We start from the raw sequence: 188,348 nt of genomic DNA, 5'->3' as shown, positions 1-188,348 counted from the left end.
CTGATCACAGGCGTCACTGGGCAAGATGGTTCTTACCTGGCTGAGTTTTTGCTCAAAAAGGGCTACGAGGTGCACGGCATCAAGCGCCGTTCGTCGCTGTTCAACACCGACCGCATTGACCACCTCTACCAAGACCCGCACGTCGACAACCGCAACTTCATCCTGCACTACGGCGACCTGACCGATTCGACCAGCCTGGTGCGCATTGTGCAAAAGGTGCAGCCCGACGAGATCTACAACCTGGCCGCCCAAAGCCACGTGGCCGTGAGCTTTGAAGAGCCCGAGTACACCGCCAATGCCGACGGCATTGGGGCCCTGCGCCTGCTCGAAGCCATTCGCATCTTGGGCCTGGAGAAGAAGACCAAGTTCTACCAGGCCTCGACCTCTGAGCTGTATGGCCTGGTGCAAGAGATCCCGCAGAAGGAAACCACCCCCTTCTACCCGCGCAGCCCCTATGCCGTGGCCAAGATGTACGCCTACTGGATCACGGTGAACTACCGCGAGGCCTACGGCATGTATGCCTGCAACGGCGTGCTGTTCAACCACGAAAGCCCGGTGCGCGGCGAAACGTTTGTGACTCGCAAGATCACCCGCGCCATCAGCCGCATTGCGCTGGGCCTGCAAGAGTGCCTGTACCTGGGCAACATGAGCGCCCTGCGTGACTGGGGCCACGCCAAAGACTACGTGGAAATGCAGTGGCTGATGCTGCAGCAAGACCACGCTGAAGACTTCGTGATTGCCACCGGCGTGCAATACAGCGTGCGCCAGTTTGTGGAGTTTGCCGCCAAGGAACTGGGCGTGACCGTGGCCTTTGAAGGCGAAGCCGAAGCCGAAATTGGCAAGGTGGTGAAGGTCGAACCCGTGAACGGCGACATGCTGGCCAAGTGCAAGGTGGGCGATGTGATTGTGCGGGTGGACCCGCGCTACTACCGCCCCACCGAAGTGGAAACGCTGCTGGGCGACCCCACCAAGGCCAAAGACAAGCTCGGCTGGACGCCCAAGACCTCACTGCAAGAGCTGGTGGCCGAAATGGTGCGCAGCGACTACACCTCGGCCAAGCGCGACAGCCTGGTCAAGCTGGCTGGTTTCCAGGCCTACGACCACTATGAGTAATCTCATCAAGATACTAACTGGCAGATTGGGAAAAATACCAAGCAAAGCCCACCACAAGCTGGCTGGAACACTATTCTCTGCTATCAAGCTGGTGTTCCACGGCCCGTTTGAAACAAACACCGAACACGGCCGAGCGAATGAACGTTTGAGAAGAGTGCTGATCAGCGCCCTCACGTCTGCCGGCGCCAAAGTCATCACCGTGGGTACCGCGTTGATCACCGTACCCTTGACTCTAAATTATCTAGGAACCGAGCGTTACGGACTATGGATGACACTCAGCTCAGTTATTGCAATGCTGAGCTTCGCTGATTTTGGAATTGGAAATGGCGTCCTCAATCTCGTAGCCGACGCAAAGGGCCGTGACGATGAGCAGAAAATAAAACAGGTAGTTTCGAGCGGCGCAGCGATATTAACAGCCATAGGAATATGCGCAGCCACTATATCAGTCGCAACATATCCACACGTGGACTGGCCTGCCTTATTTCACGTCACCAGTCAACAGGCAAAAATTGAGTCAGGCCCAGCAGCCATCACTTTTCTGCTGATATTTTCACTCAACATTCCAGTCGCATTGGTCGCTCGCGTACAGGCAGGACTGCAGGAGTCCTACCGCGCCAGCATATGGCAATGCGCTGGTAGCTTGCTTTCCCTAGGGCTGACCATCTTGGTCATATCCTACCAAGCAGGGCTACCCTGGTTGGTATTATCATTTGCTGGCTCACCAACCATCTGCGGAATAGCAAACGGAATACATTACATCGCCACAAAAAACAAGCAACTGATGCCAAAGGCGACATTTGTAGAAATACAAATTATGAAGCAAGTCGCACGCAGCGGCCTGTTATTTTTTGGCTTACAACTGGTTGCCGCACTAACGTTTGCATCCGACAATTTCCTGACCGCACGAATACTTGGCGCTGCGTCAGTCGCGAATTATGCAGTGCCAGATAAACTATTCTCACTGATCACCACCACCGTATTGATGGCGACACAACCTTTATGGCCAGCGTACGGCGAAGCATTGGCACGGCATGATATTGGATGGGTCAAATCCATATTGAAACGATCCGTTGTCACTGCCGTATTTTATGCGGGTACGTTTGGAGCAATACTGATCGCAGCGGGACCCAAAATCATTCACTTGTGGGCCGGCCCCACGATCGACACACCGCTCCCACTCATTCTAGGACTGGCAATTTGGAAAGTAATTGAAGCGGCAGGATTATCCATTGCCGCATTGATGAACGGAGCACACATCGTTACCCCACAAATAGTCATGGGAATGGTCACCTGCGGGGCAACGCTAGCACTGAAATCAACCGGCCTCTCCGTTTTCGGCATTGAGTCAATACCATACGCAATGTCGATCGCATTTTTTATTTTCACCTTACTTCCGAGCGCCTATACCTTGCACATACATCTCAAAGAGAAGCAAAGACGATGATCAGCGCCCGCACTTTAAAAATATATCTGGTATCCATAAAAAGACGACTACCACCGTGGACTCGTGCTGCTTGGCTCAAAATACATAATCACCTATCCGTTGCCTTTGAACATAAACACATTGGGCGCCAATCCTATATCGCACCCGGTGTCCATGTCACGCGATGGAGAAAGGTGCAAATAGGAAACAATTCTGTAATTTGCGACGGCACCTTCATCAACATCAACGACCTCTCAACTGAGGCGCACGGTATTCAAATTGGCGACAACGTCTGGGTCGGTCGGCACAACTTCTTTAGCCCCGGCCCGGCCCTACGATTAGGTGACTATGTCCTAACTGCACCTGATTGCAGATTTCTGGGCGCAAACCACAACATCAACGACCCATTTCAACCATATATCGCCACAGGCACCACGGGACGGGACATCACCATTGGCACAAATGTCTGGCTAGGAGCAGGCGTCACAGTGATGGGAGGCGTCACCATTGGACATGGAAGCATCGTAGGGGCAGGCTCAATCGTTACCAAGCCAATCCCACCTTTTTGCATTGCGACAGGTATTCCTGCAAAGGTTGTGAAGGTATTCGATGCGAAAAGCCACAAGTGGGTACCAATTGATAAACCGCACGAACCACTAACGATCTCGGAAGCTGATTATGTTCAGCACCTCAATAGCAAAACACCCCACATCTCGATGCCATGGCAAGTCGCGAGCAAACGAATGGGAGATGGTTACCGATATAACCAAGTTCATCATTGAAACGACACCAAGAGAATCGAGCAATCACTAAACACATCCGCCACATCACCATTCAAATATCAATACAACAATGAAAACAGCACTTGTCACCGGCGCAAATGGATTCTTGGGAAGGCACGTCGCCAAGCTTCTGGCGTCTGAAGGACACCAAGTGATTGGAATGGGACACGGCACCTGGACGCGCGACCAATGGAAATGCTGGGGCCTTTCCGACTGGCATAGCTGCGACATCAATCTGCAAACACTGAGGACCTATGGTGGCGCACCGGATGAGATCTTTCATTGCGCCGGTAGCGGCTCTGTTGCCTACTCCATCACACACCCATTGGAGGACTTCAATCGTACTGTAGAAACCTGTATATCAGTACTGGAGTTTGCTAGGCTAACCAGCACCGTGAAGAGAACCGTTATTCCCTCTAGCGCAGGGGTGTATGGCGCAACGACCATCACACCGACACCCGTCAACACCCCACTTGCACCCGCATCGCCGTATGGTTATCACAAGGTAATGGCGGAGCATGCAGCCAAATCATACGCACAGTTCCTTGGCGTCAGGGTATCAATTGTTCGGCTTTTTTCAGTATATGGACCAGAGTTGCGCAAACAATTGCTATGGGATGCTTGTACAAAACTGACACGAGGAGACGCAAAATTCAGTGGCACCGGAGACGAAACTCGTGACTGGATACATGTCACCGATGCAGCTAGCCTCATGTTGGCGGCGTCAAAAGTATGCAACGAAAATTTCGTCATATTCAACGGCGGGAGCGGAAATCCAGTATCCGTGGCTACAGTAGTCAACGAGCTCTCGTCCGCCTTGAATACGAATGCCGCCACGACTATAGATTTCGATGGAGCCAAGAGACCTGGCGACCCCGAGCGATATCATGCCGACATCGCCGAATCGTTGGCCCTAGGTTGGCGACCAATTATGGAGTGGCGAACAGGCGTAAGAGAATATGCTGAATGGTTCAAGGAGGATGCCAAGTGATCAACGTTGGATTCATTCTTGCATTTAAAGACACTCAATGGACGGGCGGCATAAACTATTACAAAAACCTCATTAAATCACTAAGGGATCACGGTAGCCCCGATGTAAAACCTGTCGTCATCACATCCCCCGACACACCAATAAAAATATTTGAAGACCTGACAGGCGTTGAATTTATCACCACGCCGTATGTTTCCCCAAGTAGCTTCTCGTGGAAAGCCTCAAAAGCAGCCCAACACGCTTTCGGTCGAGACATCTGGTTTGAGTCATTTCTTAAGCGCCATCAAATAAATTTGATATCGCACTCAGGCCACCTTGGACGGAATTCAAAAATTCCAGCCATTGGATGGATTCCAGACTTCCAACACTTGCGGATGCCTGAATTTTTCTCCGCCGACGAGATCGCAGAGAGAAACGCCCGTTTTCACCGCTTGTGCAACTGGTGCGCAGGAATCATTGTCAGCAGCGCAGACGCGTTATCTGACTTAAACAAATTTTCACCGAACACCGCGCAGAAGGCGGATGTTTTACGTTTTGTGACGGGTGTGTCCGCACCCAGTGACGAAGCATGCAAGATGGTATCTGACAAATACAACCTCCCGCCAAAATTCTTCCATCTACCAAATCAATTCTGGAAACACAAAAATCACGAAACATTAATCAAAGCATTGAAAATACTGAATGACAGGAATAATCGGATGACTGTTATAGCCACCGGGAATCCAAAAGATCTTCGACAACCACACCACTACGAGCAACTCCAAGGATTAGCTGAAGATCTTCATGTTACGGGAAACTTTATTTCACTGGGCGTTGTACCATATGACGAAATGGTCTGTCTCATGAAGTCGTCCATTGCCGTGGTCAATCCGTCGCTATTTGAAGGATGGAGTACTACAGTAGAAGAATCAAAATCTCTAGGGAAGAAAATAATTCTCTCTGATATACCGGTTCACAGGGAACAATCCCCTGAACGTGGAGTGTATTTCAGCGCGCAGGACCCCTTGGCACTGGCAAATTGTTTGCAGCAGACCTATGAAGGATGTGACGACGACAGCGAGGCCTTCTATCTGGCCGATGCTAGCGCGCGAATAGACGAACGTTACAAAGAATTCGCCCAGTCATTCTGTAAAATCGCCTTAAGACACGTTCGCAAATGAATGGGATTGAGACCTCCAACTGGCTAATCATGGAGCCGCAAATGTCTGGGCACCATGAGGCATATGTCATCAACATTTTGGATGGGATGGCAGCACGTGGAATAAAACCCATCGTCGCAACAGATATAAATCTTGCGACCAGCAACAGCGTTAAACGCATACGCTGTGCCCACCCTTCAGTACACTTCATTTTTTCTAAACCACCAGACGAAATTTCATTATACGGAAGCGCCTACAAGGATGCACGGAGGGAATTCGCATACTGGAGGTGGTTTAAGCAAACATACGAGCATTCATTAGAAAGCATCTCAGTTAATCGAGTGTTGCTCCCCTATATCGATTACGCTCTATATGCGATCGGGATGCTGGGATCACCGTTCAGGCATTGCGAATTCAGTGGAATCGCAATGCGTCCGACATTTCATCACCGGGAGGAGGGAGTACACACCCCCTATCGGCGTTCCGACTTCATCAAGGAAGCGCTGTTCGGTAGGTTGCTGAAGTGCCCCAATCTGCGACACCTTCTGACCATTGATGACACGCTCTTCCGTTTCGCACAAAAAAAAGGTGCCGCACAGTGGTCAAAAGTTAAGCTAATACACGACCCAACCACAATTGACTCCGTCGAATATAAACCGCCGTATTTGGTTTCCGAGTTGGCAACTAGAACAATACCGGTATTACTTGTGTACGGAGCGATTGAAGCGAGAAAAGGCATCAAAGAGCTGCTTGACGCAGCGCTTGTCCTTCACAATACCAGCGAATGCCCCACAATAGTCATCGCAGGCCGACAGGGAGATGAAGCCGCAAAAATAATAAACGATGACAAGTATATTTCGTTGAAGCTATCAAAGAAGCTAATTGAACTTAACGAATTCATTTCGTCGGATCTGGAATCTCAATTGTTGATGAACTGCGATGCCGTTTGGATGGGCTACAAAGCACACTACGGGATGAGCGGCGTTATTATTAAGGCAGCAGCGGCAAAGCGGCAAATAATTGCGACGAAAGACGGTCTGATTGGATGGCATGCAGCACATCTACACCGATCTTCATTAGTGGACGTGAACGACATTGGGGCGATCTGCCTATCCTTAAGGGCAATAACAATGCACCCCTTCTCCAATTTTGATCAGGATTTACTCTTCAAATACTCGTGGGAAAATGCCAACAATCTGATTTTGGGGCACTGATCAATGAAGAGCCACAGCCGCAGATCATTTATTTATAAATTACTTGTTTTGCCAAGTGCTGTGACTGCAACGAAGTCACTAGCTGCCGAGACTCGGTCTACACAAACCGCGGCGCGTATCTCGGTCAACCCCCGAGCACAGATCAACAGCACTCTCGCCGACGCCCTAAACAACATGAAAGGCGGGGATCTCCAAATTCCCGCCGGACAGCACCATATCACTATAGATGACGGCCTTTTTAATATTGAAGGCGACATTGTTATCAGAAGCGACTCAGGTGCGCCCGCTGAACTCCACATAACACATGCATCTAGTCGCCCTTTCTCAATAATATCTTGCAAATCATCAAGATTGGTACTGCAAAATATTACAATTTTCATCCAATCTAGCGCCCAGCACTCAGTAGTTATATCCATTAATGGACAGTGCGCCGACTTTCGCATGATTGACTGTGCCGTGGTGGGCGAAAATGATAACTCTCCGCAAGTTCGCCCTCACGGCATACACATAACTGACTCCGCTCAAGTTGGGCGCGCCCTGGTTAGCAACACGACATTCAAATTGCTAAATTATGGGATCTTTACATCAAATTTATTCTTTGGCGGCTGCAGGAACTGGGTAATTGAGAAATGCAGATTTATTTCAAATCACGCAGATGACCTTGAGTTTAATTCAGCACTCAACCCGCAGATGCCCTGGCAGGGGATAAACATCTCCAACTGCGAGTTTTCCAGACCAGAAACGGACATAAAGAGTAAATTCTCAGGAATGGCGATTGGCGTCGACTCAGGTAGCCAATTTATCATTTCTTCATGCCGATTCACGGGATACAAAAGAGAAGCCATTCATATAGAAAATAACACTCACGACATCATCGTGTCGAAAAATATTTTCATCAAGTGCGCCAGGGGCATTTCTGTCTTTCAGCAAAACTCGTTTGGCGTCATGATTGAAGGCAATATTTTTGATTACGCCGAAGTTTTAGTGCGGAGGCCAACCACGATTCACCCCAACGACGCCAACATTGCGATTGATATCGCCAACCCTGGTGTCATTTCATCCTCCAGTTATGCGAAGATAAGTAACAACCTCATTAAAGGTTACGATATAGGAATCTACTGTCCGGTCGATCGAGGTGGCGTTGTTTCCAACAACACGATATCGCTTTGTCATGTCGCATTATTTTTACCCTCACAAGCCATGGCGCGGACAGAAGGCAGTCGGATTATTCAATGCCAATACGCATACTCATCGCCGCCAGGTGATCTTGGCTCTTGCTATCTTGAAGATACGGAGGAGTTGGTAAGCTCTAACGGGGTGTACTCCGTAGAAATTGGAGGAGTTTTGACACCCTCCCCCCACAGGGACAACGAGAACGAAGCCAGGAGGGGGCATTTTAACTTTTGGGGGGCTTCATTAATTAATGGAAAAATCATAGTTTCCTGCTCACCGCACCTTGTAGCCTCATGCAATGTCAACATAAAAAATGCATCAGGGCCCGCCTTGATCTCATTAGATTGCGGCCCTGAACGCAACGATTTTGTTTTGCGCACCAATGCTGATTCAAATCTGAATGGCATATCTGAAATATTGGTACAGCTGGCTGCTCTCCCGTCACCAAAATCTCTCTTCATCAACTCTTCCGGATCCTTGATTGTGGAGAGGCGACATTGAAGTTGGATGACATATCGTGAATTTCTTATCCCTTTTATCGACCATTGGCATGCTCATGCTACGGCCAACTGCACTAGGCAGTACGGTGAGCTCAGTTGGCATTTTTGTTATTTTTATCGCCTCGATTTTAAAAATATATAGCAATGGTAGGGTTGGATGGTTAAAGACGCAGACATTCGATATCAATTCAATTCAGGTTCTGCTTGCACTTGCACTATGGGGATACTCCATCAGCTTAACTGCAATCTTACAAAAATCGAATTTTGATTACGCCTGGAAGGCTACCGCCCTGGTTTCTATCAGTGTGATCTGCGCTCACATTCTGCAAAGCGATCGCACCACTTCCACTCACTTCTTCTCCATATTTGCCAAATTAAATGGCGCAATTGGCTGGTCGATACTAATAAGCACCTTACTAATCCCTGTGCTTGGATATGATAAAATCAAATTATTGACATTTGAAAATAAAGGGTATGAGGGATGGGACTTCAATGGAGATATCCTATTCCCATTTAGCCTTGTCTATGGATACCTATCCGAATACGGAATTTATAGATTTTCCGGCTTTTCCAGAGAGGTTGGGATCGCCCAGGCATTTTTCGCATGGTCATTTGTTTTCATTTCCATCAACAATGGAAAGCCATTCTGGCGTTTGGGTTGCGTGCTGGGCGTTTTGTTTTGCGGATCTTCAGGCGCGTTCTTAACACTGGGGTTGAGTTATGGACTTCTAAAACTATCAAAGCGGAATAGAACGCCCATCGGGCTTTTGGTAATGCTTATTGCCGCCGCCGCTGCGATTGCATTAACCATATATGCGCCCGGGGTCGGGCTTCAGGACAAGCAGGAAACCCACCTTGATTCACAGCTGGACCGCGAATTTGCGCTGAGCTTTGCGATGAATCATGCCTCTGAGCTATGGTTCGGAAACGGGCTTTATTATCTGTATACACCATACGATGGCATGGGGATCAATGCCATATCTTCTATTTATTACATAGGGATAATTGGTGTTTGCCTGTATGTAGCAATTTTTATCGCACCACTCTTCTTTGCTGCCACAGATAAATTCATATACCTTGCGCTAATATCTCCACTATTGTTAACGGCGCTATTCCTGCAACCGTTGATAGACGCACCTTTGGTTTACGTATTAATTATGTATATCCCAACGGTTGAGCGGCCACACACAAACCAACTTAGATAAGAATAAATATACCCTATGCCACACACCACCGATAAAAATATAGATGCTCCAATTGTGTTCGTATGGGAGAACTTCGGCCCCGGCCATGCCGACCGCTGTGATGCCGCAGGCATTCACTTTCAGGGGAGAAGGCGCGTTATAGGTATCGAGGTCTTTTCCAAGAGCCAAACTTACGATTGGATCCCTGAATCTGGTCAACATTTTGAGAAGATTACGCTATTTTCCAACTCGCGCGCAGATAACACCCCTGTTGTATCTCGCTACCTTAAAACTATAAGAGCATGCGTAAAGTATCTTGGTGGTGACTTTTTGCTCTGTCATTATGAAAATCCGGCGACCCTTGCCACAGCACTGACGTTGCGCCTTCTGGGACAACGGGTGTTTGTCATGAACGATTCCAAGTTCGATGACTATCCCAGAAGTCTATTCCGTGAGATATTAAAATATTTTTTTTACCTTCCATATATGGGTGGACTAAGTTCAGGGCAGAGAGCAAAGGACTATTTGCGGTTCCTTGGCGTTCCTGTTGAAAAAGTAAAAACCCACTACAATTCTTTAAATATCGAAAGGATACGTAGACTGGGATCCGCGCCCCAAAAGTCAACATCCTTTCATGACAAGCCTTTCGTGGTGGTCGCAAGACTCGTCGAAAAAAAGAATTTATTTGTCGTGCTCTTTGCATTTTCAGTTTATCGAAAAACTGGTGGCTTCCGCAATCTTCAAATAATTGGAAGTGGACCTCTCGAAAAGGCCTTACAGGAACACGCAGCTAACCTTGGGGTTAATAATCATGTTGAATGGTCTGGATTTTTGCAAACGAATCAAGTTTGCTCTGCGGTTGGCGATGCCCTTGCTTTAATATTAATCAGCAAAGAGGAGCAGTTTGGCAACGTTGTTATTGAGGCTTTGGCACTTGGGGTCCCTTGTATTGTTTCTCCGCAGGTTGGTGCGCGGGACTACTTGGTCAGATCATTCATAAACGGATTTATCGTCGAAGACGATAATGCTACAGGTTTGGCAAGATTGATGCATTACATCGGGTCAAACGAGGCCCAGTGGAAAATCCTAAGCGAAAACTGCGCTGAGTTTGCAGAAGTGGGTCACACCACGCAATTTGCTAATGCAGTTGATGCTTTAACGTCAAAACAACCATGACGCAACATCATGCGGATACATCAAAAATTACGGGCGAAAGTCACCGTGCGATTTTTGTCGTTGCGGCAATGCCCCCGCCTGTCCATGGGCAGTCCGTAATGAATTTGATCGTGGCTGACTCTATACGAAATTATTCACCAAACAACCTTACAATATCCAATATTGCCCCATCTTCCAGCAATATATTGGTGTACCATTTATCCCGAATTTCTCGTGTCACTATAGCTTCTCTGCGTATCTTATTTTCACCCCGCCGCAGAATTTCCGTATATTCTGTATACGAGTCGGGTTTTGGTTTTCTTTACAATTTACTTATACTTATATCTGCCCGCGTTAGGATGGCTGATGTATTCATCCATCACCATACCTCTGAACATTGCAAACGTCACTCTAAGAGGTTTGCTGTGGTGAACTGGATGGCGGGCGTCCACGCCAAACATATCGTACTGTCAGATCAAATGAAATCTGATTTGCAAGATACTTATGGAACGAATCTACTCATAAGGGTTGTCAATAATGGCTCATGCTTAAGTGGCATACCTAAGATAGATCCAAACCATAAGATTTTCGACGGATCTATTTCTCTAGGCCATCTATCAAATCTGACCCCTGAAAAGGGTGTGGCCGACGTTCTCTCGATTTTCTCAGAGCTTCGCTCAAGAGGCTGTCCAGTGCGACTTGAATTAGCTGGCCCCACTGCAGATCCTTCTATAGAGAAAGCCATCGCAGAATTCTCGGCGCTAGGCGACAACTATTTTAGATACTGGGGACCAGTTTTCGGCGAGAGAAAAGCAGATTTCTTATCAAAAGTCGATATTTTCTTATTCCCTAGCAGGTATAAATACGAAGCTCAGCCACTTGTATTGCTTGAATCAATGGCCTATGGCGCATTTTGTATCGCTTACGAGGCCGGCTATATCCCTGAGTTATTATCTTCTACAGGCTTCCTTGCATGCAATAGGGAAGAGATCATTGACTTTCTATCCTCTTCGGCACTAACCCCTACATACCTAATTGGCGAAAGTGGGCGAGCTATTGCCAGTTCACTCCAATTTCGAACGGAGGGCAGACGTCAGCTCGAACTTCTCATCGAGGATATATGTAATAAGGCGCAAGGAGGCTAGAGTGGTTGATTTTCCAGCGAATGCAAGAATTCTATTTATCGGCCATCATTTCCCTAGGCCAAACAATAAAGTGATCGGCACTTGGGCTATTGACCAGCTCGACGCCATGAACAACATGGTTGAAGAGGTCCGAGCCATTTCACCTGTACCACTCGTCCCATCATTTATTGGACGAGTACTGGGCAAGGGATCCTCTCATCTTTGCCCGGACTACGGCGTAATGGGCCGATCCCACATTAAATCATTTTATCCACGTTGGCCCATTTATCCAGTAGGTCCACTGAAACATTTTCTCTTTCGCTTTCCTGCAATTTTTCTGTTTTTAGCCTGGAACTTCATAAAAGGCGACGTTTGCAAAATTCACGAAGACTTTAAGCCTACTCACATATTTGCGCACCACGGAGCTATGGGTGGATACATTGCTTCAAAGCTTTCTGAAATTTATGGCACGCCCTACTTCATAACTGAACACAGTTTCGGAGAAATTGAATCTTGCGCCCGTTTATATTTTCGCAGAAAGGTATACAAATCGGTAATAAAGAGAGCCGAGCTATGGGTGGCTGTCGCATCTAGAATGGCATCTGCAATGCGACGGCAGTGCCCTGACGCCAACATCAAAACCATATACAATGGAATTAATCCAGATTCCATACCAAACGCACCAGATATTCCTTTAGACCTAAAGGGGGTCATTCAAGGTAAATTGGTTATATTTTGCGCTTGTTTTATGTACGAGCGAAAAAATGTCCCATTGCTTGTAAAGGCGTTTGATGTCGCAGCCGAGAGCACTAAGGAAGCAGTTCTTGTCATCGCAGGTGATGGGCCCGACTATAACAACGTGGTATCTGCAGTCGAGAATTCCAAACACAAAGACAGAATCCACATAATTGGTCGCGTCGAACACAAAGACATTCTTAGTATCATGCTAATCTCCGATGTCTTTGCGAGCTTCGGCGTGAACGAGCCATTTGCGACAACATTTATCGAAGCCATGGGCTGCGGTTGCCCTATTATTTATTGTAGTGATGGCGGAATATGCGAAGTTGTTCAAGATGGCATTCACGGCTTTTCGATTCCACCAAATGATTTGTCAGCCGGAGTGGCCGCGATCACGAAACTTTTAATTAACTCCAAATTAAGAACCAAAATGGGGAGCAACGGAAGGCTTCTTGTTGCGGATCGACTTACGTGGCAAAGAAATGTACAAACTATTTTTAGTGAAGTTGGCTTAATCGAGTCTTAGGTCACTCGCTAAAGGATCAAAGTCAAAAAATTTAGTTACACTCGTTCACTGAACTATTCCCCTCAGTCTCCCCGATTGACTTCTTTTCATCTGCTGCCTCCACATATTTATCTCACCTGGCTCATTTCCTTTGAGCCGCGTTGCCGTACTTAGCAGCAATATCTGAACATCAAATTCGTATCTTGCACATTTGTTAGCCTGCTCCCACAACATCAAAACCTCTTGTGGACTAGCGCCTTGCTCCGCTTTTGCGAGAGCGAGAAATGCTGTTGCCCATGGATTTGTTGGGCGCATATTTTTTGAACGTGTTGCCCATACTACGGCTTCTTCAGCATATATCTTTGCGATTTCCGGATCTGTCAATCGTCTTGTCCGTTCCAAATAGAGCATTGCCATTACACTGGGTGGGCTTGGATCTTCAGGGAATGCTTCCCAGGCTTTCAACGCACTCTGTCTTGCGGAAACCCATTGGTTTTTCGTTAGGTTTTTATTTTCTTTTTCGGAAGATTGTTCTAGCGCTTTTTTTGCAGGCAGAAGTAGATAGCCAGCCTCCGCAATATGCGCAGAGTAGTTAAATAAGACGGAAAACAAACCTATAACACCCGCACTAACAGTTGCATTTAGTGCTGCTCTCAAAGAATTAGGCCCCGTCACTTGGTTTATCATTTTTGGCTGACAAGCTGTGTTGGCACGTTTTTTGCAAGGTTATCTGCGGTGTCCTGCCCTAAGTTCCTCAGCAATAGCTCGTAAGCCCCATCCATTCTCGGACGCCTACCTTTTAGATTGTGGCAATCGCTAGCAATCCCACTCACCCACCCCTGTTTCAGCAAGGCCATAGACGCTTTATGGGCCTGGGTGCCAAATTCACCAATCACAGAGGCAGCCGTAACTTGCACAGCGCACCCCATATCCACAAAAGGGCGTAAGCGTTCAGGCTTTTCCATCACGGCCTTATTGCGCTCTGGGTGGGCCAGCACGGGCATATAGCCACGGTCCAGTAGGTGGCGCACCAGCTTGTCGCTCCCCAGGGGAATGCTGCCGTCAGGCAGCTCCAGCAGCAGGGTTTTCAGGCCCTGGTAAACGCCCAGGGTGGGCAGTTCGTCCTGCGCAAGCAGGTCAAGCACGCTGTCGTTCAACCGCACCTCGCCACCCAGCGAAATGCTCAGCGGTATGCCCAGCGCCTTCAGCGCAGCCTCAAACCGCTCGAAATGCGGCTGCAATGAGGTTTTGGTGTTGTTCCACTGGCCGGGGTACACATGGGGGGTGACCACCGCATGCGTTACCCCTGTTTGCACCAAAGCCCGGGCCAGGGCCAGGGCTTCGTCTATGGTGGCTGGGCCGTCATCCACGCCCGGCAAAAGGTGGGTGTGGATGTCGATCACGCTTGTTTGGAAGCCTCTTCGGCTTTATAGCCATAGTAGCCATAGCCGTATTTGCCATAGGCTGAATACTCACCGTGGTAACGCTGGGCCTTCTTGAAGTCCAGCTCGTTGACCACCACACCTACCAGCGGCGCGCCAATGCGTTTCACCTTTTGAAGGCCTTTGCGCACCAGGGGCACCGGCGTTTCCATGGCCTTGACCACGTAGATGGTGCCGTTCACCTGGGGGGCCACCACCAGGGCGTCGCTCACCAGTTCAACCGGGGGGGTGTCGATGATGATGACGTCGTAGTGCTTCTTCAAGGCTTCGAGCGTGGCTTTGAAGCGCTGGCTGTGCAGCAATTCGGTCGGGTTGGGGGGAATGTCGCCAGCCGGCATCACGTGCAGGGCACTGAACTCCACCTTGTGCACGCAGTGGTTGAGGTCTGCCGTACCTGCACACAGGTTGGCCAGGCCTTTGGCGCCAGGGGGCAAACCCAGACCACGGCCAATCATGGGGCGGCGCATGTCGGCATCAATCAACAGGGTGCGCTTGGTGGTGGCCATGGACAAGGCCAAGCCGCTGGCCACACTGCTCTTGCCCTCGGCCGGAATGGACGAGGTCACCGCGTACACCTTGTGAGGTGAGTCAATGCTGCTGAGCAGCAAGCCCGTGCGGCCTGTGCGCACGGCTTCGGCGTAGATGGAGTCCGGGCTCTCGGCCAGGGTGCGCATCACGGCAAAACGGTCTTTATTGAGCAAGCTGGGCAAGGTGGTGAGCACCGGTTCAGCAAGTTGGCGCTCGGCATCTTCGGTTCCCTTTATGGTGTTGTCCAGCTTTTCAAGCACCATTGCTATGAAAGCACCCAACACAGCCCCCAGGACAAGCGCAATGACCACCATCTGCGAGCGCTTGGGGCGCACCTGTTCGCCCTTTTCCGGGGCCGGGTCAACCACGCGGGCCACCAGGCTTTGCATGTTGTCGGTGGCGTTGGTTTCTTTGGCGCGCTCCATGAAGGTGTCGTATAGCTGGCGGTTGGATTGCACTTCACGCTCCAACATGGCCAGCTGGGCTTCCTTGCGGTTCACCTGCGCGACGGAAGAGCGTGCTGCGCCCAATTCACCGGCCATTTGCTGCTCTGTGGCACGTGACACTTCATAGTCTCTCACCAGACTGTTGGCCACGGCCTCCATCTGTGTGACCGTGTTTTGCTTGGTGCCGTCCAACTCCCCCTGAGCTTGTTGCATCTTGGTGTTTTCAGGGCCGTAACGCTTGGACAACTCTTGCACCTTTTGTTGAGCCAAGCTTTCCAGCTCCTTGGCACGTATTACAGACGGGTGTCGCATCACTGCTGCGACGGCAGAGTAATCACGCGAGCCGTTTTTGCGCACGGTCTGAATTTCGTTGTAAACGCCCTGGTTTTCAGCCCGGCGGACGCGGGCCTGCACCAGCTGCTCGGTCAGGTTGGTGATGCTTTGGGTGTTGAGTGCCTGGGCCGAACCGCCCAGGCTGACGAGGCCCTGGCTGTCGCGGTAGGCCTGCAAGGCGCGCTCAGAGGCTTCCAGCTTTTGGCGCAGTCCGCTCACACGCTCTTGCAGCCAGTCACTGGCCTGTTGAGTCAGCTTAAAGCGAGATTCCCGATCGTTGTTGATGAAGGTTTCTGCCACCGCATTGGCAGCACGGCTGGCCAGCGCAGCGTCTTGTGATTCAAACGAGACCTTGACCAGCTGACTCAAACGAACGGGTTCGACGATCAATGCGTTCTGGAACGCGGACAGGGTACCTTCAGCTAACGTGTCCGCCGTCCACTCCGGTGTAGGCTTGGTCATACCCAAGCTCTTCTTCAGCTTGGCAGACCAGCTGTCTTGCGCTTTGCGAGGGTCAAACTCCGGCACTTCCCACAGCTTGAGCGCCTTGATGGCGTTGAGCGCCACTTCGCGCGACTTCAGGATTTCAACCTGCGTCTGGTAATACTCTTTCGACTGCGAGATGCCGCCGTACACCTCGTCAATGTTGACGACCTTGTTCTTGCTGGGCTCGATCATGACCGTGGCGGTGGCACGGAACACATCAGGCAGGGAAAAGGCCACCGCTCCGGCAACCACGGCGCAGGCCACAGCCAGCCCCAGAATGCCCCACTTGCGTTTGGTGATACTGCGCCAGTTGTCAAGCAGTGCCAGGCGTTGTTCGTCGTTCAGGCGAAAACTGACGGACTCAATAGGTGCGTTGTCTGAAGTCATGTAAGGCTAGCCTGTCAGAAGAAGCTCTCTTCAACGGTCACGATGTCGCCGGGCAACACCGGGGTGTTGAGGTCCACATTCACCGGGGTCTGGGTTTTGTCTTTCTCGCGAATGAGGAAGATTTTCTTGAGCGAGGCACGCTCTTTGAAACCGCCCGCCAGCGCAGCGGCCTTGCGAACAGTGAGCCCAGGCTGAAAGGGGTAGCCACCGGGTTTGTCGACCATGCCGTTGATGAAGAAGGGGCGGTATTCTTCAATCAGCACCGATACCTTGGGGTTGACCAAAATACGGCCCTTGAGCTTGTCGACCACCATGCGCTCAACCTCGCTGATGGTGCGCGCCAGCACATTGATTTCACCCACGGCGGGCATGGGCACCGACCCGATGTCTGACACCCGCACTTTTTCAAGTGAGAGTTCGGGCTCGTCGAGCACACGGATGGTGATGATGTCCCCGGGCCCGAGTTTGTAGGTGGTGACGAATTCGACCGTGTCGGTATCAGGCGCCGCCATAGGTTGGGCATGAAGGCCCACTGAGTTGGCCGCCAGCACGGCCATCAACACACAGCGAATGACGTGAAAAATTCGGCTCGACACGGGTGAATACTGCATGTGATTTAGAAGGCCAGATCAAGCTTGACGGTCAGCAAGTTGCGGTCGTAGTCGTAGGTGTTGTCGTCTGAATTGCGCTTGCCATAGCGGTATTCACCCGTCACACGCGACCAGCGGCTCACCACATAGCTGGCGCCCAGCATCAACTCGTTGGTGCGGTCTTCGCGGTTTCCGCCCACGTAGGTGGTGTCGCTGAGCGTCAGCCCGACACGGGTGCTGAAGTAGCTGCGCCAGTTGTGGTCCCACGTGAGGCCCACGTAGCTGTTGGTGATGTATTGCGCGGTGGTGCCAGTGGCATCAGAGGCCCCCCGGCCGGTGGTAACACCGAAGGTGGAATACGTGAGCGGCTGCCACTTCAGGCCGCCTTCCCAGGTGCTGCCGTGGAAGTCTTTGCGCACGCGGTTGTAGTCTTTGCTGAGGTAACCCACCTTGAACTCGCCACTGGTGGCGGCCGTGGCCTCCCACCGGGTACCTACCAACAGGCGTTGCTCGGTGTTGTCCTGGTTGGTGGTGTTCAGGCTGTAGTCAAAGTCGGTATGGCGGTATTCGGTCAACACCTGCGTTTTGGGGCCGACACGGTACAAAAAGCGCCCGACCACATTGAGCGAGGCGTAATCAGACCCCAGGGTAGAGGCACGGTGGTTGAGGTATTTCTTGTCGTAATAGCCCACTTCGCCTTCAATATTGCCCTGAGCTTCTTTGGCACCGTAGCGGCCAGCCGCAATGAAATTGCTGGCCTGGTAACGGTCTGGCTTGTTGGAGGTGGACACGTCAGTAGAACCAACCGGGTCGTATTGGTTTTGGTAGCTGGCGCGCCAGTTGAAGGCGAAGCGGGTGTCCAGATCATGGGCGCCTGAGGCGGCCACTTCCTGATTTTCGTAGTCGTAGTCGGAATACGAGTTGTAGTGCACGGCTTCGGCGCGATAGCCCAGCGAATACTTGCTCACCCCATATTGGGCAGACAGCACCAGTGACGGCGCCGCGCTGATGAAGCTGCTGCTTTGTGCGCTGGTAGGCGCCAGAGTAAGGTTGTCGTTGTAGCCTAGGCCCAGAGTCACCATTGGGGTGAACACCAAGTTGCCGTCACCTAGGCGCAGGCTGCCCGGCTGAAACTGCCCACTTGCAGGCACACCACCAGACTCAAAGCCTTCTGCGCCACTGCCCACAGCCGTGCCCACCGCTGTTTCGGTGGCGGTGGTGGTGACGGGCGCAGCAGGTGCCTGAGCAAGTGCCACACCAGAGACAGTGAAGCCCACGGACAGAAGGCAGGCGAGGCGAAGGATGGCGGCTTGTTGCGTGTTCATGGCAAAGGCTTCCTGATGTATTGTGATGACGAGCAACTGGTTTGCCGCCAAGGTGCAGACCACATCAGCGCCATGATGGTGCTGAGGGTGAAGGCGTTGGCAGGTATATGCAGGTTGAAATCGACCCAGCTGTGTATTGCAATGCAGCATAAGGCCATGAATACCCCATACGCTACCCCACGGGTCGAGGATCTGAAAGAGCTTGACGTGTGCGCAATGGCTCTTCGCAGCGTGATGATGCCCGTAACCAACAGTAACCCCAGGCCAAGCAGGCCGGTATCTGCGGCAATTTCGGCGTAGTCGTTGTGGGCGTGGTCAAAAAACCAGGACACGAGCACCATGTCTTCAGTCTTGAAGCGGGGGAACTCCATGTAGAAGGTGCCGCCGCCGTAGCCAAACCAGGGGCGTTGGGCGATCATCGGCAGGGTATGGATGGCCGGTTGCAGGCGGGCTTCGAGAGTTTCTTCGCCACGCTTGTCTTGCTCGACCACGGCAGTGGCTTCAAGCCGCTGCACCACGTGTTCCAGCCCGACCCATTGGCCAATGACCACCACGTCGACCAGAATGAGGCTGGCAATGAGCACGCTGGCAGTGCGCCGCAGTGCAGGCAGCCGCCACCACACCAGGCAGCCCACCAGCACCACCGCCGCGAAGAACGAGGCATTGCCCATGCGTGAGCGGGTGAGCACCAGCGCAATGACCATGACGACAAGCAGCAAGCGCAAGGCCATGCGCGGCGTGAGCATGAAGCGCAAGAAGGCCACCGCTGTGCGCTTGACGTGGCGGGTGGACATGGTGTCTTCACCCTTGAGGGAGCCGACCAGCCAACCGATGCCCATGGACAGCGTGAGATAGAGATAACAGGCCAGGTGGTTGCGGTTGATGTAGGTGCCCGTGGCTTGGGCGCCATGCTGAATGTCTTCGTAGAAGAGTTGGTATTGCGCCTTGACGGACAGCAGGATGATGGCCACCAGAGCTTCGGCAATGCCAGCCGCCACCAGGGTAAAAACCAGCACCTTGGCCCGACGCTGGCTGGTGACCAGCAACAAGGTGAGCAGGAACTGCCCCACAAAGGTAAGGGTGCAGAGCAGGTAGTACTTGGTGGAGAACGGGTCGCTGGTGCGCAATAGGCCGCCGTTCAAACCACCCCAGATTTGGCCGAGTTGCAGCAAGGCAAACAGCGCCAGCAGCAGCAGAGGCCAGCGGGCACGGCCCAGGCGGGGCCAGGGGTTGGCGCCGCTGAGGGTGATGTTCAACCAGGTGGCCATGACCAGCACAGACACCACGGCCCCTGCCCCACCCATGGCCCAGGGACGGTTGCTACCGAAGGGGATGGGCATCCAGACCAGAAGCACCAGCATGGCCACAAACAGAGCACGCTCAACGACCGTGGACACAGAACCAGACTGCATGGGTGGCACAGGCCAGGCAAATTCAAGACGTGGAAACAAAAACCGCGTGGAGGGCCACGCGGTTGCATGAGGCATCAGATGCCAACAAGGCACTGAACCGCACGGCGAAATCAGCTCCGGGTTGCTGTGTTTCCGCCGCCCCCGCCACTAGCGGCGCCACTACTTAGACTGGAAGGAGTAAAAACAGGCGTTTGCGCCGTGTCATTAGTTGTGTTGGTCCCCGGGCCAGCAGCTGGCGCGGTGATCCCAGCATCCAACAAGGCCGTCTGCAACGCAGTATCTGCATTTCCACCAGGAACAGCTGCCTGCATGGCCGAAGCAATGACAGATATAGACACGCCAGCTGACTGCAGTGCGGAAATGGCAACCTCATAGGACACCCCGACATCGGTCATGGCGGCGGCGACCACCTTCGGACTGACGCCTTCGCTCAACAGTTTCGCCACGACCGCCTTGACCTGGGCAGCATCAACGCTGAGCACGTGGCCTTGACTGTCTTTCGTGACAGCAGAATTTAATGCAATCTCTGCAGCAGACAAGCCGCCAATTGAAGAAACCGCGCCCATCGATGCAACCCCTTGGGCGGCAGCATAACCTCCACCCAATACAGCAGTCAGCAACAGCACGACAGCAATCTGCGGCTTAACGAAAGGCATAAGTTATCTCCCAAACAGAAATCTGGTCTTTGAGCGCGAGTTTACGTGCACGACCTGTCAGTCGTCAAACGCTCAAGGCATGCGGCGCGACACCAGTTTCAAACCAGCAAGCACGATCAGTGCCACCCAGACCAGCGGAGAAGACGAATCAGGCGCTTCGAGCATGCCTTTATCCACAGCGAAGGCCGTGGACCCAAAGACCAAGCCCAACAGTACGACCACGATCAATTTGGTTTTTGTCATTTTTTAGCCCCCCTTTGTGCAGTGCAATATAGGGGAAGGTGCCAAAAAATGCCCACTTATTTAGGGGGTAACCCTAAAGTTGGCTCAGTCTTTGCCGAAAAGTCACGAACCGGCGTTATCAAAATGCATCAGCCTGCGCCAACAAGGGTGCCTGCGCGTCTTTGGGCGCCAGGTTGGGCTGCAGGCCCGCTAGTGGCCACTCGATGCCTATGGCAGGGTCTGACCACAAAATGGCGCGTTCGCAATCTTTGGCGTAGACGTCGGTGGTTTTGTACAAAAAGTGGGCGTTGTCGGTCAGCGCCACAAAACCGTGCGCGAAGCCTTCCGGAATCCACAGCTGGCGGTGGTTGTCTGCCGTGAGCTCGGCGCCCACCCATTTGCCGAAGGTGGGCGAGCCCTTGCGGATGTCAACCGCCACATCAAACACCGCCCCCTGCACCACCCGCACCAGCTTGCCTTGCGGGTGCGGCGGCAGTTGGTAATGCAGGCCACGCAGCACACCCTTGCTGCTGCAGGAATGGTTGTCTTGCACAAAGGGGCGCGGCGCAGGCAGGCCCAGTTTGGCCAGCTCGGCATGGAAGCGGGCTTCGTTGAAGCTTTCCATGAACCAGCCGCGGTCGTCCTTGAACACGGCGGGCTCGACGATGACGACGTCAGGAATGGCGGTTTGGATGAGTTTCATGATCAGTAAGCGCCGTCTTGAATGACCTTCATGAGGTACTGGCCGTAGCCGTTCTTCAGCATGGGTTGGGCGAGTTTTTCAACCTGTTCGGCCGTGATCCAGCCGGAACGGAAGGCAATTTCTTCCAGACAGGCCACTTTGAGGCCCTGGCGTTTTTCGAGCGTGGCGATGAACTGGCCAGCTTCGAGCAGGCTGTCGTGCGTGCCGGTGTCTAGCCAGGCGTAGCCCCGGCCCATGATTTCGACATTGAGCTGGGCCTGAGCCAGGTAGCGGGCGTTCACATCGGTGATTTCCAGCTCACCACGGGCGCTGGGGCAGATGCTGGCGGCGATGTCGCACACCTGCTGGTCGTAGAAATAGAGCCCGGTGACGGCGTAGTTGCTCTTGGGTTGCTTGGGCTTCTCTTCGATGCTGAGGGCGCGCTTGGCCTCGTCAAACTCGACCACGCCATAGCGCTCGGGGTCGGTCACGTGGTAGGCGAAGACGCTGGCGCCCTGCTCTTGCGCGGCGGCGTTGCGCAGCAGGCCCTGGAAGTCGTGCCCGAAGAAGATGTTGTCGCCCAACACAAGGGCGCTGGGGTGGTTGCCCACAAAGTCTTTACCCAGGATGAAGGCCTGAGCCAGCCCATCAGGGCTGGGCTGCACGCAGTAGCTGAGGTTGATGCCCCATTGGTGGCCATCGCCCAGCAGGGCCTGGAAGCGCGGGGTGTCTTGCGGGGTGCTGATGAGCAGGATGTCTCTGATGCCGGCCAGCATGAGGGTGCTGAGCGGGTAATAGACCATGGGCTTGTCGTACACCGGCAGGAGCTGCTTGCTGATGGCCAGCGTGGCCGGGTGCAGCCGGGTGCCGGAGCCGCCGGCGAGGATGATGCCTTTGCGTTGGGTGCTCATGAACAGACTCACTTCCCTGCGATTTCGATCAACATGCGTTGCACGCCCTGCTGCCAGTGCGGCAGCGTGATGCCCAGTGCCTGCTGCAGCTTGGCGGTGCTGAGCCGCGAGTTGAGCGGCCGCCGGGCAGGCGTGGGGTAGGCGGTGGTGGGGATGGGCTGAATGGCCTCGGGCGCCACCTTGATGGGCTGGCCCTGGGCGCGCGCCCATTCAATGACGAAGCGGGCGTAGTCAAACCAGCTGGTTTCACCACTGGCCACCAGGTGGTACAGGCCGGTCAGGCGGGCGCGGATGGCGTGCGCGGTGACATCAGCCAGCAGATCGGCCCCGGTGGGGGCACCAATTTGGTCGTGGATGACATTGAGGGCTTCGCGCTCGCCAGCCAGGCGCAGCATGGTTTTGGCGAAGTTGCCGCCGCGTGCGGCGTAGACCCAGCTGGTGCGGAAGATGGCGTGGTCACAGCCGCTGGCCGCGATGGCCTGCTCGCCCTCGAGCTTGGTTTGACCATAGACGCTCAAGGGGCCGGTGGGGTCAGCCTCGGTGCGGGGGGCTGTGCCGCTGCCGTCGAACACGTAGTCGGTGCTGTAGTGCACGAGCAGCGCGCCCAGTTGGGCCGCTTCGCGGGCGATGGCCGCTGGCGTGGTGGCATTGAGCAGGCGGGCCACTTCGGGCTCGCTTTCGGCCTTGTCGACCGCCGTGTGGGCTGCGGCATTGACGATGACATCAGGGCGCACGGCACGCACCAGGGCAGCCACTTGATCAGGCTGCGTGAAATGGGCCTTGTCTGACCCATGGGCCACGACGGTACCCAAGGGCGCCAGCGCGCGTTGCAGTTCCCAGCCGACCTGGCCGTTTTTGCCCAGCAAGAGGATGTTCATGGTGTGGGGCCGTGCTTATGCGGTGCGGCTGGCGTAGTTGGTGCTGATCCACTCACGGTAGGCGCCAGAGCGCACGGAGTCGATCCACTCGGTGTTGTCGAGGAACCATTGCACCGTTTTGCTGATGCCCGACTCGAAGGTTTCAGCCGGCTGCCAGCCGATCTCGCGCTGGATTTTGCGCGGGTCGATGGCGTAGCGGCGGTCGTGCCCGGGGCGGTCTTTCACGTAGGTGATGAGGCTTTCGTAGAGGCTGCCGTCAGCACGCGGGCGCAGGGCATCGAGCTTGCGGCACACGGTGGTGACGACGTCGATGTTGCGGATTTCGTTGATGCCGCCCACGTTGTAGGTTTCGCCCGTGGTGCCTTTTTCCAGCACCTGGCAGATGGCCTCGCAGTGGTCGCGCACAAAGAGCCAGTCGCGGATGTTGAGGCCGTCGCCATAGACGGGCAAGGGCTTGCCTTCGAGGGCGTTGAGGATCATCAGCGGGATGAGCTTCTCAGGGAAGTGGTAGGGCCCGTAGTTGTTGCTGCAGTTGGTGGTGAGCGTGGGGAAACCGTAGGTGTGGTGGTAGGCCCGTACCAGATGGTCGCTGCCCGCCTTGCTGGCCGAATAGGGGCTGTTGGGGGCGTAGGGCGTGGTTTCGCTGAAGGCGGGATCGGTGTCGCCCAGCGAGCCGTAGACCTCATCGGTAGACACATGCAGGAAGCGGAAGGCGGTCTTGTCGGCTTCGTTCATGCCGCCCCAGTAGGCACGGGCTTCTTCCAGCAGGCTGAAGGTGCCGACCATATTGGTGTGGATGAACTCGCCTGGGCCATGGATGGAGCGGTCCACATGGCTTTCTGCCGCGAAATGCAGGATGGCACGCGGGCGGTATTGGGCCAGGGCGGCTCTGACGGCTTCGCGGTCGGCAATGTCAGCCTGCACGAGGGTGGCGCGGCCTGCGTCAAGGTGCGGCTTGATGGTGAGCGGGTTGCCCGCGTAGGTGAGCTTGTCGAACACGACAACGGGCTCTTCAGGCAACCCCAACTTGGCCAAACGCTCAAACCAGTGGTGGACAAAATTGCCGCCGATGAAGCCGGCGCCGCCTGTGATGAGGATCATGTGAGGCAAACCTGATGAAAAGGCCGTCTATGAGACGTCAGATTATGCCCACCAACCTTTGCCAGCCTGAAATGCGACAGTTCAGATCAAACCGCAGAGTGGGCACCAGTTTCGGGGGTATCGTTTGCTCACAAATCACTGGAACGTACATGTCATGCGGCATGATTAGACTGGGTTGGGTTGATTTCGCGACCTGATCAGGAACAGAGGGAAAGAATTAGAGAGATGGCCAAGGCAATGATTCTGGCTGCGGGACAGGGAACCCGCGTACGACCACTGACGAAACAGACTCCCAAGCCGATGGTGCCCATTTTGGGCAAGCCGGTGCTGGAGTACATCATCGAGCACTTGGCGCGTTATGGCGTCAAGGAAATCATGGTGAACGTGGCCTTCAACCACTGGAAGATTGAAAACTACTTTGGTGACGGCCACCGCTGGGGCGTGGAGATTGGCTATTCGTATGAAGGGGTGCGCGAGCACGGCGAGATCGTGCCCAAGCCTCTGGGCTCTGCGGGTGGCATGCGCGCCATTCAGGATTTCAGCGGCTTTTTTGACGACACCACCATCGTGATGTGCGGCGACGCCATCATTGACCTGGACATCCGCGCGGCGCTGTTTGAACACAAGGCCAAGCAGGCCGTGGCCAGCGTGGTGACGCTGGAAGTGCCCAAGGACCAGGTGAAGAACTACGGCATTGTGGTGGCCGACAAGGAAGGCCGGATCACGTCTTTCCAGGAAAAGCCGAGCCCGGAAGAGGCCAAGTCGAACCTGGCGAGCACGGGTATCTACATTTTCGAGCCCAGCGTGCTCGACCTGGTGCCGCAGGGCAAGGAATTCGACATTGGCAGCCAGTTGTTCCCCATGCTGGTGGACAAGGGCCTGCCTTTCTATGCGCAAAGCCGCTACTTCAACTGGATCGACATTGGCCGCGTGACGGACTACTGGTCGGTGTGCCAGCGCGTGCTGCGTGGCGAGGTGGCGCAGATGGACATGCCCGGCACCGAGGTGCGCCCCGGCGTGTGGGTGGGCCTGAACACCAAGGTGGACTGGGATTCGGTGAAGATTACCGGGCCGGTTTACATCGGGTCGGGCTCTTGCATTGAAGCTGGTGTGACAATTGAGGGCCCCACGTGGATTGGCCACGGCAGCCTGCTGCGAAAGAACAGCAAGGTGGTGCGCAGCGTGTTGTTTGAGTACACACGGCTGAGCGAGGGGGCTGAGTTCAACGAAGTAGTTGCATCACCCAACTATTGCGTGGACCGCCATGGCAACACAACGTACCAGGGCGATGAAACCACGACCTTGCGGTGGGGTGATGCCAGGGCATAAATGAAGCGATATCTGGTAACCGGCGCGGCCGGATTCATTGGCATGCAGGTGTCACAGGCCTTGTTGGCCCGTGGCGATGCGGTGGTGGGCATTGACAACATCAATGACTACTACGACCCCCAACTGAAACTCGACCGGCTGACCCAGATCAGCCAGGGGCCGCAAGCGGCGGCCTTTCGGTTTGAAAAGATCGACATTGCCGATGGTGCCGCGCTGAACAACCTGTTCGCCCGCGAGCGCTTTGATGGCGTGGTGCACCTGGCGGCACAAGCCGGGGTGCGCTACTCGCTGACCCACCCGCACGCGTATGCGCAATCAAACCTGGTGGGCTTTGTGAACATGCTGGAGGCCTGCCGCCACCAGCAGGTGCCGCACCTGGTTTATGCCAGCAGCTCGAGCGTGTATGGCGGCAACGTGAAGATGCCGTTTGCCGAAACCGATGCGGTGGACCACCCGGTGAGCTTGTATGCAGCCACCAAGAAGTCGAACGAGCTGATGGCGCACACCTACAGCCACCTGTTCGGCCTGCCGACCACGGGCTTGCGCTTTTTCACGGTGTATGGGCCCTGGGGCCGCCCTGATATGGCGCCCTTCCTGTTCACGAAGGCCATTCTGGCGGGCGAACCCATCAAGGTGTTCAACCACGGCCAGATGATGCGCGACTTCACCTACATCGACGACATCGTGGCTGGCGTGATTGGCACGCTGGACCGCCCTGCCACCCCAGACGAGCAATTTGACCGCGAGCACCCGAGTGCAGCGGGCTCGTGGGCGCCGTACAAGGTGTTCAACATTGGCAACAGCGAGCCAGTGAAGCTGATGGACTTCATTGGCACACTGGAAAAGGCCCTGGGCAAGGAAGCCATCAAGGACATGCAGCCGATGGCACCTGGCGATGTGGTGGCCACTTATGCAGACACGTCTGCCCTGGAAGCCTGGACCGGCGTGAGCCCGAGCACCTCTCTGACTGAGGGGATTGAGCGCTTTGTTCGCTGGTACCGCGCGTATTACAAGGTCTGAGTGAGAAAATACGCCTCAGAATCATTCAACATTTGAACGAGTCGCTATGAAAGTTTCCGTTGTTGGCACGGGCTATGTGGGCCTGGTGACTGGTGCCTGTCTGGCCGAAATGGGCAATGATGTCCTGTGCCTGGATGTGGACCCGAACAAGATCCGCATTCTGGAAGAAGGCGGCATCCCTATTCACGAGCCCGGCTTGGACGCCGTGGTGGCCCGCAATGTGAAGGCCGGTCGCCTGGCTTTCACCACCGATGTGGCCCGCGCTGTGGCGCACGGCACCATCCAGTTCATTGCCGTGGGCACGCCCCCGGATGAAGATGGCTCAGCCGACCTGCAATATGTGCTGGCAGCCGCCCGCAACATTGGTCGGCTGATGACCGACTACAAGGTGGTGGTCGACAAGAGCACGGTGCCCGTGGGCACGGCCGACAAGGTGAAGGCCGCCATTGCGGACGAACTGTCCAAGCGTGGCAGCGATGCCAAGTTTGCCGTGGTGTCGAACCCCGAGTTCCTGAAGGAAGGCGCTGCGGTGGACGACTTCATGAAGCCGGACCGCATTGTGGTGGGAGCCGAAGACGAGCAGGCCATCTTGCTGATGCGCGCGCTGTACGCCCCATTTGGCCGCAACCGCGACAAGGTGCTGGTGATGGACGTGCGCAGCGCCGAGCTGACCAAGTACGCCGCCAACGCCATGCTGGCCACCCGCATCAGCTTCATGAACGAGCTGGCCCTGCTGGCTGAAACCATGGGCGCCGACATCGAGCACGTGCGTCTGGGCATTGGCTCTGACCCGCGCATTGGCACGCACTTCCTGTATGCCGGCTGTGGCTACGGCGGCAGCTGCTTCCCCAAGGACGTGAAGGCCCTGATCAAGACCGCGACCGACGAAGGCCACGATCTGAAGGTGCTGAAGGCCGTGGAAGCGGCCAACGACCACCAGAAGACCGTGCTGGTGGACAAGATTGCCAAGCGCTTTGGCGCCGACCTGAGTGGCAAGCATTTCGCGCTGTGGGGCCTGGCCTTCAAGCCCAACACCGACGACATGCGTGAAGCCACCAGCCGCGTGGTGATCAGCGAGTTGTTTAACCGTGGTGCCACGGTGACGGCCTATGACCCGGTGGCCATGGAAGAGGCCAAGCGCATCTTTGGTGATGAGCCGCGCCTGCGTTATGCAGAAAGCCCGATGGACGCGCTGAAGGGTGCCGATGCGCTGGTGATCGTGACCGAGTGGAAGGAATTCCGCAGCCCCGATTTCGACCGCATCAAGGCTGAACTGAAGACACCGGTGGTGTTTGACGGCCGCAACCTGTATGAACCGGCCCTGGTGAAGGCCTCTGGTCTGGACTACGCACCGATTGGCCGCGCCCAGCCCTGATCACTGACCCGGTGGGTGAAGTGGCAGCTCGATGATGAAGCAGCTGCCACCACCCAGGCGGTCTTCGCAGCGCACATCGCCGCCATGGCGTACGGCGATCTGCTTGACGAGGCTCAGGCCCAGCCCCACCCCACCGACGTGCTCGGCATGGCCAGGCATGCGGTAGAAGGGCTCGAAGATGCGGTCACGCTGGCTGACCGGCACACCCGGCCCCCGATCACACACTTGAATCTGCACACGTTGCGGCGTGGGCATGGTCAGGTGCAATTCAACCGGCTCGGTGTTGCCACCGTAGCGCTTGGCGTTTTCCAGCAGGTTGCGCATGGCGCGTCGCACCAGGCGGTCATCACCCTTGAAGCCGTCAGGCTTGAAGCTGCTGTGGATGACGACCCGCGCCCCTGTGCGTTCAGCCTCTTCTTCACCCATGGTCTTGAGGTTGATGGGCTGCAGATCGAGCGTGGGACGGGCGTCGAGCCGGCTGGCAAGCAGCACTTCTTCGACCAGGGCATCGAGCTCGCTGATGTCCTTGTTGATTTCGCGGCGCAGGTCTTCCGTGCGCTCAGGCGGCAACTCGGTGAGCATGGCCGTGGCCATTTTCAGGCGCGCCAGGGGCGAGCGCAGCTCGTGGCTGGCGTTGGCCAGCAGGCTGCGGTGCGAGGTGACGAGGTCTTCGATTTGCTGCGCGGCCTGGTTGAAGCTGCTGGCCAGCGCGGCGACTTCGTCTTTGCCTTCTACTTCGACACGGTGCTGAAGCTGGCCGGAGCCGAAGGTTTCCACGCCCTGCCTCAAGGCCTTGATGCGACGCGTGAGGTGGTTGGCAACCGGCCAGGCACCCACGGCCACGGCGACAAACAGCAACACCAGCGACAGGACCATGCCTGACGCCCCCCCTACCGCGATGGCAGGCGGAGTCAACCAGGCCAGCGGCGCCAGCCAGAACGGCGTGCGAGATGGGCCATTTTCAACACGGTTGCGATCACCCCGGGGGCCACGGGCGTTGTCGTTCTGGATACCGTCCGGGCCGAAACCAGGGCCACCAGGCCCCAATGGCGGTGGGCCATCGAAGCCGTTGGCACGCTCGTTGAAGCTTTCATTCGGACCACCGGGGCCACCAGGCCCGCCGGGCCCTCTGGGGCCACCAAACTGGTCCGGACCATTGTTGCCGCCCGGCTGTTGCGGACGCCCGCCCCTGAGCAGGTCAGGCGGGCCACCGTGCAAGGGGCCCAGGCGCACGATGAGCAGCAAGCGCCCGTCGCTGAGCTTGACCTGGCGGAGCCGGGTCAGCATTTGCGGGTTGAGGCGGATGAGTTCGTCGAGCTCGTCCGAGGTGGCAATGCGCCTGCCCTCGGCACTGTCGAGCCCCATGGGCAGGTGCAAGCGCTTGGCCCACTCTTTGAGCGCGGCAGCTTGCTCGGCTTCCGGGCGATCAGGCCCGGGCAGCGATTTTTCGATCAGCTCGGCCCAAGCGTCGATGCGCTGGTCGGCTGTGTTTTGCGAGAGCAACTCCTGGCGCTCGCGCTCGAAGTGACGTTTCGCGAGCCAGCCGGTGCCCAGAGTGAACACCAGCAGGACCGCGACCACGGTCAGATAGATGCGCAGCGCAAGGGTCTTCATCCAGCTTTGCTGCTGTCAGCGTCCTGCTTCTTGGCGAACACGTAACCAGCACCACGCACCGTGAGGATGCGCTTCGGATCTTTGGGATCGTCTTCGATGGCAGCACGGATGCGAGAGATGTGCACATCGATGGAGCGGTCAAAGGCTTCCAGCGGGTGGCCCTTGAGGGAGTCCATGATCTGGTCACGGCTGAGCACGCGGCCAGGGTGCTGGGCCAGCACGCACAGCAGATCAAACTGGTAGGAAGTCAGTTCGCAGGGCTTGTTGTCCAGCGTGACCTGACGCAGTCCCGGGTCGATTTCCAGACGACCGAAGCGCCAGATTTCGTCATCGGTCTGGGTGCCTGTGCGACGCAGGAGCGCACGGATGCGCGCCAGCAACTCGCGGGGCTCGAACGGTTTGGGCAGGTAGTCGTCTGCCCCGACCTCCAGCCCGACGATGCGATCGGTGGGTTCACCGCGGGCACTCAGCATGAGCAGCGGCAACGCACGCGTACGCGGCGAAGAACGCAACTCACGACAGAGGTCCAGCCCATCGCCGTCGGGCAGCATGAGGTCCAGAACCAGGGCGTCGCAGGCCTGTCGGGCCAGCAACTCGCGCCCCGCCTTGAGGCTGGGGGCGCACGACACACTGTAGCCGTGGCCGCGAAGGTAATCGCTGACCATGCTGCTCAGACGCAGGTCGTCATCAATGAGAAGGATGTGCTCACTCATGTCCTGCATTGTCGCGCGCTCCATCCTCATTTTTCTCCGCGGAAACGTGCACCCGGCTCATGCGGACGGTCTTCACGGTGTTTTTTCATCTGCTCGGCCACTTTGGCGCGCTGTTCAGGCGTCAGGACCTTGGCAACGTCGACCATGGCTTGCAGCATGCGCTTGCCGGCCTTTTCGTGCTCGGCGTTCATTTGCTCATGCAGCTTTTCAATGGTGGGCACGTCAACCTGCGGTGCCAGCAGAGCGTCCATGCTCTTGGCGTGCAGGTCTTCCTTGCCACTGGCTTCGTGCAGGGCCTTCATGTCGGCAGCAGCGGCATCGGTGATGTCCTTGATTTGCTTGCGTTGTTCAGGCGTGGCCTTCACGTCGTCGAGCATGCGCTCCAGCATGCGGCCGCCAAAGGGCATGGCACCAGGGCCGCCAGGCGCGCCGGGGCCTTCACCACCAGGGCCAGGACGACCAGGACGGTGCTGGTCGCAGGCAGGCGGACGCTTGTCGGTCGCGTTGTCGGTCTTGTCAGCCCAGGCGTTGAAGGCCACTGCGCCGGCGGCACCAGTTGCCAGCACGATCACAGCAGATTGAACGAGAGAACGCATCTTGCGCATGGAATCACTCCTCGGTGAGTCAGCGGCACATGCCGCGAATCGGTAAGGTGATGGTGCGAAGTGGCCGTAAATGCGATGTGCATTGGGGGTAAAGAACTGTGAAAAGCGGCCGAAAGAACGCCGAATTTCACAGTTTTTAAGCAGAGGCTTACCCACAGAATGGGTTTGCCTACGCGTATTCACATTTCGCCCTCTGCCCGCAGGAAAACCATGTCACAAGCTGTTCGCGTGTCCGAATTCTTCAAGTATCACGGGCTGTGGGCCCCTGGTATTCGCCTGTTCCGAAAGGTCAGTTTCTCGATCAAGGCCACCTTGATCTCGCTGGTGTTCATCGTGCCGCTGAGCTGGGTGTCCTGGCAGTACTTCAGCGACAAGGCCGCGGCCATTGAGTTTTCCGCCAAGGAGCACGATGGCGTGACCTATGCGCAAGCCCTGATGCCCGCACTGGCTGCTGCGCAGCACGGCGAAGACATGAGCAGCCCGATGGCCGCCTTGCAGAAGGTGGAGGCATCGGTAGGCCAGGAACTGGGCACGGCGAAGGCTTTTCAGGCTGCGACCAGCGCCACGCCCCCGGAGCAGGCCTCGGCCCTGATGAGTTTGCTGGCGGCAGCTACAGACGGCTCGAACCTGACACTGGACCCGGACATCGACAGCTACTACCTGATGGACGCGTCGATGTTCAGGCTGCCACTGCTGGCGAACTATGTGGCCCAGATGAAATCGCTGGGCCAGGGCATGCTGCAGAGGGGTCAATCGACGCCAGACGAGGTGCGCAAGCTGACTGAACTGAGCGCCCTGGCTCGGGAGCAGTCTGCCGCCTTGTCGGACGGGCTGAACAAGGCCCATGCCTACAACCCGGCCACCCGTGGTGCGGTGAACGGCGAGGCCGTGCTCGGTGAGGTGGCTGCCTTCCTCAAGGAAGTGGATCAGTCATTCCTGCAAAACAGCGGCACCCCGATGGGACAGCCTGAGTCGTTTGGTGCGCATGCTGCCGCGCTGCACGCCGACACGCTGGCCTTGGTCAACCGCAGCAGCCAGGAGCTGAACCGTCTGATTGGTGTGCGCGTGAGCGGGCTGGTGACGGCACGCAACGTCACAGCGGCTGTGATGGCGCTGTTCCTGCTGTGCGCGGTCTATCTGTTCATGTCGTTCAAGCGGGTGCTGGATGGCGGCCTGCGCGAGGTGGCTTACCACCTGACCTCGATTCGCGATGGCGACCTGACAACCCGCCCCAAGGCCTGGGGTGGCGACGAGGTGGCTTCCTTGATTGGTGCACTGCAGCAGATGCAGGCCTCGCTCGGTGACATTGTTCAACGGGTGCGCGAGTCGTCTGACTCCCTGCTGACGGGCGCGAGCGAGATCAGCGCCGGCGCAATGGACCTGTCGGCCCGGACCGAGGCCAATGCGGCCAGCCTGCAGCAGACCTCGGCATCCATGAGCGCGATGTCGGACACCGTCAAACACAGCGCAGCCAGCAGCGAGCGGGCGGCCGGCATGGCCAATGAAAACGCACAAGTGGCCCAGCGTGGCTCTATCGTGATGAAGGAAGTGATTCAGACCATGGACGGCGTACGCACCAGCTCCGGCAAGATTGGCGACATCATCAGCGTGATCGATGGCATTGCCTTCCAGACCAACATCCTGGCGCTCAATGCGGCCGTGGAAGCCGCCCGTGCGGGCGAGCAGGGCAAGGGCTTTGCCGTGGTCGCCACCGAGGTACGCGCCCTGGCGCTGCGCTCGGCCAATGCGGCCCAGGAGATCAAGCAACTGGTAACCGAAAGCATGGAGCGGGTGTCTGCCAGCACCCGCGTGGTGGAAGCCGCTGGCGCCACCATGGACGAACTGATGAGCAACGCCGACCACATGCAGAAGGTGCTGATGGAGCTGTCTGGCTCGGCCACTTCGCAAAGCGCCGGCATCACGCAGATTGGGTCGGCCGTGCAGGATCTGGATCAGTCTACCCAGCAGAACGCGGCGCTGGTTGAACAAACCGCGGCGGCCGCTACCTCGGTGAAAGACCTGGCCCAGCAGATGGCAGACCGGGTGAAGATGTTCAAGCTTCAAGCCGCATCCGTTTAACGACAGCCAAATCCGTCTCATCTTTACCTAAACCGAAGTTAAGGCTGGTGAAAACACATTGATATAGCGCGACAAAACTGCATGACATCCAGGTAGCATTGTGTAAACCCTCACTAATGAGGGGCCATGTATGCACCAACCCGAAGGGATAGCCTGATGTCCGCAGTTTTGTCCATTACCGGCCTGACCAAAGCCACCGATACCGGCACGTCGACCACCGACGGCGTTACCAAAAGCACCAAACCAGCCCTGTATGGCACATACGACGGCGGATCAGGTATCACCATCCAGCTGTACTACCTTGATGGAACCGGTACCCCCAAGGTCATCGGTAGCGGCACGGTTTCTGCCACCGGCACCTGGACGATCACCTCGACCACGGCCCTGACTGCAGGCACTTACGACATCTTTGCGCGGACCAGCGATAGCTCGACCATCAGCGCCGAGGCTTACCCGGTCAAGATCGACCTGAGCGCTGCGGCCCCCACCGTCAGCCTGACCACTGACACCTATGGCGTGATCAGCTTTGACGGCAGCGATACCAACGTCGGCACCGGTTCTGACCTGATCACCAAGTCCACCTTGCCCACGGTGAGCGGCACTGGTGAGGTGGGCGCCACGGTCACCCTTTACAAGGGTTCGGTGGTGATGGGCACAGCCACCGTCGGCTCGGACGGCACCTGGACCACCGCCCTGACCACGGCACTGACCAGTGGGGTCAACACCCTGACCGCCAAGCAGGTTGACCTGGCCGGCAACACCAGCGGCGCCGCTACGTTGAAGGTGACGGTGGACACCACGGCTGCTGCACCGACCACCCTGGCGCTGAACAAGACCACCAACTCGGGCCTGACCACTGACCTGATCACCAATTTCAGCAAGGGCGCTGCCATCACCGGCAAGGGTGAAGCGGGTGCCGTGGTTGAAGTGCTGGACGGCGACACCGTGATCGGCATCGCCACGGTGAGCACCAAAGGCACGTGGACCGTCACGCTGCCGGACGATCTGGATGACGGTAGCCATGTGCTGACCGCCCGCCAGACCGACAAGGCAGGCAACACCTCAGGCCTGAGCACCAGCATCACCGTCACGATCGACACCACCGCCGATTCGCCTGATGCACCCATCCTGGCTTCGGCCAGCGACACCGGTCGCTACAACGACGATGGCATCACCAACAACACCAAGCCGACTTTCACAGGCTCGGGCCTCAGTGCCGGTGCCAAGGTCGAGATCTGGCTTGACACCAACAACGACGGCACGCCCGACAAGTCGATCGGCTCCAGCACGGTGGCCAGCGATGGCAGCTGGACCTTCACGCCCAAAGCCGCTATCGGCAGTGGCAGCTACACCGTTTATGCCAAGGTAACTGACGTGGCTGGCAATGTGTCAGGCTGGTCGGAAGGCACCTCGCTGACGGTGAACAAGACGACATTGGCCGCGCTCACTACCGTTGACTTGATCACGGCCGCTGATTCAGCTGGCCCCAACGGCACCGCGGTCGATAACCTCACCGCCGACAACCACCCCACCTTCTCAGGTACGGGTGCAGCGGCCAACGCCGAAATCAAGCTGTTCATTGACACCAATGGGAATGGCAAGCTCGACAGTACAGAAACCACACTGGGCACCACCATCGCTGAAAGCGACGGCACATGGTCATACACCACAGAAACTGAACTGGTCGACGGTAGCTACAAGATCAGCGCCATCCAGACTGATGTGGCAGGCAATGTCAGCACCAAGGGAAGCAAGGCTCTGACCGTCACGATCGACACCACTGTGGCGGCTCCCACGGCACTGGCCTTGACCGCTGCCAGCGACACTGGCAGCAGCACGACGGACGGCATCACCAAGAACAACCTGCCGACCCTGACCGGCAAGGGCGAAGTGGGCGCACAGGTTAAGGTGTATGAGGACGACACCCTGTTGGGCACGGCCACAGTGGGCACCACGGGCACCTGGTCGCTGACGCTGACCAGCGCCCTGAGCGATGGCGAACACCAGATCTACGCCTACCAGGTTGACAAGGCTGGCAACGTGTCGGAAGACAGCTCGACGCTGACCGTCACGGTGGACACGAGCGAAGACAAGCCCGCCACGCCCGACCTGGATGAGAGCAGCGACACGGGCACCAACACCGAAGACAACATCACCGCAGACACGACACCAACCTTCAGCGGCAGTGACGTCTCTGTCGGCGCGAAGGTGGAGCTGTTCAACGACAAGGATGGCGATGGTGTGCTGGACACCGGCGAGTTGCTGGGCTCGGCCACCGCGGACAGCAATGGCGACTGGTCCATCACGACGGGCACGCTGGCTGGCGGCACCTACAGCGTGAAGGCCCGTGTGACCGACACGGCAGGCAATGTCTCTGCTGCTTCAGACGCCCTGAGCGTCACCATCAAGACAGCCAAGCCCGCCACGTTGACGGCCCTGGACCTGGCTACAGCCTCTGACAGTGCTGCCGCCAAGATCGGCACCACATCCGACAACTACACCAATCAGACCAACGTCACCGTCAGCGGTGCCAGCGCTGAAGCCGGCAACACCATCAAGGTGTTTGACGACAAGGACGGCGATGGCGTGCTTGATACGGGCGAGCTGCTCGCCACCACGTCGGTGGCCGCCGCAGGCGCCTGGTCGGTCAGCATTGAAGGGCTGAGTGCCGGCACACACAGCATCAAGGCCATCCAGTTGGACGATTTCGGCCAGACCAGCACGGCCAGCGCAGCACTGAGCGTGACAGTGGACACCACGGCAGACAGCACACCGGCTGCGGCAGACCTGGCCACGGCCAGCGACAGCGCTGGTGCAGGCACCGCAGGCACCACCACCGACAACCTGACCAACGTCACCAAGCCCACCTTCACCGGCACGGCCATCGCAGGCGAGCAGGTCAACATCTACATCGACGGTGCGGACACCCCTGCTGGCCAGGTGGTGGCCAGCTCCACTGGCGCATGGACCTGGACGGCCACCACCGCCCTGACGCCGGGCGAACACACCATCGTAGTCACGCAAACGGACAAGGCGGGCAACGAGTCTGCATCCAGCGCCGAGCTGACCATCACTGTCGACACCGCAGAAGCTGCGCCGTCGAAGCCCGACCTGACCATCGCCAGCGATTCTGGCTCGGTCACCGACGACAACATCACCGCCGTCACCACCCCCACCTTTACCGGAACAGCCGGCAAGGGGGACAAGGTAGAGTTGTTCAAGGACACCAACAACAACGGCACGCTCGATTCCGGTGAACTGCTGGGCTCCGCCACGGCTGATGCCGATGGCAACTGGTCGATCACCTCCAGCGCCTTGACCGGCGGCACCTACAGCATCAAGGCCCGTGCCACCGATGCCGCAGGCAATGTCTCGATCGCATCTGATGCCGTGTCGGTCATCATCAAGACGGCCAAGCCCGCCACGCTCACCGCGCTGGACTTGGCCGCAGCTGACGACACCGCTGGCGCCAAGATTGGTTCGTCAACCGACAACTACACCAGCAAGACCACCGTCACCATCAGCGGTGCCACCGCTGAAGCCGGCAACACCATCAAGGTGTTTGATGACAAGGACAGCGACGGTGTGCTGGATGACGGCGAACTGCTGGGCAGTGTCAGCGGTGCAAGCGCAGGTGCTTGGTCGATCCAGCTGGAAGACCTGGCTGCGGGCACCCACTCGATCAAGGCCATCCAGGTGGACGACTTTGGTCAAACCAGCGTAGCGAGCACCGCCCTGAGTCTGACCATCGACACCACGGCTGACAGCGCACCCGCGGCTGCAGACTTGGCGACGGCCAGCGACAGCGCTGCCGGAACGGGCACCACGGCGGACAACCTGACCAATGTGACCAAGCCCACCTTCACTGGCACCGCTATCGCAGGTGAGCAGGTCAACATCTACATCGACGGTGCGGACACCCCTGCTGGTCAGGTGGTGGCCAGCTCCACCGGCGCCTGGACCTGGACAGCCACGACCGCCTTGACCAGTGGTGAGCACGAGATCACCGTCACGCAAACCGACAAGGCCGGCAACGAGTCGAGTTCGAGCAGCGCGCTGACCATCAAGGTGGACACGACGCCTCCCGCGACCTCCACACCTGATCTGGCTGCCAGCTCCGACGCCGGCACCTCAGACCACGACAACACCACCAATGTGGCCAAGCCCACCTTCACAGGTACCGTCTCCGCTGAGGAAGCTGGTGCGAAGGTGGAAGTGTTCCGCGACGCCGATGGTGACGGCGTGATCGACAGCGGCGAATCGCTGGGCACCACCACGGTGGGCAGCGACGGCAGCTGGAGCCTGACGGCTTCGACCGCATTGACTGCCGGCGCGAACAACATCAAGACCATCGTGACGGACAAGGCCGGCAACGTCTCGTCGGCATCGGCCGCCCTGGCCGTGACGCTGGACACCACACTGCCCACCGTCTCTGGCACCCCAACCGTCAACGGCAACACGCTGACCTTCACCACCAGTGAAGCGCTGGACGCCACCCACCTGCCAGCTGCCAGCACCTTCACGGTCAAGGTCGGCGGCACGGCTGTTGAAGTGAGCGGCGTGGCCGTCAGCGGCAGCACCGTGACGCTGACCCTCGCCTCCGAAGTGGCCATCGGTGCCACTGTGACCCTGGGCTACACCGATGCCACATCGGCGGACGACACCAGTGGCGTGGTGCAAGACACCGCCGGCAATGACCTGGCCACGTTCACCGGCAAGACCGTCACCAACTTGACGCCTTCTGACTCGAAGGCACCAACGCTGAGCTCTGCGTCGGTCAATGGCGACAAGCTGACGCTGACCTACAACGAAGCGCTGGATGCCAGCCACATCCCATCGGTGAGTTATTTCACCGTGCTGGTCAATGGCGATCAACGCACCGTCACCTATGCTGCGGTGAGTGGCAGCTCATTGGTGCTGACGCTGGCCAAGAGCGTGAGTGCCGACGACACCAATATCACCGTCACCTATGCCGACCCGAGCAGCAGTAACGACACCTACGCCGTGCAGGACTCGGCTGGCAACGATGCTGCGGCACTGACGACGCAAGCCGTCACCAACGCCACCTCGTCGTCGGGCACCGACACGGCATCGCCGGAACTGGTCAACAGTTCGCTGGACACGTCGACCAAGACGCTGACCCTGACATTCAACGAAACGGTGTCGCTGGGCGCAGGCAACCCTGCGGTTTACATCCTGCATGATGGCGGCACATCGACCGTTGCATCGTTCTCAAGCGCCTCGGCTAATGGTCACACCGTGACCCTGGGCATCAATGCAACCCTGGCCAGCACCGATTCGGTCATCCTGCTGGTGGGCGGCAACACCGTGAAGGACGCCTCCAACAACTACGTGCCGGAATGCTCGGTGGTGGTGGGCGGCAGCGCGGCCAACAATGTGGATCTGGCCTCTTACACCGGCACGCTGTTCTACCCCGTGATCGTGCGGACCAACGGTGGCAATGACACCATCGTGGGCAGCGGCGCTGAAGAGGACACACTGGTTGGCGGAGGCGGCTCTGACTACATCAACGGCAGCTGGGGCGGCGACGAAATCTACGTCACCGAAAAAGCCGGCAGCAAGGCCTCGGACACCATCAGCTTCCTGGTGAAGGACAGCGAGGACGGCGCCTATTCCTACGCAGCGTCCGATTCTGGCGACTACTGGGTTGGCAGCACCGTCGACAACACCGACGTGGTGTTTGGCTTTGACGTGACGGATGCATCGACTTCGAGCAACACCAACGACAAGCTGGTGATGGTGTCAAACACCATTGCCGCCGACAAGACCGCCACCAGCGGCACAGCGGTCGGTTCGTTTGCCAAGTACGCGATCACTTCCGGCATCGTCACGCTGATGAACAGCAGCGGCACCGCCATCACTGTCAACAGCAACAACTACGAGCAAGCCATCACCTTCCTGGCTGGCGTGCTCAAGGCCGGCGACACGGTTGGCATTGCGGTGGACTCGGGCGACACACCCGATGGCCTGATCGACAGCACGGCGATCTACCAGCATCTGGACACCAGCGGCGGCACCGATGGCGACATCCTGACCCTGCTCAAGGGCGTGACCGGTGTGACGCTGGGCACCTCTGCGGGCCAGAACGTGGTCCAGATCGTCGACGATGCACCGCCTGAAATCAATGACGCCACGCTGGGGACCAACACCCTCACGCTCAAGCTCAATGAAGTGGTGACAGGCAGCAGCGGCTTCAGCGCCTATGTCAACAACGCCGGCACGGGTACCAACGTGCTGAACAATGTCTCAGGTGCCACCACAAACACACTGACGCTGAACCTGAGCAAGACCCTGACCTCGACCGACTGGCTGCTGGTCAAGTACGACACCAGCGCCGGCACGGTGGCTGATGCCACGGGTAACAAGATGGGCGCGATCATGTCTGACGCCGGCATCGCGATCGGCGGCTCGGGCAACACGACCATCGACCTGAGTACCACCAGTGCCAATTTCGCCATTGCCGACATTGGTGGCGGCAATGACACGCTGACCGGTGGATCGGGTGACAACAGCATCGAAGGTGGCAAGGGCAACGACTCGATCATTGGCGGCGCGGGTGCCGACACCATCACCGGCGGGGCCGGTGTGGACACCATGACTGGTGGTACCGGTGCCGACACGTTCATCTTCGAGCAAGGTGACTCGACCACCGGCACGTTCACGGACAAGGACAGCAGCAGCACCGTCAGCAATGGCGACACCTACAACTTCAGCACCAACGGTGTCGACGTGATCACCGACTTGAAGGACGCGGGTGACACGCTCAAGCTGAACAGCGATGGCGCCACGGGCTTCTCCGAATATCTGGCCGGTGGCAAAACGCTGACCGACCAAACCTACCGTCTGGTGGCCGGCAACTACAACACTTCGACCAAGGTGTTCACGGTCAACTCCAGTGGGTCTGACACCCTCGTGGTCTATGACGGCGACAGCTCGACCAGCGTGTCGGAAACCGCTGTGGTGCTCAAGGGCACCTCTCTCAGCACGCTGGACTACTCGCAATACTCGAACGAAATCTCCGTTCAAGTGGCACCGTCGATCAGCTCGGCCTCGTTCTCTACAGACACCAGCGGTGCCACTACGCTGTCGGTTGTGTTCTCCGATGTCATCACCAGCAACACGCTGACCACGGCCATTCTGGCCGGATACGATGCCAGCACCAGCAAGTGGGTGTCGCTGACTGTGACGGGTTACAGCTGGTCGAGCGACGGCACGACGCTGAACATCACGACATCCAGTGCTTTCGATACAACGAAGGGACTGGTTGTTGAAACAGGTGGCGCCGTGGTGAGCACGGGTGGCTCACTTGACCTGACCGGGTCCTTGGTGGTGGGCAGTGGCACTGCCGACACGATCAATGCATCCAGCATCAACTCGAATCTTGATTCGTCGTTCGGCAATGGTCTGTGGTACCCCGTCAAGGTGATGGCCAACGGCGGCGCCGACTCGATCGTCGGCTCTGACTCTGCGGACACACTGGTGGGCGGCGGCGGCCAGGACACCATCAATGGTGGCTGGGGCGCCGACAAGATCCAGCTGAAGGAAAGCACTGCAGCATCGGATACCGTTCAACTGCTGGTACCAGAAGACAACTCTTTCTGGACCGGCAGCAGCATCGAGCAAACGGATGTCATCTACAACTTCGATGTGAGCGGCACCAGCACGAACGACAAGCTGGAACTGGCGTCGTCGACCGTTGCTGCGACAACCACGAGCGGCAATGGCACCGATGTGGGCGTGTTCGCCACCCACACCATTGCCAGCGGCGGTGTAGTCACGCTGAAGAACAGCTCTGGCTCAGAGGTGTATGTGACGGCCGCCAACAAGGCCGATGCACTGACCTACCTGGCTGGCGTGTTGACGGCTGGGGACACCGCCGCGCTGCACTATGACTTCGATGGTGACGGTACGGCTGACAGCACCCTGGTGTATCAGCATCTGGATGCATCGGGCGGAACCGATGGTGATGTGGTCACTGTGCTCTACGGTGTGACCGGCGCGACGCTGGGCACGTCCGCAGCAGCCAACATGATCCAGATCACCGATACCTGGGCGCCGGATGTGCGTGATGCTTCACTGGCATCCACCAGCCTCACGCTGAAGATGTCCGAGAAGCTGGCCAGCACCACCGACATCACGGGCTTCTCTGCCTATCTGAACGGTGACGGCACGAACATCGTCAGCAGCGTGTCCACTACCGCCAACCAGCTGCAGATCAACTTCAGCTCGTCGTTGACGGCAGGTGACTGGGTGATGTTCAACCACACCGGCTCACTGGTTACCGACCTGAACAGCCACATCTGGAATTTTGCGTCTGCCGGCGCGGCGATTGCCTATTCGGGCGACACGACGATCGACCTGAGCGGCACATCGGCCAATTACGAGCTGATTGACCTGAGTGGTGGCAATGGCACCTTGACCGGTGGCAGCGGCGACAACTACATGGAAGGCAACGACGGCGACGATGTGCTGTCGGGCAACGATGGCTCGGACAACATGGAGGGCGGTGATGGCGACGACGCTCTCGATGGCGGCGACGGTGACGACCACCTGCTGGGCGGCGCAGATGCCGACGACCTGACAGGTGGCGCAGGTGCCGACACCTTCGTGTTCAACCAGGGCGACTCGACCGCTGTGGCCTTCGCTGACAACGGCACGGTCGGCGTCAACACAGGGGACACCTTCACCTTCACTGGTGGCAGTGCCGACGTCATCACCGACTTCTCCGATGTTGGCGACACCATCCAGTTGAACAGCAGCAACGGCATGCAGTCGCAGACCGGGTCCTTCACGGGCATCGTGGGCGACCAGAAGTACGCGGTGGTGGTGGGCTCCTACAACGCCACTTCGCACGTCTTCACGGTGGACACCGCGACCGGCACTGACTCGTTGCTGGTGTACGACGGCAGCGAGGCCACGGGTACGGTCACTCAGACCGCCGTCGTGCTGGTGGGTGTCACGCAAGTCAACGACCACAGCTACGGCAACCTGGAAGTGCTGACTTCCTGATGACGGGCCTTCGGGCCCTACTCTCAGGCCAAGCCGCTCCAGGCAAAAGGCCGCACCGACGAAGGTCGTGTGCGGCTTTTTTTATTCGAACCAGCTGTTGGCCGCCGACACCGCTTCCATCGGGGCACGCCCTGCCAGCGTGTGCAAGGCCACCCAGGCGCGAATGTATTGGTAACGTGCCTGAGCCAGGTCACGCAAGACCATCTGCAGTTTGTGTTCGGCATTGAGCACATCGAGCACCGTGCGCACGCCAGCCTGTTGCGACTTGCGGCTGGAGATGACCAACTGACGAGCGGACAACTCGGCCTGCTGCAGGGCCTGCCACTTCGCCAGCCCTTGACGCAGGCCGAAGTATTCACGGCTGACCTGCAAGGCGAGTTCACGGCGGGCAGATTCAAGCAGCTCCTGGGCCTTGGCCTGCTCGGCAATGGCCTGCCGCACAGCCGAGCTGACGCCCCCGCCGCTGTAAAGCGGCACATTGAGTTGCACACCGAGGATACGGTCAACGTAGGACGAGTCTGGCGAGGTGACGGTTTCACTGCCGCTGCGGGTGATCATGGCCACCGCATCGAGCGTCGGGTAATGGCCGGCTTGGGCCTTGTCGATTTCAAGCTGTGCTGCGTTCACCTCGGCCTGCCGGGCCAGCAGGTCGGGGCTGTTGGCTTGCGCCTCGCTGATCCAGTGGTCCAGATCATCGGGGTCGGGGGCATGGGGCACCAGTCGGTCTGCCGCAAGCCGCGCCAATACCGCGGCTTTCTGCTGAGTCAGCGATTGCAGGGTGCGGCTGGAGAGTTCGAAGTTCTGGCGGGCATCGAGTTCCTGTGCGCGGTTGAGGTCGAGTTGTGCCTGAGCCTCGTCGACATCAGTGCGTGTGCCCGAGCCCGCGTGGACCGATTTACGGGCGGCATCCAGAGAGGCCACGATCAGCTCACGCTCTTTCAGGATCAGGTCGAGCTGGTCCTGGGCCAACAAGGCTTCCAGGTACGCGGAGGTGACCTTGACGGCCAGATTCTGAGCCTCCTTGCTCACCAGTGCATCAGCCTGCTTGCCGGCTTCAATGGCCTCGTTGCGGTTGATCAGCAGCTGTTTGCGGTACAGCGGCTGGCGCAACTGCAAGGTCTGGTTATAGCTGTAATAACGTTCGCTGGATCGCACCTCCTTGCCCGTCGAGCTTTGCTGCGTCCGGTCGATGTCGTTCTGGTTGCGACTGACACCGAGCGAGATATTGGGCAGCATCTGCGCATTGGCCTGCGGCAAACGCTCGTGCGCCGATTGCTGCGATGCCCGCGCTGCGCGCATGCCGGTGTCCTGCTCCAGCGCGGCTTCAAAGGACTGCAGCAAATCGGCCGCCAGCGCAGCCTGTGCAAGCGTGAGCCCAAGCGTGAGCCCCAGTACCGTCGCGACGAAGGGGGTGACTGTTCGTAGCCGAGGCACGCTCACTCCTCCTTCATGACCGAGGCCAGACGCTTGTGCAGCGGGCCCAGGAGATAGCTCAGCATCGAGCGTTCACCGGTCTTGATGACCACCTCGACCGGCATGCCTGGCTGCATGCGATGGACGCCCAATGCCTTCATGCCCTCAGGCGTGACCCGCACACGGGCCAGGTAGTACATGACCTTGTTGCCACCCACCTGGTCTTCCAGCAGGTCGCTTGAAATGGACTGCACGATGCCTGGCACGACCAGTTGCGGTGCATGCGCAAACGTGGCGAAACGCACATCGGTTTCCAGCCCGGCATGCACCTTGTCGATCAGGTGAGGGTCGATGCGGACTTCCAGCATCAGCGGCTCGCCAACCGGCACGATGTCCATGATCTTCTGGCCCGGCTGGATGACCCCACCAACCGACTGCATGGCCAGCCCGACCACCTGCCCTGCAGCCGGTGACCGGATCTCGGTGCGATTCAGGTCGGCCTGCACCGCCACCAGCTTCTCAGCGTGGATCTGCATTTCGCGGTTGACTTCAACCAGCTGGGTTTCGACATCCTTGCGGAACTCCTGCTCCTTGCTGATGCGGTGCTGACGCAGCTCGCTGATGCTGCTGGCGGTACGGGCAATGTTGCCCGTCAACTCGGTCAGCGCCGCCTGGGTATCGGCCTCGTTGCGTTCCAGCTCACGCTGCTTGTTGAGCGGGGCATAGCCTTCTGCCACCAAGGGGCGCAACTGCTGCAGCTCTTCACGAATCAAGGCCTGCTGCTTCTGCCGGCTTGCCTGCATGTCGACATAGGTGCGGCGAGCCAGCTCCTGGCCACGGATGCTTTCTTCGATGGCATCGACATCGGCCTTGAGCGATGCGCGGCGGGCTGCGAAGAGTTGCTGCTGTGTCTGCATGAGGGCCTGGACCGCCGTGTCACCGGAAGCCGCACGCAGATCGTCTGCGAAGCTGATGGTCAGGGCACCTGTCTGTTCGGCATGCAGGCGTGCAGCCTGCGCGCGCAGGTCAAAGTAGCGCATGCGGATCGAGGCCAGATTGGCTTTGGCCACGGCCTCGTCGAGCTCGATCAGGGGTTGACCATCCTTGACCACATCGCCTTCGTGCACCAGCACTTGCTTGATGATGCCGCCAGCCGGATGCTGCACTGGCTTGCGTTTGGTGTCGACCACCACCATGCCCTGGCTAGGCACCCCCTCGTCCAGCGGTGCCAGCGTGGCCCACAAGGCGAAGCCACCAAAGCCGATGGCCAACGCGAGCAGGCCCACGCGCATGGCATGTCGGGTGTCCGTCGGCGGAGCCGTATCTGGTGCAATGTGCGGTGCCGTCATGAAACTACTTTCTGGTTATCGGTCCCTGGATGAGCGGGTGCTGTGGTCGGGCGGGCGGGGCGCAGTTGCTGCAGGACGTCTGCGGCAGGACCATCCAGCCGGATGCGCCCTGCAGTCATCACGACGATGCGGTCAGCCAGCGCCAAGGCGCCTGGTCGGTGGGTGATGAGCACCACGGCACTGCCCTGCTCCCGCATGGCACGCACGGCCTGCGCGAGCGCGCTTTCACCTGCTTCATCGAGGTTGGCGTTGGGCTCGTCCAGCACCAGCACCCGCGGGGTGCCATACATGGCACGGGCCAATGCAATGCGCTGCATCTGCCCGCCGGAAAGGGCACCGCTCATCTCGTCGAACGGTGTGTCGTAGCCCTTGGGGAAGCGCAGGATCATGTCGTGCAAGCCCGCCGCCTGGGCTGCTGCCACGACACGTGCGGAATCAACCTCGCCGAAGCGCGCGATGTTCTCGGCAATGGTGCCGGGCATCAGCTCGACGTCTTGCGGCAAATAGCCGACCACCGCACCCAGTTGGTCTCTGGGGTAGGAAGCCAGTGGCCTGCCATCAAGCAAGACCTCACCGCGGGTGTCAGGCCAGATGCCGAGCAGGGTGCGCGCCAGCGTCGATTTACCTGAACCAGACGGCCCGACCACAACGGTCACGGTGGTGGGGTGGATGTCCAGGTCGATGTGCTCAATGAGGGGAGCCTCACGACCAACCGCATGCGCTGCCACATCAATCAGCTTCAGGTGGCCTTGTGGTGCAGTGGGCATGGCCGCCGCCTCAAGCGCAGATGAAGGGGTCAGCAGGGCATTCAACCGATCGTAAGCTGCACGGGCGCTGAGCGCGGCACGCCAGAGCCCCATCATCTGATCAAAGGGCGACAAGGCCCTCGACATCAGCACGTTGGCAGCGATCATGGAGCCCGGGGACAGTTGGCCATCGATGACCAGCAAGGCGCCCACGCACAGCGACATCGATTGCTGCACATACCGCACGAACTTGCTGATGCCGGTGACCCGGTGGGTGATGGCCGCCGCATCGGCCTGCAAGGCCAGGTAGCGGTGATGGCGCTCCTGCCAGCGCGCATACAGCGCCGGCAGCATGCCCATGGACTCGACGGCGTCGGCTGCACGCAGCTTGTGCTGCAGAAAGCCCTGCGCTTCGGTCTGGGCCTCGGCAACCCGCCTGGCGGGCAGTTCCTGTTGACGGCGCCCCCAGATGGCAAGGGCCATCTGAATGACCGCAAACAGAATGGACAGCGCCCCCAGCATCGGGTGCAACATGAACGACACGGCCACGTAGACCGGCGTCCAGGGCGCATCGAAGAAGGCGTTGATGCCCTGCCCCGTGAGGAATTGCCGCAGCTCGGTGAGGTCCTGCAGGGCGCGTTGTCGCTTGCCGCCTTCAGGGCTCAATGCCGTGTCGAATACCTTGCGGAAGACCGCACCGGACAGCTGATGATCAAGCCGCACGCCCACACGCACCAGCAGACGTGAACGAGACCATTCGGCCAGCGCCATCACGGCAAACAGAAACAAGGTGACCAAGGAGATGGCCATCAGGGTGCCCACGTTATGGCTGACCATGACACGGTCGTAGACCTGCAGCATGTACACGGTGGGTACCAGCATCAGCAGGTTGATGACCATGCTGAACACGCCGACTGCGATGAACTCGGCGCGGAAGGTGCGCAGCACCTGGGCCAGGGGGCTGACCATGCGGCTTGTGAAAGTGTGGCTCATGCGCGGACTCCTGCGGGGCGCGCTGTGGTCGGTGCCTGGGCTGGCCGTGTCACAGCCGCCATCACCTCGTCTCGCGGCCCGAAGGCTTGCTGGACGCCATCGCGCAGCATCAGGAGCTTGTCGGTCACCCCGAGGATGCTGGTGCGGTGAGTCATCACCACAAACGTGGTGCCAGACGCCTTGCGCAAGCGAATGGCTTCGGCCAGCGCGAAGTCTCCCGCCTCGTCGAGACTGGCATTGGGCTCGTCCAGCACCACCAGCACCGGTTGCCCATAAAGAGCGCGAGCCAGGGCAACCCGCTGACGAAGCCCACCCGACAGGAGTTCACCGTCGCGCCCGACCGGGGTGTCGTAGCGCTGCGGGAGGCTGTCGATGTAATCGGCCAGCCCGACAGCGGTGGCCGCTTCACGCACCTTGTCGATATCGACCTCGCCAAAACGCGCGATGTTCTCGGCCAGAGTGCCATCGAGCAGCAGGACGTTTTGCGGCAGGAAGCCCAGCCAAGGCCCCAACTCTGCCTTGTTCCAGGTGTGCACATCGACACCATCCAGCCGGACCTTTCCGGTGGCGACAGGCCACACGCCCACCAATTGGCGCGCCAGCGTGGTCTTGCCTGAGGCTGATGGACCGATGACAGCCAGGACCTCACCGGGCTGCAAGGCAAAGCTCACGCCCTTGAGGATGGCATGCTGGCTGCGTGGTGCCACGGCAGACAGCTGGTCGACCGTCAACCGGCCGCTGGGCGCCGGCAGCGGCATTGCGGGCGGCTGGGCGGGCATGGCGCCCAGCAACTTGTCGAGACGCCCCCAGGCATCACGGGTCGCCACCACGGTTTTCCACTGGGTCAGCAGCAGCACGAGGGGCGCCACCACCTTGCCACCCAGAACAGAGCCAACGATGATCGACCCCGCGCCGCCAGCCAATTGGCCTTGCATGGTCAACCAAGCCCCCATGCCCAGCAGGGCGGAGCTCATGACCGTCTGGATGAAGCGGGACAGGGACTGGTAGACACCAGCCCTGTCGGACGCCTGGGCTTGCAGACGCAGCACCTGGTTTTGCTGCAGCTGCCAGCGTTGGAAGACAGCGGGCAACATGCCCATGGATTCGATCACCTGTGCCTGCCTCAGCGTTGTCTCGACGCTTTGCTGCGCCTGCGTGGCGGCTCTGTTGGCGTCAATCAGCGGCTTGGCGGTGCTGCGCTCGTTCAACCAGGTGACCACCGTCATGCAGGCAGCCAGCGCCAGCGCCAGCGCCCCCGTGACCCAGCTGAGCAGAAAGAGCAGCAGCAGATAGAACAAGGCCAGGGGGGCCTCCATGAGCGCCGCGACGATGGGGGTGGTGAGGAAGTCGCGCACCGTGCGCAGGTCGTTCATGGCCTGCGCTCCGCCAGCCGACACGCGCCGCCACTGGGCCTCATGGATGACCGAAAACACGCGCCGATTGAGGCTGGCGTCGAACTGCCGCGAGGCGGCGCCGAGCAGATGGCCACGCACTGTCTCGAGCACCTCCATGAGCATCAATGCGCCGATCAGGAAGATCGTCAGCATCAACAGGGTCAGGTGATCGCGGCTGTTGACGACGCGGTCGTACACCTGAAACATGTAGATGGTCGGGACCAGTGCCAGCAGACAACTGACGATGCTGAAACCGGTTGCCTTGCGCAGCACCGGATACAGCTGACCGAGCGCGACCGACAGTTCCGATCCGGATTGTTCTTGTGGCTTCATACCGCGACAGGTTGGGCAGGGCAGCCTCCCTGCCCCCAGCCTGGCTATTGTCGCGGAAGAAATGGCCTATTCAGCTATGGATATGCGGGGCCATGCTCTGAGCCAAACATGTCCTTTTGCAACGCTTCCCACTCTTCCGGGCTCATCTCTACCTCGGACACCTCCGGGCGACGCTGGTCTGCCTGACGGCGGCGGTCGACCCTGCCGGGTGGGCCCACATCATTCTGGCGCCGGTCCTGGCCGGACCGGCGTTCAGTGAGGGGGTGTCGAGAAAAGGGTTGCGGCTGCTCATGGCCAAAATATTCGCGCCGAGCAGGGTTGACCAGCATCCCTCATATGAATGAAACCGGCGAGGCGGCCGCGACATATGTCACGCGAAACCGCCCTTTGTCGCCGCCGTATCCGCGGCTCAGCGTTCTTCGAGATGCATGTGGTCACGCCGCGCCAACTGCGGGAACAGCCAGTGCCAAGACACCGCCACCAGGATGGCCCCCACACCGCCGACCACCACCGATGTCACCGGCCCCCACATGGCTGCCGTGGCACCGGACTCGAATTCACCCAGCTGGTTGGACGCGCCGATGAAGATGGAGTTGACGGCGGCCACACGGCCACGCATTTCGTCGGGTGTTTCCAACTGCACGAGGGTCTGGCGGGTGACCACACTGATGTTGTCACAAGCACCGGTGCAGGCCAGGGCCAGCATGGACAGCCAGAAGCTGCTCGACAGCCCGAACAGGATGGTGGCCAGACCGAATATGGCGACGGACATCAGCAAGCGCCGCCCAACCTGGCGTTCCAGTGGCCAGCGCGTGATGACCAATGACATGGTCAGCGCACCGATGGCCGGTGCTGCACGCAGCAGCCCGAGCCCCCAGGCCCCGGTGTGCAGGATGTCGCGCGCAAACATGGGCAGCAGCGCAGAAGCGCCCCCTAACAGCACGGCAAACAGATCGAGCGAGATGGCGCCCAGCACAACCTGCCGCTGCATCACGAAATGCAGCCCCTTGAGCAATTCAGCCATGCTGACTTTGCCAGCCACCGGCTTGAAGTCGTAATGCACCCCCATGGCCAGCACGGTGGTGGACACCAGCAAAGCCAGGCACAGGCCATAGACCACGGCGGCACCAAACGCGTACAACAGACCACCCAGTGCCGGGCCGACGATGATGGCGAACTCCATGCCGGTGGAGCTCAAGGCCACCGCACGCGGCAGCATGGTGCGAGGCACCAGCAAGGGTGTGATCGATTGTTGGGCTGGCATCTGGTATGCGCGCGCCACGCCCAGCAGGATGGACAGGATCAGGATGCCTTCCCGGCTGACGTGGTCCGTGACCGTACCGACCACGAGCGACAGGGCCACCAGACCCTGGATGCTGGCGGTGGCAGCCATGATGCGCGCACGGTGACGACGGTCAGCGGTGTGGCCTGCCGGCAGCACGAGCAACAGGGCGGGCACAAACTGGAAGAGGCCGACCAGGCCAAGGTCCCAGGCGCTGCGGGTCAGGTCGTACATGTGCCAACCCACGGCCACCATCAACATCTGGTTGGCCATCATGCCCGTGAGGCGGGCGAACCAGAAACGCATGAAGGCGCGTTGCGCCCACAGTTCGCGGTAGTGAGCACCAAACACGCGAATTCCCTTCAAGGCAAAAGGGTGAACTGTATACACCTGCCCGGCGGCTTGAGCAGAGCCGCCACTTAACCCGCGGAGCGACATCGGTCATTGTTTACATCATGGTTGATGACAAAGATACCAACCGGTAGGTATGATCATCGCCATGAGCACCGCTTATCACCGCAAGAAGCAACCTGAGCAGGTTCGCCAGGCCATCCTGGACACCGCCTGCCACCTGGCCGCCCATGAGGGACTGGGCAAGATGTCCATCCAGGCCCTGGCCGATGCCGTGGGCGTGACCAAGGGCGGGGTGTTTCACCACTTCCCGAACAAGAAAGCCCTGGTACACGCGGTGTTCCAGCACCTCGTGGGCGAACTGGACCGCGACATCAATGACCGCCTCGCCGAAGAAGATGGCTCCTACGGCAGCTTCACCCGCGCCTACGTGCGCGTGACGTTCGAAGATGAAGTCTTCCACGGCCACGAGGCCTGGAGGGCCTTGTGCATGTCGATGGCCAACGACCCGGACGGCCAGGCTCTCTGGGCCGACTGGATGGCACACCGCCTGGCCATGCACGCCGAAACTGACAACGACCCTCATCTGGAGATCGTGCGCTTTGCCGCAGACGGCGTCTGGCTGGCCATGCTATCAACGGCAGAGCGCAGCGTGCTCAAAGACCGTGAGGCCGTCAAGGCCCGCCTGCTGGCCATGACCCGGCCACAAACATGACCTTTTTCAACCCAACCGCATTCATTTCATCCGAGGTTTTCATGCCGACCAACACCACCCGATTTGCACGCAGCCTGCTCTCGGCCAGTGCGCTTGCTTCTGCACTCATGCTGGCAGCCTGCGGCCAGGGTTCGGGCGATGCCCAGCACGGCGGCGGCCCCGGTGGCGCGCCAGAAGTGAGTGTCATCACCCTCGCGCCCCAAACCGTCACGCTGACCTCGGAACTGTCGGGACGCACCACGGCATTCCTGCTGGCCGATGTGCGCCCCCAGGTCTCCGGTATCGTCAAGGCACGGCTGTTCACCGAGGGCGGTGATGTGAAGGCCGGCCAGACGCTGTACCAGATCGACCCGGCGCCGTACGAGGCCGCCCTGGCCAGCGCGCGTGCCACCTTGGCCAAGGCCGAAGCCAATGTGCAGACCCTCAAGCTCAAGGCAGGTCGCTACGACGAGCTGGCCGGCATTGATGCCGTGAGCAAACAGGACCGCGACGACACCCAGGCCAGCCTGAAGCAGGCGATAGCCGATGTGGAAGCCGGCAAGGCGGCCGTGCGCACGGCGCAGATCAACCTCGACTACACCCGCGTCAGCGCCCCCATCAGTGGGCGGATTGGCCGCTCTGCCGTGACGCCCGGCGCCTTGCTGACCGCCAACCAGGAAACCAGCCTGGCTACCGTGCAGCAACTGGACCCGATCTACGTCGATGTGACCCAGACCAGCGCCGAGCTGCTGCAGTTGCGTGACGAGCTGGCCGCTGGCACGCTGCAAGGCGTGAAGAACGGGCAGGCCAAGGTGAAGTTGCTGCTGGAAAACGGCAGCACCTACCCACTGGAAGGCATGCTGCAGTTCTCTGAAGTGTCGGTGGACCAGGGCACGGGCAGCGTGACCTTGCGCGCCGTGTTCCCGAACCCGCAGCGTCGCCTGCTGCCCGGCATGTATGTGCGCGCGGTGGTCGATCGCGGCACCAGCAGCAAGGCCATACTGGCACCGCAGGCTGCCGTGTCGCGTGATGCCAAGGGCCACGCGACCGCCATGGTGGTCGACAACAGCGGCAAGGTCCAGGCACGTGCCCTGACCACCTCACGCATGGTGGGTGACAGCTGGCTGGTGACCTCGGGGCTGGCCGCTGGCGACAAGCTGGTCGTTGACGGCCTGCAGTCCATCCAGCCCGGGGCCACCGTGAAGCCCGTGCCCGCCAAGACCGCGGCGCCTGCAGCATCTGCTGCATCGGCACAGAACTGAGCCTGCGCAGGAGCCCATTCATGTCCAGATTTTTCATTGACAGGCCCATCTTCGCGTGGGTGCTGGCCATCGTCATCATGCTGGCCGGTGCGTTGTCCATCAACACGCTGCCCATCCAGCAATACCCCAGCATCGCCCCGCCGCAGGTATCGGTGAACGCCACCTACCCGGGTGCATCGGCCAAGACCCTGGAAGACACCGTCACCCAGGTCATCGAACAGCAGATGAAGGGCATCGACGGCCTGACCTACATGTCGTCGACCTCGGACTCGGCCGGCAATGTGAGCATCACGCTCACCTTCAGCGCCGGCACCAACCCTGACATCGCCCAGGTGCAGGTGCAAAACAAGCTGCAAGCCGCCACGCCCCAGCTGCCCGAAGTGGTGCAGCGCCAGGGCGTGAAGGTGGTGAAGTCGACCATCAACTTCCTGATGGTGGTGGGCTTCGTGTCGAAAGACGGCAGCATGGACCAGACCGACCTGTCGGACTATGTGGCGGCCAATGTGGTCGACCCCTTGAGCCGCGTGGAGGGCGTGGGCGAAGTGGAGCTGTTTGGCGCACAGTACGCCATGCGGATCTGGCTGGACCCGAACAAGCTCAACCAGTACAGCCTGACCCCGGCTGATGTGAGCTCGGCCATCACCGCGCAGAACGCGCAGGTCTCGGCAGGCCAGATGGGCGCCGCCCCGGCGGTCAAGGGCACCCAGCTCAATGCCACGATCACGGCGCAAAGCCGCTTGAAGACAGCCGAGCAATTTGGTGCCGTGCTGCTGAAGACCCAGACCAACGGCGCCACGGTGCACCTGCGTGACGTGGCCCGTATCGAGCTCGGTGCAGAGAGCTATGCAACGGTGTCGCGCTACAACGGCAAGCCGGCATCGGGGGTCGCGATCAAGCTGGCTACCGGCGCCAATGCATTGAACACAGCCAAGGCCGTCGAACAGGAGCTCGCCGAGTTGCAGAAGTTCATGCCCAAGGGCATGACCTCCGTCATCCCCTACGACACCACGCCGTTTGTGGAAGTGTCGATCCACGAAGTGGTCAAGACCTTGATCGAAGCCGTGGTGCTGGTGTTCCTGGTGATGTACCTGTTCCTGCAGAACTTCCGTGCCACGTTGATCCCGACGATCGCGGTGCCGGTGGTGCTGCTCGGCACCTTTGGCGTGATGGCCGTGGCCGGCTTCTCGATCAACACGCTGACGATGTTCGGCCTGGTGCTGGCCATCGGCCTGCTGGTGGACGATGCCATCGTGGTGGTGGAAAACGTCGAGCGGGTGATGGGCGAAGAGGGCCTCTCACCCAAGGAAGCCACGCGCAAGTCGATGGGGCAGATCACGGGTGCGCTGGTGGGCATTGCCCTGGTGCTGTCGGCCGTGTTCGTGCCCATGGCCTTCTTCGGTGGGTCAACCGGTGTGATCTATCGCCAGTTCTCGATCACCATCGTGTCGGCCATGGCCCTGTCGGTGCTGGTCGCCATGGTGCTGACCCCAGCGCTGTGTGCCACCCTGCTCAAGCCGATTAAAAAAGGCCACCACGTCGGTGAGACCGGCTTCTTCGGCTGGTTCAACAAGCGCTTCGATCAGGCCACGAACGGCTACCAGGGCATCGTGGGCCGGATCTTGGCCAAACGCGGTCGCAACCTGGTGATCTACGCAGCCATCGTGGCCGTTATGGGCGTGCTGTTCGCGCGCCTGCCGACCTCTTTCCTGCCCGATGAAGACCAAGGCATCATCTTTGCGCAGATCCAGCTGCCAGCCGGCGCCACACAAGAGCGCACGCTGAAGGTGATCGAGCGCGTGGAAGACCACTTCCTGAAGGCCGAGAAGGACAACGTCGAATCGATCTTCTCGGTGGCAGGCTTCAGCTTCGCCGGTCAGGGCGAGAACATGGCCATCGGCTTTGTGAAGCTCAAGGACTGGAGCGAACGCAAGAGCCCTGCCCAGAGTGTGAAGGCCATAGCGGGCCGCGCCATGGGCACTTTCATGCAGTTCCGCGATGCGATGGCCTTTGCCTTCGCCCCGCCTGCCGTGATGGAGCTGGGCAACGCCACCGGTTTTGACCTGTATCTGCAAGACCGTGCCGGTCTGGGCCATGAGGCCCTGATGCAGGCCCGCAACCAGTTGCTGGGCATGGCTGCACAAAACCCCAACCTGTCAGGCGTGCGCCCCAATGGGCTGGAAGACTCGCCCCAGCTGCGTCTGGACGTGGACCAGGCCAAGGCAGGCGCCATGGGCGTGGCAGTGGCCGACGTCAACGACATGCTGTCTACCGCATGGGGCAGCTCCTACGTTGACGACTTCGTTGACCGTGGCCGCGTGAAGAAGGTCTATATGCAGGCCGATGCCATGTTCCGCATGACGCCGGAGAACCTGCCCAACTGGAAGGTGCGCAACAGCAGCGGCCAGATGGTGCCCTTCTCGGCCTTCGGCACCGCCAACTGGGAACTGGGTTCACCTCGCCTGGAACGCTACAACGGTCTGGGCGCGGTGGAAATCATGGGTGAACCTGCTCACGGCAAGAGCTCGGGGGTGGCCATGCAGGCGATTGAAGAGATCGCGGCCAAGCTGCCCGCAGGCATCGGCGTGTCCTGGACTGGCCTGTCCTACCAGGAGCGCCTCTCGGGTTCGCAAGCGCCAGCGCTCTACGCCATCTCACTGCTGGTGGTGTTCCTCTGCCTGGCTGCGCTGTACGAGAGCTGGTCCATCCCGTTTGCGGTGATGCTGGTGGTGCCTCTGGGCGTGATCGGTGCCCTGCTCGCAGCCAGCCTGCGCGGCCTGTCGAACGACGTCTACTTCCAGGTAGGCCTGCTGACCACCATTGGTCTGTCTGCCAAGAACGCCATCCTGATCGTGGAGTTTGCGAAGGCTGAAATGGAACATGGCCAGGAACTGATCCAGGCCACCCTGACCGCCGTGCGCATGCGTCTGCGCCCCATCCTGATGACCTCACTGGCATTTGCCCTGGGCGTGCTGCCCCTGGCGATGGCCAATGGCGCCGGCTCGGGCAGCCAGAACGCCATCGGTACTGGTGTGCTGGGCGGCATGATTTCGGCGACGGTGCTGGGCATCTTCTTCGTGCCGCTGTTCTTCGTGGTGGTGCGCAAGGTCTTCCCTGGCCACCCTGCCACCACCGCACCGGACACCCAGGCACCCGCACACGAAGGACAGTGACATGAAAGCATTCACCCCTACCCTGCTGGCCATGGGCGCAGCCCTGGCCTTGAGTGGCTGCGGCACCCTGGCCCCCACCTATGAGCGCCCGGCCTCACCGGTTGCAGCCGACTGGGCCCCGGTGGGCTCGGACACGGTTGCGTCCGGTTCGGGCACCTCGTCAACCGCTGCGGCCGATCTGGGCTGGCGCGCGTTTTTCGCCGATGCACGATTGCAGAAACTGATCGAGCAGGCGCTGGCCAACAACCGCGACCTGCGTGTGGCTGCACTCAATGTTGAAAAGGCACAGGCCCAGTACCGCGTGCAACGCGCAGACTTGTTCCCCAGCGTCAACGCGGCAGGCGGGCTGACTGCCCAGCGGCTGCCCGCCGATGTGGCCGGCACCTCGCAGCCCATCATCTCTCGGCAGTACACCGCCACACTGGGTGTGAGCTCGTATGAGCTGGACCTGTTTGGCCGCGTGCGCAGCCTGAAAGACGCCGCGCTCGCCACCTACCTGAGCACCGATGAAGCACGGCGCAGCACCCAGATCAGCCTGATTGCCCAGGTGGCCGAGGCCTATGCCACACTCGCCGCTGACCGTGAACGACTCGCCCTGGCCCAGGAAACCCTCAACAGCCAGCGTGAAACCTTGCACCTGACCGAGCGCCGACATGCACTGGGCGTGTCGTCTGCGCTCGATCTGAACCAGGTGCAAAGCACGGTGGAGTCGGCCCGCGCCGACGTGGCCAGCTACACCAGCCAGGTGGCCCAGGATGTGAACACCCTGACACTGCTGGTGGGTGCGCCACTGGACGCCAACCAGACCGCCACGAGCGACACCCAACTGGCGCTCACGATCACGAACGATCTGCCAGTTGGCTTGCCCTCCGAGGTGCTGCTGAAGCGCCCGGATGTGCAGGAAGCCGAGCGCAGTCTGCAATCAGCCAATGCCAACATCGGTGCCGCGCGCGCCGCGTTCTTCCCGAGCATCACCCTGACGGCCAGCGCAGGCGGCTCCAGCACCTCGCTGAACAACCTGTTCCAGGGTGGACAAGGCTACTGGAGCTTCGTGCCCCAGATCACCCTGCCCATTTTCGATGCAGGCCGCAACAGCGCGAACCTGAAGGTGGCCGAGGTCAACCGCGATATCGCCCTGGCGCAGTATGACAAGGCCATCCAGTCGGCCTTCAAGGACGTGTCGGACGCCTTGGCTCAACGCGCGACCATCGCCGAGCAGGTCGCTGCCAAGGATGCCCTGGTGCGCGCAAACGAGTCCTCATTCCGGCTCAGCCAGGCGCGCTACCAGAAGGGCGTGGATGGCTACCTGAGTGCGCTCGACTCTCAGCGCTCGCTCTACTCGGCCCAGCAAGGGCTGATCACGGCCCGACTCAGCCAGCAGGTCAACCGCATCACCCTGTACAAGGTGCTGGGTGGAGGCGTGTCCGAGCAAAGCCCTGCCCGCTAAGAGAAAAAGCCCCAAGCGACGAATCACTTGGGGCTTTGTCTGGCGGAGAGGGAGGGATTCGAACCCTCGGTACGGGGAAACCGTACGCCTGATTTCGAGTCAGGTACATTCGACCACTCTGCCACCTCTCCTGAACCGGGGCTTGCTGTGGTCACAGCAACCAGCTGAATGCTGGAAAGCTCAGCAGTATATCAGCAATTTCAGAGCTTGATGAACTCCTGGCCGCCCATGTACGGGCGCAGCGCGGCCGGGATGCGGATCGAGCCGTCGGCCTGCTGGTGGTTTTCAAGCACAGCCACCATGGCACGACCCACAGCCAGACCGGAACCATTGAGGGTGTGCACCAACTCGTTCTTGCCCTGGGCGTTGCGGAAACGCGCCTGCATGCGGCGGGCCTGGAAGGCTTCGCAGTTCGAGCAGGAGCTGATCTCGCGGTAGGTGTTCTGCGCAGGCAGCCACACTTCCAGGTCATAGGTCTTGGACGAACCGAAACCCATGTCGCCCGTGCACAGGCTCACCACACGGTAGGGCAGTTCCAGCTTTTGCAGGATGGCTTCGGCGTGGCCCACCATCTCTTCCAGTGCGGCATAGCTTTGCTCAGGCGTGGTGACCTGCACCATTTCCACCTTGTCGAACTGGTGCTGACGGATCATGCCGCGGGTATCGCGGCCTGCGCTGCCCGCTTCGGAGCGGAAGCAGGGGCTGTGGGCCGTGAGCTTGATGGGCAGTTGGTCCAGCGGCACGATGGTGTCGGCCACGGTATTGGTCAGCGTCACTTCCGAGGTCGGGATCAGGTACCACTTCTCGCCTTCGACATCGTGGTCACCCGAGGTGACGTGAAAGAGGTCTTGCTCGAACTTGGGCAACTGACCCGTGCCCTGCAGCGCCGCTGCATGCACCAGGTAAGGCGTGTAGCACTCGGTGTAGCCGTGCTCCTGCGTCTGGGTGTCGAGCATGAACTGCGCGAGCGCGCGGTGCAGGCGGGCGATGGAGCCCTTCAGGAAGGTGAAACGCGAACCCGACAGCTTGGCGCCGGTTTCGAAATCCAGCCCCAGTGGCGACCCCAGATCAACGTGGTCCTTCACCTCGAAGGCATAGGTCTGGGGCGTGCCCCAGCGGCGCACTTCGACGTTGCCAGATTCGTCCGAGCCCACCGGCACGCTCTCGTGCGGCAGATTGGGCACAGCCAGCAGCAGGGCCGACAGCTCGGTCTGGATGACATCAAGGCGCTCGGCGCTAGCCTTGAGCTCGTCGCCAATACCAGCCACCTGGGCCATCACGGCCGAGGTGTCTTCGCCCTTGCCCTTGAGCATGCCGATCTGCTTGGACAGGCTGTTGCGCTGAGACTGGAGCTCTTCCGTGCGGGTCTGGATGCGCTTGCGCTCGGCCTCCAGTTCGCGGAAACGGGCATCGTCCAGATAGGGCTGCGGGTTCTTGCGCAGGGCCAGACGTGCCAGGACAGCGTCGAGGTCTTTGCGCAGCAGAGAGATGTCAAGCATGGTGAGGGTCTGAAAAAACGAAACAGTTGAACTGAGCCGAGTGCCGATCAGGAACCGGCTCGGTCAGCGGGCAAAGGGCGGTCCAGCCCGGTGCCACCCAGGCCTTTGGGCAAGGGGAATCGCACCGATTCTTCCACACCTTGCATGCGGCGCACCGAGGTGGCCCCCAAAGCCTTGAGGCGGCTGATGACCTGCTGGACCAGCACATCGGGCGCAGATGCACCCGCTGTCAGGCCGACACGCGGACGCTGGTCGAGCCAGATTTCCTGCAGGTCTTCAGGGCAGTCGACCATGTAGGCCGGTGTGCCCAGCCGCTCAGCCAGTTCACGCAGGCGGTTGCTGTTGGAGCTGGTGGGGCTGCCCACCACGATCACCACATCGACCTGCGGGGCCATGAACTTCACGGCATCCTGACGGTTTTGCGTGGCGTAGCAGATGTCTTGCTGCTTGGGCTCGCGGATGTGCGGGAAACGGGCCTTGATGGCGGCCAGGATGCCGGCTGCATCGTCCACAGACAGGGTGGTCTGCGTGACCACAGCGAGCTTCTCGGGGTTGGCCACCTGAACCTGAGCGACGTCGTCCACATCTTCGACCAGGTAAATGCCTTCCGAGACCTGGCCCATGGTGCCCTCCACCTCAGGGTGGCCCTTGTGACCGATCATGAGGAACTCATAGCCCTCGCGCCGCAACTTGGCCACCTCGATGTGCACCTTGGTGACCAGAGGGCAGGTGGCGTCGAACACCCGAAAGCCGCGCTCGTCGGCTTCCTGGCGCACGGCCTGACTCACCCCGTGGGCACTGAACACCAGCGTCGCGCCCGCCGGCACCTCGGCCAGGTCTTCAATGAAGATGGCGCCTTTGGACTTGAGGTCGTTCACCACATAGGTGTTGTGAACGATTTCGTGGCGCACATGGATGGGGGCGCCATATTGCGCCAGCGCCCGCTCGACGATTTCGATGGCGCGGTCCACGCCGGCGCAAAAGCCGCGCGGCTCGGCCAGCAGGACCTCGTGTACCTGAGGGTTGGTCACGGTCGTCATGCCTGGATCACAGCACGCCGATCAGCTGCACTTCGAAGTGCACGGGCTGGCCGGCCAGGGGGTGGTTGAAGTCAAACAGCGCCCAGTCTTCGCCTTGCGGGCCCAGTTCGCGCAGGATGCCGGCAAACGTGCCCTGGCCATCCGGCGTGGGGAACTGGACGATGTCGCCCACATCCCAGGTTTCATTGAGGTCACCCAGCTTGCGCAGCAGCGACAAGGCCACACGCTGCACCAGCTCGGGGTTGCGCGGGCCAAAGGCCTCGCCCGCCGCCAGCTCGATGGTGGTGCGGGTGCCTTCGGGCAGCCCCAGGAGGTGCGCCTCCAGCGCCGGGGACAGCGCACCCGTGCCCAAGGTAAGGGTGGCAGGCTTTTCGATGAAGGTGTTGACGATGTCAGCGCCATCCGGACCGGCCAGACGGTAGTGCATGGTCAGGAACGCACCAGGCTGCACGGTGGGGGTGGAATCGGTACTCATGGGTGATAGCGCGAGCGCGGGACGATCAGTAAAGTTCTCTATTCTAGGTTTTTGCCTGGGAAATCAAAAACAGAGAGGATCAATGCATGAAGGATTTGCCCGTGGCCTTGCGGCCGCGAGAGAAGCTGATGGCCATGGGCCCACAGGCGCTGGCCGATGCCGAGTTGCTGGCCTTGCTGCTGCGAACAGGCCTGCAAGGGCTGGGGGTATTGCAGCTGGCGGAAAAGGTGCTGACTGAATTGGGGGGCCTGGCGGGCCTGCTGCACGCCCAGCCCGCGCAGCTGCAAGCCATCCGGGGCCTGGGCCCGGCCAAGCGTTCCGAGCTGATCGCCGTGATGGAGCTCGCCCGCCGCGCCCTGAACCGGACCCTGAGCGAACAACCCGTTTTCAACTCACCGCAAGCGGTCAAAGACTATCTGCGCATGAACATCGGCGCCCTGCCCCATGAGGTGTTTGCCGTGCTGTTCCTCGATGCACAACAAAAGCTGATTGCCTGCGAGGAGATGTTCAGGGGCAGCCTCACGCAAACCAGCGTCTACCCTAGAGAGGTGGTGAAGCGCGCCCTGGCGCTGAATGCCGCCAGCGTGATCCTGGCGCACAACCACCCTTCCGGCGTGCTGGAGCCCTCGCGCGCCGACGAGCTGCTGACCCAGACACTCAAGAGCAGCCTGCAACTGATAGACGTGCGCGTACTCGATCACTTGGTGGTGAGTACCGGGGGCGCCTTGTCGTTCGCTGAACGCGGCCTGTTGTAAGGAGCACCCTCAGTTTGTTGTAGGCTTGCGCTCGTGAGCCAAGCCAAGCCGACCCACACCACGCTGCACGACTTCGCCGATCTCAAGCGGGCTTTGAAAAAAGCCTCGCGAGAGGCTGCGGCGCAGGCCGCCCGTGAGCGCGAAGAGCGCCTCAAGCGGGAAGAAGCGGAACGGGCCGCGCAGCAGGAGCGCGAGCTGTTCAAGCAGGTGGTCGGTGCCGTCCACACCCTGCCGTCGACCGGCCGCGTGGTGGTGTCCCGCCCTCGCCCTGCCCCCTTGCCGCGCTCGCGCGAGCAGGACGAGGCCATGGCGCTGCAGGAGTCTCTCTCTGACGAGTTCGATGTGGACAGCCTGCTCGAAACCGATGCGGCGCTGGCCTGGCGACGCCCTGGCATTGGGCCGGATGTGCTGCGCAAGCTGCGCCGCGGCGTGTGGACGCTGCAGGCACAGATTGACCTGCACGGCGCCCGCACCGACGAAGCCCGCGAGATGCTGGGCAACTTCACGCGCGAGGCTCAGCTGAAGGGGTGGCGCTGCGTGCGTGTGGTGCACGGCAAAGGCCTGGGCTCGCCAGGTCGGCAGCCGGTGCTGCGCGACAAGGTGCGGCGCTGGCTGGTGCAAAGTGACCGGGTTCTGGCCTTTGTGCAGGCCCGTGCCGACGAAGGGGGGGCAGGCGCCCTCGTGGTGCTGCTCGCCCCACTCACGCGCGGCAAACCGGGCGCTTAAACGCCCTGGTTGCGCATCCAGTCGGCGGTCTGGAAGAAGGATTGCTCCAGCCGGCGCCCCAGTTCCGGGTCGATGCCTTCATCGGCCATCGCCTGGAACATGCAGGCCAGCCACTGATCACGCTCCAGGATGCCAATCGTGAAAGGCATGTGCCGAGCACGCAGGCGCGGGTGACCGAATCGCTCGATGTAGTGATTGGGGCCACCCAGCCAGCCACTGAGGAACCAGTACAGCTTGTCGCGGGCATCGTCCAGTGTGGTGCCATGGATGGCCCGCAACTCCTTGAACGCCGGCTCCAGATCCATCAGGTCATAGAAACGATCGACCAGGGCGCGCACTTTGGCGTCCCCCCCGATCAATTCATAGGCGGTGACGGACTCTTCTTCCGGCAAATCAGACATGGCAGGGACAACTCAGCGGTTCAGCAATTTCGTGGCGATTTGTACCACGCCTTGCGCCGCCGGGCTGCCGGGCAGCAGCTCCATCAGGAGTTGACGTTTCTGCACAGCCTGACGCACAGAGGGATCGGAAGGGATGTCGCCCAGAAAAGCCAGCTTGGGCGGATGGCTGTTGGGGCCCTGCACGAAGCGGTCGACCACCTGCTGCAGTTGATGGCAGATGGTGCGACCGTCACCGGAGCGCCCCACCTGGTTGACCACCAGATGCAGGCTTTCACGAGATTGCTGCGACGACAGCACCTTGATGGTGGCGTAGGCGTCGGTCATGGAGGTGGGCTCGGGCGTGGCCACGACCACCACCTCATGGGCCAGCGACACGGCATACAGCACCACGTCGGAGATGCCGGCACCGGTGTCGATGATGAGCACGTCAAAACGGGGAGACACCGCCTCGATGATGCGCTGCAACTGGTCACGCACTTCCGGGGTCAGGCGGGAGTATTCCACCAGACCGGAACCAGCCAGCAGCACGGAAAAACCGCCTGGCGCCGGCAGGATGGCCTCCTCCAGCTGGGCCTTGCCCGTGAACACGTCATGCAGGGTGATCTTGGGATACAGGTTGAGCACGACGTCCAGATTGGCCAGACCCAGGTCGGCATCCAGAACGAGCACCTTCAGGCCCTGGCGGGTCAGGGCCGCAGCCAGGTTGGCGCTGACGAAGGTCTTGCCCACACCGCCTTTGCCGCTGGTGATGGCCAAGGTTCTGGCGAGGCGTGTCGGTGCGCCCGACGCCTGGGGCGTCGTCGAAACGTTGGTCGAATCAGGGGTGGACATGGACACCATCATTACGGGTTATTCGGCACAAAGGCATCGGGACCTGAGTCGGAACCGAGATCGGATTGCATGAGCGAGGCAAACAGCAGGCCCTTTTCTTCCGCACTGACCACGGTCAGCGGCGGCATTTCCAGACAGGTGCGGTTACGCCCCTCTGACTTGGCCCGGTAAAGCTGTTGATCAGCGCGCTCACTCCAGAGGGTGGCAGACGACCGCACCCATTGGGGTGCAAACGCCCCGCCGATGCTGATCGTGATGGACAGTTGCTGCCCGCCAATGACGGCCACCGGCCGCGCCGCTACCTTCTGGCGGATGCGTTCGGCCACGGTCTGCCCGAAAGCAGGCGGGCAATTGGGCAGGATGATGGCGAACTCTTCCCCACCGATACGCGCCACGGTATCCATGGGCCGGACGCAATCCAGCAAGGTATCGGCCACCGCTTTGATGACGATGTCTCCCGTGGCATGGCCGTAGGTGTCGTTCACACTCTTGAAGTGGTCGATATCGACCACCAGCAGCAAGGCGGGCTCGCCAATGCGCGCGACGCGGTCGACTTCACGGCTGATGGCCACTTCAAACTGGCGACGGTTGGCCAGACCGGTCAGGGCATCGCGGCTGGACACCTCGCACAGGCCATCCAGAATGGCTTGCAGCCAGGCTTGCGAGCCCAGCTCCAGCTCCGGCGGCAGAAGCCACCCGGCCTGATACAGCAGGTTGAGAGCCGGATCAACGCGCAAGCCGGAGGCAAAACTTCCTGCAGGCATGACGGTAGGAACAGGTTCGATGGAAATAGGAGACTCCGGACGGGCAAGAGATCCGAAATCAAGTCTAGCAGCGCCATCCGAACCAAAGGCGGGAATAAGGCTGCTTTCAGGCGCGATCTTGAGTCGTTGCAGCGCAGCGCCCACAGGCATCCTCAAGTTCATGTCCTGTTTGACGATATCAATGAGGCCCCTGCCTCCACATTTCTTACGAGTACGCCGATGTCGGATTCCATGAGCCTGGTTTCAGATCGCGAGTTCTCCTTCAATGCGAAGGATTTCGCCCGCGTGCGCGCCCTGATCTACCAGCGCGCCGGCATCAGCCTGCACGAAGGCAAGCAGGCCATGGTGTACAGCCGCCTGTCACGCCGCCTGCGTGACACCGGCCACCAGTCGTTCGAAAGCTACCTGCAGTGGCTGGAAAACGCTCAGGGCGCCCAGGCCCAGCAGGAGTGGCAGGAGTTCATCAACTGCCTGACCACCAACCTGACCTCGTTTTTCCGGGAAGAGCACCACTTCCACACCCTGGCCGAATGGCTCAAGGCACGTGGCAGCCAGAGCACCCGCATCTGGTGTTGTGCAGCCTCCACCGGGGAAGAACCCTACTCCCTGGCCATGACCGTGGCCGAAACACTGGGCCTGCACGCCCCGGTCAAGATCCTGTGCAGCGACATCGACACCAATGTGCTGACCACAGCTTCTCGTGGCGTCTACGACGCTGGGTCGCGCGGCTTGAACCCCCAGCGCCTGCGGCAGTTCTTCCTCAAGGGCAAGGGCAACAATGAAGGCCAGATCCGGGTCAAGCCCGAACTGGCGCGCTTTGTCGAGTTCCGGCCGTTCAACCTCATGCAGGAGCAGTGGTCGCTGGGTGACCCCTTCGACATCGTGTTCTGCCGCAACGTGATGATCTATTTCGATGGCCCAACCCAGCGCAAGGTGCTGGAACGCATCCATCGCGTCATGAAACCCAAGGGTCTGCTGTTTGTAGGCCATTCAGAAAACTTCACCGAGTCGCGTGACCTCTTCCACTTGCGTGGCAAGACGGTCTATGACAGGGTGTGATCAGGCCGGAAAAAAGGGAACCTCCTATGATGAGCAGCAACCCCAGCATCACGCGCGCCGGCATGAGCCAGCCGATGGCCGGCATGGCCGCCGTGGGCTCGATGGCCGCAGACATGGCTGCCCGCAAAGACCGGCTGGCTCGACTGAAGGCCCGTGTGCCCAAGCCACACGAGGCGTCCTTCTTCTTCTACGACGCCCACTTCCAGTCCGAAGCGGTCAAGATCCTGCCGGGTGAATACTTCGTGTTCAACGAAGACGTGCTGATCATGACCACGCTGGGCTCCTGCATCGCGGTGTGCCTGTGGGACCGTCAGGCCAAGATTGGCGGCATGAACCACTTCATGTTGCCCGACAACGGCGGTGGCGCCAGCGATTCCGGCCGCTATGGCTCGTTCGCCATGGAACTGCTGATCAACGAGATGCTGAAAATGGGGGCATCGCGCATGACGCTGGAAGCCAAGGTGTTCGGCGGTGGGGCCGTCATCAGCGGCATGAGCAGCATCAATGTGGGCGAGCGCAACACCCAATTCGTGATGGAGTACCTGAAAACGGAACGTATTCCGGTGGTATCCAAAGACGTGCTGGAGATCTATCCGCGCAAGGTATGCTTTTTCCCCAAGAGCGGGAAAGCCATGGTCAAGCGACTGGCCCCGAGCAATCCCGAAGCCATCGTGGCGCAGGAACGTGCTGCGGCCCAGAAGGCGGCCGTGCCGGCCACCACGGGCGGCTCGATCGATCTTTTCTGACCACGGAGAACAACAATGGCCAAGACACGTGTGGTCGTGGTGGACGACTCGGCGCTGGTGCGCAGCCTGCTGACGGAAATCATCAACCGTCAGCCCGACATGGAGTGTGTGGGCGCGGCTTCGGACCCCTATGTCGCGCGGGAAATGATCCGCAACCTCAACCCCGACGTCATCACCCTGGATGTGGAAATGCCCCGCATGGATGGCATCGATTTCCTGTCCAAGCTGATGCGCCTGCGACCCATGCCGGTCGTGATGGTGTCGACCCTGACCGAGCGCGGTGCCGACGTCACGCTGAAAGCACTGGAGCTGGGCGCCATCGATTTCGTCGCCAAGCCCAAGATCGGGGTGGCCGACGGCCTGCGCCAGCTGCAGGATGACATCACCGACAAGATCCGCATTGCCTCCAAGGCCCGCATCAGCCGGCACCTGAACCCGCCGCCAGCCGCTGCCAGCGCAGGCAGCCCAGCACCGGCTGCAGCCGCCCCCCGCACGACGCTGTCGAGCATCGGCCGGTTATCTACCGAAAAGATCATTTTCATTGGCGCCTCGACCGGTGGCACCGAAGCCACCAAGGAAGTGCTGATGACCTTGCCGGCCGATTGTCCGGCCGTGGTCATCACCCAGCACATGCCGCCGGGCTTCACCCGCAACTATGCGAACCGCCTCAATGGCCTGTGCAAGATCAGCGTGAAGGAAGCCAGCGACGGCGAGCGGATCCTGCCCGGCCACGCCTACATTGCACCGGGCGGCCTGCATCTGAGCGTCGAGCGCTCGGGCGCCAACTACATTGCCCGCGTACAGGATGGCGACCCGGTCAACCGCCACAAGCCCAGCGTGGAAGTGCTGTTCAAATCGGCGGCCCGCGTGGTGGGCCCCAATGCCCTGGGCATCATGCTGACCGGCATGGGCGCAGACGGCGCCAAGGCCATGCGCGAGATGCGTGATGCAGGCGCTTACTGCGTGGCCCAGGACGAAGCCACCTGCGTGGTGTTCGGGATGCCCCGCGAGGCCATCAACGCCGGCGCCGTCAACGAGGTGCTGCCGCTGGGCAAGATTGCCCAGCACATGCTGGACCACCTGCGCACCACGGCTGGTCCGGCACTGAGCCGCGTCTGATCCACACGGGGCAGCAGCAGGCTGTCCCGGTGCTCATGGACGGCCGATGAAGATGAAGGCCGTCGCGCCCACCTGCGGGCTGTACATCAAACCGCTGTAGACCGGCCCGAGGGCCGTATCTGCGCCCAGGTAGAGGCTGCTGCCGGTACGCAAATTGCCGGCCCCCATGTCCTTCGGGCGCTCCCAGGCATTACCGGCCTCAAGGCTGGCGCCGACCACCAGACCGCGGGTCAAAGGCAGCTCGCTCACCCGCATCTGGTAGCCCAGACGCAGCAAAGCCACCTGGTTGCCACTCACCTGGAAGGGCTCATAGCCGGAGAGTTGCTGGAAGCCGCCCAGGCCATAGCGCGGCGTGTTCGCCTGCGCACCATAGGACAAGCCCACCCGCGCAAAGGCCGTCAAGGTATGCGGACCCCAGGTATCTGCGACCTGGAACTGGCCCTCGAAGTGACGCAGACTGCCCTCATCCGTGACGGCTGCGTCGGTGCGCCCCTGCATCCAGTTGGCCTCCAGGCGCCAGCCATGGTTGGGAAAGTTGGCGTGATCCAGCTGATCGAACACCGCCGCAACCCGCCAGCCACGCTCGACCCAGCTCACGGCACTGGACGGGCCGGAGTAGCTGGCAGACGACAGGTCCAGGTCATCCCGCCAACGCTCCTGGATCAGGCCAAAGCGGAACTCGCCATATTCGCGCCAGGTAAGGCCCAGATCCAGCCCCAGAGTGCGTCGCAGGCGGTCAATCTGGGCTGACTGTGAGCCCTCAGGGTCGTTGTAGAGCGCCAGCTTGGAGCTGTAGGCGCTGCCCGAAGCGGAAAAGAAGCTGCGCAAGCCATCAGGCAGGGTCCAGTCCAGCGGGCGATACCATTCGCCCCCCAGCGATGTGGCCGAGCCCAGCTTCAGGAAGCTGCGCCATTCGCTGCCATGGCTGTCGAGCCAATGGGTGTTGTGGGCCAGTTTCAGGTTGAACAGGCTGTTGCCATGGCTGTCGGCACTGAAATCGAGGCCGACCTGCAGGTAGTTAGGGCCCCAGGGCTTGTCCTCCAGATCGAACACGATGCCATCATCTTCGCCAGGGGTGTGCTCCAGATGGAAGTCCGTGCGCAGGTAGTCGCCCGTGGCAGCCAGGCGTGTGAGGTCGCGCTCGGCCTTGTCCAGATCGAAGGGTTCCCCTGCTTTGGTTTCCAGGATGTCGGCCCGGCTTTCCGGCTTGGTCAAGGTGGTGCCCTGAAACTCGACAAAAGCCAGACGCGGCGCATCCAGCGGCTCCTGCTGGCGGCTGGCCTGCCAGCGTGCGTACGCTGCATCACTGACCTTCAGGTCCTGCATGCGCAGCACCAGGGCTTCAGCCTGGATTTCACCCAGGTTCATGAAATCGTCCGCCCGATCGAAGTCGGCCGACGTCAGGTCATTGAGCTTGGGCGCTATCAGCACATCATCCGGATGCAGACTCGCCAGACTGCGGCGCACATTCTGCTCGGTGAGGATGTTGATCATCTGACCGGTCACGCCAGTCAGAGAATTGAGTGACTCCCGGCCCGACAAAGGCGTACCGATGTTGACCACAATGAGCCGGTCTGCGCCCATGGCACGCGCCACGTCAACAGGCAGGTTGTTGACCAGCCCACCATCCCCCAGAATGCGGCCATCGACCTCGACAGGCGCAAACACGCCCGGCACTGACATGCTGGAGCGCATGGCCGTGGCCAGATCGCCGTCTTTCAAAATCATGGCCTCGCCGGTTTCCATGTCAGTCGCCACGGCACGAAACGGGGTGGGCAACTCGTCAAAGCTGCGCACCTTGCGGGCGCGCAGTGTCAGCCGACGCAGATGGGCCTCCAGCATGCGGCTGGACAAGGCCCCAATGGGTGCCTTGATACCACCACTGCCAACACCCAGCTCAATCAGCGGAGACACGTCGACATCCTGCTCCTTGCGGCGTTGAGACAACTGGCGGCGGTCCACCCGCGACGCGAAGGCGTTGTCCCAGTCCATGTCGGCCACGGCCTTTTCAATCTCGGCAGCAGACATGCCACTGGCGTAGAGCCCCCCCACGATGGCGCCCATGGAGGTGCCGGCGATCACATCAACGGGAATGTGCTCCCGTTCGAGCACCTTGAGCACCCCGATGTGAGCCAGGCCACGCGCGCCGCCGCCGGACAGCACCAGGCCGATGCGGGGGCGGTGTTGCAGCGTATCGGCAGATGCAGGGGCCGCCACATGAGACTTCACTGCAGCATCAAGCGGCACATCAACCGTAGCCCGAGCCGGCCATGAGGCGGCCAGCAGACAGGCACAGGCAGCCAAACACCTGCCCCGGGGCCAGGCTCGCTGGATACGGATGGGGGTATACCGTTGGAGATTCGCCATGGGCAGATTGTGCAAGGTCAAACAGCTTCTTTCGGCCCCGTCACCGCGGCTGGATTTTTGATGTGGATCAGTACTCGTACGGTCTCAAAGGCGTCAGATAGCGGCTACCAACTGATGACGAACGAGGATTGGAGACCCAAATGCATGCATGGAATGACTTTCTTTCGACAGACTATGGCCTGATGAGCGCTGCCGTGATCGTGTTCATGCTCATCATGATGGTCTATATCGGGTTTTACGTGGCCAAGCATGTCAAGGAATCGGCCATGAAACATGACGCAGAAGTGCAAAAAGGCATCCGTCAATCCTGATGGATTGACTTTGCAGAAACCAGAGACAGGTAGCGAATTAAAAAGGCCTCCCAGTGGGAGGCCTCTTTTTTTGAGCATCGACTGCTCAGGTGACAGGCACGACTCACGCCGTGCCTGCGGCTGGCATCACATGCCCATGCCGCCCATGCCACCCATGCCGCCCATGTCAGGCATACCGGCTGCAGGTGCGTCGTCCTTGGGGGCTTCGGCAACCATGCACTCGGTGGTCAGCATCAGCGAAGCCACGGAGGCGGCGTTCTGCAGAGCCGTACGGGTCACCTTGGTCGGATCCAGGATGCCCATTTCGATCATGTCACCGTAGGTGTCGTTGGCAGCGTTGAAGCCGTAGTTGCCCGAACCACCCAGCACAGCGTTGACCACCACGGAAGCTTCGCCACCGGCGTTGCCCACGATTTCGCGCAGAGGCGCTTCGATGGCCTTCAGCACCAGCTTGATGCCGGCGTCCTGATCGTGGTTGTCACCCTTCAGTTCGCCCACAGCTTGCTTGGCACGCAGCAGCGCCACGCCACCGCCAGGCACCACGCCTTCTTCCACTGCAGCGCGGGTAGCGTGCAGGGCGTCTTCGACGCGAGCCTTCTTTTCCTTCATTTCGACTTCGGTGGCAGCGCCCACCTTGATCACGGCCACACCGCCAGCCAGCTTGGCCACGCGTTCTTGCATCTTTTCACGATCGTAGTCGCTGGTGGCTTCTTCGATCTGGATGCGGATTTGCTTGACGCGGGCTTCGATGTCACCAGCAGCACCAGCACCGTCGATGATGGTGGTGTTTTCCTTGGCCACTTCGACGCGCTTGGCTTGGCCCAGGTCGGCCAGGGTCACCTTGTCGAGAGCCATGCCGACTTCTTCAGCGATGACCTTGCCACCGGTCAGGATGGCGATGTCTTCCAGCATGGCCTTGCGGCGGTCGCCGAAGCCAGGGGCCTTCACAGCCACAACCTTCAGGATGCCGCGGATGGTGTTGACCACCAGGGTAGCCAGGGCTTCGCCATCGACTTCTTCAGCGATGATCAGCAGCGGACGGCCAGCCTTGGCAACTTGCTCCAGGGTGGGCAGCAGGTCACGGATGTTGCTGATCTTCTTGTCGTAGAGCAGCACGAAGGGGTTGTCGAGGATGGCGGCCTGCTTCTCAGGGTTGTTGATAAAGTAGGGCGACAGGTAGCCGCGGTCGAACTGCATGCCTTCGACGACTTCCAGCTCGTTGTTCAGCGACTTGCCGTCTTCAACGGTGATCACGCCTTCCTTGCCGACCTTGTCCATGGCTTCGGCGATGATGCCGCCGACATCAGCGTCAGAGTTGGCAGAGATGGTGCCGACTTGAGCGATTTCCTTGGAGGTGGTGGTGGGCTTGCTGATCTTCTTCAGTTCGGCAACCAGGGCAGCCACGGCCTTGTCGATGCCGCGCTTCAGGTCCATCGGGTTCATGCCGGCGGCCACGTACTTCATGCCTTCGCGCACAACGGCCTGAGCCAGCACGGTGGCGGTGGTGGTGCCGTCGCCAGCGTTGTCAGAGGTCTTGGAAGCCACTTCCTTGACCATCTGGGCGCCCATGTTCATGAGCTTGTCCTTGAGCTCGATTTCCTTGGCCACGGACACACCGTCCTTGGTCACGGTGGGGGCGCCGAAAGAGCGCTCGAGCACCACGTTACGGCCCTTGGGGCCCAGGGTCACCTTGACGGCGTTGGCCAGGATGTTCACGCCTTCAACCATGCGAGCGCGGGCGTCCGCGCCAAAGACCACGTCTTTTGCTGCCATGAGAATTTCTCCGAAATACTTGTAGGTAAGGGGGTGTCAGGTTCGCGGGTCGATTACTTTTCGACGACGGCGAACAGGTCTTCTTCGCGCATGACCAGCAGCTCTTCGCCGTCGACCTTCACGGTCTGGCCAGAGTACTTGCCGAACAGGACGCGGTCACCCACCGTGACGTTCAGGGCCACAAACTCACCCTTGTCGTTGCGCTTGCCAGGACCGACGGCCAGCACTTCGCCTTGGTCAGGCTTCTCGGCTGCGTTGTCCGGGATGATGATGCCCAGAGCGGTCTTGGTTTCGTTTTCCAGGCGCTTGACGATCACGCGATCGTGCAAAGGACGAAGTTTCATTGTTTCTCCTGTCACTGAAGACATCGGTTTGACGTAATCTGCCATGCGAGCATGCGCTCACATGACATGAATTGAACAGCCAACTCAAGCTGACACCCGGCGCTGTTAGCACTCGGGTGCAGTGAGTGCTAAAACCCATTATAGGGATGACTCGAGAAGTTTCAAGAGCCCTTTTTTTCGGTCAGCGGTGCTGGAAGCTGGCCGGACGCTTGTCCAGGAAGGCCTGCATGCCTTCGCGCTGATCGGCCGTGCCAAACAGTGAATGGAAGAGATGACGTTCGTATGTCACCCCGTCCGACAAGCCGGTTTCGAAGGCGCGATTGACCGCTTCCTTGGCCATCATGATGCTGGGTTGACCCATGCTGCAGATGACGGTCGCCGCGCCCAGGGCTTCTTCCAGCAGCTTGTCGGCGGGCACCACGCGCGACACCAGACCGCTGCGCTCGGCCTCGGCCGCATCCATCATGCGGGCGGTCAGCACCATGTCCATGGCCTTGGCCTTGCCAATGGCGCGCGGCAGGCGCTGCGTACCGCCGGCACCGGGCATCACACCCAGCTTGATCTCCGGCTGACCGAACTTGGCGGTGTCGGCCGCGATGATGAAGTCGCACATCATGGCCAGCTCGCAACCACCGCCCAGGGCAAAGCCCGACACCGCCGCGATGACAGGCTTGCGCACGCGCCGGATGGTTTCCCAGTTGCGGGTGATGAACTGGTCCTTGTAGGCGTCGATGAAGTCCAGTTGCGCCATGGCCGTGATGTCGGCACCTGCGGCGAAAGCCTTCTGGCTACCGGTGATGACCATGCAGCCAATGGCGGCGTCCTGATCAAAAGCCATCAGCGCCGCACCGAGTTCGTTCATCAACTGGTCGTTCAGGGCATTGAGCGCCTTGGGGCGGTTCAAGGTGATGAGGCCCGTCTTCAATGGGCCGTCGCCCTGCACGTCGGTCAGGATCGTTTCGTAGCTCATGGTGCTTCCTTCAGTCTTGAATGAGTGGGAACCTGTGAACAGGTGCTCGTCCGAGGGTAATACGGGACGTGCGTCTTTTTACGCAGACGCCTATCATGGCGCGAATAAGCATGCGGCCTGTCTGCGACAGGATTCCGACAAGGGGGGGAGAATGGCTTCGCGGTCTCCTGCAGTACTCAAGCGGTTCTACCCAGCGCTGGTATGGGCCGTCGGTGGTGTTCTGATCCTCGTCACAGCCTTCATCGGTTTCATGCTGATGCAAAGCCGCGAGCGCTATCACGCCAATGCGGAAGAAACCACGCGCAACCTGGCACTGGCCACCGAAAGCTTTCTGCACGCCCATTTCGAGGAAGTGGAGCTGGCCCTGAAGCAGGCCGACAAGGAATTCCGACGTGAGCACGACAGCGGCCAATTCAGCCGGGAACGGTTTTCGGATTACCTCATCGGCTTGAAAGAGCGCATTCCGAACGCCCGTGCTATTCGAGGCGCCGATCAGGATGGCTGGGTGATCTTCGGCGAAGACATCGATCTGACTCACAAGCAGAGCCTGAAGATCCGCGAATTCTTCGATCGAGCCCGCAAAGAGCACGCCCTGATCTTTGGCGTCCCGGTTCGCTCGCGCATCACAGGCGAATGGGTGTTTCCCATCGTCTACCCGCTGACGCTGAGCAATGGCCAGTTTGGTGGCGTGGCCTATGTGCTGATCAACAACGAGCGCATCACCGATGTCTTCCGGTCCTACAACCTGGGGCAAAACGGGGTGGTGACGCTGTTCGACTCGCAACGTCGGGTGCTGCTGCGCTACCCGGAGCAGCCGGGCGGGCCGCGTGACGACACGCAGCACCCACCGACCCTGAATTCCCAGTACACCGTAGATGCGCTGTCGGCGGGCAAGACATCGGCCAGCTACCGCACGTTCAGCTCGATCGATGGGCTGCACCGCATGCTGAGTTTTCAGAAGATAGGCCAGTACCCCATCTATGTCATCCTCGGGGTGGACAGCGACGAGTATCTGGCCGGCTGGGACAAAGAAGTCCTGGTGGCCAGTCTCTTCCTGATGGTGCTGTATGGCAGCACCCTGAGCCTGCTGATGATCGTGCGCCAAACCTGGCGCCAGCAAGCCCACACGGTGGCCGAACTGACCGAGTCGGATTCCCGCATGCGGCTGCTCACGGAAGGGTTGCCGCAAATGGTCTGGATGGCCGACAACCATGGTCGATTGAGCATGGTCAGCCACCACTGGGCAGAGTTCACGGGCATTCCGGCCTCGTCGCTGATGGCCACCGGACACTGGCTGCAGGCAGTCCACCCCGAAGATCAGCAAGTGGTTCGCTCCACCTGGCAACAGGCCGTCGAGGAGCGCCGGGAGTGGCGACAAATTTGCCGACTGCGTCAGCACGATGGCAGCTGGCGGGTGTTTGATCATCAGGCCCTCCCGCAGCGAGACCATGCCGGCCAGCCACTGTGCTGGGTGGGCAGCAGCACCGACATCACGGCCACCCAGGAAGCCCATGATGCGCTGCTGTCTGCCAAGGAACAGGCGCTGCAGGCAGGTCAGGCCAAGTCGGCGTTCCTGGCCAACATGAGCCATGAGATCCGCACACCGATGAATGCCATCATCGGCATGCTGCAACTGCTCAGGCAGACCGAACTCACCACCCGCCAGGGCGACTATGTCGACAAGAGCCAGTCCGCGGCCAAGGCACTGTTGAGCATCCTCAATGACATCCTGGATTACTCGAAAGTCGAGGCCGGCAAGCTCACCCTGGACCCGCATCGCTTCAGCCTGGACCGTCTGCTACGCGACGTCGGCGTGATCCTCTCGGCCAACCTGGGCGCCAAGGACATCGAGGTGCTCTACCGTGTCGAGCCTGGCACCCCCATGTGGCTTGAAGGTGACGCCCTGCGTCTGCAGCAGGTTTTGCTCAACCTCGCCGGCAATGCCATCAAGTTCACAGAAAGCGGCGAGGTCGAGCTCAGCATCACCCCCCTGCATCGACGGGGCAACCGGGTGTCGCTGCGCTTCACGGTCAGAGACACCGGCATCGGCATCGACGCCGCACAACGCCAACGCATCTTCGAAGGGTTTTCTCAGGCGGAAGCGTCCACCAGCAGGCGTTTTGGCGGAACCGGTCTGGGCCTGGCCATCAGCCAGCGGCTGGTGCGCATGATGGGCGGCGAACTGCAACTGGACAGCGAGCCCGGACAGGGCAGCCGCTTCTGGTTCACCATCGAACTACCCGAAGCCGACAGCAACCAGCAAAACCGGATACGGCCGCAACCAGCGACGAAGGGGTCAAGGATGTCGAGCGTCAGATCACCATGGGTCACCCCTATGACGTCATCTTTGTCGATGGCCGCATGCCTGATCGCGATGGCTGGCAGACCGCCGAGCGCATCCGCAATCTGCAGGCCGAACAGCGCTCACCCCTGATCATCATGGTGACGGCCTATGGCCGCGAAATGCTGGCGCGGCGGCAGCTGGAAGACCCCAAGCTGCTCGACGCCGTGCTGATCAAACCCGTGACGCCCGGCATGCTGCTCGACGCTGTCACCCTGCCTGACAAGCCGGCCTCCGAGCAGGCTTACCAGCCCCCGGAACGAAGAGAGACCCGCCTCACCGGTGCCCATGTGCTGCTCGTGGAGGACAACCCGACCAACCAGCAGGTCGCACGGGAGCTCCTCGCGCTGGAAGGTGCCACGGTGGTGGTGGCCGACAGCGGGCAAGCTGCCATTGATGCCCTGCAGCATGAGCGCGACCACGGCAGCACCGATTTCGACCTGGTGCTGATGGACATCCAGATGCCCGACATGGATGGCCATGAGGCTACCCGCCGCATTCGGCAGGATCTGGGCATGACCGACCTGCCCATCATTGCCATGACCGCCAACGCGCTGCCCAGTGATCGGGAAGCCGCACTGCAGGCAGGCTTGAATGACCACATCGGCAAGCCCTTTGATCTGGACCAGTTGGTGGAAGTCATCCGCCAGCATGTTCAGCTGGACAGCCCCGGGTGCGACCCTGCCGTTGTGCTCGACACCAATGGCGCATTGAAGCGCCTGGGTGGCTTCCAGAGCATCTACGCTCGCACCTTGCGCCATTACGGTGAGGACGTGCAGGCCACCCTGGCCCAGTGGGGCGAGATCACCCAGTCAGCTGAACTGCCGCGCAAGTTGCACACCATCAAGGGCATGGCTGCCACCGTTGGGGCCATGCAGGTGGTCGAGCTGGCTGCCGGACTGGAGTCCAGCAGCCAGGAGCAGCCAGGACAGCAGAGCCCAGCTCACCAGCTTGAATCCTTGCGTCGCGCCCTGGCCGTGTCCATGGAAGCCGCACTTCGTCATGCAGCGGCGCTTGAAGACCGGTCACCCCAGAGCGCCTACACTGGATAAACACAACACCCAAGCCACGCCCGCTTATGCCCCAAAAGGAAGTGATGGCCCGGTTGCGGGCCTGGCTCACAGAACACGCCGGCGGTGATGTCACCTGCATAGAGACCCACATCTCATGGGTCCTGCTGACCGCCGACCGCGCCTACAAGGTCCACAGGGCCGTCAACCTGGGCTTTGTCGATTTCACGTCGCTGGCCTTTCGCCTTCAGGACACGCTGGCCGAGTACCAGCTCAACCGCCGCTCGGCCCCCGATCTGTACCTGGGGGTATGGGCCTTGCGCTCGGAAGGTCTGGGCATCACCCTGGCCAAGGTCGACCCGCAAGCCCCACCGGTACCCGGCAAGAACGACATCGAGTACGTGCTCGAAATGCGGCGCTTCGACCCAGGGCAGCGTTTCGACGAGCTGCTGTCTCACGGCCAGCTCACCCCCGCCCTGATCGATGCGCTCGCCGATGCCCTGGTGGGCTTCCACCAGCGATGCGAGGTGGTACGCGACCCCGAGCTCACCAACGTCGCAGACCTGCAGCAGGGCATTGCCGACAATGTCAAGGCCGTGCTCGACATGAGCACCGAGTCGACCGAGCGGGCCGTGCTGCAGCAGCATCAGAAGTGGCTCACAGTGCAGTCTTCACGCTGGCAGACCCGCATGGCCCAGCGCGTGGAAGCAGGGCTGCTGCGCGATGCCCACGGGGATCTGCATCTGCAGAACATCTGCTGCTTTCAGGGTCAGGTCACCCTCTTTGATTGCCTTGAGTTCAGCCCCCGCCTGCGCTGCATCGACCTGATGAACGACCTGGGCTTTCTGATCATGGACCTGCAGGCGCGAGAAGCACCCAGGCTGGCCTGGCGCCTGCTCAACCGCTACCTGGAGCAGACCGGCGATTACGCCGGAGTGGCCTTGTTGCGCTATTTCATGGCCTACCGGGCCATGGTCCGCATCAAGGTGGCCCTGCTGTCACCCAACCACGCGCACACAGCCTATCTGCGGCTGGTCAGGTGCCTCATGCAGACGCCCATGCGCGCCCTGATCATCACCCACGGCCTGTCTGGCAGCGGCAAGACCACGGTGACGCATGGTCTGGTCGAGACGCTGGGCGCAATTCGCCTGCGCTCGGATGTAGAGCGCCAGCGCCTGTTTGGCCGCCAATCAGCCGGGCGCTCGCAACGCTATACCCCGGAGACCACCGAGCAGATCTACACCCACCTGGCCAACCAGGCCAAGGACCTGCTGGTGTCGGGCCACATCGTGGTGGTGGATGCCACCTTCCTGAGCCGCAGCCAGCGTGATCGCTTCCGGGCCGTGGCGCGTTGCTGCGAAGTGCCTTTCGTGATCCTGCACTGCCAGGCCGACAACGCCATCCTGCACGACCGCGTGGAAGCACGGGTGCAGGCCGGGCACGATGCATCCGAGGCGGATACGGCCGTGCTGGACGCCCAACTGCGCCATGATGAGCCGCTTGGTGCCGACGAAATGGCCGATGCCATCACGCTGCAGACGGCACAGCCACGCGAGACCTGGTACCAGCCGGCAACCTGGCAACCCTTGCTGAGCCACCTGGGGCTGAGCGAACGTGCCCTGCCCCTGATGTGCTGAACCGCTGGCTCAGCGGCCAGCCATCACCTTGCTCATTTCCTGCTGCGACTGCTGCAGGCCAGCCTTGGGCACGATCTCGCCTTCGCGCTGGGCGATCTCTGCAAAACGGGCCGCCACCTGCTCGGGGGCATCCGGCCCATTGCCGATCAGCACCCCGTTGGTCAGGGTGATGTGCGATGCCGCGAAAACACCTGCACCGGCGCACAAGATGGCCCGGGTCGGGGCCTCGTCACTGGCCAAGTACAGCAGGCCCGGCGTCACGCTTTCCGGCGTCAGCAACTCCAGTACCTGCGGCGGCATGATGTCGGACGTCATGCGGGTAGCGGCCGTCGGTGCCAGGCAGTTCACCCGCACGTTGTACTTCTCACCTTCAAGGGCCAGGGTCTGCATCAGCCCTACCAGGGCCATCTTGGCTGCGCCATAGTTGGCCTGGCCAAAATTGCCGAAGAGGCCCGAGGACGAGGTCGTGAAGACGATGCGGCCAAAGCCTTGCGACTTCATGATTTCCCAGACCGCCTTGGTGCCGTAGACCGCGCCCATGAGGTGCACATCGACCAGCAGGCGGAAGTCGTCAAGCTCCATCTTCGAGAAGCTCTTGTCACGCAGGATGCCGGCGTTGTTGACCAGGATGTCGACACGCCCCCACTCCGTCATGGCCTGGTCAACCATGGCCTGCACGGCCACCGGGTCGGTCACCGACCCCCCGTTGGCGATGGCCTGCCCGCCTGCGGCGCGGATCTCGGCGACCACAGCCTCGGCTGCCGCGCTGCTGCCACCAGAGCCATCACGGGCTGCGCCCAGGTCATTGACCAGCACCTTGGCGCCGCGCGCCGCCAGTTGCAGCGCGTGGCAGCGGCCCAGGCCACCACCGGCGCCGGTGACGATGGCCACGCGGCCGTCAAAACGAAGGGGGGCAGAAGAGGTGTTGCTCATGGCTAAAACAGACAAGATTGATTTTCAAAATATTAGCAGCCATGACGGCCCCTGGGGCTCACCCGGCTCAGGACATACCCGCATTCTGTCGTCCAGCCTTCCCTGCTGTCGTGACACAGCGTGCACAAACCCACCACGCATTTCTAGAGTGCAGTCTCCACCAGAACAGCTCAGGAGACCCGCATGGACCCCAAGCAGCCTCAGAACGCACCCGCCGGACCGCAAGACATCGTGCCCCGCGAGAAGCTCGATTTCCAGATCGACGAACACACCCCGCGCTTCTGGTTTGGTGGGGATCCGTTCAAGACACGCCTGTTCGACGGCATGCAGGCGGCCTTTCCGGATGGTGAGCGCTATTTCATCAGCAGCGTGCGGGTCTACCGGGCGCAGATCACCGATCGCAAGCTGGCTGAAGACGTCAAGAACTTCATCCGCCAGGAAGGCCAGCACGGCATCGCCCACACGCACTACAACGATCTGCTGCGCAAGCAGGGTCTCGAGATCGACCTGATCCTCGACGAGGCCCGCACCCTGTTTGCCAATTACACCCGCCGGTTTTCTGCGGGCTACAACCTGGCCATGACCGCGGCATTCGAGCACTTCACCGCCATGATGGCGCAGATGCTGTTTGAAAAGCAGGACGTGATGGCCGACGCCGATGAGCACATGCGTGCCCTGTGGGCGTGGCATGCCATCGAGGAAATGGAACACAAGGCCGTGGCCTTCGACGTGATGCAGCAAATCGCCCAGGTCGGCTACTTCACCCGTTGCCTGGCCATGAGCCACGCGCTCTACAAGGTGACAGTCGACAGCCTGCGCATGACCAACATCCTGCTGCGCGGCGATGGCTTCAGCCGCCCTCGGCGGGCCTGGATGATCTTCAAGGGCCTGGGCTACCTCTATGGGCCACGGGGCATTTTCTCGCGCAACACCGGCAAGCTGCTGTCCTATTACAAACCTGGCTTCCATCCCTGGCAGCATGAGGTCATCCACAGCTATGGGGTGTGGGTGCAAACCTTCCAGCAGACCGGCGACCCCATGCGTGCAGGCAACGCCCTGTACCAGGCCGCCCACTGACTTACGCCAGCAGGTTTCCCCGCCACTGTGTCACGGTGGCGGGGTACACCCCTCTTGCGGTGCGCTTCATGGCACCTCATGATGACCGGACACGACCACCACCGTCGCCATGGCCATCTCGGTATTCGACCTCTTCAAGATCGGCATCGGCCCGTCGAGTTCGCACACGGTAGGCCCCATGCGTGCTGCGCGGCTGTTTGCGCTGAAACTGCGTCAGCAAGGCCTCCTCGAGCAAGTGGGCCGCATCGACGTACAGCTGCTTGGCTCACTGGGGGCCACCGGCCGAGGCCACGGCAGCGACAAGGCGGTGATCCTGGGCCTGATGGGGCACGAGCCCGACACCGTGCCCATCGACCAGATGGCTGTGTGGGTAGATGCGGTCCGCAGCAGCCACCGTCTGGCGTTGCTCGACAGCTGCATGGTCGACTTCAACCCGCAGTCTGACCTGCGGTTTCTGGGACGTCAGAGCCTGCCCTTTCACCCCAACGGCATGACGTTCGAAGCCTTCGCGACCGATGGCCGCATGCTGGTGGAGAGCACCTATTACTCGGTCGGTGGCGGCTTTGTGCTCAGCCAGGAGGCGGCAGACAACACCCACCGCCAAAGCCGCATTGCCCCCGACACCACCGTGCTGCCCCTGCCCTTTCACAGCGGCGCCGAGCTGCTGGCACTGACGGCGCAACATGGCCTCAGCATCGCCCAGGTGATGTGGCGCAACGAGCGGCACTGGCGCACCGACGCCCAGATCATTGCAGAGTTGCACGCCCTCTGGGAGGTGATGCAGGACTGCGTGCGCCGTGGTTGTACCACCGAAGGCATCCTGCCGGGCGGTCTGAAAGTCGCACGCCGGGCACCAGGCCTGTACGCGCAGCTTCAGAGCGACAGCGCGTGGGACGACCCGCTGCACGTGGTCGACTGGGTGAACCTGTACGCCCTCGCCGTCAACGAAGAAAACGCGGCGGGCGGGCGGGTCGTCACGGCACCCACGAATGGGGCTGCCGGCATCATCCCGGCGGTACTGCACTACTACATGCGCTTCGTGCCCCGCGCCCATGAAGGCGGTGTGCGCGACCTGCTGCTGACGGCCGGGGCCATCGGCATGCTCTACAAGGAAAACGCCTCCATCTCCGGCGCCGAGGTGGGCTGCCAGGGCGAGGTGGGCGTGGCCTGCTCGATGGCAGCGGGCGGGCTGTGTGCGGTGCTGGGTGGCACGCCGGCCCAGGTTGAGAACGCTGCCGAGATCGGCATGGAGCACCACCTCGGTCTCACGTGTGACCCGGTAGGGGGTCTGGTGCAGATTCCCTGCATCGAGCGCAACGCCATGGCAGCCATGAAGGCCATCAATGCCGCGCGGCTGGCCCTGCATGGCAACGGCAGCCACCGGGTCAGCCTGGACAAGGTCATTCAGACCATGAAGGAAACCGGGGCGGACATGAAGGCCAAGTACAAGGAAACTGCCCGCGGCGGCCTGGCTGTCAACATCATCGAATGCTGACGTGCCGTGTCGGCCCGGTCAGCGCACGATGGCCGCGATGGTGCGCACAATCAGCTTGATGTCGAGCCAGAGCGAGGCCTGGTCCACATAGCTCGCTGCCAGCGCCAGTTTGTGCGGCAGCACCTCGTGCACGTAAGCGTGCTCGGGGTCCTGGGCACGTGCCAGCACGGCGCTTTCATCACGGTACTCGATGGAGGCGATGTCAGTGATGCCAGGGCGCACCGACAGCACCTTGTCACGCAGCTCGGCCGGGTATTGCGCCACATAACGCGGCACCTCCGGGCGCGGCCCCACCAGACTCATCGTGCCTTGCCACACGTCGATCAGCTGGGCGAGCTCATCGAGCTTGGTCTGACGCAACACGGCCCCCACGCGGGTGATGCGGCGGTCGGCTCCGACCGTGATCTGCGGGCCCTGTCCAACCGGGTCGTGGCGCATGGTGCGGAATTTGTGGATGCGAAAGGGGCGCCCGAATCGACCGACCCGCTCCTGCCGGAAAAACACCGGCCCGGGCGAATCCAGCTTGACCGCCAGCGCGATCAGCAACAGCACCGGGGCCAGCACCAGCAGGCCCAGGGAAGACAGGATCAGGTCGAACAGGCGCTTGCTCACACGCGCCCCAGTGCCTTGCGCACCGCCGCGATCACACGCTCCACATCGGCGTCCGTCATGCGGGTGTACAGCGGCAGGCTGACCAGGCGCTCATACGCCTTCTGGCTGTGCGGAAACTGCTCGGGCTGGAGCGCATAGCGGTCACGCCAGTAGGGGTGCAGGTGCAAGGGGATGTAGTGCACGCTCACGCCGATGCCATCGGCAAACAGGCTTTCGATGAAGGCATCACGCGTGACCGGCGCGTCATCGGCCAGGCGCACCGCATAGATGTGCCAGGCGTGCTGGTCACCCGCATGCACGGGGCGGGGGGCCAGGATCAGCGGCAGGTCCGCCAGGGCGGCTTCGTATCGGCAGGCGATCTCCTCGCGGCGGGCCTGGAACCCCGGCAGGCGCTTGAGCTGGTGCAGGCCCATGGCTGCGCCAATGTCGGTGAGGTTGTACTTGAAGCCCGGCGCCACGATCTCGTAGTACCAGCTCGGCACCTTCGCCGTGAAGCGGTCAAAGGCATCGCGGTTGATGCCGTGCAGGCGCATGACCTTGGCCCGTGCGGCCATGTCCTTGTCGCGCAGCACCAGCATGCCCCCCTCGCCGGTGGTCATGGTCTTGTTGGCGTAAAAACTGAACACCACGGCATCGCTTTGCAGCGTGCCGATCAGCTGCCCCTTGTAGGTGGTGGGCAGCGCGTGAGCGGCGTCTTCGACCACCTTCAGACCATGCTTGCGGGCCAGCGCATAGATGGGGTCCATGTCGACCGCGTTGCCGCCGTAGTGCACCGGCATGATGGCCTTGGTGCGCGGGGTGATGACGGCTTCGATGGCTTGCACATCGATGTTGAGCGTGGCCGGGTCGATGTCGACCAGTTTGACGTCTGCTCCCATATAGCGCACCACTTCGGCGGTGGCCGTGAAGGTGTGGGTCGTGGTGATGACCTCGTCACCCGGGCCGATGCCCAGGGCTTCCAGCGCCAGGTGCAAGCCCGCCGTGGCGGAATTGACGGCGATGGCCTCCAGGCTGTCATCACCCAGGAACTTGACGAACTCCTGCTCGAAACGACGCGCTTTGGGGCCGGTGGTCACCCAGCCGGATCGCAGGGTATCGACGACTTCGGCAATCTCTTCCTCGCCGATCTCGGGCAAGGCGTAAGGCAGGAAAGGTAGTTGGCTCATGTTGCACTCACACAGGGTGTGTCGATCAATCTGAACAGAGCGCGGCTCAGCCGCGCGTGTGGGCGGCCCCGCGGGTCAGCCGTCCAAAGGAGGGATCCGGACGGCCGCGCACCAGCACGTCGTACCAGCCGCGCAAGGAGCCCAGACCGTATCCAAAGTGGTAAGCGGCGATCACAGCTGGCAGGTAGGGCAGAAGGTCCTGCCCTTCGCTGCGTGCAATCTGCAGGCTGATGCCGCCCACGGCCAGCACATACAAAAGCACCAGCAGGCTCAGCAGGCCACCCGCCAGCTCCCCCAGGAAGCCGGGCAACAGCACCGACAGGAGCAGCAGCACCGCGAGCGCCGCCACGAACAGGCCCGGAATGAGGTGGCGCACCGATGCCGCCTGCCCATGCTTGTGCATGACGAACGGCTTCCAGTAGCCGTACTGGCGATACTGGCGAAAGACGTCGCCCACGCTGGCACGCGGTACATAGGTAGAGCGGATACGGGCCGACTGCCAGATGCGCCCGCCGCCCTTGTGGATGCGGAGGTTGTGCTCGTCGTCCTGGTTGCGCACCAGGGTTTCGTCAAAGCCGCCGAAGCGCTCGAAGGTCTGGCGCGGCCACGACCCGAGGTAGACGGTATCGACCTCGCCCTCGAAGGCCAGGTCTCGCGAACGCGCGCCCCCTGCTACCAGCCGAGACTGGAAGGCGGCCGCCACCGCCCGCTGCACCACGTGTTCGGAGCCCTGTCCGCCTTCGGCCCGCCAGGGGCCACCCACGTTGTCGGCACCGGTGGCCTGCCAGGTGGCCAGACACCAGGCGATGTAATCAGGCGCATAGACGGTATGCACATCCAGCCGCACGATGAAGTCGCCCCGCGCCTGCTCGATGCAGCGGTTCAGGCCGCTGGAGACAATGCGCCCGGGGTTGTCGATCATCTGGAAGCGAGGATCGTGGCGGCACCATTCGGTCAGCAGGTCGCGGGTGCGGTCGTCGCTGAGCCCGTCGGCCACGATCACCTCCAGCGCCCACCCCTCGGGCACGGACTGCGCTGCCACACTCTGGCAGAAAGGCAGGATGTGGTCGCGCTCATTGCGACACGGCACGATCACCGACACCAGACGCGTCATGCCAACCTCTCAGCGCGTCTTGCCCACCAGCGAGCTGGCCGGCTTGTCATTGGGGTGCAGCAGCTTCTGGTACATGCGCCACATGGCATCCATCTGGCCACGCCGCGAAGCTTCGCGCTCGATGCGCTCACGGTTGTAGGCGCCCATCTGCTGCAATTGCTCGGGATGGTCAAAGGCCTGCAGCAGCGACTGCGTCAGGGCATCGACATCCCGCACCGGTACCAGCCAGCCACCCTTGCCGGCATCGACCCACTGGCGATTGGCGGGCAAGTCGGTGGCGATGATGGGCAGGCCGCAGGCCATGGATTCCAGCACCGACACCGAGGTGGCGTCACTGGTGGGCACCGAGATCGACACGCGGCTGCGCTGGATGGCCGACACCATGGCGGCATCACCCACACGGCCATGGAAACGCACCTGCTGCAACAGGCGCAGGCCGGTGACACGCTCCTGCAGGCTGTGCTCCATCGAGCCACCACCCAGCAGATGCAAGCGCGCCTGCGACTGCGGCCGCATCATCAGGAAGCGCGAAAACGCCTCCAGGATGACATCGATGTTGTAGTTGGGCTCCCAGCTGCGCAGGCTGACCACCTCGAAATCGGACGCCGGCTGCCCTGGCGTGAACTTGTCGGTATCGGCACCCCACAAAATCTGGTGCACCGGGGCACTGGGGTGGTAGCGGTGAACGATCTCGTCGACCATGTCCATCGAGTCGGCCGTGATCAACTGGGCACGGCGCAGCGACCAGCCCACCACGGCCCGCATCAGGCGGCTCTCGCGTGGCGTGACCAGAATGTCGGACCCCCACGCTGTCAGCACCTTGGGGCAATCCAGCCCGCAGGCTGCCGCCCACAGGCCATAAGAGGTGACATAGTGGCCATGCACCAGCGTCGGCTTGAAGCGCGCCGCCAGTTCGCGCACCACCTTGCGCACCTTGGGCAAGGCTGTGAACCAGCTGGCCTTGTCGCCGCCGGGCTGGATGGCAATGACCTGGCGCGCCCCCGGTACTTCGGCAGGTTGCCGCGTGATGACAACCGCCTCGGCACCGCGCTCGACAGCCGCAGCAACCCAGCGGCGCGTGTGCACGCTGGACGCATCGGCAAAAAACAGGATGCGAACCGGCTTGCCGGCTTGAACCGTCATGACGAAGTCCCCCCGCCCAGTGCCCGACGCAGATTGTCCTGGCCTGCCCAATGGGCATAAACGGCGTGAAGCTCAGGGTGTCGTTGCAGCAACTGGCGGTCCATTTCGCGGGTATCTCCAATGACCACCGCAGGCTGCCCCATGTCCTTGGGCCCCACGATGGCGAAGTCAGGCACTTGCCCGGACACGAAACTGTAGCCCTGGACGATGACACCTTTACCCAATTGGGCCCCGGGTGCGATCACGCTGTGCGGGCCGATGAAACTGTAGGCGCCAATGCGCGTTGGCCGGCGCACATAGCCGACCGGGTCGGCATGCCCGAAGTAGCGTCGCCCCATGACCCGCACGGAGCGGTGGCTGGAATGGCTCAGCACCGAGATGAAATTGGTCAGCTGGACGCCTTCTTCGATCTGCAGGCCATTCGAGCCATCAATGCGGTTGAAGTGGCCAATGAAGACATGGTCACCCAGCAGCAGGCCGGCAGGCGACTCGATGCACGCATGGGTGCTCACCCGGGTGTGGGGGCAATAGCTGCCATCGGCATTGCGCCAGCCATAGACGATGCGCGGCCCGGTCAGGACCGCCAGCAGCCGCGACACGGGGCGCTTGAGTTGCTGAACGAAATGCGTCATGTGCCTATTGTCAACGACGGACGCCACAGTGCCTTCACTGGCAGCCCGGCTTGTCGCAGGAACACCCCATAAGCGACCACGATGGCCACGATGTAGCCGGTGCTCGACGCCACAGCTGCCCCCAGGGCACCCAGACGGGGCACCAGCACACAGCCCAGCAGGAAACTCACCACCAGCGAGAGGCCAGCGATCATGCCGGACAGCTGCGGCTTGCCCAGGTGGTTGGTATAGAAAGCCGACAGGCTGGACGCCGCCGCATAGGCCGCCACGCCCGGCAGCAAGGCTGCCAGCGGCAGCAGCGAGGCGGCATAGGCCGGGCCCATCACCAGCGGCAAGCCCCACCAGGCCCCCACCAGCAGCACCGGCGCAGCGGCCAGGGTGGCCAGCACGTTGATGCGCACAGCCTGCACCGTCATGGCCGACGCGATGCGCTGATCCGGGTTGCCGATGCGCGAATAGGCCGACACCGTGACCGACGAGGACAGCAGCCACAGCAACTCGGCCACCGTCACCGAGACCGAGTAGGTACCCACCACCTTCAAGCCGTGAAAGTGCTCGACCAGAAACAGCGAGGCGCGGTAGTTGAGCAGGCTGATGACATTGGTGATGCCGATGGTGGCCACAAACCGCCACTCGTCCCACCACGGACCTGGCGCCGGGTCGGGCGCATGGATGGCCGCATCACGCCGGTCGGCATCGTGCAAGGCGTAGATGCCGGTGACGACGGCCACCAGCGATTTGCCGGTCACCCACACCAGCAGCACCACCAGCACGGTCGCCCCATGACGCGCCGCGCCTTCGGCAAACCACCACGCCAGCGCCAGCCCGGCCAGCACGGACGCGGGCGCCGCCACTTGCGCCAGATTGAGGGGCCACATGCGCCCCTGCCCCAGCCACAAGCCGGTGGCCGTCGGCACCAGCAAAAGGAAAGGTGCCGCCAGCGCCAGCAGCCACAACTGCGCGTAGGGCATGCGGTCAGCCCACCACGACACCGCCGTCAGGACCGCGGCTGCGACCAGGCCGAGGCCCACGGCCGCACGCAGCACACTGCGCAACATCGGACTGGCATGACCAGGCTGCCCGGCCTGTTGACGGGAAATCTGGCGGGCCAGCCACAGGCCCAGGCCCGAAAACAGCGTCAGCAAGCCCGATTCAACGGCCACGAACAGTGCAAATGCCCCCTGCACCAAGGGCCCCTGGCGTGCCACCAGCACGGTGATGGACAGCCCCAGCCCGACAATCAGCAGCTTGGCCACCAGATTACCCAACGCCGCACGTGGCACGACCACCATCACGCGCTGCCACCAGGTAGAGCGAGTCATGACGGAATCAACGGGAGTTTCAGGTGCGGACATGTCGACATTGTCGCGCAGCGCCGCAACACATCAGGGTTTCATACAATAGAGGGTTCGGCCAGAACCATTTTCAGCCCTTCATCATGACCACGCCCCAACAACCGACCCCTAGCGCAGACGCATCATCCACTCCCGAGACCGTGGTGGACACCAACAAACTGGTGGCCGAGCGTCGCGAAAAACTGGCGGGCATCCGTGCCCAGGGCGTGGCGTTCCCGAACGATTTCAAGCCCGCCCACCGCGCTGCCGCGCTGCACACGCAGTTCGACCCGATCGAAGCCCCTGAGCTGGAAGCGCAGAACGCCCCCGCCAGCGTGGCTGGCCGCATGATGCTCAAGCGCGTCATGGGCAAGGCCTGCTTTGCCACCCTGCAAGACGCCACCGGCCGCATCCAGATCTACGTGACCCTCGACAGCGTGGGCGCCGACACCCTGGCCGCCTTCAAGCACTGGGACCTGGGTGACATCCTGGCCTGCGAAGGCACCCTCTTCAAGACCAAGACCGGCGAACTGTCGATCAAGGCCAGCAGCGTGCGCCTGCTGACCAAGAGCCTGCGTCCGCTGCCGGACAAGTTCCACGGCATCGCCGACCAGGAAATGAAGTACCGCCAGCGCTATGTCGACCTGATCGTCGACGGCGAATCGCGCGATCGCTTCGTCGCCCGCAGCAAGGCCATCAGCTCCATCCGCCAGTACATGACCGAGCAGGGCTTCCTCGAAGTCGAGACCCCCATGCTGCACCCCATTCCTGGCGGCGCCAATGCCAAGCCCTTCATCACCCACCACAACGCGCTCGATCAGCAGATGTTCCTGCGCATTGCGCCCGAGCTCTATCTGAAGCGTCTGGTGGTGGGCGGCTTCGAGCGCGTCTTCGAGATCAACCGCAACTTCCGCAACGAGGGCGTGTCCGTGCGACACAACCCCGAGTTCACGATGATGGAGTTCTATGCGGCCTTCTGGAACCACCGCGACCTGATGGATGCGACGGAGGCCATCATCCGCCACGCGGCCATGCAGGCAGCCGGCACGCAGCAGCTGACTTACCAAGGTCAACCCGTGGACCTGTCGGTGCCCTTCAACCGCCTGACGATCCGCGATGCCGTGCTCCAGCACACCAACATCGGCCCCCATGACATCGACGACAAGCACGCTCTGCAGGCTCACCTGAAGTCCATCGGCATCGACCCGCTGGCCTTTGACCGCCCCGACGTCACCGTGGCCCAACTGCAGTTCAAGCTGTTTGAAGAAGTGGTGGAAGAAAAGCTGTGGGCGCCGACCTTCATCATCGACCACCCGGTCGAGGTGTCGCCGCTGGCCCGTGCGGCCGACAGCAACCCGTCGGTAACCGAGCGCTTCGAGCTCTACATCACCGGCCGCGAAATCGCCAACGGCTTCTCCGAGCTGAACGACCCCGAAGAGCAGGCTGCCCGCTTTGCCGACCAGGCCAAGGCCAAGGATGCCGGCGACGAGGAAGCCATGTATTTCGACGCCGACTACATCCGTGCGCTGGAATACGGCCTGCCCCCGACGGGTGGCTGCGGCATCGGCATCGACCGCCTGATCATGCTGCTGACCGACTCGGCCAACATCCGCGACGTCATCCTGTTCCCGGCCCTGCGCCGCGAAGGCTGACTGACAGCAGGCCGTTGAACGCAACACGACAAGGTCTTGTCCTACAAGGCGACACGCCTGGCACCTACACCACGACAGGTGCCGGGCCGCTCTAATGAGGCGGTCGCCCTACAGGGCATTACGGAGAGTACTTGATGCCTAACAACCGCCTGCTGCTTGCTTCGATGACCGCTGTGGCGGCCTTGCTGGTGCTGCCTGGCTGCGCCGTGACCCGTGACCAGTCGACCGTCGGCGAGTACCTTGACGACGCGGCCATCACCACCAAGGTCAAGGCCAAGTTCGTGGAAGACAAGGCTGTGGATGCCACGGCCATCAGTGTCGAGACCCTCAATGGCGAGGTGGTGCTGTCTGGCTTTGCCAAGAACGGCACCGAGAAAGCCCGCGCCGAAGAGCTGGCCCGGCACGTCAAGGGTGTGCGCAGCGTGAAGAACGCGCTGGAAGTGCGCAACTGATCTGCGCCTCGGCCCCCATCACAACGCCGCCTGATCAGGCGGCGTTGGTCATTGAATGAGGCCGTTTTTCAAGGCGTAGTAGGTAAGGTCGCTGTTGGTTGCCAGGTTGAGCTTGGCCATGACACGGGTGCGGTAGGTGCTCACGGTCTTCACACTGAGGGCCATGCTGTCGGCAACGGTGCCCACGGTTTCCCCCTTGGCCAGCCGCAGGAACACCTGGAACTCGCGGTCCGACAACAGCTCGTGGGGCTGCTTTTCAAGCGGCGTCCCCAAGCCGCTGGCGAGCAATTCCGCGACGGCCGGGGTGATGTACTTGCGCCCGCGTGACACGGTGCGGATGGCCTGGATGATCTCGTCCGGATCGCACTCCTTGTTCAGATAACCACTGGCCCCCTGCTTGAGCAGGCTGGTGGCGTAGTGCTGCTCCGGGTAACCGCTCAGGATCAGCACCGGCAGGTCCGGAAAACGGGCCTTGATGGCCGCCAGTGCATCGACACCACTCTGGTCGGGCATCGACAGGTCCATCAGCAGCACATCGACCTCTCCGCCACGCGCCAGCTCCAGCGCCTCCTTGCCATTGCTGGCTTCGCCGGTGACCCGCAGGTCGACCTGTTCGCCCAGGTACTGCTTGAGCCCTGCACGCACCAGGATGTGATCGTCAACCAGGCCAACTCGAATCATGGTTGTGGCTCTCCAAGGTCTGCATGGGTGTCGAGTCTAGGTGATGGCCATCCAGGCGTCCGCGACGTGAAGAACGCCCTTGAGGTGCGCCAATAAGCGCCTGGCAGTTTGACCCCACTTGCGTGTCGGCCTTGTCCTACACGCAGGTGGCGCGTTTTCGTGTCCAATGGTTTCACCCCCTGCTGACATGATTGCCATGCTCCCCGCCGTCCCACCTCCAGCGCGCCTGCGCTGCTTCCTGGTCGAAGACAGCCCGATCATCCTGCGCAGCCTCATAGAGGCGCTGGAGCAGATGGCCCCCATCACCGTGGTGGGCCATGCAGACGAGGCAGAGAGTGCCCTGCAATGGCTGGAGCAGCACCCTGGTGCGTGCGACCTCGTCATCCTGGATGTCTACCTTCGCAAAGGCAGCGGGGTGCAGGTCCTCAGCGCACTGAAGCAGCGCCACTTCGCGCAGCGCCGCATCATGCTCACCAACTACGCCACGGACGACATTCGACAGCGGTGTCTGGCCCTCGGCGCAGATCGCGTTTTCGACAAATCCAGCGAAATTGAAGAGTTGCTGAGCTATTGCACCGAGCTGGCCAGGGACGTCACGGCATGAAGTGGCCGAGCTGGCTGCGGAATCTGCCGGTATCGGCGTGGCGCATCCCGCTGGCCACGCTGGCTGCCGGCTTCATGCTGCTGATCACCGAGCTGGCCTACCAAAGCCAGCGCGACCAGCTCGACAACCTGGTCACGATGGGCCGCTCGCGCATTTTGCTGACCGTGGCCGTGCAGCGCATCACCGATGCCGAGTCGGGCAACCGCGGCTACCTGCTTGTCGGCGGCCGCGATTACCTGGAGCCCTACCTGCAGGCCCGCGAGGACGTGCACGCCACCCTCCGGGAGATCCGTGAGCTGGACCGGCAGGTCGGCGACGCTGAGCTCGTACGGCATCAGGCCGAGGTCGAGCAGCTGATGGAAGAGCGGCTCGGCGAGATGCAGGAGGTGCTGCGCCGCCATGACGAAGGGCACAGCGAAGCCGCTCTGGACATGGTGCGCAGCGGCATCGGGCGCGAAATCATGCAGCGCCTGCGCCTGGCCTTCGAGGCCAACATGGCCTACCGCAACGACCTGATCGCCAATGGCTTGCGCCAAATTCAGGACCTGCTGCTGCTCGGTCGCATCGGCATTGGCGCCATGACCATCTTGTGCCTGCTGATCCTGGTGATGTTCATCCGCCAGAGCCGGGTACTGACCCAGGAGCGCGAAGCCCAGCGCAAGGCCCTGGTGCATGAGCGCGACCGACTGGAGCAGGAGGTCGAATCGCGCACGGGCGAACTCAAGGCCCTCGCGCGACACCTGCAGACCGCCCGGGAAGACGAACGCGCCCGGCTGGCGAGAGACCTGCACGACGAACTCGGTGCCTTGCTGACCACAGCCAAACTGGATGTGGCCGTGATGCGCCCCAAGTTGCAACAGCACGTGCCTGAACTGGCACCCCGCCTGACGCACCTCACGGAAGCCTTGAACGGCGGTATCGCCCTCAAACGCCGCATCATTGAAGACCTCTGCCCGTCCTCGCTGCGGACCCTTGGCCTGAGCACCTCGCTAACCGCCTTGCTGCATGACACCGCCCGCGTCAGCGGATTGCAGGTCAACCACGACCTGCAGGAGGTGCGCCTGAATGCGGATGATCAGCTCACGGTCTACCGCATCGTTCAGGAAGCCATCACCAACACGCTCAAGTACGCCCAGGCCACCAGGCTGATCGTGCGCCTGTTCGAGCAAGACCAGCATGCCGTGATCGAGATCGAGGACAACGGCCTGGGCTTCGATGTCCACACGCGCAAGGTGGGCAGCCACGGCATTCAAGGCATGCGCTTTCGCGTGGAGGCGGCCGGAGGGCAACTCGAACTGTTCTCGCAACCGGGTGAAGGCACCCGCGTCTGTGCGCGCCTGCCACTGAACACCGAGCAGCAGATCGAGGGTTGACCCTGATGCCAGGCCGCTGCGCAAGACGACGGCTTGTTCTAGCATCAATGGCTCGTTTTACGGAGTCTGCCAGCCCATGTCTCACGCGCCCACCTCGAAGTCTGAGGACGCCCCTCTTGTCACCCGACACGGTGCCTGCAACCTGTGCGAGGCCATCTGCGGCCTGACCTTCCAGGTTCAGGGCCAGCACATCGTCTCGGTCAAGGGCAACGACGCAGACCCCTTGTCGCGCGGTCACATCTGCCCCAAGGCCGTGGCGCTCAAAGACCTGCACGAAGACCCGGATCGACTGCGAGAGCCCGTCAAGCGGGTCGTGGTCAACGGTGAAACCCGCTGGCAGACCATCACCTGGGACGAGGCCTTCGACCTGGCCGTGGAAGGGCTGGCCCGCGTGCGCGAACAACATGGCGCCCACGCCGTGGCGGTCTACCAGGGCAACCCCAGCATCCACAACTGGGGCAATGTCACCCACGGCGCGATGTTCTTCGGCCAGCTCAAGACCCGTGCACGCTTTTCGGCCACATCGGCCGATCAGCTGCCCCACCACCTGGCGTCCTACTGGCTGTATGGCCACCAACTGGCCATCCCCATCCCCGATATCGACCACACCCAGTACATGCTGGTGCTCGGCGCCAACCCGCTGGCCTCGAACGGCAGCCTGATGACGGCACCCGACATCCGCGCTCGCTTCAAGGCCCTGCGTGCCCGCGGCGGCAAGCTGGTGGTGCTGGACCCCCGCAAGACCGAAACGGCCGACATCGCCGACGAGCACCATTTCATCGACCCGGGCACCGACGCGGCATGGCTGCTGTCGGTCATCCACACGCTGTTCGATGAAGACCTGTGCCGCCCGCGCCAATGGGCCGACCTGCTCGACGGGGTGGATGCCCTGAAAAGGGCCGTGGCCGCCTTCTCACCCGAGGCCACCGCCGCCCACACGGGCATCGATGCCGACACCACACGCCGCCTGACCCGCGAACTGGCCGAAGCCGATGCGGGCGTGGTCTACGGCCGCATGGGGGTCTCCACCCAGGAGCACGGCGCCCTGTGCCAATGGGCCATCCAGGTCATCAACCTGCTGACCGGCAATGTGGACCGCGAAGGCGGCGCCTTGCTCACCACCCCCGCCATCGACCTGATCAAGAGTGGCCTGATGAGCAAGGGCCACCACAACGCCTGGCGCAGCCGCGTGCGAGGCGCGCCTGAATTTGGCGGCGAGCTGCCTGTCTCGGTCATGGCCGAAGAGATGCTCACGCCGGGCAAGGGCCAGATCCGCGCCCTGGTCACCTCGTGCGGCAACCCGGTGCTGTCCACCCCGAACGGCCGCCAGCTCGACACCGCGCTGGCCGGGCTCGACTTCATGGTGGCCATCGACTTCTATCTGAACGAGTCAACCCGCCACGCCGACGTCATCCTGCCGCCCACCTGCTTCGTCGAGCACGACCACTACGACCTGCTGTTCCTGCATCTCGCCGTGCGCAACGTGGCCCGCTACACACCGGCCATTGTCGACCCTGCTCCGGGGGCGCTGCATGACTGGCAGATCTACATGGCGCTGTCGAGCCGTTACGCGCGGCGCACCTGGGCGCTGGACAAGGGCACGGCCTGGCAGCGCCTGCGCGGCCTGTTCAACCGGGGTGTGATGAGCCGACTGAGCCCGGCCCGCCTGCTGGCCATCGGGCTGCGCCGCCAGGGTGGCCCACTGACCATGGCGCGGCTGCGCGCCCACCCGGAGGGCATCGACCTGGGGCCACTCAAGCCCTCGCTGGTGGCCGGCCTGAGCCGCCGCAAGCGGCGCGTGGCCCTGCTGCCACTGGCCATCCGCCAGGAACTGCCCCTGCTGGCCGAGCGCTTCAGCCACGCCGCCAGCGAACCTGATCGCCCGCTTAAGCTGATCGGGCGACGCGACGTGCGCACCAACAACTCGTGGATGCACAACAGCCCCCGACTCGTCTCAGGCAAGCCCCGCTGCGTGCTGTGGATGCACCCGCAGGACGCTGCACAGCGTGCGCTGCAGGACGGCCAGGAGGTAGCCATCCAGTCTCGGGTGGGCGAGGTGGCCGTGCCCGTGCACCTCACCCACGCCATCCGCCCAGGGGTCGTGAGCCTGCCGCATGGCTGGGGCCATGACCGCGACGGCATCCGGCTGAAGGTGGCCCAGGCCCACGCGGGCGTCAGCATCAACGACCTGACAGACGACCGTGCCACCGATCGCATCAGTGGCAACGCTGCCTTCAGCGCAGTGCCGGTGGAGGTGCGTGCAGCCTGAGCCAGACCGGGTGACAATCCGGGCATGAGCAGCCAGAGCACACAGGAAATTGCCCACGCCGCCGCCCGCATCGTCGTCGAAGAAGGGCTGGAATACGGCCCCGCCAAACGCCGGGCAGCCAAACAGCTGGGTCTGAGCACCCGCGACCTGCCCGACAACGATGAACTGGAAGAAGCGGTCGAGGACTACCTCGCCGTCTTCTGCGCCGACACCCAGCCAGCCGAACTGCTGGCACTGCGGCGCCTGGCTGCCGTCTGGATGGCGCGCCTGGCCGAGTTCCGCCCGCATTTGACGGGCGCCATCTGGCGCGGCACCGCCACCCGGCTCAACGACATCCACCTGCACCTGTATTGCGACGACCCCAAATCCGCCGAGATCACCCTGCTGAACAAAGGCGTCGACTACGACGTGGGCAGTGTGCCGGGGCCGCGCGGCGAGTCGGTCGACCGGTTGAGCCTGACCGTGCGGTGCGCTGACCTGAACGAGGCCATCGGCCTGCACCTGACCATCCTGGACCGAGACGACCTGCGTGGTGCACTCAAGCCAGACAGCCGTGGCCGCACCGAGCGCGGCGACCTCGCCGCACTGCAGAAACTGATTGACGCCACCAGCGCATCCGCATGACGATCTCCGAACAACACATCACGAACCGCAGGCAATTCCTTCAAGGCGCGATCGCCCTGGGTGCGCTGGGTAGCCTCACGCCCCAGGCTGCCCAGGCCCTGACAGCGCAGGACGATGGCTTGCTGATGGAGTCGCTCCCCGCCAACTGGTGGGCGCTTGAATTCGATCGCCCGCAAGGCGGCAGACTCAAACTGGCAGATTTCCGGGGCAAGCCCCTGCTGGTGAACTTCTGGGCCAGCTGGTGCCCGCCCTGCATCAAGGAAATGCCCGATCTGGTTCGATTCCAGCGCAACTGGTCCAAAAAGGGCGGCCAGGTGCTGGGTCTGGCCATCGACAGCCCCACGCCGGCCCGGCAATTCCTGAGCAAGAATCCGGTGAACTTTGATGTCGGATTGGCCGGAATGGGGGGCTCCGAGCTCATGAGCAGCCTGGGCAACCTGAGCGGAGGACTGCCATTTTCGGTCATGATCGGCCCACAAGGTCACCTCATCCGCCGCAAAATGGGCGCAACTCACCTGGAAGAGTTGCAAAGCTGGGCGCAGACCATGCCCCGCTGAATCCAGGGTGGCGAACACCCTGGAAACAGGACACTTGTATTTTTTAGCGCCAAATGCGCTTAAAATCCGCCTACTTTCATTTTCTTGGCAGGTTGCCCTGTGGGTCCCTGCCAATGACACATGCAGATTCTCGTCCTCCATGGCCCCAATCTGAACCTGCTGGGCACCCGTGAGCCCCAGGTTTACGGGTCCACCACGCTGGAGCAGATCAACACTGGACTGTCCGACTACGCCGCTGCCCGCGGTGCGTCCCTGTCGGCCTTCCAGAGCAACCATGAAGGTGCGCTGGTCGACCGCGTTCACGCTGCGCGGACGGACGGCACGGCATTCATCATCATCAATCCCGGTGCCTACACGCATACCAGTGTGGCCATCCGTGATGCCCTGGCCGGTGTGGCCATCCCGTTCATCGAAGTGCACCTGTCCAATGTGCACAAGCGTGAACCCTTCAGGCATCACTCCTACTTCTCCGACATCGCCGAAGGGGTGATTGTCGGATTGGGCGCCAAGGGCTACCAACTGGCCCTTGATGCCGCTTTAGAGCGCCTGAGCGCGCCCCCTCGCGGCTGAGTCGGACGGCCTACACGGCCGGTCACTGCCACCCCTTACCCACAGAGCCAAACGCTCGACAGACTGCTGGAGATCGCAAACCATGGACTTGCGCAAACTGAAAACCCTCATCGACCTGGTTTCGGAGTCGAACGTCTCGGAACTCGAAATCACCGAGGCTGATGGCAAGGTTCGCATCGTCAAGGCTGGCAGCGCCCCCGTGGTCATGACCATGCCCGCCGCCGTAGCCGCGCCGGTTGCTGCGCCCGTGGCCGCCGCTGCACCTGCTGAAGCCGCCCCTGCCCCTGCAGCAGAAGCCCCGGTCGAAACCGGCCACATCGTGAAATCGCCGATGGTCGGCACCTTCTACCGTGCCTCCAGCCCGGGCGCCAAGTCCTTCGCCGAAGTCGGCGACACCGTCAAGGCCGGCCAGGCCGTCTGCATCATCGAAGCCATGAAGATCATGAACGAGATCGAGGCTGACATCGACGGCACCATCACCAAGATCCTGGTCGAGAACGGCCAACCCGTCGAATACGGTCAGCCCCTGTTCATCCTCGAATAAGGGCCCCTCGCCATGTTCAAGAAGATCCTCATCGCCAACCGGGGCGAGATCGCGCTGCGCATCCAGCGCGCCTGCCGCGAGATGGGCATCCAGTCGGTGGTCGTCTACTCCGAAGCCGACCGTGAAGCCAAGTATGTGAAGCTCGCCGACGAAGCCGTGTGCATCGGCCCGGCCCCGTCGAACCAGAGCTACCTGCACATGCCGGCCATCATCTCGGCCGCCGAAGTGACCGATGCCGAAGCCATCCACCCCGGCTACGGCTTCCTGTCGGAAAACGCCGACTTCGCCGAGCGCGTCGAACAAAGCGGCTTCACCTTCATCGGCCCGACCCCCGAGTCGATCCGCATCATGGGTGACAAGGTCTCGGCCAAGCAGGCCATGATCAAGTCCGGTGTGCCTTGCGTGCCCGGTTCGGAAGGCGCCTTGCCGGATGACCCCAAGGAAATCATCCGCATCGCCCGCTCGGTCGGCTACCCCGTCATCATCAAGGCGGCGGGTGGCGGTGGCGGTCGCGGCATGCGCGTGGTGCACACCGAGGCAGCTCTGATCAATGCCGTGCAGATGACCCGCGCGGAAGCCGGCGCCGCCTTCGGTAACCCCGAGGTGTACATGGAGAAATTCCTGGAACACCCGCGGCACATCGAAATCCAGGTGCTGGCCGACCAGCACAAGAACGCCATCTGGCTGGGTGAGCGCGACTGCTCCATGCAGCGTCGCCACCAGAAGATCATCGAAGAAGCACCGGCACCGGGCATTCCCCGCCGCCTGATCGAAAAAGTGGGCGAACGCTGTACCGCAGCCTGCAAGAAGATCGGCTACCGTGGCGCCGGCACCTTCGAGTTCCTGTATGAAAACGGCGAGTTCTACTTCATCGAGATGAACACCCGCGTGCAGGTGGAGCACCCCGTCACCGAGTGGGTCACCGGCGTCGACATCGTGCAGATGCAGATCCGAGTGGCCGCCGGCGAGAAGCTGCCGATCACGCAACGTCAGGTGCAACTGCGCGGCCACGCCATCGAGTGCCGCATCAACGCCGAAGATCCCGTCAAGTTCATCCCCTCGCCCGGCCGCATCACCACCTGGCACCCGCCCGGTGGCCCTGGCGTGCGCGTGGACTCGCATGCCTACGCCAACTACTACGTGCCGCCCAACTACGACTCCATGATCGGCAAGATCATTGTCCACGGCGACACCCGCGAGCAGGCCCTGGCACGCATGCGCACCGCCCTGTCCGAAACGGTGATCGAAGGCATCCAGACCAACACCCCGCTGCACCGCGAACTGATGCTGGACGCCAAGTTCATCGAAGGCGGCACCGACATCCACTACCTCGAAGAGTGGATGGCTGCGCGCAAGCGCTGAGGATGGCCCATGCCCTTGTTTGAACTGACCTTGCTGGCCAAGGAAGCCGAAGTCGAACTCCTGAGCGATGCGCTCATGGAGATCGACGCCCTGTCGGTGTCGGTGGAAGACGCCGATGCCGACACCGAGCACGAGGAAGCCCTCTGGGGTGAGCCCGGCATGCCCGTGGCCCGCGAAGCCTGGCAGCGCTCGACCATCAAGAGCCTGTTCCCCAGCGAAGCCGAAGCCCTTGAAGCCGCCACCCTCATCCTCGCGCAGGACTGGGCCGGTGACATCCATGTGCAAGGCATTCAGCCGGTCGACGAGCAGGACTGGGTGCGCCTGACGCAATCGCAGTTCCAGCCGGTTCCCATCACCGACACCTTCTACATCGTGCCGACCTGGCATGAGGTGCCGGCCGCCGCCCAGACCGTGATGCGGCTTGATCCGGGCCTGGCGTTCGGCACGGGCACGCACCCCACCACCCGCATGTGCCTGAAGTGGATCGCGCAGCACAGCGCGGCCTACCAGGGTCAGCGCGTGCTGGACTACGGTTGTGGCTCGGGCATCCTGGCCATCGGGGCCGCCCTGCACGGCTCTGGTGTGGTTGATGCGGTCGACATCGACCCGGCCGCGGTCGAAGCCACGCATGCCAATGCCGAAGCCAACCTCGCGCACCTTCAGGATGCGTCGGGCAAGTTGCCCATCCACGCTGGTCTGCCCGACCTCGTGGGCGAAGCACAAGGCAGCTACCCGGTGGTGCTGGCCAACATCCTGGCCACGCCGCTGAAGATGCTGGCCCCGCTGCTGGCGGGCCATGTGGCCCCTGGTGGCCACCTGGTGCTGGCCGGTATCCTGGCCCGTCAGGAACAGGAGTTGAAGGACGCCTACGCCGAAGTGGGCCTGCAACTGCAGGTCGCCAACAGCGAAGAAGGCTGGATCCTGATGACGGCGACCCGCAACAAGGGTGCAAGTCAGGCCTGAGAAAGCCCCCGGCTCGTGGCATCATCGGGCGCCATGAGTCTGGCTACACGTTGCACCCACTGCGGCACGATCTTCAAGGTCGTTCAGGACCAATTGAAGGTCTCTGAAGGCTGGGTGCGTTGCGGCCGCTGCAACGAGGTCTTCAACGCCCTGCCAACCCTGTTCGACCTCGAACGGGAGCCGCCACCACAACGCCCGGGCGCGCCCCAGCAAGAAGAAGCCAGGCCAGCCGAGTCCATGACCCTGCCACCCGAACCGGCAGGCGAAGCCGATTCGGAATGGCCCAGCACGGCGGCTGGCCTGGTCGCGCCCAGCAATGACGACTTCGCTGCACTCGGCGAGCGCCCGCTGCATCACGGCGGCCAGCCCGCTTCCGCCACCGAATTTGATCTCGACACCGCCATTGATCGGCCGGTTGCCGCCCCCGCGCCCACCCCAGCGAGCTACAGCCAGCACCCCCTGGCTGCGCCCGAAGACCCGGACCTCGAACCGCCGACATCGCAGATGCCGGAAGATTTCAGTGCCAGCCGGCTACCTGTTACCGACGAAGCCGATGCGCTGGACTCGCGCTACCTGATGCCGTCGGAACGCACCGACAGGCGCCCTGCTCGTGCGGAGTTCGGAGGACCTGATTTCGCCGACGCCGAATTCCCCAGCGATGCGCTGGGGGATGAACCTGGGTTCGAACCGACGGTGGCATCGGACGCCCCGCCGCCGCTGCCAGGAGAAGCCCGGGTCACCGAAGCGGACAAGCCGATCAAACCGCCCCAGGAAGAAAGCCGGTCACGCCTGAGCTGGCGACGCCGTGCCGCGGCCGACAAGCCATCGGACACGGAAGAGGAGCAGCCTGCCAAACCGGCCAAGGCTGCCAGACAGACCAAACCCGCCAAGGATCAGCCCCCCGAATTCATGCGGCAGGCGGCCCGCCAGGCGTTCTGGCGCAGCACGGGCATGCGCGTCACGCTGTCGTTGCTGGCAGTGATTCTCACGGCAGGGCTGGGCCTGCAGATCGCGCACCTGCTGCGCAACCAGCTGGCGGCCTATCACCCCGAACTCAAGCCGCTGCTGACACAGTGGTGCGAGTTGGCCCAATGCCAGATCACGCCCCCGCTGCGCATTGATGCCCTGCAGGTCGAAAGCGCCACCCTGGTTCGCACCAATTCCGAGGGCCCGGACACCTACCGACTGGTCGTCGTCGTTCACAACAGCGCCGGCATCGAGCTCGCCTGGCCTGCCATCGACCTGACGCTGACCGACACCGATGGCAGCATCGTGGCCCGCAAGGCCTTCCGCCCCGCCGAGGCACAATGGTTCGCCAACACCGATGGCAAGTCGGAGCCGACCCCGTCTGCCCAGCCTTTGCCTGGCGCGGTGCCCGCACAACGCAGTACCGCCCTGCTGTGGCGCCTGAAGGCCCCCGAGCTCAAGCTCGTCGGCTACACGGCCGAATTGTTTTATCCCTGATTTCCCATTACAACGAGGAAGACCTGATCATGTCCGTTCTGATTTGCGGATCGCTCGCATTCGACACCATCACGACCTTCCCCGGGCGTTTCTCGCAGCAGATCCTGCCCGATCAGGTCCATATCCTCAATGTGTGCTTCCTGGTGCCCACACTCAAGCGTGAATATGGCGGCTGCGCCGGCAACATCGCCTACAGCCTGCATGCGCTCGGTGGCGTGCCGATGGTGATGGCCACGCTGGGTGCCGATGGCGGCCCCTACCTGGCCCGCCTGAAAGACTGGGGCGTCAGCCTGGAACATGTCTCCACGGTCGATGACAGCTACACGGCACAGGCCATCATCATCACCGATCAGGACAACAACCAGATCACCGCCTTCCACCCCGGCGCGATGCAGCATGCACATACCCAGCGCATCCGGGCAGACCAGCGCATCAAGCTGGCCATCATCGCGCCAGACGGCCGTGACGCCATGATCCAGCATGCCGAGCAGCTGCAGGAAGCGGGCATCCCCTTCGTGTTCGATCCGGGCCAGGGCCTGCCCATGTTCGACGGTGCCGAGCTGGAGCGCTTCATCGAGCAGGCCGCCTGGGTGGCGGTCAACGACTATGAAGGCAAGATGCTGGCCGACCGGACCGGCAAGAGCCTGGCCGAACTCTCCCGCGGTGGTCTGCAAGGCCTGATCGAGACACTGGGTGCCGATGGCTGCAACGTCTACGTGAACGGCGAACTGACGCATGTACCGGGCATCAAGGCGACTGCGGTGGTCGACCCCACCGGCTGCGGCGACGCCTTCCGCGGTGGCCTGCTCTACGGGCTCTCGCAAGGCTGGGATCTGGTGCGCAGCGTGAAGCTGGCCAACATCATGGGCGCCACCAAGATCGCCGTGTCCGGCCCGCAGAACTACAGCATCGACCGCGCTGCGGTCATCGCCCAGACCGCCGCCTGAGCATGGTGTGCAAGCGGGTCTGGGCCGGCGTGCTGTGCGCCGGCCTGACAGTCACCCAGTTGGCAGGGGCAGCCGATCTGCACCTCGCCAGCTGGAACATGGACTGGCTGATGACACCAGCCGCCCACGACGAACTGGCCTCTCGCTGCACGCGCACCCAGCCGCGCAGCGACGAGCGCGCCCTGCCCTGCACGCCAGGCCGCACCCCACCGCCCGCGCGCACAGCCGCCGACCTGCTGGCCATGAGCCACACGGCCGAGCGACTGCGTGACGAGGCCCATGCCGATCTGGTCGGTCTGCAGGAAGTGGATGGCGCCGGCGCTGCGGCACAGGTGTTCCGATCCGGCTGGAAGCTCGACTGCTTTGTGCAGCGTGCCCACCCGCAAAAGGTGGGCTTTGCGATTCGCGAGGGCATCCCCTACCAGTGCAATGGCGACCTGCAGGCCCTCGACATCGATGGCGGCAGCCGGCCGGGCGCCGACATCACACTCTACCCGGGCACGCCCAAGGCCATCCGCGTGCTGGCGGTGCACCTCAAGAGTGGCTGTTTCGATGGTCGACTGGACCGCAGTTTTTCGCCCTGCACACGCCTGCGCCAGCAGGTGCCTGTGCTGGAGCAATGGGTGGATGCGCGCGTGCGCGAAGGCATGCGGTTTGCCGTGCTGGGTGATTTCAACCGTCACCTGGACAAGGACGCACGCTACCCGGCAGGGCCGGATGAAGGCGCCCCCCTGAACCTGTTTGCGGCACTGGATGACGATGAGCCCAAAGGGGCTCACCTGGTACGCGGCAGCGCGCTGGGGCGCTATACCGGCTGTTCGCCGGATGACACCCACCAGCAGTTCATCGACGATGTGCTGGTGGATGCGGCACTGGCCGACAAGGCCACGCGCCGCAGTTTCCGGCAGTTGCCTTTTCAGGCCGAGGACACCGGGAAACAGCTTTCAGACCATTGCCCGGTGGTCATGACGCTCGAAGGCGTCTGGCGCTGACAGGCCTCAGGCCTTTTTGCCCTGGTTGGCTACCGCGGCGGCAGCGGCAGCGGCAGCTTCGGCATCGCCCAGGTAGTAGTGCTTGATGGGCTTCAGGTTGGCGTCCAGCTCGTACACCAGCGGGATGCCGTTGGGGATGTTCAGGCCGACGATGTCGCCATCACTGATGCCATCGAGGTACTTGATCAGGGCGCGGATCGAGTTGCCGTGTGCGGCGATCACGAGGCGTTGACCGCTCTGGATGGCCGGTGCCAGCACATCGGTCCAGTAGGGCACCACGCGGGCCACGGTGTCCTTCAGGCACTCGGTCAGCGGCACTTGCTCGGGGTTGAGCTTGGCGTAACGCAGGTCCTGACGCTGACCGCGGGGGTCGTTCGCATCCAGAGCCGGCGGCGGTGTGTCATAGCTGCGGCGCCAGATCAGCACCTGCTCGTCACCATATTGCTTGGCCATGTCAGCCTTGTTCAGGCCTTGCAGGCCACCGTAGTGACGCTCGTTGAGGCGCCAGTCCTTCACGACCGGCAGCCAGGTGCGGTCCATCTCGTCCAGCACGTAGTTGAGGGTGTGGATGGCACGCTTGAGCACCGAGGTGTAGGCCACGTCGAACTCGTAACCCTCTGCCTTGAGCAGCTTGCCGGCCGACATGGCCTGCGAGATGCCGGTGGGGGTCAGTTCCACGTCGGTCCAGCCGGTGAAACGGTTTTCAAGGTTCCAGGTCGATTCGCCATGGCGAATCAGCACGAGCTTGTACATGGCTTGGTGTCCGGTTGGGATTGGAAGGAAAGCGTTGTCGGCCACGCAGACAACTGAACCCGGGATTATAAAATCCCCACTTTGGCAATCCAACGGAAAGAATTCCCATGAGTTTCATCGTCGAGAACTGGATCTGGCTGCTGGCCGCTGTCGCATCGGGTGGTTTGCTGCTGTGGCCCCGTCTCAAGGGTGGTGCAGACGGTGTCTCGCCCAATGAAGCCGTGCAGCTGATCAACCGCGAAAAGGCCGTGGTCATCGACGTGTGCGAACCCGCCGAGTTCGCCGCAGCCCACGTGGTCGGGGCCAAGAACATCCCCCTGGCCGACATCGCTGGCGGCAAGGGCCTGCCTGGCAACAAATCGCTGCCGGTGGTGGTGGTCTGCGCCAGCGGCATCCGCAGCGCCAAGGCATGCACCCAGCTCAAGGGCATGGGCTACGAGCGCGCCGTTTCCCTGATGGGCGGCCTGAGCGCCTGGCGTGAAGCCAACCTGCCAATCGAGAAATCTGCCTGATTTTTCAGCTCCGCGCGTAGTCCACACGGCGCAGACGGACATGTCATCGGCGAGACAATGGATGTCTCGCCGATTTTCATTTCTGCCGACAGAAAGTTCGCCATGCAAGCCGTGAAGATGTACACCACCCTGGTCTGCCCCTACTGCCAGCGCGCCAAGGCCCTGCTCAAGCAGCGCGGGGTCGAGTCGGTCGAAGAGATCCGTGTGGACCTCGACCCGGCACAGCGCGACCACATGATGGCCATCACCGGGCGCCGCACCGTGCCTCAGATCTTCATTGGCGAAACCCATGTGGGGGGCTGTGACGACCTGATGGCGCTCGACAGCGCCGGTGGGCTGCTGCCCCTGCTCAACCAGGCAGCCTGAAGCCTGGCACCCCGGCTTGAGGGCCGGGTCTGCCCTAGCAACAGGCGTCTTGCTGGCGCAAGCTCGCAGATTTGTCATGGCGCTGGGCCATAATCCAGCCCCAGCAATCACACACTGACGCTGTCAAACAAGGACTCACCATGAGCGAGCAAGGCCAACCATCCTTCAACATCCAACGCATCTACCTGAAGGATCTGTCGCTGGAGCTGCCCAACGCACCCAAGATCCTGCTGGAACAAGGCCAACCCCAGGTTGACGTGCAACTGAACCTGCACGCTGAAGACGTCGTCGAAGGCCTGTACGAAGTGACCGTGACCGCCACCGTGACCGCCAAGGTCAACGACAAGGTGCTGTTCCTGGTTGAAGCCAAGCAAGCCGGCCTGTTCGAGATCCGCAACGTGCCGCAAGACCAGATGCAGCCGATCATCGCCATCGCCTGCCCGCAGATCGTCTACCCTTACCTGCGCGCCACCGTGGCCGACGTGCTCAACCGCACCGGCTTCCCGCCCGTGCACCTGACCGAAGTGAACTTCCAGGCCATGTACGAGTCGCAGCTGCAACAAGCGGCTGAAGCGGCCAACCAGGCCCTCAACTCGTAATCTGCACGCCCCATGAACCTCACGGTTCTGGGAGCCGGGGCATGGGGTACGGCGCTGGCCATCAGCGCCGCCCGCCAAAACCCCCATGTCCTGCTCTGGGCCCGCGATCTGCAGCAGGCCCAGGACATGCAGGCCGGCCGCATCAACGCGCGCTACCTGCCCCAGGCGCCCTTTCCCGAGTCCCTGCGCGTCACCCATGACTTCGATGAAGCCGTGGAGCATGCTCACGCCCACCAGGGCTTGATCATCGTCGGCACGCCCATGGCGGCGCTCGGCACCATGCTGCAGGCCCTGCCACAGCAGGCCGCCGTGATGTGGCTGTGCAAGGGCTTTGAAAAAGGCACCGGCCGGCTGGGCCACGAGATTGCGCAGGCCCTGCGCCCCGATTTGCGCGCCGGCGTGCTCTCCGGCCCCAGCTTTGCCAACGAAGTGGCGCACAACCAGCCCACGGCGCTGGTGGCAGCCAGCCATGACCCGACCCTGTGCGAACAGGCAGTCCAGGCCTTCCACAACACCGACAGCCTGCGCGTCTACACCTCGAACGACCCGGTGGGTGTCGAGGTGGGCGGCGCCGTGAAAAACGTGCTGGCCATCGCCACCGGCATTGCCGATGGCATGGACCTGGGGCTCAACGCCCGCGCCGCACTGATCACCCGGGGGTTGGCCGAGATGACCCGCCTGGGTGTAGCGCTCGGCGCCCGCCCGGACACCTTCATGGGGCTGTCCGGCCTGGGTGACCTGGTGCTGACCGCCACGGGCAGTTTGTCGCGCAACCGCACGGTGGGCCTGCAACTGGCCACGGGCAAGACCCTGCCGCAGATCCTGCAGGAGCTGGGGCATGTCGCCGAAGGCGTCTACAGCGCAGCCACGGTGCTGGCGCGTGCACAGGCCCTGGGCGTGTCCATGCCCATCACCGAAGCCGTGGTCAACGTGATTGAAGGCCACACCACGCCGCGTGCGGCCGTGGGCGCCCTGATGAGCCGCCAGGCCAAGGCCGAAGGCGTCGGCCCCAGCAGCGCTTACTGACCGCCGGCGTAACCGTTCTGGCGCCAGGCCTCGAACACCGCCACCGCCACCGCATTGCTCAGGTTGAGGCTGCGCTGCTCGGCGCGCATCGGCAAGCGCACCCGCTGGGTGGTCGGAAAGGTTTCCCTCAGGGCCGGATCCAGCCCCCGCGTTTCGCAACCGAACACCAGCCAGTCGCCAGGCTGCCAGGCCACCTCGGCAAAGGGGCGACTGCCCCGGGTGGTGAAGGCAAACATGCGGGTCTGATCCGGCTGCACGGCATCCACAAAAGCCTGCCAGCTCGCGTGGCGGCGCACCGGGGCGTACTCGTGGTAATCGAGCCCCGCACGGCGCAGCAGCTTGTCGTCCATCGAAAAGCCCAGGGGCTCGATGAGGTGCAGCTCACAGCCGGTGTTGGCCGCCAGCCGGATCACATTGCCGGTGTTGGGCGGGATTTCGGGTTCGACGAGGACGATGCGGAACATGGCCGCGATTATCCCCTGTCCCTTGCGCCAGCTCAGCGCGTCCCGGTGGTCTGGCGAAAGGCCATCACCGCCTGGTTGCGCAAGGTGCGCAGCAGGGACAGGTCCTTCTCGCTGAGCTGCAGGCTGTTGGCTTGGCCCTTGTCGGCATAGATCAGGCCCAGCGCCATGTCCTTGCCCTGGTGTTTCATGACGAGCGGCAGCAACAGGAAGGTCGGGGCCTGGACGCGGTCGCGAAACCAGCCCGGCAGGCGGGAGGCCATGGACGCCACCGAGGCATCGGCGATGAGGGTATCTGCCCCCTTGAGGGTCACGGCCGTGAACAGATCGGGTTGCCCACCCGGGGGCACGGTCAAGGCAATCTGGAACAGGGACTTGAGGGTATCCGCCTGCTCCCCCAGACCGATGCGTCCGAGCAGCTGCCCGGTGCGAGGGTCACGCAAACAGAAGATCACCCGGCGGCAATCGAGTGCGCGGTAGACCGTCTCCAGAATCATCTGCAGGATGTCGTTGAGCTTGAAGGACTCGACCATGGTATTGGTGATGTCCTGGATGCCGCTGGTGAGGATGCCGACCGTGTCCTGCGGGGTGTAGGCCGGCAAGGCGCCCAGGGCGCCATCGGCGTCGGGCTCGGCCAGGCCCAGGGCTGCGGCGTCCGGGCCGCCGGTGTCGCCCGCATTGGGTGCATCCACATAGAAGGATTCGAGCAGGCGCTCGGCCGGTGAGTCATCCGGGATGTCGAGCTGCAGGGCACGGGTGAGTTCGGTCAGGCGGGTGCGGGCCCGCGCGGCAGCGTCCTGCACGGCCGAGCGAGTCAACTCCAGCGCAGGCGCGTAGCGCTGGTTGAGGGCGTCCAGCTTCTGGCCAAGCTCGACCGGTGTCGTGAACATCATCGCGTCGGCCGCTTCGTTGGCCAGCGTGTCAAGCCAGAACAGGCGCTCGGGTTGCGCAGCCAGGGAGCGCATCGGCGGGTTCGAGTCCGGCACGCGCATGTTCTGCAGCAGGGTATCGGGCAGCCCCCAGCTCTTGCCGACATGCTGCCCCAGGGCATCGAAGCCCAGCCCCAGTACCTGAAAGGAGGCCTGCTCCTCACTCATCACGGGCGGCGCATCGGCTTCGGGTCGCACCAGCTCGCGGATCTGCTCGGCGTCTTCCGGCAGGTAGAACTCCACCAGCAGGCGCCCCAGGTTGCGAAACAGGGCTCCGATGAAGGCTTCTTCGGCATCGTGGTGGCGACCGCAGAGTTCGCTGGCCAGGGTGCCGGCCATCACCGTGCGCAAGAACGCTTCTTTCAACTGGCGGGCATGCTGCTTGTCGGCCATGTGCTCGACCAGCATCAGCGACAGGGCCAGGTTGCGCACGCCGGCCATGCCGATGAGCATGACGGCACGCGAGACGGTCGACACCGGGTCGGTGCCTGCACGCCGGTAGTGCGCGGTGTTGATGAGGCGCAGCAGCTTCTGCGTCAGCGCCACATCCTTGAGGATCTCGTCACTGAGTACGCTCAGGCTCTCGTGCTCGGCGTCCGACAGGGCCTGGATGCGGGTCACCGAAGCAGACAGCGCCGGGAAGTCGCTCTTGTAGCGCATGCGGCGCAGCAGGTATTCGAGCGTCACCTGCTGACCATCGGAAGGCGCTGGTGCGTTGGGGGCGCCTTCGGGGACGGGCGCAGACGAGGAAGCCGTCATGGTTCGGGATCGATGTCGGGAAAGTGGGAGCCGGGTAACCCTGCTCACATTGAGCCATACACCCGGCGCCATCAATCGGTGAAATACCGTGACATCGGCACGCCTTTAGCGCTTCACGCCCCTCAGCAGCCGCAATCCATTGAAAGTCACCAGCAGGCTGGCACCCATGTCGGCAAACACCGCCATCCACATGGTGGCGTCATCGAACAAGGCCATCAGCAAGAAGGCGGCCTTGATGCCGAGCGCGAACGCGATGTTCTGCCACAGCACGGCATAGGTGCGCCGCGACAGCGCAATGGTCTCGGCCACCTTGCGCAGGTCATCGTTCATGATCAGCACGTCGGCCGCTTCGACGGCCGTGCCCGTGCCCGCGCCACCCATGGCAAAACCGATGGCGGCGGCACTCAAGGCCGGGCCGTCGTTGATGCCATCACCCACCATGGCCACCGGGCCGACCTGCGCCAACTGCTGCACGCGCTGGAGCTTGTCATGCGGCAGCAGGCTGCCGTGCACTTCATCGATGGCCACCTGCCGGGCAATGGCCTGGGCCGTTACCTCGTTGTCACCCGTCAGCATGACCACCCGCACGCCTTGCGCATGCAACTCGGCGATGGCTTGCTGGCTGCTCGGCTTCGTGGTGTCGGCCACCGCGAACAGGGCCAGCACGCCCTGCTCGCCTGCCAGCAAGGTCACCGTGCGGCCTTGCGCTTCGTGCGCCTGCATGCGGGCCTCCAGCTCGGCCGAACACTGCTGCCGCTCTTCGATCCAGCGGTGGTTGCCCAGCACGACAGGCAGGCCATCCACCAGCCCGTGCACACCGCGACCGGCATCGGCACCCCAATCGGCTACAGGCAGCAAATCCGTATCCAGGCCGGCGGCAATGGCCTGTGAGACCGGGTGGTCCGAACGCTGTGCGAGGCTGCAAGCCAGGGCCAAGATCCGGCTCTCAGACAAGCCCGGAGCCAGCACCTCGGCCGCCACCAGCTTGGGTTGACCCTGAGTGACGGTGCCCGTCTTGTCGACCGCGACCACGCGGAGCTTGCGCGCCTCTTCGAGGTAGACACCGCCCTTGATGAGGATGCCCCGGCGCGCGGCGGCGGCCAGGCCGCTGACCACCGTCACCGGGGTGGAAATGACCAAGGCACAAGGGCAGGCGATCACCAGCAGCACCAGGGCCTTGTAGACCGCACTCAGCCACGGCCAGCCCAGCAGCAGAGGTGCGCCCACAGCCACAGCCAGCGCCAGCACGAAGATGGCAGGCGTGTAGATGGCTGCGAACTGATCGACGAAACGCTGGGTGGGGGCGCGTTTGCCCTGGGCCACCTCCACCTCGTGGATGATGCGTGCCAGCACCGTGTTGCCGGCTGCCTGCGTGACCTCGAATTCGAGTGCCCCGCTCTGGTTGACCGTACCGGCGAACACCTCGTCTCCCGGTACCTTGTCCACCGGCAGGCTCTCGCCCGTGACCGCGGACTGGTCCACGGCGCTCTGGCCACTCACGACACGGCCATCCAGCGCGAAGCGCTCGCCAGGTTTGACCCGCACGCGGGCGCCGGGCACGACGTGAGCGGCATCCACCAGAGACCAGCTGCCATCGGTCTGCTGCACCTCGGCCTGATCCGGCGAGAGGGTGAGCAAACCCGAGATGGCGTCGCGCGCCCGCTCCACCGAGCGGGCCTCGATCAACTCGGCCAGCGAATACAAGGCCATGACCATGGCCGCCTCGGGCCACTGCCCGATCACGAAGGCACCCAGCACGGCCACCGTCATCAAGGCATTGATGTTGAGCTGACCTCGCCACAAGGCCTGTGCACCTTTGCGCAGCACCGCTGTTCCGGACAAGGCGATCGCACACGCGGCCACCGCCATGCCCGCCACCTTCCACAACATGGCATCGGGGGCGAAGAAATGCAGCAACTCGGCCACGGTGGCGACCAGCAGCGCCATCACCAGCTGGACCAGTTCCGATCGGCGCGATGCCGCAACAGCGTCCGCCGCAGGCGGTGCAGCCAGGATGTCATTGGCAAACCCGGCCGACACGATGGCCTGCCGGATGCTCGACCACTGCGCGGCATCGGCGTCGATGGCCAGGGCGCGGCCTGCGAGGTCAAACTGCAGCCTGCGGATGCCGGCGATGGATTCCAGCACACGCCGAATCTGGCCCTCTTCGACCGGGCAATCCATGGCCGGGATGCTCAGCAGCAGGGTACTGGCGCCCGCTGCCAAGGGTTGGCTGACAACCGGCTCATGGGCATGGTCATCGTGGGCACCGCCACAGCAATGGGCTGAGCCGCACGCCCCGTGCTCGGCCGTGTGATCGTGATGGGTGTGGTGTGGGTGAGGGTTGAACATCGTGGATTTCCGCTGATGGCCTCTATTGGAATCCCTGTAGTTGCTATAGAGTCAAGCCATGAAGATCGGAGAACTCTCGCAAGCCGCCACCACCCCCGTGGAGACGATCCGCTACTACGAGCGGGAAGGCCTGTTGCCGGCCCCGCAACGCACGCAGGGCAATTTCCGGGTCTACCAGGCCGCCCATCTGGAACGCCTGCAGTTCATCCGGCATTGCCGCAGCCTCGACATGTCGCTCGACGAGGTGCGGGTGTTGCTGCGCTTCAAGGATGCCCCGGACGAGAACTGTGGGCATGTCAACGCGCTGCTGGACGAGCACATCGGGCATGTGTCGCAACGCATTCAGGAGTTGAAGTCGCTGGAAAAGCACCTCAAGGAATTGAGGCTGCGCTGCAGCGAGTCACGCCCGGCGGAGCAATGCGGCATCCTGGCCGGCTTGTCCGAAGCGGTGAGCGACCACGCGGCGCCCGCCAAAGAGCACAGCCACCTGCGCCATGTCCATGGCCGCCGTTGATCAGGCCGAGGGCGGGCGGGCATCCCGCTGGTTGGCAGCGACCCAGGCTTCATAGCCGCCTTGCAAGGGGCGCACCGACTGGTAACCCTGTTCCAGCAGCAGGTGGGCTGCATGGATCGCCCCCGCGTCTTCCGGGCAGGCACAGATGGTCACGATGGGCTGGTCCTTGGGCCAGTCACCCACGGCATCCTGGGGATGCTGGTGCTGCGCCAGCCGCGCCCCGTCAATCGGGCCTTTTTCGGCCACCATGGCCGGGCCACGCAGGTCCAGCACCAGAGGTGGGCGTTCGGCTTCCAACGCCGCCAGCAATTCCAGGGGCGTGATGTGAGGCACGGCGCTCAGGCGCTTGAAGCGGCGGCGTTGCCAGAGCTTCCACGACAGCCACACCAGCAAGGCCAGGCCCACGGCGATCAGCGCGCTGGATGCGTCGCGATCGAGAAACTGCATGACAGCCTGCACACGGTCTTTCAGAAACCAGCCCAGGCACAGCGCCACTCCGGCCCACAGGGCGGCACCCAGACCCGCCGCACCCAGGAAGCCGATCTGGTTCATGCGCAAAGCACCCGCGATCGGAGGGGCCACGGTCGAAAAGCCGGGCAGGAACTTCGCCACCACCAGCGAGGGCAGGCCCCAGCGCACGAAGCGCGCCTCGGTCTGGCTGACACAGGAGGACGGGTTGATGGAGAGGCGGCACAAGCCGGTCAGCACGCGGTAGCCGAACAGCCGGCCGGCACGGTACCAGACCCAGTCGGCCAGCACCGAGGCGACCGTGGCCACCAGCAACAGCGGAATCAGCCCTGCACCATCTGTGGCCAGGCTGGCCACCACCAGCAAGGTCGGAAATGCCGGCACAGGCAGGCCCAACTGCTGCATCAGCACATTGAAGAACACCGTCATGACGGCGTTGTGTCGCAGGGTGTCGGTGAGCTGATTCAGGTCCACGTGGTGCCATTCCTTCCAGCCAGCAGTGTAGCGAGGCTGCCAGACCGGCACCGGCGTGGGGTCACACCCCTGGCGGCAGCTTGCTGCGCATCTGTCGCCGGCGGTTCAACCGCTCCCCGTCGACCACGAAAGTACCATCACCCACCGCATGCAGCATGGGCCGGCGCTGGTAGCCTGTGCTCACATGGGCAACCAGCCCCTCCAGCACGACGATGCCATGTGCCTGCACGATGTCGACCACCCGGCACTCGATGTTGGCCAGACACTCCTTGATGAGTGGCGCTTGCACCTGGCGTCCCGCTACCGGCGTCAATCCGAAGCGCGCGAACTTGTCGGTGTCGCTCCCGGAACAGGTACCCACGCCGACCACCTTGTCCAGCAAGGGCGCATCGGGTATGGCCAGCACACACGCCCGTGTGGTCTCCAGCGCCGCGTAGGAATGGTTCCAGGGCCCGGTGGCCAATGCGAAACGGGGGGTGAAGTCGAGCACCATGGTCCAGGTGATGGTCATGACATTGGGGCGCTCGCCATCGTGGGTGGTGACCCACACCACTGGGCCGGGCTCAATGAGGGTGAAAGCCTTGTGCAAAGGCAAGGTGCGCATGGGTCAAGCTCGCTGTCTGAATCGGTATCCGATACCCGATTCGGTGGTCAGGTAGGTCGGCATGGATGGGTCATCTTCGATCTTCTTGCGCAAATTGGCCATGTGCACGCGCACATAGTGCATGTCCCCCTCATGGCCGGGCCCCCACACCGCCTTGAGCAACTGCTGGTGGGTGACGACACGGTCCGGCTGGCGCACCAGATGGGTCAGCAGCTTGTATTCGATGGGGGTGAGATGCAAGGGCTGCCCCGCCTTCGCCACCGTGCGGGTCGTGAAATTCACACTCACCTCGCCGAAGCGGATCTCGCTGTCGCCCACCGGATTCTGGAACAGGTGCCTGCGAAACTGAGAGCGCATCCGCGCCAGCAACTCGCCCGAACCAAAGGGCTTGACCAGATAGTCATCTGCACCGGCGTCCAGCGCCTCGATCTTGTCGTCTTCCCGGCTGCGTGCCGACAGCACCACGATCGGTACCTGTGACCAGCTGCGCAACTCTCGAATCAGGTCGACGCCGTCACCATCGGGCAGCCCCAGGTCGAGCACGATCGCATCCGGACGCCGCGTACCCGCCTCGATCAGGGCACGGCGTACGGTGTCGACTTCGAACACCTCGTAGCCCTCGGATTCGAGGCTCAGTCTGATGAAGCGCCGGATGTCCGCATCGTCTTCCACCACCAGGACCTTGACGCTCACTTCGGTCATGCCTCACCTCCCGATTCGGGCGACCAGCTCAGTTGGCTGCCGTCGTCGCTGGGAGGCTGTCCGACCGGCAAGGCGATGGTGAAGCATGCCCCGCCCTCAGGCCGGTTGCTGGCCGTGATCACACCTCCATGGGCCTGCACGATGGCCCGGCAAATGGCCAGCCCCAGTCCCACACCCGGTGTCGCACTTTCCTTCATGCCGCGCTCGAATTTCTCGAAGATGGAGGTTTCCTTGCCAACAGGCAAACCCGGCCCGGCATCCTCCACGGTCAGCCGCACCTCGCCCCCCCAGCGCCGGCCCCCGACCATGATGGCCGTGCCAGACGGGGTGTACTTGGCCGCATTCTCCAGCAGGTTGACCAACACCCGCTCGAACAGCACGCTGTCGAGATGCAGCAAGGGCAGATCGCCATCCAGCTTGACCTGGACGGGGCGGCCATCCAGCAAGGTGGCACAACTTGACAAGGCGCTGCCCACCACCTCTTCCAGCGGCAACCACTGGCGATTCAACTGCACGGCCCCGGCTTCCAGTCGGGCCATGTCAAGCAGGTTGCTCACCAGTGCACTCATGCGCAGGGCCGACTGGCGGATCGACTGACCGATCTGCTTCTGGGCCTCGCTCGGCGGCGGTGATGTCAACTCCAGCGCATCAGCCATGCCGACCAGGGACGCCAAAGGGGTGCGCAGATCATGCGAAATGGCGGACAGCAGCGAGTTGCGCAGCCGCTCGGACTCGATCTGGATCGAGCTCGCCTGGGCCACATCGATGTAGTGGATGCGCTCCAGCGAGATGGCCAGCAAGGAGGCACAGGTTTCCAGCAGCTGACGCTGTTCGGGGCCCATCCACAACGATGGTGGCGGCTCGACCACCAGCACGCCCCGCGTGCGCATGATGGCCTTGAGCGGCAGCACCAATGACGGGCTCGCCGGCAGGGTATCGGTTCCCTTGCCAGCAGGCTGGCTCCTGTCATACGCCCACTGCGCGATCCCCCTGTCGACAAGGGCATTGCCGCCAGGGATGTCATGCAGCTGACCGGCATCATCGGCCACAACCAAGGTGGCCGGCATGCCGAACTCCGCCCGAATGAAGCGCTGCCCCAGCTCGGCCACCTGCTGGGTCAACAAGGCGGAGGCCAGTTCCTTGGACATGCCATACAAGGCCCGCACGCGCTGTTCACGCAAGGTGGCCACTTCGGCCTGGGCTTTCAGGCCGGCCGTCAACTGCCCCACCACCAGGGCCACGCACAGCATCACCGCGAAGGTCACCAGGTACTGCACATCGGTGACGGCAAACGAAAACCGAGGCTGTACAAAGAAGAAGTCGAACAGGCCCACCCCGACGAACGCAGCCAGCACGGCAGGGCCGCGCCCCAAGCGCAGGCTCACTCCGACCACTGTCAGCAGGAACAGCATGACGATGTTCGACAACTCCAGCCTCGACACCAGCGGCGATGCCAGTATGGCCGTGACCACACAGGCCAGCACGGCCAGGCCATAGGCGCGCCAGTCGAGTGTCCAGAGGTCATCCCTGCCCCGCATCCTGTCGACCGCCGCACGGATGCCATGTGGCAAGGCAATCTGCAGCACGTCCAGCTCGTCGGACAGCGCCAGCACCTGGTCCGACAAGGCTGCCTGCCAAGGCCAGCGACGCGAGCGACGCCCCATCACCAGACGGGCCAGATTGTGTTCGCGGGCATACCGCACCAGGGTCTGTGCCACATCCCTGCCTGACAGGGTCGCCACCGTGGCGCCCAATTGTTCGGCCAGCTTCAAGGCCTTGAAGGCCTGCTGCGCCACATGGGCACCGCCGCCGGCCGTCACCGGCCTGTCCACATGGACCGCGTGCCACTGGATGCCCAGTTGCGTTGCCAGCCGGGCACAGGCGCGCACCACCTTGTCGGCACCGGCCCCATCACCCACACAGGCCAGCAGGGCCTCGCGGTGTGGCCAGACCTGCCCGACTGCGGCGCTGCGCCGATAAGCGAGTACCTCGTTGTCCACCCGATCGGCTGTGCGCCGCAAGGCCAGCTCCCGCAGCGCCAGCAAATTGCCCTTGCGAAAGAAGCTGCCGACCGCACGCTCCGCCTGCTCAGGGATATAGACCTTGCCAGCCTTCAGCCGTGCCAGCAACTCGTCTGGCGGCAGATCGACCACCACCACCTCATGGGCGCGGTCAAAAAGCTGGTCAGGTACGGTTTCCCAGACCGGGATGCCGGTGATGCCGCTGACGATGTCGTTGAGGCTCTCCAGATGCTGGACATTCATGGTCGTCCAGACGTCCACCCCGGCAGCCAGCAACTCCTCCACGTCCTGCCAGCGTTTGGGATGACGGGACCCTGCCACATTGCTGTGCGCCAGCTCGTCGACGAGCACCAGTGCCCGGTCATGGGTCTGGGCATGCGCCAATGCGGCATCCAGGTCGAATTCGGTCAGGTTGCGGCCCTTGTAGACAATGGACCGCAAGGGCAAGCGTGGCAGGCCCGCCGCCATCGCCTCGGTGTCCTGCCGCCCATGGGTTTCCAGCAGGCCGATGACCACCGCCCGCCCCTGACGGATCTCTTGCTGGGCTGCAGCCAGCATGGCGCAGGTTTTTCCCACACCCGCGCTGGCGCCAAAAAAGATCTTCAGCTCACCCCGCAGGGCTTCGGCCGCTTCTTCCTTGACACGGTCGAGCAGCTCATCGGGATCAGGCCGATTCTGCGCATCTTGCATGGGAAACACACCCCTGGCAGACAAGTCGTCACAAGCCCGCAGTATCGGTGGTCGAACATCAAGAAGTCATCAAGATTGACGCCGACCGGCCGGTCTTGATGCTTTCTTGATGCGCAGCCAGAAAAACTTGTCCACATCTTGATACCCCGCTTCCTACGATGCATTCACCCATCCAACAAAGGAGCGAACCATGGATGTCGCTTTCATCGTCCTGGGCTGCCTGTTCTGGCTGACGCTGGCCGGCATGGCTCAGGGCTGCGCCCGAATCGGAGGACATCGGAAATGACCTGGCTGTATGCACTGTGCGGCGTGATCGCGATCGGCTTGCTGATCTACCTGGTCATGGCGCTGCTCAACCCGGAGACACTGTCATGACCCTGCATGGCTGGACCCTTTTGATGGTCTTCAGCATCACCCTGATGCTGCTGGCCTACCCACTTGGTCGCTACATCGACACCGTCATGAACGGCCGATGGCGCTGGCTGACCCGTATCGAAAACCTGCTCTACCGGCTCTGCGGCGTCAAACCCGATGCAGAGATGGGCTGGCTGCAGTACGTCCTGGCGCTGCTGCTGTTCAATGCCCTGGGCCTGCTGGTCGTCTACGGTCTGCAAAGGCTGCAGGGGTGGCTCCCCTTGAACCCGCAAAGCCTGGGCAATGTATCGCCCGACTCGGCATTCAATACCGCTGTCAGTTTCGTCACCAACACCAACTGGCAAGGGTATGGCGGCGAATCCACCATGAGCTACCTGACCCAGATGCTGGGGCTGTCGGTGCAGAACTTCCTCTCGGCCGCAACCGGCATCGCCGTGGTGATCGCCCTCATCCGAGGTCTTACCCGGCACAGCAGCCAGGCCATCGGCAATGCCTGGGTCGACGTGACCCGCAGCACGCTGTGGATCCTGCTGCCCCTGTGCTCGGTTTTCGCGATCGGGCTTGTGCAGCAAGGTGTGATCCAGAACTTCGCGCCCTATCAGGACATCACATCGGTTGAGCGTCTCAGCTACGACGCCCCGCAACTGGACAAGCAAGGCTTGCCCGTGAAAGACGCCCAGGGTCAGCCGGTCATGACCACGCTCAGCACCCGCACGCAAACCCTGGCCATGGGCCCGGTCGCCTCTCAGGAAGCCGTCAAGCTGCTCGGAACCAATGGCGGCGGCTTCTTCAATGCCAACTCGGCGCACCCCTTCGAAAACCCAACAGCCCTGAGCAATTTCGCCCAGATGGTGGCGATCTTCCTGATTCCGGCTGCGCTGTGCTTCACCTTCGGCCGCGCCGTCGGTGATCTGAGACAAGGCTGGAGCGTGCTGGCTGCCATGTGGCTGCTCTTCGCGGCGGGGGCCGTGGGCACCATGCGGTTTGAACAGCAGGGCAACCCCTTGCTCGCCCACGATCAGGTCAACCAGGTTGCCTCGGCCGGGCAGGCTGGCGGCAACATGGAAGGCAAGGAAGTGCGGTTCGGCATCGTCGACTCGGCCCTGTTCGCCACGGTCACCACCGATGCATCGTGTGGCGCCGTCAACGCGATGCACGACTCCTTCACCCCGCTGGGTGGTCTGATTCCGATGGTGAACATGCAGCTCGGCGAGGTGGTCTTCGGTGGTGTCGGGACGGGGCTGTACGGGATGCTGGTATTCGCCATCCTGGCGGTGTTCATTGCCGGCCTGATGATTGGTCGCACCCCCGAATACCTGGGCAAGAAAATTGAAGCCTTCGACATGAAGATGGCATCGATCGCCATCCTGGTGACGCCCTTGGTGGTGCTGCTGGGCACGGCTGTGGCCGTCATCACCGAGTCCGGTCGTGCTGGCATCGCCAACCCCGGCGCCCACGGTTTCTCGGAGATCCTCTACGCCCTGACCAGCGCAGCCAACAACAACGGCAGCGCCTTTGCAGGCCTGTCGGCCAACACCCCCTTCTACAACGTCTTGCTGGCCATTGCCATGTGGCTGGGCCGCTTCGGGGTCATCGTGCCGGTGTTGGCCTTGGCAGGATCCCTGGCCGCCAAAAAGCGGGCCACGCCGACCGAGGGGTCGATGCCGACACATGGCCCCTTGTTCGTGATGCTGCTCATCGGCACCGTGCTGCTGGTCGGCTTGCTGAATTACGTACCGGCGCTTGCACTGGGCCCGGTTGTCGAGCACCTGATGCTCTGGAAGTGAGGCACCTCATGACTCGCATGGCCTTCAAACTCTATGACACCCAGCTGCTGCGGCCCGCTGTGGTCGATGCGTTCAAGAAGCTGGACCCTCGTGTCCAATGGCGCAACCCCGTGATGTTCGTGGTGTACGTGGGCAGCCTGCTCACCACCTTGCTGTTCGCGCAAGCCTGCATCCAGCCAGGCGATGCGCCAGCTGGCTTCATCCTGGCCATCGCGCTGTGGTTGTGGTTCACCGTGCTGTTTGCCAACTTTGCCGAGGCCCTGGCAGAAGGGCGCAGCAAGGCACAAGCCGCTTCGCTACGCAGCCTGAAAAAGCAGACCTGGGCCAAAAAGCTCGAAGCCCCACGTCGGGACAGCCCCTGGCACCCCATCGAATCGACCCAGCTGCGCAAGGGTGACACCCTGCTGGTCGAGGCAGGTGATGTGATCCCCGCCGATGGCATCGTGATCGAAGGCGTGGCATCAGTGGACGAAAGCGCCATCACGGGCGAATCCGCACCGGTCATCCGGGAGTCGGGCGGGGATTTCTCTGCCGTCACCGGCGGCACGCGCGTGCTGTCCGACTGGATCGTGGTGCAGGTGGCGGTCAACCCCGGCGAGACCTTTGTCGACCGCATGATCGCGATGGTGGAAAGTGCCAAGCGGCAAAAAACACCCAACGAAATCGCACTCACCATCTTGCTGGTGGCTCTGACCATCGTCTTTCTGGTGGTGACGGTGACCCTGCTGCCCTATTCATCGTTCGCCGTAGCCATGGCTGGCGGCGGGGCCACCGTGAGCCTGACCGTGCTCATCTCCTTGCTGGTGTGCCTGATTCCCACCACCATCGCCGGACTGCTGTCGGCCATCGGGGTGGCTGGCATGAGCCGCATGATGCAGGCCAACGTGATCGCCACCTCCGGACGGGCCGTCGAAGCAGCTGGCGATGTGGATGTGCTGCTGATGGACAAAACCGGCACCATCACCCTGGGCAACCGCCAGGCAGCCGATATGCTGCCGGCACCCGGTGTCAGCCAGGCTGAGCTGGCCGATGTGGCCCAACTGGCCTCTCTGGCAGACGAGACCCCCGAAGGGCGCAGCATCGTGGTGCTCGCCAAGCAGTTGTTCGGCTTGCGCGCCCGCGACCTCGGCAGCATGGGGGCCACCTTTGTGCACTTCTCCGCACAGACCCGCATGAGCGGTGCAGACCTGCCCGGCAGGCTGATCCGCAAGGGCTCGTCCGATGCCATTCGCAGACACGTGCATGGCCTGGGAGGTGACTTCCCGGCGCTGGTGGATGCGCTGGTAGAAGAGGTGGCGCGTCGGGGCAGCACTCCCCTGGTGGTCTCCGACAACGCCCGCGTCCTCGGGGTCATCGAGCTCAAGGACATCGTCAAGGGCGGCATCAAGGAACGCTTTGCCGAGCTGCGCAAGATGGGCATCAAGACCGTGATGATCACGGGCGACAACCGATTGACTGCCGCGGCCATCGCAGCAGAAGCGGGGGTCGACGACTTCCTGGCCGAAGCCACGCCCGAACAGAAGCTGGCCCTGATCCGGCAGTATCAGGCGGAAGGTCGCCTGGTTGCGATGACGGGCGACGGCACCAACGATGCCCCGGCACTGGCACAAGCCGATGTGGCGGTGGCCATGAACTCGGGCACCCAGGCAGCCAAAGAGGCCAGCAACATGGTGGACCTCGACAGCAACCCCACCAAGCTGATCGAGGTGGTCGAAACCGGCAAGCAGATGCTGATGACACGCGGCTCGCTGACCACCTTCAGCATCGCCAACGACATCGCAAAGTACTTCGCGATCATCCCCGCAGCGTTTGTCGGCACCTATCCGCAGCTGTCGGCACTGAACGTGATGCATCTGAGCAGCCCCGCCTCGGCCATTTTGTCGGCGGTGATCTTCAACGCACTGATCATCATCGTGCTGATCCCTCTGGCACTCAAAGGGGTGCCCTACAAGCCGCTCGGTGCCGCCACCCTGCTGCGTCGCAACCTGCTGATCTATGGCCTGGGCGGTGTGCTCGTGCCCTTCATCGGCATCAAGCTGATCGATGCCTCGCTCAGCCTGTTCAACCTCATCTGATCAGGAGCGTCACCATGACATCCCTCTTGCGCCCTGCCCTCAGCCTGTTCGCCACCCTGACCGTGGTGACGGGGCTGGCCTACCCCATGGCGATCACGGCCCTGGGCCAAACCTTCTTTCCCCATCAGGCCAACGGCAGCCTGTTGCACGACCATGACCAGCTGATCGGCTCCGAGCTGATCGGGCAGGCCTTTTCGGAGCCCCGCTACTTCTGGTCGCGGCCATCGGCTACCGGCCCGATGCCTTACAACGCGGCCAATTCTGGCGGCTCCAACCAGGGCCCCAGCAACCCGGCCTGGCATGACACCGTCACAGCCCGTGTGGCCCATTTGCGTGCGGCCGATCCGGGCAATACCCAGCCCGTACCGGTAGACCTGGTGACGGCTTCGGCGAGCGGGCTCGATCCGCACATCAGTCCTGCGGCGGCCCTCTATCAGGTGCCTCGCATCGCCAGGCTGCGCCACCTGCCGCCTCAGGTGGTTGAGGCGCTGGTGGCGCACCACACCGAGCAACCCTGGCTGGGAGTGCTGGGCGAAGCCAGGGTCAATGTGCTGAAACTGAACCTGGCGCTCGACCGGCTGACACCGGCATGACCCACCCAGTCGCTGCAGACTCAGATGAGCAAACCCAACTGCAGAGATCGGATATTCGGGGTGGAACACAACGCTGCTCACCAGCCCTTTCGCTGTCGCATGGCTGGTTCATCCACGAATAGCGGTCGCTATGTTTGACCGGCCATAACGTGGGCCAGCTGTCGTTTTTCAGGTTTTACGGACACCTCGTGGGTGTCTATGCTGAAAACCCTCGAAGAAAGGCAGTTCACCCATGACCCAGACGACGACGGAGCTGGAATCGCTCCTGATGCAGCGCTCGCTGACCGACACGGCCTTGCTGGCCGCAGCCGATGCCGCTGAAGACTTCCGCATCCTCCCCGACGTCACCGTGATCAAGGTTGGCGGCCAAAGCGTCATCGACCGCGGCCGTGCAGCGGTTTTCCCGCTGGTCGATGAAATCGTCCAGGTCCGCCAGCAGCACAAGCTGCTGATTGGGACAGGTGCAGGCACCCGTGCCCGACACCTCTACTCCATCGGTGCAGGGCTGGGCCTGCCCGCCGGGGTGCTGTCGCAACTGGGCTCTTCGGTCGCCGACCAGAATGCGGCCATGCTGGGCCAGTTGCTCGCCAAGCACGGCATCTCGCAGGTGAGCGGTGCCGGCCTGTCTGCCCTGCCGCTGTTTCTGCAAGAGGTCAATGCCGTGGTCTTCAGCGGCATGCCCCCCTACAAGCTCTGGATGCGCCCGTCACCCGACGGAGTCATCCCGCCCTACCGCACCGACGCCGGCTGCTTCCTGATGGCCGAACAGTTCGGCTGCAAGGCCATGGTCTTCGTCAAGGACGAGAACGGCCTCTACACCGCCAACCCCAAGACCTCCAAAAACGCCACCTTCATCCCGAAGATGTCGGTTGACGAAATGAAGGCGGCCGGTCTGCACGACTCCATCCTCGAGTTCCCCGTGCTTGATCTGCTGCAACAGGCACGCCATGTGCGCGAAGTGCAGGTCATCAATGGCCTGGTTCCCGGCAACCTGACCCGGGCCCTTGCTGGCGAACACGTCGGCACCATCATCACTGCGAGCTGAGAAGTACGACCATGGCTGACCACATCAACGAGATCAAGCACGTCGCATCGCCGCTGGCTCGCCAGACCCTGCAAGACACCGCCCTGACCAGCCCGGTGGCCGGTCGCAAGCCGATTCGCCTGCTGCCCTGGCTGCAGGTGGTGAAGATCGGTGGCCGCGCCATCATGGACCGTGGGCATGAGGCCATCCTGCCCATCGTCGACGAGATCCGCAAGCTGCTGCCGGAACACCGCCTGCTGATCCTCACGGGGGCGGGCATCCGCGCACGCCACCTGTACAGCGTGGGGCTGGACCTGGGCTTGCCGGTGGGCTCGCTGGCACCGCTGGCCGCCAGCGAGGCCGGCCAGAACGGGCACATCCTGGCGTCGCTGCTGGCACCTGATGGAGTCTCATACATCGAGCACCCGACCATGGCCAACCAGCTATCGATCCACTTTGCGGCGGCGCGCGGCCTGGTCGGCAGTGCCTTCCCCCCGTACCACCACCACGAATTTCCGGGCTCCCGCATCCCGACCCACCGGGCCGACACCGGCGCTTTCCTGCTGGCCGATGCGCTGGGCGCAGCCGGTCTGACCATCGTGGAAGACGTGGACGGCATCTACACGACCGACCCGACCGGCCCGCAAGGCAGCCAGGCCGAGTTGCTGAGTGAAACCAGCGCCGCCGAGCTCGCCAAGATGGAGGGCACCTTGCCGATCGACCGGGCCATGGTCGAGGTGATGGGCACGGCGCGCCATATCGAACGGGTGCAGGTCATCAACGGCCTGGTACCCGGTCGCCTGACGGCGGCCCTGCGTGGCGAACACGTGGGTACGCTCATCCACACGTCCGCCCACAAGGACTGATCTGCCTCAGGACGAGTTCCGTACGCGGCGGGTCGTGCCCGCCCACGTCTGCAGCAACCCCGACATCCTGATAAAATGCCGGGGTAGCCGCGTGTTGCTCACCCCCGCGGCCCTGACGCCTGACAGACCGGAGCATGCCTGGCATGCCCTCCTGATCAACACAGCCCGCGGCCCTCTGCCCTTGTTGCGGAAGGCTGTCCCGAAACGGCGAGTTCCACGTCGACCCGACACTGTCAGGTCGGCACCACACGGCAGACACCATCTTGTCGCCCCGCGAGGTCATGCTTTGGCATCACCTCGCCACTGGCTTGTGCCCCTCTGTATCAGGGTGCAAACTTCCAGATGGTGCCTATACCGTCCAACACAGACAGAGAACCATTTCCATGGCTAAGGAAGAACTCATTGAAATGCGTGGTCAGGTCGACGAAGTCCTGCCCGACTCCCGCTTTCGCGTGACCCTGGAAAACGGGCACAGCCTGATCGCCTACACCGGCGGCAAGATGCGCAAGCACCACATCCGCATCCTCGCGGGTGACAAGGTGTCGCTGGAGCTGTCGCCCTACGACCTGACCAAGGGCCGCATCACCTTCCGTCACCTGGAGCCGCGCTCCAACTCGATGCCCTCGAACCCGCCTCCACGCAAGTACTGAGATGGCAGGTGTGGTCTGAGCTCAGACCACGTTGCGGGTCTCTGACAAGGTCCACTCCACGCGGTTGCGCCCCAGGCGCTTGGCCTGCAACAGGGCCCCATCCGCCGCTTCGGTGAGCCCGGAAGCGGCGTCCACCACCGGGTAGGCGGCCAGCCCTGCACTGAAAGTGCAGTGCAAGGTCCCACCCGGGTGCGCGTGCGGCAAGGCCGCGAAATCGTGGCGAATGCGGTCAATCACCCCGCCAGCCTGCTCGGGTGTCACCCCCGGCAAGGCCACCAGAAACTCTTCCCCACCATAGCGCCCGATCAGGTCACTTGAGCGCAGCCGGCCCTTGAGCAACCAGGCCAGCGCGCGAATGACCTGATCCCCCACCGGGTGACCATAGGTGTCATTGATCGCCTTGAAGTGGTCAATGTCGATCATGGCCACGGTGAGGGGCACCTGCCCGCCCGCCGCCTCGGCCAACAGCGCCTTGAGTCGGCTCTTGGCCGCCGTGTGGTTGAGCAAGCCGGTCAGTCCGTCGAGGCGGGTCGAGCGCAAGGTTTCCCTGAAACGCTCGATCTTGGTTTTGACCACCGCGGCCAGCAACACCGGGTTGAAAGGCTTGGTGAGGAACTGGTCGCCCCCCAGACGCAAGGCCTCGACCTGCATGCCCACATCAGTGGCGCTGGACACATAGACAATGGGCAAGGTGCTGTACGCCGACATCTGCCGCAACACCCGTGTGGCCTCCACGCCGTTGAAGCGTGGCATGTACATGTCCATCAACACCAGATCGGGCCGGTAGGCTTCCAGCGATTCGATCAAGGTGCCCGGGTCGCGGATCACCAGGCTGTCGATACCGTGCTGAACCAGGGTACGCTGGATGAGCGCACCCGCCACCCGCGAATCTTCGACCACCAGCACACGGTGCTTGTCCTGCTCCAGGTTCTGAACCAGGTCGAGGATGCGGTTGAGCACCATGGCCGACTGCTCCTCAGCCGGGATGCTCACGTCGATGCCGGCGCGCATGAGCGCCACGATGGGCTCGATGGCAGACTGGGCCCCCAGGAAGAAGAGCTGGCTGACCGGGCTGGCCGCACGCACGGCCGAGATGAATTCGAAATGTGCGGCTTGCATGTCGCCGGGTGGGGGCACAAACAGCACCGCCAGCGGCTGATCTTCCACAGGAGGTGGTGTCCCCCAGTTCACGTCGATCACCTGAAAGCCGAAATACCGCATCTGACTGGCGAGCGCCGAGGCCATGCCGCTGCTGCCTTCCGGGCTGACGAGCCAGATCGTTCGGGGCTTGATCCACTCGACCTCATTGGCGGCAGCGGGCGCCAGCTCCTCGCCACGGCGCTCGGGCACCGCCGCGGGGGGCTTCACGGTGGCCACAGCCCCCAGCAGCGTGTCGAGCTGACGCTGGATGATCGCGACATCCTGGTCGCCCAGCGGGTGGGCATCTTCGTCGCCCAGGCGGGTAAGGGCCACCCCCTCCAGCCCCTCGCACAAGCGAACGAGGCCGGGCAGGCGCAATCGGTTCAGGTGCTCGGCCAGGCTGTTGACCGCCACGGCAAACTCGATGAACTGCTCGAACAGCCCGTCGGCCAGATACGCATCCCAGCGCGCCCGCAGCACATCAATCCGGTCATCTGTCGAGGTCGGCGGCAATGCAGTCATGGGGTAATTTGGCTTGCTTGCATCCATTATCGGATCGCCCTGATTCGCCTATCCATTCATCAATACCCTGGTGTCCGGCCAGTTGCGTCGTTCACGCCACATAGGCGCGCTCGAGCTCACCCACCGGCATCGGCCTGCCAAACAAATAGCCCTGATGGTGTGCGCAGCCATGTTCCGCGAGGAAATGGCGCTGCGCTTCCGTCTCGACCCCTTCGGCTATGACCGTCAGGCCCAGGCTTTGCGCCAGGCCGATGATGGAGCGTACGATGGCGGCGTCATTGGGCTCGCTCAGCACATTGCGCACGAAGGACTGGTCAATCTTCAGCTGATCCAGCGGCAGGCGCTTGAGGTAGGCCAGCGAGGAGTAACCCGTACCGAAATCATCGAGCGCGAAGGTGACCCCTCGCGACTGCAGCACGGCCATCTTCTCGATGGTGTCATCGAGGTTGTCCAGCAGCAGGCTTTCCGTCAGCTCCAGTTTCAGCCGCTCCGGGCGGGCGCCCGCCATGGACAAGGCCTTGAGCACCTGGTCCGCAAAGTCCGGCTGGCGGAACTGGCGTGCGCTGACATTGATAGCGATGGTGACATCTTCCAGCGAGCTGGTCTGGGCCCAGTCGGCCAGTTGGCGACAAGCGGCTTCCAGCACCCATTGGCCCAGGGGCAGGATCAAGCCCGTGTGCTCGGCCACCGGGATGAACTGCGCAGGCGAGACCATGCCCTTGTCGGGGTGCAACCACCGGATCAGGGCTTCCACGCCAACCAACTGACCGTCATCTCGCACCTGAGGCTGGTAATGAAGCTGGAATTCGTGGCGCTGCAGCGCCTTGCGCAGGTCGGCCTCCAGCGTGGCTCGGCGGTTCACTTCCACCTCCATCGCCGGGTCGAAGAAACGCACGGTGTTGCGCCCCCCCGCCTTGCCTTCGTACATGGCCAGGTCTGCGCGCTTCATCAGCTCTTCCAGCGCATCGTGCTGCGGCCCGAACAAGGCCACGCCTATGCTGCAGGTGCTGTGGTACTCCTGCCCATTGAGGTCATAGACATCCGCCAGGGTACGCAGCAGCTTATCGGCCACATGCCGCGCCTGATCGGCCGCCTCCGACTCGTTCGAGCTCAGCTCGGACAACACCACCACGAACTCGTCACCACCAAACCGGGCCAGGGTGTCCGTGGCACGCAGGCAGGGGCGCAGGCGCTCGGTGATCAGGCGCAACAGCAGGTCGCCCTTGTCGTGGCCCAGGGTGTCATTGAGCGTCTTGAAGTTGTCGAGGTCGATCATCAGCAAGGCGCCGTTGTAACCGGTGCGCGCGCAAGCAGCCTGAATCAGCTTGAGGCGGTCCATCACCAGGCGCCGGTTGGGCAAGCCGGTCAGGGAGTCGAAATAGGCCAGGCGCTCGATCTCGGCCTCGGCCGCCTTGCGCTGACTGATGTCCGAGAACGCCACCACGCGGTAGGTGACATCCCCGGACTGCGAATGCACCGTGTTGATGGTCAACCACTGCGGATAGACCTCGCCATTCTTGCGCTGGGTCCAGATCTCGCCCTGCCAGTGGCCGCCGGCCTCCATCTCGGCTCGCACGGCATCGTAGGCCTGCCCCACCACACCGGACGGCTGCAAGGACGCCGAAGGCTTGCCAACCACGTCCTCTGGCTGGTAACCCGAGATGTCGGTGAAGGCCTTGTTGACGCGCAGCACCACCCCGGCACCATCCAGCACCATCATGCCTTCCTGCGAGTCAAAGGCGGTGGCAGCCAGCGCCAGATCGGACTGGGCCTGGCGGCGGGTGGTGACATTGCAACCTGTGCCGCGGTAGCCAACAAACTGCCCCAGCTCGAAAACAGGCGAACCACTGACCGAACTCCAGCGCTCCTCGCCACTCGGCAAAGTCACCCTGAACTCGAACTGCGTGATCGGCTGGCGTTTCGCGAGCTTGTCGAGGTGGTAGGCCCAGTTGCGCCTTTCAGCGGCATCCTGGTTCAGTGCCAAATCCCGCAGAGGCATGCCGATCATCTGGCTGGGTGCCATGCGCAGCTCTTCAGGCAGGCGTGGCGACACATACGAAAAGCACAGGTTGGCGTCCAGCTCCCAGAACCACCAGTCCGCCGTAGCCGAGGCGAAATCACTGAAACGCCGCTCGTTGTGACGCAGGGCATCGTCGGCTTTGCGCAAGCGGCTCTCGGCTGAGGACACACGCAGGTACAGGGTGCAAAACAGCAAGCCCATCATCGAGACGCTGGCCAGAGCCAAGGCCTGCAACTGCATCGCAGCGTCCTGCCGTTCAGCCGCCACATCACGCAACACGGCCATGCTCACATCCTGGCGTCCCGAGATATCTGGCAAAGGCACAAAGGCTGCAGACCAGCGCAAATCATCCTGAGCCAGTTCGGTGACCTTGTCGGCGTGTGTACGCTCGGCCAACCAGCCGTTCCAGGCTGCCATCAGCCCATCGGGCAGGATCGCCGCCGTCTGGCTCAGCAGGACCTGCTCGGGGTCATCATCCCAGCGACCACTCAGCCCCAGGGATGCCTTGCCCTGCGCAAAACGCTCGGGCGATGTGACCGATTTGCGCACCGCCGTCATCACCTGCAGGTTGAGCACCCGCGATACTTCCTGGGCGAACCACTGGGCTTCCGTGCCCATCTCGACGTAGCCGATCAGCTTCCCGTCTACACGCCAGGGCGCGACATACCGCAGGGTATAGGTCGACAAGGTCCCCAACTCCATGCCACTGGCGGGCTCGCCCGTCTGCATCGCCTGCTTCAGGCTCTCGCGCTCGATCAGGTCGCCGCTGCGCCCGGGCACATGCACCCGCAACAGCACCCGCCCCTCGGGCGTCATGAAATACCAGTGGGTGATGCCCAACTGCTGCCGCAAGGCGTCGAAGCGATTCTGGGTGGCAGCCAGCAAGGCAGCCTTGTCGCCATGAACCATGGCCTGGACCAGGCGGGCGTCCGACTGGGCATCCGACACCTGCCAGGCCAGCTTGGTCACTTCTTCCTGCTGCAGACGCGCCCAGAAACTGCGCGCATGCTGCGCCACACTCCGGGTGTGTTCACGCTCCTGACCGCGCAGATACTGGCCGGCCCCAACGATGAACAGCACCACCAGCACCATCAGCACCAAAGCCGCCGGCATCAGAATCTGGCGTTTGAGCCGGGTGGAAGGCACGCGCACCCATCCCTCCTGCCTCAGGAGCGGGGGCGGGGTCGGAGACCGAACTGGACGAGAGGGACCCTCTCCGACGGGGGCTGCAAAAGACATCGGTACTGCGGATCAGGGGTGAACGTTACCCAGATCGGCAGATCTCTTGAAAACTGAAGGGCTTTGACGAGCAAACCGGACTAAACGCACACCTTGTCCGGCTTTCCGACGCAAGGCCACACACGGACGGGCCTCCAAGCCGATCAATCGCTCGACATCGCCCGCCAGAGGATGTTGAACAGTTCATCGAACTGGTCAATCAGCGGCCGTTTTTCGCCGCGCACGATGTGCATGAGCACCACGCGCCCGATGACACCCATGAAGACATCCAGCAGGATCTTGCTGGATACCTGCCGGTTGAGCACACCGCGTTGCTGCCCGTCCTTGAAGACACCGAGAAACGCCCCCATCAGATCCGGGCTTTCGTAAATGCGGATATTGCGGTGGCGGGACACCGGCACCGCCGTGAACAGCAGCAGCATCACCGCCGGGTGCTTGTCCATGTAGTCCAGCGTCACCCAACAGGTCTTGCGCAGGCGTTCGCGCGCGTCATCGATGCCCTGCAGGTGGTCGATCATGCGCTCGGCCAGGCGCCCGAGCATCACGTCCAGCATGGCGTAGACCAGCACCTCCTTGCTGCCGAAGTACTTGTAGATGGTCTGCAAGGACACGTTGGCGGCACGCGCCACATCGATCAGGCTGACGTCATGGAAGTCCTGATTGGAAAACAACTCCAGCACGGCCTTTTCGATGCGCTGCAGGGTGTCCGGACGCATTTTGGCCAGGATGGCGCGCCGGTCTGCCGCACCGGGTGCCGCCTCGATCCTGGCGCTGTCAGTTTGGGGAAGCATGGTTTCCGATATGGAAATTCAAATTACCAAATGGCGATCTTAAAAGGTAAATCAGGTGGGACACCCTTGTCAGAAAACGCGATCCTGAACAATATGGACAGCCTCATCTGAAGCCAACACGGATTGGTAATTCAGATTACCCAAAATATCCGCATTAACCCTAGATTACACCGAGAGACCGAGGAGACCCCATGCCCATTCAGAACTTCACCCCTGCCTGGATGACCGAAGACCACCGCATGCTCTATGACTCGGCGCTGCGTTTCTTCAAGGAACAATGGGTGCCCAAGGATGCCAAGTGGCGCGAACAGGGCTCGGTCGACCGCGAGACCTGGCTGGAAGCCGGCGCCAATGGCTTCCTGTGTGCCTCGATGCCGGAAGAGTACGGTGGCGCGGGCGGCGACTTTGGCCACGAAGCCGCCATCATGTTTGCGCAATGCGAGGCAGGGATCAGCAGCTTCGGCGGCTTCCTGCACTCGGGCATCGTCGCCCCCTACATCCTCCACTACGGCAGCGAGGAACAAAAGCGCCGCTGGCTGCCCAAGCTGGCCACGGGTGAACTGGTAGGCGCCATCGCCATGACCGAACCCGGCACGGGCTCGGACCTGCAGGGCGTGCGCACCCATGCCGTCAAGGAAGGCGACACCTACCGCCTCAATGGCAGCAAAACCTTCATCACCAACGGCCAACTCGCCAACCTGGTCATCGTGGTCTGCAAGACCAGCAAGGACGAAGGTGCACAGGGCATGTCGCTGCTGGTGGTCGAAACCGACGGCGCCACCGGCTTCCGCCGCGGCCGCAACCTCGACAAGCTCGGCATGGAAGGTCAGGACACCTCCGAGCTGTTCTTCGACGACGTGCTGGTGCCCGAAGCCAACCTGCTGGGTGGCGCCGAGGGCCAGGGCTTCTTCCAGCTGATGCAGGAACTGCCCCAGGAGCGTCTGATTGTCGCCATCTGCGGCGTGGGCTCGATGCAGCTGGCCGTCGATGAAACCCTGGCCTACACGAAGGAGCGCAAGGCTTTCGGCAAGCCCGTCTTTTCCTTCCAGAACACCCGCTTCAAGCTGGCCGAGTGCCAGGCCACGCTGATGGCCTCGCGTGCGCTGGTGGACGCCGCCATGGTGTCGCACCTGAAGGGTGAGCTGGGCGTCGACCGGGCGGCCCTGATCAAGTACTGGATCACCGACAACCAGTGCAAGGTGATCGACGAGTGCCTGCAGCTGTTTGGCGGCTACGGCTACATGAAGGAATACGTCATCGCCCGTCTGTGGGCCGATGCCCGTGTGCAGCGCATCTATGGCGGCACCAACGAAATCATGAAGGAACTGGCCTCGCGCTTCCTGTGACGCGCCGCGCCCTTCCATTCCTCCCCACCGAACACAAGGAGCTTCCATGATCGAAGCCTATATCTACGACGCCGTGCGCACGCCGCGCGGCAAGGGCAAGAAAGACGGCAGCCTGCACCAGGCCACGCCGGTGTGGCTGCTGCGCACGCTGCTGCAAGCCCTGCAGCAACGCAACCACCTCGACACCTCGGTGGTCGACGACGTGGTGCTGGGCTGCGTGACCCCGGTGGGCGAGCAGGGCTCGGACATCGCCCGCACCGCCGTGCTCGATGCCGGCTGGGCCGAGTCGGTCGCCGGCGTGACGCTCTCGCGTTTTTGCGCGTCTGGCCTGGAGGCCGTGAACCTGGCCACCGCCAAGATCATGTCCGGCATGGAAGACATGGTGGTGGCGGGCGGCATCGAATCGATGAGCCGCTGGCCCATGGGCAGCGATGGTGGCGCCTGGGTGATGGACCCACGCATCAACGCGGGTATCGCCTTCGTGCCGCAAGGCATCAGCGCCGACCTGATCGCCACGCTGGAAGGCTTCTCGCGCCAGGACCTCGACGCCTTCGCATCCGAATCGCACCGCCGTGCTGCCGTGGCGCAGGCCGAGGGCCGCTTTGCGCGCTCCATCGTGCCGGTGAAGGACCTCAACGGTCGCGTCATGCTCGACCGCGACGAAACCGTACGCCCCGGCACCTCCATCGACACGCTGGCCAAGCTGAGCCCCTCGTTCGAGATGCCTGGCCAGATGGGCTTCGATGCCACCGCGCTCGACAAGTACACCACCATCGAGAAGATCATGCACAGCCACCATGCCGGCAACTCGTCGGGCATCGTCGATGGTGCCGCGCTGCTGCTGCTGGGCAGCAAGGAAGCCGGCATCAAGGCTGGGCTCAAACCGCGCGCCAAGGTGCGCATGTGCTCGGTGATCGGCTCCGAACCCACCATCATGCTGACCGGCCCGACCCCCGCCTGCCGCAAGGCGCTCGACAAGCTCGGCATGACGGCCGGCGACATCGACCTGTGGGAAATCAACGAAGCCTTTGCCACGGTGCCCATGAAAACCGCACGTGATCTGGGCGTGTCGCTGGACCGCGTCAACGTCAACGGCGGCGCCATCGCCATGGGCCATCCGCTGGGTGCCACCGGCGCCATCATCCTGGGCACGGCCCTGGACGAACTGGAGCGCACCAACAAGGCCACCGCACTGGCCTCGCTGTGCATCGGTGCCGGCATGGGCATCGCCACCATCATCGAACGCGTCTGAGGAGGCTGCACCATGACTCACACCCAAGCCTTCACCCTCGACATCGACGCCAACGGCATCGGCCTGGTCACCATCGACATGCCCGGTCGCGCGATGAACGTGCTCAACCCCACGCTCACCGCCCCGTTCGCCGAGCTGGTCACCCGCCTCGAAACCGACGACGCCCTCAAGGGCCTGGTCATCACCTCGGGCAAGCCCACCTTCATCGTGGGCGCCGACATCGACCAGCTCACCCAGATCCAGACCGCCGACGAAGCCTTCACACTGTGCGAAGAACTCAAGGCCATGATGCGCCGCATGGAAAAGTGCGGCAAGCCGGTGGTCGCGGCACTCAACGGCACGGCACTCGGTGGCGGGCTGGAACTGGCCCTGGCCTGCCATGCCCGCATCGCCCTGAACAGCCCCAAGCTCAAGCTCGGTCTGCCCGAAGTGAAGCTGGGCCTGCTGCCGGGCGGCGGTGGCACACAGCGCGTTCCGCGCCTGATCGGCATTCAGAAAAGCTTTGAGCTGATCACCCAGGGCAAGGAACTGTCGGCCACCAAGGCCAAGGAGCTGGGCCTGGTCACCGAGCTGGCCGACACACCGGATGAGCTGATCGCCAAGGCCAAGGCCTGGTGCGCCGCCAACCCGAAAGCCGCCGCACCGTGGGACGTCAAGGGCTTCCGCATTCCCGGTGGCGACAGCAAGAGTCCCGCCGTGATCCAGATGCTGGCCATTGCCCCCTCCATGGCCAACGCCAAGGCCCATGGCAACTATCCGGCCATTACCCACATCATGAGCTGCCTGTTCGAAGGCTGTCTGCTGGACTTCGATGCCGCATCCCAGGTCGAGTCGCGCTACTTTGCGGCCTGCGTGGTTTCTCAAGTCTCGAAGAACCTGATCGGTACCTTGTGGCACCAGCTCAACGCCATCAAGAAGGGCCAGTCACGGCCCAAAGGCTTGCCCGCCAGCCAGGTCCGCAAGGTCGGCATCCTCGGCGCGGGCATGATGGGCGCCGGCATTGCCTATGTGTCGGCCAAGGCTGGCATCGACGTGGTGTTGCTCGACACCACGCAGGAGAACGCCGACAAGGGAAAGGCCTATTCGCAAGGCTTGCTCGACAAGGCCATCAGCCGCGGCAAGAGCACCACCGACAAGCGGGATGCCCTGCTGTCGCGCATCCACACCACCACCTCGTATGCAGACCTGGCGGACTGCGACCTCGTGATCGAAGCGGTGTTCGAAGACCGTGCGATCAAGGCCGCCTGCACCCAGCAAGCCGAAGCGGTGATCCCCGCCACGGCGGTGTATGCCTCGAACACCTCGACGCTGCCCATCACCGGTCTGGCCCAGGCCAGCGCCCGCCCTGAGCACTTCATCGGCCTGCACTTCTTCTCGCCGGTCGACAAGATGCCGCTGGTCGAGATCATCGTGGGCGAGCAGACCTCGGACGAGACCCTGGCCCGCGGCTTTGACTATGTGCTGCAGATTGGCAAGACCCCGATCGTGGTCAACGACAGCCGTGGCTTCTACACCTCGCGGGTGTTTGCCACCTATGTGATGGAAGGCATCGCGATGCTGGGCGAAGGCGTGCACCCGCGCTCCATCGAGGTGGCGGGCTTGAAGGCCGGCATGCCCATGCCGCCCCTGGCCCTGCAAGACGAGGTCTCGCTGAGCCTGTCACTGCACATTGGCGAGCAGACACGCAAGGATCTGGCAGCCGAAGGCAAGACTGTGCCGGACCACCCGGCCAACGCGGTGCTGGTGAACATCGGCGCCACCCACCAACGCGTGGGCAAGAAGGCCGGCAAGGGCTTCTATGACTACAACGGCAAGGAGAAGACCCTCTGGCCCGAACTGACCCGGCTGTATCCGCCGCAGGCCACACAACCCGGCCAGCAAGAGCTGATCGACCGCCTGATGTTCATCCAGGCCAACGAAGCGGCCCGCTGCTACGAAGAAAAGGTGGTGCGATCGGTGGCCGACACCAACATCGGCTCCATCTTCGGCTGGGGCTTTGCGCCCCACCAGGGTGGCGCGCTGCAGTTCATCAATGCGATGGGGGCCACGCGTTTTGTGGCCCGCAGCCGTGAACTCGCGCAACGCCACGGCGCACGCTTCGAGCCGGCCGCCATCATCGTGCGCATGGCCCAGGAAGGCAGCCGCTTCGAAGACTGAGACAGGAGCCCCCCATGCCCGCCCCGTCCCTCGACTACTTCAACGACACCCACCACATGGTCCGGGAGAGCACCCGGCGCTTTGTGAAGGACTGCATCACCCCGCATGTGACCGAGTGGGAGGAAGCCGGCACGTTTCCCCGTGCGTTGTATCGACAGGCGGGCGAGCTGGGCCTGCTCAGCATCGGCCACCCCGTCACCTACGGTGGCACGGGTGATCAGGACGTGTTCCTGAAGGTCGCAGCCAGCGAAGAGCTGATGCGCTGCGGCTCCGCCGGTCTGGTCGCCAGCCTCGGCTCGCTGGACATCGCCTTGCCCCCCGTCTGGCGCATGGGCAGCAAGGCCTTGCAGGACCGCATCGTGCCGGGCGTACTGGCGGGCAACGAGATCATGGCGCTGGGCATCACCGAGCCCGGCGCCGGCTCGGATGTGGCCAACCTGCGCACCCGCGCCATCCGCGATGGAGACGATTACATCATCAACGGCGCCAAGACCTTCATCACATCCGGCATCCGGGCCGATCACTACACGGTGGCCGTGCGCACCGGCGAGCCCGGCTACAACGGCATCTCGCTGCTGGTGATCGACCGCGATACGCCCGGCTTCAGCATCGGCCGCAACCTGGAGAAGATGGGCTGGTGGGCCAGTGACACGGCCGAGCTGTTCTTCGACCAATGCCGCGTACCGGCCAGCAACCTGCTGGGCCCGGAAAACTCCGGCTTTTTCACCATCATGCTCAACTTTCAGATGGAGCGGCTCAACCTCTCCATCATGGCCTACATGACCGCCCAGCTGGCACTGGAGCAATGCCTGGACTACGTGCGCACCCGCGAGACCTTCGGCAAGCCGCTGGCCAAGCACCAGGTGATCCGCCACAAGCTGGCCGAGATGGCCACACAGGTTGAAGTGGCACGCGAGTACACCTACCGGTGTGCCGCCCGCATGGCCGCAGGTGAACAGGTCATCAAAGAGATCTCGATGGCCAAGAACTTCGCCACGCGCGCCTCCGACATGGTCACCCACGAAGCCGTGCAGATCTTTGGCGGCATGGGCTATATGCGCGAATCGCTGGTGGAGCGCCTCTACCGCGACAACCGCATCCTCTCGATTGGCGGCGGCACGCACGAGATCATGAACGAGATCATCGCCAAACAACTGGGACTCTGAAACCCGCATGACCACGCCCGCTTTGCTCGATGGACTGCGCGTCCTCGACCTGACCCGCAACCTGCCTGGCCCCTTTGCCACCCGCATGCTGGCCGACCTTGGCGCCAGCGTGGTCAAGGTCGAACCGCCCGAAGGTGACCCAGCCCGTGCCCTGCCACCCTTGTTCGATGCCCTGATGCCCGGCAAGACCACACGCCGCATCGACTTCCGACAGGCGGCCGACCTGGACGAGCTGCGCACCTGGGTCTGTGATGCAGACGTCCTTGTCGAGGGCTTTCGCCCCGGCGTGATGGCCAGCATGGGCCTGGGCTTCGAGGCGCTGCGGGCCCTGCAGCCACGGCTCGTCATGTGTTCCATCACCGGCTATGGCCAGTCTGGCGACTGGGCAGACCGGGCAGGCCACGACCTCAACTACATGGCCATGTCGGGTGCGCTGGACCAGATGCGCGGCGCCGATGGCCAGCCGGTCATGTCCAACATCCAGTGGGGGGACCTGGCCGGCGGCAGCTCGATGGCCGTGGTGGGCATCCTCGCCGGGGTCTGGTCCGCGCAACGCACCGGCACCGCCTGCCATGTCGACATCAGCATGACCCATGGGCTGATGGCCCACCAGATCATGCCGCTGGCCACCGGCGCGATGATGCAGCCCCTGCTGGGGCGCCAGCCCGGCGCACGTGAAGACATGCTCAACGGCGCCCTGCCCTGCTACAGCCTTTACGCCACGGCCGATGGTCGCACCCTGGCGGTGGGATCGCTCGAACACAAGTTCTGGTCCCTGGTCTGCCAGACCTTGGGCCACCCCGAGTGGACCGATCGCCACTGGCAACGCGGGCTCTTGCCCAACACCCCGGCGTCCGACGCCCTGCGGGCGGAGGTGGCCGCCCTGATCGACAGCCAGCCCCTGGCGCACTGGCAAGCCCTGTTCGCCGGGGTCGATGCCTGCGTGACGCCGGTCCTGACCCTGGCCGAGGCCCGCCAGCACCCGCTGTTCAGCCGGCAGCACCGCGAGCCCTGGGTGATCCGGCACGCCACGCAGCCCGCACAAGCGTGAAGTAACCCCTGGTCAGTTGTCATGCTCGCCCGGTAAAATACGCGTTTACCCTTATAAATAGACGCTCGAGGACAACATGACAACCGCGGCCGGGCATCTCGCGCCCGACACGCGCCAGCGTTGGCGTGGCGTGGTGGCCCTCAATCTGGTCTCCACCTTCTCTCAGATCGGCCAATACGGCATCGGTTTTTCGCTCTACCCGCTGGCCCTGGAAGCCCGCGGTCTGCCAGCCTGGCAGATCGGGGTCATCAGCTCGGCCCTGTGGCTGGGCATGCTCGCGGGCCTGTTGCTCGCCCCAATGGCCGTGCGCCGCCTGCACCACAGCCGCACCGTGCTGGTGGGTGTGGTGCTCAGCGCCCTGGCCCTGATGCTCACGCCGGCACTGCCGGTGACGTGGTGGGCCGTGCCTGCAGCCGCCTGCGGCTTCGGCATGGGCTTTCGCTGGATCGGCAATGAAACCTGGCTCTTCGGCATCATGCCGGAAGAGGGGCGCGGCCGCATCGTCGGCTTCCATGAAACCCTGATTGCGATTGCCGCAGTCACAGGCCCCGCCCTGATCGCCGTGCTCGGCGCCACCGGCTGGCCCTCCTTTCTGGTGGGCGGCCTCCTGAGTCTGGCAGCGGCCGTGCCGCTTCAGGCGGCTGGTGGCGTGCAACTGGGTGACGACGCCGTGCCGACGCCCGCCATGCGCGCCGGCGTGTCCTGGTGGGTGCTGGTCAAGCGCTTCATCACCCTCGGTGCCATCCTCGCGGGCATCGGCGGCATCACCGAAGGCGCCATCCTGGGCGTGTTCCCTGTTTACGCCCGAGAACGCGGTTTTGACAGCAGCGAAGCGGCCTGGTTGCTGTCGGTCTTCGGCATGGGCTCGCTGTTCCTTCAGTTCCTGCTGGGCTGGATCGTCGACAGCTGGGGCATGCGGGCCGCTGCCACCTGCGCGGCCGTGGTGACCGCCATCTGTGCGCTGTTTGCCAGCATCGCAGCCCCTGCAGGCCAGCTCTTCACCGTGCTGATGTTCCTGCTGGGCGGTGGCATCACCGGCTTCCTGACCCTGGGTCTGATCGCCGCCACAGAGCACGCCGACCCGGCACGCCTGGCTGAAGATGTGTCACGCGTGTCCATTGTCTTCACGCTGCTCTCGGCCATCGGCCCCGTGCTCGTGGGCGGGCTCGCCTCACTGGCCGGCGGCACCATGCTGATGGTGTTTGCCTGCTTCACCTCGGTGGTGCTGCTGACCACCCTCAAGCTGTTCCGCTGAACCTCGGCATCCCCCTCAGCGGATGCCGACAAACATCTTCCAGCGCCGACGGTTTTCCTGTTTGGCTTCGAACAGGGCCTGCTCGGCCTGGCTGAGCAACTTGGCAACCGACTCGACGCTGTCGTCATAGCCGGCCATACCGACCGACACGCCCACGCCGACCTCGTCCCCATCGGACAGGGCAATTGGCTGGGTCACCGAGCGCACAATGCGCCGCGCCAGCACCTGGGCCGACTCTTCGCCGCCATGACGCATGACGATGCCAAATTCATCGTCGCCGATGCGGGCCAGCACATCGCCCAACCGCACCTGCTCACGCAGGCGGCGCGCCACCTCGCAAAGCACTTCGTCACCGGCCACCCGACCGAAGCCCTCCTTGATGTCAGCAAAGCCATCGAGGTCCAGGATCAGCACGGTGAAAGGTTCGCCATTGCGCATCGCGTGGCGCAACTCCACGTCCAGCGCCTGGTCCATCTGCGTGCGATTGGCCAGACCGGTCAGGGTATCGAGCAGCGCCAGCTGCCCCATCTGCTCCAGGCGGGCCGTCGAATCCCGCAGGCCGCGCGCCAGCATCGCCAGATCCTGCAGCGCATCACGCTGCTCTTCTGAAAAATCACGGGCCGGCCCGTCCATCACGGCCAGCATGCCGTACACCCGCCCGGCCGCATCCTGAAGCGGGATACCCAGATAGGCCCGCAAGATGGGCACCGACATCAGCAGCGGGCTGTCGTGAAAGCGGTCATCGACACAGACATCGCGCACCGCCAAGGGTGCCAGGCTCGTGCCCAGCGCCTGATCCGTCAACAGCATCAACCGCTCGATGTCCCGCTCGGGCAGGCCCACCCCGCCAGCCAGCACCAGCTCATTGTCTTTGTGCAGCCCCACCCACGCGACAGGTACAGCCGCCACGCGGGCAGCGAGCCTGGCAATCAGGTGGCACTGAAAGTCGGACTGCAGGGGGGACATGACAGGGTGGCTCATGGGGCACCAGAAAAGGCTGAAGGACTGACCACAGTTTCGACCGGATGGGCAGGTTCTTGAGCCGTGGACGCCCTCGCCCCCTCATCCGGGTATGCGTCTTTCGCATATCCAAACGCATTCTGCATCCGGCAAGTATCCATCGGCATTTATATCCAATACAGCATGAGGGCGCACGCGAATAATGAGTTCAGGTCATTAAGAACCCCACCTGAGCGACCCAAAACGCATGAACGCCAACGAGACCTACCCGATCACGGCGCGGGACGACGCGCACTGGATCCCCGAATACCGCGACGGCGCCACACCCCGCAGCTGGAACCTGGCGCACGTGGTGGCGGAATTACGCAAGTCCCGCGAATGGACCCACAACGTGCGCCACAAGGGGCATGTTCGTGAGATGCCCTCGCGCGACAAGCTCGGGCTGGTGATCGCCGGGCTGAGCGCGGCCCTCTTTCCGACGCACTACGGGCGAGCCGACCTCAACGACGAGAGCATCGACTACTACGTCGGTGACACCCTCAACCACACGCTGGTGCTGCTGGCCGAGCAGGTCCGCCGTGGCCTGCTGTTCACGGCGGACGCCGACCCCATCAACGAAGACGAGCTGGCTCAGCGTGCACACGACATCACACGGGACTTCGCCGCCCGGCTACCCGCCATCCGGGCCCTGCTGGTGAGCGACCTGCAGTCTGCCTACCAGGGTGATCCGGCTGCCACCAGCGTGTCGGAAATCCTGCTGTGCTACCCGGGCATGACGGCCATCATCTACTACCGGCTGGCACATGCGCTCTTCGAGCTCGGTGCCACGGTGCTGGCGCGACTGGTCTCCGACATCGCGCACTCCCAGACCGGTATCGACATCCACCCGGGGGCACGCATCGGCCCGGCCTTTTTCATCGACCACGGCACTGGTGTCGTGATCGGCGAGACCACCGTCATCGGCGAGCGTGTGCGCCTCTATCAGGCCGTCACGCTGGGTGCCAAGCGCTTTCCAACCGATGCCGAAGGGCACCTCGTCAAAGGGCTGCCGCGCCACCCCATCGTCGAAGACGACGTCGTCATCTACGCCGGCGCCACGGTGCTTGGTCGCATCACGATCGGCCGAGGCTCGACCATCGGCGGCAACGTCTGGCTCACCCACGACGTGCCACCCGGCAGCAACGTCAGCCAGGCCCTCAACCGACACAGCTGATCCCTGCCCCCCTTTTCCCTCCCACTGTCCTGAGAAATAGGAGAACGGCTCATGGCCAACACCGCAGAACAAAGTACCGCATTGGGCGACATCGCCGCGAGACAGCTCGCCATCGCCACACGCACCGTGCCCCAGATGGGCACGATCACCCCTCGCTGGCTGACCCTGCTCTTGCAATGGGTCCCGGTTGAGGCCGGCATCTACCGGGTCAACAAGGTCAAGGACGCATCCAGCGTCACCGTGGACTGTTCAGGACGCGACGAGCGCATCCTGCCGCAGACCTTTGTCGACTACATCGAGAACCCGCGCGAATACCTGCTGTCAGCCGTGAACACGGTGCTCGATGTGCACACCCGCGTCTCGGACCTTTACTCGAAGCCCTACAACCAGATCTCCGAACAGCTTCGCCTGACCATCGAAACCATCAAGGAACGCCAGGAAAGCGAGCTCATCAACAACAAGGAATATGGCCTGCTCAACAATGTGGCCCCGCACCAGCACATCCAGACCCGCACAGGTGCACCCACACCAGACGACCTCGACGAGCTGCTGACCAAGGTCTGGAAAGAGCCCGGCTTCTTCCTCGCTCACCCGCTGGCCATTGCAGCCTTCGGTCGTGAATGCACCCGCCGCGGTGTGCCTCCCCCCACCGTATCCCTGTTCGGTTCCCAGTTCATCACCTGGCGCGGCATCCCGCTGATCCCCTGCGACAAGATCAAGATCGAGGACAACAAGACCAAGATCCTGCTGATCCGCACCGGTGAAAGCCGTCAGGGCGTGGTGGGGCTCTATCAGCCCGACCTGCCAGGTCAGCAAAGCCCCGGCCTGGCCGTGCGCTTCATGGGCATCAACCACAAGGCGATCGCCTCCTATCTGGTCTCCCTGTATTGCTCGCTGGCGGTGCTGACAGACGATGCCATCGCCGTGCTCGAAGACGTCGAAATCGGCAAGTACCATGAGTACAACTGAACTCGCCCAAGCGGGCATCCCTGATGTCGAGGCACTGGCGCAACTGGCCAACCAGTTCTTCTCGTCATGGCCTGGCCAGCCCAGCACGCCCCCCACGTCGACAGGAGGTGGGTTGCCGCCGGGTCTGTCACACCTGGGTGGCGCAGCCAACCCTCATCCGCTGGCACCATCCAATGTGATCGGCACCCAGTCCCTGCCGGGGTTGGACGTCCCCACCGTGCCAGATCAGACCATCGACCCGGCGCAGTGGGGTTTGCCATCGGATGCCGACCTGGCTCGTCTGGGCTCCCCCCGTCACCTTGAGCAGGCCGCTGCAAGCGGCCACGCGTTGGCCTCGTCGGTGCCCAGCTTCTATTTCCTCGACACCGGGGCGCTCGCCAAGGCAGGGGGCATCCACACGCCAGGGCTGGTCCATGCGCTGCCCGAGCAAGGTATCCAGTCCTTCAAGCCGCCGTTCGACGTGAACCTGATCCGCCGCGACTTCCCCATCCTGCAGGAGCGGGTAAATGGTCGCCCGCTGATCTGGCTCGACAACGCCGCGACAACGCAGAAGCCCCAATCGGTCATTGACCGCCTGTCGTGGTTCTATCAGCATGAGAACTCGAACATCCACCGTGCGGCCCATGAACTGGCGGCCCGGGCAACGGATGCCTACGAGGCCGCTCGCGACAAGGTCAGAGGGTTTCTCAATGCGCGCTCGGTCAACGAAATCGTGTTCGTGCGCGGTACCACGGAAGCCATCAACCTGGTGGCCAAGAGCTGGGGGCAGGCCCATCTGCGAGCAGGCGACGAGATCATCGTCAGCCATCTGGAGCACCATGCCAACATCGTGCCGTGGCAACAACTGTGTGCCACGACCGGCGCCAAACTGCGCGTGATACCGGTCGATGACGACGGCCAGGTCATCCTGGACGAGTACGCCAAGTTGCTGGGCCCACGTACCCGCATCGTTTCCTTCACACAGGTATCCAATGCACTGGGCACCATCACACCGGCCAAGCAGATGGTGGACATGGCGCATGCTGCGGGAGCCAAGGTGCTGGTTGACGGAGCCCAGTCGGTATCGCACATGCGTGCCGACGTGAGCCATCTGGACTGCGACTGGTTTGTGTTCTCCGGCCACAAGGTGTTCGGGCCGACCGGCATCGGCGTGCTCTACGGCAAGGAGGCCCTGCTTGACGAGATGCCCGCCTGGCAAGGCGGCGGCAACATGATCAAGGATGTGACCTTCGAGCATACCGAGTACCACGGTGCACCGGCCCGTTTCGAAGCGGGCACCGGCAACATCGCGGACGCAGTCGGTCTGGGCGCTGCCATCGACTACGTGAACCAGTTTGGTATCGATGCCATTGGGGCCTATGAGCACCAGTTGTTGCTCTATGCCACACGCCTGCTGAAGGATGTGCCCGGACTGCGATTGATCGGCACCGCGCCCGACAAGGCTGCCGTGCTGTCCTTCACGCTACCCGGCCTGCGGACCGAGGAGGTCGGCGCGGCGCTCAACCAGGATGGGATTGCGGTGCGGTCCGGGCACCACTGCGCCCAACCGATTCTGAGACGCTTCGGCCTGGAAGCCACCGTCCGCCCCTCGCTGGCCTTCTACAACCACTGCGGCGACATCGATGCACTTGTGTCATCGCTGCACAAACTGGTGGGCAGCCAGAAACGGGTGTACTGACCGCAGCCCACACCATCCCGCCACGCCAGCGCCTTCACAGGCCTGGCGTTTTTTCATGCCTGGTCTTCGAGCACCACCACGCGGGCGTCGGCGCCAGCCGGACCCAGGTCCTCATGGCTGGCAATGACGATGGCCTGCTGTCCTTGACGCGCCAACTCGTCCAGGCTGCGCAACAGGTGCGCAGTCGACTGACGATCCAGAGCGCTGCGCGGATCATCCATCAGCACCACCGACGCGCCGACCGACAAGGCCGCCGCCAGCCACACCTTGCGCTGGGCGCCAAGAGACAGCGCCCGAATAGGTGAACTCAGCAGCAGATCCAGCTGGAAGCCAGAGATATGACGCCGCCAGGCGACCACATCGAAACGCGGGTAAAGCTGCTTCAGGACGAGAAAGTAATCCACCACACTGAGGTAGCCGACGGGCATGCCCGCAGCACCGCAATAGAAGACCTCCTTGCGGAAGTCGGCCGGCTGCTGGCGCTCATCGTGCCCGAGCACGGCAATGTGCCCGGCATACCCATCCTGCGTACCCGCCAGCAACCTCAGCAAGGTGCTTTTGCCCACGCCGTTGCCACCCTTGAGCCAGGTCAGCCCACGGGAAAAGACATGGCTCCACCCATCAAACAAACGAGGCTGCCTCTCGGCAAAACCGAAAGACAGATCGCGAACGGACACCACATGGGTAGCGGAATGGGGATGTTGAACTTCTGTCATGCCATGACTCCAGCCGAGCGGCTCAGGCAACGTTCGAGTCAACATGTCACAAAGAGTTCCGTCCGTGATGCCGCGGGTGTCTTCTTCGTGACAGGGTCTCATGCTGGCGCGTGCTTCGCGGCTATCTGGGTCATCGCCAGGCGCGCCATCTTGCGCACCTCGGGATCGGCGTCCTCTGCAGCGATACGCAAGGCGGGCAAAGCCTCCGCATCCCCGATTTCACCCAGGGCAATGGCTGCCTCCTTGCGCAGGTTGACCATGTCATGTGACAGCGCATGGCGCACCAGTGGCCCGGTGGCGCGGCGGTCACGCAGGCGGCCCAGGGCGCGCGCGGCGATCAGGCGAACCTGCCAGTACCCGTCCGACAAGGCATCGACCAGTGGCTCGACACTGTCGGACAAGCGCAGTTTGCCCAGTGTGGCCGCGGCCTCCTCTCTGACCTGCCAGGCGTCATCTTGCAAGGCACTCAACAGCGCCGGCAAGACGGCCGCCTCGTGTCCCTGGGCCAGGCCCAACGCACCAGCGGCAGCACGACGCACCGCCACAACCGGATCTGATGCAGCAAGTCGCTCCAGCGCAGGCAATGCAGCGGCATCTTTCAGCCAGCCGAGCAGCCCGACTGCAGCCAGCCGAACCCGGTCATCGACATCATCGGCGCCGCGCAGCGCAGCCCCCAGGCTGGCAGGCAGACGCAGTTCGCGCAGGGCGTGCAACAAACTGGCCAGGACAAAGCCTTCAGCCCGCTCCAACCGAGGCAGCAGCAAGGCCCCACTGGCGGGCTGCTTGATCTCGGCAAGGCTGATGGCCGCAGCAGAACGCACCTGTTCGGATGGGTCACTCAGACTGGCGACAAGCGCATGGATCACATCCGGCAGTTCCCAGTACGCCAGCGCAGCGGCTACTTCCTGTCGTACACGTTCATCGGGATCAGACAAGGCCCGGATCAGCCACGGTGCGTGTGCGTCATTTTCCCCCTCCGCCAGTTCAGACAAAGCCAGGCGACGCATCGCCGGATCTTCAGCATGCAGACGCGGCCACAAGGCAAACAGTTCGGGATCAGCCTGCGCATCAGGCGGGGCTTCGGTTGGCAGCAATTGGGCAGTCATTCAGTCACTCTCAGGTCTTCAGACCCTTGACAGGGTCCAGTCGTTCGAGGGGCAAGGCGCCCCCTGTGTCACTCAACAGCGCCAGGCAGCGGCGTTTCAGCGCGCTGAAGGTCGAACTGGTCAGCCAGTCCTGACGCCGCGGGCGCTCTGCCGGCACATGCAACTCTTCAACGATGCGGCCCGGCCGCGGGCTCATCACAACAATCCGATCAGCCAGGAAAAGCGCCTCGTCGATGTCGTGGGTCACGAACACCACCGTGGTGCGCCAATGGCTCCACAGGCTCAGCAGCAACTCCTGCATCTTCAGCCGGGTCAACGCATCCAGCGCACCAAATGGCTCGTCCATGAGCAAGACGCGGGGACGGTTGATCAGCACCCTGGCGATCTCGACACGTTGCTGCATGCCGCCGGACAAGGTGTGCGGGTAGCGCTGCTCGAACCCCGCCAGCCCCACTTCAGAGAGCATGGCACGCGCCTGTTCCAGACGCGCAGGCCGGGGCACGCCCTGCATCTTCAAGCCATAGGCCACGTTGTCTTCCACCTTGAGCCAGGGAAACAGCGTGTGATGCTGAAATACCAGCCCCCGGCGGGGATCTGGCCCATCGATGGGCGCACCATCCAGCAAGGCCTGACCGCCTGCAGGCTGCAGGTGGCCAGCCAGGGCGCCCAGCAGGGTCGACTTGCCACACCCCGACGGCCCCAACAGGCACACGAATTCGCCGGGCTGAATGGACAGGTCAATGCCCTCCAGCGCCACAAAGCGCTGAGCCCCCGTGCCCAACTCGATTCGCAGCCCACGGATGTCGATCTCGCCGGCCCCCTCTGCGGCAGGCTGCGCCTGCCAGCTTGATTGCAGCACGGCATTCATGCGCGGCCCTCCTGATTCACGTACCAGGGCATCAGGCGTCGCCCGCCCCACTGCAACAAGGCACTGCTGCCCATGCCCAACAGGCCGATGACGAGCATGCCCACCACGATGTTGGCGTAGTTCTGCACGGTATAGGACTCCCATGTGTAGTAGCCGATCCCGTATTGACCAGAGATCATCTCCGCCGTCACGAGACAGAACCAGCAGGTGCCCATGCCGATGGACAAGCCGGTGACGATGCTGGGTGCAGATGCCGGCAGGATGACCTGGCCGAACAGACGCCAGCGCCCGGTACCCAGACTGCGTGCGGAAGCAATCAGCCGGGCATCCACCCCATTCACCCCATGGATGGTGTTGAGCAAGATCGGGAACAGGGCCCCCACGAACGTGATGAAGATCATGCTGCCCTCCGATGAGGGGAACATCAGGATGGCCAAGGGGATCCAGGCGACAGCCGGAATGGGCCGTGCCACCTCCAGTGGCGGCAGCAATGCCAGCCTGACCCAGGTTGCTCGCCCGATCAACAAGCCCAGCCCAACGCCAATGAGTGCGGCAAGGGCAAAGCCGGCCCCCACCCGAAACAGGCTGCTCGACAGGTGCAACCACACCTTGGGTGAGGCCAGCAACTCGCCCACGGACTCGGCCACCTCAGTCGGATCAGGCACATTGGCAAAGGTGACGAAGCCCAGGTTGGCGTGCCGGCTCGACAACAGGTGCCAGGTCCAGACACACACCAGCAATGAAGCGGCCTGCACGCCCCATCGCAACAAGCGATCGTGTGACGGCTTCATGCTCACTTCCCGGCCAGGCTCTGGCGCAGCCCGTTGAAGTCGACGACACGCCCCTTGTTGGCCGCCGCGTACGCCACAGCAGCATCCTTTTGCAGGAAGGCGCTGACGTCACCCTTGGCATCCACGGTGTACCAGGCCAGGCTCCCCAGCAGCTTGATGTGGTGGATCAGGTCGTGCACATACAGTGCACGCGCTGTCTTGCCACTCTTTTCAAGACGGGCCAGGTCACCGACCGCCTCATTGACCGACGCGTAGTGACGCACCTTGGCTTCGCCCTTCACCCAGATGCCAGCCAGGTGGCGGGTATCCGTGATGGGCTTGCCTGTGACCGCATCACGGCCCTTGAAGACCTCAGCCCCCGAGGCCTTCAACGCCGCGTCGTAATTCAAACCGGACTGCCGATAGGCGGCACGGATGTAGCTGTCGTCAATGAGGGCGCCAGCGTCCAGGGTGGTGTCGGTGCGACGCAGCAAGCGCAAGGTATCGATGGCGGTCTGCAGGGCCTGGCGGTAGGCAGGCAGGAACGCGTGCTCACGGGTTTGCAAGCCCAGCGGTCCGTGGAACAGGTAGCTCACCGGCGCTTCGATACCTGTGACCTTTTCAATCAGCTCGCTGTACTTCTCCGGATCGCTGGCCATGATGCGATCCGCCTCGATGGATGCACGCAGGAAGGCAATCACCACCTCGGGGTACTTGCGCCCGAAGTCGCTGTTGATGAGGGTGCCATGGAAGGTCGGCGTACGGGACTGGGCACCGTCGTAAATCTTGCGCGCATACCCCCGATACGGGAAGGCCTCGGCAAAAGGCACGAAGTCGGCGTGTGCATCGATCTTGTCGGCCTGCAGCGCCGGGCCGGCTACTTCAGGCGCCTGAGAGATGATGTTGACGTCCTTGGCGGGATCCAGCCCCTGGGCCTTCAGTGCACGCAGCAACATGCCGTGTGCAGCAGAGGCAAACGGCACCGAGATCGTCTTGCCCCGCAACTCCGACAACGACGTCACAGGCGAGTCCTTTGGCACGACAATGCCATTGCCACTGCCCAGCGTGCTACCGGACAGCACCGTCACAAACACACTCTTCTTGCCCGCCTTCTGGAAAGCTGCGCCGTTGGCGGCCCCGGGGAACTCGGCCATCGACCCGATGTCCAGCTTGTCGGCCAGCATCTCATTGGTCAGCGGCGCCCCTGAGGTGAAGTTTTTCCATTGCACGTCATAGGTCACGCCTTTGTACTTGCCATCATGCGGCAGGTATTTGTCGAGCAACTTCAACTCGCGAATCAGCAAGCCGCCTGTGGCGCAGTTGATGGTGGTGTCCTGGGTGCCAATGGCCAGCCGAATGGTCTCGGCCTGCGCGGCCAGCGCCAGTGAAATCGCACCCAGAGCCAGGGTGGCGGAACGGATCAGTTTGATGGACATGAACAAAGTACTCCTCAACGCACAAGATAGGGAATGGCAACCTGAATGGCGCCGGTGGGGCAGTCCTTTTGACAGGGCAGGCAATACCAGCATTCGTCATGCTTCATGTAGGCCTTGCCTGTGTCCGGGTTGATGGCCAGCACGTCCATCGGGCAGACATCGATACAGACCGTGCAGCCCTTGTGGGCGATGCAGCGCTCCAGATCGACGGTCACGGCCGCATCGGTGATCTGGATGACTGAGCCAGGTGCAAATGACATCGAACAACTCCTTCTTCAGGCCGCCTGGGCCTCTGGTGCCTGTCGACCGGCCTGGATGCGCAGGCGGTCGTAGGCGTGCATTTCTTCGTCCTCGATGGGCACGATGTAGGGCTCAACCTCACGCTTGAAGTGCTGCATGGCGCCGTTGTCGCCCTTCTTCAGATGGGCATGACAGAACCACTCGGCATCGTTGCGCTCGGGGAACTCCGTCCGCAGGTGGTACAGCCCCCAGCGGCTTTCTGTTCTGAACAGCGATGCACGCGCGGCCATCTCGGCGCAGTCACGGATCACGGCCACTTCCATGGCGCGCATCAGCTCGTGTGCATCGCGGGCATGCAGTTGCCCGATGTCCTCTCCGATCTCTTCAAACCGCTTGAGGCCCAGCTCGTACTTGCGCGTGACTTTCGGCGGCTGCAGGTAGTCGTTCACGAAGCGCCGCAGCTTGTATTCGACCTGAGCAGGCGGCAAGCCATGCTCGCGCAGCAAGGGCGCATACACGCGACGCTTCTCCGCCTCGACCTGCTCGGCATCCACCGCACTCAGGGCTTGCGCACTGGCCCGCTCTGCTGCCCGTACCCCGGCAAACCAGCCATAGGTGAAGGCACCCAGCATGTAGTTGTGAGGTACGGCTGCCATGTCACCGGCTGCATAGAGCCCCGGCACGGTGGTCTCGGCATGTTCGTTCACATGCACGCCTGATGCGCTGTGGCCGCTGCAAAAGCCGATTTCGGAGATGTGCATCTCAACCATGTCACGGCGGTAATCGGTGCCGCGCCCAGCATGGAACTGCCCGCGACTGGGCCGCTCATTGCCATGGAGAATGGTCTCGATCGTCTGGATGGTCTCCTCAGCCAGGTGGTCCAGCTTGAGGAACACCGGCCCCTTGCCCCCCTGAAGCTCCTGGTAGAACTCCAGCATCATCTGGCCACTCCAGTAGTCGCACTCGATGAAGCGTTCGCCGTCTGCGTTGGCCGTGTAACCACCCAGAGGGCCGGTCACGTAGGCGCAGGCTGGCCCGTTGTAGTCCTTGATCAACGGGTTGATCTGATAGCACTCCAGATTCGCCAGTTCTGCACCAGCGTGATAGGCCATGACATAGCCGTCACCGGCATTGGTCGGGTTCTCGTAGGTCCCCATCAGGTAGCCGGATGCAGGCAGGCCCAGTCGCCCGGCAGCGCCGCAAGCCAGGATCACGGCCTTGGCCCTCACCACGTGGAAATCCGCCGTGCGGCTGTCAAAGCCCATGACCCCATTGACACTGCCGTCGCCGGCCTTGAGCAGGCGCGTGGCAATGATGCGGTTGGTGATGTCGACACGATGCCGCTTGAGCTGCCGATACAGCACCTTCTTGACATCGTGTCCTTCAGGCATGGGCAACACATAGGTCCCCATGTGGTGCACCTTTTTCACCGCATAGTCGCCCGTGGCATCCTTCTCGAACTTGACCCCCCATTGGTCCAGCTGCTCGATGGTGCTGGCACTGTGGCGTGCATAGGCATACACCGTCGACTGGTTGACGATCCCATCATTGGCGATGGTGATTTCCTTCGTGTACTGCTCAGGGGTCGCATGCCCTGGCAACACAGCGTTGTTCAACCCGTCCATCCCCATCGAGATGCAGCCGCTGCGCTTGACGTGCGCCTTGTCGAGCAGCAATACACGCAGTTTCGGATTGGCTTCCTTGGCCTTGATGGCAGCCATCGGGCCGGCCGTGCCGCCCCCGACCACCACGATGTCGTATTCATGTTCAATGGTTTGCATAAGTCACTCCAGGGTGCGATGCCGGTCAATCCGAAGCCGGTACTGAAAGGCATCGCCTTTGAAATAAAGGAATTCGTAGTCCACTGGCTTGCCTGTAGCGTCATGCGTGAGCCGCTCGACGCGCAGCACCGGGCTGCCCTGCGGGATCTGCAATGCCGCGGCAACCGGGTCTAGCGCGGCAACCGCATCCAGAGCCAGATCGGCGTGACCGAGCGAGATGCCGCAGTCGTTTTCGAGAATCAGGAAGATGTCGCGGGCATGCAGATCCGCCTGTGCCAGCTGCCTGCCGACGGATTCGGGCACCCATGTCTGCTCGAAAGAAACCGGATCGCGATTGAGCAAGCGCACCCGGATGATTTCGGTAGCCAGCGCACCGCTGGGCAAGCCCAGACGATCGGCCACATCGGCATCAGGCAACACATCGCGCAAGGCCAATACCCGGTTGTGAACCGCATAGCCGTGCTGGCCCATGTGCTCGGCAAAGCCCTCCAGCGCAGAGATGTGCTGAAAGGCCTTCGGCCGAGACACAAAGCTGCCTTTGCCCTGCAGGGTGTAGATCAGGCCTTCTTGCTGCAGTCCAGACAGTGCATGGCGCACCGTGATCCGGCTGGCGGCATAGCGCGTGCGCAGTTCGCTTTCGGACGGCACACGGTCGCCGGGCTGGAACTGCCCACCGAGGATGGCCTCTCGCAAGGCATCTCTGATCCGCTCATACAGCGGGGCGTCGTCAAAGGGGGTGATGGGGGCTGTGGAACTCACTTCTCAACTCGTCATGACAAGTTGGAAGCAGTCTAGAAATCAGCCCTTCATGAAGGAACGAAGCAAATCATCCATCTTTATGCATCACGGCGCAGGGCGATGCATGACATGCGCAAATCAGATAAGCGCGTGGGGGGGCTCAGCCCTTTTCAACGGGGCGCGATGGCTCGCGACACCATTCGCTCCAACTGCCTGCGAACAAGGCCGTCGGGGCAAATCCAGCCACTTCCATGGCCAACAGATTGGGCAGAGCGCTCACGCCGCTGCCACAGTAATGCACCACCGAAGCGGGGTCCCGCCCCTTCAGCAAGGCTTCAAACTCGGCACGAAGCTGCGCCGGCTCCTTAAAGAAACCGTGCTCATCCAGGTTGCTCGCAAAGGGGCGATTCAGGGCGCCCGGGATGTGGCCCGCCACCGGGTCCAATGGCTCGACTTCGCCCTTGTAGCGCGGGGTGGCCCGGGCATCGATCAACGTCTGGGCAGGCGAAGCCAGTGCCAGGTGAACCTGATCGACCGTAGTCAGAACCCGCAGTGACGGGCGCAGCAAGTCGGCATCGCCAGCAGGTCGCCCTCGCGCCGGACCAGCCTCCAGTGCACCGCCTGCCGCCTGCCAGGCGGCCAGGCCGCCGTCCAGCACGGCTACATGGTCGTGGCCCATCCACTTGAGCATCCACCACAGACGCACACAGAAGTTGAGGCCATTACGGTCATAAACCACCACTTGCTGTTCAGCCTTCAGCCCCACGGATGAAGCCCATTGCGCCACAGCTTCCCGTGCAGGCAGCGGATGCCGCCCGCCGGATGCCGCCGGCGTATCCCCATGCACACTGAGGTCGTGTTCGAGATCGGCATGGATGGCAGTCGGAATGTGGGCCGCCAGAAACTGCGCCCCACCCGTTTCGGGTCGGGCCAGATCGGCGGTGCAGTCCACAAGCAAGACATCCGCATCTGTCGCCAACAAGCTGCGCAGGGACGCGGCCGAAATCAAGGTGGTGTAGCGCATGCAATAAGACCTTTCTGGCAAAGGATGATGCCCGATTGTGCCGATTCGGAGCAGACCACACAGCGCAGCATAAGCTCATGACCAAGCCTTCGTTTGGACCAACACCGGCGATGTCTACAGTGCAGAGCCTTCAGATAGTTTTACAAGAAGGTCACACATGCTCACTGCCCCACGCACCCGGCTATCAGCTACGGCCTATGCTGCGGTCCTGCTCACCCTGGGCACATCATCACTCAACGCACACGCAACCAACGGCTATTTTTCTCATGGCTACGGCGTGAAGGCAGAGGGTATGGCGGGAGTCGGCATTGCCTTGCCACAAGATGGCCTGACGGCCGCCACCAACCCGGCCGGCACGGCCTTCACCGGTGCCAGACTGGATGTGGGGCTCAACGTGTTCAACCCCAGCCGCAGTACCGACATCCGAGGCAATGACCTCAGCAGTTACGGCAGCACGTCGCTGGATGGGCATGACAGCGGCGACGGGCGTCGCTATTTCTTCATTCCGGAGTTTGGCTACACCCGTCAGTTGTCTGATGCATGGAGCCTGGGCGTCGCCGTGTATGGCAACGGCGGCATGAACACCCAATACAACCACAACCCGTTTGCAGCGCTGGGTGGCCAAGGCAAGGCTGGCGTCAACCTGGAACAGCTGTTCCTGTCACCATCACTGGCTTACAAGATCACGGCCAACCACGTGGTGGGCGTGGCCTTGAACCTGGCCTATCAACGCTTCTCGGCACAAGGGATCCAACCATTTGCATCAGCCTCATCGTCTGCCACAGACCTCAGCAACCGCGGAACCGACACATCGACAGGCATCGGCGCACGCATAGGCTGGATCGGGCAACTGACGCCAGACCTGCGACTGGGTGCCACCTGGTCGTCGTCCATCTCCGGCAAATTCGACAAGTACAAGGGCTTGTTTGCCGACCATGGCAGCTTCGATATCCCGGCGAACTACGGTGTTGGTGCAGCCTACCAACCCGCCCAGGACTGGACGATCGCACTGGACTACCAGGTCATCCAGTACAGCGAGGTGAAATCGGTGGGGCAACCGCTACAGAACCTCACGGTCTACGGCCAGCCTCTCGGGGCCACCAATGGCCCTGGTTTTGGCTGGAACGACGTTCGGGTCGTGAAACTGGGCGTGAGCCATGACATCCAGCCCAATCTGACCCTTCGGGCCGGCTACAGCCACGCTTCGCAGGCCGTGCCCAAGGATCAGACCTTCTTCAATATCCTGGCACCGGGGGTGGTGCAGGACCACCTCACGGCCGGGTTCACCTGGAAGGTCGATGAACACGCCGAGTGGAGTGGCCATGTCACCCATGCCTTCTCCAAATCGGTCCATGGTCAATCGTCCATCCCTGACTCATTTGGCGGCGGTGAAGCCCAGGTGCGCCTGAAGGAAACCATCGTGGGGGTGTCCTACGGCTGGAAGTTCTGAGGCAGCGCATGCCATGCTGAGCCACAATGGCCGCTGATTCACCTCACGGCCAGTCACCATGTTCGGCGTGCCAGACTACGGCGCATTCGTTGCAGCCGTCATCCTGTTTCTTTGTGTACCCGGGCCAGGCAATCTGGCCCTGATCACGGCGACCGGCCAAGGTGGGCGCCGTGCCGGCATGGCCGCCGGTATCGGTCTCATTTGTGGTGATCAGGTCCTGATGTGGACGGCGGTGGCGGGCCTGGCTGCGGTATTGCGCGCTTCACCGACGCTGTTTCATGGCGTGCAGTGGCTTGGGGCTGCCTATCTGGCCTGGATGGGATGGCTGATGCTGCGCACCCAGGCCGGTTCGGGGCCCGTGCTGACCATGCAGCCGCATCACTACTTCCGGCAGGCGCTCATCATCACCCTGCTCAACCCCAAGGCCATCGTGTTCTACATGGCCTTTTTCCCCTTGTTTGTAGACCCGGCGCAGCACCCCACCGGGCTGACCTTTGCGTTCATGGCGGTCACCATCGCCACGCTGACAGGGGCCTACTGCACGGTCATCGTGCTGCTGACCCATCAGCTGGCAGGGCGGCTCAACCGCCACACCCGGATCGGTGTCTGGCTGCAGCGGCTGGCAGGCATCACCCTGCTGGGCTTCAGCGTGAGGCTTGCGCTGGCACGCTGAAACCTCGCCCTCACTCCAGGGTCTCGTAGTACTTGCTGCTTCCGTAGCGTTGACTGATGCGCTCTGCCAGTTGCGGCACTTCCTGCACCCCATTTCGGTGAACATACGCAGCATAGGCGGCCTTCAACTCCGCCAGACGCTGTGGGTATTGGCCGGCCACATCATGTTGCTCGGCTCGATCCGTCTTCAGATTGAACAGCTGCCATCGGCCCGGTCCGTACGGGGGAACCGAGTAAACAATCTTCCACTCGCCTTGCCGATAGGCCTTCTGCCCGAACAGCTCCCACCCTTTGTCAAAGCGATCATGCACCGTGCTCTGGCGACCGGACAGGAAGGGCAGCAGCGATACGCCCTGCAGTGGTGCCAGGTCGTGCCCGTCGCGCGAGCCGGGATAGCTGACACCGGCCAGTTGCAGCAGTGTCGGCGCCACGTCGGTCACATGACCTGATGCGGTCGACACCTGGCCGGCACCCAGGTGTGCCGGGTAGCGGATGATGGCCGGCACCGTGGTGCCCCCTTCATAGCTGTAGCCTTTGAACATGTTGAATGGCAAGGCACTGACCTGCGCCCACCCAGGCCCGTAGGACACATAGGAGCTGGCCTTGCCCAGGTTGGCGAGGCTGTTGTCGCGGGGAACCTGACTCGGATTGCCCCCTACATAGGCGCCCTCGGCACCGTTATCGGACATGAAGATGATGACCGTGTTGTCGTACTGTCCCGTTTCCTTCAGGTAGCGCACCACCTTGCCCACGTTCTGATCGAGCACGTCCACCATGGCTGCGTAAATTTCCATGCGGCGCGCCTCCTGCTGCCGCTGGCTGTCTGTCAGCGCTGACCATTTGGGCCAGAACGGGCGGGCTTCGGCAGGCTGGAGGTCCTTGGGCAGGATGCCCAAAGCCTTCTGTCGAGCCAGCCGCTCTTCGCGCAAAGCGTCGTAGCCCTTGTCATAGCGGTGTGCGTACTTGGCAATCACATCCTGTGGCGCCTGCAAGGGCCAATGGGGTGCGGTGAAGGCCAGGTACGCAAAGAAGGGCTGCCCATCACCCTGACCTGCCTTGAGATAGGACACCAGCTTGTCCCCATAGTAGTTGGACGAATAAAAATCCGGCGGCACCACGGTCAAGCGGCCATCTTCTCGGTAATAGGGTTGGGCCGGGTCGACACGGGTGTTCCAGGGCTGGGCCACATGGTCGTCTGCGCCACGCAGCAGCGCGAAAGATCGCTCGAACCCCCGTGCGGTCGGACTGCGACCCTCTGTCAGGCCGAGATGCCACTTGCCCGCCATGTAGGTGTGATAGCCCGCCTCACGCAGCAAAGCGGGAAAGGCCACCACCCGGTCATTCAGATAGCCCTCATAGCCGGGCTTGCCCCGTTGCTCCGGCACCGTCAACTCGGCCATGCTGCCGATGCCGGCAACGTGGTGGTCCACACCCGACAGCAACATCGACCGGGTTGGCGAACAAGTCGCCGCCGTGTGGAAGTCGGTCAGACGCAGGCCCTCCCTGGCCAGCGCGTCGAGATGGGGCGTGCTGATTTCCCCACCAAAGGCACCAATGTCGGAAAAGCCGAGGTCATCGGCCACGATGAGGAGGACGTTCGGGCGGGCCGGCCGGGCTGCTGTCGGCTCTGCATGCAGCGCTGACGCCATCAGCGCTGCGCCCACGCACGCGGTGAGGTATCGCAAACGGATATGGGTTGAGGGCTGGGTCATGGTTTCACACATCCTGGTGTTGTTTCAAGGTCGAGAGACAGTGCGGAAGCCCACATGCGATGTCGGCATGTCCGGCTCCTGGGATTCGCGCGCAGCAGCGCGATAGCGCACGCAATAGTCGGGTGAGCACAGGTAGGAGCCCCCCTTGATCACCACCCTGGGTTGGGTCGCCACGGGGGGCGACCTGAGTACGGACGGATCGCCATTGGCGTGCGACTGATGTGGTCCGCTGTAGACATCTCGCGTCCACTCCCAGGCGTTGCCGATCACGTCGTACAGCCCAAAAGCATTGGGCGCATAGCAGCCGACCGGCGCCAGGCCGGCATGCCCGTCCTCCGCCAGATCCAGCACCGGGAAGCTGCCTTGCCAGTAATTCGCGGCAGGGTGACCCTGGGCATCACGTGGGGCGGCATCAAGCTGAGGGCCCTGTTTGCCAGCCTTGGCCGCATACTCCCACTCGGCTTCGGTGGGCAGATCACGGCCCAGCCAACGGGCATAGGCCAGCGCATCAGCCTGCGTCACCAGGACCACCGGGTAACGCTCTCGATGGGCAATGGTGCTGCCCGGTCCCTCCGGGTGTCGCCAGTCTGCTCCCTTGACGACACGCCACCACGCCACAGCACGGCTGTTGAGTTCGCGCTCGGACGGTATGTGAAAGACGGCAGCCCCACCCCGACGCTCGGCATCGGTCACATAGCCTGTCGCACGCACGAAGGCGGAGAACTGCGCATTGGTCACCTCGGTACGGTCGATCCAGAACGAGGCGACCTGCTGCGGTGATCCAGGTCGCTCATCCGCATAGCCGTTGTCCGTCCCCAGCACGACCTGTCCCGCAGGAATGGCTGCCTGACCAGCATGTGGATCATGTCGCCACCCCGTCGGCAACAGCGACCCAGTCAAGCAGCCCGCCCAGCTCACGCTCTGCATGAGACACAGCAGCGCACACCATGCCAGCTGCTTCATCGGGTGCCCCCTGTCCCACTGCCTTGCTTCCAGGCCCGTGCCTTGTTGATGTTTTGCTCGATGGTTTGCCACACCTCATCTCCCGGCGGCACCATGCTCAGCAGCTTGTCCCACTGGCGTATGGCTGCGTCGTAATCGTGACGCTCGAACGCCGCGCTGCCAGACAGCGCCAAGGCCTGAACATGATCTGGCTTGATCATCAACGCACGCGCCAGCAGGGCCTCCGGTTCGCCACTCAAGGTCTGGCCTTGAGCCATTCCCAGGCTCACGGCGTAGTCCGTCAGCACGTCGGGATCGTTCGGCCGACGCTGGATCAACTGCTGATAGGCCCCCACCGCTTCGCGGAAGCGCCCGAGGTTGTCATATGAGCGAGCCAGCATGCGCCAGCCGTCTGCGTCATCGGGCTGAGCAGCCAGGCGCTGTGCCAGCCTGGCCACCATGGCCTCTATCTGCGCCTGATCGACATTGGCTGGCGGCGCGCTTGAGAGCGCCGGCGAGATACCGGCCTCCACGTCGACGCCCGCTATCGCCCCAGGGTTGCCCAGCAAACCATACAGGCCACCAGCCCCCAGCACCACCACACTCGACAGCACCACCGCACGCCCGCGCCAATGGGAGGCTGGCTGCCCAACAGCCGCTGCCAGGCGGGCCTGCTGCCGCAGGGGCCACACCACCCACAGAACAGCCACCACCACCAGCGGCACAGACCACCAGATCAAGGGACTCATGACACACCCGCCTTGTCTTCGACTGTTCCGCGCCCGCGCAGCGTGGCCGCATAGAGCGCGAGCCCCAGCAGCAGCAACAGCGCTGGTCCGGTCCACAACAGCCACGTGACGCGGTTGACTGGCGGTCTATACAGGATGAAGTCACCGTAACGGGCGACCATGAAATCAATGACCTGCTGGTCAGTTGCCCCCTGCGCAAGCTGCTGCCGTACGACCAGCTTCAACTGCACGGCCAGTTCGGCCTGAGAGTCCGCCACGGTCTGGTTCTGACAGACCAGGCACCGCAACTCCGAGGTCAGTCGGTTCACGTGCTCGTCAAGCAGCCCCTGTGGCGCTGCAGCCTGTGCCAGCACAAGCGGCGCCCACACCCCAAGCAGTGCGCCACGCACCCAGCGCATCACAGCCTTAACCACGCTGCAGCTCCCGTATCAGAGGCAACAGGGTTTTGTTCAGTTCGTCCTCGGTGATCACACCAGGCTGTCGGTAGCGAATGCGCCCCTGCTTGTCGATCAGAAATGTCTCTGGCACCCCATACACCCCGTAGTCCATGCCGACGCGGCCATCGGCATCGAACACCGTCAGCTGGTATGGGTTGCCATGGGTCTGCAGCCACTGCCGACCCGCATCACGCTGGTCCTGATAGTTGAAGCCCACGATGGGCAACACCCGCTTTTGCGCCAGCTCAAGCAACAAGGGGTGCTCCTTGCGACAGGATGTACACCACGATGCCCAGACATTGAGCAACCACACCTGGCCCTTCATCTGCTGGGGCGTGAATTGCCTGGCGGGGTCATCCAGCAAACTCAGGCTGAAGGCGGGTGCAGCCTTGCCAACCAGCGGAGAAGGCACGGCGGCCTGGGGCTCACGCCACAAGCCGATGCCCAACGTGAAGGCGACGGCAACAAAAAACAGCAACGGAAGAAGATAACGTTTGATCATGGTTTGGTCTCACTCATGGCGCTCGCGTCGATAACGGCGATCGGCCGCAGCCAGCACCCCGCCAAGGGCTATCAACAGACAGGCCACCCACACCCAGCCCATGAAGGGCTTCACCTGAACCCGGACGCCCCAGCGCCCATCGGGCGAGGCCTCACCGATCGACACATACAGATCGCGGAAGACACCGCGGTCAATGGCCGCCTCGGTCATGGGCATGCGCTGCACGAGGTACAGCCGCTTCTCCGGAAACAGGGTGATGCGCGGGTGCCCGACCTGGGTCACCTCGAATCGGGCTCGTGCTGCGACGTAGTTCGGGCCTTGCTGCTTCTGAAGATCAGCGAATCGGAAGGTGTAGCCCCCAGCCGAGACACTCTCGCCCACTGCCAGGCTGCCATCTTGACCATGGTCAAGCCCTTTGACCATGGTCACACCCAGCACAAACACCCCTACCCCCACATGCGCCACCACCATGCCCCAGAACGACAAGGGAATGGCCCGCGGTGATTGGGCGTGGAGCCGCTGCCAGGCATGCCAGATGCTGGCCGAGATGATCCACGCAGCCAGCCACAAACCGGCGGCCACACCAGGCGAGGTCTTGCGTGCCAGCACGACACCCGCAGCACAGGCCAGAGCAACCCAGAAAGCCCCCTCCACCCGACGCCACAGGGGCGCCACGCGCGCCCGCTTCCAGGCCACAAATGGCCCCAACCCCAGCAACATCAGCACGGGCACCATCAATGGCAGGAATACCGACTCGAAATAGGGTGGGCCAACCGAGATGCGCCCCAAGCCCAACACCTCCACAGCGAGCGGATACAGTGTCCCCAGCAAAACCGTGCCTGTCGTCACCAGCAGGAACACGTTGTTGAGCAAAAGGAGCGATTCCCTCGACAGCAGACCGTAGCGGGCACCGGGGGCGAGCCTTGGCGCACGCCAGGCATACAGGCCGAGGCTGCCACCAATGACAATCAGCAGGAACACCAGGATGTAAACGCCCCGCTTCGGATCCGACGCAAAGGCATGGACCGACGACAGCACGCCGGAGCGAACCAGGAAGGTGCCCAGCAGGGACAGCGAGAACGCCAGGATGGCCAGCAGCACCGTCCAGCTCCTGAACGTGCCGCGCTTCTCGGTGACCGCCAGCGAATGCAGCAGCGCCGTGCCGACCAACCAGGGCATGAAAGAAGCGTTCTCCACCGCATCCCAGAACCACCAGCCGCCCCAGCCGAGTTCGTAGTAGGCCCAGAAGCTCCCCAGCAAAATGCCCAGCGTGAGGCATACCCATGCCGCCAGCGTCCAGGGGCGCCCCCACTTGGCCCAGTCTGCATCCAGCTCGCCAGACAACAGGGCTGTCACGGCCATCGCAAAGGCAACGGAAAACCCCACATAGCCCATGTACAGCAGAGGGGGGTGGAAGATCATCCCCGGGTCCTGCAGCAAGGGATTCAGATCCTGCCCGTCCGGCGGCACAGGCAGCAGACGCTCGAATGGGTTCGAGGTGAACAAGGTGAAGCTCAGAAAGCCCACACCAATCAACCCGAGGACCCCCAGTACCCGCGCCCGGGTTGGCGCAGGCCATGCCGCACTACGCCACGCTACCGCAAGCGCCCAACTGGACAACATCAGTTGCCACAGCAGCAGCGAACCTTCGTGCCCCCCCCAGGTTGCGGCCACGCGGAAAGGCCAGGGCAGCAAGCTGTTGGCATGGCTTGCGACATAGAGCACAGAGAAGTCATTCGCAACAAACGAACACACCAGGGCGCCGAACGACAGCGCCACAAACAGGCATTGTCCGCATGCCAGAGGCCTGGCCAGACTCATCCAGGCCACCTCACCACGCTGCGCGCCATACAGAGACAAGCCACCCTGCAGCACCGACAGGATCAAGGCCAGGATCAGGGACAGGTTACCCAACTCGGGGATCATGGTTGGGCTCCTTGCCTCGCAGCCGCCCGGCTGGCGCCTTGTTGCAAGGCATAGGCGGCCTCGGGCGGCATGTAGTTTTCATCGTGCTTGGCCAGCACTTCTTCGGCTTCAAATACCCCGCCTGACACCAGACGCCCCTGGGTCACCACACCCTTGCCCTCCTTGAACAGGTCTGGCAGCAGCCCGGTGTATCGAACCGCAATGCGCTGGTGCAGATCGGTCACGACAAAGGCCACACGCAAGCCATCTGCCCCGCGCTGAAGGCTGCCGCGCTCGACCATGCCCCCCAGACGGAACAAACGCCCCTGCGGCGCGTCGCCTGCCGCAACCTGTGTGGGTGTCAGGAAGAACACCATGTTCTTTTCGAAAGCTGACAACACCAGCCAGGCCCCCGCACCGAGCACAGACAGCGCCGCGACAGCCCCCACCAAGCGCTTGCGTCTGGGCGTCATGGCTCCCCCCTCAGGGCACGGCGTGCATGTGCACGCCCCTGCCAGGTCAGGCCCCACTCCACAACGAGTGCCAGCAAGCTCACCCCGAGCGAACCCCACACATACAGGCCGTAGCCACCCATGGCCCAGAAGGCCTGCCAGTTGCTCCAGTTCATGCAGCCACCTCGTCCAGATCGTTCACCCATCTGGCATGGGCTTCACGCCGCAGCACGATGGTCTGCAGCCTCAGCAAGGCCACACCTGCGGCATAAGCCCAGAAACCCAGCGCCACCAGCAGCATGCCGACCAGCATCGTGACGGCCATGGTCGGGGCGCTGCGCAAACTGATCGAAGCCCCCTGGTGCAAGGTGTTCCACCACTGCACGGAGAAATAGATGACCGGCACGTTCACCACGCCCACCAGGGCCAGCACGGCACCGGCGCGGTCACCCTGACGTGGATCATCGATCGATGCCTGGAGCGCGAGAAAGCCGATATAGAGGAACAGCAGGATCAGCTCGGACGTCAGACGGGCATCCCACACCCACCACGCCCCCCATGTAGGCTTGCCCCACAAGGCACCTGTCCACAAAGCCAAGGCTGTGAACAAGGCGCCAGTGGGTGCCAGTGCACGCGCCAGCATCGAAGACAGACGCGTGTTGAATACCCACCCGACCACCGACCAAAATGCCATGACAAGGTAGATGAACATCGACATCCATGCGGCCGGCACATGCACGAAGATGATGCGGTAAGCCTCGCCTTGCTGAAAGTCCGTGGGAGCCATGAACAAGCCCACATACAGCCCAGCCAGCACCAGCAGCAAGGCCAGCCCCAGCAGAGGGCCCGTCACACGCTCGGCCAAGGGAAAAAACCGTTGGGGTGATGCCAGTTGAAACAAGCGGCTCATGCTGTGCATCCTTCCTTCATTCAAGCGCAATGCGCAAGGCAGCGGCGGAAGCCAAGGGCGCCAGGACCAGCGCTACCAGCAGCAGCCCGCCCAGCAGTTGCAGATGAGCTTGCGCACCATGGGGCGACGACTGGGCACCAACGGCGCCCGCACCAAAGATCAGAACGGGGACGTAGAGCGGCAACACCAGCAAGGCCAACAGCACGCTGCCCCCTCGCGCCGCAGCAGTGAGCGCCGCGCCGATGGCCCCGATCAGGCTCAGCAATGGCGTGCCAAGTGCCAAGGTGCCCATCAGCACGCCGATCTCCCGTCCATCCAGGCCAAACTGCACCCCCATCAAGGGTGACAGCAACACCAGGGGCAAGCCCGCCAGCACCCAGTGGGCAGCCACCTTGCTCAGCACCACCCAGAACAGCGGCATCACTGCCAGCACCATCTGGTCAAGGGTGCCGTCCATGTTGTCCTGGGCAAACAGCCGCCCCAGTGACAACAAGGTCGACAGCAGGGCCGCCACCCACAAGACACCCGGAGCCAACTGGTGCAGCAAAGACGGTTCCGGCCCCACACCCAATGGAAACAGGACACAGGTCAGGACAAAGAAGGCCAGCGTCATGAGCACGTCCGCACGCCGCCGGTAGGCCAGCAACACATCGCGCTGGAATACAGCCCATATGAGATGGCCACTCATGTCCCACCTCGCAACACCAGGCTCTGCTCGGCACCCGCACGCAAGGTCGCGTTTTGATGGGTGGTGTAGACCACAACGCCTCCGGCATCCAGCAAGTCATGCAGCACGCCCGTCAGCCATTGCACAGCGCCTTGGTCAAGCGCATTGAATGGCTCATCCAGAACGGCCAGGGCCGGCACGGGCTGCACCAGCAACTGCGCCAGCAGCACCCGGCGTCGCTGCCCCTGCGAGAGCAAGCCGGCCGCCTGCCGAACACGCCCTCCCAGACCTGCCTCAGACAGGGCAGCCCTGGCCTGCGACTCGTTGCAGCGACGGCCCCGCAGCGCGGCGCCGAAGCGCACGTTCTCAATGGCACTCAAGTCATCCTTGATGCCACTCTGATGCCCGGCATACAACAGCTCGCCGTGTAGCCGGCTACGGTCTGATGACAACGGTTTGCCCCGCCACTGCACACAACCGGCGCTGGGCGGAAGCAAGCCGGACAAGACGCGCAACAGACTGGTCTTGCCTGCCCCGTTGGGGCCGACCACGCGCAACGCCTGCCCGGACCGAACACACAAGTTCAAATCGGAAAACAGTTGTCGCTGACCTCTTTCGAGTGCCAGGCCGTCTGCCTGCAACATCATCCTGATTCACCTCAACCAACTCGATTCAAGTTTCGTGTGGCCAAGGAACACCGTGTCCGCCTGCTGATCCATCACTGAGCAGCGACTCTATCGAGGGCCCTGCTCGGCACCAAGGAATGAAATTGCAGATGAATATGCAGGCTCCCCCCAGCCACCACCCAAAGCCTTGATGAGATAGGCTGTGCTCTGCAACTGCTGCGCTTTCAGTTGGGCTGCCTGACGCTGGTTGGACAAAAGGTTCTGCTGTGCTGTGACCACATCGAGATAGGTGATCACACCCCCGGCGTATCGCTCGTTGGCGATGTCAAGCACCTTCCCGGCACTGCCTATCGCCGCTTGCGACTGGGCTCTGGCCGTTGCCAGTGCATTCAGACCCGACAAGCCATCTTCAACCTCCTGCATCGCGCGCAGCACGGTGGACTGGTAGTTCTGGGCGGCGGCATCACGCGCGGCTGCAGCCTGGTCGGTCCGGGCCTGATTCCGCCCGCCATCAAAAACAGCCTGCGCCACACTGCCGCCAAGCGCCCACAACACGCTCGGCCCATCCAGCAAGGATGCCCAGCGCTTGCTTTCCCAGCCGGCCCCGCCAGTCAGCACCAGGCTCGGGTACCAGGCTGCCTGCGCAAGCCCCAACTGGGCATTGGCTGCAGCCACAGCCCGCGCCGCTGCGGCCACATCTGGCCGAGACAACAGCACCTCCGAAGGCAGGGCAACCGGCACGATCGGCATCGCACTGGGCAGATGACCTGGCGCGAGCTGGAAAGCATTGGCCGGCGACCCCGTCAACGTGGCCAGCGCATGAACGAGACCTTCACGCTGCTTGTTCAGCAACGTCAACTGCGTCTGGTTGGCTTCGAGTTGGGCCTGCTGCTGCACGACATCCAGACCAGATGCCACGCCACCTTCATGACGTGCCTGCAGCAGCATCAGAGCGCGTCGCTGGATGGCCAGCGTCTGGGTCAGCACCACCACCTCCTCGTCCAGAGAACGGACGCCAAAGTAGCCGGTGACGACATCGGCGACAAGGATCAGCTGTGCATGGATGGCCTCGCGCTCAGCCTGCTCCGCTGAGGCCTGCGCCGACTGCTGGTCCAGATGCAGCCGTCCGAACAGGTCCAGCTCGTAGCTGACGACACCTTGAATCACCGTGTCCGTCTGCACCGATGACAGGGCCTGCACGTCGGATGAGGTGGCAGGTCGATTCGCCGATGTCCGGGTACGGATACTGCGGCCCGCCAGATCGAGGTGGGGCCACAGCGCGGCACCGGTCACTTCGGCCGAGGCTCGCGCCTGGCGAACACGAGCCAAGGCCACCAGCAAGGTCGGGCTGTCGCGGACGGCACGGTCGACCAGCCCATTCAGAACCGGGTCCTCAAAGCGCTGCCACCAGGCCCCTTTGTCCAGCTGGTCACCCGGTCTGGCCAGCCGCCACGACAAACCCACATCCTCTGCAGACGAAGCGGCGGTCTGCCAGCTCGATGGCGGGGCCTGAACCGTCGGCAGCGGCGGCGGATGGGCACAGCCACTCAGGGCAGCACAGGCCAGCAACACCAGCCAACCAAGCCGGCTCATGCCTTGCCCTCCTTGTCCTTTTCCGGGGGTAGCACGCGGGTCTTCACACGCTGGCCCTCTTCTATGGTGTCGTGCGGGTTCACGACCACCATGTCCTGCGCCTTGACCCCTGCGAGCACCTCGACAGAACGCCCCAGATCCCGACCCAGCGTGACGGCCCTCAGACTCAAGCGCCCACCCTCACCCACCACGGCCACCCGGGCGCCATCCTGCCGGAATTGCAAGGCATTGGGCGGCAGCAGCAAGGCTTTCGGCGTACCAGCCAGAGGCAAACTGACCTCCACATACCCCCCAGGCAGAAGCAGGCCATGCTGGTTGGGTAATTCCACTTCAACCAGCAAAGAGCGGGTTGCGACGTCGATGCCCCCCGATACCCGCGTCACGGTTCCCTTGAACGGCAACTGGGGCCGCTCCAGCAGCTTGATGCCCACCTCCTTGCCCCGTTGCACATCGGCCGCAAATGCCTGTGGCACCGACACCGTCAGGCGAAGCCGGTCCGTTTGGGCAAGGTCATACAGCGGCTTGCTGGTCCCGCCGCTGCCCGCAGAAACCAGCGCGCCGACCTCGGCTGAACGCCGAACCACGACCCCATCAAAGGGCGCCGTGATCACGCCAAACTCATGCAACTGCTGCAGCCGTCGCACATTCGCCTGCGAAGCAGCCAGATCCGCCTGGGCCTGCTGCAAGGCCGCTCGCCGCTCATCCACCTCCTGCTGCGACACGGCATCCCGCTGACGCAAGCCCTCCCACCTCACCAGCGATGTCTGGGCCAGGCCGAGACGGGCTTTGATCTGCTCCTGATTGGCCTGTGCCTGCGAGAGATCCTGGTCCACCTCCGGGGTGTCGATGACGGCCAGCACATCACCCTTTCTCACCACATCGCCCAGGTCTTTCTTCCATACTTTGATGTAGCCATTGGTCCGCGCGTAGATGGCCGCCTCATTTCTACCCCGCAACGTCGCCGGCAGAGCGATTTCACGCAGGGCTTTGCTGGGCTTCGGGCTGGTCACCAGGACGGTCGGCGTGGCCTGGTCCTGTGTGCGCTGTGCCACGGTTTGCGCGTGCGCCGCATTGAGCCAAGCGCGCACACCCGCCCCCGATAGCAACACAGCCAGAGCCAACAAGCCGAGCACCATGGCCCGACGCACGGCACGCCTGACCGCAACGGTCTCTGTGGAGGTTTCAACAGACAACATGATTCACACCTGGACAGATGAAGAAGAAATGGCCGGGATGGCTGCACGACGGCCCTGCAGTCGGTGATGGATGCCCGCAAATACCAGCGGGACAAAAACCAGGGTGGACACCGTGGCAAACAACAAGCCGCCGATCACGGCACGGCCCAGGGGAGCGTTCTGCTCGCCCCCTTCGCCCAGTCCCAAGGCCATTGGCACCATGCCGATGATCATGGCCAGGGCCGTCATCAGCACCGGGCGCAGACGGGTTGCCCCAGCCTCCAGAGCGGCCATCAGGGGAGGCACCCCTTCCAGCAGACGCTGGCGGGCGAAAGACACCACCAGGATGCTGTTGGCCGTAGCGACGCCCACCGTCATGATCGCCCCCGTGAGCGCGGGCACCGACAAGGGCGTGCCACTGAGGTAAAGCATCCATGCCATGCCGGCCAGTGCCGCCGGCAGTGCGGCAATGATGATGGCCGCATCCAGCCAGGACTGGAAGTTCACCACGAGGAGCAGGTAGACCAGCACCACGGCAACCAGCAGTCCCCACAGCAGCCCTGAGAAGGACTGCTGAAGCGTGTCGATCTGGCCACGTACCGTGATTTCCGTACCGCGCGCCAGCTTGGGGCGGACCGCATCGATCAGGCGTGCGATCTCCTCATAGGTACTGGCCAGATCACGGCCATCGACACCCACATACAGATCCAGAACGGGAACGATATTGAAGTGCGAAACATTGCCTTGCTGGGCCGCTGACCTGACCTGTGCCACCTGTCCCAGCAACTGGGGATCCCGACCGCCACCCGCCGGGTTGACGGGAATGCTCAACATCGCACCCAGGCTGTCGATCTGGCTCTGGGGGGCCTGCACGGCCACGTTGTACACATTGCCATTGGCCGGATTGACCCAGTAGCTCGGTGCAGTCTGAAAGCTCGAGCTGAGCGAGACCATCATGTTTTGCGCTACATCTCGCGCCACCAGGCCTGTCTGAAGCAGACTAGAGCGATCCATGTCGAGCGCGAGCGTGCGACGGTTGAAGCGTTGATACAGGGTCACATCCACCGCACCGGGCACCTGCCTGATCTGTTGGTACAGCGTGCTGGCCACAGCCAGGTTCTCCGCCGTTCGTGGCCCCTGAATCTGGATATCGATGGGTGCGCTGAGGCCAAAGTTCAAGGTCTGGCTGACCATGTCGGCCGGCTGGAAGAAGAACTCATTGCCAGGAAAGGCCGGTGGCAATGCCTGCCTCAGCCGACGGATGTGATCGGCGGTAGGGGCGTGACCTGGCTTGAGCGACAACAGAATCTCGACATCACTGCTGTCAAACGTTCCATTGTTGTTGTAGAGCGTGTTGTAGGCAGAGTAGGGTCCGCCGACGATGTCAACGATGCTCGCAATCTCGTCCTGCCCGATCAGCTTGCGGATGCGTGTCTCCACCTGATCCACCAGGGCGGGCATCTCCTCGATGCGGGTACCTACCGGGGCACGCACATGCAAGCGAATCTGCCCGGCGTCGACCACCGGAAAGAAATCCCGACCCAGTGACAGGAACAGCGCACTGGAGGCCAGGCACCACAACAGAAAGGCACAGCCAAATACCAGCTTGCGCTGCAGCAGCGCCGCCAGCACCACCACATAGCCCTGACGGAATCGCTCGAACCAGGCCTCAAAGGCGAGATGGATGCGGCGAAAGCGCCCTGACGCAGAGGGCGCGCCGCTGTGTCTGGCACGGTGCTGCATCAGGTACAGCACCAAAGTAGGCACCAGGGTGCGCGACAGCACATAGGAGGCCAGCATGGCCAGCACCACGGCCTCGGCCAACGGCACGAGCAGCTTGCCGGCCACCCCGGTCAGAAAGAACATCGGTACGAAGGCGATGCAGATGCACAAGGTCGCAACCAATGCGGGGGTGGCAATTTCTGCCGCACCATCGAGAATGGCCTGATGGGGAGATTTGCCCATGTGCAGATGCCGCTCGACGTTTTCAATCTCCACCGTGGCGTCATCTACCAGGATCCCCACCGCCAAGGCCAGCCCACCCAAGGTCATGATGTTGATGCTCTGACCGATCAGGTGCAGCCCGATGATCGATGACAGGATGGACAGGGGAATGGACACCGCGATGATGGCGGTGCTGCGCCAGTTGCCCAGAAACAGCAACAGCAACGCAGCGGTCAATGCCGCAGCGATCAAGGCTTCATGCACCACCGACTTGATGGCTGCATCCACAAAAACAGACTGGTCTGACAGCGGTGTCACGGTGATGTCGGCTGGCAAGGCCAGCAACATCCTGGGCAACTCGCGACGGATGGTGTCGATGATGTCGAGCGTCGACGCGCCGCCGTTCTTCAACACCGTCATCAACAGGCCCCGTTCGCCATCCCTTCGAACCACATTGGTCTGAGGCTGATAGCCGTCTCGAACCTGTGCCACATCACGCACATAGACCGTCGCGCCATTGACCGATGTGATCGGGATATCGCCCAGACCGGCCAGTGTGGCCGGTGAACCGTTCAGGGCCACATTCACTTCCTGGCTACCGAGCTTGGCCGTTCCCGTCGGCAGGATCAGATTCTGCGCATTGAGGGCGTTGACCACGTCGACAGCCGTCAGCCCGCGCGCGGCCAGCGCGGCACCATTGATATCGACGTTGACCTGCCTGAATCGGCCACCGTATGGTGCCGTCACGGCCACGCCGGGCACCGTGATGAGCTTGGTGCGCAGCACATTGAACGCCTGCTCGTTGAGTTCCTGCTCGCTCAGCGTCGGGCTGCTGAACCCCAACTGCAGAATTGGCAGATTGGTAGCGCTGTACTTGACAATGGTCGGCGGAGTGGCCCCTGCAGGCAAGGACCGCAAAGCAGCCTGGGTGCTCGCCACGATCTGCGCAATGGCCGTGGCCTGGTCAACCTGGGGTTGAAAAAACACCTTGATGACCGTGAGGCCGGCCAGGGTCTGCGACTCGGTATGAGCCATGTCGCTGACCGAGTTCGCGAGATTGCGCTCAATCTGCGTGGTGACCCGATCTGTCATTTCCTTGGCGGTCAGACCGTTGTAGCTCATCATGATGGCCACAACCGGGATGTCGACCTCCGGAAAGACATCCACCGGCGTCTTGCGCAGAACGAACGGGGTGGCCAGCAAAATCAGCAAGGCCGCCACGATGAAAGTGTAGGGACGTCGCAGGGCGACTTGAACTATCCACATGAGGTGAAGTCGCCTCGGGCCGACAAAGAAAGGGCCCCGCCATCAGCTGGGGCCGGTCATGACAAGGCCGACACGCCTTCATCAGCGCGTCGGCATGGAGGCAGACGACCTGTATGCCGTCAAACCGGGTCAGCGCACAGCAAAGCAGTACAGCAGACCGGCTCCCCCCGTGCTCACCAGATTGGCCTGACCACAACCGCGACTGCCGTGCGCGGAGTTCCAGGACAGTGCCGTCGGCACCCGTCCAGTGCGGTCAAAGTGCCCCACCTGGACCGACCCCTCAGCCGCACTGCTGGTGTAGTTGCGGCAGGTATGGTCGCCCGCATCCGTGAAGGCCCGACCATCGGGCTGCGAGCCGGTCAGGATGTCGTGCTCGTTGGGGACATCGCCTGTTCGCTTGACCGGTGTACCCTTTTCGGTGAGTGCCGTGGTCCAGTTCAGCGCATTGCCGATGCGAGACTCTTCCAGCACGTCGCCGTGCAAGTGACCCACATCGCGCGCCACCAGGGCGCCATTGACATTGAACCAGGGGCCCGTACCGATGCGATCACGGGCATTCACAGCAGCTTGCCCATCCAGCGCCTGCGTGCTGAGGTAGGCATGCCAGGTCTTGTGGCCTGCACCCACCGCAGCAGCAAGCTGCTGGCAGTGCGCATCGGCCCCGGACAGCCCGCCGAGGTTGGCCCCCTGCCCCTTGCCCGCGCTCGTCACAAAAAAGCTGAAGTCCTGATGCGGCGCCGATGCGGCCGCTGCAGCCGGAGAGGTCTGCGCCTGCGCCGCGCCTGCGCCACAAGCGGCTACGCAAATCGCCACCAGTGTGCTGCGTGTCAATGACATGGTCCTGCTCATGGCTTCAGTCCTTCGCCTTGAAATCGTCATGGCAAGCCTTGCAGGTTCGCTGCAACTTGCCGAGCTGGTCTTTCACGGTGGCCACGTCGCCGGCCACAGCGACCCGGGCCAGCTCGTTGGCTTCACGCGAGAAGTTGCCCGCCAACTCACCAACCCGGGCGTCCTTGAACAGCTCGGGGCGGGCCGCCGTGTCATGCCAGCCCTTGCCTGACTCGGTCCCGGCAGCAAAGAGCGAGCCCAGGCCGGAATTGGCCAGCGAGGCAATCACATTGGCCGCCTTGACCACCTCGTCCTTGTTGTATTTGCCTTCCACATTGGCCTTTACCCGCCCCGTGTTCCAGGCAATGATCTGGTAGGCAGACTGCCGCCACTTGATCAACTGCTCGGGTTTGGGCGCTTGCTGAGCCACTGCAGAGGCTGCCCCGGCCAGAGCCGACACGGCCAGCACCGATCCCAGTACTTGTTTCAGATGCTTGTTCATCCGTCATCCTTCATGGTTGGAAAAATTGGTCTTGTGCAATGCGCACGGATCAGACACGCCTCACAGCGCAGAGATGTAGTCAGCCAGTGCCACGATGTCTTCGTCGGTGAGGCCTTGCGTGACCAGGTTCATCACGCCACCACTGCTGTTGCGGCGATCACCTGAGCGCCATTCACGCAGTTGCTTGTCGAGGTACAGCCACTCCTGCCCCCCGATGGCCGGGCTGATGAACCCGTTGGCCCGCAGCCCCCTCCCCTCAGCGCCATGGCAGCTGGCACAGGCGGCAATGCCCCGCCCCGCGTCCCCTTCCTGATAGAGCTTCCGACCGGTGGCGCTGGGTCGTGCGGGCTCGCCTTTCATGGGTGCCTGCGCGGCAAAATAGGCAGCAATGTCCAGCACATCGTCGTCATCCACGCTGCCTGCCATGATGGCCATCAGGTCATGTTTGCGGGCGCCGCTTCGAAAGTCGCGAATCTGCTTGAGGATGTACTCCGGGTACTGTCCGGCGAGCTTCGCGAACTTGCCTTCAGGCCCATTGCTGCGCCCGGCACCCTGCCCATCGACACCATGGCATTCCTGGCAGCGCTCGGCCTCCGACTTCGCCTGTCCTGCCCTGACATCCCCCTGGCGTTGCACACCGGCTGCTGCAACCGTCTGCCACGTGGACATCAGCAAACCTGCGCCCAGCATCACCACCAGCCACAGACCCATGGTGTGCAGCCTGGTCACTGTCGCGGCCCGCGCCCAACAGACGCCAGGCGCTGCACGACCGCCAGTGCCTGCTCCACATTGGCGACCGGCGCCAGGCCACCAACCGTTGCAGCCACATGGCCATCGGCCGTCAACACAAAGGTCGTGCGCTCGGCAAAGCCATGATCGATGTCAGCGCCGCGGGTATCCTTGCGACCGGAGCTGGCCTCTCTGACAGACAGGTCAAATGCACGGGCAATGTGCCCATCGGCGTCCGAGGCCACGGCCACCTTGCCCGCGCAATACTCAGGGTCTGCCGAAAACTGGTTGAGGCGCTGAATGCTGTCCAGCGACACACCGATGACAGAAGCGCCAGCCGCAGCAAACTTCTCATGGTTCACAGCAAAGGTGTGGGCCTGGATGTTGCATCCTGCCGTGTAGGCAGACGGGTAGAAATACACCACCACCGGCCCACGGGCCAAGGCCTCCTTCAGCGAATAGTTGAACGATTGGCCCGCAAGAGAGGCCTGCGCTGTGAAGTCCGGTGCCTGGTCGCCCTCCTTGAGTGCGGCATGGGCCATGCTGGCCCCCATCAGGACCCAGGCCAGCACAGCCGCCCGGTTGAGAATTCTGGTCATGTTGATGGCCCCCATCACGATTTCTTGTAGAAGTTGTGGCACGTCTTGCAGGTCCGACTCAGGTCGGTGGCCGCGTTGACCGCTGCATCGAATTGACCGGCCTCCACCAGCTTGGCGATGTCACCAGCAATCGCTTTGCTCTTGCGTGCCAACTCCACGGCATCAGGGGCATCACCCTTGGCCGTGTAGAAGGCTTCGACCTTGGCAAAAGCCTCCGTCAACTCACGCGCCTCGGCTGTGGCGCTGCGGCCATCCCGGGTCGCGATGTTGGAGGCCATGCTCTTGTTGGTGTCTTCGATGCCTTGCATCAAATCGGTGTCCAGTTCATCCTGTGCGGCATAGACGGCCCCTGTCATGGCTGCCATCACGGTCAGCGTCATCCATATCCTTCGCATGTCGTTCCTGCTTGTCCGCCCTTTCCTGCGGCTGAAGAAAATTTGTTGGCGGCCCTCTTGTCAAGGGCCGCGCCGCTCACGCCAGGATGTCCTTGACCACCTTGCCGTACACCACCGTTGGCCGTTCCGATCGGCCGCTGTTGAGGAAAGTCACCTTCAGGTGGTCCAAGCCCATCAGTTGCAACACCGTGGCGTGCAGGTCATAGGTATCGACAGCCTTGTCCTTGTCCGCCACCTGCAGGCCAACCTCGTCGGTTTCACCGTAGGTAAAGCCAGCCTTGAGGCCGCCACCCGCCATCCACTGCGTATAGCCCCAAGGGTTGTGGTCACGACCATTGCCGCTTTGCCCATATGACGTGCGGCCGAACTCCGAGGTCCACACCACCAGCGTCGTGTCCAGCAAGCCGCGCTCCTTGAGGTCATGCAGCAAGCCGGCAATGGGCTTGTCAACCATCTTGGCCATCAGGCCATGGTTCTTGTCGAGGTCGTTGTGGGCATCCCAGCTCTGGCGATCGATGTCAGCACCTTCAGGCCATCCCGACACCACCTGGACAAAACGCACGCCGCGCTCCACAAGCCGGCGGGCACGCAGCAGCACTTCGCCGTAGCTCTCGCTGGTCTTGTCGTTGAGACCGTAAAGCTCCTTGGTCGCCGGGCTTTCCTTGCTGATGTCGACTGCAGCTGGTGCCGCGGTTTGCATGCGGTCAGCCAGCTCGTATGACTGGATACGGGCACGCAACTCGGTGTCGTTCGGATAACGATCGGCGCCCAGCGCATTGAGCCGTTTGAGCAGGTCCAGTGATGCACGCTGCTGCTTGGCCGTGCGAATTTCGGGACGGTCCAGATAGAGGATCGGTGAATCACCCGGCCGGAAGGCCGTACCCTGGTACACCGCAGGCAGGAAGCCAGCGTTCCAGTTGACGGAGCCCGCAGAGGGCTCACGGTCACCGTTGTACAGCACCACATATGGTGGCAGGTCCGCATTGGCCGACCCCAGCGCATAGGTGATCCAGGCGCCCAGAGAGGGGCGTCCCGGGTTCACATCACCGGTGTTGAGCTTGAGGATGGAGATGTCGTGGGTGGCCCCTACCGTTGTGCTCGACTTGATGAAGGTCAGCTTGTCGGCATGCTCGGCCAGATTGGGCAGCAGGTTGGAAAACCAGGCCCCGCTTTCGCCATATTGCTTCCAGCTGCGCTGCGGTGAAACGTACAGCTTCCCGACACCACCCTGCGTGCTGGTCTTGATGCCTTTCAGGAAGGAGGCGGGAATCTCCTGTCCTGCCAGCTTGATCAGGTCGGGCTTGTAGTCGTAGAGGTCCAGCGTGGACGGTGCGCCGTTCTGATGCAGCCAGATCACCGATTTGATCTTGGCCGGAAAGTGAGACGCCTTGGGCGCAAGGGGGTCGACCAGGTCGGCTGCCAGTGCAGCGTCAATGTGGCCGATGCCCGGCAGGAAGCCCCCCAGGGCGGCGCCGCCCAATCCCAGGCCGGCTTGGCGCAGAAACGCGCGACGGGAATCATTGCTCATGAGAAATCCTTCTCTCTGTTCATTGCTTGGATGGGTCAGAAGCGGTAGGCGAAGTCGTTGGAGTTGGCGACCGTGTGAACCAGGTCCACCAGCGCAGCCGACTTGATGGGATCGAAGCGCTTGAAGTCCTTCAGGCCGCCGGGTGCAGCCACCTCGAACTTGCCTGTCAGCGCCTTGTCCCGAATCAGGTTCTGCTCGTTGTTGAGGAAATCCTTCAAAGCGGTGCGCTCGATCTTGTTCGGCTGCCGTGAGAAGAGGATCTCGTAGAGACGATTGATCTGGGCGTCCTCGTTGGTCCCTGCCTCATTGATGACCCGCCCAGCCAGCGCCTGAGACCAGTCGAACACCACGTCACTGTTGAACAGCGTCAGGGCCTGCAAAGGCGTGGTGGTCACATCTCGCTTGTGATGCGGCTTGCTCGGGTCGGCGGGGTCGAAGTTCTGGGTGACCGGATACGGGAAGCTGCGGCGCACGAACACATACAGCGAACGGCGGTACCAGTCCTGCCTGTCCTGGGACACGGTCCAGGCCCGGTTGCCCTGGAAGTCCTGCGACTTGCCAATGTCTTCATTGCCCTTGATGACGGGAGGGAACACGGCGGGGCCACCCACCTTGTCGTTCAACAAACCCGATGCGTAGAGCAGCGAGTCGCGGATCTCTTCAGCCTCGAGGCGCTTGCGGGGGTAGACCGCCAGCAGCTTGTTCTCCGGATCGATCTGACGCACATCGTCACGCTCGCTGGAAGACTGGCGGTAGGTTGCCGACAGCAAGATTTCACGGTGCAGTTGCTTGACGCTCCAGCCCTTTTGGATGAAGTCAGCAGCCAGGTAGTTCAACAGATCCGGGTTGGTCGGCTTGGCACCCGCACGGCCAAAATCATGCGTGGTGGACACAATGCCCTTGTCGAAATACTGACTCCACACACGGTTCACATACACACGCGGGACCAGCGGGTTGGCATCGCTGGTCAACCAGCCAGCCAACGCACTGCGGCGGCCAGAGGAGTTCGCCAGTGGTTTGACTTCCGGCTGGTTTTTACCGACCCACAGTGCCGGCAAGGCGGGTTGCACTTCGTCGGTCGGTCGCTCGTGGATGCCGCCAAAGCGCACAAAGGTGGCCGGCGCATCGGCATGGTCCAACTCTGTGGCCGTGGTGAAGAACTTCGAGCCAGACTGCGGGCGCAACTTGTCGAACTGCTTCAGTTCATCACCCAGCTTCAGATAGGCCTGCAGTTTCTGCGCGTTCTCCTCGCTGTAGCCATCACGCCCCTTGTCCTGCCCGGTCTCGCGCAGGTAGGCCACGATGTCCTGCTCGCCAGCAACGGCATCCTTGCGCCAGTTCACCCAGCGGTCCAGCGGGGTCCACTGATCCTTGGGCTTGAAGATCGCATCGCGACTGTCTGTCAGATAGCGCTCGTTGTAGTAATGCCGCCCCACCTCGCGAACGCTGTCAAGAATGGCTTTCTGCTTGGCACGAATGTCTTTTGTTGCCTCGTTATAGGCAGCCTGTCTGGCCTCGAACTCCTTGTCCCAGGTGGTTTCCGTTCCTTTGGCCAGCGGCGTTTTCTCGTTGAATGCCGTGTTGGCAAAGAAGGCCTGAAGCTGGAAATACTCCTTCTGGCTCATCCGGTCAGTCTTGTGGTTGTGGCACCGAGCGCATCCCACGGTGCTACCCAATAGCGACTCGCCGACCAGGTCGGTCATGTCGGTTTCGATCTGGTACTTGCGCTGCACCAGGTCACGCGAGTTGGCGTTGTCCGGGTAGCCGGCCAGGAAGCCGGTGGCAATGTGTGCCTCCTGGCTGCCAGGGAAGAGCTCGTCACCGGCGATCTGCTCCTGAACGAAGCGTGTGAAGGGCTTGTCCTGGTTGAAGGCATTGATCACGTAATCGCGATAGCGCCAGTTGTTGGCCCGGGTGTTGTCGTTCTGAAAGCCGGTGCTGTCGGCATAGCGTGCGATATCGAGCCAACGGCGTGCCTGACGTTCGCCGAAATGCGGCGATGACAACAGGCGGTCAACGAGCTTGTCGTAGGCCTTGGGACTCTTGTCGCTGACAAAGGCCTTGACCTCTTCCGGGGTGGGCAACAAGCCCCATGCATCGAGCGTGGCCCGACGGATGTAAGTGGCCCGGTCTGCTTCCGGTGAAGGCTTCAACCCCTTCTCTTCGATCTGCGCCAGCACGAATGCGTCGATCGGAGACCGAACCCACGCTTTCTGCTTCACACCGGGAACAGCCGGGGCCGAAACCGGCTGATAGGGATTCCAGGCCTTGGCCTTGACCACCGCAGGAGTGGCTGCCGGCTCAGCCCCGGCAGGCCTGGTTTCTGCCGCCCACCCTTGGATGGCGAGCGTCCCCACGAACACTGACACGTACCACGATTTATTCATCAGCTTGCCCCACATATTCAGAAATCATTTATTCAAATCAACCACGCGACCAGCGCGCATATGGATATTCAATTTCAAAACATCACACCAGGTTGAAGAGACCACCCAGAAGGCAACTTCCGGGCCATGCAACACAAGCATTCAAAACCAATCAAAACAAACCGCAACCCATTGTTTTTATTGCTTATTTTGTTTTATAAAATACAAACTCACAAAACACATTAGCAACCCAAACAAAACACCTCATCAGCCTGCTGCCAAATCAACACCAAATTGCTGACATCGCAACACGGCCAGCACAAAAACAAACCAAAACACAGCAAAAACCCCATATTCAAGCTGGCACAACTCCTGCGTTTACAGGTCACCGGGCATAAATCAACCCGAAAACCAAACGAATTCATATATAGGAGTTGTGAGCGTGCATTTACCCAAATTGACTGCCATCGCCCTGGCTACGCTGGCGGCCACCTGGGCCGGCGGACCGGCCCTCGCTCAACCACAGTCGTCCGGCAATGAGATCAAGGCACTGAAAGGCACCGTCGAGGGTCTCAAGAAGCAACTGCAAGACTTGCGCAGCCAGCAAACGAGCAGCGCCAGCAATGCCCTGGACCAGGCACGCATTGAAGAGCTGCGCAAACAGGTGCTGGAACTGAGGGATCTGCTACAGAAGCAGCAAACTGCCCAACTGCCCGCCAGCCTCGCAGCACCAGTTGCAGAGGGCCAAGCTGAAGAAGCGCAGGAAGCAGTCGATGCCCGCACCCCAGCCAGCAAGGCCGACATCCAGGGCCTGCGCACCGACCTCGAAAACTACAAATACGATCAGTCACGTCTGCAGGAACGCAACATCCCCAGCGTGGTCCGCAACACCAAGATCGGCGGCTCCCTCACCCTCGGCTACGCCACGGCCAATCCGGCTGTGCAGCCCACCTCATCGGCCGGCACCACGCTGTCAGCCGAAGAGCGCAAGAACGGCTTCACCCCCGCGGTGGTCGGCCTGAATTTCTCAGGCAACCTGTACCGGGACTATGAAGAAGGCAAGAACCTCACCTACCGGATTGCATTCCAGACCTCGACCAATCTGGGGGGCAGCAATGCCGCCTACAACTCCACGGGGCAGTCCAACACCGAAGGCACGCAGTTCAACGTCACCGATGCCTATCTGAGCTACAGCTTCCTGCCGCAGTCTGGCAACGCCGAAGACCCGCTGGGCACATTGACCTTTGGTCAGCAGGTCATCCCCTTTGGTCAGGACGCACAGGCCATCGACCCGGAAGTCAAGGCTGTGATTGGCAACGCTGGTTTCGTCAGCGGCCTGGGGCTGGGCAAGCGACAGATTGGCCTGATCCTCAAGGGTGACTACGACCCGTATGTGGACTTCACCAACAACTACCGAGCGCCGCTGCTGTCCTATGCGCTGGGCTTCGTGAACGGCAACGGCGCGAACAAGCAGGACAACAACTCGATGCGTGACTGGATTGGTCGTCTGGTCTACACCCTACCGGTCGATTACGCCAGCTGGTTCCGTCAACTGCAGATCGGTACGTCGTACTACCGCGGTTACTCGGCACTCGGCTCGTCGGTCAGCAGCGCCACCAGCAACACCACGTACTACGCCACCAAGGGCCTGTTCACCCGCACCGGTTTCGACCTCAACTGGACCCACCTGCCCTACTCCATTTCCTATGAATGGGCTTATGGCAAGGACCAACTCTACAAGAACGCCACCAACCTGACGACCAACCCCGACCTCTACAAGCGAGGCAAAGGCCAGTACATCAACTTTGGCTACACCTGGGGTGAGCAGTTCCTCAACAGCTCCAAGCAGCAAGGCAAGTTTGACGATTACTGGCCCAAGTCCTATCAGGCCTTTGTGCGATTCGACACATGGGATCCCAACATCAGCGAAGTCACGGCGCGCACCTCCAACAGCGACCGCAAGCAATACATCACCACGCTGGGCCTGAATGTGTTCTTTGCCGAGACCACCAAGTTCCAGATCAATTACCTACACACCCGATACCAGCTTGAAGGCGCCACGCCCACCTTGCTGAATCCTGGCAGCAGCAACGGCATCCAGGCGCAGTTCAACGCCACCTTCTGAGTCCCCACACGTTCCAAAGGAGTACAAAACATGAAGCGACGATCATTCAATGGCCTGGTGGCCGCCGGACTGGCTGCCCCTGCCCTGATCGGCCTGAGCCAAAGTGCGCGAGCCGCAGATGGCGCCAAGCCCACCACCATCCGCATCGGTTTCCCAGGCGCTGGCACCGGTGGCCGCCCCCTCCCCACCACAGGGTTCACCGCCAACACCGTCTTCCTCGGTGAGCTGGAAAAGGAGTTCAAGGCCGACAACATCAAGATCGAATGGAAGTACTACGTCGGTGCCGGTCCGGCCCTCAATGAAGCCTTTGCCAACGGCCTGCTCGACTTCTGCTTCGGTCATGGTGACCTGCCTCTCATCGTCGGTCGCTCAACCGGTCTGAAGCACAAGATCCTGCTGTCATCCGGTCGAGGTGGTGATGTGTACCTGCTCACACCTGCTGCGGCGGCTGCGTCACAGGTAGCAGACCTGAAAGGCAAGACCCTGTCCGTCCAGAAAGGCACGGCTGGTCAGCTGACGCTGTACCGCTTCCTGGCGAAATATGGCTTCAACGATCCGGAAAAGGAATTCCGCATCATCAGTCAGATCTCGGACGACCGCCGCGCCTCGCTGGCGACGGGCGACATCGCCGGGGCCATCGACACACCGTGGGGACTGGAGGCACGCGGCATCACCAAGCGACTGGCAGAGGTGCACGACGACCTCAACATCAACAGCCCTGGAACGGTCTGGGTCGGTGAGACCTTCGAAAAGCAGTACCCGGATATTGTGCAGCGCGTGGTGACCAGGCTGGTCAAGGTCGCCCACTGGAGTTCCCAGGATGCCAACCGTGAAACCCAATACCAATGGTGGACACGGTCCGGCAACAACGCCTACATCGACAACAAGAAGGAATGGGACCGCGTGAAGGATCTGCGCGTTCGCCATACCCCCTTGCTCGATGACTACTACAAGGCCCAGATCCAGAAGGCGATCGCAGAGACCCGCAAGTTCCGGCTCACTCGCCGCGACGTCGAATTCGACACCTGGCTCGAACCCAAATACCTCAACAACGCGCTGCGCGAACTGAAGCTGGAGAACTACTTCCCGATTCAAGACGCCTCCGGGAAGTTCGTACGAAGCTGAGCACCCTGCCTGGCTTGGACACCCCGTCATGGCGGGGTGTCCTCCATCTCTTTTGAGGAGTGCGCATCATGAGCGCGTCGTCCAACGACATCTACGTATTCAAACCTGTCCAGGCCGAAGCCAATCCATCCGGAAGCCAGCTGTCGCAACTGGCTGCCCGCAGTTTCACCGCGCTCCGGCCTTTGGTGAGCCATGCGCTGATCGGCCTGGTCTGCCCGCTGCTGCTGTTCGGGCTGTGGTGGCTGACGGCCGAGCGCCAGTGGATCGCCGAGCAGATCCTGCCGTCGCCAGCCTTCGTCTGGCAATCCTTCCGCGATGTGCTCGATTCAGGCGAGTTAATCGAACATGTCGGTCACAGTCTGCGCCGCGCCGCACTGAGCCTGCTGATCGGTGGCAGCAGCGGCGTGCTGTTGGGGCTGGCCATGGGCCTCTCACCCACCTTCAAGGCTTATGTCTTTCCCACCTTCAAGGCGCTCGCTCAAGTTCCCGTGCTGGGCTGGATTCCCCTGCTGATCATCTTCGTCGGCATTGACGAGGCCCTGAAGCTCTCGGCCATCTCGATTGCGGTGGTGGTGCCGGTCACCCTGACCATCCTTGACGGCATTGCCAACATTCCCCGTGCGCTGATCGAAGTGGGCAGGGTCTACCGGTTCTCGCTGACCCAGAGGGTGCTGCGCATCGTCCTGCCGGCGGCTGCCCCGAGCCTCTTCACCGCACTACGGCAAGGCGTCATGCAGGCCTGGCTGACGGTCATTTTTGTTGAGTTGCTGTCGTCCAGCGAAGGGTTGGGCTTCTTCATGGCCTACAGCCGCTCGCTGTCACAGATCGACATGGTCATCGTGTCGATGCTGACCATTGGCGCACTGGGCATCGTCATCGAACTGGCACTGCGTGGCATCGAACTCCGCGTGCAGCGCTGGCGCCGTCCAGCCTTCTGAATGCAGCACCAAGGCCATCCATCATGAGCAATATCTCCGATCAAACAACGGCCCAGCAACCAGGCCACATCGACTGGCGGGCCTTTGTCCTGCCTCTGGCCATCATCCTGCTCTGGGCAGCGGCTACGCAGTGGCACTGGGTGAATACGAAACTGATCGTGCCACCTCAGCGGGTACTGAGTGCAGCGTTCACCGAACTGGGCCAAGTCGATTTTTACAGCGGCGTGGGCCTGAGCCTCTGGCGTGACCTCTCCGGCTTCACGGCTGGCGCACTGGCTGGTGTGGCCGCCGGTGTGCTGCTGGGTGTCTCGCGCTTCGCAGACAAGCTGTTCGGGCCCACCTTCCACACACTGCGGCAGATATCGCTGTTCGCGTGGCTGCCTTTGCTGTCGGCTGTGCTGGGAACAGGTGACTTGTCCAAGGTCATCTTCATTGGCTTTTCAGCCTTCTACCCGGTTGCCCTTGCCACCCTCGAAGGGGTTCAAGGCGTGAGCAAAGCCCAAGCAGAGGTGGCGCAGGTGTATGGCTTCACAGCGCGCCAGTTCCTCACGCGGCTGATTCTGCCGGCCGCCTCGCCGCAGATCCTGTCCGGACTCAAGCTCGGTCTGGTGTATGCCTGGCTGGCCACCATCGGCGCCGAATTTCTGCTGGTCAACGACGGTCACGGCATCGGCAACATCGTCTTCAAAGGCCGCGCCACCTTCAACGTCGAACTGATCATCTTCGGCCTCTTCGCCATCGGCCTGATCGGTTTCGTACTCACCCGGATCGCAGATGCAGCCGAGCGACGTTTCCTTCGCTGGCGCCCAGCCAACATCTGACCGACACCCGCCTCACCTCTTCACAGGAGCACGCCATGGCCCACGCCGGCACCATCGACATCACCAGCCTGAACAAGCATTACCAAGTCAAAGGCAAGACACTGCAGGTTCTCAAGGACATCAACCTTTCCATCCAGCCCGGCGAGTTCGTCAGCATCGTGGGCTCCAGCGGCTGCGGCAAATCCACCTTGCTGCGCCTGCTCATCGGGCTGGAAGGCGGTTTCGACGGCCAGTTGCTGCTGGACAATCAACCCATTCGGGGCACCAGCCTTGATCGCGGCATCGTCTTTCAGGACCACCGCCTCTTTCCATGGCTGACCGTGGAACAGAACGTGGGCCTGGGTTTGCTGAACGCACCCGGCAGTCAATCCGAAAAGGACCGCAACGTCCAGGAGCACATCGCGCTGGTCGGACTCAAGGGCTTCGAAAAGGCCTATCCCTACCAGCTCTCCGGCGGCATGTCGCAGCGGGCCGCCATCGCCCGCGCACTGGTCAACCGTCCGGAAGTGCTGCTGCTCGACGAACCATTCGGTGCGCTGGATGCCCTGACCCGCACCCGACTCCAGCAGGAGTTGCAACGCATCTGGCAGGCAGAAGGCATCACGGCCATCCTGGTCACCCACGATGTGGAGGAGGCGGTCTACCTGGGCGACCGCATCGTGATCATGGAGCCGCGCCCCGGCCGCATCAAGCGCATTGTCGATGTCCCGCTGGCTCGGCCGCGCGACCGCGCCAGCGCAGATTTCACCGCCATCAAGGATGACGTCCTGGGCGAATTCGTCCACGAAATCAACCACGCCACGGTAGCCGAGCGCCAAGAGCGCGCCGACCCGCTGGCCGCGTGACACACCCACCGCACCTTTTCATCAGACCAACAGAGACGACATCATGAACAAGACCCTTCCCGCCATCATCCTCGCCCTGACTGTCGGACTGGCTGGCACCAGCGCGTTCGCACAGCAGGCCGCCGACACCGGCTCATCCGGCAGTGCAAGCACCAATGCAGCCGCCGCCCAGCCCTGGACCTACAAGACCAAGAACCTCAATCGGCAGGAGGTAGACAAGCTGCTCGGCAACCCACGCAAGCTGCTTGTCATTGATGTCCGCCGTCCGGACGAGCTCAGCAAATATGGCAGCTTCCCCGTCTACCTGAACGTGCAGATCGACGACCTGCCAGACGTGCTCGACTACATCCCCAAAGACCGCCTGATCCTGACCGTGTCCAACCGTGCTCACCGTGCCGGCGCTGCTGGCGACCTGTTGTCCAGCAAGGGCTACAAGGTGGCAGGTGCCATTGGCAGTGTCGACTACGCCGAAGCGGGTGGCACCATTGTCAAGGTGGCCCCCAAGGTCGCCGCAGCTGCTGCCGCCGCATCGAAGTAAGCAGGAGTGAGCATGGCCAAGCCGGAAGCCAGCGCAGGCAAACTGATCGAGCTGTGGGACTGGCCCTTGCGGGTCTTCCACTGGTCGCTCGTGCTCAGTGTCTCGACCGCCATCGCCACCGGTCTGCTCGGCGGCAGCTGGATGCCCGTGCACGCCATCGCAGGCGAGCTCATCGCAGGCCTTCTCGCATTCAGACTGGCATGGGGTTTCTTCGGCTCCAGCCATGCTCGCTTCAGGCAGTTCGTGCCAGGCCCCCGGCGCCTGCTCGCCTACCTGAAAGGCCGCTGGACAGGCGTGGGCCACAACCCATTGGGTGCGCTGTCGGTCCTCGCGCTGCTCACCTTGCTGTTGGTGCAGGTGGCAACAGGTCTGGTCGGCAATGACGACATCGCCTTCCAGGGGCCTCTGGCATCCCTGGTCAGCGAGGCCACCTCGCACCGGCTCACCGGGGTCCACCACCTGCTGGTGAAGGTGCTGTATGGCTTGCTCGCGCTCCATCTGGCAGCCATCGCATTTCACCTGCACGTGAAAAAAGACAACCTGGTGTCGCCCATGGTCACCGGCAAGAAGCTGGTTCCCAAGGAGACCACAGAGCCTCGCCGCTACAGCTTGGCAGCCCTGGTGTCGGCCGGACTCATCGGGCTCGTCGCAGCCCTCATGCCCGGCGGGCTCGCATGGTGGAGCACCGCACACGACAACACCGACCAGCCCCCCCAACCGGAACACGCAACAGCCTCGACGACCGCCAGTCAGGCCACACCGGGGTGGTGACAACGTTCGCATAAACAACTGCGTTTTTATTCGTTCTACACATGAAGGCTGACTTCTAGGATCAAGTCACTTCATCAACAAAAGGATTGGTCCTCATGTCTTTCAAGCGCTCCACACGCCGCACTTTCAACACGATTGCATTGGCCACCCTGTCGGTCATCGCTGGTGCCGGTGCCGTCATCCCGACCTTGGCCCAGGCCAAGGACATCACCCTGCTCAACGTGTCCTACGACCCCACACGCGAGCTCTATCAGGCCATCAATACCTCGTTCTCCAAGTACTGGAAGACCAAGACCGGCGACGATGTGGTCATCAAGAACTCCCACGGCGGATCTGGCAAGCAGGCACGATCGGTGATCGACGGCCTGGACGCCGATGTCGTCACCCTGGCTCTGGCCTATGACATCGACGCCATCGCTGAAAAGGGCCTGCTGGCTACAGACTGGCAAAAGAAGTTCAAGTTCAACAGCACGCCTTACAGCTCGACCATCGTGTTCATCGTCCGCAAGGGCAACCCCAAGAACATCAAGACCTGGGATGACGTCGTCAAACCTGGCAACTCGGTGATCACGGCCAACCCCAAGACATCGGGCGGCGCACGCTGGGCCTACCTGGCCGCCTATGGCTACGCGCTGAAGAAGTTCAATGGCGACGATGCCAAGGCGCGTGACTTCATCAAGAAGCTCTATGAGCACGTGCCCGTCCTCGACTCCGGTGCCCGTGGTGCCACGGTGTCCTTTGCAGAGCGCGGTCTGGGCGACGTGCTGCTGTCATGGGAAAACGAAGTGGGTCTCGTGAAGCAGGAGTTTGGCAACGACAAGTTTGATGTGGTCTACCCGTCCACCAGCATCCTGGCCGAGCCCCCTGTGGCGCTGGTCGACAAGGTGGTCGACAAGAAGGGCACCCGTGAGGTGGCCACGGCTTACCTGCAGTACCTGTACACACCTGAAGCCCAGGACATCATCGGCAAGTACTACTACCGCCCGACAGATCCCAAGGCTGCAGCCAAGTACGCCAAGCAGTTCCCCAAGATCGACTTGTTCACCATTGACAAGGTATTTGGTGGCTGGACCAAGGCACAGAAGACCCACTTTGCTGACGGGGGTGTCTTCGACCAGATCTACACCAAGAAATAAGCCATTGCAGAGTGGGGGTGTCTCAGGGCGCTGGACAGGCAGCTCCGGGACACATTTCAGCGGCATGGGCCTGATGGTCCATGCCGTTTTTTATGGAGGGGCACATGCCCCTTCCCGCGCTGTCAGGCCGCCCGGATCACGTCATCCTCGGCAACCACCTCGCTGGCCCCACCCAACAGACCATGGCGCTTGAGCAGGGTCCTGAGCATGTTGCGGGTGAGCCCCATCAGCCTGGCCGTACGCACCTGGTTCTCATGTGCATGGGCATAAGCCGCGTGCACCAGTGCAGACTCCACCCGATCGAACAGATCAGGCTGCGCCTCGTCCAGCATGGCCACCCAGGCCTGCACCAGCCTGTCCAGGGGCGTGTCCTCCTGTCCATGAGGGGTACTCGCTACAGACGCCAGAGGTGGCACCTGGCTCACCTGGGCTGGAGTGGCGGCGAGCGTGGCTGCGCCCAGCCCGCCGGCCACCAGCCCCAAGGACGCGCTGGCGCCTTGGCTGGACAAGGGCACCAACTTGATGTCGTCTGTCTGGATGACCCCATCACGGCAGACAATCAGTGCGAAGTGGATGACATTCTCCAGCTCGCGGATATTGCCCGGCCAGCTGTAGCCCAGCAGGGCCTGCTGGGCCTCCGGCGACAAATCGGCATCCGGCTGGGACAAGCGCCCCCGATAGACCGTGATGAAGTGCCGTGCCAACGGCACGATGTCAGCCGGCCGCTCTCGCAGTGGTGGCAAACGAACACTGGCAACGCTCAGTCGATAGTACAAGTCCGCCCGGAAATGCTGTGCCTCAACAGCCTTGGCCAGATCGATGTTGGTGGCCGCCACCAGTCGCACGTCCAGCGGGATGCCTCGACGCGACCCGAGCCGAACGACCTGGCGCTCCTGCAAAACACGCAGCAGCTTGACCTGCAAGGCCATGGGCAGATCACCGATTTCGTCCAGGAACAAAGTGCCGCCATTGGCCGCCTCGAACCAACCGGCACGGGCCTGCGATGCCCCCGTGAAGGCGCCCGACTCATGCCCGAACAACTCGGCATCGATCAGACTTTCACTGAAGGCTCCGCAATTGACCGCCACGAAGGGGCCCTTGCGGCCACTCACATGGTGAATGTGGCGCGCAATCAACTCCTTGCCCGTGCCGGTTTCACCCATGATGAGCACCGTTGCTTCGCTGCGCGCGATGCGCTCTACATCGGCCAGCAGTGATTGGGATCCTGGGTCGTGGAAGACCAGGGCCTTTGCCCGAATGGACACCGGAGCCGAAGGGGACTCCGGCAAGGTCAGTACTCTTTCGCCGCTCATGTCGTGTTCTTGTTGGAGACCCGACAGCACCATGCTGCGGATCAGACAGCAGCCACCGTAAACCCAACACCCGCCCAGTTGAAGGGACATTTTCAAAGCAGCTTATGCGTGTTCGACGGTATGCGCCGATCAGCTATGCATCACTGGAATGGTTCCTTGCCCTGCGCCGTGGTGCCCCCTAAGCTGAATGCCATTCGGTACCCACTTACTGGAGGTCGAGCATGGGCATCACCGCCATCAACGTCCGCAACCAATTGCGTGGCCACGTCAAGGAAATCATCGAAGGCCCGGTGGTATCCGAGGTCGACGTCGAGACCCCGTCCGGACTCATCGTCACATCCGTGATCACCACCCGGTCCGTCAAGGATCTGGGTCTGGTGCCGGGCAAAGAGGTGATCGCCCTCATCAAGTCCACCGAGGTGTCCATCGCCGCACTCTGAGTGCCTCTCCAGCAAGGTCCCATCATGATCATGCAACCCCATCAGGAACTCCGTGTTCTCATCATTCCCGGCCTGCGCAACAGCGAACCCAGCCACTGGCAGTCATGGCTGCAAACGCAATACCGTGGTGCAAAGCGGGTCCAACAGGCCGACTGGCATCATCCAGAGCTTGAAGCCTGGGCTGACCGCATTGGTGACACCATCGCCCGGGGGCGGCCCGGCACCCGCTGGATTGCCGTGGCCCACAGCTTTGGCGTACTGGCCCTGGCTCGCCACATTGGCCGCCATCAGCACACAGGCCAGGCGCACCGCATCGTGTCTGCCCTGCTGGTCGCGCCAGCCGACCCCATCAAGTTCAAAGTCGACCACGCCCTGCCACAAGGCGGCCTGGGCCTGCCCACCACCTTGATCGGCAGCGAGGATGACCCCTGGATGCCCCTGCATCGGGCTCGCGAGTGGGCACAGCGCTGGGGCTCGCGCTTTCAGAATCTGGGCGCGGTGGGTCACATCAACACCGAGTCCGGCTTTGGTCCCTGGCCACTGGCGCGCTACAAAGTCGATCAGATGATCCGAGACCAGCAGCGCACCCATCGCATTGACCGCGCCCACCCGCTGGAACTGAACTTCGCAGTGTGACCGCCGCGCCGTGAACACATGACCTGGCTCAATCAAAGCGCGGGCAGCCAGTCAGGATGTGCCCTGCCGCCTGCAAGGTTTGTTCAACTCTGCTACCTTTGCGCCTCGATATGGATTGAGGAGTGCCGGGGTGAGCAGCCTGAGCAAACGCCTGGATGCCCTGACGGTCGAACAGATCAAGGGCATCAGCCGAGGAATTGAAAAAGAAAGTCTGCGGACCACGCTGGCAGGTGACCTGGCGCATACCCCCCATCCGGCCGGACTGGGGTCGGCCCTCACCAACCCGCACATCACCACGGATTTCAGCGAGTCTCAGGTCGAACTGGTCACCGGGGTCCATCGCGATGTGGACGCCTGCCTGAGTGAGCTGCAACAGATCCATCAGTTTGTCTACCAAGCCATTGATCAGGACATGCTGTGGGCCTGCAGCATGCCCGGCACCTTGCCGGCTGACGAGGACATCCCTGTGGGGGACTACGGCCGCTCGCACATTGGCCAGGCCAAGCGCATCTACCGCATGGGGCTGTCGCACCGCTACGGCCGGCGCATGCAGACCATCTCGGGCATCCACTACAACTGGTCCTTGCCCGGGCTCAGCAATGAACAGTACTTCGCGCTGATCCGCAACTTCCGCCGACAGTCCTTCCTGCTGCTGGTGCTGTTCGGGGCGTCACCTGCCGTGGCCACGGACTTCGTGTCCGATGCGGCACGCCAGCTTCATGCGCTACAGGCGTGGGGCTCGCGCACCTTGTACCTGCCCCACGCCACATCCTTGCGCATGGGCCGCCTGGGCTACCAGAGTGACGCGCAAAGCTCACTGGCTGTCAGCTACAACAGCCTGGAAGGCTATGCCGCCTCGCTGCATGACGCGCTCACGCGTTCGTACCCACCCTACGAAGACATCGGCATCCGGGGGCCAGATGGCGCCTATCGGCAGCTCTCGACCTCCCTGCTCCAGATCGAAAACGAGTTCTACAGCAGCATCCGCCCCAAGCGGGTGATCCAGACCGGTGAGCGGCCGCTGCATGCCTTGCGGGCACGCGGAGTGGAATACGTCGAGGTGCGCTGCATGGATCTCAACCCCTTCCTGGCAACGGGCATCGACAGCCAGACGGCCCGCCTGATCGACACCTTCCTGCTGCACTGCCTGTTGTCTGAAAGCGCGCCAGATACGCCCCAGGAGATTGCCGAACTGGCCCTCAACCAGCAGCGCGTGGCCACACGTGGCCGTGAACCGGGGCTGACGCTGCAGCGTCAAGGCTCAGAGGTCGTGTTGATGGACTGGGCCATGGACATCCTGCGTGACTGCGCGCTCATCGCCGAGCGGTTGGACAGCGTGCTGGGCGGGAGCGCCCACATGGAAGCCATTGCCGCCGCGCGCGAAGGCCTGCGCCACCCTGACAGCCTGCCGTCCGCCCGCGTGCTGGCTGCATTCGAACAAGACCAGTCCACCACGGGTCACATCGGCTTCGGACAGATGCGGTCGCAAGCCAACCGGCAGCAGATCATGGCCATGCCCTTGGCTACCGAAGCACGTGCCTGCTTCGAGCGTGAGGCCCAGATGTCACTGGCCGAGCAGCAAGCCATCGAAGCGGCAGACACCGAGCCGTTTGAAACATTCCGGCAGCACTACGTGTCGGCCCAGCGGCTGGTGGTGTGAGGGCAAGGGTCGTTACGCCCTACCTTAGTCACGAGAATTGCGCCTCTGCGTCAAGTCGAGTAACGAGCTCTATTCTGCAGCGTCACTGGACAAGGCCATGGTACTCGAGAGCTGTCGGCCGAGAGCGACCGTTTCTGGCCGATTCGAGCCGACTAGACGCCCAGACTTGTCACCGCAAAGCTGTCCGCCAGGGTCTCGCCTCAGCCGGGGCTTTTGGGTGCGGGGCATCCGCCTGCTGATGGCCGGGAACGGTTCTCGGCCGCACTGGCTGGGCGCACAATGTCGGTTGGACGTCTAGAACCCTCGTCGTGCAGGGAGCCTCCATACGCCACACGACGCCTCGTTTTAGCCTCGATAATGCGACAGTGCCAAGTCTCGGCGGCCTTCAGGAGCCTTACATGTCAAAACCGTACAAGCGTCCCGACCCGCTAGCGCAGAAGCACGCTCACAGCGACGCAGGTCGTGCGGAAAAGGACCCTGCTCGCCTTGGTCGCGATACACGTGGGTGGGTCACCGCCAACAAGCGCTCAGGTAAGGAGTTCGAAGCCCGACGCAACCTTCCATCCGGCCCGCTGGGCGGCTCAGGCCGCAAAACGAATATCTCGCGATCCTCCTAGGCTGCTGCGAAGTAGCCGCTCACGCACAGCAATACCGTGCTTCAAGTGATTGACAGCAATCCTGCTAGCAAGAAAGCACTCACGACAAATACATCGGGCGGGAGAGCCAACGACTCTCCGAGCTATGCACAAGCCAGCACCCAAACTTGGCCGGTCAACGAGAGACAAACTCATCAGATGACTCCGGCGCAGCAGCACCGATCACGCCAAGATTTCCCACATTGTTCCCACCGACAAGAAAAAAAGCCCTGAGCGAATCCGCTGTGAAGTAAGCCAATTGCTAGCTGCAAGTAAAGCATTACTTGGCGAAACTTCACATTCCTACAGGCTGCGTTGGGGTGTCGATAAAGCATTACTTGGCAGAACTTGCATCTCGACAACCAATTTCTGACAGAACTCACAGATCAATCTAAGCCACTGATTTTTATGATTTTTTTCTGCAAGTTTGTAGATCAAAATCTCGCCACAGGCACAGACTAGGCCATCTATTGACAAGTTCTGCCATGAAATGACTTACAGACCTTGCGTACATGAGCTAACTGACGGAGATCTGCTTGCTCAGGCCGTGGAGCGATCCACATACGCTAGTGCCACACACATTCCTGACGACAGAGATTCAGCTTCAGAAGACCGTGCCATAGTTCGGACTGCCATGAACGCCCAAGAGAGTCCACTGCCAACATCAAATCTGCTGATCCTCGGTAACGGTGACCGCAAAATCGAGGCCCTCAACTCACCCGCTTTGACGTTCACGTTCAACGGTCGCTGCGACACACTTCAACCCCAAGGCCAAGTTGATGTGCAGATGACGCGTGACACGCTCGGCACATACAGGTTGACGCTCAAATCACCGGACCAATCGATTGACACCTCGGCTTTGGAGGAGGAACTCAACCGAGCGCTCGAGGCACAGACCCGAACTCTCGGATGCCTTCCATCAACTGGCTACGCGTTGATTCACGGACGCAACGGCTTCTTCATTGAGTGCGGTGACCACCGAGCCATCCGTCGATTCCGGGGCGCCGGGTTCGGGCACGTTGACGCGGTGCCTGAGCAGCGCCAGCGTGGCACCCATCTTGTTGCTGGCCAGTTCATCGGGATTGCCGATCCGGATGCGCAACTGTGGATTTGCCTGCACTAGCTCCACGAACCAACGGTCCAGTGCGGACATGGCGCTGCCCGACACCTCGGTTGGCACCCAGGCCGGCATCGGCAGATGAGGGCTCGCTGGATGGCGTCGGGCCATGGGGTGCTCGCTTTCGCGCGAGCGCTGGCTCTGGCCGTGATTCGCCAGGACGGTGAACGCGTTTGCCAGTTCGCTCTCAGGCACGAACAGCGCCGCAGCCCCTGCGTTGAAGGCCTCGCGTGCCTGCGCATCCTCGCGCGGATTGCCGTTCAGCGGCAGGTTGTGGGCGGCATTGGTCGCCGCGCCCGGGAAGCCAAAACCTTTCTCCGTCTCGGCGATCACGTAAGGCAGCTTGACCGGATAGCGCCGATCCGAGCGTGCAGCGAAGGCGCTCAGCGTGTCTTCGGCTTCAACAATGGCCCATGCGATCGCCACTGGATCGCGTCCATCGACGATGACGGGATCGAAGCCGTTGTGGCGCAGGTCTTCGGCCAGCCAGGCAGCGCCACCTTCCTGCACGATCTGGGTGCGCTGCTCGATGCGCCGTCCGTTGAGAATCATGACCGGGATGGCGAAGCCGCAGTCCTCGGCGCGCCACCAGCGCGGCGCCCAGTCCGAGCCACGTTGTTCCTCGAAAGCGCCATCACTGAGGAATGCCACCAGGCTTTCTCCCGGCAACGGCGTGTGCACATACTGCAGCCCGGCGAACCCCAGATAGCCGCCTTCGGAGATCGCGCCGGCCGTGTTCGGCCCGGCATGGCTACCCAGCGGTACCGCGGGTCGCCCCTGCTTATCGATGGCATAGGAGTAGAAGTCCCCGATCAAACGCGACAGGCCCGCCTCGCTGCGGTCGTAGCGTCCACGCTGGGCGGCGGACACATCGCCGGTCAGTGCGTTCACCGC

Annotated in this window: 159 protein-coding genes, 1 tRNA gene and 1 pseudogene; 79 read left to right on the top strand and 82 right to left on the bottom strand. The window is 62.1% G+C overall.

Annotated elements, in window-relative coordinates; all coding sequences use genetic code 11:
* From gmd to ACE3PH_RS13050, 11 genes are all read left to right on the top strand, one after another.
* Positions 1 to 1,113: GDP-mannose 4,6-dehydratase (gene gmd, locus ACE3PH_RS13100; protein ID WP_374319678.1), on the top strand; the 1,113-nt coding region annotated here is incomplete at its 5' end.
* Positions 1,106 to 2,557 (top strand): lipopolysaccharide biosynthesis protein, encoded by a 1,452-nt coding sequence (locus ACE3PH_RS13095; protein WP_374319676.1) that lies wholly within the window; start codon positions 1,106 to 1,108, stop codon positions 2,555 to 2,557. The genes gmd and ACE3PH_RS13095, both read left to right, overlap by 8 nt.
* The gene (locus tag ACE3PH_RS13090; protein WP_374319674.1) at positions 2,554 to 3,318 is read left to right on the top strand and encodes a DapH/DapD/GlmU-related protein; all 765 of its coding nucleotides are present in this window, start codon (positions 2,554 to 2,556) and stop codon (positions 3,316 to 3,318) included. The genes ACE3PH_RS13095 and ACE3PH_RS13090 overlap by 4 nt, the downstream gene beginning before the upstream one ends.
* 70 nt (positions 3,319 to 3,388) lie before the next feature.
* Positions 3,389 to 4,309 carry an NAD-dependent epimerase/dehydratase family protein gene (locus ACE3PH_RS13085; protein ID WP_374319672.1) on the top strand — a complete coding sequence of 307 codons (921 nt, stop codon included), beginning with the start codon at positions 3,389 to 3,391 and terminating at the stop codon, positions 4,307 to 4,309.
* The gene (locus ACE3PH_RS13080) at positions 4,306 to 5,469 is read left to right on the top strand and encodes a glycosyltransferase family 4 protein (RefSeq protein WP_374319670.1); all 1,164 of its coding nucleotides are present in this window, start codon (positions 4,306 to 4,308) and stop codon (positions 5,467 to 5,469) included. Before ACE3PH_RS13085 ends, ACE3PH_RS13080 begins: the two co-directional genes overlap by 4 nt.
* A 41-nt stretch (positions 5,470 to 5,510) precedes the next feature.
* On the top strand, positions 5,511 to 6,662 hold the full coding sequence (locus ACE3PH_RS13075; protein ID WP_374319668.1) for a hypothetical protein: 1,152 nt from the start codon (positions 5,511 to 5,513) through the stop codon (positions 6,660 to 6,662).
* A gap of 3 nt (positions 6,663 to 6,665) precedes the next feature.
* Positions 6,666 to 8,336, top strand: a complete 1,671-nt coding sequence (locus ACE3PH_RS13070) for a right-handed parallel beta-helix repeat-containing protein (protein WP_374319666.1) — start codon at positions 6,666 to 6,668, stop codon at positions 8,334 to 8,336.
* Positions 8,337 to 8,352: 16 nt separating this feature from the next.
* On the top strand, positions 8,353 to 9,540 hold the full coding sequence (locus ACE3PH_RS13065; protein WP_374319664.1) for a hypothetical protein: 1,188 nt from the start codon (positions 8,353 to 8,355) through the stop codon (positions 9,538 to 9,540).
* A 15-nt stretch (positions 9,541 to 9,555) separates the two neighbouring features.
* The gene (locus ACE3PH_RS13060) at positions 9,556 to 10,695 is read left to right on the top strand and encodes a glycosyltransferase (RefSeq protein WP_374319662.1); all 1,140 of its coding nucleotides are present in this window, start codon (positions 9,556 to 9,558) and stop codon (positions 10,693 to 10,695) included.
* Positions 10,692 to 11,819, top strand: a complete 1,128-nt coding sequence (locus tag ACE3PH_RS13055; protein ID WP_374319660.1) for a glycosyltransferase family 4 protein — start codon at positions 10,692 to 10,694, stop codon at positions 11,817 to 11,819. The genes ACE3PH_RS13060 and ACE3PH_RS13055 overlap by 4 nt, the downstream gene beginning before the upstream one ends.
* A 1-nt stretch (position 11,820) precedes the next feature.
* The gene (locus ACE3PH_RS13050; protein WP_374319658.1) at positions 11,821 to 13,062 is read left to right on the top strand and encodes a glycosyltransferase family 4 protein; all 1,242 of its coding nucleotides are present in this window, start codon (positions 11,821 to 11,823) and stop codon (positions 13,060 to 13,062) included.
* Positions 13,063 to 13,107: 45 nt separating this feature from the next.
* On the opposite strand, the gene ACE3PH_RS13045 is transcribed toward ACE3PH_RS13050, so the two are convergent.
* The 11 genes from ACE3PH_RS13045 to rfbB form a co-directional block, all read right to left on the bottom strand.
* Entirely contained in the window at positions 13,108 to 13,728 is a 621-nt protein-coding gene (locus tag ACE3PH_RS13045) for a hypothetical protein (protein ID WP_374319656.1), read from the bottom strand.
* On the bottom strand, positions 13,725 to 14,444 hold the full coding sequence (locus ACE3PH_RS13040; protein WP_374319654.1) for a tyrosine-protein phosphatase: 720 nt from the start codon (positions 14,442 to 14,444) through the stop codon (positions 13,725 to 13,727). Before ACE3PH_RS13040 ends, ACE3PH_RS13045 begins: the two co-directional genes overlap by 4 nt.
* Positions 14,441 to 16,663: a GumC family protein gene (locus ACE3PH_RS13035; RefSeq protein WP_374319652.1), complete on the bottom strand. Its 2,223-nt coding sequence runs from the start codon at positions 16,661 to 16,663 to the stop codon at positions 14,441 to 14,443. Before ACE3PH_RS13035 ends, ACE3PH_RS13040 begins: the two co-directional genes overlap by 4 nt.
* 14 nt (positions 16,664 to 16,677) lie before the next feature.
* Positions 16,678 to 17,274: a polysaccharide biosynthesis/export family protein gene (locus ACE3PH_RS13030; protein ID WP_374319650.1), complete on the bottom strand. Its 597-nt coding sequence runs from the start codon at positions 17,272 to 17,274 to the stop codon at positions 16,678 to 16,680.
* Between the two features lie 5 nt (positions 17,275 to 17,279).
* On the bottom strand, positions 17,280 to 18,578 hold the full coding sequence (locus tag ACE3PH_RS13025) for an outer membrane beta-barrel protein (protein ID WP_374319649.1): 1,299 nt from the start codon (positions 18,576 to 18,578) through the stop codon (positions 17,280 to 17,282).
* Complete coding sequence (locus tag ACE3PH_RS13020) at positions 18,575 to 19,990, bottom strand: O-antigen ligase family protein (RefSeq protein ID WP_374319647.1); 1,416 nt, start codon at positions 19,988 to 19,990, stop codon at positions 18,575 to 18,577. The genes ACE3PH_RS13025 and ACE3PH_RS13020 overlap by 4 nt, the downstream gene beginning before the upstream one ends.
* A gap of 110 nt (positions 19,991 to 20,100) precedes the next feature.
* The gene (locus ACE3PH_RS13015) at positions 20,101 to 20,646 is read right to left on the bottom strand and encodes a hypothetical protein (protein WP_374319645.1); all 546 of its coding nucleotides are present in this window, start codon (positions 20,644 to 20,646) and stop codon (positions 20,101 to 20,103) included.
* A 361-nt stretch (positions 20,647 to 21,007) separates the two neighbouring features.
* On the bottom strand, positions 21,008 to 21,571 hold the full coding sequence (gene rfbC / locus ACE3PH_RS13010; protein ID WP_374319643.1) for a dTDP-4-dehydrorhamnose 3,5-epimerase: 564 nt from the start codon (positions 21,569 to 21,571) through the stop codon (positions 21,008 to 21,010).
* Between the two features lie 2 nt (positions 21,572 to 21,573).
* A complete protein-coding gene (rfbA, locus tag ACE3PH_RS13005; protein WP_374319641.1) occupies positions 21,574 to 22,461 on the bottom strand; it encodes a glucose-1-phosphate thymidylyltransferase RfbA in 888 nt (295 codons plus the stop codon).
* An 8-nt stretch (positions 22,462 to 22,469) separates the two neighbouring features.
* Positions 22,470 to 23,339, bottom strand: a complete 870-nt coding sequence (gene rfbD / locus ACE3PH_RS13000) for a dTDP-4-dehydrorhamnose reductase (protein ID WP_374319639.1) — start codon at positions 23,337 to 23,339, stop codon at positions 22,470 to 22,472.
* A 15-nt stretch (positions 23,340 to 23,354) separates the two neighbouring features.
* Positions 23,355 to 24,440 (bottom strand): dTDP-glucose 4,6-dehydratase, encoded by a 1,086-nt coding sequence (gene rfbB, locus ACE3PH_RS12995; RefSeq protein ID WP_374319637.1) that lies wholly within the window; start codon positions 24,438 to 24,440, stop codon positions 23,355 to 23,357.
* Between the two features lie 237 nt (positions 24,441 to 24,677).
* Here rfbB and ACE3PH_RS12990 point away from each other — a divergent pair, with 237 nt between their 5' ends.
* From ACE3PH_RS12990 to ACE3PH_RS12980, 3 genes are read left to right on the top strand one after another with little or no spacing between them, the layout of a single operon-like run.
* Positions 24,678 to 25,769 carry a sugar phosphate nucleotidyltransferase gene (locus ACE3PH_RS12990; protein ID WP_374319686.1) on the top strand — a complete coding sequence of 364 codons (1,092 nt, stop codon included), beginning with the start codon at positions 24,678 to 24,680 and terminating at the stop codon, positions 25,767 to 25,769.
* On the top strand, positions 25,770 to 26,789 hold the full coding sequence (locus tag ACE3PH_RS12985) for an NAD-dependent epimerase (protein WP_374319635.1): 1,020 nt from the start codon (positions 25,770 to 25,772) through the stop codon (positions 26,787 to 26,789). It abuts the gene before it with no gap.
* A 46-nt stretch (positions 26,790 to 26,835) separates the two neighbouring features.
* Positions 26,836 to 28,164, top strand: a complete 1,329-nt coding sequence (locus tag ACE3PH_RS12980; protein WP_374319633.1) for a UDP-glucose/GDP-mannose dehydrogenase family protein — start codon at positions 26,836 to 26,838, stop codon at positions 28,162 to 28,164.
* On the opposite strand, the gene ACE3PH_RS12975 is transcribed toward ACE3PH_RS12980, so the two are convergent.
* The 3 genes from ACE3PH_RS12975 to ACE3PH_RS12965 are packed head-to-tail and all read right to left on the bottom strand — an operon-like array spanning position 28,165 to position 31,096.
* Positions 28,165 to 29,778, bottom strand: a complete 1,614-nt coding sequence (locus ACE3PH_RS12975) for an ATP-binding protein (protein ID WP_374319630.1) — start codon at positions 29,776 to 29,778, stop codon at positions 28,165 to 28,167.
* Positions 29,775 to 30,491: a winged helix-turn-helix domain-containing protein gene (locus tag ACE3PH_RS12970; RefSeq protein WP_374319628.1), complete on the bottom strand. Its 717-nt coding sequence runs from the start codon at positions 30,489 to 30,491 to the stop codon at positions 29,775 to 29,777. Before ACE3PH_RS12970 ends, ACE3PH_RS12975 begins: the two co-directional genes overlap by 4 nt.
* A 26-nt stretch (positions 30,492 to 30,517) precedes the next feature.
* Positions 30,518 to 31,096, bottom strand: a complete 579-nt coding sequence (locus ACE3PH_RS12965; protein WP_374319626.1) for a Spy/CpxP family protein refolding chaperone — start codon at positions 31,094 to 31,096, stop codon at positions 30,518 to 30,520.
* 210 nt (positions 31,097 to 31,306) lie between these two features.
* Between ACE3PH_RS12965 and ACE3PH_RS12960 the strand changes: the two genes are divergently transcribed.
* Positions 31,307 to 33,175 (top strand): methyl-accepting chemotaxis protein, encoded by a 1,869-nt coding sequence (locus ACE3PH_RS12960; protein WP_374319624.1) that lies wholly within the window; start codon positions 31,307 to 31,309, stop codon positions 33,173 to 33,175.
* A 156-nt stretch (positions 33,176 to 33,331) separates the two neighbouring features.
* Positions 33,332 to 42,205 (top strand): Ig-like domain-containing protein, encoded by an 8,874-nt coding sequence (locus ACE3PH_RS12955; protein WP_374319622.1) that lies wholly within the window; start codon positions 33,332 to 33,334, stop codon positions 42,203 to 42,205.
* Between the two features lie 81 nt (positions 42,206 to 42,286).
* Here the strand turns inward: ACE3PH_RS12955 and ACE3PH_RS12950 are convergent, their stop codons facing one another.
* The 5 genes from ACE3PH_RS12950 to ACE3PH_RS12930 form a co-directional block, all read right to left on the bottom strand.
* Positions 42,287 to 43,639, bottom strand: a complete 1,353-nt coding sequence (locus ACE3PH_RS12950) for a TolC family outer membrane protein (RefSeq protein ID WP_374319620.1) — start codon at positions 43,637 to 43,639, stop codon at positions 42,287 to 42,289.
* A gap of 2 nt (positions 43,640 to 43,641) precedes the next feature.
* The gene (locus ACE3PH_RS12945) at positions 43,642 to 44,967 is read right to left on the bottom strand and encodes an HlyD family type I secretion periplasmic adaptor subunit (RefSeq protein ID WP_374319618.1); all 1,326 of its coding nucleotides are present in this window, start codon (positions 44,965 to 44,967) and stop codon (positions 43,642 to 43,644) included.
* Positions 44,964 to 46,706 (bottom strand): type I secretion system permease/ATPase, encoded by a 1,743-nt coding sequence (locus tag ACE3PH_RS12940; RefSeq protein WP_374319617.1) that lies wholly within the window; start codon positions 46,704 to 46,706, stop codon positions 44,964 to 44,966. The genes ACE3PH_RS12945 and ACE3PH_RS12940 overlap by 4 nt, the downstream gene beginning before the upstream one ends.
* Positions 46,703 to 48,433, bottom strand: a complete 1,731-nt coding sequence (locus tag ACE3PH_RS12935) for a type I secretion system permease/ATPase (protein WP_374319615.1) — start codon at positions 48,431 to 48,433, stop codon at positions 46,703 to 46,705. Before ACE3PH_RS12935 ends, ACE3PH_RS12940 begins: the two co-directional genes overlap by 4 nt.
* A 409-nt stretch (positions 48,434 to 48,842) precedes the next feature.
* Positions 48,843 to 50,021, bottom strand: coding sequence for an MFS transporter (locus ACE3PH_RS12930; RefSeq protein ID WP_374319684.1), 1,179 nt, complete (start codon positions 50,019 to 50,021; stop codon positions 48,843 to 48,845).
* A 193-nt stretch (positions 50,022 to 50,214) separates the two neighbouring features.
* On the opposite strand from ACE3PH_RS12930, the gene ACE3PH_RS12925 reads away from it, so the two are divergent.
* The 4 genes from ACE3PH_RS12925 to ACE3PH_RS12910 are packed head-to-tail and all read left to right on the top strand — an operon-like array spanning position 50,215 to position 56,639.
* The gene (locus tag ACE3PH_RS12925; protein ID WP_374319613.1) at positions 50,215 to 50,781 is read left to right on the top strand and encodes a TetR/AcrR family transcriptional regulator; all 567 of its coding nucleotides are present in this window, start codon (positions 50,215 to 50,217) and stop codon (positions 50,779 to 50,781) included.
* 41 nt (positions 50,782 to 50,822) lie between these two features.
* Positions 50,823 to 52,022 carry an efflux RND transporter periplasmic adaptor subunit gene (locus tag ACE3PH_RS12920; RefSeq protein ID WP_374319611.1) on the top strand — a complete coding sequence of 400 codons (1,200 nt, stop codon included), beginning with the start codon at positions 50,823 to 50,825 and terminating at the stop codon, positions 52,020 to 52,022.
* A 20-nt stretch (positions 52,023 to 52,042) separates the two neighbouring features.
* Positions 52,043 to 55,192 carry an efflux RND transporter permease subunit gene (locus ACE3PH_RS12915; protein WP_374319609.1) on the top strand — a complete coding sequence of 1,050 codons (3,150 nt, stop codon included), beginning with the start codon at positions 52,043 to 52,045 and terminating at the stop codon, positions 55,190 to 55,192.
* A 1-nt stretch (position 55,193) separates the two neighbouring features.
* Entirely contained in the window at positions 55,194 to 56,639 is a 1,446-nt protein-coding gene (locus ACE3PH_RS12910; RefSeq protein WP_374319607.1) for an efflux transporter outer membrane subunit, read from the top strand.
* A 40-nt stretch (positions 56,640 to 56,679) separates the two neighbouring features.
* Here the strand turns inward: ACE3PH_RS12910 and ACE3PH_RS12905 are convergent.
* From ACE3PH_RS12905 to ACE3PH_RS12890, 4 genes are all read right to left on the bottom strand, one after another.
* Positions 56,680 to 56,770: transfer RNA gene (locus ACE3PH_RS12905), tRNA-Ser, on the bottom strand.
* Positions 56,771 to 56,839: 69 nt separating this feature from the next.
* Entirely contained in the window at positions 56,840 to 58,138 is a 1,299-nt protein-coding gene (gene serS / locus ACE3PH_RS12900) for a serine--tRNA ligase (RefSeq protein ID WP_374319605.1), read from the bottom strand.
* 47 nt (positions 58,139 to 58,185) lie between these two features.
* Positions 58,186 to 59,178 carry a 4-hydroxy-3-methylbut-2-enyl diphosphate reductase gene (ispH, locus tag ACE3PH_RS12895; protein ID WP_374319603.1) on the bottom strand — a complete coding sequence of 331 codons (993 nt, stop codon included), beginning with the start codon at positions 59,176 to 59,178 and terminating at the stop codon, positions 58,186 to 58,188.
* A gap of 7 nt (positions 59,179 to 59,185) precedes the next feature.
* Positions 59,186 to 59,653, bottom strand: coding sequence for a peptidylprolyl isomerase (locus ACE3PH_RS12890; RefSeq protein WP_374319601.1), 468 nt, complete (start codon positions 59,651 to 59,653; stop codon positions 59,186 to 59,188).
* An 86-nt stretch (positions 59,654 to 59,739) separates the two neighbouring features.
* Between ACE3PH_RS12890 and radC the strand changes: the two genes are divergently transcribed.
* On the top strand, positions 59,740 to 60,408 hold the full coding sequence (gene radC / locus ACE3PH_RS12885; protein ID WP_374319599.1) for a DNA repair protein RadC: 669 nt from the start codon (positions 59,740 to 59,742) through the stop codon (positions 60,406 to 60,408).
* A 33-nt stretch (positions 60,409 to 60,441) separates the two neighbouring features.
* Complete coding sequence (locus ACE3PH_RS12880) at positions 60,442 to 61,134, top strand: Smr/MutS family protein (protein WP_374319597.1); 693 nt, start codon at positions 60,442 to 60,444, stop codon at positions 61,132 to 61,134.
* On the opposite strand, the gene ACE3PH_RS12875 is transcribed toward ACE3PH_RS12880, so the two are convergent.
* Genes ACE3PH_RS12875 through ACE3PH_RS12865 form a run of 3 tightly spaced genes read right to left on the bottom strand, consistent with a single transcriptional unit; the run spans position 61,131 to position 63,292 of the window.
* Positions 61,131 to 61,535 carry a group II truncated hemoglobin gene (locus ACE3PH_RS12875; RefSeq protein WP_374319595.1) on the bottom strand — a complete coding sequence of 135 codons (405 nt, stop codon included), beginning with the start codon at positions 61,533 to 61,535 and terminating at the stop codon, positions 61,131 to 61,133. The two genes, ACE3PH_RS12880 and ACE3PH_RS12875, sit on opposite strands and share 4 nt — an antisense overlap.
* 12 nt (positions 61,536 to 61,547) lie before the next feature.
* Positions 61,548 to 62,366: a MinD/ParA family protein gene (locus tag ACE3PH_RS12870; protein ID WP_374319593.1), complete on the bottom strand. Its 819-nt coding sequence runs from the start codon at positions 62,364 to 62,366 to the stop codon at positions 61,548 to 61,550.
* A gap of 11 nt (positions 62,367 to 62,377) precedes the next feature.
* Positions 62,378 to 63,292: a GGDEF domain-containing protein gene (locus tag ACE3PH_RS12865; protein WP_374319591.1), complete on the bottom strand. Its 915-nt coding sequence runs from the start codon at positions 63,290 to 63,292 to the stop codon at positions 62,378 to 62,380.
* 57 nt (positions 63,293 to 63,349) lie between these two features.
* Between ACE3PH_RS12865 and ACE3PH_RS12860 the strand changes: the two genes are divergently transcribed.
* From ACE3PH_RS12860 to ACE3PH_RS12850, 3 genes are all read left to right on the top strand, one after another.
* A complete protein-coding gene (locus ACE3PH_RS12860; protein ID WP_374319589.1) occupies positions 63,350 to 64,189 on the top strand; it encodes a CheR family methyltransferase in 840 nt (279 codons plus the stop codon).
* Positions 64,190 to 64,263: 74 nt separating this feature from the next.
* Complete coding sequence (gene cheD / locus ACE3PH_RS12855) at positions 64,264 to 64,935, top strand: chemoreceptor glutamine deamidase CheD (RefSeq protein ID WP_374319682.1); 672 nt, start codon at positions 64,264 to 64,266, stop codon at positions 64,933 to 64,935.
* Between the two features lie 15 nt (positions 64,936 to 64,950).
* Complete coding sequence (locus ACE3PH_RS12850) at positions 64,951 to 66,054, top strand: chemotaxis response regulator protein-glutamate methylesterase (RefSeq protein ID WP_374319587.1); 1,104 nt, start codon at positions 64,951 to 64,953, stop codon at positions 66,052 to 66,054.
* Positions 66,055 to 66,087: 33 nt separating this feature from the next.
* Here the strand turns inward: ACE3PH_RS12850 and ACE3PH_RS12845 are convergent, their stop codons facing one another.
* On the bottom strand, positions 66,088 to 68,283 hold the full coding sequence (locus tag ACE3PH_RS12845) for a patatin-like phospholipase family protein (RefSeq protein ID WP_374319585.1): 2,196 nt from the start codon (positions 68,281 to 68,283) through the stop codon (positions 66,088 to 66,090).
* A gap of 278 nt (positions 68,284 to 68,561) precedes the next feature.
* Here ACE3PH_RS12845 and ACE3PH_RS12840 point away from each other — a divergent pair, with 278 nt between their 5' ends.
* On the top strand, positions 68,562 to 68,732 hold the full coding sequence (locus ACE3PH_RS12840) for a DUF3149 domain-containing protein (RefSeq protein ID WP_374319583.1): 171 nt from the start codon (positions 68,562 to 68,564) through the stop codon (positions 68,730 to 68,732).
* A 126-nt stretch (positions 68,733 to 68,858) separates the two neighbouring features.
* On the opposite strand, the gene groL is transcribed toward ACE3PH_RS12840, so the two are convergent.
* The 3 genes from groL to ACE3PH_RS12825 form a co-directional block, all read right to left on the bottom strand.
* A complete protein-coding gene (gene groL / locus ACE3PH_RS12835; protein WP_374319581.1) occupies positions 68,859 to 70,505 on the bottom strand; it encodes a chaperonin GroEL in 1,647 nt (548 codons plus the stop codon).
* 53 nt (positions 70,506 to 70,558) lie between these two features.
* Positions 70,559 to 70,849: a co-chaperone GroES gene (locus ACE3PH_RS12830; protein WP_374319579.1), complete on the bottom strand. Its 291-nt coding sequence runs from the start codon at positions 70,847 to 70,849 to the stop codon at positions 70,559 to 70,561.
* A 181-nt stretch (positions 70,850 to 71,030) separates the two neighbouring features.
* Complete coding sequence (locus ACE3PH_RS12825; protein ID WP_374319577.1) at positions 71,031 to 71,819, bottom strand: enoyl-CoA hydratase; 789 nt, start codon at positions 71,817 to 71,819, stop codon at positions 71,031 to 71,033.
* A gap of 151 nt (positions 71,820 to 71,970) precedes the next feature.
* Between ACE3PH_RS12825 and ACE3PH_RS12820 the strand changes: the two genes are divergently transcribed.
* Genes ACE3PH_RS12820 through ACE3PH_RS12810 form a run of 3 tightly spaced genes read left to right on the top strand, consistent with a single transcriptional unit; the run spans position 71,971 to position 76,807 of the window.
* Entirely contained in the window at positions 71,971 to 74,253 is a 2,283-nt protein-coding gene (locus ACE3PH_RS12820; RefSeq protein ID WP_374319575.1) for an ATP-binding protein, read from the top strand.
* A complete protein-coding gene (locus ACE3PH_RS12815) occupies positions 74,181 to 75,212 on the top strand; it encodes a response regulator (RefSeq protein ID WP_374319573.1) in 1,032 nt (343 codons plus the stop codon). The genes ACE3PH_RS12820 and ACE3PH_RS12815 overlap by 73 nt, the downstream gene beginning before the upstream one ends.
* Before the next feature lie 26 nt (positions 75,213 to 75,238).
* Positions 75,239 to 76,807 carry an AAA family ATPase gene (locus ACE3PH_RS12810; protein ID WP_374319571.1) on the top strand — a complete coding sequence of 523 codons (1,569 nt, stop codon included), beginning with the start codon at positions 75,239 to 75,241 and terminating at the stop codon, positions 76,805 to 76,807.
* A gap of 9 nt (positions 76,808 to 76,816) precedes the next feature.
* On the opposite strand, the gene ACE3PH_RS12805 is transcribed toward ACE3PH_RS12810, so the two are convergent.
* Positions 76,817 to 77,740, bottom strand: coding sequence for an SDR family NAD(P)-dependent oxidoreductase (locus ACE3PH_RS12805; protein ID WP_374319569.1), 924 nt, complete (start codon positions 77,738 to 77,740; stop codon positions 76,817 to 76,819).
* A 183-nt stretch (positions 77,741 to 77,923) separates the two neighbouring features.
* Between ACE3PH_RS12805 and ACE3PH_RS12800 the strand changes: the two genes are divergently transcribed.
* Both ACE3PH_RS12800 and ACE3PH_RS12795 read left to right on the top strand, forming a co-directional pair.
* A complete protein-coding gene (locus tag ACE3PH_RS12800; protein WP_374319567.1) occupies positions 77,924 to 78,817 on the top strand; it encodes a metal-dependent hydrolase in 894 nt (297 codons plus the stop codon).
* Between the two features lie 109 nt (positions 78,818 to 78,926).
* Entirely contained in the window at positions 78,927 to 80,312 is a 1,386-nt protein-coding gene (locus ACE3PH_RS12795; protein ID WP_374319565.1) for an L-serine ammonia-lyase, read from the top strand.
* 18 nt (positions 80,313 to 80,330) lie between these two features.
* Here ACE3PH_RS12795 and ACE3PH_RS12790 read toward each other — a convergent pair whose 3' ends face one another.
* From ACE3PH_RS12790 to ACE3PH_RS12765, 6 genes are read right to left on the bottom strand one after another with little or no spacing between them, the layout of a single operon-like run.
* Positions 80,331 to 80,924, bottom strand: a complete 594-nt coding sequence (locus ACE3PH_RS12790; protein ID WP_374319563.1) for a sugar transferase — start codon at positions 80,922 to 80,924, stop codon at positions 80,331 to 80,333.
* On the bottom strand, positions 80,921 to 82,090 hold the full coding sequence (locus tag ACE3PH_RS12785) for a DegT/DnrJ/EryC1/StrS family aminotransferase (RefSeq protein ID WP_374319561.1): 1,170 nt from the start codon (positions 82,088 to 82,090) through the stop codon (positions 80,921 to 80,923). Before ACE3PH_RS12785 ends, ACE3PH_RS12790 begins: the two co-directional genes overlap by 4 nt.
* A gap of 46 nt (positions 82,091 to 82,136) precedes the next feature.
* The gene (locus ACE3PH_RS12780; protein WP_374319558.1) at positions 82,137 to 83,204 is read right to left on the bottom strand and encodes a glycosyltransferase family 2 protein; all 1,068 of its coding nucleotides are present in this window, start codon (positions 83,202 to 83,204) and stop codon (positions 82,137 to 82,139) included.
* A 9-nt stretch (positions 83,205 to 83,213) separates the two neighbouring features.
* A complete protein-coding gene (locus ACE3PH_RS12775; protein WP_374319556.1) occupies positions 83,214 to 84,347 on the bottom strand; it encodes a glycosyltransferase in 1,134 nt (377 codons plus the stop codon).
* Positions 84,344 to 84,979, bottom strand: a complete 636-nt coding sequence (locus ACE3PH_RS12770) for an acyltransferase (RefSeq protein ID WP_374319554.1) — start codon at positions 84,977 to 84,979, stop codon at positions 84,344 to 84,346. The genes ACE3PH_RS12775 and ACE3PH_RS12770 overlap by 4 nt, the downstream gene beginning before the upstream one ends.
* Positions 84,976 to 86,301, bottom strand: coding sequence for a polysaccharide biosynthesis C-terminal domain-containing protein (locus tag ACE3PH_RS12765; protein WP_374319552.1), 1,326 nt, complete (start codon positions 86,299 to 86,301; stop codon positions 84,976 to 84,978). The genes ACE3PH_RS12770 and ACE3PH_RS12765 overlap by 4 nt, the downstream gene beginning before the upstream one ends.
* Positions 86,302 to 86,417: 116 nt before the next feature.
* On the opposite strand from ACE3PH_RS12765, the gene lysS reads away from it, so the two are divergent.
* A complete protein-coding gene (gene lysS, locus ACE3PH_RS12760; RefSeq protein WP_374319550.1) occupies positions 86,418 to 87,965 on the top strand; it encodes a lysine--tRNA ligase in 1,548 nt (515 codons plus the stop codon).
* A 134-nt stretch (positions 87,966 to 88,099) separates the two neighbouring features.
* The gene (locus ACE3PH_RS12755; RefSeq protein WP_374319548.1) at positions 88,100 to 88,417 is read left to right on the top strand and encodes a BON domain-containing protein; all 318 of its coding nucleotides are present in this window, start codon (positions 88,100 to 88,102) and stop codon (positions 88,415 to 88,417) included.
* Positions 88,418 to 88,465: 48 nt separating this feature from the next.
* Here ACE3PH_RS12755 and ACE3PH_RS12750 read toward each other — a convergent pair whose 3' ends face one another.
* Positions 88,466 to 89,098, bottom strand: coding sequence for a response regulator (locus tag ACE3PH_RS12750; RefSeq protein WP_374319546.1), 633 nt, complete (start codon positions 89,096 to 89,098; stop codon positions 88,466 to 88,468).
* Between the two features lie 196 nt (positions 89,099 to 89,294).
* Between ACE3PH_RS12750 and ACE3PH_RS12745 the strand changes: the two genes are divergently transcribed.
* The 12 genes from ACE3PH_RS12745 to ACE3PH_RS12690 all read left to right on the top strand — a co-directional run bounded on the left by ACE3PH_RS12745 (position 89,295) and on the right by ACE3PH_RS12690 (position 101,367).
* Positions 89,295 to 89,702, top strand: a complete 408-nt coding sequence (locus ACE3PH_RS12745) for a response regulator transcription factor (RefSeq protein ID WP_374319544.1) — start codon at positions 89,295 to 89,297, stop codon at positions 89,700 to 89,702.
* Positions 89,699 to 91,075 (top strand): CHASE3 domain-containing protein, encoded by a 1,377-nt coding sequence (locus ACE3PH_RS12740; RefSeq protein ID WP_374319542.1) that lies wholly within the window; start codon positions 89,699 to 89,701, stop codon positions 91,073 to 91,075. The genes ACE3PH_RS12745 and ACE3PH_RS12740 overlap by 4 nt, the downstream gene beginning before the upstream one ends.
* Before the next feature lie 76 nt (positions 91,076 to 91,151).
* Entirely contained in the window at positions 91,152 to 93,344 is a 2,193-nt protein-coding gene (locus tag ACE3PH_RS12735; RefSeq protein WP_374319540.1) for a molybdopterin-dependent oxidoreductase, read from the top strand.
* A gap of 24 nt (positions 93,345 to 93,368) precedes the next feature.
* Entirely contained in the window at positions 93,369 to 93,968 is a 600-nt protein-coding gene (locus ACE3PH_RS12730) for a hypothetical protein (RefSeq protein WP_374319538.1), read from the top strand.
* Entirely contained in the window at positions 93,965 to 94,525 is a 561-nt protein-coding gene (locus ACE3PH_RS12725) for a TlpA disulfide reductase family protein (protein WP_374319536.1), read from the top strand. Before ACE3PH_RS12730 ends, ACE3PH_RS12725 begins: the two co-directional genes overlap by 4 nt.
* A gap of 120 nt (positions 94,526 to 94,645) precedes the next feature.
* Positions 94,646 to 95,095: a type II 3-dehydroquinate dehydratase gene (gene aroQ, locus ACE3PH_RS12720; RefSeq protein WP_374319534.1), complete on the top strand. Its 450-nt coding sequence runs from the start codon at positions 94,646 to 94,648 to the stop codon at positions 95,093 to 95,095.
* Between the two features lie 82 nt (positions 95,096 to 95,177).
* Positions 95,178 to 95,639, top strand: coding sequence for an acetyl-CoA carboxylase biotin carboxyl carrier protein (gene accB / locus ACE3PH_RS12715; protein ID WP_374319532.1), 462 nt, complete (start codon positions 95,178 to 95,180; stop codon positions 95,637 to 95,639).
* Positions 95,640 to 95,651: 12 nt separating this feature from the next.
* The gene (accC, locus tag ACE3PH_RS12710; protein WP_374319530.1) at positions 95,652 to 97,001 is read left to right on the top strand and encodes an acetyl-CoA carboxylase biotin carboxylase subunit; all 1,350 of its coding nucleotides are present in this window, start codon (positions 95,652 to 95,654) and stop codon (positions 96,999 to 97,001) included.
* A gap of 15 nt (positions 97,002 to 97,016) precedes the next feature.
* Positions 97,017 to 97,964 carry a 50S ribosomal protein L11 methyltransferase gene (prmA, locus tag ACE3PH_RS12705; RefSeq protein ID WP_374319680.1) on the top strand — a complete coding sequence of 316 codons (948 nt, stop codon included), beginning with the start codon at positions 97,017 to 97,019 and terminating at the stop codon, positions 97,962 to 97,964.
* A gap of 33 nt (positions 97,965 to 97,997) precedes the next feature.
* Positions 97,998 to 99,428, top strand: coding sequence for a DUF3426 domain-containing protein (locus tag ACE3PH_RS12700; protein WP_374319528.1), 1,431 nt, complete (start codon positions 97,998 to 98,000; stop codon positions 99,426 to 99,428).
* Positions 99,429 to 99,457: 29 nt separating this feature from the next.
* Complete coding sequence (locus tag ACE3PH_RS12695; RefSeq protein ID WP_374319527.1) at positions 99,458 to 100,375, top strand: carbohydrate kinase family protein; 918 nt, start codon at positions 99,458 to 99,460, stop codon at positions 100,373 to 100,375.
* Positions 100,376 to 100,377: 2 nt separating this feature from the next.
* The gene (locus ACE3PH_RS12690; protein ID WP_374319525.1) at positions 100,378 to 101,367 is read left to right on the top strand and encodes an endonuclease/exonuclease/phosphatase family protein; all 990 of its coding nucleotides are present in this window, start codon (positions 100,378 to 100,380) and stop codon (positions 101,365 to 101,367) included.
* Between the two features lie 6 nt (positions 101,368 to 101,373).
* Here the strand turns inward: ACE3PH_RS12690 and gpmA are convergent, their stop codons facing one another.
* The gene (gene gpmA, locus ACE3PH_RS12685) at positions 101,374 to 102,120 is read right to left on the bottom strand and encodes a 2,3-diphosphoglycerate-dependent phosphoglycerate mutase (protein WP_374319523.1); all 747 of its coding nucleotides are present in this window, start codon (positions 102,118 to 102,120) and stop codon (positions 101,374 to 101,376) included.
* Positions 102,121 to 102,227: 107 nt separating this feature from the next.
* On the opposite strand from gpmA, the gene ACE3PH_RS12680 reads away from it, so the two are divergent.
* From ACE3PH_RS12680 to ACE3PH_RS12665, 4 genes are all read left to right on the top strand, one after another.
* The gene (locus ACE3PH_RS12680; protein WP_374319521.1) at positions 102,228 to 102,632 is read left to right on the top strand and encodes a rhodanese-like domain-containing protein; all 405 of its coding nucleotides are present in this window, start codon (positions 102,228 to 102,230) and stop codon (positions 102,630 to 102,632) included.
* A 102-nt stretch (positions 102,633 to 102,734) separates the two neighbouring features.
* Positions 102,735 to 102,998, top strand: a complete 264-nt coding sequence (gene grxC, locus ACE3PH_RS12675; protein WP_374319519.1) for a glutaredoxin 3 — start codon at positions 102,735 to 102,737, stop codon at positions 102,996 to 102,998.
* A gap of 140 nt (positions 102,999 to 103,138) precedes the next feature.
* A complete protein-coding gene (gene secB / locus ACE3PH_RS12670) occupies positions 103,139 to 103,597 on the top strand; it encodes a protein-export chaperone SecB (RefSeq protein ID WP_374319517.1) in 459 nt (152 codons plus the stop codon).
* A gap of 12 nt (positions 103,598 to 103,609) precedes the next feature.
* Positions 103,610 to 104,623 (top strand): NAD(P)H-dependent glycerol-3-phosphate dehydrogenase, encoded by a 1,014-nt coding sequence (locus tag ACE3PH_RS12665; RefSeq protein WP_374319515.1) that lies wholly within the window; start codon positions 103,610 to 103,612, stop codon positions 104,621 to 104,623.
* Here the strand turns inward: ACE3PH_RS12665 and trmL are convergent.
* The 3 genes from trmL to ACE3PH_RS12650 form a co-directional block, all read right to left on the bottom strand.
* A complete protein-coding gene (gene trmL / locus ACE3PH_RS12660) occupies positions 104,617 to 105,087 on the bottom strand; it encodes a tRNA (uridine(34)/cytosine(34)/5-carboxymethylaminomethyluridine(34)-2'-O)-methyltransferase TrmL (RefSeq protein ID WP_374319513.1) in 471 nt (156 codons plus the stop codon). The genes ACE3PH_RS12665 and trmL overlap by 7 nt on opposite strands.
* A 32-nt stretch (positions 105,088 to 105,119) precedes the next feature.
* Entirely contained in the window at positions 105,120 to 106,772 is a 1,653-nt protein-coding gene (locus tag ACE3PH_RS12655; RefSeq protein WP_374319511.1) for an HDOD domain-containing protein, read from the bottom strand.
* 105 nt (positions 106,773 to 106,877) lie between these two features.
* Positions 106,878 to 109,124: a heavy metal translocating P-type ATPase gene (locus ACE3PH_RS12650; protein WP_374319509.1), complete on the bottom strand. Its 2,247-nt coding sequence runs from the start codon at positions 109,122 to 109,124 to the stop codon at positions 106,878 to 106,880.
* Between the two features lie 58 nt (positions 109,125 to 109,182).
* Between ACE3PH_RS12650 and cadR the strand changes: the two genes are divergently transcribed.
* Positions 109,183 to 109,638 carry a Cd(II)/Pb(II)-responsive transcriptional regulator gene (cadR, locus tag ACE3PH_RS12645; RefSeq protein WP_374319507.1) on the top strand — a complete coding sequence of 152 codons (456 nt, stop codon included), beginning with the start codon at positions 109,183 to 109,185 and terminating at the stop codon, positions 109,636 to 109,638.
* Here cadR and ACE3PH_RS12640 read toward each other — a convergent pair whose 3' ends face one another.
* The 4 genes from ACE3PH_RS12640 to ACE3PH_RS12625 form a co-directional block, all read right to left on the bottom strand.
* Positions 109,639 to 110,580 (bottom strand): VTT domain-containing protein, encoded by a 942-nt coding sequence (locus tag ACE3PH_RS12640; RefSeq protein WP_374319505.1) that lies wholly within the window; start codon positions 110,578 to 110,580, stop codon positions 109,639 to 109,641.
* 61 nt (positions 110,581 to 110,641) lie between these two features.
* The gene (locus ACE3PH_RS12635; protein WP_374319503.1) at positions 110,642 to 111,184 is read right to left on the bottom strand and encodes a flavin reductase family protein; all 543 of its coding nucleotides are present in this window, start codon (positions 111,182 to 111,184) and stop codon (positions 110,642 to 110,644) included.
* A 3-nt stretch (positions 111,185 to 111,187) separates the two neighbouring features.
* Positions 111,188 to 111,886, bottom strand: coding sequence for a response regulator (locus tag ACE3PH_RS12630; protein WP_374319501.1), 699 nt, complete (start codon positions 111,884 to 111,886; stop codon positions 111,188 to 111,190).
* Positions 111,883 to 114,597 carry a DUF4118 domain-containing protein gene (locus ACE3PH_RS12625; protein WP_374319499.1) on the bottom strand — a complete coding sequence of 905 codons (2,715 nt, stop codon included), beginning with the start codon at positions 114,595 to 114,597 and terminating at the stop codon, positions 111,883 to 111,885. The genes ACE3PH_RS12630 and ACE3PH_RS12625 overlap by 4 nt, the downstream gene beginning before the upstream one ends.
* A gap of 282 nt (positions 114,598 to 114,879) precedes the next feature.
* On the opposite strand from ACE3PH_RS12625, the gene kdpF reads away from it, so the two are divergent.
* The 7 genes from kdpF (at position 114,880) to infA (ending at position 121,967) form a co-directional block, all read left to right on the top strand.
* The gene (gene kdpF / locus ACE3PH_RS12620; RefSeq protein ID WP_374319497.1) at positions 114,880 to 114,972 is read left to right on the top strand and encodes a K(+)-transporting ATPase subunit F; all 93 of its coding nucleotides are present in this window, start codon (positions 114,880 to 114,882) and stop codon (positions 114,970 to 114,972) included.
* On the top strand, positions 114,969 to 116,759 hold the full coding sequence (gene kdpA / locus ACE3PH_RS12615) for a potassium-transporting ATPase subunit KdpA (protein WP_374319495.1): 1,791 nt from the start codon (positions 114,969 to 114,971) through the stop codon (positions 116,757 to 116,759). Before kdpF ends, kdpA begins: the two co-directional genes overlap by 4 nt.
* Positions 116,760 to 116,767: 8 nt before the next feature.
* Complete coding sequence (gene kdpB / locus ACE3PH_RS12610; RefSeq protein WP_374319493.1) at positions 116,768 to 118,834, top strand: potassium-transporting ATPase subunit KdpB; 2,067 nt, start codon at positions 116,768 to 116,770, stop codon at positions 118,832 to 118,834.
* Between the two features lie 14 nt (positions 118,835 to 118,848).
* Positions 118,849 to 119,427, top strand: a complete 579-nt coding sequence (gene kdpC, locus ACE3PH_RS12605; RefSeq protein WP_374319491.1) for a potassium-transporting ATPase subunit KdpC — start codon at positions 118,849 to 118,851, stop codon at positions 119,425 to 119,427.
* 232 nt (positions 119,428 to 119,659) lie between these two features.
* Complete coding sequence (locus ACE3PH_RS12600; protein ID WP_374319489.1) at positions 119,660 to 120,472, top strand: hypothetical protein; 813 nt, start codon at positions 119,660 to 119,662, stop codon at positions 120,470 to 120,472.
* A gap of 11 nt (positions 120,473 to 120,483) precedes the next feature.
* The gene (locus ACE3PH_RS12595) at positions 120,484 to 121,317 is read left to right on the top strand and encodes a hypothetical protein (protein WP_374319487.1); all 834 of its coding nucleotides are present in this window, start codon (positions 120,484 to 120,486) and stop codon (positions 121,315 to 121,317) included.
* Between the two features lie 383 nt (positions 121,318 to 121,700).
* Positions 121,701 to 121,967 (top strand): translation initiation factor IF-1, encoded by a 267-nt coding sequence (infA, locus tag ACE3PH_RS12590; protein ID WP_374319485.1) that lies wholly within the window; start codon positions 121,701 to 121,703, stop codon positions 121,965 to 121,967.
* A gap of 21 nt (positions 121,968 to 121,988) precedes the next feature.
* Here infA and ACE3PH_RS12585 read toward each other — a convergent pair whose 3' ends face one another.
* The 3 genes from ACE3PH_RS12585 to ACE3PH_RS12575 form a co-directional block, all read right to left on the bottom strand.
* Positions 121,989 to 123,629: a diguanylate cyclase gene (locus ACE3PH_RS12585; RefSeq protein ID WP_374319482.1), complete on the bottom strand. Its 1,641-nt coding sequence runs from the start codon at positions 123,627 to 123,629 to the stop codon at positions 121,989 to 121,991.
* Positions 123,630 to 123,720: 91 nt separating this feature from the next.
* A complete protein-coding gene (locus ACE3PH_RS12580) occupies positions 123,721 to 126,801 on the bottom strand; it encodes an EAL domain-containing protein (protein WP_374319480.1) in 3,081 nt (1,026 codons plus the stop codon).
* A gap of 230 nt (positions 126,802 to 127,031) precedes the next feature.
* Positions 127,032 to 127,679, bottom strand: a complete 648-nt coding sequence (locus tag ACE3PH_RS12575; protein WP_374319478.1) for a TetR/AcrR family transcriptional regulator — start codon at positions 127,677 to 127,679, stop codon at positions 127,032 to 127,034.
* A gap of 191 nt (positions 127,680 to 127,870) precedes the next feature.
* Between ACE3PH_RS12575 and ACE3PH_RS12570 the strand changes: the two genes are divergently transcribed.
* The 6 genes from ACE3PH_RS12570 (at position 127,871) to ACE3PH_RS12545 (ending at position 135,906) form a co-directional block, all read left to right on the top strand.
* A complete protein-coding gene (locus ACE3PH_RS12570; RefSeq protein ID WP_374319476.1) occupies positions 127,871 to 129,025 on the top strand; it encodes an acyl-CoA dehydrogenase family protein in 1,155 nt (384 codons plus the stop codon).
* Between the two features lie 46 nt (positions 129,026 to 129,071).
* Positions 129,072 to 130,277, top strand: coding sequence for an acetyl-CoA C-acetyltransferase (locus ACE3PH_RS12565; protein ID WP_374319474.1), 1,206 nt, complete (start codon positions 129,072 to 129,074; stop codon positions 130,275 to 130,277).
* Between the two features lie 12 nt (positions 130,278 to 130,289).
* Entirely contained in the window at positions 130,290 to 132,434 is a 2,145-nt protein-coding gene (locus ACE3PH_RS12560) for a 3-hydroxyacyl-CoA dehydrogenase NAD-binding domain-containing protein (RefSeq protein ID WP_374319472.1), read from the top strand.
* A 14-nt stretch (positions 132,435 to 132,448) separates the two neighbouring features.
* On the top strand, positions 132,449 to 133,600 hold the full coding sequence (locus ACE3PH_RS12555; RefSeq protein WP_374319470.1) for an acyl-CoA dehydrogenase family protein: 1,152 nt from the start codon (positions 132,449 to 132,451) through the stop codon (positions 133,598 to 133,600).
* Positions 133,601 to 133,607: 7 nt separating this feature from the next.
* Positions 133,608 to 134,651 (top strand): CaiB/BaiF CoA transferase family protein, encoded by a 1,044-nt coding sequence (locus tag ACE3PH_RS12550; protein ID WP_374319468.1) that lies wholly within the window; start codon positions 133,608 to 133,610, stop codon positions 134,649 to 134,651.
* A 76-nt stretch (positions 134,652 to 134,727) separates the two neighbouring features.
* Positions 134,728 to 135,906, top strand: a complete 1,179-nt coding sequence (locus ACE3PH_RS12545) for an MFS transporter (protein WP_374319466.1) — start codon at positions 134,728 to 134,730, stop codon at positions 135,904 to 135,906.
* 15 nt (positions 135,907 to 135,921) lie between these two features.
* On the opposite strand, the gene ACE3PH_RS12540 is transcribed toward ACE3PH_RS12545, so the two are convergent.
* Positions 135,922 to 136,872 carry a GGDEF domain-containing protein gene (locus ACE3PH_RS12540; RefSeq protein ID WP_374319464.1) on the bottom strand — a complete coding sequence of 317 codons (951 nt, stop codon included), beginning with the start codon at positions 136,870 to 136,872 and terminating at the stop codon, positions 135,922 to 135,924.
* Between the two features lie 241 nt (positions 136,873 to 137,113).
* Here ACE3PH_RS12540 and epsC point away from each other — a divergent pair, with 241 nt between their 5' ends.
* From epsC to ACE3PH_RS12525, 3 genes are read left to right on the top strand one after another with little or no spacing between them, the layout of a single operon-like run.
* Entirely contained in the window at positions 137,114 to 138,079 is a 966-nt protein-coding gene (epsC, locus tag ACE3PH_RS12535; RefSeq protein ID WP_374319462.1) for a serine O-acetyltransferase EpsC, read from the top strand.
* 51 nt (positions 138,080 to 138,130) lie between these two features.
* Positions 138,131 to 139,048 carry a family 2A encapsulin nanocompartment shell protein gene (locus tag ACE3PH_RS12530; RefSeq protein WP_374319460.1) on the top strand — a complete coding sequence of 306 codons (918 nt, stop codon included), beginning with the start codon at positions 138,131 to 138,133 and terminating at the stop codon, positions 139,046 to 139,048.
* The gene (locus ACE3PH_RS12525; RefSeq protein ID WP_374319458.1) at positions 139,035 to 140,726 is read left to right on the top strand and encodes a family 2A encapsulin nanocompartment cargo protein cysteine desulfurase; all 1,692 of its coding nucleotides are present in this window, start codon (positions 139,035 to 139,037) and stop codon (positions 140,724 to 140,726) included. The genes ACE3PH_RS12530 and ACE3PH_RS12525 overlap by 14 nt, the downstream gene beginning before the upstream one ends.
* A gap of 53 nt (positions 140,727 to 140,779) precedes the next feature.
* On the opposite strand, the gene ACE3PH_RS12520 is transcribed toward ACE3PH_RS12525, so the two are convergent.
* The 9 genes from ACE3PH_RS12520 to ACE3PH_RS12480 form a co-directional block, all read right to left on the bottom strand.
* Positions 140,780 to 141,442 (bottom strand): ATP-binding cassette domain-containing protein, encoded by a 663-nt coding sequence (locus ACE3PH_RS12520; RefSeq protein ID WP_374319456.1) that lies wholly within the window; start codon positions 141,440 to 141,442, stop codon positions 140,780 to 140,782.
* Between the two features lie 98 nt (positions 141,443 to 141,540).
* Positions 141,541 to 142,548 carry a HEAT repeat domain-containing protein gene (locus ACE3PH_RS12515; RefSeq protein WP_374319454.1) on the bottom strand — a complete coding sequence of 336 codons (1,008 nt, stop codon included), beginning with the start codon at positions 142,546 to 142,548 and terminating at the stop codon, positions 141,541 to 141,543.
* Positions 142,549 to 142,558: 10 nt separating this feature from the next.
* Positions 142,559 to 143,416: an ABC transporter ATP-binding protein gene (locus ACE3PH_RS12510; protein WP_374319452.1), complete on the bottom strand. Its 858-nt coding sequence runs from the start codon at positions 143,414 to 143,416 to the stop codon at positions 142,559 to 142,561.
* Complete coding sequence (locus ACE3PH_RS12505) at positions 143,413 to 144,207, bottom strand: ABC transporter permease (protein ID WP_374319450.1); 795 nt, start codon at positions 144,205 to 144,207, stop codon at positions 143,413 to 143,415. Before ACE3PH_RS12505 ends, ACE3PH_RS12510 begins: the two co-directional genes overlap by 4 nt.
* A gap of 2 nt (positions 144,208 to 144,209) precedes the next feature.
* The gene (locus tag ACE3PH_RS12500) at positions 144,210 to 145,622 is read right to left on the bottom strand and encodes an ABC transporter substrate-binding protein (RefSeq protein ID WP_374319448.1); all 1,413 of its coding nucleotides are present in this window, start codon (positions 145,620 to 145,622) and stop codon (positions 144,210 to 144,212) included.
* A gap of 14 nt (positions 145,623 to 145,636) precedes the next feature.
* Positions 145,637 to 145,882, bottom strand: a complete 246-nt coding sequence (locus tag ACE3PH_RS12495) for a ferredoxin family protein (RefSeq protein ID WP_374319445.1) — start codon at positions 145,880 to 145,882, stop codon at positions 145,637 to 145,639.
* A gap of 15 nt (positions 145,883 to 145,897) precedes the next feature.
* A complete protein-coding gene (locus tag ACE3PH_RS12490) occupies positions 145,898 to 147,643 on the bottom strand; it encodes a fumarate reductase/succinate dehydrogenase flavoprotein subunit (protein WP_374319443.1) in 1,746 nt (581 codons plus the stop codon).
* 3 nt (positions 147,644 to 147,646) lie between these two features.
* The gene (locus tag ACE3PH_RS12485) at positions 147,647 to 148,402 is read right to left on the bottom strand and encodes a GntR family transcriptional regulator (protein ID WP_374319441.1); all 756 of its coding nucleotides are present in this window, start codon (positions 148,400 to 148,402) and stop codon (positions 147,647 to 147,649) included.
* Between the two features lie 139 nt (positions 148,403 to 148,541).
* Positions 148,542 to 149,405 carry a sulfurtransferase gene (locus tag ACE3PH_RS12480; protein ID WP_374319439.1) on the bottom strand — a complete coding sequence of 288 codons (864 nt, stop codon included), beginning with the start codon at positions 149,403 to 149,405 and terminating at the stop codon, positions 148,542 to 148,544.
* 157 nt (positions 149,406 to 149,562) lie between these two features.
* On the opposite strand from ACE3PH_RS12480, the gene ACE3PH_RS12475 reads away from it, so the two are divergent.
* Positions 149,563 to 150,855 (top strand): OmpP1/FadL family transporter, encoded by a 1,293-nt coding sequence (locus ACE3PH_RS12475; RefSeq protein WP_374319437.1) that lies wholly within the window; start codon positions 149,563 to 149,565, stop codon positions 150,853 to 150,855.
* A 58-nt stretch (positions 150,856 to 150,913) separates the two neighbouring features.
* On the top strand, positions 150,914 to 151,528 hold the full coding sequence (locus ACE3PH_RS12470) for a LysE family transporter (protein WP_374319436.1): 615 nt from the start codon (positions 150,914 to 150,916) through the stop codon (positions 151,526 to 151,528).
* 10 nt (positions 151,529 to 151,538) lie between these two features.
* On the opposite strand, the gene ACE3PH_RS12465 is transcribed toward ACE3PH_RS12470, so the two are convergent.
* The 21 genes from ACE3PH_RS12465 to ACE3PH_RS12365 form a co-directional block, all read right to left on the bottom strand.
* Positions 151,539 to 153,239 carry an arylsulfatase gene (locus ACE3PH_RS12465; protein WP_374319434.1) on the bottom strand — a complete coding sequence of 567 codons (1,701 nt, stop codon included), beginning with the start codon at positions 153,237 to 153,239 and terminating at the stop codon, positions 151,539 to 151,541.
* Between the two features lie 24 nt (positions 153,240 to 153,263).
* The gene (locus ACE3PH_RS12460; protein ID WP_374319432.1) at positions 153,264 to 154,202 is read right to left on the bottom strand and encodes a formylglycine-generating enzyme family protein; all 939 of its coding nucleotides are present in this window, start codon (positions 154,200 to 154,202) and stop codon (positions 153,264 to 153,266) included.
* Complete coding sequence (locus tag ACE3PH_RS12455) at positions 154,199 to 154,930, bottom strand: tetratricopeptide repeat protein (RefSeq protein WP_374319430.1); 732 nt, start codon at positions 154,928 to 154,930, stop codon at positions 154,199 to 154,201. Before ACE3PH_RS12455 ends, ACE3PH_RS12460 begins: the two co-directional genes overlap by 4 nt.
* Positions 154,927 to 155,343: a cytochrome c-type biogenesis protein CcmH gene (locus tag ACE3PH_RS12450; protein ID WP_374319428.1), complete on the bottom strand. Its 417-nt coding sequence runs from the start codon at positions 155,341 to 155,343 to the stop codon at positions 154,927 to 154,929. Before ACE3PH_RS12450 ends, ACE3PH_RS12455 begins: the two co-directional genes overlap by 4 nt.
* Positions 155,336 to 155,869, bottom strand: coding sequence for a DsbE family thiol:disulfide interchange protein (locus ACE3PH_RS12445; RefSeq protein WP_374319426.1), 534 nt, complete (start codon positions 155,867 to 155,869; stop codon positions 155,336 to 155,338). The genes ACE3PH_RS12450 and ACE3PH_RS12445 overlap by 8 nt, the downstream gene beginning before the upstream one ends.
* A gap of 9 nt (positions 155,870 to 155,878) precedes the next feature.
* Positions 155,879 to 157,795 carry a heme lyase CcmF/NrfE family subunit gene (locus ACE3PH_RS12440; protein WP_374319424.1) on the bottom strand — a complete coding sequence of 639 codons (1,917 nt, stop codon included), beginning with the start codon at positions 157,793 to 157,795 and terminating at the stop codon, positions 155,879 to 155,881.
* Complete coding sequence (gene ccmE / locus ACE3PH_RS12435) at positions 157,792 to 158,247, bottom strand: cytochrome c maturation protein CcmE (RefSeq protein WP_374319421.1); 456 nt, start codon at positions 158,245 to 158,247, stop codon at positions 157,792 to 157,794. The genes ACE3PH_RS12440 and ccmE overlap by 4 nt, the downstream gene beginning before the upstream one ends.
* Positions 158,244 to 158,402: a heme exporter protein CcmD gene (ccmD, locus tag ACE3PH_RS12430; protein WP_374319419.1), complete on the bottom strand. Its 159-nt coding sequence runs from the start codon at positions 158,400 to 158,402 to the stop codon at positions 158,244 to 158,246. The genes ccmE and ccmD overlap by 4 nt, the downstream gene beginning before the upstream one ends.
* Entirely contained in the window at positions 158,399 to 159,136 is a 738-nt protein-coding gene (ccmC, locus tag ACE3PH_RS12425; protein WP_374319417.1) for a heme ABC transporter permease CcmC, read from the bottom strand. Before ccmC ends, ccmD begins: the two co-directional genes overlap by 4 nt.
* Positions 159,137 to 159,152: 16 nt before the next feature.
* Entirely contained in the window at positions 159,153 to 159,824 is a 672-nt protein-coding gene (gene ccmB, locus ACE3PH_RS12420; RefSeq protein WP_374319415.1) for a heme exporter protein CcmB, read from the bottom strand.
* Positions 159,821 to 160,450: a cytochrome c biogenesis heme-transporting ATPase CcmA gene (gene ccmA, locus ACE3PH_RS12415; RefSeq protein WP_374319413.1), complete on the bottom strand. Its 630-nt coding sequence runs from the start codon at positions 160,448 to 160,450 to the stop codon at positions 159,821 to 159,823. The genes ccmB and ccmA overlap by 4 nt, the downstream gene beginning before the upstream one ends.
* An 87-nt stretch (positions 160,451 to 160,537) precedes the next feature.
* Positions 160,538 to 162,022: an efflux transporter outer membrane subunit gene (locus ACE3PH_RS12410; protein ID WP_374319411.1), complete on the bottom strand. Its 1,485-nt coding sequence runs from the start codon at positions 162,020 to 162,022 to the stop codon at positions 160,538 to 160,540.
* On the bottom strand, positions 162,019 to 163,218 hold the full coding sequence (locus tag ACE3PH_RS12405; protein WP_374319409.1) for an efflux RND transporter periplasmic adaptor subunit: 1,200 nt from the start codon (positions 163,216 to 163,218) through the stop codon (positions 162,019 to 162,021). Before ACE3PH_RS12405 ends, ACE3PH_RS12410 begins: the two co-directional genes overlap by 4 nt.
* 3 nt (positions 163,219 to 163,221) lie before the next feature.
* Positions 163,222 to 166,407, bottom strand: coding sequence for an efflux RND transporter permease subunit (locus ACE3PH_RS12400; RefSeq protein ID WP_374319407.1), 3,186 nt, complete (start codon positions 166,405 to 166,407; stop codon positions 163,222 to 163,224).
* 129 nt (positions 166,408 to 166,536) lie between these two features.
* Positions 166,537 to 167,244, bottom strand: a complete 708-nt coding sequence (locus tag ACE3PH_RS12395) for a lectin (RefSeq protein WP_374319405.1) — start codon at positions 167,242 to 167,244, stop codon at positions 166,537 to 166,539.
* Positions 167,245 to 167,260: 16 nt separating this feature from the next.
* Positions 167,261 to 167,737, bottom strand: a complete 477-nt coding sequence (locus ACE3PH_RS12390) for a cytochrome c (RefSeq protein ID WP_374319403.1) — start codon at positions 167,735 to 167,737, stop codon at positions 167,261 to 167,263.
* A 60-nt stretch (positions 167,738 to 167,797) separates the two neighbouring features.
* The gene (locus ACE3PH_RS12385) at positions 167,798 to 168,448 is read right to left on the bottom strand and encodes a cytochrome c (RefSeq protein ID WP_374319401.1); all 651 of its coding nucleotides are present in this window, start codon (positions 168,446 to 168,448) and stop codon (positions 167,798 to 167,800) included.
* Between the two features lie 14 nt (positions 168,449 to 168,462).
* On the bottom strand, positions 168,463 to 169,065 hold the full coding sequence (locus ACE3PH_RS12380; protein WP_374319400.1) for a peroxiredoxin: 603 nt from the start codon (positions 169,063 to 169,065) through the stop codon (positions 168,463 to 168,465).
* A gap of 14 nt (positions 169,066 to 169,079) precedes the next feature.
* Positions 169,080 to 169,445, bottom strand: a complete 366-nt coding sequence (locus ACE3PH_RS12375; protein ID WP_374319398.1) for a hypothetical protein — start codon at positions 169,443 to 169,445, stop codon at positions 169,080 to 169,082.
* A gap of 91 nt (positions 169,446 to 169,536) precedes the next feature.
* The gene (locus tag ACE3PH_RS12370; protein WP_374319396.1) at positions 169,537 to 170,988 is read right to left on the bottom strand and encodes a DUF1501 domain-containing protein; all 1,452 of its coding nucleotides are present in this window, start codon (positions 170,986 to 170,988) and stop codon (positions 169,537 to 169,539) included.
* Between the two features lie 35 nt (positions 170,989 to 171,023).
* Complete coding sequence (locus ACE3PH_RS12365) at positions 171,024 to 173,375, bottom strand: DUF1549 and DUF1553 domain-containing protein (protein WP_374319394.1); 2,352 nt, start codon at positions 173,373 to 173,375, stop codon at positions 171,024 to 171,026.
* A 421-nt stretch (positions 173,376 to 173,796) separates the two neighbouring features.
* Here ACE3PH_RS12365 and ACE3PH_RS12360 point away from each other — a divergent pair, with 421 nt between their 5' ends.
* The 8 genes from ACE3PH_RS12360 (at position 173,797) to ACE3PH_RS12325 (ending at position 181,653) form a co-directional block, all read left to right on the top strand.
* Positions 173,797 to 175,479 (top strand): porin, encoded by a 1,683-nt coding sequence (locus tag ACE3PH_RS12360; protein ID WP_374319393.1) that lies wholly within the window; start codon positions 173,797 to 173,799, stop codon positions 175,477 to 175,479.
* Positions 175,480 to 175,509: 30 nt separating this feature from the next.
* Positions 175,510 to 176,604, top strand: a complete 1,095-nt coding sequence (locus ACE3PH_RS12355; protein ID WP_374319391.1) for an ABC transporter substrate-binding protein — start codon at positions 175,510 to 175,512, stop codon at positions 176,602 to 176,604.
* A gap of 68 nt (positions 176,605 to 176,672) precedes the next feature.
* Positions 176,673 to 177,542, top strand: coding sequence for an ABC transporter permease (locus ACE3PH_RS12350; RefSeq protein WP_374319389.1), 870 nt, complete (start codon positions 176,673 to 176,675; stop codon positions 177,540 to 177,542).
* Between the two features lie 23 nt (positions 177,543 to 177,565).
* Complete coding sequence (locus ACE3PH_RS12345) at positions 177,566 to 178,363, top strand: ABC transporter permease (RefSeq protein WP_374319387.1); 798 nt, start codon at positions 177,566 to 177,568, stop codon at positions 178,361 to 178,363.
* A 35-nt stretch (positions 178,364 to 178,398) separates the two neighbouring features.
* The gene (locus ACE3PH_RS12340) at positions 178,399 to 179,208 is read left to right on the top strand and encodes an ABC transporter ATP-binding protein (RefSeq protein WP_374319385.1); all 810 of its coding nucleotides are present in this window, start codon (positions 178,399 to 178,401) and stop codon (positions 179,206 to 179,208) included.
* A gap of 43 nt (positions 179,209 to 179,251) precedes the next feature.
* Positions 179,252 to 179,746 (top strand): rhodanese-like domain-containing protein, encoded by a 495-nt coding sequence (locus ACE3PH_RS12335; protein WP_374319383.1) that lies wholly within the window; start codon positions 179,252 to 179,254, stop codon positions 179,744 to 179,746.
* Between the two features lie 12 nt (positions 179,747 to 179,758).
* Complete coding sequence (locus tag ACE3PH_RS12330; RefSeq protein WP_374319381.1) at positions 179,759 to 180,517, top strand: cytochrome b/b6 domain-containing protein; 759 nt, start codon at positions 179,759 to 179,761, stop codon at positions 180,515 to 180,517.
* A gap of 95 nt (positions 180,518 to 180,612) precedes the next feature.
* Entirely contained in the window at positions 180,613 to 181,653 is a 1,041-nt protein-coding gene (locus tag ACE3PH_RS12325; protein WP_374319379.1) for a sulfate ABC transporter substrate-binding protein, read from the top strand.
* A 122-nt stretch (positions 181,654 to 181,775) separates the two neighbouring features.
* Here the strand turns inward: ACE3PH_RS12325 and ACE3PH_RS12320 are convergent, their stop codons facing one another.
* A complete protein-coding gene (locus tag ACE3PH_RS12320) occupies positions 181,776 to 183,056 on the bottom strand; it encodes a sigma-54 interaction domain-containing protein (protein WP_374319377.1) in 1,281 nt (426 codons plus the stop codon).
* Between the two features lie 131 nt (positions 183,057 to 183,187).
* Here ACE3PH_RS12320 and ACE3PH_RS12315 point away from each other — a divergent pair, with 131 nt between their 5' ends.
* The 3 genes from ACE3PH_RS12315 (at position 183,188) to gshA (ending at position 185,702) form a co-directional block, all read left to right on the top strand.
* On the top strand, positions 183,188 to 183,406 hold the full coding sequence (locus ACE3PH_RS12315; protein WP_374319375.1) for a molybdopterin-binding protein: 219 nt from the start codon (positions 183,188 to 183,190) through the stop codon (positions 183,404 to 183,406).
* A gap of 24 nt (positions 183,407 to 183,430) precedes the next feature.
* The gene (locus tag ACE3PH_RS12310) at positions 183,431 to 184,042 is read left to right on the top strand and encodes an RBBP9/YdeN family alpha/beta hydrolase (RefSeq protein ID WP_374319373.1); all 612 of its coding nucleotides are present in this window, start codon (positions 183,431 to 183,433) and stop codon (positions 184,040 to 184,042) included.
* 130 nt (positions 184,043 to 184,172) lie between these two features.
* Positions 184,173 to 185,702: a glutamate--cysteine ligase gene (gshA, locus tag ACE3PH_RS12305; protein WP_374319371.1), complete on the top strand. Its 1,530-nt coding sequence runs from the start codon at positions 184,173 to 184,175 to the stop codon at positions 185,700 to 185,702.
* Positions 185,703 to 187,280: 1,578 nt separating this feature from the next.
* On the opposite strand, the pseudogene ACE3PH_RS12300 reads toward gshA, so the two are convergent.
* Positions 187,281 to 188,348, bottom strand: a pseudogene (locus tag ACE3PH_RS12300) (xylulose 5-phosphate 3-epimerase); the annotation flags it as partial.

The organism is Aquabacterium sp., from assembly GCF_041909175.1.
In the GTDB taxonomy this organism is placed as follows: domain Bacteria; phylum Pseudomonadota; class Gammaproteobacteria; order Burkholderiales; family Burkholderiaceae_C; genus Aquabacterium.
The sequence above is the reverse complement of the archived record's forward strand: the minus strand, read 5'-3'. Positions and strand labels throughout refer to the sequence as shown.

What these genes read in the sequence shown, in the direction of transcription:
- ACE3PH_RS12625 (WP_374319499.1), bottom strand. Translation starts at nt 114,597, where the DNA reads ATGCAAGATGCGCAGAATCGGCCTGATCCCGATGAGCTGCTCGACCGT.
- ACE3PH_RS12945 (WP_374319618.1), bottom strand. Translation starts at nt 44,967, where the DNA reads ATGACGGCACCGCACATTGCACCAGATACGGCTCCGCCGACGGACACC.
- kdpC (WP_374319491.1), top strand. Translation starts at nt 118,849, where the DNA reads ATGACATCCCTCTTGCGCCCTGCCCTCAGCCTGTTCGCCACCCTGACC.
- ACE3PH_RS12460 (WP_374319432.1), bottom strand. Translation starts at nt 154,202, where the DNA reads ATGAAGCAGCTGGCATGGTGTGCGCTGCTGTGTCTCATGCAGAGCGTG.
- ACE3PH_RS12730 (WP_374319538.1), top strand. Translation starts at nt 93,369, where the DNA reads ATGAGCAGCCAGAGCACACAGGAAATTGCCCACGCCGCCGCCCGCATC.
- ACE3PH_RS12320 (WP_374319377.1), bottom strand. Translation starts at nt 183,056, where the DNA reads ATGTCCCTTCAACTGGGCGGGTGTTGGGTTTACGGTGGCTGCTGTCTG.
- ACE3PH_RS12655 (WP_374319511.1), bottom strand. Translation starts at nt 106,772, where the DNA reads ATGACGGCTTCCTCGTCTGCGCCCGTCCCCGAAGGCGCCCCCAACGCA.
- ACE3PH_RS12595 (WP_374319487.1), top strand. Translation starts at nt 120,484, where the DNA reads ATGGCTGACCACATCAACGAGATCAAGCACGTCGCATCGCCGCTGGCT.
- ACE3PH_RS12870 (WP_374319593.1), bottom strand. Translation starts at nt 62,366, where the DNA reads ATGTCCACCCCTGATTCGACCAACGTTTCGACGACGCCCCAGGCGTCG.
- ACE3PH_RS12575 (WP_374319478.1), bottom strand. Translation starts at nt 127,679, where the DNA reads ATGCTTCCCCAAACTGACAGCGCCAGGATCGAGGCGGCACCCGGTGCG.
- ACE3PH_RS12520 (WP_374319456.1), bottom strand. Translation starts at nt 141,442, where the DNA reads ATGACAGAAGTTCAACATCCCCATTCCGCTACCCATGTGGTGTCCGTT.
- ACE3PH_RS12365 (WP_374319394.1), bottom strand. Translation starts at nt 173,375, where the DNA reads ATGAATAAATCGTGGTACGTGTCAGTGTTCGTGGGGACGCTCGCCATC.
- ACE3PH_RS12740 (WP_374319542.1), top strand. Translation starts at nt 89,699, where the DNA reads ATGAAGTGGCCGAGCTGGCTGCGGAATCTGCCGGTATCGGCGTGGCGC.
- ACE3PH_RS13045 (WP_374319656.1), bottom strand. Translation starts at nt 13,728, where the DNA reads ATGATAAACCAAGTGACGGGGCCTAATTCTTTGAGAGCAGCACTAAAT.
- ccmA (WP_374319413.1), bottom strand. Translation starts at nt 160,450, where the DNA reads ATGATGTTGCAGGCAGACGGCCTGGCACTCGAAAGAGGTCAGCGACAA.
- ACE3PH_RS12860 (WP_374319589.1), top strand. Translation starts at nt 63,350, where the DNA reads ATGTCGGATTCCATGAGCCTGGTTTCAGATCGCGAGTTCTCCTTCAAT.
- ccmD (WP_374319419.1), bottom strand. Translation starts at nt 158,402, where the DNA reads ATGAACTGGAGCAACTGGCAGGCCTTCTGGGCCATGGGTGGCTACGGC.
- ACE3PH_RS12375 (WP_374319398.1), bottom strand. Translation starts at nt 169,445, where the DNA reads ATGACGCTGACCGTGATGGCAGCCATGACAGGGGCCGTCTATGCCGCA.
- gpmA (WP_374319523.1), bottom strand. Translation starts at nt 102,120, where the DNA reads ATGTACAAGCTCGTGCTGATTCGCCATGGCGAATCGACCTGGAACCTT.
- ACE3PH_RS13075 (WP_374319668.1), top strand. Translation starts at nt 5,511, where the DNA reads ATGTCTGGGCACCATGAGGCATATGTCATCAACATTTTGGATGGGATG.
- ACE3PH_RS12510 (WP_374319452.1), bottom strand. Translation starts at nt 143,416, where the DNA reads ATGAATGCCGTGCTGCAATCAAGCTGGCAGGCGCAGCCTGCCGCAGAG.
- ACE3PH_RS12810 (WP_374319571.1), top strand. Translation starts at nt 75,239, where the DNA reads ATGCCCCAAAAGGAAGTGATGGCCCGGTTGCGGGCCTGGCTCACAGAA.
- kdpB (WP_374319493.1), top strand. Translation starts at nt 116,768, where the DNA reads ATGACTCGCATGGCCTTCAAACTCTATGACACCCAGCTGCTGCGGCCC.
- ACE3PH_RS13055 (WP_374319660.1), top strand. Translation starts at nt 10,692, where the DNA reads ATGACGCAACATCATGCGGATACATCAAAAATTACGGGCGAAAGTCAC.
- ccmB (WP_374319415.1), bottom strand. Translation starts at nt 159,824, where the DNA reads ATGAGTGGCCATCTCATATGGGCTGTATTCCAGCGCGATGTGTTGCTG.
- ACE3PH_RS12985 (WP_374319635.1), top strand. Translation starts at nt 25,770, where the DNA reads ATGAAGCGATATCTGGTAACCGGCGCGGCCGGATTCATTGGCATGCAG.
- ACE3PH_RS12680 (WP_374319521.1), top strand. Translation starts at nt 102,228, where the DNA reads ATGAGTTTCATCGTCGAGAACTGGATCTGGCTGCTGGCCGCTGTCGCA.
- groL (WP_374319581.1), bottom strand. Translation starts at nt 70,505, where the DNA reads ATGGCAGCAAAAGACGTGGTCTTTGGCGCGGACGCCCGCGCTCGCATG.
- ACE3PH_RS12440 (WP_374319424.1), bottom strand. Translation starts at nt 157,795, where the DNA reads ATGATCCCCGAGTTGGGTAACCTGTCCCTGATCCTGGCCTTGATCCTG.
- rfbB (WP_374319637.1), bottom strand. Translation starts at nt 24,440, where the DNA reads ATGATCCTCATCACAGGCGGCGCCGGCTTCATCGGCGGCAATTTTGTC.
- ACE3PH_RS12795 (WP_374319565.1), top strand. Translation starts at nt 78,927, where the DNA reads ATGGCCATCTCGGTATTCGACCTCTTCAAGATCGGCATCGGCCCGTCG.
- ACE3PH_RS12560 (WP_374319472.1), top strand. Translation starts at nt 130,290, where the DNA reads ATGACTCACACCCAAGCCTTCACCCTCGACATCGACGCCAACGGCATC.
- ACE3PH_RS12530 (WP_374319460.1), top strand. Translation starts at nt 138,131, where the DNA reads ATGGCCAACACCGCAGAACAAAGTACCGCATTGGGCGACATCGCCGCG.
- ACE3PH_RS12545 (WP_374319466.1), top strand. Translation starts at nt 134,728, where the DNA reads ATGACAACCGCGGCCGGGCATCTCGCGCCCGACACGCGCCAGCGTTGG.
- ACE3PH_RS12890 (WP_374319601.1), bottom strand. Translation starts at nt 59,653, where the DNA reads ATGAGTACCGATTCCACCCCCACCGTGCAGCCTGGTGCGTTCCTGACC.
- ACE3PH_RS12805 (WP_374319569.1), bottom strand. Translation starts at nt 77,740, where the DNA reads ATGAGCAACACCTCTTCTGCCCCCCTTCGTTTTGACGGCCGCGTGGCC.
- ccmE (WP_374319421.1), bottom strand. Translation starts at nt 158,247, where the DNA reads ATGACGCCCAGACGCAAGCGCTTGGTGGGGGCTGTCGCGGCGCTGTCT.
- ACE3PH_RS12585 (WP_374319482.1), bottom strand. Translation starts at nt 123,629, where the DNA reads ATGACTGCATTGCCGCCGACCTCGACAGATGACCGGATTGATGTGCTG.
- ACE3PH_RS12445 (WP_374319426.1), bottom strand. Translation starts at nt 155,869, where the DNA reads ATGATCAAACGTTATCTTCTTCCGTTGCTGTTTTTTGTTGCCGTCGCC.
- ACE3PH_RS12990 (WP_374319686.1), top strand. Translation starts at nt 24,678, where the DNA reads ATGATTCTGGCTGCGGGACAGGGAACCCGCGTACGACCACTGACGAAA.
- kdpF (WP_374319497.1), top strand. Translation starts at nt 114,880, where the DNA reads ATGACCTGGCTGTATGCACTGTGCGGCGTGATCGCGATCGGCTTGCTG.
- ACE3PH_RS12940 (WP_374319617.1), bottom strand. Translation starts at nt 46,706, where the DNA reads ATGAGCCACACTTTCACAAGCCGCATGGTCAGCCCCCTGGCCCAGGTG.
- ccmC (WP_374319417.1), bottom strand. Translation starts at nt 159,136, where the DNA reads ATGAGCCGCTTGTTTCAACTGGCATCACCCCAACGGTTTTTTCCCTTG.
- ACE3PH_RS12910 (WP_374319607.1), top strand. Translation starts at nt 55,194, where the DNA reads ATGAAAGCATTCACCCCTACCCTGCTGGCCATGGGCGCAGCCCTGGCC.
- ACE3PH_RS12635 (WP_374319503.1), bottom strand. Translation starts at nt 111,184, where the DNA reads ATGCGCACCTTGCCTTTGCACAAGGCTTTCACCCTCATTGAGCCCGGC.
- ACE3PH_RS12770 (WP_374319554.1), bottom strand. Translation starts at nt 84,979, where the DNA reads ATGACGCATTTCGTTCAGCAACTCAAGCGCCCCGTGTCGCGGCTGCTG.
- ACE3PH_RS12555 (WP_374319470.1), top strand. Translation starts at nt 132,449, where the DNA reads ATGCCCGCCCCGTCCCTCGACTACTTCAACGACACCCACCACATGGTC.
- ACE3PH_RS12515 (WP_374319454.1), bottom strand. Translation starts at nt 142,548, where the DNA reads ATGACTGCCCAATTGCTGCCAACCGAAGCCCCGCCTGATGCGCAGGCT.
- ACE3PH_RS12470 (WP_374319436.1), top strand. Translation starts at nt 150,914, where the DNA reads ATGTTCGGCGTGCCAGACTACGGCGCATTCGTTGCAGCCGTCATCCTG.
- ACE3PH_RS12865 (WP_374319591.1), bottom strand. Translation starts at nt 63,292, where the DNA reads ATGAACTTGAGGATGCCTGTGGGCGCTGCGCTGCAACGACTCAAGATC.
- ACE3PH_RS13070 (WP_374319666.1), top strand. Translation starts at nt 6,666, where the DNA reads ATGAAGAGCCACAGCCGCAGATCATTTATTTATAAATTACTTGTTTTG.
- ACE3PH_RS12745 (WP_374319544.1), top strand. Translation starts at nt 89,295, where the DNA reads ATGCTCCCCGCCGTCCCACCTCCAGCGCGCCTGCGCTGCTTCCTGGTC.
- ACE3PH_RS12965 (WP_374319626.1), bottom strand. Translation starts at nt 31,096, where the DNA reads ATGCGCAAGATGCGTTCTCTCGTTCAATCTGCTGTGATCGTGCTGGCA.
- rfbA (WP_374319641.1), bottom strand. Translation starts at nt 22,461, where the DNA reads ATGAGCACCCAACGCAAAGGCATCATCCTCGCCGGCGGCTCCGGCACC.
- ACE3PH_RS12405 (WP_374319409.1), bottom strand. Translation starts at nt 163,218, where the DNA reads ATGTTGTCTGTTGAAACCTCCACAGAGACCGTTGCGGTCAGGCGTGCC.
- ACE3PH_RS12955 (WP_374319622.1), top strand. Translation starts at nt 33,332, where the DNA reads ATGTCCGCAGTTTTGTCCATTACCGGCCTGACCAAAGCCACCGATACC.
- ACE3PH_RS12475 (WP_374319437.1), top strand. Translation starts at nt 149,563, where the DNA reads ATGCTCACTGCCCCACGCACCCGGCTATCAGCTACGGCCTATGCTGCG.
- ACE3PH_RS12800 (WP_374319567.1), top strand. Translation starts at nt 77,924, where the DNA reads ATGGACCCCAAGCAGCCTCAGAACGCACCCGCCGGACCGCAAGACATC.
- ACE3PH_RS12395 (WP_374319405.1), bottom strand. Translation starts at nt 167,244, where the DNA reads ATGTCATTGACACGCAGCACACTGGTGGCGATTTGCGTAGCCGCTTGT.
- epsC (WP_374319462.1), top strand. Translation starts at nt 137,114, where the DNA reads ATGAACGCCAACGAGACCTACCCGATCACGGCGCGGGACGACGCGCAC.
- ACE3PH_RS12345 (WP_374319387.1), top strand. Translation starts at nt 177,566, where the DNA reads ATGAGCAATATCTCCGATCAAACAACGGCCCAGCAACCAGGCCACATC.
- ACE3PH_RS12490 (WP_374319443.1), bottom strand. Translation starts at nt 147,643, where the DNA reads ATGCAAACCATTGAACATGAATACGACATCGTGGTGGTCGGGGGCGGC.
- cheD (WP_374319682.1), top strand. Translation starts at nt 64,264, where the DNA reads ATGGCCGGCATGGCCGCCGTGGGCTCGATGGCCGCAGACATGGCTGCC.
- ACE3PH_RS12565 (WP_374319474.1), top strand. Translation starts at nt 129,072, where the DNA reads ATGATCGAAGCCTATATCTACGACGCCGTGCGCACGCCGCGCGGCAAG.
- accC (WP_374319530.1), top strand. Translation starts at nt 95,652, where the DNA reads ATGTTCAAGAAGATCCTCATCGCCAACCGGGGCGAGATCGCGCTGCGC.
- ACE3PH_RS12330 (WP_374319381.1), top strand. Translation starts at nt 179,759, where the DNA reads ATGGCCAAGCCGGAAGCCAGCGCAGGCAAACTGATCGAGCTGTGGGAC.
- ACE3PH_RS12385 (WP_374319401.1), bottom strand. Translation starts at nt 168,448, where the DNA reads ATGGGTCTGTGGCTGGTGGTGATGCTGGGCGCAGGTTTGCTGATGTCC.
- ACE3PH_RS12820 (WP_374319575.1), top strand. Translation starts at nt 71,971, where the DNA reads ATGGCTTCGCGGTCTCCTGCAGTACTCAAGCGGTTCTACCCAGCGCTG.
- ACE3PH_RS13035 (WP_374319652.1), bottom strand. Translation starts at nt 16,663, where the DNA reads ATGACTTCAGACAACGCACCTATTGAGTCCGTCAGTTTTCGCCTGAAC.
- ACE3PH_RS12825 (WP_374319577.1), bottom strand. Translation starts at nt 71,819, where the DNA reads ATGAGCTACGAAACGATCCTGACCGACGTGCAGGGCGACGGCCCATTG.
- ACE3PH_RS12700 (WP_374319528.1), top strand. Translation starts at nt 97,998, where the DNA reads ATGAGTCTGGCTACACGTTGCACCCACTGCGGCACGATCTTCAAGGTC.
- ACE3PH_RS12755 (WP_374319548.1), top strand. Translation starts at nt 88,100, where the DNA reads ATGCCTAACAACCGCCTGCTGCTTGCTTCGATGACCGCTGTGGCGGCC.
- ACE3PH_RS13085 (WP_374319672.1), top strand. Translation starts at nt 3,389, where the DNA reads ATGAAAACAGCACTTGTCACCGGCGCAAATGGATTCTTGGGAAGGCAC.
- ACE3PH_RS12970 (WP_374319628.1), bottom strand. Translation starts at nt 30,491, where the DNA reads ATGAGTGAGCACATCCTTCTCATTGATGACGACCTGCGTCTGAGCAGC.
- ACE3PH_RS12925 (WP_374319613.1), top strand. Translation starts at nt 50,215, where the DNA reads ATGAGCACCGCTTATCACCGCAAGAAGCAACCTGAGCAGGTTCGCCAG.
- ACE3PH_RS12850 (WP_374319587.1), top strand. Translation starts at nt 64,951, where the DNA reads ATGGCCAAGACACGTGTGGTCGTGGTGGACGACTCGGCGCTGGTGCGC.
- ACE3PH_RS13095 (WP_374319676.1), top strand. Translation starts at nt 1,106, where the DNA reads ATGAGTAATCTCATCAAGATACTAACTGGCAGATTGGGAAAAATACCA.
- secB (WP_374319517.1), top strand. Translation starts at nt 103,139, where the DNA reads ATGAGCGAGCAAGGCCAACCATCCTTCAACATCCAACGCATCTACCTG.
- ACE3PH_RS12480 (WP_374319439.1), bottom strand. Translation starts at nt 149,405, where the DNA reads ATGCGCTACACCACCTTGATTTCGGCCGCGTCCCTGCGCAGCTTGTTG.
- ACE3PH_RS12915 (WP_374319609.1), top strand. Translation starts at nt 52,043, where the DNA reads ATGTCCAGATTTTTCATTGACAGGCCCATCTTCGCGTGGGTGCTGGCC.
- ACE3PH_RS12600 (WP_374319489.1), top strand. Translation starts at nt 119,660, where the DNA reads ATGACCCAGACGACGACGGAGCTGGAATCGCTCCTGATGCAGCGCTCG.
- infA (WP_374319485.1), top strand. Translation starts at nt 121,701, where the DNA reads ATGGCTAAGGAAGAACTCATTGAAATGCGTGGTCAGGTCGACGAAGTC.
- ACE3PH_RS12875 (WP_374319595.1), bottom strand. Translation starts at nt 61,535, where the DNA reads ATGTCTGATTTGCCGGAAGAAGAGTCCGTCACCGCCTATGAATTGATC.
- accB (WP_374319532.1), top strand. Translation starts at nt 95,178, where the DNA reads ATGGACTTGCGCAAACTGAAAACCCTCATCGACCTGGTTTCGGAGTCG.
- ACE3PH_RS12785 (WP_374319561.1), bottom strand. Translation starts at nt 82,090, where the DNA reads ATGAGCCAACTACCTTTCCTGCCTTACGCCTTGCCCGAGATCGGCGAG.
- ACE3PH_RS12830 (WP_374319579.1), bottom strand. Translation starts at nt 70,849, where the DNA reads ATGAAACTTCGTCCTTTGCACGATCGCGTGATCGTCAAGCGCCTGGAA.
- ACE3PH_RS13015 (WP_374319645.1), bottom strand. Translation starts at nt 20,646, where the DNA reads ATGCCTTTCGTTAAGCCGCAGATTGCTGTCGTGCTGTTGCTGACTGCT.
- ACE3PH_RS13025 (WP_374319649.1), bottom strand. Translation starts at nt 18,578, where the DNA reads ATGAACACGCAACAAGCCGCCATCCTTCGCCTCGCCTGCCTTCTGTCC.
- rfbD (WP_374319639.1), bottom strand. Translation starts at nt 23,339, where the DNA reads ATGAACATCCTCTTGCTGGGCAAAAACGGCCAGGTCGGCTGGGAACTG.
- trmL (WP_374319513.1), bottom strand. Translation starts at nt 105,087, where the DNA reads ATGTTCCGCATCGTCCTCGTCGAACCCGAAATCCCGCCCAACACCGGC.
- rfbC (WP_374319643.1), bottom strand. Translation starts at nt 21,571, where the DNA reads ATGAAACTCATCCAAACCGCCATTCCTGACGTCGTCATCGTCGAGCCC.
- ACE3PH_RS12350 (WP_374319389.1), top strand. Translation starts at nt 176,673, where the DNA reads ATGAGCGCGTCGTCCAACGACATCTACGTATTCAAACCTGTCCAGGCC.
- ACE3PH_RS12455 (WP_374319430.1), bottom strand. Translation starts at nt 154,930, where the DNA reads ATGAGTCCCTTGATCTGGTGGTCTGTGCCGCTGGTGGTGGTGGCTGTT.
- ACE3PH_RS12750 (WP_374319546.1), bottom strand. Translation starts at nt 89,098, where the DNA reads ATGATTCGAGTTGGCCTGGTTGACGATCACATCCTGGTGCGTGCAGGG.
- ACE3PH_RS12935 (WP_374319615.1), bottom strand. Translation starts at nt 48,433, where the DNA reads ATGAAGCCACAAGAACAATCCGGATCGGAACTGTCGGTCGCGCTCGGT.
- ACE3PH_RS12960 (WP_374319624.1), top strand. Translation starts at nt 31,307, where the DNA reads ATGTCACAAGCTGTTCGCGTGTCCGAATTCTTCAAGTATCACGGGCTG.
- ACE3PH_RS12380 (WP_374319400.1), bottom strand. Translation starts at nt 169,065, where the DNA reads ATGACCAGAATTCTCAACCGGGCGGCTGTGCTGGCCTGGGTCCTGATG.
- ACE3PH_RS12650 (WP_374319509.1), bottom strand. Translation starts at nt 109,124, where the DNA reads ATGTTCAACCCTCACCCACACCACACCCATCACGATCACACGGCCGAG.
- kdpA (WP_374319495.1), top strand. Translation starts at nt 114,969, where the DNA reads ATGACCCTGCATGGCTGGACCCTTTTGATGGTCTTCAGCATCACCCTG.
- ACE3PH_RS12390 (WP_374319403.1), bottom strand. Translation starts at nt 167,737, where the DNA reads ATGAACAAGCATCTGAAACAAGTACTGGGATCGGTGCTGGCCGTGTCG.
- cadR (WP_374319507.1), top strand. Translation starts at nt 109,183, where the DNA reads ATGAAGATCGGAGAACTCTCGCAAGCCGCCACCACCCCCGTGGAGACG.
- lysS (WP_374319550.1), top strand. Translation starts at nt 86,418, where the DNA reads ATGACCACGCCCCAACAACCGACCCCTAGCGCAGACGCATCATCCACT.
- ACE3PH_RS12355 (WP_374319391.1), top strand. Translation starts at nt 175,510, where the DNA reads ATGAAGCGACGATCATTCAATGGCCTGGTGGCCGCCGGACTGGCTGCC.
- ACE3PH_RS12840 (WP_374319583.1), top strand. Translation starts at nt 68,562, where the DNA reads ATGCATGCATGGAATGACTTTCTTTCGACAGACTATGGCCTGATGAGC.
- ispH (WP_374319603.1), bottom strand. Translation starts at nt 59,178, where the DNA reads ATGACGACCGTGACCAACCCTCAGGTACACGAGGTCCTGCTGGCCGAG.
- ACE3PH_RS13020 (WP_374319647.1), bottom strand. Translation starts at nt 19,990, where the DNA reads ATGCAGTCTGGTTCTGTGTCCACGGTCGTTGAGCGTGCTCTGTTTGTG.
- ACE3PH_RS12540 (WP_374319464.1), bottom strand. Translation starts at nt 136,872, where the DNA reads ATGTCCCCCCTGCAGTCCGACTTTCAGTGCCACCTGATTGCCAGGCTC.
- ACE3PH_RS12815 (WP_374319573.1), top strand. Translation starts at nt 74,181, where the DNA reads ATGCCTGATCGCGATGGCTGGCAGACCGCCGAGCGCATCCGCAATCTG.
- ACE3PH_RS12775 (WP_374319556.1), bottom strand. Translation starts at nt 84,347, where the DNA reads ATGACGGTTCAAGCCGGCAAGCCGGTTCGCATCCTGTTTTTTGCCGAT.
- ACE3PH_RS13090 (WP_374319674.1), top strand. Translation starts at nt 2,554, where the DNA reads ATGATCAGCGCCCGCACTTTAAAAATATATCTGGTATCCATAAAAAGA.
- ACE3PH_RS12315 (WP_374319375.1), top strand. Translation starts at nt 183,188, where the DNA reads ATGGGCATCACCGCCATCAACGTCCGCAACCAATTGCGTGGCCACGTC.
- ACE3PH_RS12310 (WP_374319373.1), top strand. Translation starts at nt 183,431, where the DNA reads ATGATCATGCAACCCCATCAGGAACTCCGTGTTCTCATCATTCCCGGC.
- ACE3PH_RS12690 (WP_374319525.1), top strand. Translation starts at nt 100,378, where the DNA reads ATGGTGTGCAAGCGGGTCTGGGCCGGCGTGCTGTGCGCCGGCCTGACA.
- ACE3PH_RS12400 (WP_374319407.1), bottom strand. Translation starts at nt 166,407, where the DNA reads ATGTGGATAGTTCAAGTCGCCCTGCGACGTCCCTACACTTTCATCGTG.
- ACE3PH_RS13060 (WP_374319662.1), top strand. Translation starts at nt 9,556, where the DNA reads ATGCCACACACCACCGATAAAAATATAGATGCTCCAATTGTGTTCGTA.
- ACE3PH_RS12765 (WP_374319552.1), bottom strand. Translation starts at nt 86,301, where the DNA reads ATGACTCGCTCTACCTGGTGGCAGCGCGTGATGGTGGTCGTGCCACGT.
- ACE3PH_RS12780 (WP_374319558.1), bottom strand. Translation starts at nt 83,204, where the DNA reads ATGACGCGTCTGGTGTCGGTGATCGTGCCGTGTCGCAATGAGCGCGAC.
- ACE3PH_RS12550 (WP_374319468.1), top strand. Translation starts at nt 133,608, where the DNA reads ATGACCACGCCCGCTTTGCTCGATGGACTGCGCGTCCTCGACCTGACC.
- ACE3PH_RS12325 (WP_374319379.1), top strand. Translation starts at nt 180,613, where the DNA reads ATGTCTTTCAAGCGCTCCACACGCCGCACTTTCAACACGATTGCATTG.
- ACE3PH_RS12495 (WP_374319445.1), bottom strand. Translation starts at nt 145,882, where the DNA reads ATGTCATTTGCACCTGGCTCAGTCATCCAGATCACCGATGCGGCCGTG.
- ACE3PH_RS12570 (WP_374319476.1), top strand. Translation starts at nt 127,871, where the DNA reads ATGCCCATTCAGAACTTCACCCCTGCCTGGATGACCGAAGACCACCGC.
- ACE3PH_RS12525 (WP_374319458.1), top strand. Translation starts at nt 139,035, where the DNA reads ATGAGTACAACTGAACTCGCCCAAGCGGGCATCCCTGATGTCGAGGCA.
- grxC (WP_374319519.1), top strand. Translation starts at nt 102,735, where the DNA reads ATGCAAGCCGTGAAGATGTACACCACCCTGGTCTGCCCCTACTGCCAG.
- aroQ (WP_374319534.1), top strand. Translation starts at nt 94,646, where the DNA reads ATGCAGATTCTCGTCCTCCATGGCCCCAATCTGAACCTGCTGGGCACC.
- serS (WP_374319605.1), bottom strand. Translation starts at nt 58,138, where the DNA reads ATGCTTGACATCTCTCTGCTGCGCAAAGACCTCGACGCTGTCCTGGCA.
- ACE3PH_RS13030 (WP_374319650.1), bottom strand. Translation starts at nt 17,274, where the DNA reads ATGCAGTATTCACCCGTGTCGAGCCGAATTTTTCACGTCATTCGCTGT.
- ACE3PH_RS12370 (WP_374319396.1), bottom strand. Translation starts at nt 170,988, where the DNA reads ATGAGCAATGATTCCCGTCGCGCGTTTCTGCGCCAAGCCGGCCTGGGA.
- ACE3PH_RS12725 (WP_374319536.1), top strand. Translation starts at nt 93,965, where the DNA reads ATGACGATCTCCGAACAACACATCACGAACCGCAGGCAATTCCTTCAA.
- ACE3PH_RS12735 (WP_374319540.1), top strand. Translation starts at nt 91,152, where the DNA reads ATGTCTCACGCGCCCACCTCGAAGTCTGAGGACGCCCCTCTTGTCACC.
- radC (WP_374319599.1), top strand. Translation starts at nt 59,740, where the DNA reads ATGAAGGATTTGCCCGTGGCCTTGCGGCCGCGAGAGAAGCTGATGGCC.
- ACE3PH_RS12465 (WP_374319434.1), bottom strand. Translation starts at nt 153,239, where the DNA reads ATGACCCAGCCCTCAACCCATATCCGTTTGCGATACCTCACCGCGTGC.
- ACE3PH_RS12920 (WP_374319611.1), top strand. Translation starts at nt 50,823, where the DNA reads ATGCCGACCAACACCACCCGATTTGCACGCAGCCTGCTCTCGGCCAGT.
- ACE3PH_RS12695 (WP_374319527.1), top strand. Translation starts at nt 99,458, where the DNA reads ATGTCCGTTCTGATTTGCGGATCGCTCGCATTCGACACCATCACGACC.
- ACE3PH_RS12340 (WP_374319385.1), top strand. Translation starts at nt 178,399, where the DNA reads ATGGCCCACGCCGGCACCATCGACATCACCAGCCTGAACAAGCATTAC.
- ACE3PH_RS12335 (WP_374319383.1), top strand. Translation starts at nt 179,252, where the DNA reads ATGAACAAGACCCTTCCCGCCATCATCCTCGCCCTGACTGTCGGACTG.
- ACE3PH_RS12505 (WP_374319450.1), bottom strand. Translation starts at nt 144,207, where the DNA reads ATGAAGCCGTCACACGATCGCTTGTTGCGATGGGGCGTGCAGGCCGCT.
- ACE3PH_RS12500 (WP_374319448.1), bottom strand. Translation starts at nt 145,622, where the DNA reads ATGTCCATCAAACTGATCCGTTCCGCCACCCTGGCTCTGGGTGCGATT.
- ACE3PH_RS12665 (WP_374319515.1), top strand. Translation starts at nt 103,610, where the DNA reads ATGAACCTCACGGTTCTGGGAGCCGGGGCATGGGGTACGGCGCTGGCC.
- ACE3PH_RS12410 (WP_374319411.1), bottom strand. Translation starts at nt 162,022, where the DNA reads ATGAGCCGGCTTGGTTGGCTGGTGTTGCTGGCCTGTGCTGCCCTGAGT.
- ACE3PH_RS12930 (WP_374319684.1), bottom strand. Translation starts at nt 50,021, where the DNA reads ATGCGTTTCTGGTTCGCCCGCCTCACGGGCATGATGGCCAACCAGATG.
- ACE3PH_RS12630 (WP_374319501.1), bottom strand. Translation starts at nt 111,886, where the DNA reads ATGACCGAAGTGAGCGTCAAGGTCCTGGTGGTGGAAGACGATGCGGAC.
- ACE3PH_RS12975 (WP_374319630.1), bottom strand. Translation starts at nt 29,778, where the DNA reads ATGAAGACCCTTGCGCTGCGCATCTATCTGACCGTGGTCGCGGTCCTG.
- ACE3PH_RS12980 (WP_374319633.1), top strand. Translation starts at nt 26,836, where the DNA reads ATGAAAGTTTCCGTTGTTGGCACGGGCTATGTGGGCCTGGTGACTGGT.